171 protein-coding genes, 1 tRNA gene and 3 pseudogenes are annotated in these 179,365 nt (G+C 68.9%); 93 read left to right on the top strand and 82 right to left on the bottom strand.

Annotated elements, in window-relative coordinates; all coding sequences use genetic code 11:
- From WB794_RS06125 to rhlB, 4 genes are all read right to left on the bottom strand, one after another.
- The coding region (locus WB794_RS06125) for a GspE/PulE family protein (protein WP_337334966.1) at nt 1–893 on the bottom strand (893 nt) is incomplete at its 3' end.
- Nucleotides 886–2,946, bottom strand: coding sequence for a type II secretion system secretin GspD (gene gspD, locus WB794_RS06130; protein WP_337334967.1), 2,061 nt, complete (start codon nt 2,944–2,946; stop codon nt 886–888). The genes gspD and WB794_RS06125, both read right to left, overlap by 8 nt.
- Before the next feature lie 43 nt (nt 2,947–2,989).
- Nucleotides 2,990–3,901: a type II secretion system protein N gene (locus tag WB794_RS06135; RefSeq protein WP_337334968.1), complete on the bottom strand. Its 912-nt coding sequence runs from the start codon at nt 3,899–3,901 to the stop codon at nt 2,990–2,992.
- A 96-nt stretch (nt 3,902–3,997) separates the two neighbouring features.
- A complete protein-coding gene (gene rhlB, locus WB794_RS06140) occupies nt 3,998–5,758 on the bottom strand; it encodes an ATP-dependent RNA helicase RhlB (protein WP_337334969.1) in 1,761 nt (586 codons plus the stop codon).
- 305 nt (nt 5,759–6,063) lie between these two features.
- On the opposite strand from rhlB, the gene trxA reads away from it, so the two are divergent.
- The 7 genes from trxA (at nt 6,064) to trpC (ending at nt 12,713) form a co-directional block, all read left to right on the top strand.
- Entirely contained in the window at nt 6,064–6,390 is a 327-nt protein-coding gene (trxA, locus tag WB794_RS06145; RefSeq protein WP_337334970.1) for a thioredoxin TrxA, read from the top strand.
- A gap of 198 nt (nt 6,391–6,588) precedes the next feature.
- Entirely contained in the window at nt 6,589–8,196 is a 1,608-nt protein-coding gene (rho, locus tag WB794_RS06150; protein WP_415926652.1) for a transcription termination factor Rho, read from the top strand.
- A 144-nt stretch (nt 8,197–8,340) separates the two neighbouring features.
- Nucleotides 8,341–8,856 carry a 3-hydroxyacyl-[acyl-carrier-protein] dehydratase FabA gene (gene fabA / locus WB794_RS06155; RefSeq protein WP_337334971.1) on the top strand — a complete coding sequence of 172 codons (516 nt, stop codon included), beginning with the start codon at nt 8,341–8,343 and terminating at the stop codon, nt 8,854–8,856.
- Nucleotides 8,856–10,064, top strand: coding sequence for a beta-ketoacyl-ACP synthase I (gene fabB, locus WB794_RS06160; protein ID WP_337334972.1), 1,209 nt, complete (start codon nt 8,856–8,858; stop codon nt 10,062–10,064). The genes fabA and fabB overlap by 1 nt, the downstream gene beginning before the upstream one ends.
- A gap of 116 nt (nt 10,065–10,180) precedes the next feature.
- Nucleotides 10,181–10,522 carry a YegP family protein gene (locus WB794_RS06165; protein WP_337334973.1) on the top strand — a complete coding sequence of 114 codons (342 nt, stop codon included), beginning with the start codon at nt 10,181–10,183 and terminating at the stop codon, nt 10,520–10,522.
- Nucleotides 10,523–10,875: 353 nt separating this feature from the next.
- Nucleotides 10,876–11,916: an anthranilate phosphoribosyltransferase gene (gene trpD / locus WB794_RS06170; protein ID WP_337334974.1), complete on the top strand. Its 1,041-nt coding sequence runs from the start codon at nt 10,876–10,878 to the stop codon at nt 11,914–11,916.
- The gene (gene trpC / locus WB794_RS06175; protein WP_337334975.1) at nt 11,913–12,713 is read left to right on the top strand and encodes an indole-3-glycerol phosphate synthase TrpC; all 801 of its coding nucleotides are present in this window, start codon (nt 11,913–11,915) and stop codon (nt 12,711–12,713) included. Before trpD ends, trpC begins: the two co-directional genes overlap by 4 nt.
- A 126-nt stretch (nt 12,714–12,839) precedes the next feature.
- On the opposite strand, the gene crp is transcribed toward trpC, so the two are convergent.
- Nucleotides 12,840–13,547 (bottom strand): cAMP-activated global transcriptional regulator CRP, encoded by a 708-nt coding sequence (crp, locus tag WB794_RS06180; RefSeq protein WP_415926653.1) that lies wholly within the window; start codon nt 13,545–13,547, stop codon nt 12,840–12,842.
- Between the two features lie 206 nt (nt 13,548–13,753).
- Here crp and speD point away from each other — a divergent pair, with 206 nt between their 5' ends.
- Nucleotides 13,754–14,584 (top strand): adenosylmethionine decarboxylase, encoded by an 831-nt coding sequence (speD, locus tag WB794_RS06185; protein ID WP_337334976.1) that lies wholly within the window; start codon nt 13,754–13,756, stop codon nt 14,582–14,584.
- An 83-nt stretch (nt 14,585–14,667) separates the two neighbouring features.
- Here the strand turns inward: speD and WB794_RS06190 are convergent, their stop codons facing one another.
- The 7 genes from WB794_RS06190 to WB794_RS06220 all read right to left on the bottom strand — a co-directional run bounded on the left by WB794_RS06190 (nt 14,668) and on the right by WB794_RS06220 (nt 22,618).
- On the bottom strand, nt 14,668–15,399 hold the full coding sequence (locus WB794_RS06190) for a glycine zipper 2TM domain-containing protein (protein ID WP_337334977.1): 732 nt from the start codon (nt 15,397–15,399) through the stop codon (nt 14,668–14,670).
- Nucleotides 15,400–15,497: 98 nt separating this feature from the next.
- Entirely contained in the window at nt 15,498–16,646 is a 1,149-nt protein-coding gene (locus WB794_RS06195) for a metallophosphoesterase (protein WP_337334978.1), read from the bottom strand.
- Nucleotides 16,647–16,700: 54 nt separating this feature from the next.
- A complete protein-coding gene (locus WB794_RS06200) occupies nt 16,701–17,873 on the bottom strand; it encodes a MalY/PatB family protein (protein ID WP_337334979.1) in 1,173 nt (390 codons plus the stop codon).
- A 99-nt stretch (nt 17,874–17,972) separates the two neighbouring features.
- The gene (locus tag WB794_RS06205) at nt 17,973–19,277 is read right to left on the bottom strand and encodes an ABC transporter permease (RefSeq protein ID WP_337334980.1); all 1,305 of its coding nucleotides are present in this window, start codon (nt 19,275–19,277) and stop codon (nt 17,973–17,975) included.
- A 9-nt stretch (nt 19,278–19,286) separates the two neighbouring features.
- The gene (locus WB794_RS06210; RefSeq protein WP_337334981.1) at nt 19,287–20,444 is read right to left on the bottom strand and encodes an ABC transporter permease; all 1,158 of its coding nucleotides are present in this window, start codon (nt 20,442–20,444) and stop codon (nt 19,287–19,289) included.
- An 84-nt stretch (nt 20,445–20,528) separates the two neighbouring features.
- A complete protein-coding gene (locus tag WB794_RS06215) occupies nt 20,529–21,218 on the bottom strand; it encodes an ABC transporter ATP-binding protein (RefSeq protein ID WP_337334982.1) in 690 nt (229 codons plus the stop codon).
- A 173-nt stretch (nt 21,219–21,391) separates the two neighbouring features.
- Nucleotides 21,392–22,618 (bottom strand): efflux RND transporter periplasmic adaptor subunit, encoded by a 1,227-nt coding sequence (locus tag WB794_RS06220; RefSeq protein ID WP_337334983.1) that lies wholly within the window; start codon nt 22,616–22,618, stop codon nt 21,392–21,394.
- A gap of 199 nt (nt 22,619–22,817) precedes the next feature.
- Between WB794_RS06220 and WB794_RS06225 the strand changes: the two genes are divergently transcribed.
- The 4 genes from WB794_RS06225 to WB794_RS06240 all read left to right on the top strand — a co-directional run bounded on the left by WB794_RS06225 (nt 22,818) and on the right by WB794_RS06240 (nt 26,494).
- The gene (locus tag WB794_RS06225; RefSeq protein ID WP_337334984.1) at nt 22,818–23,741 is read left to right on the top strand and encodes an ABC transporter ATP-binding protein; all 924 of its coding nucleotides are present in this window, start codon (nt 22,818–22,820) and stop codon (nt 23,739–23,741) included.
- A complete protein-coding gene (locus tag WB794_RS06230; RefSeq protein WP_415926657.1) occupies nt 23,741–24,502 on the top strand; it encodes an ABC transporter permease in 762 nt (253 codons plus the stop codon). Before WB794_RS06225 ends, WB794_RS06230 begins: the two co-directional genes overlap by 1 nt.
- A 157-nt stretch (nt 24,503–24,659) precedes the next feature.
- Nucleotides 24,660–25,895 carry a sensor histidine kinase gene (locus WB794_RS06235; RefSeq protein WP_337334986.1) on the top strand — a complete coding sequence of 412 codons (1,236 nt, stop codon included), beginning with the start codon at nt 24,660–24,662 and terminating at the stop codon, nt 25,893–25,895.
- Nucleotides 25,892–26,494 (top strand): response regulator transcription factor, encoded by a 603-nt coding sequence (locus tag WB794_RS06240; protein ID WP_337334987.1) that lies wholly within the window; start codon nt 25,892–25,894, stop codon nt 26,492–26,494. The genes WB794_RS06235 and WB794_RS06240 overlap by 4 nt, the downstream gene beginning before the upstream one ends.
- A gap of 73 nt (nt 26,495–26,567) precedes the next feature.
- On the opposite strand, the gene WB794_RS06245 is transcribed toward WB794_RS06240, so the two are convergent.
- Nucleotides 26,568–26,981, bottom strand: coding sequence for a DUF2141 domain-containing protein (locus tag WB794_RS06245; RefSeq protein ID WP_337334988.1), 414 nt, complete (start codon nt 26,979–26,981; stop codon nt 26,568–26,570).
- A 46-nt stretch (nt 26,982–27,027) separates the two neighbouring features.
- Here WB794_RS06245 and WB794_RS06250 point away from each other — a divergent pair, with 46 nt between their 5' ends.
- Nucleotides 27,028–27,441 carry a hypothetical protein gene (locus WB794_RS06250; protein WP_337334989.1) on the top strand — a complete coding sequence of 138 codons (414 nt, stop codon included), beginning with the start codon at nt 27,028–27,030 and terminating at the stop codon, nt 27,439–27,441.
- A gap of 121 nt (nt 27,442–27,562) precedes the next feature.
- Here WB794_RS06250 and WB794_RS06255 read toward each other — a convergent pair whose 3' ends face one another.
- The 11 genes from WB794_RS06255 to WB794_RS06305 all read right to left on the bottom strand — a co-directional run bounded on the left by WB794_RS06255 (nt 27,563) and on the right by WB794_RS06305 (nt 41,976).
- Nucleotides 27,563–27,904 carry an MliC family protein gene (locus WB794_RS06255; RefSeq protein ID WP_337334990.1) on the bottom strand — a complete coding sequence of 114 codons (342 nt, stop codon included), beginning with the start codon at nt 27,902–27,904 and terminating at the stop codon, nt 27,563–27,565.
- A 38-nt stretch (nt 27,905–27,942) separates the two neighbouring features.
- Nucleotides 27,943–28,482: a GNAT family N-acetyltransferase gene (locus WB794_RS06260; RefSeq protein ID WP_337334991.1), complete on the bottom strand. Its 540-nt coding sequence runs from the start codon at nt 28,480–28,482 to the stop codon at nt 27,943–27,945.
- On the bottom strand, nt 28,482–28,790 hold the full coding sequence (locus WB794_RS06265; RefSeq protein ID WP_337334992.1) for a DUF6916 family protein: 309 nt from the start codon (nt 28,788–28,790) through the stop codon (nt 28,482–28,484). Before WB794_RS06265 ends, WB794_RS06260 begins: the two co-directional genes overlap by 1 nt.
- 4 nt (nt 28,791–28,794) lie before the next feature.
- A complete protein-coding gene (locus tag WB794_RS06270) occupies nt 28,795–29,148 on the bottom strand; it encodes a hypothetical protein (protein ID WP_337334993.1) in 354 nt (117 codons plus the stop codon).
- 2 nt (nt 29,149–29,150) lie between these two features.
- On the bottom strand, nt 29,151–29,675 hold the full coding sequence (locus tag WB794_RS06275) for a phage tail protein (RefSeq protein WP_337334994.1): 525 nt from the start codon (nt 29,673–29,675) through the stop codon (nt 29,151–29,153).
- 12 nt (nt 29,676–29,687) lie between these two features.
- Nucleotides 29,688–30,191, bottom strand: coding sequence for a phage tail protein (locus WB794_RS06280; protein ID WP_337334995.1), 504 nt, complete (start codon nt 30,189–30,191; stop codon nt 29,688–29,690).
- A 12-nt stretch (nt 30,192–30,203) separates the two neighbouring features.
- Nucleotides 30,204–30,713 carry a phage tail protein gene (locus WB794_RS06285; protein WP_337334996.1) on the bottom strand — a complete coding sequence of 170 codons (510 nt, stop codon included), beginning with the start codon at nt 30,711–30,713 and terminating at the stop codon, nt 30,204–30,206.
- Nucleotides 30,714–30,777: 64 nt separating this feature from the next.
- Entirely contained in the window at nt 30,778–38,103 is a 7,326-nt protein-coding gene (locus WB794_RS06290; protein ID WP_337334997.1) for an Ig-like domain-containing protein, read from the bottom strand.
- A 348-nt stretch (nt 38,104–38,451) separates the two neighbouring features.
- Nucleotides 38,452–39,834, bottom strand: a complete 1,383-nt coding sequence (locus WB794_RS06295; RefSeq protein WP_337334998.1) for a leucyl aminopeptidase family protein — start codon at nt 39,832–39,834, stop codon at nt 38,452–38,454.
- 12 nt (nt 39,835–39,846) lie between these two features.
- Nucleotides 39,847–40,542, bottom strand: a complete 696-nt coding sequence (locus tag WB794_RS06300) for an HAD family hydrolase (protein WP_337334999.1) — start codon at nt 40,540–40,542, stop codon at nt 39,847–39,849.
- A gap of 60 nt (nt 40,543–40,602) precedes the next feature.
- Nucleotides 40,603–41,976, bottom strand: coding sequence for a Do family serine endopeptidase (locus WB794_RS06305; RefSeq protein ID WP_337335000.1), 1,374 nt, complete (start codon nt 41,974–41,976; stop codon nt 40,603–40,605).
- A 177-nt stretch (nt 41,977–42,153) separates the two neighbouring features.
- Here WB794_RS06305 and WB794_RS06310 point away from each other — a divergent pair, with 177 nt between their 5' ends.
- On the top strand, nt 42,154–42,825 hold the full coding sequence (locus WB794_RS06310; protein WP_337335001.1) for a hypothetical protein: 672 nt from the start codon (nt 42,154–42,156) through the stop codon (nt 42,823–42,825).
- 39 nt (nt 42,826–42,864) lie between these two features.
- On the opposite strand, the gene WB794_RS06315 is transcribed toward WB794_RS06310, so the two are convergent.
- Entirely contained in the window at nt 42,865–43,641 is a 777-nt protein-coding gene (locus WB794_RS06315; RefSeq protein ID WP_337335002.1) for a M50 family metallopeptidase, read from the bottom strand.
- A gap of 38 nt (nt 43,642–43,679) precedes the next feature.
- Between WB794_RS06315 and WB794_RS06320 the strand changes: the two genes are divergently transcribed.
- The 3 genes from WB794_RS06320 to WB794_RS06330 all read left to right on the top strand — a co-directional run bounded on the left by WB794_RS06320 (nt 43,680) and on the right by WB794_RS06330 (nt 45,169).
- Nucleotides 43,680–43,820: a hypothetical protein gene (locus WB794_RS06320; protein WP_337335003.1), complete on the top strand. Its 141-nt coding sequence runs from the start codon at nt 43,680–43,682 to the stop codon at nt 43,818–43,820.
- Nucleotides 43,821–43,900: 80 nt separating this feature from the next.
- A complete protein-coding gene (locus WB794_RS06325) occupies nt 43,901–44,701 on the top strand; it encodes an HAD family hydrolase (protein ID WP_337335004.1) in 801 nt (266 codons plus the stop codon).
- 90 nt (nt 44,702–44,791) lie between these two features.
- Nucleotides 44,792–45,169 carry a hypothetical protein gene (locus WB794_RS06330; RefSeq protein ID WP_337335005.1) on the top strand — a complete coding sequence of 126 codons (378 nt, stop codon included), beginning with the start codon at nt 44,792–44,794 and terminating at the stop codon, nt 45,167–45,169.
- Between the two features lie 72 nt (nt 45,170–45,241).
- On the opposite strand, the gene WB794_RS06335 is transcribed toward WB794_RS06330, so the two are convergent.
- Nucleotides 45,242–45,883: an energy transducer TonB gene (locus tag WB794_RS06335; RefSeq protein WP_337335006.1), complete on the bottom strand. Its 642-nt coding sequence runs from the start codon at nt 45,881–45,883 to the stop codon at nt 45,242–45,244.
- 175 nt (nt 45,884–46,058) lie between these two features.
- Between WB794_RS06335 and WB794_RS06340 the strand changes: the two genes are divergently transcribed.
- Nucleotides 46,059–46,424 carry a hypothetical protein gene (locus WB794_RS06340; protein ID WP_337335007.1) on the top strand — a complete coding sequence of 122 codons (366 nt, stop codon included), beginning with the start codon at nt 46,059–46,061 and terminating at the stop codon, nt 46,422–46,424.
- A 43-nt stretch (nt 46,425–46,467) separates the two neighbouring features.
- On the opposite strand, the gene WB794_RS06345 is transcribed toward WB794_RS06340, so the two are convergent.
- Nucleotides 46,468–46,668: a YdcH family protein gene (locus tag WB794_RS06345; protein WP_337335008.1), complete on the bottom strand. Its 201-nt coding sequence runs from the start codon at nt 46,666–46,668 to the stop codon at nt 46,468–46,470.
- A gap of 134 nt (nt 46,669–46,802) precedes the next feature.
- Here WB794_RS06345 and ttcA point away from each other — a divergent pair, with 134 nt between their 5' ends.
- Genes ttcA through WB794_RS06360 form a run of 3 tightly spaced genes read left to right on the top strand, consistent with a single transcriptional unit; the run spans nt 46,803 to nt 49,471 of the window.
- Nucleotides 46,803–47,735 carry a tRNA 2-thiocytidine(32) synthetase TtcA gene (ttcA, locus tag WB794_RS06350; RefSeq protein WP_415926654.1) on the top strand — a complete coding sequence of 311 codons (933 nt, stop codon included), beginning with the start codon at nt 46,803–46,805 and terminating at the stop codon, nt 47,733–47,735.
- 57 nt (nt 47,736–47,792) lie between these two features.
- Nucleotides 47,793–48,704, top strand: coding sequence for a recombination-associated protein RdgC (locus WB794_RS06355; protein WP_337335010.1), 912 nt, complete (start codon nt 47,793–47,795; stop codon nt 48,702–48,704).
- A gap of 5 nt (nt 48,705–48,709) precedes the next feature.
- Nucleotides 48,710–49,471 (top strand): M48 family metallopeptidase, encoded by a 762-nt coding sequence (locus WB794_RS06360; RefSeq protein WP_337335011.1) that lies wholly within the window; start codon nt 48,710–48,712, stop codon nt 49,469–49,471.
- Here WB794_RS06360 and hemH read toward each other — a convergent pair.
- Complete coding sequence (gene hemH / locus WB794_RS06365) at nt 49,468–50,481, bottom strand: ferrochelatase (RefSeq protein WP_337335012.1); 1,014 nt, start codon at nt 50,479–50,481, stop codon at nt 49,468–49,470. The two genes, WB794_RS06360 and hemH, sit on opposite strands and share 4 nt — an antisense overlap.
- A 153-nt stretch (nt 50,482–50,634) precedes the next feature.
- On the opposite strand from hemH, the gene WB794_RS06370 reads away from it, so the two are divergent.
- From WB794_RS06370 to WB794_RS06395, 6 genes are all read left to right on the top strand, one after another.
- Nucleotides 50,635–51,570 (top strand): NHL repeat-containing protein, encoded by a 936-nt coding sequence (locus WB794_RS06370; RefSeq protein ID WP_337335013.1) that lies wholly within the window; start codon nt 50,635–50,637, stop codon nt 51,568–51,570.
- 110 nt (nt 51,571–51,680) lie between these two features.
- Complete coding sequence (locus WB794_RS06375; RefSeq protein WP_337335014.1) at nt 51,681–52,364, top strand: lipid-binding SYLF domain-containing protein; 684 nt, start codon at nt 51,681–51,683, stop codon at nt 52,362–52,364.
- A gap of 62 nt (nt 52,365–52,426) precedes the next feature.
- Nucleotides 52,427–52,654 carry a Sec-independent protein translocase subunit TatA gene (gene tatA, locus WB794_RS06380; RefSeq protein ID WP_337335015.1) on the top strand — a complete coding sequence of 76 codons (228 nt, stop codon included), beginning with the start codon at nt 52,427–52,429 and terminating at the stop codon, nt 52,652–52,654.
- Between the two features lie 17 nt (nt 52,655–52,671).
- The gene (gene tatB, locus WB794_RS06385) at nt 52,672–52,992 is read left to right on the top strand and encodes a Sec-independent protein translocase protein TatB (RefSeq protein WP_337335016.1); all 321 of its coding nucleotides are present in this window, start codon (nt 52,672–52,674) and stop codon (nt 52,990–52,992) included.
- Nucleotides 52,993–52,995: 3 nt separating this feature from the next.
- The gene (gene tatC, locus WB794_RS06390; protein WP_337335017.1) at nt 52,996–53,754 is read left to right on the top strand and encodes a twin-arginine translocase subunit TatC; all 759 of its coding nucleotides are present in this window, start codon (nt 52,996–52,998) and stop codon (nt 53,752–53,754) included.
- A gap of 6 nt (nt 53,755–53,760) precedes the next feature.
- Nucleotides 53,761–54,735 carry a helix-turn-helix transcriptional regulator gene (locus WB794_RS06395; protein WP_337335018.1) on the top strand — a complete coding sequence of 325 codons (975 nt, stop codon included), beginning with the start codon at nt 53,761–53,763 and terminating at the stop codon, nt 54,733–54,735.
- 112 nt (nt 54,736–54,847) lie between these two features.
- On the opposite strand, the gene WB794_RS06400 is transcribed toward WB794_RS06395, so the two are convergent.
- Nucleotides 54,848–56,995: a TonB-dependent receptor gene (locus WB794_RS06400; RefSeq protein WP_337335019.1), complete on the bottom strand. Its 2,148-nt coding sequence runs from the start codon at nt 56,993–56,995 to the stop codon at nt 54,848–54,850.
- A gap of 128 nt (nt 56,996–57,123) precedes the next feature.
- On the opposite strand from WB794_RS06400, the gene WB794_RS06405 reads away from it, so the two are divergent.
- Nucleotides 57,124–57,387, top strand: coding sequence for a DksA/TraR family C4-type zinc finger protein (locus WB794_RS06405; protein ID WP_337335131.1), 264 nt, complete (start codon nt 57,124–57,126; stop codon nt 57,385–57,387).
- 215 nt (nt 57,388–57,602) lie between these two features.
- Here the strand turns inward: WB794_RS06405 and gap are convergent, their stop codons facing one another.
- The 5 genes from gap to WB794_RS06430 form a co-directional block, all read right to left on the bottom strand.
- Entirely contained in the window at nt 57,603–58,616 is a 1,014-nt protein-coding gene (gap, locus tag WB794_RS06410; protein ID WP_337335020.1) for a type I glyceraldehyde-3-phosphate dehydrogenase, read from the bottom strand.
- Nucleotides 58,617–58,758: 142 nt separating this feature from the next.
- Nucleotides 58,759–59,628: an EamA family transporter gene (locus WB794_RS06415; RefSeq protein WP_337335021.1), complete on the bottom strand. Its 870-nt coding sequence runs from the start codon at nt 59,626–59,628 to the stop codon at nt 58,759–58,761.
- A 5-nt stretch (nt 59,629–59,633) separates the two neighbouring features.
- Nucleotides 59,634–60,224 carry an ECF-type sigma factor gene (locus tag WB794_RS06420; protein WP_337335022.1) on the bottom strand — a complete coding sequence of 197 codons (591 nt, stop codon included), beginning with the start codon at nt 60,222–60,224 and terminating at the stop codon, nt 59,634–59,636.
- A gap of 67 nt (nt 60,225–60,291) precedes the next feature.
- A complete protein-coding gene (locus tag WB794_RS06425; RefSeq protein ID WP_337335023.1) occupies nt 60,292–61,017 on the bottom strand; it encodes a pseudouridine synthase in 726 nt (241 codons plus the stop codon).
- Complete coding sequence (locus WB794_RS06430; protein WP_337335024.1) at nt 61,014–61,502, bottom strand: Lrp/AsnC family transcriptional regulator; 489 nt, start codon at nt 61,500–61,502, stop codon at nt 61,014–61,016. Before WB794_RS06430 ends, WB794_RS06425 begins: the two co-directional genes overlap by 4 nt.
- Nucleotides 61,503–61,626: 124 nt before the next feature.
- Here WB794_RS06430 and phhA point away from each other — a divergent pair, with 124 nt between their 5' ends.
- The 3 genes from phhA (at nt 61,627) to WB794_RS06445 (ending at nt 64,663) form a co-directional block, all read left to right on the top strand.
- Nucleotides 61,627–62,511 carry a phenylalanine 4-monooxygenase gene (gene phhA, locus WB794_RS06435; RefSeq protein WP_337335025.1) on the top strand — a complete coding sequence of 295 codons (885 nt, stop codon included), beginning with the start codon at nt 61,627–61,629 and terminating at the stop codon, nt 62,509–62,511.
- A 180-nt stretch (nt 62,512–62,691) separates the two neighbouring features.
- On the top strand, nt 62,692–64,062 hold the full coding sequence (locus WB794_RS06440; RefSeq protein WP_337335026.1) for a pyridoxal-phosphate dependent enzyme: 1,371 nt from the start codon (nt 62,692–62,694) through the stop codon (nt 64,060–64,062).
- Between the two features lie 49 nt (nt 64,063–64,111).
- The gene (locus WB794_RS06445; protein WP_337335027.1) at nt 64,112–64,663 is read left to right on the top strand and encodes a Uma2 family endonuclease; all 552 of its coding nucleotides are present in this window, start codon (nt 64,112–64,114) and stop codon (nt 64,661–64,663) included.
- Between the two features lie 17 nt (nt 64,664–64,680).
- Here the strand turns inward: WB794_RS06445 and trpA are convergent, their stop codons facing one another.
- Together trpA and trpB are read right to left on the bottom strand one after the other, a co-directional pair.
- Nucleotides 64,681–65,481 carry a tryptophan synthase subunit alpha gene (trpA, locus tag WB794_RS06450; RefSeq protein ID WP_337335028.1) on the bottom strand — a complete coding sequence of 267 codons (801 nt, stop codon included), beginning with the start codon at nt 65,479–65,481 and terminating at the stop codon, nt 64,681–64,683.
- Nucleotides 65,482–65,613: 132 nt separating this feature from the next.
- On the bottom strand, nt 65,614–66,822 hold the full coding sequence (gene trpB, locus WB794_RS06455; RefSeq protein WP_337335029.1) for a tryptophan synthase subunit beta: 1,209 nt from the start codon (nt 66,820–66,822) through the stop codon (nt 65,614–65,616).
- A gap of 96 nt (nt 66,823–66,918) precedes the next feature.
- Here trpB and WB794_RS06460 point away from each other — a divergent pair, with 96 nt between their 5' ends.
- Complete coding sequence (locus tag WB794_RS06460) at nt 66,919–67,866, top strand: LysR family transcriptional regulator (RefSeq protein WP_337335030.1); 948 nt, start codon at nt 66,919–66,921, stop codon at nt 67,864–67,866.
- Here WB794_RS06460 and WB794_RS06465 read toward each other — a convergent pair.
- A complete protein-coding gene (locus tag WB794_RS06465; RefSeq protein ID WP_337335031.1) occupies nt 67,844–68,974 on the bottom strand; it encodes a hypothetical protein in 1,131 nt (376 codons plus the stop codon). The two genes, WB794_RS06460 and WB794_RS06465, sit on opposite strands and share 23 nt — an antisense overlap.
- 374 nt (nt 68,975–69,348) lie before the next feature.
- On the opposite strand from WB794_RS06465, the gene WB794_RS06470 reads away from it, so the two are divergent.
- Nucleotides 69,349–70,587, top strand: coding sequence for an MgtC/SapB family protein (locus tag WB794_RS06470; RefSeq protein WP_337335032.1), 1,239 nt, complete (start codon nt 69,349–69,351; stop codon nt 70,585–70,587).
- A gap of 86 nt (nt 70,588–70,673) precedes the next feature.
- Here the strand turns inward: WB794_RS06470 and miaA are convergent, their stop codons facing one another.
- Complete coding sequence (gene miaA, locus WB794_RS06475; protein ID WP_337335033.1) at nt 70,674–71,654, bottom strand: tRNA (adenosine(37)-N6)-dimethylallyltransferase MiaA; 981 nt, start codon at nt 71,652–71,654, stop codon at nt 70,674–70,676.
- Nucleotides 71,655–71,810: 156 nt separating this feature from the next.
- On the opposite strand from miaA, the gene WB794_RS06480 reads away from it, so the two are divergent.
- The 6 genes from WB794_RS06480 to WB794_RS06505 all read left to right on the top strand — a co-directional run bounded on the left by WB794_RS06480 (nt 71,811) and on the right by WB794_RS06505 (nt 80,570).
- Nucleotides 71,811–72,848: a class 1 fructose-bisphosphatase gene (locus WB794_RS06480; protein WP_337335034.1), complete on the top strand. Its 1,038-nt coding sequence runs from the start codon at nt 71,811–71,813 to the stop codon at nt 72,846–72,848.
- A gap of 260 nt (nt 72,849–73,108) precedes the next feature.
- Nucleotides 73,109–73,720, top strand: coding sequence for a type IV toxin-antitoxin system AbiEi family antitoxin domain-containing protein (locus WB794_RS06485; RefSeq protein ID WP_337335035.1), 612 nt, complete (start codon nt 73,109–73,111; stop codon nt 73,718–73,720).
- 101 nt (nt 73,721–73,821) lie between these two features.
- Nucleotides 73,822–75,288 carry a DUF3375 domain-containing protein gene (locus tag WB794_RS06490; RefSeq protein ID WP_337335132.1) on the top strand — a complete coding sequence of 489 codons (1,467 nt, stop codon included), beginning with the start codon at nt 73,822–73,824 and terminating at the stop codon, nt 75,286–75,288.
- 31 nt (nt 75,289–75,319) lie between these two features.
- Nucleotides 75,320–75,994 (top strand): DUF4194 domain-containing protein, encoded by a 675-nt coding sequence (locus WB794_RS06495; protein WP_337335036.1) that lies wholly within the window; start codon nt 75,320–75,322, stop codon nt 75,992–75,994.
- Complete coding sequence (locus WB794_RS06500) at nt 75,991–79,368, top strand: ATP-binding protein (RefSeq protein ID WP_337335037.1); 3,378 nt, start codon at nt 75,991–75,993, stop codon at nt 79,366–79,368. The genes WB794_RS06495 and WB794_RS06500 overlap by 4 nt, the downstream gene beginning before the upstream one ends.
- Entirely contained in the window at nt 79,365–80,570 is a 1,206-nt protein-coding gene (locus tag WB794_RS06505; protein WP_337335038.1) for a DUF3322 domain-containing protein, read from the top strand. Before WB794_RS06500 ends, WB794_RS06505 begins: the two co-directional genes overlap by 4 nt.
- Nucleotides 80,571–80,591: 21 nt before the next feature.
- Here the strand turns inward: WB794_RS06505 and WB794_RS06510 are convergent, their stop codons facing one another.
- The 4 genes and pseudogenes from WB794_RS06510 to WB794_RS06525 form a co-directional block, all read right to left on the bottom strand.
- Nucleotides 80,592–81,419 (bottom strand): type II toxin-antitoxin system HipA family toxin, encoded by an 828-nt coding sequence (locus WB794_RS06510; protein WP_337335039.1) that lies wholly within the window; start codon nt 81,417–81,419, stop codon nt 80,592–80,594.
- Nucleotides 81,420–81,651: 232 nt separating this feature from the next.
- Nucleotides 81,652–82,065 (bottom strand): helix-turn-helix domain-containing protein, encoded by a 414-nt coding sequence (locus WB794_RS06515; RefSeq protein WP_337335040.1) that lies wholly within the window; start codon nt 82,063–82,065, stop codon nt 81,652–81,654.
- Between the two features lie 124 nt (nt 82,066–82,189).
- A pseudogene (locus WB794_RS06520) lies at nt 82,190–82,819 on the bottom strand (tyrosine-type recombinase/integrase); the annotation flags it as partial.
- Nucleotides 82,820–83,053: 234 nt separating this feature from the next.
- Nucleotides 83,054–83,127, bottom strand: a tRNA-Gly gene (locus tag WB794_RS06525).
- A gap of 145 nt (nt 83,128–83,272) precedes the next feature.
- Here WB794_RS06525 and trmB point away from each other — a divergent pair.
- The gene (gene trmB / locus WB794_RS06530) at nt 83,273–83,995 is read left to right on the top strand and encodes a tRNA (guanosine(46)-N7)-methyltransferase TrmB (protein WP_337335041.1); all 723 of its coding nucleotides are present in this window, start codon (nt 83,273–83,275) and stop codon (nt 83,993–83,995) included.
- Nucleotides 83,996–84,039: 44 nt separating this feature from the next.
- Nucleotides 84,040–85,890, top strand: coding sequence for an SLC13 family permease (locus WB794_RS06535; RefSeq protein ID WP_337335042.1), 1,851 nt, complete (start codon nt 84,040–84,042; stop codon nt 85,888–85,890).
- 22 nt (nt 85,891–85,912) lie between these two features.
- On the opposite strand, the gene WB794_RS06540 is transcribed toward WB794_RS06535, so the two are convergent.
- Nucleotides 85,913–86,851 carry a DMT family transporter gene (locus WB794_RS06540; RefSeq protein WP_337335043.1) on the bottom strand — a complete coding sequence of 313 codons (939 nt, stop codon included), beginning with the start codon at nt 86,849–86,851 and terminating at the stop codon, nt 85,913–85,915.
- Between the two features lie 147 nt (nt 86,852–86,998).
- Between WB794_RS06540 and WB794_RS06545 the strand changes: the two genes are divergently transcribed.
- Nucleotides 86,999–88,231 (top strand): threonine/serine exporter family protein, encoded by a 1,233-nt coding sequence (locus WB794_RS06545; RefSeq protein ID WP_337335044.1) that lies wholly within the window; start codon nt 86,999–87,001, stop codon nt 88,229–88,231.
- Nucleotides 88,232–88,300: 69 nt separating this feature from the next.
- Here WB794_RS06545 and WB794_RS06550 read toward each other — a convergent pair whose 3' ends face one another.
- Entirely contained in the window at nt 88,301–88,681 is a 381-nt protein-coding gene (locus tag WB794_RS06550) for an H-NS histone family protein (protein ID WP_337335045.1), read from the bottom strand.
- 407 nt (nt 88,682–89,088) lie between these two features.
- On the opposite strand from WB794_RS06550, the gene WB794_RS06555 reads away from it, so the two are divergent.
- Nucleotides 89,089–89,946 (top strand): hypothetical protein, encoded by an 858-nt coding sequence (locus WB794_RS06555; RefSeq protein ID WP_337335046.1) that lies wholly within the window; start codon nt 89,089–89,091, stop codon nt 89,944–89,946.
- Between the two features lie 69 nt (nt 89,947–90,015).
- On the opposite strand, the gene WB794_RS06560 is transcribed toward WB794_RS06555, so the two are convergent.
- The 3 genes from WB794_RS06560 to WB794_RS06570 all read right to left on the bottom strand — a co-directional run bounded on the left by WB794_RS06560 (nt 90,016) and on the right by WB794_RS06570 (nt 92,520).
- Nucleotides 90,016–91,719: a proline--tRNA ligase gene (locus WB794_RS06560; RefSeq protein ID WP_337335047.1), complete on the bottom strand. Its 1,704-nt coding sequence runs from the start codon at nt 91,717–91,719 to the stop codon at nt 90,016–90,018.
- A gap of 89 nt (nt 91,720–91,808) precedes the next feature.
- Nucleotides 91,809–92,090, bottom strand: a complete 282-nt coding sequence (locus WB794_RS06565) for a DUF4124 domain-containing protein (RefSeq protein ID WP_337335048.1) — start codon at nt 92,088–92,090, stop codon at nt 91,809–91,811.
- 25 nt (nt 92,091–92,115) lie between these two features.
- Nucleotides 92,116–92,520: a DUF4124 domain-containing protein gene (locus WB794_RS06570; protein ID WP_337335049.1), complete on the bottom strand. Its 405-nt coding sequence runs from the start codon at nt 92,518–92,520 to the stop codon at nt 92,116–92,118.
- 136 nt (nt 92,521–92,656) lie between these two features.
- Here WB794_RS06570 and pssA point away from each other — a divergent pair, with 136 nt between their 5' ends.
- The 9 genes from pssA (at nt 92,657) to rimI (ending at nt 99,766) form a co-directional block, all read left to right on the top strand.
- Nucleotides 92,657–93,436, top strand: coding sequence for a CDP-diacylglycerol--serine O-phosphatidyltransferase (gene pssA, locus WB794_RS06575; protein ID WP_337335050.1), 780 nt, complete (start codon nt 92,657–92,659; stop codon nt 93,434–93,436).
- The gene (locus tag WB794_RS06580) at nt 93,433–95,112 is read left to right on the top strand and encodes an ATP-binding SpoIIE family protein phosphatase (RefSeq protein ID WP_337335051.1); all 1,680 of its coding nucleotides are present in this window, start codon (nt 93,433–93,435) and stop codon (nt 95,110–95,112) included. The genes pssA and WB794_RS06580 overlap by 4 nt, the downstream gene beginning before the upstream one ends.
- The gene (locus WB794_RS06585) at nt 95,109–95,426 is read left to right on the top strand and encodes an STAS domain-containing protein (RefSeq protein ID WP_337335052.1); all 318 of its coding nucleotides are present in this window, start codon (nt 95,109–95,111) and stop codon (nt 95,424–95,426) included. The genes WB794_RS06580 and WB794_RS06585 overlap by 4 nt, the downstream gene beginning before the upstream one ends.
- A gap of 3 nt (nt 95,427–95,429) precedes the next feature.
- Nucleotides 95,430–96,227 (top strand): MlaE family ABC transporter permease, encoded by a 798-nt coding sequence (locus WB794_RS06590; RefSeq protein WP_337335053.1) that lies wholly within the window; start codon nt 95,430–95,432, stop codon nt 96,225–96,227.
- 115 nt (nt 96,228–96,342) lie between these two features.
- Entirely contained in the window at nt 96,343–97,173 is an 831-nt protein-coding gene (locus WB794_RS06595; RefSeq protein WP_337335054.1) for an ABC transporter ATP-binding protein, read from the top strand.
- Between the two features lie 34 nt (nt 97,174–97,207).
- Complete coding sequence (locus WB794_RS06600; protein ID WP_337335055.1) at nt 97,208–98,125, top strand: MlaD family protein; 918 nt, start codon at nt 97,208–97,210, stop codon at nt 98,123–98,125.
- Nucleotides 98,122–98,763, top strand: a complete 642-nt coding sequence (locus WB794_RS06605; protein WP_337335056.1) for an ABC-type transport auxiliary lipoprotein family protein — start codon at nt 98,122–98,124, stop codon at nt 98,761–98,763. The genes WB794_RS06600 and WB794_RS06605 overlap by 4 nt, the downstream gene beginning before the upstream one ends.
- Nucleotides 98,764–98,771: 8 nt before the next feature.
- Complete coding sequence (locus WB794_RS06610; RefSeq protein WP_337335057.1) at nt 98,772–99,269, top strand: hypothetical protein; 498 nt, start codon at nt 98,772–98,774, stop codon at nt 99,267–99,269.
- Nucleotides 99,266–99,766, top strand: coding sequence for a ribosomal protein S18-alanine N-acetyltransferase (rimI, locus tag WB794_RS06615; protein WP_337335058.1), 501 nt, complete (start codon nt 99,266–99,268; stop codon nt 99,764–99,766). The genes WB794_RS06610 and rimI overlap by 4 nt, the downstream gene beginning before the upstream one ends.
- On the opposite strand, the gene WB794_RS06620 is transcribed toward rimI, so the two are convergent.
- Nucleotides 99,673–101,418, bottom strand: coding sequence for a DUF1565 domain-containing protein (locus tag WB794_RS06620; protein WP_337335059.1), 1,746 nt, complete (start codon nt 101,416–101,418; stop codon nt 99,673–99,675). The genes rimI and WB794_RS06620 overlap by 94 nt on opposite strands.
- Nucleotides 101,415–102,977: a right-handed parallel beta-helix repeat-containing protein gene (locus WB794_RS06625; protein WP_337335060.1), complete on the bottom strand. Its 1,563-nt coding sequence runs from the start codon at nt 102,975–102,977 to the stop codon at nt 101,415–101,417. The genes WB794_RS06620 and WB794_RS06625 overlap by 4 nt, the downstream gene beginning before the upstream one ends.
- A gap of 200 nt (nt 102,978–103,177) precedes the next feature.
- Between WB794_RS06625 and accD the strand changes: the two genes are divergently transcribed.
- The 7 genes from accD to WB794_RS06660 all read left to right on the top strand — a co-directional run bounded on the left by accD (nt 103,178) and on the right by WB794_RS06660 (nt 109,221).
- Complete coding sequence (gene accD, locus WB794_RS06630; RefSeq protein WP_337335061.1) at nt 103,178–104,065, top strand: acetyl-CoA carboxylase, carboxyltransferase subunit beta; 888 nt, start codon at nt 103,178–103,180, stop codon at nt 104,063–104,065.
- A gap of 11 nt (nt 104,066–104,076) precedes the next feature.
- Nucleotides 104,077–105,420, top strand: a complete 1,344-nt coding sequence (gene glmM / locus WB794_RS06635; protein WP_337335062.1) for a phosphoglucosamine mutase — start codon at nt 104,077–104,079, stop codon at nt 105,418–105,420.
- Nucleotides 105,421–105,530: 110 nt separating this feature from the next.
- On the top strand, nt 105,531–106,469 hold the full coding sequence (locus WB794_RS06640; RefSeq protein ID WP_337335063.1) for an isopenicillin N synthase family dioxygenase: 939 nt from the start codon (nt 105,531–105,533) through the stop codon (nt 106,467–106,469).
- A 92-nt stretch (nt 106,470–106,561) separates the two neighbouring features.
- Entirely contained in the window at nt 106,562–107,449 is an 888-nt protein-coding gene (locus WB794_RS06645; RefSeq protein ID WP_337335064.1) for an alpha/beta fold hydrolase, read from the top strand.
- 10 nt (nt 107,450–107,459) lie between these two features.
- On the top strand, nt 107,460–107,885 hold the full coding sequence (gene arfB / locus WB794_RS06650; protein ID WP_337335065.1) for an alternative ribosome rescue aminoacyl-tRNA hydrolase ArfB: 426 nt from the start codon (nt 107,460–107,462) through the stop codon (nt 107,883–107,885).
- Nucleotides 107,882–108,478, top strand: a complete 597-nt coding sequence (locus WB794_RS06655) for a 1-acyl-sn-glycerol-3-phosphate acyltransferase (protein ID WP_337335066.1) — start codon at nt 107,882–107,884, stop codon at nt 108,476–108,478. Before arfB ends, WB794_RS06655 begins: the two co-directional genes overlap by 4 nt.
- Nucleotides 108,479–108,549: 71 nt before the next feature.
- The gene (locus tag WB794_RS06660) at nt 108,550–109,221 is read left to right on the top strand and encodes a uracil-DNA glycosylase (protein ID WP_337335067.1); all 672 of its coding nucleotides are present in this window, start codon (nt 108,550–108,552) and stop codon (nt 109,219–109,221) included.
- 51 nt (nt 109,222–109,272) lie between these two features.
- Here the strand turns inward: WB794_RS06660 and WB794_RS06665 are convergent, their stop codons facing one another.
- Nucleotides 109,273–110,169, bottom strand: a complete 897-nt coding sequence (locus WB794_RS06665; RefSeq protein ID WP_337335068.1) for an alpha/beta hydrolase family protein — start codon at nt 110,167–110,169, stop codon at nt 109,273–109,275.
- Nucleotides 110,170–110,246: 77 nt separating this feature from the next.
- Between WB794_RS06665 and WB794_RS06670 the strand changes: the two genes are divergently transcribed.
- A complete protein-coding gene (locus tag WB794_RS06670) occupies nt 110,247–111,395 on the top strand; it encodes an acyltransferase family protein (RefSeq protein WP_337335069.1) in 1,149 nt (382 codons plus the stop codon).
- A gap of 13 nt (nt 111,396–111,408) precedes the next feature.
- Here the strand turns inward: WB794_RS06670 and hemF are convergent, their stop codons facing one another.
- The 4 genes from hemF to dtd all read right to left on the bottom strand — a co-directional run bounded on the left by hemF (nt 111,409) and on the right by dtd (nt 116,016).
- A complete protein-coding gene (gene hemF / locus WB794_RS06675) occupies nt 111,409–112,356 on the bottom strand; it encodes an oxygen-dependent coproporphyrinogen oxidase (RefSeq protein WP_337335070.1) in 948 nt (315 codons plus the stop codon).
- Nucleotides 112,353–113,405 (bottom strand): cyclic nucleotide-binding domain-containing protein, encoded by a 1,053-nt coding sequence (locus WB794_RS06680; protein ID WP_337335071.1) that lies wholly within the window; start codon nt 113,403–113,405, stop codon nt 112,353–112,355. The genes hemF and WB794_RS06680 overlap by 4 nt, the downstream gene beginning before the upstream one ends.
- Before the next feature lie 136 nt (nt 113,406–113,541).
- Nucleotides 113,542–115,416, bottom strand: a complete 1,875-nt coding sequence (gene rpoD, locus WB794_RS06685) for an RNA polymerase sigma factor RpoD (protein ID WP_415926655.1) — start codon at nt 115,414–115,416, stop codon at nt 113,542–113,544.
- A gap of 162 nt (nt 115,417–115,578) precedes the next feature.
- The gene (gene dtd / locus WB794_RS06690) at nt 115,579–116,016 is read right to left on the bottom strand and encodes a D-aminoacyl-tRNA deacylase (protein WP_337335072.1); all 438 of its coding nucleotides are present in this window, start codon (nt 116,014–116,016) and stop codon (nt 115,579–115,581) included.
- Nucleotides 116,017–116,268: 252 nt separating this feature from the next.
- Here dtd and WB794_RS06695 point away from each other — a divergent pair, with 252 nt between their 5' ends.
- The 3 genes from WB794_RS06695 (at nt 116,269) to WB794_RS06705 (ending at nt 119,240) form a co-directional block, all read left to right on the top strand.
- Nucleotides 116,269–117,153 (top strand): LpxL/LpxP family acyltransferase, encoded by an 885-nt coding sequence (locus WB794_RS06695; RefSeq protein WP_337335073.1) that lies wholly within the window; start codon nt 116,269–116,271, stop codon nt 117,151–117,153.
- Nucleotides 117,154–117,385: 232 nt separating this feature from the next.
- A complete protein-coding gene (locus tag WB794_RS13510; RefSeq protein ID WP_415926658.1) occupies nt 117,386–117,682 on the top strand; it encodes a PH domain-containing protein in 297 nt (98 codons plus the stop codon).
- Nucleotides 117,672–119,240, top strand: a complete 1,569-nt coding sequence (locus tag WB794_RS06705; RefSeq protein ID WP_337335075.1) for a PH domain-containing protein — start codon at nt 117,672–117,674, stop codon at nt 119,238–119,240. Before WB794_RS13510 ends, WB794_RS06705 begins: the two co-directional genes overlap by 11 nt.
- Nucleotides 119,241–119,291: 51 nt before the next feature.
- Here WB794_RS06705 and WB794_RS06710 read toward each other — a convergent pair whose 3' ends face one another.
- From WB794_RS06710 to rluD, 9 genes are all read right to left on the bottom strand, one after another.
- A complete protein-coding gene (locus WB794_RS06710) occupies nt 119,292–120,752 on the bottom strand; it encodes a TrkH family potassium uptake protein (protein ID WP_337335076.1) in 1,461 nt (486 codons plus the stop codon).
- Nucleotides 120,753–120,756: 4 nt separating this feature from the next.
- Nucleotides 120,757–122,136: a Trk system potassium transporter TrkA gene (gene trkA, locus WB794_RS06715; RefSeq protein ID WP_337335077.1), complete on the bottom strand. Its 1,380-nt coding sequence runs from the start codon at nt 122,134–122,136 to the stop codon at nt 120,757–120,759.
- Between the two features lie 160 nt (nt 122,137–122,296).
- Nucleotides 122,297–123,670, bottom strand: coding sequence for a sigma-54-dependent transcriptional regulator (locus WB794_RS06720; RefSeq protein WP_337335078.1), 1,374 nt, complete (start codon nt 123,668–123,670; stop codon nt 122,297–122,299).
- A 165-nt stretch (nt 123,671–123,835) separates the two neighbouring features.
- Entirely contained in the window at nt 123,836–124,258 is a 423-nt protein-coding gene (locus tag WB794_RS06725) for a PIN domain-containing protein (protein ID WP_337335079.1), read from the bottom strand.
- Nucleotides 124,248–124,478, bottom strand: a complete 231-nt coding sequence (locus WB794_RS06730) for a hypothetical protein (protein WP_337335080.1) — start codon at nt 124,476–124,478, stop codon at nt 124,248–124,250. The genes WB794_RS06725 and WB794_RS06730 overlap by 11 nt, the downstream gene beginning before the upstream one ends.
- Before the next feature lie 275 nt (nt 124,479–124,753).
- Nucleotides 124,754–127,336: an ATP-dependent chaperone ClpB gene (gene clpB, locus WB794_RS06735; RefSeq protein WP_337335081.1), complete on the bottom strand. Its 2,583-nt coding sequence runs from the start codon at nt 127,334–127,336 to the stop codon at nt 124,754–124,756.
- A 161-nt stretch (nt 127,337–127,497) separates the two neighbouring features.
- Nucleotides 127,498–128,214 (bottom strand): CsgG/HfaB family protein, encoded by a 717-nt coding sequence (locus tag WB794_RS06740; RefSeq protein WP_337335082.1) that lies wholly within the window; start codon nt 128,212–128,214, stop codon nt 127,498–127,500.
- Between the two features lie 138 nt (nt 128,215–128,352).
- Complete coding sequence (gene pgeF / locus WB794_RS06745) at nt 128,353–129,174, bottom strand: peptidoglycan editing factor PgeF (RefSeq protein ID WP_337335083.1); 822 nt, start codon at nt 129,172–129,174, stop codon at nt 128,353–128,355.
- The gene (gene rluD / locus WB794_RS06750) at nt 129,164–130,150 is read right to left on the bottom strand and encodes a 23S rRNA pseudouridine(1911/1915/1917) synthase RluD (protein ID WP_337335084.1); all 987 of its coding nucleotides are present in this window, start codon (nt 130,148–130,150) and stop codon (nt 129,164–129,166) included. The genes pgeF and rluD overlap by 11 nt, the downstream gene beginning before the upstream one ends.
- Before the next feature lie 127 nt (nt 130,151–130,277).
- Between rluD and WB794_RS06755 the strand changes: the two genes are divergently transcribed.
- The gene (locus WB794_RS06755; RefSeq protein ID WP_337335085.1) at nt 130,278–131,138 is read left to right on the top strand and encodes an outer membrane protein assembly factor BamD; all 861 of its coding nucleotides are present in this window, start codon (nt 130,278–130,280) and stop codon (nt 131,136–131,138) included.
- A gap of 46 nt (nt 131,139–131,184) precedes the next feature.
- Here WB794_RS06755 and WB794_RS06760 read toward each other — a convergent pair whose 3' ends face one another.
- From WB794_RS06760 to WB794_RS06785, 6 genes are all read right to left on the bottom strand, one after another.
- Nucleotides 131,185–132,771 (bottom strand): NAD+ synthase, encoded by a 1,587-nt coding sequence (locus tag WB794_RS06760; protein WP_337335086.1) that lies wholly within the window; start codon nt 132,769–132,771, stop codon nt 131,185–131,187.
- 39 nt (nt 132,772–132,810) lie between these two features.
- On the bottom strand, nt 132,811–133,728 hold the full coding sequence (locus WB794_RS06765) for a hypothetical protein (RefSeq protein WP_337335087.1): 918 nt from the start codon (nt 133,726–133,728) through the stop codon (nt 132,811–132,813).
- 76 nt (nt 133,729–133,804) lie between these two features.
- On the bottom strand, nt 133,805–134,737 hold the full coding sequence (gene nudC / locus WB794_RS06770; protein ID WP_337335088.1) for an NAD(+) diphosphatase: 933 nt from the start codon (nt 134,735–134,737) through the stop codon (nt 133,805–133,807).
- A gap of 21 nt (nt 134,738–134,758) precedes the next feature.
- Nucleotides 134,759–135,136, bottom strand: a complete 378-nt coding sequence (gene erpA / locus WB794_RS06775) for an iron-sulfur cluster insertion protein ErpA (RefSeq protein WP_337335089.1) — start codon at nt 135,134–135,136, stop codon at nt 134,759–134,761.
- A gap of 55 nt (nt 135,137–135,191) precedes the next feature.
- Entirely contained in the window at nt 135,192–135,614 is a 423-nt protein-coding gene (locus WB794_RS06780) for a bactofilin family protein (RefSeq protein ID WP_337335090.1), read from the bottom strand.
- Nucleotides 135,615–135,617: 3 nt separating this feature from the next.
- A complete protein-coding gene (locus WB794_RS06785) occupies nt 135,618–136,346 on the bottom strand; it encodes a DUF6776 family protein (RefSeq protein ID WP_337335091.1) in 729 nt (242 codons plus the stop codon).
- Nucleotides 136,347–136,500: 154 nt separating this feature from the next.
- Here WB794_RS06785 and WB794_RS06790 point away from each other — a divergent pair, with 154 nt between their 5' ends.
- Genes WB794_RS06790 through WB794_RS06800 form a run of 3 tightly spaced genes read left to right on the top strand, consistent with a single transcriptional unit; the run spans nt 136,501 to nt 142,757 of the window.
- On the top strand, nt 136,501–137,109 hold the full coding sequence (locus WB794_RS06790) for a DUF4126 domain-containing protein (RefSeq protein ID WP_337335092.1): 609 nt from the start codon (nt 136,501–136,503) through the stop codon (nt 137,107–137,109).
- 33 nt (nt 137,110–137,142) lie between these two features.
- Nucleotides 137,143–140,154, top strand: a complete 3,012-nt coding sequence (locus WB794_RS06795) for an EAL domain-containing protein (protein ID WP_337335093.1) — start codon at nt 137,143–137,145, stop codon at nt 140,152–140,154.
- Between the two features lie 17 nt (nt 140,155–140,171).
- Nucleotides 140,172–142,757 carry a hybrid sensor histidine kinase/response regulator gene (locus tag WB794_RS06800; RefSeq protein WP_337335094.1) on the top strand — a complete coding sequence of 862 codons (2,586 nt, stop codon included), beginning with the start codon at nt 140,172–140,174 and terminating at the stop codon, nt 142,755–142,757.
- A 33-nt stretch (nt 142,758–142,790) separates the two neighbouring features.
- Here the strand turns inward: WB794_RS06800 and WB794_RS06805 are convergent, their stop codons facing one another.
- The gene (locus tag WB794_RS06805) at nt 142,791–143,756 is read right to left on the bottom strand and encodes a LysR substrate-binding domain-containing protein (protein WP_337335095.1); all 966 of its coding nucleotides are present in this window, start codon (nt 143,754–143,756) and stop codon (nt 142,791–142,793) included.
- A gap of 189 nt (nt 143,757–143,945) precedes the next feature.
- On the opposite strand from WB794_RS06805, the gene cysK reads away from it, so the two are divergent.
- On the top strand, nt 143,946–144,905 hold the full coding sequence (gene cysK / locus WB794_RS06810; protein WP_337335096.1) for a cysteine synthase A: 960 nt from the start codon (nt 143,946–143,948) through the stop codon (nt 144,903–144,905).
- Between the two features lie 16 nt (nt 144,906–144,921).
- On the opposite strand, the gene ppc is transcribed toward cysK, so the two are convergent.
- From ppc to WB794_RS06830, 4 genes are all read right to left on the bottom strand, one after another.
- Nucleotides 144,922–147,651, bottom strand: coding sequence for a phosphoenolpyruvate carboxylase (gene ppc / locus WB794_RS06815; protein WP_337335097.1), 2,730 nt, complete (start codon nt 147,649–147,651; stop codon nt 144,922–144,924).
- A 154-nt stretch (nt 147,652–147,805) separates the two neighbouring features.
- On the bottom strand, nt 147,806–149,149 hold the full coding sequence (locus tag WB794_RS06820) for a substrate-binding domain-containing protein (RefSeq protein ID WP_337335098.1): 1,344 nt from the start codon (nt 149,147–149,149) through the stop codon (nt 147,806–147,808).
- A gap of 251 nt (nt 149,150–149,400) precedes the next feature.
- On the bottom strand, nt 149,401–150,585 hold the full coding sequence (locus WB794_RS06825; RefSeq protein WP_415926656.1) for a phospholipase A: 1,185 nt from the start codon (nt 150,583–150,585) through the stop codon (nt 149,401–149,403).
- A 16-nt stretch (nt 150,586–150,601) separates the two neighbouring features.
- Nucleotides 150,602–151,369: a helix-turn-helix domain-containing protein gene (locus WB794_RS06830; protein ID WP_337335099.1), complete on the bottom strand. Its 768-nt coding sequence runs from the start codon at nt 151,367–151,369 to the stop codon at nt 150,602–150,604.
- A 200-nt stretch (nt 151,370–151,569) separates the two neighbouring features.
- Here WB794_RS06830 and WB794_RS06835 point away from each other — a divergent pair, with 200 nt between their 5' ends.
- The 13 genes from WB794_RS06835 (at nt 151,570) to WB794_RS06895 (ending at nt 163,400) form a co-directional block, all read left to right on the top strand.
- A complete protein-coding gene (locus WB794_RS06835) occupies nt 151,570–152,166 on the top strand; it encodes a GNAT family N-acetyltransferase (protein ID WP_337335100.1) in 597 nt (198 codons plus the stop codon).
- Nucleotides 152,167–152,168: 2 nt separating this feature from the next.
- Nucleotides 152,169–152,936: a septum site-determining protein MinC gene (minC, locus tag WB794_RS06840; protein WP_337335101.1), complete on the top strand. Its 768-nt coding sequence runs from the start codon at nt 152,169–152,171 to the stop codon at nt 152,934–152,936.
- 91 nt (nt 152,937–153,027) lie between these two features.
- Nucleotides 153,028–153,837 (top strand): septum site-determining protein MinD, encoded by an 810-nt coding sequence (gene minD / locus WB794_RS06845; protein WP_337335102.1) that lies wholly within the window; start codon nt 153,028–153,030, stop codon nt 153,835–153,837.
- Nucleotides 153,838–153,841: 4 nt separating this feature from the next.
- A complete protein-coding gene (gene minE / locus WB794_RS06850) occupies nt 153,842–154,114 on the top strand; it encodes a cell division topological specificity factor MinE (RefSeq protein ID WP_337335103.1) in 273 nt (90 codons plus the stop codon).
- 25 nt (nt 154,115–154,139) lie between these two features.
- Nucleotides 154,140–154,661, top strand: coding sequence for a hypothetical protein (locus tag WB794_RS06855; RefSeq protein WP_337335104.1), 522 nt, complete (start codon nt 154,140–154,142; stop codon nt 154,659–154,661).
- Nucleotides 154,662–154,739: 78 nt separating this feature from the next.
- On the top strand, nt 154,740–155,513 hold the full coding sequence (locus WB794_RS06860; RefSeq protein WP_337335105.1) for an oxygen-binding di-iron domain-containing protein: 774 nt from the start codon (nt 154,740–154,742) through the stop codon (nt 155,511–155,513).
- Nucleotides 155,514–155,734: 221 nt separating this feature from the next.
- Nucleotides 155,735–156,745 carry an efflux RND transporter periplasmic adaptor subunit gene (locus WB794_RS06865; RefSeq protein WP_415926659.1) on the top strand — a complete coding sequence of 337 codons (1,011 nt, stop codon included), beginning with the start codon at nt 155,735–155,737 and terminating at the stop codon, nt 156,743–156,745.
- A gap of 76 nt (nt 156,746–156,821) precedes the next feature.
- The gene (locus tag WB794_RS06870; RefSeq protein WP_415926660.1) at nt 156,822–159,893 is read left to right on the top strand and encodes an efflux RND transporter permease subunit; all 3,072 of its coding nucleotides are present in this window, start codon (nt 156,822–156,824) and stop codon (nt 159,891–159,893) included.
- On the top strand, nt 159,890–160,825 hold the full coding sequence (locus WB794_RS06875) for a TrmH family RNA methyltransferase (RefSeq protein WP_337335107.1): 936 nt from the start codon (nt 159,890–159,892) through the stop codon (nt 160,823–160,825). The genes WB794_RS06870 and WB794_RS06875 overlap by 4 nt, the downstream gene beginning before the upstream one ends.
- Nucleotides 160,826–160,931: 106 nt before the next feature.
- Complete coding sequence (locus WB794_RS06880; protein ID WP_337335108.1) at nt 160,932–161,171, top strand: hypothetical protein; 240 nt, start codon at nt 160,932–160,934, stop codon at nt 161,169–161,171.
- A 184-nt stretch (nt 161,172–161,355) separates the two neighbouring features.
- Entirely contained in the window at nt 161,356–161,604 is a 249-nt protein-coding gene (locus tag WB794_RS06885; RefSeq protein WP_337335109.1) for a hypothetical protein, read from the top strand.
- Nucleotides 161,605–161,782: 178 nt separating this feature from the next.
- Complete coding sequence (locus WB794_RS06890) at nt 161,783–162,787, top strand: class I fructose-bisphosphate aldolase (protein ID WP_337335110.1); 1,005 nt, start codon at nt 161,783–161,785, stop codon at nt 162,785–162,787.
- A gap of 55 nt (nt 162,788–162,842) precedes the next feature.
- Nucleotides 162,843–163,400, top strand: a complete 558-nt coding sequence (locus tag WB794_RS06895; protein WP_337335111.1) for a GNAT family N-acetyltransferase — start codon at nt 162,843–162,845, stop codon at nt 163,398–163,400.
- 101 nt (nt 163,401–163,501) lie between these two features.
- Here the strand turns inward: WB794_RS06895 and WB794_RS06900 are convergent, their stop codons facing one another.
- Nucleotides 163,502–164,728, bottom strand: coding sequence for a serine hydrolase domain-containing protein (locus tag WB794_RS06900; RefSeq protein WP_337335112.1), 1,227 nt, complete (start codon nt 164,726–164,728; stop codon nt 163,502–163,504).
- A 139-nt stretch (nt 164,729–164,867) separates the two neighbouring features.
- Between WB794_RS06900 and WB794_RS06905 the strand changes: the two genes are divergently transcribed.
- From WB794_RS06905 to WB794_RS06935, 7 genes are all read left to right on the top strand, one after another.
- Entirely contained in the window at nt 164,868–165,476 is a 609-nt protein-coding gene (locus tag WB794_RS06905; protein ID WP_337335113.1) for a LemA family protein, read from the top strand.
- Between the two features lie 54 nt (nt 165,477–165,530).
- A complete protein-coding gene (locus WB794_RS06910) occupies nt 165,531–167,423 on the top strand; it encodes a M48 family metallopeptidase (RefSeq protein ID WP_337335114.1) in 1,893 nt (630 codons plus the stop codon).
- Between the two features lie 111 nt (nt 167,424–167,534).
- Nucleotides 167,535–168,080 carry a DUF3016 domain-containing protein gene (locus WB794_RS06915; RefSeq protein ID WP_337335115.1) on the top strand — a complete coding sequence of 182 codons (546 nt, stop codon included), beginning with the start codon at nt 167,535–167,537 and terminating at the stop codon, nt 168,078–168,080.
- Nucleotides 168,081–168,174: 94 nt separating this feature from the next.
- Nucleotides 168,175–168,537 (top strand): dihydroneopterin aldolase, encoded by a 363-nt coding sequence (gene folB, locus WB794_RS06920; RefSeq protein ID WP_337335116.1) that lies wholly within the window; start codon nt 168,175–168,177, stop codon nt 168,535–168,537.
- Nucleotides 168,537–169,802, top strand: coding sequence for a mechanosensitive ion channel family protein (locus WB794_RS06925; protein WP_337335117.1), 1,266 nt, complete (start codon nt 168,537–168,539; stop codon nt 169,800–169,802). Before folB ends, WB794_RS06925 begins: the two co-directional genes overlap by 1 nt.
- Before the next feature lie 63 nt (nt 169,803–169,865).
- Nucleotides 169,866–170,123, top strand: coding sequence for a hypothetical protein (locus WB794_RS06930; protein WP_337335118.1), 258 nt, complete (start codon nt 169,866–169,868; stop codon nt 170,121–170,123).
- Nucleotides 170,124–170,162: 39 nt separating this feature from the next.
- The gene (locus WB794_RS06935) at nt 170,163–170,864 is read left to right on the top strand and encodes a VIT1/CCC1 transporter family protein (RefSeq protein WP_337335119.1); all 702 of its coding nucleotides are present in this window, start codon (nt 170,163–170,165) and stop codon (nt 170,862–170,864) included.
- 34 nt (nt 170,865–170,898) lie between these two features.
- Here the strand turns inward: WB794_RS06935 and WB794_RS06940 are convergent.
- From WB794_RS06940 to WB794_RS06965, 6 genes and pseudogenes are all read right to left on the bottom strand, one after another.
- Nucleotides 170,899–171,009: pseudogene (locus WB794_RS06940) on the bottom strand (IS30 family transposase); the annotation flags it as partial.
- Between the two features lie 17 nt (nt 171,010–171,026).
- A complete protein-coding gene (locus WB794_RS06945) occupies nt 171,027–171,767 on the bottom strand; it encodes a LytR/AlgR family response regulator transcription factor (RefSeq protein WP_337335120.1) in 741 nt (246 codons plus the stop codon).
- A complete protein-coding gene (locus WB794_RS06950) occupies nt 171,764–172,804 on the bottom strand; it encodes a sensor histidine kinase (RefSeq protein ID WP_337335121.1) in 1,041 nt (346 codons plus the stop codon). The genes WB794_RS06945 and WB794_RS06950 overlap by 4 nt, the downstream gene beginning before the upstream one ends.
- Before the next feature lie 17 nt (nt 172,805–172,821).
- A complete protein-coding gene (locus WB794_RS06955; protein ID WP_337335122.1) occupies nt 172,822–172,992 on the bottom strand; it encodes a hypothetical protein in 171 nt (56 codons plus the stop codon).
- Nucleotides 172,993–173,006: 14 nt separating this feature from the next.
- Nucleotides 173,007–173,933, bottom strand: a complete 927-nt coding sequence (locus WB794_RS06960; protein ID WP_337335123.1) for an alpha/beta fold hydrolase — start codon at nt 173,931–173,933, stop codon at nt 173,007–173,009.
- Between the two features lie 164 nt (nt 173,934–174,097).
- Nucleotides 174,098–174,482: pseudogene (locus WB794_RS06965) on the bottom strand (kynureninase/PvdN C-terminal domain-containing protein); the annotation flags it as partial.
- 152 nt (nt 174,483–174,634) lie between these two features.
- Here WB794_RS06965 and folK point away from each other — a divergent pair.
- Nucleotides 174,635–175,114: a 2-amino-4-hydroxy-6-hydroxymethyldihydropteridine diphosphokinase gene (folK, locus tag WB794_RS06970; protein ID WP_337335124.1), complete on the top strand. Its 480-nt coding sequence runs from the start codon at nt 174,635–174,637 to the stop codon at nt 175,112–175,114.
- Between the two features lie 39 nt (nt 175,115–175,153).
- On the opposite strand, the gene WB794_RS06975 is transcribed toward folK, so the two are convergent.
- On the bottom strand, nt 175,154–175,894 hold the full coding sequence (locus tag WB794_RS06975; protein ID WP_337335125.1) for a pteridine reductase: 741 nt from the start codon (nt 175,892–175,894) through the stop codon (nt 175,154–175,156).
- Nucleotides 175,895–175,973: 79 nt separating this feature from the next.
- Between WB794_RS06975 and WB794_RS06980 the strand changes: the two genes are divergently transcribed.
- The 4 genes from WB794_RS06980 to groL all read left to right on the top strand — a co-directional run.
- Nucleotides 175,974–177,188, top strand: a complete 1,215-nt coding sequence (locus tag WB794_RS06980; protein ID WP_337335126.1) for a class I SAM-dependent methyltransferase — start codon at nt 175,974–175,976, stop codon at nt 177,186–177,188.
- Nucleotides 177,188–177,595: a VanZ family protein gene (locus tag WB794_RS06985; protein ID WP_337335127.1), complete on the top strand. Its 408-nt coding sequence runs from the start codon at nt 177,188–177,190 to the stop codon at nt 177,593–177,595. Before WB794_RS06980 ends, WB794_RS06985 begins: the two co-directional genes overlap by 1 nt.
- Before the next feature lie 172 nt (nt 177,596–177,767).
- The gene (gene groES, locus WB794_RS06990) at nt 177,768–178,055 is read left to right on the top strand and encodes a co-chaperone GroES (RefSeq protein ID WP_337335128.1); all 288 of its coding nucleotides are present in this window, start codon (nt 177,768–177,770) and stop codon (nt 178,053–178,055) included.
- Nucleotides 178,056–178,193: 138 nt separating this feature from the next.
- Nucleotides 178,194–179,365 (top strand): chaperonin GroEL (gene groL, locus WB794_RS06995; protein ID WP_337335129.1); only part of this gene is annotated, 1,172 nt, incomplete at its 3' end.

The following is a 179,365-nucleotide window of genomic DNA, read 5'->3' on the forward strand; positions in this document are numbered from 1 at the left end:
TTGACCTGGGTCTGGCCGACGCCGTCGAGGTAATACTCGATCGGGTCTTCGACGGTGAGGATGTTGCGGGTGGCGTCGTTCAAGCGCGTCAGCGCGGCGTACAGCGTGGTGGTCTTGCCCGAGCCGGTGGGGCCGGTGACCAGCAGGATGCCGTGCGGGCGATGGATGAGCTGATCGATGCGCTGCGCGGTGGTGTCGTCCATGCCGAGCTGCGAGAGATCGAGCCGACCGGCCTGTTTGTCGAGCAGGCGCAGCACGACGCGCTCGCCGTGTCCGGCGGGAATGGTGGAAACACGCACATCGACCGGGCGCCCGGCGATGCGCAGGCCGATGCGGCCATCCTGCGGCAGGCGCTTTTCCGCGATGTCGAGCTTGGCCATGACCTTGATGCGGCTGACCACGGGCGCGGCGACGGCCTTCTTCGGCGCGAGCACTTCGCGCAGCACGCCGTCGACGCGGAAGCGCACCACCAGGCGGTTCTCGAAGGGTTCGATGTGGATGTCCGAGGCGTTCTCGCGCACCGCTTCGGTCAAGAGCGCGTTGATCAGCCGGATGATCGGCGCGTCGTCGTCGCTTTCGAGAAGGTCGGTGGGTTCGGGCAGGGCATCGGCGATCTGGTTGAGGTCGAGCGCGCCGTCCACGTCGGCGGCGGCGCTCAGGGCGTCGTCGGAGCCGCCTTCGTAAAGCGAGCGCAGGAGGCGCTCGTAGGCGTCGGTGTCGAGCCGTTCGAGCCGCAGCGGTCGGCGCGCGAGCCGGCGCAGTTCCGCCAGCACTTCGGGCCTGATGCCGGGGCGACAGGCCACGCGCGCGGCGTCGGGCTCGAACGCGACGATGGTGGCACCGTGGCGTCGGGCGAAACCGAAGCCGGGCCGCGCGGGCGCGATGTCAGTCACGCGGCTGCGCCTCGTCCGGCAGCGCCGGGTCGAGCGGCGGCGGATGGCGGAACAGGTCGCCGGGGCGCGCGTCTTCCAGCGCCGGCAGGAGCGGCTGGTTGTCGCCGCGGTAGCGCAGCTCCTTGTTCTCGCGCATGCGCAGCTGCTCGGCGCGCAGGAAGTTGTACTTCTCGCTGGAAACCGCGGCCTCGGTGATCGCATCGCGCAGGATGATCGGGCGCAGGAAGATCATCAGGTTGCGCTTGCTGCGGGTGGCGGCGCGGCTCTTGAACAGGTGCCCGAGCACGGGAATGCGGCTGATGCCGGGCACGCCCTGCTTGCTCTCGCTGGTTTCCTCCTGCTTGAGGCCGCCGAGCACCAGCAGGCCGCCGTCGGGCACCAGCACGCTGGTGGACAGCTCGCGCTTGTTGGTGACGAGGTCCACCGCGCCGGCCACGGTGCTGGCCAGGGCCGAGACTTCCTGCTTGATCTCCAGCCGCACCGCGTCGCCCTCGTTGATGTGCGGGGTGACGGTGAGGATCAGGCCCACGTCCTTGCGCTCCACCGTCTGGAACGGGTTGGTCGGCTGGTTGCCGGCGGTGCCGGTGTTGGTGTACTGGCCGGTGAGGAAGGGGACTTCCTGCACCACCTTGAACTGCGCCTCGGTGTTGTCGAGCGTGACCACGGACGGGTTCGAGAGCACGTTGGCGCGGCCATCGCCGCGCAGCGCCTTCACCAGCGCGCCGACCTGGAACAGCGTCATGGTGCCGCCCTTGCCGTCGGGGACCTCCACCCGGCCGCCGACCCAGCCCATGTTGAGGCCACCACTACCGCTCAATGCACTGATCGGATTGGCCATCGCACCGAGAATGCCGACAGCTCCACCGGCACCGGGGAAGTTGGTGCCGCCAATGTAACCACGCTCGCCGTCGAAATTGGTGCTCTGCCACTGCACGCCGAGCTCGTCGGCGAGCTCATCGGTGACCTCGGCGATGACCGCTTCCACCATCACCTGGGCGCGGCGCACGTCGAGCTGGCGGATCACCGCGGCCAGGTCGCGGAACACGGCCGGCGCGGCGGTGATGATGAGGGCGTTGGTTTCGCCGTGGGCCTGGATGGTGGCGGCCTTGCCCTTGTCGCCGTCGGCGCTTTGGCGGGTCAGGGTGCCGGCCACGCTCTCGAGGATCACCGCGATATCCTCGGCGCGGGCGTAGTTGAGATACACGACCTGGGTGTTCTCGCCGCCGTCCAGCGGCGTGTCCAGGTGCGCGATCAGGGTGCGCAGGCGCAGGCGGCCGGCGCGGTCGCCGGAAAGCAGGATGGAGTTGGTGCGCTCGTCGGCAATGAGCTTGGCTCCCGTCGCCGCACCCGGCGCGGCGGCACCGCCTTCCAGTGCGGTCAGGGTGCGCCCGACCTCGGCGGCGCTGGCGTGGCGCAGCGGGATCACTTCGACCTCGGCATCCGAGGCGGTGTCCATGCGCGCGATCAGCTCCATCAGCCGCGCCACGTTGCCGGCGCGGTCGCTGATCAGGATCGAGTTGCTGGACGGGTTGGCGGTGAAGGTGGCCTGCTGCGGCGCGAGCGGGCGCAGCAGCTTGACCACGTCATCGGCCGCGACGTGCTTGAGCGCGATCAGGCGGGTGACCAGCGCGTCCGGCCCGCCGCCGCCGTTGCCCACGCTGCCGTCCTGCGCGGCCACCGCGTCGGGCACGATCTTGATCATGCTGCCGGCCGACACCGCGGCGAAGCCGTGCACGCGCAGCACCGAGAGGAAGGTCTCGTAGATTTCCGCCGGCGTCTGCGGCTTGGACGAAATCACCGTGACGCGGCCTTCCACGCGCGGATCGACGATGAAGCTCTTGCCGGTGATCTCGCTCACCGTCTGCACCAGCACCGCGATGTCGGCGGCCTTGAGGTTGAGGGTGTGGCGGCCATCGTTCGACGCCGGTGCCGTCACCCCGGCGCTGCTGCCATCGGCGGGAACCACGCCCGGCGGCGTCTGGGCAGCCAGCGGCAGCGCCGCGAGCAGCAGGACAGGGAGGGCGATGGCGCGGATGGGGCGGAGTCGAAGCATGGGGAGAGTGTCCGTGGCGTGGATTCGGCGAGGGTGGCGTGGTTCAGAGCCCGAGCTGGAGCCGGACGGGTTTGCCGTCGCGTTCGACTTCGATCTGCACCGAGCGCGCGTCGCGCAGCGCCGAGAGCAGTTCCATCTGGCGCGCGGGTCCGTCGAGCGGGATGCCGTTGACCGCGGTGACCACGTCGGTGGGGCGCAGGCCGGCGCGCGAAAGCAGGTCCGAGTCGCGCCCGACGCCCAGGCGCACGCCCTGCATGCGGCCGTTGGCGAAGACCGGGAACACCTGCACCTGCTTGGCCAGCTCCTGCACGTTGGGCAGGTTGGCGGCGCGGTAGGTTTCCATGTCCGGCATGCCCGGCGCGATGACGGGAGCAAAGGCACCGGGCGCGAGCGGCGGGTTCGCGGTGCCGGGCAGGCGCGTGCGCGCGGCGGTGCCGCCGGAGGAGACCGCCGGGCTGAGCGAGTCGTCGGTGATGCGCAGGCTGAGGGTCTCGCTGACGCCGCCGCGCGACAGCACGATCTGTCCGGCGAGGATCTGCTCAAGACGCGCATCGCCCGGCAGCGCGTCGCCCACCCGGTAGGCGCGATCGACGCCCTGTTCGTCGGCGATGATGGCGATGCCGCCGTCCGGACGGTTCTCGTTGAAGGTGCCGCGCAGCACCAGCTTGAGCGCGGTTTCCTGCAGCTGGGCCTGGGCGGCGATGGCGCGGTTCATGTCGGCCTGGGCATCACCGAACAGGTGCCACTTCGCCACCTCGCCCCGGGCCGCCGTGGTTGCGGAGGCGGCGGCCGGGACGTCGACCGGGGACGCCGGCGGCGACTCGACGCCGGCCAGCAGCAGCCACAGCAGCGCCACCGCCTGCCAGACGCACAGCGCCAGCGCCACCGCGAGCGCCAGCCGCGCCGGCCAGGGCGAACTGTGCAGGGAACGGGGCAGGGTCAGCGCGTCAAGCACGGCAAGGGATCGCGTCGGGGGAGCCGACGCACTGTAGCAAACCGTCGCGCCGGAAGCGCGCGACGCGCGCGCTCCGGGCAGGGTACCGCGCGCGCTTCAGTGCCGTGCGGGCGGGCGGTTGAAGAAGCGGCCCACGCGCTTCTTGAGGCGCGCCAGCAGGGATTCGGGCGAGCCGTTCGCCGGCGTGGCCGGAGCCGGCTGCTTGTCCGCAGGGGCGACGCGGTCGCCGTGCAGCAGCCGCGCCTCGACCCGCTCGCGCGCCTCGCGCTGGCGGCGCCCGCCGCGGCGACGGCGCTTTTTCGCCTCGGTGGCCTCGCTCGAGGCGACCTGCTCGCCGGCACGGATCGATCCGGGTTCCGGTGCCGCGGCACCGTTGCCCTGCGCCTGTGCCTGTGCTGGAGCCGACGCCTCGTCCTCACGCGGGCGCGGAGGGCGCGAGCGCGAGCGGCTGCCCTCCGCGCGCGGCGGACGTTCGCCGCGTTCGCCACCCGGTCGCGGGCCGGATCCGGCGCCGCGTTCGCGGCGCTGGCGCGAGCCGGAGCCCGATCCGCCCGGACGCGCGCCGGCCTTTTCCGCGGCCTTCTGCTCGCGCACCTCGCGGAAGATTTCGCCGATGCTGTCTTCATCGCCTTCATCCGCGTCTTCCGACGCGACAGACGGTGCGCGCGCGGGGCGCGGCAGGGCGGTCATCAGCTCCGGGGTCACCTGGCCTACCGGGATCTTCTGCTCGATGAAGGCCTCGATGTCCGGCAGGCCCATCGCGTACATCTCGCAGGCGAAGCTGATCGCATCGCCTTCTTCGCCCAGGCGCGCGGTGCGCCCGATGCGGTGCACGTAGTCCTCGGCATCGAAGGGCAGATCGTAGTTGTAGACGTACTTGACCCCGTCGATATGCAGGCCGCGCGCCGCCACGTCCGTGGCCACCAGGATTTCGAGCTGACCGGCCTGGAAGCGGCGCAGGAGGCTCTCGCGCTTCTTCTGCGGCACGTCGCCCGAGAGCACGCCGACGCGGTAGCCGGCCTTTTCCAGCGCCCGCGCCACGCGCTCGACGAACACCTTGGTGTTGACGAAGACCATGGTGCGCGCACCCTCGCTGCGCGAGAGCAGGCCCAGCAGCAGCGGCAGCTTTTCCTCGTTGGAGGGGAAATACACGGTCTGGCGCACCCGGGCGGCGGTGATCGATTCAGTTTCCACCACCAGCTTTTCCGGCTCGTTCATGTGCTCGTAGGCCAGCTCCAGCACGCGATGGCTCAAGGTGGCCGAGAACAGCATGGTCTGGCGCGTGGTGCGCGCGGGCATGCGCCGCAGCAGGAAGCGGATGTCCTTGATGAAGCCGAGGTCGAACATGCGGTCGGCTTCGTCGAGCACGCAGATTTCGCAGGCGTGCAGCGACACGACCTTGTGCTGGCGCACGTAGTCGATCAGGCGGCCGGGCGTGGCGATGATGACGTCGGCACCTTCCTGCAGGGTGGCGCGCTGCTTGTCGTAATCCACGCCGCCGTAGATCAGCGCAAAGCGCAGCCCCAGGTCGGAGCCGAACTTGAGCGCGTCCTTGTGGATCTGGATGGCCAGTTCGCGCGTGGGTGCCAGGATCAGGGCGCGCGGATCCTCGGGCTTGCGCTCGGCCAGTGCGGGACGGGTCAGCAGGCGGTTCACCACGGCGACCAGGAAGGCCAGGGTCTTGCCGGTGCCGGTCTGGGCCTGCCCGGCCACGTCGCGCCCGGCCAGCGCCACGGGCAGGGTCATGGCCTGGATCGGCGTGCAGCGGGTGAAGCCGGCGTTGTCCAGGCCGGCCAGCACGGCGGGTGCCAGCGGCAGGCTGGAGAAGGGGATGTCGGTCAGCGGGTTGTCGCTCATGGGATTCCGGAAGTGGGGCGGTCTGGCCGCCGGGTGGAATGACGCTGCCGCGGTCGAATGACGCGGCCTGCGCGAAGGATCGGGTTTGCGGGACGGAAAAGCTGCCGCGGGCGTCGGGAGGCGACGGCACGGCGCGTCGCCTGCCTGGCCACCGATGACGATGTTGCACGCATCGCGGGCTTGCCGCCAAACTGCGTCGTCCGCCGCGATTCGGCGTCGCCCGAACCTTGAAACGGCGGCAGTGACCCCCCAAGTGTAGCGGATCAGGCGGCCGCCGGCGCGCCAACGTCCCGCAGGAGCAATAGATGAGCGACAACGTGATCCACGTCGGCGAGGCCGACTTCGAAGCCCAGGTTCTGCAATCGGAGCTGCCGGTACTGGTGGATTTCTGGGCCGAATGGTGTGGGCCGTGTCGGATGATCGGACCGATCGTCGACGAGCTGGCCGACAGCCATGCCGGCAAGGTGAAGGTGGTGAAGGTCAATGTGGATCAGAACCAGCGGATCGCCGCCAACTATCAGGTGCGCGGCATCCCGATGCTGCTGATGTTCAAGAACGGCAAGGTGGAAGCCACCCAGGTCGGTGCCGTGGGCAAGGCCCAGCTCACCCAGTTCGTCGACAGCGTTGTCTGAGATTCCCGCCGCCGCCGCCGGCGCAGCTGCCGGCGGCCTGGCCCGCCGCCTGCGGATGAACGCCGCAATGCGGCACGTCTTTACCTCGCGGCCCGCGCGGTGTAACGTGCAGGCCATCTGCCGGTGCGATTCCGCGCTGCTTCCGCTCTGATCCGTCCCATTCCTGGACCCACTCGCACTTTCAGCGAGACACTTCCCGTGCAAGAAAACGACAACGACACCCCGGTCGCCGCCGCGCCCGCTCCGGTGCACGCCGAGCGTGCCCAACCCCATCCTGCGCCTGCGCCCGCCGAGGCCAGCCCCGCAACGCCTGCCGCCGAAGGCGGCGTCGCCGCGCCGGCAGTAGGTGCCGCGCAAGGCGAAGCCGGCAGCAAGTCCGGCAACCGCAATCGCCACCGCGACCGCCGCGATCGCCGCCGTGGACGCGGCGAGCGCGACAACCGCGACAGCCGCGCCGCGCGCGACCTGCCCGATGACGACGATGGCGAGGATGCGATGCCCGAGCCGCAGCGCGCGCCGCTCGCGCTGCCGCCGGATTTTCCGACCTACAGCCTGGCCGACCTCAAGAAGATGCCGGCGCACAAGCTGCTCGACATCGCCGACCAGCTCGGCATCGGCGAGAGCGTGGCGCGCCTGCGCAAGCAGGACGTCACCTTCGCCCTGCTCAAGATGCTCACCCGCCACGGCGACGGCGTGGCCGCCGACGGCGTGCTGGAGATCCTGCCCGACGGCTTCGGCTTCCTGCGCTCGGCCGACGCCAGCTACCTCGCCGGCCCGGACGACACCTACATCTCGCCCAGCCAGATCCGCCGCTTCAACCTGCGCACCGGCGACTTCCTCACCGGCCGCATCCGCTATCCCAAGGACGGCGAACGCTACTTCGCGCTGGCCATGGTCGACACGATCAACGGCGAGCCGCCTGAAGCCTCGAAGAACAAGGTGCTGTTCGAGAACCTCACGCCGCTGTTCCCGCGCGAGCGCTTCCACCTGGAGCGCGGCAACGGCTCGTCCGAGGACATCACCGGCCGCATCCTGGATCTCGTCGCCCCGATCGGGCGCGGCCAGCGCGGCCTGATCGTCTCCCAGCCCAAGGCCGGCAAGACGATGCTGATGCAGAATGTGGCCCAGGCCATCATGCACAACCATCCGGACGTGCACCTGATCGTGCTGCTGATCGACGAGCGCCCGGAAGAAGTCACCGAAATGCAGCGCAGCGTGCGCGGCGAAGTGGTGTCCTCCACCTTCGACGAGCCCGCCGCGCGCCATGTGCAGGTGGCTGAAATGGTGATCGAGCGGGCCAAGCGCCTGGTCGAACACAAGCGCGACGTGGTGATCCTGCTCGACTCCATTACCCGCCTGGCGCGCGCCTACAACACCGTGGTGCCCAGCTCCGGCAAGGTGCTCACCGGCGGCGTCGATGCCAACGCCCTGCAGCGTCCCAAGCGCTTCTTCGGCGCGGCGCGCAAGGCCGAGGAAGGCGGTTCGCTGACGATCCTGGCCACCGCGCTGATCGACACCGGCTCCAAGATGGACGAGGTGATCTACGAGGAGTTCAAGGGCACCGGCAACATGGAGATACACCTGGACCGCCGCATCGCCGAGAAGCGCGTGTATCCGGCGATCAACATCAACCGCTCCGGCACCCGCCGCGAAGAGCTGCTGATCGAACCCGATTACCTCCAGAAGATCTGGATCCTGCGCAAGCTGCTGCATCCGATGGACGAGTTGGCGGCGATGGAGTTCCTGCTCGACAAGATGAAGAACACCAAGACCAACGAGGAGTTCTTCAACTTCATGAAGCGCTGATGCGCCTCGGAAGGCGGCCGCCGCTGCGGCCGCCTTTCGCGCCCGGGCGGACCATGGCGACACACTCCGGCCGGGTCCAGGCAATACTTGCGGGCTCCGGCCAGGGCCGGTGCCGCACCGGCTTTCCGTTCCAGAGAGATCCCGATGTCCCAGCTTTCCTCGCTTGACCGCGACCAGCTCCTCGCCTGCGGACGCGGCGAAATGTTCGGCCCCGGCAATGCGCGCCTGCCGCTGCCGCCGATGCTGATGTTCGACCGCATCACCCATATCGCCGCCGCCGGTGGCGAGCACGGCAAGGGCGTGATCGAGGCCGAGCTCGACATCCGCCCGGACCTCTGGTTCTTCGGCTGCCACTTCGAGGGCGACCCGGTGATGCCCGGCTGCCTCGGTGTCGATGCCATGTGGCAGCTCGCCGGATTCTTCCTGCCCTGGCTGGGCGAACCCGGCCTCGGGCGCGCGCTGGGCGTGGGCGAAGTCAAGTTCACCGGCCAAGTGCTGCCCACGGCGAAAACGGTGCGCTATGTCATCGACATCAGCCGGGTGATCCGCAGTCGCCTCAAGCTGGTGGTTGCCGACGGCCGCACCTTCGTGGACGATCGCCTGATCTATACCGCCAAGGACCTGCGGGTCGGCCTGTTCAAGTCAACGGAGAGCTTCTGATGCGTCGCGTCGTCGTCACCGGCATGGGCCTGGTGTCCTGCTTGGGCAATGCCGCCCACAGTGTTTCGCGCGCCCTGCGCGATGGCATCAGCGGCATCTGCCACATTCCCGAATACGCCGAGCTGGGCCTGCGCAGCCAGGTGGCCGGGCAGCCCGTGATCGACCTGGTGGCCGAGATCGACCGCAAGCTCAAGCGCTTCATGGGCGATGCGGCCGCCTATGCCTATGTTTCCATGCGCGAGGCCATCGCCGACGCCGGACTCACGCTCGATCGCATCCGCCATCCGCGCATCGGCCTCATCGCCGGCTCCGGCGGCGGCTCGCCGCAGTGGCAGATCGAAACCGCCGACATTCTGCGCGACAAGGGCGTGCGCCGCATCGGTCCATACATGGTGCCGCGCACGATGTGCTCCACGGTCTCGGCCTCGCTCGCCACCGCCTTCGGCATCCTCGGGCTGAGCTATTCGATCGCGGCGGCCTGCGCCACCTCGGCGCACTGCATCGGTGCCGGTGCCGACCTCATCCGCCATGGCGCGCAGGACATCGTCTTCGCCGGCGGTGCCGAGGAGCTGCACTGGGGCATGACCTCGCAGTTCGACGCCATGGGCGCGCTCTCCACCGCCCGCAACGCCTCGCCCGAGACCGCTTCACGCCCTTACGACGCCTCGCGCGACGGTTTCGTCATCGCCGGCGGCGGCGGCATGCTGGTGCTGGAAGACTTCGAACATGCAAAGGCGCGCGGCGCGCGCATCCACGCCGAGCTGGTCGGCTACGGCGTCACCTCCGACGGTGCCGACATGGTGGCGCCGTCCGGCGAAGGCGCGGTGCGCTGCATGCAGATGGCGCTGGCCCAGGCGCAGATGCCGATCGATTACCTCAACACCCACGGCACCTCCACGCCGCTGGGCGACCTGGTGGAACTCGAGGCCGTGCGCAGCGCGTTCGGCAGCAGCGTGCCACCGATCTCCTCCACCAAGGCCCTCAGCGGCCATTCGCTCGGTGCCGCCAGCGTGCACGAGGCGATCTACAGCCTGCTGATGCTCAACGAAGGCTTCATGGCCGGCTCGGTCAACATCGACGCGCTCGATGAAGGTGCACGCGACATGCCGATCCTGCGCGAGACCCGCGACGCCCGGCTCAATGCGGTCATGTCCAACAGCTTCGGCTTCGGCGGCACCAACGCCAGCCTGGTGTTCGCCAAGGTTTGAGCGATCCGCGCCGCGCCGGGCGTTCGGCCGCTGCGACGTGCCGCGCCTTCGTGACCTGGTGAAACAATCAGGCTATCGTTGCCGCGCGCACTTGGCGCGAGACGAGGAGACAGGCGATGGCAGGCTGGTATGAACTGAGCAAAAGCAACGACGGACAGTTCCGCTTCGTACTCAAGGCCGGCAACGGCGAGGTCATTCTCACCAGCGAGCTGTATCGCGCTCGCGCGTCGGCCGAGAACGGCATCGCCTCGGTGCAGAAGAACAGTCCGGACGAAGCGCGCTACGAACTCAAGCAGGCTGCCAACGGCAAGACATTCTTCAATCTGCTGGCGGCCAACCACCAGGTGATCGGAACCAGCCAGATGTACGCGTCCGAAGCGAGCCGGGCAACCGGCGTGGCCTCGGTCCGCAACTGCGGGCCCACGGACAAGATCAAGGATCTGACTGCCTCGGCATGATTGACCCGGCGGCGGTCGTTCGCGACCGCCGTCGTCTCAGCCGGTGAGACGCGCGGCTGGCAGGCTCATGGCTCCGTCCTGCAAGGAGCCTGCCGTGTCCCGTTCCGACACCTTTGCCAAGATTCCCCTGGTCGATGCCGTGCTGGCGTACTGGCTGACGATCGGCGCGCTGGCGCTGGCCCTGATACCGCCGGCGCAGTGGCACGGCGCGTGGATCGGCTGGCTGCCGTTCTGGGCGGTGCTCGCCCCGGCAATGGCCCTGGCGCAGCGCTGCCTGCCGCGACTGGGGACGAGGGCGCGCAAGCGCCTACAATGCACGGCTCCCGTCCGTGCATTCATCCTCCCGCATCGCCATGACCATCACGCCCCAGGAAGCGCTCCAGCGCACCATCGAACACCGCGAAATCTTCCACGACGAAATGGTCGCGCTGATGCGCCAGATCATGCGCGGAGAAGTCTCGCCGGTGATGACCGCCGCGATCCTGTCGGGGCTGCGCGTGAAGAAGGAAACCGTCGGCGAGATCGCCGGTGCCGCGCAGGTGATGCGCGAGTTCGCCGCCACGGTCGAAGCGCCTGAGTCCGACCACTTCATCGACGTGGTGGGCACCGGCGGCGACGGTGCCCACACCTTCAACATTTCCACCGCCAGCATTTTCGTGGTGGCGGCGGCGGGCGCGAAGGTCGCCAAGCACGGCAACCGCAGCGTGTCCTCGAAATCCGGCAGCGCCGATGTGCTGGAGGTGCTCGGTGCCGCGATCGACCTGCAGCCCGCGCAGGTCGCGCAGTGCATCGCCGAGACCGGCGTCGGCTTCATGTTCGCGCCGATCCACCATCCGGCGATGAAGAACGTCGCGGCGGTGCGGCGCGAGATGGGCGTGCGCACCCTGTTCAACATCCTCGGCCCGCTCACCAATCCGGCCGGCGCGCCCAACATCCTCATGGGCGTGTTCCATCCCGACCTGGTCGGCATCCAGGTGCGCGTGCTGCAACGTCTGGGCGCACGCCGCGCGCTGGTGGTGTGGGGACGCGACGGCATGGACGAAATTTCGCTCGGTGCCGGCACCCTGGTCGGCGAACTGCGCGACGGTGCGGTGCGCGAGTACGAGATCCACCCGGAAGACTTCGGCATCGCCATGGCGGCGAGCCGCAACCTGCGGGTGGAAAACGCCGAAGAATCCCGCGCGATGCTGCTGGATGCGCTGGAGAACCGCGACGGCCTGCCGCGCGAGATCGTCGCGCTCAACGCCGGCGCGGCGCTGTACGCGGCCGACCGCGCGGCGTCGATCGCCGACGGTGTCGCACGCGCGCGCGAGGTCCTGGCCAGCGGCGCGGCGCGCGCGCGGCTGGATCGGTTCGTCGCGACGACGCGGCGGCTGAAGGGAGAAGGCGCATGAGCGACATCCTGGAAAAGATCCTTGCGCGCAAGCGCGAGGAAGTCGCCGCGCGCCGCGCTCAGGTGCCGCAGGCCGAACTGGCCGCACGCTGCGGCGACGCCGCGCCGGCGCGCGGTTTTGCCGCTGCGCTGGAGCGCAGGATCGCCGCCGGGGAGGCCGCGGTGATCGCCGAGGTGAAGAAGGCCAGCCCGTCGAAGGGCCTGATCCGGCCCGACTTCGATCCGGCGCGGATCGCGGCCAGCTACGAGGCCGGCGGTGCCGCCTGCCTTTCCGTGCTGACGGACGTGGATTTCTTCCAGGGCGAGGATGCGTACCTGCGCGCGGCGCGCGCGGCGTGTTCGCTGCCGGTGCTGCGCAAGGACTTCACCCTCGATGCCTACCAGGTACACGAGGCGCGCGCGCTGGGAGCCGACTGCATCCTCCTGATCGTGGCCGCGCTCGACGACGCGCGCCTGGCCGAACTGGCCGCGCTGGCGCGTTCGATCGGCCTCGACGTGCTGGTGGAAGTGCACGATGCCGCGGAGCTCGCGCGCGCGCTGGCGCTGCCGGCCGATGCGGGACTGCTGCTGGGCGTCAACAACCGCAACCTGCGCAGCTTCGAGGTCTCGCTCGACACCACGATCGCGCTGAAGGCGCACCTGCCTTCCGGTCGCCGGCTGGTCACCGAAAGCGGCATCCACACGCGCGAGGACGTGGCGAAGTTGCGTGAAGCGGGCGTCCACGCCTTCCTCGTCGGCGAGGCCTTCATGCGCGCCGCCGACCCGGGTTCCGAGTTGGCGCGCCTCTTCGCGCCCTGAGCGTGGCTGGAAAATCCGGACGCTGCGCCTGCTGCGACGCCCGGCCTGACCGGCGGCTCCCTCCGGCCAGGCCGGAGGGGCGCAACCGCGTGGTTGCGGACGGCTGAGGCTTCGCCCGCGTGCCGATCATGCCGCCGGCAGGCGGTCCATCAGCACCACGATGGTCTTGCCGCGGGCGCGCAGCATGCCGCGCTCCTCCAGCTGCTTGAGCACGCGCCCGGCCATCTCGCGCGAGCAGCCGACGATGCGCGCCAGCTCCTGCCGCGAGACGCGGATCTGGGTGCCTTCCGGATGGCTCATTGCATCGGGCTCGTGGCACAGGTCCAGGATGGTGTTGGCGATCCGGTTGGAGACATCCATGAAGGCCAGGCGGCTGGCCTTGCGCCCGGTGTGCAGCAGGCGGCGGGTGAGCTGGCTGCCGATCGCGAACAGCAGGCGCGGGCATTCTTCCCGCAGCAGCCCGCCGAACAGCGCGTGCAGGCGCTCGTAGCTGATTTCGGCCAGTTCGCAGGCGGTGCGGGTGCGCAGCACCACGTCGCGCTGCGGGGCGCTGATGAATACGCCGGTCTCGCCGACGAATTCGCCCGGATTGATGTAGGTGAGCACCAGTTCGCGGCCGTCCTCCTCCTCGCTGATGACGCTGAGCGAGCCGCTGATGACGTAGTACATCGTCGTGGCCGGGTCGCCCGGACGGAAGACGTCGGTGCGCGAGGCGTAGCGGCGGCGGTGGCAGTGCGCGAGGAAACGCTGGATGGTCTGCTCGGTGGGGGCCAGCGACTCGGGCCGCTGCGGGCGGCGGAGCGTGTCCTGAAGGGGGAAGTGACCGTTTGCCATGGGATGCACCGTGACGTGATTCACTTTCTAGCTTAACGCGAGCTGGCGGCCGATGGGCGATTTCCCGCCAATGTTTCCCGCCAAGGGCCGCCGCGCGGGACGGTCCGAGTCCCGGTTTCCGGCCGGGCACCGCATGCGGCAGTTCAATCCGCGCGCGATTTGTTCGATAATCCGCCTCTTCCGCCGCCTTCCATAGGACATCCGCGTTGGTCAAGCCGCTGCCGCGCCTGAAGCTCCAGGGCTTCAACAATCTCACCAAGGCCCTGAGCTTCAACATCTACGACGTCTGCTACGCGATCACCGAAGAGCAGCGTCGGCGCTACATCGAGTACATCGACGAGGCCTACAACGCCGAGCGCCTGACGCAGATCCTGACCGATGTCGCCGAGATCATCGGGGCCAACATCCTCAACGTCGCGCGCCAGGACTACGATCCGCAGGGTGCGTCGGTGACGATCCTCATTTCCGAAGAGCCGATCATCGACAAGAAGCAGGCCGGCAAGGAAGTGCTGGCCGGCGCGATGCGCGAGCATCTGGACGCAGATCACCTCGACGCCAGCGTGGTGGCACACCTGGACAAGAGCCACATCACCGTCCACACCTATCCGGAAACCCATCCGCAGAACGGCATCGCCACCTTCCGCGCCGACATCGACGTGGCCACCTGCGGCGTGATCTCGCCGCTCAAGGCGCTCAACTACCTGATCGAGAGTTTCGAGTCGGACATCGTCATCGCCGACTACCGCGTGCGCGGCTTCACCCGCGACGTGAAGGGCAAGAAGCACTTCATCGACCACCGCATCAATTCGATCCAGGACTTCCTCGCCAAGGGCATCAAGAGCCGCTACGAGATGTTCGACGTGAACGTCTACCAGGAGAACATCTTCCACACCAAGATGCACGTGAAGGACTTCGATCTGGACACCTACCTGTTCGAGGAAAAGGCCAAGAACCTCTCGTTCAAGGAGCGCCAGCGCATCGAGATGCAGCTGCGCCAGGAGGTCGAGGAACTGTTCCACGGGCGCAACCTGGACTGATCCTCCGGACCCGGCGGCATCAAGAGGAAGGCCCGGGAATCCCGGGCCTTCTTCGTGTGGCTGGTGGCCGCTGCGCGTCGCGCTCAGGGATCGATGCCGCGCACCGGCAGCTTGATCCTCTCGCCCGGATCTTCCGCCACGCGCGCGCTGCGGGTTTCCCCGCCGTAGCTGTAGACGATGTCGTAGGCGATCACCCGGGTTTCGGTGTCGTTGACCTTCTCGCACTGGCGCTCGATGCGGGTTTCGGTCTTCTTCGCCTGCTGGCTTTCCTGGATCTTGCGGCCCGCGATGGCACCGCCGACCGCGCCGGCGATGCGCGCCGCGTCGCGGCCGCTGCCGTCGCCGACCTGGTTGCCGATGGCACCGCCGACGATGGCACCGATCGCGGTGCCGGCGATCTTGTTCTCGTCCTTGGGTGCGACCTGGTAGACCACCTCGACGTCGCGGCAGACTTCCTGCGGGTTGTCGATGGACTGGCGCACCGGTGTCACGCTGATCACCTGGGCGTACTGCCCGCCGGATGCGGCGGCCGGCGGCCTGGGTGCCGGCACCGGTTTCGGCGCTGCGGCGGGCGCGGCCGGTGCAGCCGGCGCAGCGGGTGGTGCCGCCGGCTGTGCGGGTTCGGCGGTCAGGGCCGGATCCACAGGTGCCTCGACCTGCGTCTGGGCATCAGCCGGCGGCGAGGCCTCGGCCGGCGCGGCGGGTGGCGGTTGAATCCGGGTGGATGTATCGGCCGGAGCCGATGGATTCTGGCAGGCCGCGGCCAGCAGGCAGGCGGCGGCGAGGGGAAGCCACTTCGTACCGTGGGTCGTCATGGCGCGATGCTCCTTTTTGATGGATGCCGGTGGGTCTGGATCGGATGCCGACGGTGCGGAATCCGGCGTGCCGCACCTTACGCCGCTGCGGCTGAACCTCAGGTGCCGGATTCAGCCGGCTGAGGGGCAATTTCCAGCGGGCTGCGATCGCCGTTGACCGCAGCGCGATACCAGCGCCCTCGGTCGCGGCGCACTGCGCCCATCACGGCGCGACCGGTTCCCGCGTCGCGCGCCGGGTACACCTGCACGCCGATCACCCGCCCTGCGAACAGTGCGCTGACCTCATCGAGCGCGGTGTGGCCGACCAGGATGGCGCGCACGCCGAAGTGGCGACGCAGCGCCTCGATCTCCTCCGCACGGGCCTCGGGCGCTGCCGCGCCGCGCGCAAAGTAGCCGCGATACCATAGCGGCCCGGAGGAACCGATCGCAAAATCATGCAGCGGCGGGCGTGCCGAATCGGCGCGCCCGTCCAGCACCTCGCGCACCGCGCGGCTGAGCGCGGCGGCGGACAGGTCGCGCTGCACAACCTGCGGCGAGATCCCGCCGTGCGCGAGCAGCACGTCGCCCGCGCGCAGGATCGCGCCGCGCGTGCGCAGCCACTGGCCCAGCACGCTGTCCGCATCGAACAGTTCGGCATAGGTCGTCACGCCCAGCGCATCGGCGTCGGCGAGATAGCGCGGGTGGAGGTAACGCACATCGCCGCGCAGCGCCAGCAGCTCGTGGTTTCCCAGCAGGAACTCGACGCTGCCGCCCGCCGCTTCGGCCTCTCCCTGCAGCTGGTACACCAGCCAGAGCACAGCCACCTGGTGCGAGCCGCGGTCGAATGCATCGCCCAGGAAAACGAGGTGGCCAGCGCCGAAGTTCCAGCGCAGCGCAGCGTCGATGATGCCCTGATGACGCAGCAGTTCGACCAGAATCCCGTACTCGCCGTGGATGTCGGCCACGACGAAAAGCGGCGCGTCCGATTCCACGTTCAGCGCATCGGGTGCCCTGTCGGCCGGCGCGCGCAGGCGCACCTCGAACGCGGGCGCACCGTCGCTGCCATCGACCACCATCGCCTGGTCGCGGGTGAGCGTTTCGGTGCGCGCCGCGGGTGTTCCCCCGGTCTCGACCACGCGCCGCACGGTCCAGCCACCGCCCGGTTCGGGCCAGGCGTAAGGCCCGTCCGCCATCGCCAGAAGCGGAGCCATCGCGAGCAGCAGCGCCGCGAGGCGACGGGCTGGAATCGACATCGAGTGTGGCGTCATGCGGCGATTGTGGCGGCTGGATTGCGCGCCCGTCCAATCGCAGCGGCCGGGTGCTTACGCCGCATCCAGCGCCTCGGCCATGCGTTCCAGCGCCTCGCGCATCAGCGGCAGCGGCATCGCGAAGATGAAGCGCAGGTGGTCCTCGCCCGTGCGCCCGCAGGCGGCACCATCGGTGCACAGCACGCCGGCCTTCTCCAGGAAGAACGCCTGCGCCCCGCGCTCGAAGCGGTAGTCTGAAAAATCCAGCCAGGCGATGTAGGTACCTTCGGGCGGACACACGCGCACTCGCGGCATGCGCTCGGCCACGAAGGCCAGGAGCGCATCGCGGTTGCGCACGAGATACGCGCGGATATCGTCGAGCCAGGGCAGGGCCTCATCGAACGCCGCCGTCGTTCCCGCCAGCCCGAGGTTGGCCGCGCCGTGCATGGCCCATACGCCCACCGCGTTCCAGTGCGCCTGGTCGGCGTCGTTGGAAACGATCAGCTGTGCGCACTTGAGCCCGGGCAGGTTGAAGCCCTTGGACGCCGCCATGCCCGTGATCGTGTGCGCGGCGGCGCGCTCGCCGATCGATGCATAGGGAATGTGCGCATGGCCGGGAAACACCAGCGGCATCCAGATCTCGTCCGCGAAAACGCGCCCGCCCTTGCGGTGAACCACGTCCTCGATGGCCACAAGCTCGTCCCGCGTGAACACCCGCCCGGTCGGGTTGTGCGGATTGCACAGCGCCAGCAGCTGCCCGCCGGCGTCGAAGGCACGCTCGATCGCCGCAAGATCGTTGCGGAAGCCCGCGCCGTCCGCCGTTCGCGTCATCGGCACCTCGATCACCTCCCGCCCCAGCGTCGGCGGCAGCGAGAGCAGCGGCATGTACGCCGGCGTCGGCACGATCACCTTGCTGCCCGGCCGGCTGAAATGCTCGATCGCGGCCTGGTAGATCGCCACCACGTCGGGCATCTCGTGGATGCGGCTCTCCGCCACCTCCCAATCGTGCCGCTCGCGCAAATAGCGCGCGACCGACGCGCGCATCTGATGCACATACCGCGGCGGCAGATAGCCGAACAGCCCGCGCTCCACCTCCCGATGCAGCGCGCGGGTGATCTGCGGCGCAATCCCGTAGTCCATTTCCGCGATGAATGCCCCCAGCGCCCCGTCGCGCCGGTTCCACTTGGTGGCCCCCGTGGCGCGCAGCGCATCCAGCGTGATCGCATCAAGCTCGGCGAAGCCGGGCATGGGGCCTCCTGCAGGGAAATGGCTGAACCCGATGGTAGCTGGCCCGGCGTCAGGCCTGGATGCCGACGCCTGGGTGGACAGCCGGGCGCAGTGCCGGGATCACACCTCCCGCAGCGCCGTGGTGATGGGCAGCCGCGCCGCGCGCAGGGCGGGGAACAGGCCGCCGATCAGGCCGATGCCCAGCGCCCACTTGAGGCCGGTCCACAGCAGCTCCGGCGTCACGCGGAACTGGAACACCACCTGGCTGAAGTTGTTGCCCAGGGTCGAGGCGCTGAAGTTGTTGAACAGCAGCCAGGCGACCAGGCCGCCGACCACGCCGCCAAGGAGGGCGAGCAGCAGGGTTTCCAGCATCACCGCGGTCACGACCGGGGTGCCGCGAAATCCGATGGCGCGCATGGTGGCGATCTCGCGGGCGCGGGCGGCGACGGCGGCGTACATGGTGTTGAGCGCGCCGAACACCGCGCCCACGGCCATGATGCCGCCGATCACGGTGCCGAGGATTTCCAGCAGCCGCTTGAGGCCGCCGGACTGCTTGGCGAAATAGGCGCGCGTGGTGAAGACGTCGAGCTTTAGCTGGGGATCGGCCTCCACCGCCGCCTTGAAGGTTTCGAAGCCCTCCTTGCCGGTGCGTACCAGCACCGATTGGTAGGCACCGCGGTTGTAGCTGGTGGCCAGGGTCTGCGCATCGCTCCACAGTTCCGATTCGTAGGCATCGCCGGATTCGAACGCGCCCACGACCGTCCACTGCTGGTTGCCGAGCATCAGCGTGTTGCCCACCTCCAGCCCGCGAAACTGCGCCTGTGCGCCGCGGCCGGCCGCGATTTCACGCAGGCCCGGCGCGGGCGCGCGGCCCTCGACGACGCGCACGTTCTGGCGCACGCGAAATGCGTCCTCGCCGATACCGCGGAACTGCACGTTGGTGTCGCTGCCGTCGGCCCGGGACTGAAGGTTCACCACCTGCGACAGTTCGGCCGAAATCAGCGGCCTGCCGTCGGCGTCCTTCTCGATGCCGGGAAGGCTGGTCAGCAGCGGCACCTGGCTGCGGGTGATGACCGAGTTGGTTTCCGCCTGCGAGCCGCCGCGCAGCACGATGGCGGTTTCGTCGTTGCCGGCGGCATCGAGCGTGGCCTGGAAGCCCTCGCCCATCGCCAGCATCGCCACCAGCACGCCGACCACGCCGGCGATGCCCACGACGATCACCGAGGACGCGCCCCAGCGCTGCGGCAGGCTCGCGATGCCGATGCGGGTGGCTTCCAGCGCAAGACGGCCGGTGCGGGAGAAAGCCAGCCACAGCCCGACAAGCACCGCGACGGCGAGCACGCCCTGCCAGGGCAGCGCGATCCAGACGCCAAGCGCCAGCAGCATCACCAGCAGTACGACGAGGTTCTTCAGAAAGTTCTTCATGGTTTTTCCTCAGCGGCCGGCCAGCGCGTCGACGATCTTCAGCCCGCGTGCGCGCAGCGCGGGCAGGAGCCCTACCGCCACGCCGATGGCCGCCATCAATCCCAGGCCCATGCCCCAGGTTTCGCCCGGCACGCTTTGCAGCGCCACCATGCCGCCGCTGGCCTTGGCCAGGCCGGGAATGATCGCCGATGCCAGCCCCAGGCCCAGCACGCCGCCCAGCACCACCAGCAGCACCGATTCGGCCAGCACCAGCGCCAGCACGATGCGGTCGGTGAAGCCGAGGGTCTTGAGCGTGGCCAGTTCCGGGATGCGCTCGCGCACCGCCTGCGCCATGGTGTTGCCGGTGAGCAGGACCAGGGTGAAGAACACCGCGCCCATGATCGCGGTGACGATCAGGCCGATGTCGGCGAACTGTTTGGCGAACGCCTGCTGGAAGGCCGATTCGGTCTGGGTCTTGGTTTCGTGGTCGGAGTTGGCCGAGAGCGCGTCGATGGCCTGCGCCACCCGCGACGCCTGCGCCGCGTCGTCGAGCACCACGGTGAACCAGCTCACCTGGTTCTTGATGTAGTCGTTGGCCTCGTCGAAGTAGGCCCAGTTCATCACCAGCTGCTGTTCCTGACCCACCTGCGAGCGGTCCTTCGCGCGAAAGATCGTGGTCAGTTCGAGCGGCCAGTCGTTGCTGCCGCTGCGCGGGAAGATCGTGGCCTGGAGCGGGATGGTGTCGCCGATCTTCCAGCCGTGCTTGAGCGCCAGCGCCTCGCCCACGGCTGCCGCGGTGCGGGTGGCCTTGAACGCCTCCACCTGCTCGGGCGGCGCCTCGAACTCGGTATAGACCTCGAAGTAGTTGGGCGCCACCGAGAAGTTGGGGAAGAAGTTCCGCATGTCCTGGTAGATGCCGCCGAACCACATCGCGTAGGTGGTCTTCTGCACGCCGGGAATGCCCTCGATCTGCTGCAGCAGGCGGATCGGCAGGGTCTGGGTGATAGACAGGCGCGAGGAGACGATCAGGCGGTTCGCGCCGTCCACGCTGCCGCCGGAGTTGAACGCCACGCGCACCGAATCGAGCAGGCCGAACAGGAGGAAGGCGGTGACGACCGACAGCAGCGTCAGCGCGGTGCGCGTGCGGCTGCGGAACAGCTGCGCCCAGATGAGGTGGAGGTATTTCATGGCGCACATCCCTGTGCGCCACCCTGCGGGCGGCTTCGCCGTGAAAAACGCCGATCCTGTCGTTTTTTCATGATGACCTCCGACTCAGTGCGCGGCGGGCGTGTCGACCAGCTCGCCCTTGTCCAGATGGATGGTATGGCGCGCGTACTCGGCGGCCTTGGGATCGTGGGTGACCATCACGATGGTCTTGCCGTGCTCGCGGTTGAGCAGCTGCAGAAGGCCCAGCACCTCTTCGGCCGAGTGGCGGTCGAGATCGCCGGTCGGCTCGTCGCAGATCAGGAAGGTGGGATCGGAAACGATGGCGCGCGCGATGGCGACGCGCTGCTGCTGACCGCCGGAAAGCTCGTTCGGCTTGTGGCTGCGGCGGTCCGCGAGGCCGACCAGGGTGAGCGCGATCTGCGCGCGGCGGGCGCGCTCCTTCGCATTGAGGTGGGTCAAGAGCAGCGGCAGCTCGACGTTCTTCTGCGCGCTGAGCGTGGGCATCAGATTGTAGAACTGGAACACGAAGCCGACGTGGCGGCTGCGCCAGGCGGCGAGCTGGCCGGCGCTCAGGGTGTCGATGCGCTCGCCTTCGATCGTGATCTCGCCGCCGCTGGGCGAATCCAGCCCGCCGATCAGGTTCAGCAGGGTGGTCTTGCCCGAGCCCGAAGGCCCCATCAGCGCAACGAAGTCGCCGCGCTCGATGTCCAGGTCCACGCCGTGCAGCACGGCGACCTTCTCCGGGCCGCGGGTGTAGGTCTTGGTGAGATTGCGGATGCTGACCAGGGCTGACATGGAGATTCCTCTGTGTGATGTGGGTCGGCCCTACGCGGCCGACGGAAAGCCGTGCGGGCAATGGAATGACACGATGCCCGGCGCGTCGGGGGCGTCGCCCCGACCTGCGGCACGAACGCGGGCATTGCTCAAGCGCAGGTCGGCCTTGCGCGGCCGACGGAAAGGCATCCGGTTCATCGCGGCGCGGCCACCCGCACCGCATCGCCATCCTTCAGTTCCGGCGGTGGATCGAGCACCACGACCTGCCCGGCACCGAGCCCCGACAGCACCTGTCGCCCGTCGCCCAGCGCGATGCCGGTCTCCACCGTACGCAAGGCCACCTTGTCGTCCTGCAGCACGAACACCCGGCTTGCGCCATCGCGCGACACGATGGCGCCCTGCGGCACCCGCACGCCGCGCGGCTGCTCGGGTTCGTCCGCGCGTTCGGCCTCCAGGAAGCTCACCCGCACGCCCATGTCCGGCACGATGCGCGCGTCCTTTTCCCTGAGCGCCACGCGCACCTTCACCGTGGCCTTGCCGCGGTCGGCGGCCGGGATGATCGCGATGACTTCCGCCGGGATCTTCCAGTCCTGGTAGGCATTGAGCACCGCCTCCACCCGCATCCCGGGCCGCACCCGGCCGATGTAGGACTCGCCCACTTCCACCTCCACTTCCAGCGAATCCATGTCCACGATGGTGCCGATGCCGGTGCGGGTATAGCCGCCGGTGGCGAGCGGGGAAACGATCTCGCCCGGCTGCGCCGCCTTGGCGATCACCACGCCGGAAAACGGTGCCCGCACGATGGTGTTGTCCACGCCGTTCTTCGCGATTTCCAGCGAATCGGCGGCCACCTTGGCGTTGCGCTGCGCGGTGACGTACTGCGCGCGCAGGGTGTCGCGCTGCGCCACGGCGGCCTCGTACTGCGAATGCGAGACCAGGCCGCGATCGACCAGTTCCTTGAGCCGCGTGGCGTCGGTTTCGGCCTGTTCCACCTGCACCTTGATCGAGGCGATCTGGCTGTGCGCGGCGGCAAGCTGCGCGCTGGCGAGCGCAAGCTGCGCGTCGGCGTCCACCGGATCGAGCCGCGCCATCACCTGGCCCTCCTCCACCCGCATGCCTTCCTCGATCAGCACCTCCAGCACGCGCCCGGTGACCTTGGCCGACACCGTCGCCATGCGCCGCGCCACCACGTAGCCGCTGGCATCGAGCACCGAGGCGCTGGCGGCGGTGTTGCCGATGGCGATGACCGGCGCGGTGCGCACTTCGACCGCAGAATCGCGCCCGCCCAACAGCCACGCGGCGGCGGCGATGACGACGAGTGCAACCAGCGCCAGCACCCACCACTTGCCGCGCGAAGAAGGGGGCGGCGGGGCGTTGCGTTCGATGCGCAGTTCTTTCAGCAGTTCGGCGGAAGCGTTCATGGGAGGTGGAGACAGGAAGGGGGCGGCAAGTGTGACCGAATCGGGTGGCCGAGCGGGGCAAATGACGCCGGCGAGCAGGATGCCGTCGGCACGAAGCCGCGCCAAGTGACAAGCATCACCCTCATCGCATGAGGCCCACCACTGCCTCGCGCGAACCCCGCGCGCCAGCATGGCGGCATCTTCCTTCGCGGTGTGCACGATGACACAGACTAGTCTCCCGCTGGCCCGCCTGCGTGCCGTGCACAAGCGCTACGGAAACCGGGTGGCGCTGGCCGGTGTCGATCTTTCCGTTCCTGCCAGTCAGGTGCTCGCCCTGCTTGGCCCCAACGGTGCGGGCAAGAGCACGGCGATCTCCCTGCTGCTCGGCCTTCTGGAGCCGGACGCCGGCAGGGCCGAACTGTTCGGGCAGAACCCAGGGCAGCTGGGCGCGCGCCAGCGGATCGGCGTGATGCTTCAGTCGGCGAGCCTGCCGGCCACGCTGAAGGTGCGCGAGCTGATCGATCTGACCCGCAGCTACTACCCGGCGCCGCATAGCCTCGATGCCTGCGCCGACATGGCCGGCGTTGCCGATCTGCTCGATCGTCGCTACGGCAGGCTCTCGGGCGGCCAGCAGCGGCGCGTGCAGTTCGCCCTGGCGATGTGCGGCCGGCCCGATCTGCTGTTTCTGGACGAGCCCACCACCGGGCTGGACATCGACGCCCGCCGCGCCATTTGGGCCGCGGTCCGCGCTCACGTCGCTGGCGGCGGCGCGGTGCTTTTGACCACGCACTACCTGGAAGAAGCCGAGGCGCTGGCCGACCGCGTTGCCGTGCTGGATGCCGGCCGCATCCTGGCCGAAGGCAGCGTGGCGGACATCTGCGCCCGCATCGGCCAGCGCCGCATCCGCTGCCTCAGCGCGCAGGTGCCCGAGGCGCTGACGCGCTGGCCCGGCGTGATCGAGGCGCGCCGCGACGGCCCGCGCATCGAAATCATCACCGACGCCGCCGAAGCCGTGCTGCGCCGTCTGCTGGCCGAGGACGCCGCCCTGAGCGAGCTGGAGGTCGAGCGCGCCGGGCTGGCCGAGGCCTTCCTGCAGCTGACCGCCGATAAGCCCGCCGGCACATCGATCAGGGAGGCCGCATGATGAACGCGCTCGCCCAATCCGGCCCCGCCCATTCGCCATGGCGTGCCTACCGGAACGAGGCGCGCTGCGAGTTCATCCGGCTCTGGCGCACGCCCGCGTTCTCGCTGCCGGTGCTGCTGTTTCCGGCGATGTTCTACGTCCTGTTCGGCGTGCTGCTCAGCCGCGGCAGCGGCGATGCAGCCACCTTCCTGCTCGCCACCTACGGCGTGTTCGGGGTGATGGGCGTGGCGCTGTTCGGCTTCGGCGTGGTGGTGGCGGAAGACCGCGAACAGGGCCTGCTGACGCTCAAGCGCGCCATGCCGATGCCGCGCGGCGCTTACCTGTTCGCCAAGATGGCGATGGCTGCGCTGTTCGCCGCGATCGTCTCGCTCCTGCTGATGGCGCTGGCGGCGACGCTGGGCGGCGTCGCGCTCGCGCCGTGGCAGTGGCTCGGCCTGTTCGCGATCAATGTGGCCGGCGTGCTGCCCTTCGCCGCGCTCGGTATGTGGCTGGGAACCCACTTCTCCGGCGCGGCCTCGGTCGGGGTCATCAACATGGTGTACCTGCCGATGGCCCTGCTTTCCGGCCTGTGGATGCCGCTGTCGATGCTGCCCGGGATATTCACCACGCTCGCGCCGCTCTGGCCGGCCTGGCACCTGAGCCAGCTCTCGCTGAAGCTGATCGGTGCCGATGCCGGCATGGCTTCGGTGCTGCACATCGCGGTGCTGGTCGCACTGACAGCGCTGTTCTTCTTCCTGGCGCTGCGGCGGCTGGCGCGATGAAGACGCTCCAGGGCGGGTGCCCGGCGTACCATGAGCGCACCATGCCGCTGCCGTTCCCGCCCAGCCGATTTCCCGCCCGCGCCTGCGGCAGGTGCGCCCTGCCGGACCGCCTTGCGCCGCGGAATGACTCGGGGCACGGGCGGCAGGAGGATTTCCGATGAGCCACCTGCTGCCCGCACCCGGTGGCAGGCGCTGGATCCTCGCCCCGGCGCCCGGATCGATCGCCGATCAGGAGCTGCGCGCCGGGCGTTCGCCGTGGCTGCCGATGATCCACCTGGTCTGGTCGGTCTGGGTGTTCCTGACGCCGCTGTTTTCCGATGGCGACTACGGGTTCACGCCGCGCTGGTTCGCGCTGACGGCGCTGTCCTATCCCCTGTTTCTCCTGCTCTATCTCGCCACGGTGTTCGCAGCGCCGCGCGCGGCCTACGCCTGTGCGCTGGCGCTGGTGGCGCTGTGCTTCGCGCTCCTGCCGTGGTATCCCTCCGGGCTGTCCTATTTCGTGTTCGGCTGCGTGATGCTGCAGCCGCGCCGCAGCGGCGGGCTGTATCGCTATCTGGCGCTGCTGGCCGTCCTCAATGTGACGCTGGTGGTCTGGGCCGCACAGATCGGCTATGCGTGGCAGGCACTGGTGTGGATCCCCACGGTCACGGCAATCATCGCCGTCATCGTCATGGTCGAGCGCGCCAACCACGAGCGCGACGCGGCGCTCAAGCTTTCGCACGAGGAAGTGCGCCGCCTCGCCGCGACGGCCGAGCGCGAGCGCATCGGGCGTGACCTGCACGACCTGCTCGGCCACACGCTTTCGATGGTGGCGCTCAAGTCCGATCTTGCAGCGCGGCTGGTGGAGCGCGATCCGGCGGCCGCGCGCGGCGAGATCGCCGAGGTGAGCGGCATCGCGCGCGACGCGCTGGTCCAGGTACGCCAGGCGGTCAGCGGCATCCGCGCGGCGGGCATCGCCGCCGAGCTGGCCTCCGCTCGCCTGCTGCTGGAAACCGACGGCGTCGCCTTCGACTACCGCCTCGACGCGGCATTCTCCGGGGCCGGGCTGCCGGCGGACGTGGAGAACGCGCTGGCGATGACCGTGCGCGAGGCCGCCACCAATATCCAGCGCCACGCGCAAGCGCGACAGGTGGAGGTGCACCTCGGCGTCGAGGGAGAAGTTGCCGTGCTGCGCGTGATCGATGACGGACGCGGCGGCGCGCTGCGCTCCGGCAACGGCCTGGCTGGAATGCGCGAGCGCCTTGAGGCCGTCGGCGGCACCCTGCGCATCGACAGCCGCCCCGGCGCGGGAACCCGCATCGAGGCCCGCATACCGCTGGCGCGGAAATCCGATGCGCTCGCTCCCCTGCTGGCGGGGGAGCGGGCCGGGGTGAGGGGGGCTTTGGCTCCATGATCCGCGTCCTGCTGGCCGAGGACCAGGCCATGGTGCGCGGCGCGCTGGCGGCGCTGCTGGGGATGGAATCGGACATCGAGATCGTCGGCGCGGCGGCCGACGGCGACACCGCCTGGAACGAGCTGCGCCGTCTCACGCCCGATATTCTTGTCACCGATATCGAGATGCCGGGCGCCAGCGGCCTGGAGCTGGCGCGCCGGGTGCAGCACCACGGGTTGCCGGTGAGGGTGGTCATCGTCACCACGTTCGCCCGCGCCGGCTTCCTGCGCCGCGCGCTGGATTCGGGCGTGGCCGGATACCTCCTGAAAGACGCCCCGGCCGAGCAGCTTGCAGACGCCCTGCGTCAGGTGCACCGCGGCGGCCGCGCCATCGACCCGCAGCTGGCGCTGGAAGCCTGGACCGAATCCGACCCCTTGAGCGAGCGTGAGCGCGAGGTGCTGCGACTGGCCGGCGAGGGAATGTCTTCGGGCGACATCGCTGCGCGCATGAACCTCTCCCAGGGCACCGTGCGCAACTATCTTTCCGAGTGCATCGGCAAGCTCGGCGTCGGCAACCGCATCGAGGCCTACCGACTGGCGCGGCAGAAGGGCTGGCTGTAGCGCGTAATGTGAATAGTTCGCTGTGCCGGGCTCTTGCCGCACCGAACGGCTGGTTGTCGGCAGCCGTGGAGAGTCAGCGCATCTCCACCTCGATGCGACGCCCGCCTTCCGGCAATTCGAAAACGGCTTCGTCGAAGCGCGCGCGCCGCATCAGCCGGGGATTGTTGCTGAAGCCGTAGCCTTCCTTGGGGATGCCCAGCACCGTCTTGTCCAACGTGCCGTTTCCGTTCTCATCATGCATCACCAGAACGCCGTAACGCCCCGGCTCCAAATCCGGGAAACGCAGATCAACCTGGCCCTTGGATGCGTCCACGCGCTGTGCCGCGCGCGCCTTGGCGCGGCCATCCCATCCATCTTCCGAATCGAATACAGCCACCAGAATTTGGCCTTTGTCGTTGGCCACTCGGGTCAGGCGGACGTCCAGATCCGCGGCCAGCGACGATGTGACGGTGGCCACGGAGAACAACAAAACCAAAGTGCGCGTCATGGTGATTGGCTCCTGCATTCAGTTGAGGGAATGTCAGTGTCCATTGATGCACCCTGATTTTCAGGTATCGCCTGTCACCGTATTGGATGACACACGTCACCCCGGGCTGGGTCGTGCGCGCCTGGCTACGCGCGTGGCGGTCTTTGAGGGAAGCGCAAATGACATCCGCGCCAGGAGCAATCAACCGACTCCGGCATCGGCATCGTTCCTGCCGCATTTCCATCACCCGCGCGTGGGCTTCAACGTCAGGCAAAACCCAAGCACCCGCGCCAGTTTGCCGACGGTTTCAATCGTGGGGAATCGGAGTGGTCAAGGCTGTGGCCGGCTGCGCCGCGCGCCCGACATTCACGTCGCCGATATCGAAGTGCCCGTTGCCAACGGGCCCGGAGCTGGCGCATGGCGTGCGGCACCGCCGTCCGTCGGCGAGGGTCGTCATGGGCCGGAAATGCTGCGCACATGAACTTCCCCCAGGGCACCGCGCGCATCTTTCCGAGTGCATCGGCAAGCTCGGCGTCGGCAACCGCATCGAGGCGCACTGCTGCCGCGACGCCCTGCTTGCCGCTGCGGCCGCCCGGCGAAGCTCAGCGCGCCGCGCAGTTTTCGATCACCGCCCCGGAGCTGCCGTCGTCCAGGTGGACGAAGAGCGAGGCGGTGGAACCCGGTCCGCTGCCCTTGGTCCACCACTCCACGCCGCCGCCGACATAGCGCGCGCCGCTGGCGGATATCGCGATGGTGAGTTCGTAAGTGCTGCCCTGGTACTCGACCCGCGCGTGATCGGTGTCCGGGTAGCCGGCTTTGATGAGAATGCCGCTTTCGCACTGGTAAGTGGTGGTGGCATTTGAAGTCGCCACATCCAGCGTTCCGGCGCAGGCGGTCAGCGCCAGAGTGCCCGACAGTGCGGGAACTGAAAGAGTAGGGCGCATGGGGTGTTACTCCGTGCTCGTTGGGTCGACGGCGGACATCATGCCGCAGAACCGGTGCCGCCGCCTGCTGGGATCCCCTTTGGTCGCCACTCCATCAGATGGTAGACACCGTGCTCGCCGATCTTCTGAAAGCCCAGGCGGCGATACAAGGCCATCGCACGATTGAACTGTTCGACATGGATGCTGACGGACAGGTTTTGCGCGCCGGCCGCCTCCAGCAGAACGCGAAGCAAGGCACCGCCGATGCCCGCGTCACGGTGCCCGGGCAGCAGGGCGATATCGACGATGCGCAGTTCCGTGGTTCGCCAGTGCAGATACAACCGCCCCACCGCCTGGCCGTCGCGCTCGATCACCAGGAACTGTGCGTCGGCGTAGTGGGTGGCGTAGTGCTGGTGCTGGGCGTGGAACTGGAAGCGCAGGAACGCGGCTATTTGCGCTGCGTCCCAGTCGGTCTGGGCCATCTCCTCGGTGCGCGTGCCGGCGTAGATGCGTTCTAGCAGGGGCAGGTCGGAATCGAGGGCCGCGCGCAGATGCAGGTGTGGTGGAAGGTCGGCGCGGATATCGGGCGGCTGCGGCATCAGGTGAACACGGCCTCGTATCGCATGCCTTCAGCCACCGGCCCGAGGCAGACCAGGAAAAGTTCGAGCGGCGGCAAGGACGGATGGCTGACCCGGTAGATCCCCTGCGCCAGGTTTGCTTCGTGCGGGCCGAGCCAGAGCAGGGAAAACTGCCGGCTGAGCCGCCCCATGCCCTGGGCTTCGCGCAGGTTGTTGGCTTCGACCAGCCGGGCATCCACGGCCTGCGGGCCGTCCCCGATCCGGAACACCTGCCCGAGGAGCGGCTCGAAGAGCGCGAGGGAGAACTCCGGGACGGCCGTCTCACCCATGGGATCAGACCCGCACGTGGCGCAGGCGGTTGATGCAGGCCACCGGCCCGTCCTGCCCCGGCTGCAGGTAGAGGGATTCCTCGGTCCCGCCACAGCGCAGCGCGTAGCTGCCCTCGCCGGGCCACTCGCCTTCCACGGTCTGGAATACGAGGTTGGCCTGCACGGTGTCGCGATCCACGCGCACGCCGACAACATCGGCCAGGCGCAGCCGCACGCCGTCGGCGGAAACGAATTCGGCTCCCAGCCAGGCGCGCGGATCGTCCAGCAGCGCCGGGCGCCGCGCGGCGATCGCACCCAGCGGTGCCGCGGCCGCGAGGGCGGCGGCGCTTGTACACAGCATGAAATGACGGCGTTTCATGGTCATGTCCTCGGCGGAAACACGCCCTGCAGGGCGATGCAGAAGTAGAAGGCAAGGTAGGGCATCATGTTGTTGTGCGGCTGATCGCCGCCGGCCGGCGAGATGGACTCCTGCGCCATCGGAACTAGCGGCGCACCGGTGGGCGTGCCGTAGGGCATGGTGCCGACGACGCGTGCGGGGGAAAGACCCTCCGGCGATTGTGCGTCGGCTGGTGCCGCGCTGGCGTTCACTGGATGGCTGTGCGAAGGAATTTCTGACGTGAGCAGCGTCACGCTCTCCGAGCCGCCAGTCTCTCCCAGATCGCGGAGCGACAGTCCCGGTCCCTGCCCCGGGTGCATCGGGGCACGCCCGCCGAGGTTGGGCAGGGCGAAGTTGCTCTTGCCATTGCCGCCGTAGGTGGTGCCCAGGAGTGAAAACAGGGCGGTGTTCTGGGAAAGCGGCAGCAGCTGCCCGTCGCACCAGGCCCAGCCGCGGGGCGCGAAGTTGAACGGGAAAATCCGGATTTCGGCCACGAAAGGATCGGCCATGTCTGTCTCTCCTCAGGTTGGCGACGGGAAGATGCCGAACAGCGAAATGATGAAGTTCACGCACAGATAGGGCTGCAGGTTCGTGTGCGGCTGGCTTCCACCCGCGTTCGACAGCGCCTGCCCCGCCATGGCCAACGCACCGGGTGTGGTCTGGTAGGCATCGAACGTCGTGGCCTGCGCCAGTACGGCGTTTTGCGGACTGCGTTCGGTGGCGATCGAGCTGCTGGCCAACGCCGCATGGCTGTGGGCGGGCATCTGGCTGGAGGTCAACGTGACCTCTTCGGAACCGCCGGTCTCGGCAAGGATGAAACCGTTGCCCTGGTGGATCGGCAGCCGGCTGCGCAGGTCGGGCAGGGCAAAGGTGGACTGCCCGTCGCCGCCATAGGTGGTGCCGATTAGATTGAACAGGGTTTCGTTCTCGGAGATGGGCAACAGCTGCCCGTCACAGAACATCCAGCCTGCGGGTGCGAAGTTTCCCGCGAACATGCGGACTTCTCCGACATAGGGTTGAGCCATGGTGCGTGCTCCTCAGGTGGGCGACGGGAAGATGCCCTGCAGGGCGATGCAGAACGACAGGGTCAGGAAGGGCTGCATGTTGGAGTGGGGCTGTGACCCGCCGGCCGTACCCACCGTGCCCGCCGCCATGGCCACCAGGTTCTCCGGCTTGCCATAGAGCGGCAGTGCGGGCTGGGCCAGAAGGTTGCCCGCCGGCACGATCGGCACGGCATCCCCCGCCTTGGAGGTCGCGCTCTGCGCGTGCTGGTGGGTCGGCAGCTCGGCCACGCTGAGGGAATGCGCTTGTGCGCCTCCCCGCATCCCCAGGGTGTAAGCCGCGCCATTCGCGTGGATGGGTGTTCGGCCGCGCAGGTCGGGCAGGGCGAAATTGACCTGCCCATTGCCGCCGAAGGTCGTGCCCAGCAGGGAAAACAGGGCCTGGTTCTGGTTGATCGGCAGGAGCTGGCCGTCGCATAGGGCCCAACCCTTGGGCGCAAACGCGAAGCTCATGATCCGGATTTCGGAAAGAAAGGGCTCTGCCATGACGTGGGTTCCTCCAATGGTGCGGATCGCTCCGCTTCGGCTGTTGTCTGCGCTGCGGTGACGATCAGGGTGGCAACACCGGCGCGGTGAGGGTCAGGGAGCAGCCGGCCGACGCCGCGGTGCTGGCGCTGAGGGCGTTATTGCCGATCAGCTCGGCATTGGCGCTTGCAGTACCGGTAGGCGCGCGATCCAGCAGCTCGCAGGTGGAGCTGCCGGTTTCCACCAGCTCAAGACACACTCCCAGGAGATCCCCGGTGCAGCCGCCGCTGGGTACGGCCACAGTGTTGCCGGCGATATCCGCGCGCAGGCTGTTGCAGGTGCCGACGCAGTTGGACTGCACGTGGACGCCGGCGAGCGGGTAGTCGGCCGGCTGGGCGTTGGTGGCGACGTTGTTGTCCGTCACCGTGATGTCCATGCGGCCGGTGCCGTTTCGGTTCACCACGTCGATGCCGCGTCCGTTGCGGATTTCGCGCAGGGTGTTGCCGGTGACCAGGAGCTGCTTGGTGCCGCCGTCGTTGCCGACAAGACGCACGCCGTTGCCGATGGGTGAACCCGAGTTTGGAACGCTCGCATCGCCGATCTGGTTGTTGGCAATGCGGCCGCGCAGCGCGCCGGTGCTGGGAATGCCGTGGTTGGAGTTCAGCCCGTGGCTGCCACCGGAGACCGTGCTTGTGATGGTATTGCCGCTGGCGTTGAATCCGAGGCTGGCACCGTGCACCGCCGAGGCCTCGATCGCCAGGATGTTGTTGGCGAAGGTATTGCCGGTGATGGCGACCGATCCGAATACCGTGCTGTTGTTGGCGGCGATCTGGACACCAATCGACTGGGCGCTGGTGAAGGTGTTGCCATCGATGACGATGCTGGTGAAGGTGGGGGCACCTGTCACGCCTTCGATCAGCACGTGGTGGTTTCCAGCCGTCATGAAGTGGTTGCCGGCCAGCGAGAGCGAACCCAGCGTGCCGCTGGTATTGCGTACATAGACGCTGTTGTGGGCGCTGTTGGTGAAGCTCGAGTTGGTGATCGCCACGGCGCCGCCGAGCTGCGTGAACCAGATGCCTTCGTCCGTTGCGGAGTTGCCGTTGTTGAGCAGGAGGCAATAGTCACAGTCGAAGCCGTTGACGGCGTCACCCAAAATACCGTGATCACCACTGCCGGCGATCTGCATGCGTGCAAGGCTCACGTTGCGGGTGCTGGTGAGCGAGATGCCTGCCGCGGTGGCGTTCTGGATGGTGCCACCGCTGTTGGCCGAGCCGTCCCCGGTCACCGAGAGCCCGCCCGCGCTGCCGGTGTTGTTCAGCACGATGCCACTGCCGGCACCGTTGGCGGAAATGCTCTGGAAGGTGAATCCGGCGGCTCCCAAGGTGGTGTTGGCGATGTTCAACGCCGTGCCGGTCGTACTGGTAATGCTGTTTCCAGTGCCTTGTACCACCACGGTACCGCCACCGCTGGCGTTGAATCCGGTGGCGGTGGTGGTGTCGATGTCGAGACCGCCGTTGGTGAACTGGATCGTCGCGCCGGTGTTGTTGCTCAGGTCCAGTGCGACGCTGGTGCCGGTGTTGAAGACCTTGGTGGCACCGGAGAAGGTGATCGTTCCACCGCTGCGGTTGCTGACCCGAAGGCCGGTGCAGCCGCTGCCGCACGCCAGGGTGCCGCCGTACGAAATATTCCCGCTGCCGCCGGAGATCTGGACCACTGGGACGCCGGAGCCGGTTCCCGAGAGGGCGCCGTTGCCCAGCGCCAGCGTGCCGCCAACGTCGGTGAGGCGAAGCCCCTCGCTGCTGCTGCCCGTGACGGTGGTGGCGGTGAAGCCGCCGCCCGCCACGCTGCCGGTATCCAGGTTTAGTGCACGACCGGTGCCGGTGAGCGTGACCTCGTCGACCGTGAGCGTTCCGAATCCGGTGCCGGCGATATCGGTGCCGCCGGATGCGCCGGTATCGCCGATCGTGAACCCGCGCAGATGGTTGCCGCTGCCCAGCGTGATGGCCGTGGCGTTGCTGGCGGTGAGGGTGGGCGCGGCACCGCCCAGCGCGGGGAAGGCCGAGCCGGCAACGGGCGTCACACCGCTGTGTGCGGCCAGCGTGCCGCTGGCACCCTGGCCGATCAGGCGTACGCCGTTCTTGAGCGTGATGCCGGCGGCATAGTTCGTCGCGCTGGAGGCCACATGGATCGTGTCGTTTGCCACGCTGGCGCTATTGGCGGCGGGAATGTTCTGGAACGGACGCGCCTGGGTGCCGTTGCCACCCGCGGCGGCGGCCGCGTCGGTGAACCACACCGCCGCAGCGTTCTGGATGACAAACGCCACGTTGGCCGTGTCGCCGCCGGTGACCGTGTAGCAGAAGGTTCGCGTCTCATTGCGGACGCCGGCAGGCGGCTCGTAGCTGAAGCCGCCGTTGGCGGCCAGCGTCAGGCGCCCGTTGGCGGCACCGGCATCGAGCTGGCCGCCGGCCGCGGTGCCGGTGCAGCCGCCAAAGCCGAAGCCGGTGATCTGGCCGGCACCGAGGACGTCGTTGGCGGTCAGGCTGAGGGCACCGGCGGCGGTGCTGACGGTGAGATGCGGCGTGACAGCGACGCTGTCGTCGTTGGCGATCGCACCGAAGCTGAAGACGGCGGTCGCGTCGGCGGCCATCTGGACCGGAGGATCAATGCCGTCGACATCGCTGATGCCGGCCGCGCGTACGGTAAAGGCACAGCTTTGCCCCGCGATGGCCGTGTCGAGCGGGTCCAGCGTCACGCTGTTCGCGGGGCTGGCGGTGGTGACGCCGAAAGCAACCGGGGTGCCGGATGGACACTCCAGATCGAAGCTGACGTTGGCCGCATTGGGCGTGGTGTCGAAGCTCACCGGCTCGCTGAAGCCGACGACGATGGAACCGGTCGGATTGACGTTGCTGGCGCCGTTGGCGGGCGCGATGGATATCACGCTGGGCGCGGCATCCACGGAGAAGCTCCAAGTGTGGTTTGCCGCCATCGTGTCGGGCGGGTCCTGGCTGTCGGCGTCGTGCACGGCCGCGGCGAGCACGGTGGCGGTGCAGGCCGCGCCCTCGGGCAGCGTGGAATCAGGTGTGAAGCTGACGCTGGTGATCGCGGTCGCCGGAAGCGCGGGCGTGGACGTGGTGGAAATGGCACCACCGCAGTCGAGCGTGAACGCGCCGGCATCCAGGTTCACCGATTCGCTGAAGCTGACGCTGAGGCTTGGGGTCGTGTTGACCACGGCACCATTCATCGGCGTCGTGGCGGTGACGCTCGGCGGTGCATCCGTGGTGAAGCTCCAGGCGTGACTGGCGGCCATCTCGTTCGGCGGATCGAAGGTATCCACGTCCTCGATGCCTGCAGCCAGCGCGGTGACGGTGCAGGACGTGCCGGCCGGCAGGGACGCGGAGGGCGTGAGCGTCACGGTGTCGGTGCCGCCGCCGGCCAGGCCGAAGGGTATGGAGTTGCTGTCGCACAGGAAGCTGAAGCTGGATGCGCCCACCGTCACCGGCTCGGAGAACACCACGGACACCACCGTGTCGACGGGCAGATTCGATGCGCCGCCGGCCGGGGACGTGGAGAGCACGGTGGGTGCGGCGTCGACGTGGAAGCTTGTGATGTGGTCGGTCGCCATCGCGTCGGGCGGATCGATGGTGTCCACGTCGGTCACGCGCGTTGCCAGTACGGTGAGGGTGCAGACCTGGCCTTCGGGCAGCGTGCCGGTGTAGCCGGGCGAAAGGCTGGTGACATTGCTGCCGCTGTCCCCGCCGGTGATGAGGTTGGTGCCGCCGCAGCTGAGCGTGACGGCCCCCGCCGCCACGTCCACGGCTTCGGAGAAGGTGATCGACAGCGAGGCATTGCTCGCCACGGTCGCACCGTTTGCCGGCGCGGTGGAAACCACGCTCGGGGCTTCGTCGATGAGCAGGGTTACGGTGTCCTCGTCGAACAGCGCGCCGCCGGCACCGGTGTTGCCCAGATCGCTGGTGTGCAGCGTGAGCGTATCGGTACCGGTGGCGCTGGTGGCGTAGAGCAGACCCTCCATCACCAGGTTGATCTGCGCCTGCTGGCCCACCACGGTGACCGCGCTGCTGTTGTTGCCGGTGATCACCAGGTTGGGATGAGGTACGGCGGTCAGGGTCAGGGTGCCGTGCAGCACCGTCAGGTCGACCTGCACATCGCCGGGATCGGCATCGATATCCGACACGCTCAGCGCGTTGCCGTTGGCGGCGCTGAACTCGAGCACGCCGGTGATGACCTGCTGGGTGCCAGGTACGGTGTTGACCGGGGCGTCGTTGACGGCGGCGAGCGTGATCGCGACCGTATCGCTGGTGCTCTGCGAGCCGCCGGCGCCCGTGTTGCCGTTGTCGCTGCTGCTCAGGCTCAGGACGTCCGACCCGTTGTAGTCCGCATCCGGGCCGTATCCCAGGCTGGCCAGGCTGGCGTTCACGTCGGCCAGCGTGCCGCTGATCACCAGTGCGGCCGTTCCGCTGCCGGTGACAGTCGCCGCACCCGAGGCGCTGGCGGTGAGCGTTCCGTGCGTCACGCCCAGCGCGACATCCAGCGCGCCGGTGCCGATATCGACATCCGATACGCTGATCGCATCGGTGCCGCTGAAGGCCAGTACGCCATCCTCGTCCATGATCAACGCGCCGGGTACGGTGTTGACCGGGGCGTCGTTGACGGCGTCGACCGTGACGGTGAAGGTTTGCGCAGTGCTGGTGTCCGCGCCGCCGTTCGCGGTGCCGCCGTCGTCCACCAGCTGCAGCGTGAGGCTGGCGATACCGCTGGCGTCGGGCGCACTGGTATAGCTCAGTACGCCGGCCGGCGAGACGCTGGGTGCGACGGTAAACAGGGTCGGGTTGCTGTTGGCGGTGATCTGGAAGGCCAGGGCCTGACCGGATTCATCCGCCGGGCCGGCGGTGATCGCGGTGGCCCATCCCGCCACGGTCTGCGCGCCGGCGTCTTCGCTGACGACCTGGTTGGCACCGGCGGTGAAGCCGGGTGCGTCGTTTACCGGTGTCACGCTGATCGTGAAGGTTTGCGGCGCGCTGGTATCCACGCCGCCGTTCGCGGTGCCGCCGTCATCGACCAACTGCAGGGTGACGGTGGCCGTGCCGTTGGCATTGGCGGCGGGCGTGTAGCCAAGGTCGCCGCCCGAAGTGACCGCGGGGGCGGAACTGAACAGGGCGGGGTTGCTGTTGGCCGTGACCTGGAAGCTCAGTGTCTGGCCGGATTCGTCCGCCGGGCCGGCGCTGATCGCGGTGGCCCAGCCTGCGACGGTCTGCGCGCCTGCGTCTTCGAGCACGACCTGATCCGGGCCCGCGGTAAAGCTCGGTGGATCGTTCACGGCGTTCACGCTGATGGTGAAGCTCTGCGGCGCGCCGGTGTCCGCGCCGCCGTTCGCGGTGCCGCCGTCATCGGCCAGCTGGAGGGTGACGGTGGCCGTGCCGCTGATGTCGTCGGCCGGGGTGTAGCTGAGCCGCCCGTCCGGATCCACGGCGGGGCCTGCGCTGAACAGGGCGGGGTTGCTGTTGGCGGTGATCTGGAAGCTCAGGGCCTGGCCGGATTCATCCGCCGGTCCCGCGCTGATCGCGGTGGCCCATCCGGTCATGGACTGCGCGCCGGCGTCCTCGTTGACGCTCTGGTCCGGGCCCGCGATAAAGCTCGGCGCGTCGTTCACTGCCGTGATCTGGATCTGGAAGGACACCGTTGCACTTTGGTCCACGCCGCCGTTCGCGGTGCCGCCGTCGTCGCGCAGCCGTACCGTGAGGTTGGCCACGCCGTTGGCGTCCGGTGCCGGGGTGAAGCTCAGGCGCCCGTTGCTGCCGTCCACGGCCAGCGAGGGTGCCGTGGCAAACAGTGCAGGAGCGTCGTTCGCCAGGATGTCGAAGGTCAGAGTCTGGGTTCCGTCATCGCCGTCCGACAGGGCGCTGGCCCAGAGCGCGTCGTAGGCACCTGAATCCTCGTTCACGGTGACATCACCCCCCGCGGTGAAACCGGGCGCATCGTTCACATCGACAACAGAAATCGTCATGGAGGCGGTTGTCGACAAGGGCGGGCTGCCGGCATCGCTGACGCGCACGTCCAGGCTGTAGGGCGACGCCGAGAGCGACAGGGCAGCGGCGTCCACCAGGGTGAGGAGGCCGCTGTTCGCGTCCACCCCGAAGATTGCCTGACCGCTGCCACCGGTGATGGCATGGCTCAGCTGCCCGTTCGCGCCCGCGTCCGGATCGCTGGCCACCACCGTGCCGATCGCGGTGCCGTTGGCGGCGTGCTCCAGTACGGTGAACGCCTGGGGAGCCAGCAGCGGCAGTTCGTTCGCGTCTTCAACATCCACCGACGCCGTGACCGGAAGCGTCCACCCGGTCACGCCGGTCAGCGTGGCCGAGAAATCCAGCTGGAACTGCGAATGGGTCTCGAAGTCCAGCAGCGTGGCGTTGGCGACCGATAGCGCGGTGCTGAGGGGATCGAACGCAAACGCGGCAGCGGGTGCCTGGCCGGTCAGGTTCAGCGCAAGGATCGACGACAGGCCGGTCGAGGCGGGTCGCACCGTGCCCGCTACGGTGCCGTTCGGGCTGTTTTCCTGGATCGTGAACCGCGTATCGATCAAGGGTGGAATCAGCGTCGACAGGCGGGTTTCCTCGACGTCGATGCGGAAAAACACGGTGCCGCTCTGCTGCTCGGCGAAAGCCTGGCGTATGTCGATGGGCGGCTCGTCCTGGGTGGCGTCGCCCTGTGGATCGGTCAGCACCGGTGCGCCGGTCCAATCGTCGATATTTCCGTCCAGTACGTGCAGCATCGCGGCCCACGCCAGCCCGCTGAGTCCCAGCGCCCAGCCCACCACGAGAATGGAAAGGAACTGTGGGCGGCGGCGGACCACCCAGATCGTGCCGACGGCCAGGGCGAGCGCCAGTGTCGCCAGCGCGAGCAGCGAGGTGGCAGGAATGAAGGTCGGATTCAGGGGGATGAATCCCAGTTGCGGCACGAGCACCGCGTCGGTCAGGTCCGCTCCCCCCAGCAGCGCACCTTCGCTGCCGAAGGTCAGGCGCCAGTCCACTCGCGTCGTGGGCGCGCCAAACAACCGGAGCGGTGCGCCCAGCTCGATCACGTCGAATCCCGGGCTGCCTTGATCAAAGCCCACCGGATAGGGATAGCTGCCCGGCACGGCGGACGCCGCTCCGATGACACCCGATTGGCAGTGCGCCAGATGCTGCCCCACGACCTCGGGCGGGTCCACTGCGACTTCCGCGGTCAGGACCGCCTCGATACCGGGCACCGCCCCGGCCGCACCGGTGATCGTGCAGCCGGTCGCCGGGTTGTTGTCCAGGTCCACGTAGACCGAGTACGCATGCGTCTGGGCAAACGCCGGGGTCATAAAGGCCGCCAGCCATGCCAGCAGCGCCACTGTCCGGATCGATTTCATGAAATCCCCTGTGCCGAACGCGGAGCCGCGTCATCCCGGCGGTGTGAGCAAATGAGAATATTCTTGTTTGAGGCGCGTCGTCCAGCAATGGTCACCTTCGCGCACCGGCCCAGCTCCCCCGTTCCGCGGATGCCACCGGCGGCTGTTGTCGTGCGTCAGTCCTCCGAGGACGCGTGCCCCGGGTCCCGCGCGACGATGTCATGCTCGAAGCGGCGACATCGTCGTGTCGACCGGGGTATCGAAACAAGAGGGTGGCTTCATCGGTCCTCACGCCGCCCTGTCGGCCGGCGCGATCCTTGCCTCAAGGCGGGCTGACGGTTCCGCCCAGTGCGCGAGCCGTCTGGCGCTTCATCCATAGCGCGCCTTGAGCATCGCCCAGGCCGAGCGCAGCGCCATGGCCTCGCCGCCGCGCGGGCGGCCGGGGCGGTCGGTGTCGTTCCAGGCGTAGACATCGAGGTGCGCCCAGCGCTGGCCGTCGGGGATGAACTTTTCCAGGTACAGCGCCGCGGTCACCGCGCCGGCCATGCGCGAGCCGGCGTTGGCGATGTCGGCGACGTGGCTCTTGAGGTAGCGCAGGTAGGGCCGCCACAGCGGCATCCGCCAGACCGGATCGTGCTGCGCATCACCCGCCTCGATCCACTGCGCGGCGACGCCGTCATCGTTGGAAAACAGCACCGGGAGATCCGGGCCGAGCGCGATGCGGGCAGCGCCGGTAAGGGTGGCGAAATCGAGGATGAGGTCGGGCGCGGATTCCGCGGCGAGGGCCAGCGCATCGCACAGGATCATGCGGCCTTCCGCATCGGTATTGTCGATCTCGACGCTGATGCCCTTGCGCGTGGCGACCACTTCGCCGGGGCGGTAGGCCTCCGGGCCTACCGCGTTTTCCACCGCCGGCACCAGCAGTGTGAGCCGCACCGGAAGCTGGCGATCCATGATCAGGCCGGCCAGCGCGATGGCGTGCGCGCCGCCGCCCATGTCCTTCTTCATGTTGCGCATGCCGTCGGAAGGCTTGAGATCGAGGCCGCCGGTGTCGAAGCACACGCCCTTGCCGACGATGGCAAGCGCCGGATGCTCGCGGTCGCCCCAGGTCAGCTCGATCAGGCGCGGGGCGCGGTGGCTGGCGCGGCCCACGGCGTGGATGGCGGGAAAGTTTTCCCGCAGGAGGTCGTCACCTGCGACCACGCGCAGCGCGGCGCTGTGGCGTTCGCCCAGTGCGCGCACCTCGCCCTCCAGCTCCAGGGGGCCCATGTCCTGGGTGGGCGTGTTCACCAGGTCGCGCACGCGGGCGCTGGCTTCCAGCAGCGCCGCCGCTTCGGCCAGCGGCGCGGCGTGTGCGAGCACCAGAACGGCCGGTGCGCGCGGCGGCTTCAGGTAGCGCGAATAGCGGTAGGCACCGAGGCCCCACCCGAGCAGCGCATCGGCCGGCGCGATGGGTTCGCCCAGCGTGGGATGGAGGCGATAGCGCCCTTCGGGCAGCGCGTGGGGCAGCGCCGAAAGCGCGCGCGGGTCGCGCGCGTCCTCGATGCCGACGAGTACCAGCGCGATGCGGCCCGCGTCGCCCGGCAGCAGTAGCCAGGTATCGGGTTTGGCGGCAAAGCCGTTGGCTTTGGCCCAGGCGCGCGCGTCCGGATCGAGCGCGGCGAGGGTTTCGTCCAGCGTGGCCTTGCGCACGGCGATGACCGGGGTCGCGGCCGAGGGATCGGCCAGTTCGATGCAGGCGGGAAGCTTCATGCGGTTTCTCGGTCAGGGGGCGAGCTCGTGCTCCAGCCGCAGCGCCAGTTCGTCGAGGTCGCGGGCGATGAAGTCGGGATCGACGGGGTGGGACGGCCAGGCCAGCGCCTCGCGGTTGATCCAGGCGCTGCGCAATCCGGCGCGGTGCGCGCCGAGCACGTCCAGCTCGGGATCGTCGCCCACGTGCAGCACCTGGCCGGGCGCGAGGCCCAGGCGCTCGCAGGCGCTCAGGAAGATGCTGACGTCGGGCTTGGCCACGCCGTGGTCGCGCGCGCCGATCTGGAACACGAAGTGCTGCCGGATGCCGATGCGCGCGAGGTCCGCGGTGCCGTTGGTCAGCGCGGCGATCGGGACGCGCGCCGCCAGCCGCTCCAGCGCGGCCAGCACGCCGGGATACAGATCCACCGTATTGCGCTGCTCGGTGAACAGCTCCAGGGCGGGTTCGGCGAGCGCCACGTCGTCGCCGCTGGACTGGAGGGCCGATTCCAGGGTGAGCCGGCGCTGGGCGATGAAGTCGTGGCTGATCGCGGGCCGTTCGACCACCAGCGTTTCGCGCAGCGCGCGCATTGCCGCCACCGGGAAACGCTCCGCGGTGCGCGGCGCGCGCTCCACGAGCCAGTCGTGCAGCGCGCGCTCGGCCCGGGCGATCGTCGGCCAGATCGGCCAGAGCGTGTCGTCGAGGTCGAGGGTGATGGCGCGGATGGTCACGAGGCGGGTTCGCGGGGCGAAGCGGAATGATAGTACCTGCGGTGCGCAGGCCCGAGGCGACTACTCCATGACCGCCAGGTACGCGCGGTTGCCCCGCACCAGGGTCAGGAGGAGCTGGCTGCCGCGCGCGCCGAGGCCGCGCTCGAACCCGTCCAGATCGGCCACGTCGCGTCGGTTCACCGCGGTGATGAGGTCGCCGCCGCGTAGGCCGTTGCGCTCCGCCCGGCTCCCGGCCTCCACCGCGTTCACCAGCACGCCCGCCACGCCCTGGCGGCGCAGCCGTTCCGGCACCGCGCCCAGGCGCGCGCCGGCCAGGCGCGGATCCGCGCGCGCGCCGTCGAGCTCGGTCCGCCGCGCGGCCAGCCGCGTCCTGAGCTGGAGCGGCTTGCCGTCGCGCTGCACGGTGAGCGTGACCGGCTCGCCGACCGGCAGCAGGCCCTCCAGGTTGGACAGCTCTTCCTGCCGCTGCACCGGCTTGCCGTTCACGCCGGTGATCGCATCGCCCACGCGCACGCCGGCCTGCGCGGCGGCCGAACCGGGCTGCACCTGGGTCACGATCACGCCCTGGGTCTGCGCAAGGTCGAGCGCGCGGCGGATTTCCGGGGTGAGATCCTGGGTTTCGACGCCGAGCGTGCCGCGCAGCACCTCGCCCGTTTCCAGCAGCTGGCGCATCACGTCGAGCGCCAGGTCCGAGGGGATCGCAAAGCCGATGCCGATGTTGCCCGCGGCGCTTCCGCCGGGGTTGAAGATGGCGGTGTTGATGCCGATCAGCTCGCCGCGCAGGTTGACCAGCGCGCCGCCGGAGTTGCCGGGGTTGATGCTGGCATCGGTCTGGATGAAGTTCTGGTAGCCCAGCCCGGGAAGCCCGTGGCGGCCCAGGGCCGAGACGATGCCCGAGGTCACCGTCTGGCCCAGGCCGAAGGGATTGCCCACCGCCACCACGAAGTCGCCCACGCGCAGCGGCTCCGAGCGCGCCACCGGCACGGCCACCAGATCCTTCGCCTCGACCCGGATCACGCCCACGTCGGTGTCTTCGTCCGAACCCACGATCTCGGCGGTCAGGGTGCGTCCGTCGGCCAGCGACACCTGCACGTCGTCGGCACCGGCGATGACGTGGTTGTTGGTGAGGATCAGCCCGCGCGCGGCATCGACGATGACGCCCGACCCCAGCGACTGCTTGACGCGCTCCTGCGGTCCGTTCGGCAGGCCGAACAGGTGGCGGAAGAACGGATCGTCGGCATAGGGGCTGCGCACCCGCACCACGGTCTTGCTGTGGATGTTGACCACGGCCGGAGTGACGCCTTCCAGCATGGGCGCAAGCGAGGGCAGCGGGGTGCCCGACACCTCGACGGGAAGCGCCGCGCGCGCACTGCCGAGGGCGAGCGCGAGCAGCGCGGTTGTGACAACAAGGCACCGGATTGCGCGGGGTGACATGGAGACTCCACGAAGGAAAATGCCCGGGTTCGACCGGCGGTGGGCCCGGATGTTCCCGTGCGGGACGAGCGATATCACGCGACGTGCAACGCATGATCGCATCGAAGGCTTGCACAAAGCCAAAATCCGGCGCAGATTCCGCTGCGGAACCCAACGCCCACACGAGGAGGGCATGTGATGAGCAGTGGCAACGGTGTGACGGAAGCAATCTCCAGTGCCGCAGAAGCGGTCTCTGAAAAGGTGCAAGAGCTCGCAGCGGACGCCAGGGCCGCCACGACCAGTGCAGTGGAGGCCGTGAAAGAGAAGGCCGCCAGCGCGCGCACTGCGATCGAGAAGACGGCCACCTCGGCGGGCAATTCGATCAAGCAGGCCGGGGCGGCGGCAAAGAAAAAGGTGGCCGCGGTCAAGAAGGCGACCGACAAGAAGGTGGCTGCGGTCAAGAAGGACGTGGAGAGAAAAGCGGCAAGCGCCAAAAAGGCTGTGATCAGGAACGCCGCTGCGGCGAAGAAAACGGTGACGAAAAAGGCCGCATCGGCGAAGAAGACGACTGACAAGAAGCTTGCCGCGGTGAAGAAAGCCGTGACCAAGGCACCGGCCAAGAAAGCCGCGTCCAAGAAGGCGGCTCCGGCCAAGGTCGCCGCAAAGAAGGTCCCGGCAAAGAAGGTCGTGACCAAGAAGGCCCCGGCGAAGAAGGTCGCTGTGAAGAAGGTCGCTGCGAAGCAGCCCGCCGTAAAGAAGGCCGCGCCCGGGAAGGCGATGGCGAAGAAGGCCGCGCCGGTCAAGGCGGCTGCGAAGAAGGCACCGGTCAAAAAGGCTCCGGCGAAGAAGGCCGCTGCAGGGAAGAAGTAAGCGCCCGACGCCGGTTTCCGCCGCGCGCGGAAGCCGGCGTCAGCGCACGGCGCGCAAGGCGCGGAAGAAAGCCCACAGCCCCGCCAGCATCACCCCTGCCGACAGCAAGGCGATCAGCACTCCCCAGAACCAGTGCGGCCCGCCCAGCAGCGCCGACAGCTGGCCCGTGTCGGACGCCAGCTCGCCGGCACCGGTATGCGCGATGCGTGAAAACAGCGTATCCAATCGCGACAAGGTGGACAGGCACAGCTGCACCGCCACCAGGCAGACCAGCGCCTGCGCCCACGCCGCCGGGGCGCGCCACGCCATCGCCCCGGCCAGCAGGGCGCACGACCCCACCCAGAACGCGCCGAACGGGTTTCGCACCCACAGCACCAGTGCTGCCAGCAGGAACATCGCGATCAGCCCCAGCGCGACGCGCGATGCGTGCGCCCGGCGCGCGCAGACGAACAGGCCCAGCGCGGCGATAGGTGGACCGAGCGGCCCGCCTGCGGCAATGATCGCGCGCTGCAGCGCGCCGCCCGAACTGCGCGTGAGCGCGACGCCCGAGCCATCGGCATAGAGCCCGAGTGCGTCGAACCGCCCGCCCGAGATCAGCGCGGCGACGCCATGGCCGAGCTCGTGCGCCAGGGCCGAGATCAACACCTGTGGCCATGCCAGCCAGGCCAGCACGGGAACGGCGGCGGGAAGCCAGGCGAGCAGCAGCGAGAACCCGGCCGCCCAGGCCAGCGCGCGGCGCGCCGAGAGCGCCTTCCCGGGTGCGGAATCACCGGATCCAGGCCCGAGTGCGGCGGGTTGGCCCGATTCATGCTTCATGTGTTCGTGCCCCCGCTGGCTCGATCCAGGTGACCGCAATGATCTTCCCCGTACTCATCGAAAAGCTCGCCCTTCCCCTGCTGGACTGGGCGACCGCCATTGCCCAGGCCCTTGGCCACGTCGCGCAGGGTACACTGTGCGCCGATCCGGCCCCGAACCGCGCGGCAGACGCGGACTGATCCTGCCGCACGAGGGCAACTGACGCCCTGCGTCACCTCCAGGCCCGGACCGTCCCTCAGCGTCCCAGGCCCCGTTTCCGATGATCCCCACGATTCCGGTGCCCGCATCGGTGCCGTCCAAGCCCGGGCAGCGCTCGCCTGCGCGCCCCATCACCCTCGTGGGCTTCGACGCCGACGACACCCTCTGGCACAGCGAAATCCACTTTCGCGCCGCGCACGCCGAGTTCGAGCGCATCCTCTCGCCCTACCTCGATCTGGCCGACAGCGCCCTGCACGATCGCCTGCTGGCCACCGAAAAGGCCAACATCCTGCTGTTCGGCTACGGGGCCAAGGGCATGACGCTGTCGATGCTCGAGACGGCCGTGGCGATGACCGATGCGCGCATCGGTGCCGCGGATCTGGCGCGCATCCTGGACCTGGGCAAAGAGGTGCTCAGGCATCCGGTGGAGCTCCTGCCCGATATCCGCAGCGCGGTGGAATCCGTGGCGGCCGTGCATGACATCGTCCTCATCACCAAGGGCGACCTGTTCCACCAGGAGGCCAAGATCGCGGCCTCGGGCCTGACCGACCTGTTCACCCGCATCGAGATCGTTTCGGAAAAGGATCCGGCGGCCTACGCCCGGGTGATTGCCGAGTGCGGCGGCGCGCCGCACGAGTTCGCCATGGTCGGCAACTCGCTGCGTTCGGACATCGCGCCGGTGCTGGCCCTGGGCGGCTGGGGCGTACACATGCCCTATCCGGTGACCTGGGCACTGGAAATGGTGCACGACGTGGCCGACGACGATCCGCGCGTGCAGCGCATCGACGGCCCGGCGCAAATTCCGCTCGCGATCGCGCGGCTCGAAGCCCTCGCTTCCTCGGCGCGGTTCAGCGCGGGTTGACGCTCGGGCCGTCCGGTTGCGGCCTGATTCACCTGCACTCGCCGATGCTCTAGATGCGCCCATCATCGGCGCGACCATGGAGGACTTGCGATGCGAACCCTTTCCCTTCTGGCCGGTGCCGCGCTTGCGTTGGGGCTGAGCTTCGGCGCACCGGCGCAGGCCCACGGCAGCGATGCGCGCATCTGGGTATCGATCGGCGATGTGACCTTCAGCGCCGGACGGCCCTACCACCGCCAGCATCACTATCCGCTGCACAAGGTCCGCGGCAAACACGGCCCGCGCTACTACTACACCCCGGTGCCGGGCTATGCCTACTACCCGCCGCGCCCCGGATTCGGCCACTACCCGCCGCCGCATCTCCATGCTTATCCGGCGCAGGGCTATCGGGGGCCTGCGTATTACGACTATCCACCGCCCCCGCCGCCGCGCCCGGGGTATTCCCGGCATCGTCCGGGCTACTACCGCTGAGGTTTCCGCAACGGTGGTCGCCTGCGGGCCGCGCCGGTGCGCGGCCCGCTTCGTTTCCGCCGCTGCGCGCGGCTACAGAAGGGTGAACCGGATCGGCAGCTCGCCGCTCGCGCGCACGCCCGGTGGCGAGAAGCGCCAGGTGCGCAGCACGTGGCGCTGCGCCACGACATCGAGTTCGCGGTGGCCGCTGCTGCGCAGGACGGTCGCTTCGCGCGGCCAGCCATCGGCATCGATGGAGATGCGCAGCACCACTTCACCCTGCCACCCCATGCGCTTGGCGCGTGCCGGATACGGTGGCTGCGGCCCGCGCAGGACGGTGAGGGCGGCGAATCCCGCGGCTCCCGCAGCGGGTCCGGAAGCCTCCACCGGATCGCTGGCGAACGCCGTCTGGACGGGTGACGCCTCGATCACCTGTTCGACGAACACCGGATCTTCGCTCGGAATCGCGACCGCAGCGGGCGGTGTCGGCACCGGCGCGGCCTGCGGCCGTTCCGGAGCGCTGGGCATGGGCGGAGGCGGCAGCGGCGGTCGGACCTGCGGCACGATCACCACATCGATCGCATCGGCCATCGTCTTCTTCAGCGGCAGCTCGAAGCCGCCCGGCGTCGCCAGGCTCAGCGCCAGAAGCGCGGCCAGATGCGCCGCCGCGACGAGGCTGCCCGCGCCAACGCGCAGCGGGGAAAACGCGGTGGATTCCACAGTGACATCGTGCATGGCAAGGCTCCTTGGCTTCGGGGGCAAGGGCATGCAACGGGGCGGGGCGGGAAGTGGGGTTTGGTGCTGGCGCACAGCAAACGTGTGTCAGTCCTGTTTCCTTGAAGGTGCAGGCTACTTTCATGCATATTGCGGCGCGTCATCCAGACATTCGCCTACCATTTCGGTGAAAAAAATGAAAACAACGCTCGCCCTGATGTCTTGCATCGTCATGCTGGCCGGTTGCGCAAGTAGCTCCAAGGAAATCAAGGCGGCGTATGTGTCGCCGATGACGTATGACGGCTATAACTGCCAGCAGCTGAGGGAAGAAAACCAGCGAATCCAAAGCCGAATCGGTGAAGTGACGGGCATAGTGGACAAGCGCGCGTCTGGCGACAAGACCAAGATGGGCGTTGGCCTCATCCTGTTCTGGCCTACTCTGTTCTTCCTGAAGGGCGACGGGGTAGAGGCACAAGAGTTGTCGCGACTAAAAGGCGAGCATGAGGCACTGGAGCAGGCATACATCAAGAAGAGTTGTTCAAGCGAAGCCGAGGTTGGCTAGCGCGTTGAAGCTGACCCTGCGCTATTGCGGCTAGTTCGCACCCTCACGCCCCCAGGTCGGGGATGAGCCGGCTTTCCAGGTAGGCGATCATGTCCTTGATGCGCAGCTTGCGGCGCTTCATCCGGGTCAGGTCGAGCTGATCGATCGAAGGTTCCCCGGCGCAGCGCGCGATGGCCTCGTCCAGCGCGCGGTGCTCGCAGCGCAGGGCGGCGATCTGCTGGACGATGTCGGCGGTTTCGGACATGGCGATGGGCGGGGTCAGGCGCGTGCGTTCGCCTAGCTTACGGCCCGGCTGCGCTGCGGGAAAGCCCGGCTACAATGACCGGTCCAACCCGCGCAACGCCATCAGGGCGGCGCGATGATCCCGCCGGAATGACCATGACCGCCTCCGCCCGCAAACAGGAATTCGAGAACCACAAGCTCGCCAAGCGCCTGCGCCGGCAGGTCGGGCAGGCCATCGCCGACTTCGGCATGATCGAGGAAGGCGACAAGGTGATGGTGTGCCTGTCCGGCGGCAAGGACAGCCACACCCTGCTCGACATCCTGCTGCAGCTCAAGGCGCGCGCGCCGGTGGAATTCGAGCTGGTGGCGGTGAACCTGGACCAGAAGCAGCCGGGTTTCCCCGAAGAGGTGCTGCCGGCGTACCTGCGCGCGCTCGGGGTCGATTTCACCATCCTGGAGCAGGACACCTATTCGGTGGTGCAGCGGGTGGTGCCCGAGGGCAAGACCCAGTGCTCGCTGTGCTCGCGCCTGCGCCGCGGCGCGCTTTATACCCACGCGGTGGAGCAGGGATTCACCAAGATCGCGCTGGGGCACCACCGCGACGACCTCGCCGCGACGTTCCTGATGAACCTGTTCTTCCACGCCAAGCTCGCCTCGATGCCGCCCAAGCTCTTGAGCGACGACGGCCGCCACGTGGTGATTCGGCCGCTGGCCTATTGCAGGGAGTCGGATATCGCACGCTATGCCGAACAGCGTGGTTTCCCGATCATCCCCTGCAACCTGTGCGGCTCGCAGCCGAATCTTCAGCGCAAGCAGGCCGAGCGCCTGCTTGCCGAGTGGGACCGCGCCACGCCGGGTCGGGTCGACCAGATCGTGCGTGCGCTGGGTGACGTGCGGCCCTCGCAGCTGGCCGACCGCAGCCTGTTCGACTTCCACGCGCTGGGGCGGCGCAGTCAGGCTGCGCTGCCCGATACGCACGCCTGGCTGGCGGGCGAGCCGACGGCGCGCGATGAGGAGGAGGGCGTTCCCGTGCCGATCCGCAGCACCACCACCCAGGCCGACGATGGCCTGTCCATCCTGAGCGGCTGACGCCGCGCATCCCGCCGCGTCCGCTGTCGCAATCATCAATCCGGAATCCCGAACCCCATGCTCTTTCGCAATCTCACGCTGTTCCGCTTTCCCTCGTCCCTGCGCGCGGCGCTCGATGCCCTGCCCGAGCGCCTGCCCGGGCACGCGCTCAAGGCGATCGGCCCGCTGGAGCTGTCCTCGCGCGGCTTCGTCTCGCCCTTCGGGCGCAATCACGAGGCGCTGTCGCACCGCGTCGGTGACTGCCTGCTGCTGACATTGGGCGGCGAGGACAAGATCCTTCCCGCCGCCGTGGTCAACGAAGCGCTGTCCGCGAAGCTCGACGCCATCCGCGAGCAGGAAGGCCGCAGCCCTGGCGGGCGCGAGCGCAAGCGGCTCAAGGATGAGATCCTCACCGACCTGCTGCCGCGCGCCTTCGCCCGCCCCACGCGCGTGGCCGCCTATCTGGACCTGGAATCGAACTGGCTGGTGGTCGATGCCTCCAGCCGCAAGAACGCCGAGGCGCTGGTATCGGCCATCCGCGAGGCGCTGGGTTCGTTCCCGGCGCTGCCGGTCAATGCGGAATCGAGCGTGCGCGGCCTGATGACCGGCTGGCTCGCCGGCGAGCCCTTGCCGGACGGCTTCGAGCTGGGCGACGAATGCGAGCTGCGCGATCCGGTGGATTCGGGAGCCATCGTCAAGTGCCGCCGCCAGGAGCTCGACAGCGACGAGGTGCGCGAACACCTCAAGGTCGGCAAGCAGTGCTTCCAGCTTGGCCTGGTGTTCGCCGAGCGGCTTTCCTTCGTGCTGGGCGAGGATCTGGTGATCCGCAAGCTCAGGTTCCTGGAAACCGCGACCGAGGCGCTGGAAAAGGACGATCGCGACTCGCCGGAGGCCGAGCTGGACGCGACGTTCGCGTTGATGAGCGGTGAGCTGCGCCTCCTGCTGGAGCGCCTGGAAGCCGAGCTGTCGCTGAGTTCGGCCGAGGCCTGACCGCCTTGCGACGCGCCCGCCCGCAGCAGCGCGACACCCTGGCGGTGCGCCTGCCGGACGGGCGCGAGATCGGCGTGCTGCGCGTGGTCGATCCGCGTGCGCGCCACCTGCGCCTGCTCCTGTCCGCGCGCGGCCCGCGCCTGACCGTGCCCGCGGGCGTGCCCGCGCACGAGGCGCAGCGCTTCCTCGATCGGCATCTGGCCTGGCTTGCCGACCAACTGGCCGAGGATCCCGGCGCGCCCGCACCCGCCAGCGCGCTGGTCCCCGGCGAGGCCGCGCAGGTCCCGCTGCGCGGGCGACTGCTGGAGGTGGAGTGGCGCGCGAGCCGCCGGCTGGGCGTGACGCAGGACGGTGAAGGGCTGGTCATCGATCTGTCGCCGAGTGCGTCTCCCGCCGCCGTTCGCCGCGCGCTGCGCGAGTTCCACCTTTCCGAGGCGCGCGCCGACGTCGGGCGCTGGCTGCCGCACTATCTGCCGGGCCTCCCGCGCGCGCCGCGGCTGTGGCGGATTCGCCCGCTGGCCTCGCTGTGGGGCTCGATGAGCACCTCGGGCACGCTGTCGCTCGACCTTGCCCTGGTGCTGGGGCCGCCCGAGGCGTTCCACTACGTGCTGGTGCACGAGCTGTGCCATCTGATCCAGCCCAACCATTCGCCCGCCTTCTGGCGCGAAGTCGAACACCGCTTTCCCGACTGGCGCGCGCAGCGGCGTTACCTGCGCGAAGACGGGCTGGCGCTCAAGGGGACGCTGCGTACGCTGCTGGAAGACTAGGTGCCGGGGTCGAGATGGCGTTTCACCAGCGCGGCCAGCGCGTCGGCGTGGGACGCCTCGGCGTTGAGCGCGGGGATGTAGCGCAGGCTCTGGCCGCCGGCTTCACGAAAGAATCCGGCGTTCTGCACCGCGATTTCCTCCAGCGTTTCCAGGCAGTCCACCGCAAAGCCGGGACACACCACGTCCAGGTGTCTGACGCCGCGTGCGGCCAGCGCGCGCACGGTCTGGTCGGTGTAGGGCGTCAGCCACTGGGCGCGGCCCAGGCGCGACTGGAAGGAAAGCGACCAGTCGGCCTCTTCCAGCCCGAGGCGCCGGGCGATGGCGCCGGCGCTGGCGCGGCACTGGTCGGCATAGGGGTCGCCGCGATCCACGCAGCGCTGCGGGATGCCGTGGAACGAAAACAGCAGGTGCCCCGGCTCCGCCTGCGCTTCGCGATGTGTGCGTATCGAGCCAGCAACAGCGTCGATCCACGCGGCATCGTCGTGATAATCCGGGATCAGGTGCAGCTCCGGCCAGCGTCGCCAGCCGCCCAGCTCAGCGGTCACCGCATCGAACACCGAGGCGGTGGTGGTGCCCGAATATTGCGGATAGAGCGGCAGCACCACGAGCCGTTCCACGCCGCGTTCGCGCAGCGCCCGCATCTGCCGGGAAACCGACGGTTCGCCATAGCGCATCGCCAGGGCCACGGCGGTGCGGTCGGCGCATCGCGCCGCCACGGCGGCGGCCAGATCCTCGCTGAGCCAGGCCAGCGGCGAGCCGCGTCCGGTCCAGATGCTGCGGTAAAGCGCGGCCGAACGCGGCGCGCGGAACGGCAGGATGATGCCATACAGGATCGGGAACCAGAGTGCGCGCGGCAGCTCGACGACGCGACGATCGGCGAGGAACTCTGCAAGATAACGGCGCAATGCGCGAGGTTCGGGAGATTCCGGGGTTCCAAGGTTGACCAGAAGCACGCCGGTGCGCGGCTCGTGGCCGGCGTCGTCGTCGGTGGAGGACAGGGAGTCGGTCATGGGATTCCGGGGCGGCGAGGCCGGCGGCGGTGCCGCGACGCGCCCGCCAGCGTTGATTGGGCGTGGGAAAGTGTTATGCTCGCGCACAGCGCCCGCGATTTCACATAGAGGCGCAGTGACGACGACCCCAATACTAATCGAAGGACGACACAGATGCGTCCCAGCATGCGCCGACGGCTTCTGGCCGCCCTGATCTGCCTGCTCCCGCTGCCCGTGCTGGCTGCGCCGCTGGCCTATGTTTCGGCGTGGAATACGCTGTATCGCCTCGATCTGGCCACCGGGCAGGCCACGCCGATCGGCACCGGCATCGGCTTCAACGACGTGGAAGGACTGGCCATCGCGCCGGACGGAACGCTCTACGGCGTGGCCGACGGCACCGCCGGCTCGGGATCGACCACGACCGACTTCCTGATCCGCATCGACACCACGACGGGCAGGGGGGCCCTGGTCGGCGCGCTGCCCGGCCTGCAGGACACGGGGCCCAACGGCCAGCTCGATTACGGCCTGGCCTTCACCTGCAACGGACGCCTCTGGGCATCCTCCGACACCACCGGCCTGCTTTGGGAAATCGATCCATCCAACGCCTCGGCGCGGCAGGTCGGAAATACCGGCGCGCCGCTGACCGGACTGGGCGGGCGGGGGAACCAGCTCTTTGGCATCGGCGTGCAGAACGGATTCGGTCAGCGCGAGCAGCAGGCGCTGTATCGCATCGATCCATCCACCGCCGTGGCCACGCGCATCGGCAGCCTCGGCATCGACGATACCCTCAGCAGCGGCGGCGCGGATTTCGATTCCACGGGTGCGCTGTGGGCCACGCTGGATTCCCAGCCGCCCGACGTGAACCGCGCGAGCCGCCTGGCACGCATCAACCTGGACACCGGCCGCGCCGAGGTCGTCGGCTCGATCAGCGGCGTCCTGGAGAACGTCAGCGTGCGCGGCATGGCCATCGCGCCGCCCGCCGGCTGCACCGGCAACGGCGGCCTCGGCACGGCGGTCCAGTCGGTTCCCGGACCGGGTGCGCCGATGCTGCTGCTGCTGGGGCTGGTCGCCGCGCTGCTTGGCGCGGGCCGCCTGCGTCGCGCGCACTGATTGCGCTTCCGGGCGTCGCCCCGCCGCGCGTACCGCCGCGGTTTGGGCCGGGATTCATTCCCGCGGCCGCATACTCGCCGCGTTTCCCGCACACATTCCACGGAGGCATCATGTCCCGCATTCTGCTCTCTATCCTGTTGCTGATCGGCATGGGCGTGTTCGCGTCAACCGCGCAGGCGCGCCCCACCGAGGACGAACGCCTGCAGCAGGCGGTAAAGGTGCTCGATGAAGTCATGCGGATGCCCGAGAACGCGATCCCGCAAAGGCTGCTGAGTGACGCCTACGCAGTCGCCGTCGTTCCCGAAGTGGTCAAGGCCGGACTCGTCGTCGGTGGACGTCACGGCCGCGGGGTGATTGCCGTGCGCCAGGCCGACGGCAGCTGGAGCACCCCGAGTTTCATCAGCCTCACCGGCGGCAGCATAGGTTTCCAGGCCGGCGTGCAGGCCACCGACGTGGTGCTGGTGTTCCGCTCCGAGCGCGGGGTGGATTCCATCGTCAATGGCAAGTTCACCCTCGGCGCGGATGCGGCGGTCGCCGCCGGCCCGGTGGGACGCATGGCCCAGGCGTCCACCGACGGTCAGCTCAAGGCCGAGATCTATTCCTACTCGCGCTCGCGCGGCCTGTTCGCCGGCGTTGCGCTGGACGGCGCGGTGCTGTCGATCGACCATCGCGCCAACGCCCGCGCCTACGGGCGCGACACCACGCCGCGCGCGGTCTTTGAAGGCCGCGTGAAGAAGGCACCGCCAGCCGTCGTGGATTTCCGCGACCGGCTGGAGGAATACGGCGCGCGCTGAGCCTGCCGGCCCGGCGGCGGCTGCGCTATGCTGCTTTCCTTTCCTTTCGTGAGGCATACGCCATGGGCGGCTTCAGTATCTGGCACTGGCTGATCGTGCTTCTGGTCGTGGTGCTGCTGTTTGGCACCAAGAAGCTGCGCAACGTGGGCTCCGACCTCGGCAGCGCCATCCGCAGCTTCCGCAAGGGTCTGCAGGAAGACGAGGCAGCGGACAAGAAGCTCGATGACGCCTCGGGCCAGGGCGCCGAGCAGCCGGCGCACAAGGCACCGACCGAGACCAAGGGCGACTGACCGGGCGGGACGCGACGATGTTCGAGGTCAGCCTGGTCGAACTGGCCGTGATCGGACTGGTGGCACTGCTCGTGCTCGGCCCGGAGCGGCTGCCGCGCGCCGCGCGCATGGCCGGGCTCTACCTGCGCAAGGCGCGCGCCACCTGGTACTCGATCCGCACCGACATCGAGCGCGAGCTGGCGGCCGATGACCTCAAGCGCGCGATGAAGGACACCCGGCAAAGCCTGCTCTCGGCACCATCGACCTCGGCTCCGGCCCGGGAGGTGCCTGACGCGGGTACCTCGTCCGAAGCAGACGTACCGCCCGAAACCGGCCGTGACGCCGGGCCGGCAGGCTGAGCCGTGGGATCGGCGGAAACCGGCACCGAGCAGAGCCTGATCGGCCACCTGGTCGAGCTGCGCGCGCGCCTGCTGCGCGCCGTGCTGGCGGTGCTGGCGATCTTCATTGCCCTGCTGCCTTTCGCCAACCGCATCTACACCCTGCTGTCCGAGCCGCTGCGCGCCAAGCTGCCCGCCGGCACCCAGATGGTCGCCATCGACGTCGCCAGCCCCTTCCTCACCCCGATCAAGCTGGCGCTGTTCACCGCCCTGATCCTGGCCATGCCGGTCGTGCTCTATCAGCTCTGGGCCTTCGTTGCGCCGGGGTTGTACCGACACGAGCAGAAGCTGGCGCGCCCGCTGCTGGTCTCGGCCGTGCTCCTGTTCTACGTCGGCTGCGCCTTCGCCTACTTCCTGGTGCTGCCGGCCGTGTTCGGCTTCCTCACCGGCGTCGCGCCCGAAGGCGTGGCGATGATGACCGACATCAGCCGCTACCTCGACTTCGTGCTGGTGCTCTTTCTGGCCTTCGGCTTCAGCTTCGAGGTGCCCGTCGCCGTGGTGATCCTGGTGCTGCTGGGCTGGGTCAGCGTCGAGCAGCTGCGCGAATCGCGCGGCTACGTGATCGTGGGTGCCTTCGTGGTGGCGGCCGTCATCACCCCGCCGGACGTCATCTCCCAGCTGATGCTGGCCATTCCGATGTGCCTGCTGTATGAGGTCGGGCTGCTGGTGGCGCGCTCCATCACCCGCCAGCGTGAGGCCGACGCACCCACCGACAGCGAGTGACCGGGCATGGAACGCTACGAGCGCATCAACCTCCTGCACCGGCGCCTGAGCCAGGCGCGGGTGCCCGTATCCCTGCAGCGCCTGATCGAGGACCTGCAGTGCTCGCGCGCCACCGTCTACCGCGACGTGGCCTTCCTGCGCGACTACCTCGGTGCGCCGGTGGAGACCTCCGACGATCCGCCCGGGTTCCGCTACGACATGGCCGAAGCCGAGCGCTTCGAGCTGCCTGGCCTGTGGCTGAGTCCGGACGAACTGCACGCGCTGCTCGCCACGCACCAGCTGCTGGATCGCTCCGGCACCGGCGGGTTCCTCGGCGATGCGCTGGAACCCATCCGCGAGCGCATCGACCAGCTCCTGGCCGAACAGGCCGGCGGCAAGCGCTGGCCGGTTGAGCGGGTGCGGGTCATCAGCAGCGGCACCCGCAGCCTGGACCAGGCCGCGTTTCGCGCCGCCGCCGGTGCCGTGCTGCAGCGCCGGCGGCTGAGCTTCCGCTACCGCGCGCGCTCCACCGGGGCAACCACCCAGCGCACGGTCTCGCCGCAGCGCCTGACCCACTACCGCAACAACTGGTACCTGGACGCCTTCGACCACGAACGTCAGGCGTTGCGCAGCTTTTCGCTCGATCGGATCGACCAGGCGCGCCCCTTCGACGAAGCCGCCATCGACGTGCCGGAGGCCGAGCTCGACCAGCACCTGGCCTCCAGCTACGGCATCTTCTCCGGCCCGCCCAAAGCCTGGGCCACCGTGGTTTTTTCCGCCGACGCGGCGCGCTGGGCCGCGGAAGAGCGCTGGCACTCCCAGCAGCAGGGCCGCTTCCTGCCGGACGGGCGCTACGAACTGCGCCTGCCCTACAGCAGCTCGCGCGAACTGCTGATGGACGTGCTGCGCTACGGCCCCGACGCCACCGTGGTGGAACCGGTCAGCCTGCGCGCCGAAGCGCAGATCCGCCTGCGCCTGGCGCTGGGAAACTACGGCGGCTGAGGGGCGTGCTTGCGCCGCCGTTCGCCGCCGGGATTTGAGTGCTGCGTCCTTCCCGTCCTTCGGTGTGGTGGACGTTGTCGCAAGCAGGATGTGCCGCGCTTCTTCCTCTGCCTCAATAGGCGAAGTTGAGGCTCACCCACGCGCTGCGCGGTGCGCCCGGGGTGATGTTGTTGTTGCTGTGGGCGCTGGCGAAGTAGCGTTTGTCGGTCAGGTTCTCGATGTTGAGCTGCATCTGGAGCGATTCGGTCGCGCTCCAGTAGAGCGCGGCGTCGAAGCGGGTGAAGGCGGGCAGGGTCACCTGGTTGTCGACGTTGGCGTACATCGCGCCGCGATGGATGATGCCCAGGCCCGCGCCGAGGCGAGGGGTGAAGTCGTAGCGGTTCCAGAGCGAGGCGGAATGCCGCGGGAGCTGCGCGAGGCGGTTGCCCTTGTGCGCGCTGGTGCCGAGGTCTGCGAGAAGTTCGCCGTTCTGGCGGGCGTAGCCGCCCATCACCTGCCAGGCGTCGCTGATGCGTCCGGCCAGACCGATCTCCACGCCTCGGGTGACCTGCCCGTCGGTCAGCCGCATGCGGGTGGGATCGTCCGGGTCGACCACGGCCACGTTGCGGCGATCCAGCCGATAGACCGCGAGGCTGGCCTGCAGGTCGCGTCGGATATCCCACTTCGCGCCGAGCTCGCGGTTGCGGAAGCTCTCGGGTTCGAGTGCGGCGTTGTCGGCGTTGAGCGAGGCGAGCTGGTCGCCGGCGCGCGGCTGGAAGGCGCGGCTCAGGCTGGCGTACAGCGAGACGTCGGCCGTCGGCTTGAAGACGATGCCGGCGCGCGGCGAATTCTTGCGGTCTTTGGAGCGGAACACGTCGCCGTTGCGGCGATTGGTGAGGTCCACGCGGAAGTCGTCGTGGCGCAGGCCCAGGATCGCCAGCCAGCGCGGCGAGAAGGCAATCTGGTTTTGCAGGTACAGCGCCGAAATTTTCGCGACGCTGTGGTTGTCGGCATCGCTGGCGCTCTGGCTGAAGCTCACCGGCACGCGCACGTTGGGATCGAGCACGGACACCACGCTGTCGCCCGGGGCAAAGTGGCCGGTCAGGCGGGCGTTGTCGGTGGTCTGGCGGCCGAGCTCCACGCCGGCCAGCAGGGTGTGCTCGACCGCGCCGGCGCGCAGGTTCCACACCAGGTCGGTCTGGTTGAAGAGGTTGCGGCGCGTGGTTTCGTTGCGGTACGCGGCAAGGCTCACCGTGGTCCCGCCGGCACCGACCGCACCGGGGAACACGTTCTGGTACATCTTGTCGTAGTCGGCGGCGCGCAGGTGGTTGCGCAGTTCGAGGTCGGGACTGAAGCGGTGTTCGAGCGCGGCGTCGAAGGCGTCCGCCGTGGCCTCGGAAACGCTCAGCGCGGGATTGCCGAAGAAAGTCGAGGGAGGCACGTCGACCGGGCGGCCCTGGAACGAGGGTACGCCGCGATCGGCGGTGCGCTCGTCGTGGAAGCGTTCGTAGGACAGATCCAGGTTCGTGTCTGGCCCGAGGTCGATGCCGTAGGTCGGATTGACGCCGTGGCGCTTGAGCCAGGCGTCGTCGCGATGGCTTTCCGAATCTTCCAGCATGGCGTTGAGGCGGAATCCGGCGGTCGTGCCTATCGCCCGACCGAGGTCGAGCGTGCCGCGCCGCCGCTGGTGCGAGCCGAACTGCAGCGTGCCGTTGGTCAGATCCACGCCGTCCGCCTTGCGGGTGATGCGGTTGATCACGCCGCCGCTGCCTCCGCGTCCGAAAATCATCGCGTTGGGGCCCTTGATCGCCTCCACGCGGTCGAGGTTGTACATGTCGCGGAAGTACTGCACGTCGTCGCGGATGCCGTCCACGAAGAAGTCGCCGGTGGTGCTGTTGCCGCGCAGCACGGCGGTATCGCGGTTGCCTTCGCCCTGCGCGGTGCCGATGCCCGGCAGGTAGCGGAAGGCATCGCCCAGGCTGGTGATGGCCTGGTCGGCCACGAGCTTGTCGGTAACGGTCGTGACGGCCTGCGGCACGTCGAGCAGCGGGGTGTCGGTTCTGGTTGCGCCGCGCGTGTTGCGGATGCTGTAGTCGGGCAGGTAGCGCTGCGCGGTGACCTCGATCGAGTCGAGCTTCCTCGCGGCGGCGCGCGGGCTGTCGCCGGCGTCGGCGCTCTTGGGGGCTGCGGTCGCCGAGGCCATGCATACCAGCGCGCCGACTGCGACGGTGGCGGCCATGCAGCGGGCGCAGGGTGTGGGTTGGCGTGGGTTGGTCGACATGGAAAGTCCTGAGGCTCGGAGCAGTGCAAGGGATGCGCATGCTAATGCGAGTCATTCCCATCCGCAAGGCGCGGTTTTCCTCCGCCGACGGCTTGAGAAGCTGCGCCATCGCCACCATTCCTGCGGTCATGGCCACTGGATGGGCAAAAGACGGCGCGGTACAGGAGCAGATCGACAGCACCGTCGAAGACGCCGTATCGCGTGCGCGCAGCCGTCTGGCCACGGGCCCGGGCCTGAGCGAATGCGAGGAGTGCGGCGAGCCGATTCCCGAGGCGCGCCGCAGGGCCATGCCCGGCGCGCGTCGCTGTCTGGTCTGCCAGAACGCGCACGATGAAGACGCGGCGTTTACCGGCTACAACCGGCGCGGCAGCAAGGACAGCCAGCTGCGCTGAGGGCCGCGTACGGCGGTCGCAAGGCAAGCATCCGGCCGCGCCGCAGGGCGTGACCTGGACAGACTCCCTTGATTTGTCCTTCACGCCAGCACAGTGCGGGAAGGACGAGCCGAGCGTCAGGGGCGATCAGCCCGGCGGCCCCAAAACGAACGGCGGGCCCGGAGGCCCGCCGTCGGTGCGCACGCCGGCGCGTGTGCGAAAGACTGCGTGCGAACCTACTTCGCCGCCATCAGCGCCAGCGTGGTATCGAGCATCCGGTTGGAGAAGCCCCACTCGTTGTCGTACCAGGACAGCACCTTCACCAGCGTCCCTTCCATCACGCGGGTCTGGGTGCTGTCGTAGATCGAGCTGCGCGGATCGTGGTTGAAGTCGATCGACACCAGCGGCTCGGTGTTGAAGCCCAGAATGCCCTTGAGCGCGCCTTCGCTGGCGGCCTTCACGGCGGCGTCGATTTCTTCCTTCGACGTGGCGCGCCTGGCGGTGAAGGTGAGGTCCACCACCGAGACGTTGATCGTCGGCACGCGCATCGCGAAGCCGTCGAGCTTGCCGTTGAGCTCGGGCAGCACCAGGCCCACCGCGGCGGCCGCGCCGGTCTTGGTCGGGATCTGGCTCATCGTGGCCGAGCGCGCGCGGCGCAGGTCGGAGTGGTAGACGTCGGTCAGCACCTGGTCGTTGGTGTAGGCGTGGATGGTGGTCATCAGGCCGTGCGCGATGCCGACGGAATCGTTCAGCACCTTGGCCAGCGGTGCCAGGCAGTTGGTGGTGCACGAGGCGTTGGAGATCACCGTGTCGCCGGCCTTGAGCACGCCGTGATTGACGCCGTACACCACGGTGGCGTCCACGTCGCTGCCGCCGGGGGCGGAGATGATCACCTTCTTCGCGCCGGCGGCGAGGTGCGCCGAAGCCTTGGCCTTGCTGGTGAAAAGGCCGGTGCACTCCAGCACCACGTCCACGCCCAGTTCGCCCCAGGGCAGCTTTGCGGGATCGCGCTCGGCGCAGACCCGGATGCGGTCGCCGTTGACGACCATGTGGCCGCCGTCCACGACCACGGTGCCGGGGAATCGGCCGTGCGCGGTATCGTGACGGGTCAGGTGCGCGTTGGTGTTGGCATCGCCCAGGTCGTTGATCGCCACCACCTGGATCTCGTTGGTGCGGCCGGACTCGTACAGCGCGCGCAGGATGTTGCGGCCGATGCGGCCGTACCCGTTGATCGCAACCTTGATTGCCATGGCGAAACTGCTCCTGAAAGAGGGGGGATCGGCGGGATCGCCCGCCGGGCCGCCCATTTTAGCCCGGATGCCGCAGCGTCACACGGATGCAACAGGCCGCGCCGGCATATGCACATGTCGACACGCCCGCCTTGCCGCGGTCTTACCCGCGCGGCGCGAACGCGATCAGCGCGATGGCCACGATCGCCAGCGCGATGCCGAGGCGGTTCCAGCGGCCGGTCTTTTCGCCGAACAGCAGCACGCCGGCGAGGGTGCCCAGCACCACCACGCCAATGTTCATGCTGGCGAACACCACGGCGGGGCTTTCCGGCAGCGCCTGGTGGGCGCGTACGTAGCAGACGATGTTGCCGAAGTTGAGCGCGCCCAGGGCGAGGCCGGCGGCAAGGTTCTTCCAGCGCAGCCGCGTGCGGCCGCGCGCGTGGCGCACCAGCTGCACGGCCAGCATGCCGATGAAGGCGAACGCGAAAGCAGCCAGCAGCGAGGCGGCGAACGGGATGCCGGCGCGTGCGATCAGCTTGAGCGCCACGTCCACCAGGGCAAAGCCGACCCAGACCGTGAGCAGCGGTACCAGCGCGCCGTCGCCGCGCGCGGCGCGCGGATCGGGGCGCGCCACGATGGCCGCGACCGCGATCAGGCCCAGCGCCAGCCCGGCGAGCTTCTGCGCGCCCGCGCGCTCGCCCAGAAACGTGAACGCGGCGATCAGCGAGAGCAGCAGCGACAGGCGCTGGGCCGCATCGGTGCGCACGATGCCGGCGCGGCGCACCGAGGCTGCCAGCACCAGGAACAGGCTGGGCAACACGACGGCGAGCAGCAGCAGTGCGGGCCAGGGCGCAGCCGGCGCGCGCAGGGCATCGAGCGGCGGATCGAGCAGCAGCAGGCACAGGGCGGCGGCGCACAGGTAGTTCCAGGTCACCGCCTGCGCCACGTCGATGCCGCGCCGGGGCATCCACTTGAGCAGGATGGACACCAGTACGCTGAAGATCGCTGCGGCGGTGACGAAGAGGAGGCCCATCGCGCTCAGGCGGGATCGGCGCTGCCGTGGTGTTCCAGCGCCAGCATCAGCCAGGCCCGGGCCTTGTGCCAGTCGCGCGTCACGGTGCGCAGGTGGATGCCCATGAGGTCGGCCGTTTCCTGCGGGGTGTAGCCGGCGAACCAGCGGTACAGAACCACCTGCGCCAGGCGCGGCTGGTGGCGCTCCAGTTCGTCCAGCGCCGAATCGATCTCCAGCAGGCGCGCCAAGTCGGCCGCGTCCTCGTGCGGGCGCTCGTCCAGATCGCGCTTGACCTCGCGCATGCGCATGGCCTCGGACAGGCGCGAGCGCGCGTGGTCGATCAGGATCTGGCGCATCGCGCGCGCCACCAGCGCGAAGAAGTGCGCGCGCCCTTCCAGGCCGGGGAAATCGACGCGGCGCAGCTTCAGGTAGGCCTCGTGCACCAGCGCGGTGGTTGACAGGGTTTCGCCCGGCTCCATCTGCCGGCGCTGGGCGCGCGCGAGGCGGCGCAGATCCTGGTGCACCAGCGGCATCAGGAGATCGAGCGGGTTGGCTTCGCCGGCGGCGGCCAGAATCCGGGTGATACGCTCGACGGCGTCGTCAGTGTGCTCGATCATTTCGCGGTGGTGTCCTTCCCCGGCAGCGGCCTGCGCGCCCGAAACCCCCATTGTGCCGGAACGCGCTTCATCGCGGGTCGCCGGGCAGGGTCCAGCCGAAGAACGCCAGCGCGCGGGCGAAAGCCGCATCGAGCGGTGCGTCCACGCGCAGCGTCGCGCCGCTTGCAGGATGCGCGAAGGCCAGCGCGCGCGCGTGCAGCAGCATCCGATGGACGCCGCGCAGGCGGAAGGCCATGTTGCGCCGGCCGTCGCCGTGGCTGGTGTCGCCAATGAGGTGATGGTCGATGTGCTTGAGGTGCCGCCGGATCTGGCGAAAGCGGCCGGTTTGCGGGCGGCACTCGACGAGCGCGAAACGCGAGGTGGCAAAGCCGGCGGCCGGTTCATCCAGCTCGCCCTGCGCCAGCACGCGCACGTCCGTCACGGCGGGTTTCTTTTGCGGCTTGCCCGGCCCGCCGTCGAGCGGATGGTCGATGCTGAAGGCCGATTCCGCCGGCCAGCCGCGGCATACCGCAAGATAGGTCTTTTCCACCTCGCGCGACATGAACTGGCGGCCCAGCGCGGCGGCGGTTTCGCGCTCGAAGGCCAGCAGCAGGCAGCCGCTGGTGGCGCGGTCGAGGCGGTGGACGAGGTGGATCGGGCGTCCGAACTGTTCGCGCAGGCGGTCGGCGGCGAAATCGCTTTCGCCGCGCGCCAGCGCGCTGTCGTGCACCATCAGCCCGGCCGGCTTGTTCACCACGGCGAGCGCCTCGTCGCGGTACAGCACCTCCAGCGCACCGCTGCCGGCCGCGCTCACGGCCGCGCCGCCGTCAGCGGCAGCGCGTGGCCGGCCTTGACCACGCGCAGCACCAGGCTGGAGTTCACGTCGGCCACCAGTCCGGCCGCCAGCAGGCGGTCGAGCAGGAAGCGCGAGAAGTGCTCGAGGTCCGCGACCGCGATGTGCAGCAGATAGTCCATGTCGCCGGTCAGGGCGTGGCAGGACACCACCTCGTCCCAGGACTGCACCAGCTCGGCGAAGCGTTCCACCCGCTCGCGGTCGCGGTGTTCCAGCTGCAGCCGCACGAAGGCCTGCAGGCCCAGGCCGATCCGTGCCGGATCGAGCCGCGCCCCGAACCCTGCGATCACGCCCTCGCGTTCCAGCCGCTGCACCCGCCGCAGGCAGGCCGAAGGCGACAGGTTCACCCGCTCGGCCAGCTCGGCGTTGGTCTGCCGGCCTTCGGTCTGCAGCAGGGCGAGCAGGGTCAGGTCGATGCGGTCGAGATGGGGGGGCGAATGGCTCATTGTTCGAAGAATAGCGCGATCTACGCAATGAACGTGCATTTAGTTCCGGAATGTGCGCAACAAAGCAAGCCGATTGCGCGCAAGGCCCGATACATTGGGCACTTCAGTGCATTGGAGTGCGACCATGATCCCGCAGCGCCTGGAGCATCAGGTCACCGACAAGGGCTTCGTGCCGATCTACGCCACCGGCGTGGTCGAGCAGCCGTGGGGCGACTACGGCACGACCGACCACGCGGTCTGGAGCCGGCTCTACGCGCGCCAGCGCGAGGTGCTGCGCGGTCGCGCCTGCGACCAGTTCCTCGCCGCCATGGCGGCCCTGCGCATGGACGAGGCGCGCATCCCGCGTTTTTCCGATCTGAACCTGCACCTCGAGCGTGCCACCGGATGGCGGCTGGTGGCGGTGGAGGGGTTGCTTCCCGAGGTGGACTTCTTCGGCCACCTCGCGGCGCGCGAGTTCCCCGTCACCTGGTGGATCCGCACGCCCGAGCAGATGGACTACCTGACCGAACCGGATCTCTTCCACGATCTGTTCGGCCACGTGCCGCTGCTGATGGATCCGGTGTTTGCCGATTACATGTGCGCCTACGGGCGCGGCGGCCTCAAGGCGATGGGGCTGGGCGAAGATGCGCTGGCACAGCTGGCGCGGCTGTACTGGTACACCGTGGAGTTCGGGTTGATACGGGGGAGTGAGGGGCTGCGCATCTACGGATCGGGGATCCTGAGCAGCGCAGGGGAGAGCCGGTATGCGGTCGAATCCGATGCGCCCAACCGCATCGGGTTCGACCGCGACCGCATCATGCGCACCCGCTACCGCATCGACAGCTACCAGCGCGGCTACTTCGTGATCGACAGCTTCGAGCAGCTGTTCGAAGCCACCCGTCCGGACTTCACCCCCATCTATGCCAGGCTGGCGGACCTGCCGCCCTGGGCCGCCGGCGAAATTGCCCCGGGTGATGACGTCATCACCCGCGGTACCGGCGAAGGCTGGAGCGACACGCCGGACGCCTGAGCCGGCAGCCCCGGTCCTGCCTGATTCTCGCGCCCGCCATGGTTCAGCGGCGCGGCGCGGACCTGCGCGCAGCACGCGTCGCGCGTGCCGGGCACGGCGTTGAATCCGTCCCGGCGGCAGGCGCGCATGCCCTATCATCCGGCTTCCCTTCCGTGAGCCGCTCCCGCAAGCGGCGTTGCCATGACCGTCCACCAAAGCATCCTCGACCTGATCGGCCACACGCCGATGCTGCGCACCCACCGGCTCGACACGAACGGCTGCGAGCTGTACCTGAAGCTGGAAAACACCAATCCCGGCGGCTCGATCAAGGATCGCATCGGGCTGTCGATGATCGCGGCGGCCGAGCAGGCCGGAAAGATCAAACCCGGCGACACCCTGGTCGAAGGCACCGCCGGCAACACCGGCATCGGCCTGGCGCTGGTGGCGCAGGCCAAGGGCTACCGGCTGATCCTGGTGGTGCCCGACAAGATGAGCCGCGAGAAGATCTTCAACCTCAAGGCGATGGGGGCCGAGGTGCTGCTGACCCGCTCGGACGTGGCCAAGGGCCATCCGCAGTATTACCAGGACATGGCCGAGCGCATCGCGCGCGAAACCCCGGGCGCGTACTTCATCAACCAGTTCGGCAACCCCGACAACCCGCGCGCGCACTACGAAACCACCGGCCCGGAAATCCTCGAACAGATGGACGGGCGCATCGACGCCTTCGTGTTCGGCTGCGGCTCCTCGGGCACGATGACCGGCCTGTCGCGCTACTTCGCCGAGCACTCCCCGGCGACCCAGCTGATCCTGGCCGATCCGGTCGGCTCGATCCTCACCCAGTACATCAACGAGGGCGTGCTCAGCACCAAGTCGGGGAGCTGGATGGTCGAGGGCATCGGCGAGGACTTCCTGCCGCCGATTTCCGACTTCTCGCGGGTGAAGAAGGCCTACGCGATCCCGGACAAGGAAAGTTTCCTCACCGCGCGCGAACTGCTGGCGAAGGAAGGCGTCCTCGGCGGCTCGACCACCGGAACGCTGCTGGCCGCGGCGCTGCGCTGGTGCCGCGAGCAGACCGCGCCCAAGCGCGTGGTGACGCTGGTGCCCGACACCGGCAACAAGTACCTCTCCAAGATGTACAACGACTACTGGATGCTGGACAACGGCTTCATCGAGCGCGAGCAGTACGGCGACCTGCGCGACCTGATCCTGCGCCCCTACAGCCAGCGCGACACCGTGGTGGTGGCACCGGGCGACCTCCTCACCGTGGCCTACCAGCGCATGAAGCTGTACGACGTCAGCCAGCTGCCGGTGATGGACGGCGACCGCATCGTCGGCATCCTGGATGAATCCGACGTACTGCTGCACGTTTACGGCAACGAGGACCGCTTCCGCGAGCCGGTCAGCACCGCGATGGTGGAAAAGCTGGAGAAGATCGCCGTGAGCGCGCCGGTGGAATCCCTGCTGCCGGTGTTCGACCGCGGGCATGTGGCCATCGTGATGGAAGGCGAGCGCTTCCTCGGCCTGATCACCCGCATCGACCTGCTCAACTGGCTGCGCCGCCGGGTGCAGTAGCGCCTGGCTGCAGGGCGCGCAGCATCGCGCTAGAGTAGAAAACATGTCCGTGCCCGCCGCCCGAATCGCGACCTACGACGACCTGCTCGCGCTGCCGCCGAACCGGGTCGGCGAAATCGTGGACGGCACGCTGTACAGCCACCCGAGGCCGGCGCCGAAGCATGCGCGTTCGTCTTCGGTCATGGGCGGCAAGCTGATGATGCCGTTCGATGAAGGCCGCGGCGGCCCCGGCGGCTGGTGGATCCTGGATGAGCCCGAATGCCACCTCGAGGGCCATGTGCTGGTGCCCGACCTCGCCGGCTGGCGGCGCGAGCGGCTGCCCGCGCTGCCCGATGCGGCCTGGTTCGAGCAGGCACCCGACTGGGTCTGCGAAATCCTCTCGCCCGCCACCGCGCGCCTGGATCGGGTGCGCAAGATGCCGATCTACGCCCAGACCGGCGTCTCGCACCTGTGGCTGGTCGATCCGGAGCTGCGCACGCTGGAAGCCTGCGCGCGGCAGGATGCGCGCTGGCTGCTGCTGGCCAGCCATTCGGAAGACGACGCGGTGCGCGTGCCGCCGTTCGATGCGATCGAACTGGAGCTGGCCCTGCTCTGGAGCTGATCCGGCCGCGGTGCGGATCAGGCGTCGAGCGCGGCGCGGATCGGGGCGAGGAAACCGTGCGCGCGGCGCGCGGCGTCTTCGGGCGAATCCGCTTCGGCCATCGCCTGCACCAGGGCGCTGCCGATCACCACGGCGTCGGCGATCTCGCCGATGCGCCGCGCCGATTCACCGTCGCGCACGCCGAAGCCCACCGCCACCGGCAGTTCGCCCAGCGCCTTGATCGCCGCCACCTGCGCGCGCACTGCATCGACCTGCAGATGCGCCGCGCCGGTCACGCCGGCGAAGGACACGTAGTAGAGGTAGCCGCGTCCGGCCTGCATGAGCCGGCCCAAGCGCTCGGCGCCGCTGGTCGGCGCGGCCAGACAGATCGGATGCAGCCCTGCGGATTCCAGCACAGCGTGCGCCTCGTCCGCTTCCTCCGGCGGCAGATCCACCAGCAGCAATCCGTCCACGCCTGCTTCGGCAGCGTCCTTGGCGTAGCGCGCCATGCCGTAGATCTCGACCGGATTGAGGTAGCCCATCAGCACCACCGGCGTGTCCGCATCGTCACGGCGAAACCCGCGCACCATGGCGAACACCTGTGCCGTGCCCACGCCGCGCGCCAGCGCGCGTTCGGAAGCCAGCTGGATCACCGGCCCGTCGGCCATGGGGTCGGAAAACGGCACGCCCAGCTCGATCACATCCGCGCCGGCCGCGACCAGCGCGTGCATCACCGGCACCATCGCCTCGATCGACGGATCGCCCGCCGTGATGAACGGAATGAGGCCGGTGCGGTTGGCGGCCTTGAGCTGTGCGAAGCGGGTATCGATGCGGTTCATGGGTTCATGATTCGGGATTGGTGATTCGGGATTCGGGGTTCGGGAAAGCGCGGGCAGACAGACATCGGGGCGGGGAAAGGACGGCGAGCATGATCTTTTGTTTTTGCCAATCCCGAATCCCGAATCCCGGATTCAAAGCACCATCCCCTCGCGCGCCGCGATGGTGTGAACGTCCTTGTCGCCGCGGCCGGAGAGGTTGCACAGCACCAGGCCGTCCCTGGGCAGTTCGCGCGCCAGCTTGATCGCCTGCGCCACGGCGTGGCTGGATTCGAGCGCGGGCAGGATGCCCTCGGTGCGGCAGAGGAGGTGGAAGGCTTCGAGCGCTTCCTCGTCGGTGACGCCGACGTATTCGGCCCGGCCCGTGTCTTTCAGAAAGCTGTGTTCGGGGCCGACGCCAGGGTAGTCCAGGCCGGCGGAAATCGAATGGGTTTCGGTGATCTGGCCATCGTCGTCGCACAGCAGATAGGTGCGGTTGCCGTGCAGCACGCCCGGCCGGCCGGCCGCGAGCGAAGCGGCATGGCGGCCGGTTTCGATGCCTTCGCCGGCCGCTTCCGCGCCGACGATGCGTACCGCGTGATCGTTGAGGAAGGCGTGGAACAGGCCGATGGCGTTGCTGCCCCCGCCCACGCAGGCGGTGATCGCATCCGGCAGGCGGCCGTACTGCGCCAGCATTTGCGCGCGCGCCTCGCGCCCGACCACGGCGTTGAAGTCGCGCACCATCGCCGGATACGGGTGCGGGCCGGCGACGGTGCCGATGATGTAGAAGGTGTCGGTGACGTTGGTCACCCAGTCGCGCATGGCTTCGTTCAGCGCATCCTTGAGCGTCTGCGAGCCGCTCGTCACCGGCACCACCCTGGCACCGAGCAGGGTCATGCGGTAGACGTTGATCTTCTGGCGCTCGATGTCGGTCGCGCCCATGTAGACGACGCATTCCAGGCCGAGCCGCGCCGCCACCGTGGCGCTGGCGACGCCGTGCTGGCCGGCGCCGGTTTCCGCGATGATGCGGGTCTTGCCCATGCGCTGGGCCAGCATCGCCTGGCCCACGGTGTTGTTGATCTTGTGCGCGCCGGTGTGGTTGAGGTCCTCGCGCTTGAGCACGATGCGCGCGCCGCCCACTTTTTCGCTCAGGCGACGGGCAAAGTAGATCGGGCTGGGCCGGCCCACGTAGTCGCGCAGGTCGGCATCCAGTTCGGCCAGGAATTCGGGGTCATCCCGATAGCGCTGCCACGCGGCGGTGAGTTCGGCCAGCGGCTGCATCAGGGTCTCGGCCACGAAGCTGCCGCCGAAGGGGCCGAAGTGGCCGCGCGCATCGGGGTAAGCGTTGAAATCGGGAAAGGCCATGGAAGGATTGACCGGAAGCGGGACGATGCGCAGTTTACTTCACACAAGATTCCACGATAAGGCATAAAATCTGGCCAACATGTCAGGTTTGATCACATGAATTCGCGCCCGCTTCCGTCCCTCAACGCGCTGCGCGCCTTCGAGGCCGTGGCGCGGCTGGGCAGCGTGGTGCGCGCCGCCGAGGAGCTGCACGTCACCCACGGCGCGGTGAGCCGACACCTGCGCACGCTGGAAGAAGAACTGGGCTGCGCGCTGTTCCGGCGCGAGGGTCGCGGCCTGGTTGCCACCGCCGCGGGTCAGCGCCTGGCCGAGGCGGCGGGTGATGCCTTTTCCCGGCTGCGCGACGCCTGCGCGCGGCTGCGGCAGGACGGCGAGCAAGCGCCGCTGGTGCTGGGCTGTTCGGCCAGCGTGCTGGCGCGCTGGATGATTCCGCGGCTTTCGCGGCTGGAGGCCGAGCTGCCTGCCCTGCGCCTGCATCTTTCCCCGCAACAAACCGCACCCGACGCCGCACTCTCCGGCCTCGACGCCGCACTGCTGCTGGCCGCCCCACCCTGGCCCGCCTCCTGGCAGGTGCATCCGCTTGCGCCCGAGCGCATCGGCCCCGTGCTCTCTCCGCAGCACCCCGACGCCGCGCGCCTGGCCGGGGCACCGGCCTCAACATTGCGGGAACTCCCGCTCCTCCACACCGCCTCGCGCCCGCAGGCCTGGCCGGACTGGGCACGGCGCAGCGGCATCGATGTCGCTGCATTGAGCATGGGTCAGGGCTTCGCCCACCTCTACTACCTGCTGGAAGCCGCCGCCGCCGGCCTGGGTATCGCCATCGCGCCCGAGCCGCTGGTGCGCGACGATCTCGCCGCCGGCCGCCTGATCGCGCCCTGGGGCTTCGTCGAAACCGACGCGCACTGGGCGCTGTGCCAGCGCCGTGGACGCGAGGACGCGCGCCTGGAAGCGTTCGCCGGCTGGCTGCGTGCGGCGCTGGGGGAGACTTCATCGCCTCCGCACCACACTCACGCCGCGGCGGTCACGGTTCAAAGCCATCGATGAAGAGCCACGCCCGCGTCTGGTTCTCGTAGGGGCCGGGGTCCACCGCGCCGAAGCGGACCCGCGGCTGAGCGTCGAGATCGCTGCCGCCCAGCGGGTAGTAGGGCAGCGGTGCCAGGCCCCGGTCGATGAGCGGCGACGCATCGCGCAGGCGGAAGTTGCCGTTGGCGGGATCGACGAACATCGGATCGCCCGTGAACGCATGGGTGGCAGCCAGCGGCAGATTGCCGCTGAGGGTGGGGATGAGGCTGTACTCGGCGGCGGCGCTGCCGTTGCCCAGACCGATCACGGCCATGCCTTCGATGTTGAGATCGGATAGCGCGTTGTCGTGGAACAGGCTGTTGAGCACGGCCAGATGCACGCCCGCCGGCAGCCCCACGCCGACGCCGCAGCCGCGCGTGCCGGTGCTGGCGCAGCGTCCGCGCGCAAACGTGCTGTTGGCGATGATGATGGCCGGCGACACGCTTGCCGCTGTCGCCACCACGTTGATCGCCGCGTGGCCGAACGCCGATGCGCTGGCGTCGTTGTTGTCGAACAGACTGTTGGCGACGCGCACGAAGCCGTTCTTGGCGTACAGATCGGCACCGCCGCCGAAGTAGCCGTCGCTGTTGGCGACGATGACGCGGTCGAGCCACAGCTCGGTATAGCCATCGGAGTACGAGTTCATCTGGATACCGCCGCCGCGCTGGTTCGTCGCCGAGTCGCCGTAGCCGTTCGCGATCGTCAGGTTCATCACGCCCAGGCGCGCCGTCTGCGTCGTGCCCGCAGGCGGCATCAGGATGATCTGCAGTACGCGGTTCTGGCCGGCACCGTCGAGGATCGTGCGCGAGGCGTCCATGCGCATCTGCGCACAGTCGTTGTTGTCGACCGTGTACCAGCCGCCCGTGATCCACATCCAGCCCGTGGTCTGTGCGCTGTAGGTGAAGGTGCCGGCGTAGGTGGTGTAAATGCCTTCGTGCAGCTTGATTTCATCGTCCTCGGGCGAGGCCGCGGCGGCGGTCAGCGCCTGCTGCAGCTCGGTGTGGTTGCGCACGCACCAGGTCGCGGCGTGGCCTGCGGGTGCCGCCAGCAGGAGCAGCGCCAGCAGCAGGAAAAGGGTCGGCCTGGGCATCGTCGTCTCCGCATCGTGGTGTACGCAGCCAGTACGCAAGGCGGAGCCCGAAGCACTCACCGTCCGTCGCCAGTCGAGCCGCGTGCGCCCCCGGCAGCGGCCCTGCCCGCCGCCGGGGATTGCCGGGGCAGTCGGCGGGAGGAATTCGACCGGTAGCGGCCGAGGCCGTGGCGGCAAAACCGGCAGGGTCTGTCAAACCAACTGTGTAACTGCCGTTTCTCATGGCGTACGGGCCTCGGTTCGGTGGTGTAATCAAGTCGGGTTCGGGTACGGGCGAGCGTCAGGCTATGGCCCGGACCCATTCCGCGCGCGAAGCCGACGTCACGAAGTCCGGCGCGTGGCAGACTGCGCGCTTGTCCACATCGGAAGCGGACGTGATCGAAGCCACTGCCGAACTGCTGTTTGCCTTTTCCGCCGCGCTGGGCGTCGGGCTGCTGATCGGTCTGGTGCGCGAACGCGGCCACGCCACGCATTCCACCGCCGGCCTGCGTACCCATGCGCTGGTGGCGCTGGCGGCGGCGGTTGCGGCCTGGCTCGGCACCGGCGTGCTGCTGGTGACGCTGGCGGCGGTGGCGCTGCTGGCGGCGATGTCCTACCACGCCACCCACGAGGACGATCCCGGCCTGACCGGCGAGGTGGCCCTGGTCGCCACCGCGCTGCTGGGCGCGCTGGCGGTGCGTTCACCGGCGATGGCCACCGGACTGGCGGTGGTGATGGCGGTTCTGCTGTTCGCCAAGAAGTCGCTGCATCGGCTCAGCCGCGAGCTGCTGAGCGAGCGCGAGGTATTCGACGGACTGTTCCTGCTGGCCTCGGCGCTGGTGGTGCTGCCGCTGCTGCCCGATCGCGGCTTCGGCCCCTACGAGGCGCTCAACCTGCGCACGCTGTGGCTTTTGGTGGTGCTGGTGATGGCGGTTGGCGCACTCGGTCACGTTGCGCTGCGCGTGGTCGGCAACCGCCGCGGACTGGCGGTGTCGGGCTTCTTTGCCGGCTACGTCTCCTCGACCGCGGCGGTGCTGGGTTTCGGCCAGCGCGCCAAAGAGTCGCCGCAGCTCATGCGCTCGGCCGTGGGGGCGGCGCTGCTGGCCAACCTGGCTTCGCTGAGCCTGAGCGTGCCGGTTCTGGGCGCACTGTCGCCCTCGCTGGTGGCCGAGCAGCGAGGGGTGCTGGCGGCGGTCGGTGCCGTGCTGCTGGCCGGTGGCCTGCTGGGCGTGCACGCCGGGCGCGAGGACGAAGTGCCGCCGCCGACCTCGGAAACGCGCATGTTCCGCTTCAGCCACGCGCTGGGCTTCGCGGCGCTGGTCGGAAGTCTGGTGCTGCTGGCCGCGGCGCTGAACCAATGGATCGGGAGCGGCGGTGCGATGGCGGCCGCGGTGATCGCCGCCGCCGCCGAGCTGCACGCGTCCATCGCCACCCTCGGCAGCCTGCGACTGGGCGGCGCGATCGATGCGGCGCAGGGGCGCTGGCTGATGGTCGGCCTGCTGGCGGCCAGTCTGGGCACCAAGTCCGTTCTGGCGGTGGTCAGCGGCGGCCGTGACTATGGCCAGCGCGTGGCCGCCGGGCTGCTGGCATCGCTGGCCGCCGGTGCCGCAGCGGCCGCGCTGGCACCGGGCTGACGGCGATCGGATGAGGCGCGGCGCGTTTGAGCCTGGCGAGTGGGTCGGTATCCAGCAGTGGAGTCCGCATCCGCAGCGCGGGTTTCCTACGAAGAGGCGGTGGATCGGTGCCCCAGGAACTGCGCCACGGCCTGATCCGCTTCGCCCGCGTCGCGTTCGGGGTCGAACCAGCGCGCGTCGCGTTCGGAGCGCAGCCAGGTGAGCTGGCGCTTGGCGAGCTGGCGGGTGGCGTGGATGGCGCGGTCGCGAAACTCCGCTGCCGTGGTTTCGCCGGCCAGATGCTCCAGCGCCTGCCGGTAGCCCACCGCGCGCATCGCGGGCAGGTCGGGGTGCAGGCGCGGATCGGCGGCCAACGGCCGCACTTCACCGAGAAATCCGGCGGCCAGCATCGCGTCGAAGCGCGCCTCGATGCGCGCGTGCAGGGTGGCGCGCTCGGCGGGTGCCACGGCCAGCTTGAGCACGCGGAAAGGAAACGGCGCGCGACGGGTGTCGGCCTGCCACTGGCTGATCGGCCGGCCGCTGACGCGGTACACCTCCAGCGCGCGCTGGATGCGCTGCGGATCGCCCGGCGCGATGCGTGCGGCAGCTTGAGGATCGACCTGCGCCAGCTCCGCGTGCAGCGCCGGCCAGCCGCGCCGCGCGGCGTCTTCGCCGATCTGCGCGCGCAGCGCGGGATCGGCCGGAGGCATGTCGGACAAGCCGTGCAGCAGGGCGTGGAAATAGAGGCCGGTGCCGCCGGCCAGCAGCGGCACGCGGCCGGCGGCGTGGAGCTCGCGCATCGCGGCCAGCGCGTCGCGGGCGAACTCGGCGGCGGAATAGGTTTCGTGCGGGTCGCGAATATCGATCAGCCGATGCGGTGCGCGCGCCAGCAGCGCGGCATCGGGCTTGGCGCTGCCGATATCCAGGCCGCGATACACCAGCGCCGAATCGACGCTGATGATCCCGAGGCCGAAGCGCGCCACCCAGTCGACCGCCAGCGCGGTCTTGCCCGATGCGGTCGGGCCCATCAGCGCGACGGCGGGCGGGCGGGCGTCGATGCGTGGATCGGGCGAGGGCGCGTGCGGCATGCGCGCGAGGATAGCCGCAACGGCGCGGCGCGCAGCGTCCCGCGCTGATCGATCGTTGGTTATCACCCGGATCGGGCCTCCCCGCCGCGCGGCTGGCTTCCCCTTCGGGCAACCGCGACAATGGGCGCTCCCGCCCTTTCGTGGAGCCCAGGCGCCATGTCGTCCGTCCCCGCGTCTTCCGCCGGTATTTCCCTCAGCCGTTTCCTGATCGAAGCCCAGCGCGACCAGGGCCATATCGACGCGCAGCTGCGCCTGCTGATCGAAGTCGTGGCGCGCGCCTGCAAGCGCATTTCCATCGCGGTGGGTCGCGGTGCCCTCGGCGACGTGCTGGGCACCGCCGGCACCGAGAACGTGCAGGGTGAAACCCAGAAGAAGCTCGACGTCATTTCCAATGAAATTCTGCTGGAGGCCAATGAATGGGGCGGCCATCTGGCGGGGCTTGCGTCCGAGGAAATGGACCACCCGCATCCCATCCCGAACCGCTACCCCAAGGGCGAATACCTGCTGGTGTTCGATCCGCTCGACGGCAGTTCCAACATCGATGTGAACATCTCGGTCGGCACGATCTTTTCGGTATTGCGCTGCCCGCCGGGTGCCAATCCCGACGAGGCGGACTTCCTGCAGCCGGGCACCAGACAGGTCGCCGCGGGTTACGCCGTGTACGGCTCCAGCACGGTGCTCGTGCTCACCCTCGGGCAGGGCGTCTACCAGTTCACCCTGGACCGTGAACAGGGCAGCTTCGTCCTCACCGGCACCCGGTTGACGATTCCCGAGGACACCGGCGAGTTCGCCATCAACATGTCGAACCTGCGCCATTGGGAAGCGCCGATGCGCCGCTACATCGAGGAGCTTCTCGCCGGCACGACCGGGCCGCGCGGGCGCGACTTCAACATGCGCTGGGTGGCGTCGATGGTGGCCGACGTGCACCGCATCCTGACTCGCGGCGGCATCTTCATCTACCCGCGCGACATGAAGGATCCGACCAAGCCCGGCAAGCTGCGCCTCATGTACGAGGCCAACCCCATGGCCTTCATCGTCGAACAGGCCGGCGGTGCCGCCACCACCGGCCGCCAGCGCATTCTCGACGTGGTGCCGGAGACGCTCCACCAGCGCGTACCGGTGTTCCTGGGCTCGAAGAACGAGGTGGAGCGGGCGACCGAATTGCACCGGATGGCGGATGCCGCTGGCGCTTGATCGGCGCGTGCCGTCGACGTGGAGCGGGCGAAGGGAACATCACGCCGCAAACAATTTATTGATTTATAACTAGTTTCTTCCGTTAGTGCCACGGAATTAGGCCAGCTTATGTCCCGGGCGTACCGCGTCGGCAACCATCTCCTGTCCGCATTTGTCTGCTGACATTCACGATTAGTCATCAACGTGCGCTCCAGGCAGACGAGTTTCATTCTATCGTTTGATGTATAAAGTCAACGAAATCAAGGAACATCTTTGGGGCGATGGAAAGATCCTCACATGCCCAGCGCGCTCTTGCCCTGCTCCACAAGCAGGGCTTCCTGCGCACCAGCGACTTGGACACCATCGGCGCGCCGCGGGTGGTGCTGACACGTTTGTCCACTTCCGGGCAGTTGGAGCGTGTCGGGCGCGGCCTCTACCGTTTGCCAGGCAACCCCATGTCCGAGCACGAGGACCTTGCGACTATCGCAGTCAAGGTTCCCAAAGCCGTGTTCTGCTTGCTGACGGCACTCCAGTTCCACGAACTGACCACGCAACTGTCTCGCCAGGTTTGGATTGCCATGCCTCGCGGCAGCCACACCCCACGTATCGGGAACCCGCCGATCAAGATGGTGCAGATGGCGGGTGATGCCTATGCCTCGGGCATTGATGAGCACGAACGCGACGGCGCCAGACTGCGGATCTACAGTGCCGCAAAAACCGTGGCGGACTGCTTCAAGCACCGCAACCAGATCGGCCTGGACGTGGCCATTGAGGCGCTGAAGGCTGCCTGGAGGACACGCAAGGCTTCAGCCGATGACCTATGGCGCCATGCCGAGGTCTGTCGGGTCGCAAATGTAATGCGTCCTTACCTGGAGGCGGTTTCGCATGAGTGACCATGCTGCCTTGAATCGCGCTTGCTGGGCGAGCCGATCCGTAAATTCGGATCGAGACGTCGTCGTGAACGAACGGCTCGAATAGGCAGCCCATCATGGCACTGGACCACCTCACCCTCACGACATACCGCGATCGGCATCCTGCATGGCGACTGCTGGCCTCGCCACATGCGCCATTGGTAGCAAGCTTCCTGTACCGGGTGTTCGTTGCACCGAACGTGCGGCTGACGAGCGAAGCAGATCTGGCCGAAATGCTGGAAGACGAGTTGTTTGCCCTGCGCGAACAGCTCGGTGCCGATGCGTATCCGAAAGCCGCAACCGACTACCTGAATGACTGGTGCGCGCCGGACAAGGGCTGGCTGCGCAAATTCTACAAGCCCGGCACCGACGAGGCCCAGTTCGATCTCACCCCTGCCACGGAAAAGGCCATCGCCTGGCTGGTGTCGCTGACCGAACGGCCTTTCGTCGGTACCGAATCGCGCCTGCTGACCTTGTTCGCGCTGCTGGAGCAGATCAGCACCGGAAGCGAGGCCGATCCAGCCAAGCGCCTGGAGGAACTGCGCCGCAAGCGCGATGAGATCGACGCCGAGATTGGCCGCGTCCTGTCCGGCGATGTGCCGCTCATGGATGACACGGCCATCAAGGATCGCTTCCTGCAATTCCAGCAGTTGGCGCGCGAACTGCTGAGCGATTTTCGCCAGGTGGAACACAACTTCCGCCAACTCGACCGCAGCGTCCGCGAGAAGATCGCGTTGTGGGACGGGAGCAAGGGGGCGCTGCTCGACGAGGTCATGGGCGAGCGCGACGCCATCGGGGATTCCGACCAGGGGCGCAGCTTCCGTGCATTCTGGGACTTCCTGATGTCCAGCCGTCGCCAGGAAGAACTGTCCGCACGGCTCGACCAGATCCTCGGCCTGCCCGCCGTGGTTGCGCTCAATCCCGAGCCGCGCACCCGCCGGGTGCACCACGATTGGCTGGAAGCGGGCGAACATACCCAACGCACGGTAGCGCAGTTGTCGCAACAACTGCGCCGCTTCCTGGATGACCGGGCCTTCCAGGAAAACCGCCGCATCCTCGAACTCTTGCACGGCATCGAAACCAAGGCGCTGGCCTTGCGCGACATGCCTCCGGCCGGCGACGTAATACGCCTCGACGAGATGGGCGCGGACATCGCCTTGCCGCAGGAACGCCCCTTGTTCGCGCTTCATGCCAAGCCACGCCTGGCGGAACTGGTCCTTGAGGACGGTGACAACGACATCGACACCGCACGCCTGTTCGACCAGCACGTCGTGGACAAGACCCGCCTGCGTCAGGCCCTGCGGCAGGCATTGCGGCAGCAGTCGCAGATCAGCTTGCGCGCGTTGCTGGAGACGCAGCCGCTGCAACAGGGATTGGCCGAGCTGGTGACCTGGCTGGAACTGGCGCACGCGGGCAGCCGCGGGCTGGATGGCCTCAGGGCCACGGTGGATGACGATGTGCAGGAGATCGTCGAATGGGCCATGCAGGACAGCGATGGCTCAACGGTACGACGGCGGGCGCGAATGCCCCGCGTTATTTTTGCGCGTTGAATGCAAGCTGCGACGGATAGAGCGAAGAGCCATGAACGACATGCACCAGGATGATCCAGAAGGCAGTACCGAGTCCCGCCCGCCCGTTGTCGCGGAACTCTCGCAACTGATGGTGCATTTGCTCAAAGGCGTGTTGTACCGTCAGGACGACGAGCGCCTGTGGGCCAGCCTGCTGAGCCTGCAAGCGCGGGTGCGGGAGCAGGCGGCGGTGCTGTTGCTGGATCTGGTACTGGACGAAGCCGAGGGTTACGCCTTCCTCAAAAGTCAGCCGGAGCCGGAGCATGCGGACGCCACACCCCGTCCGCCACGCCTGATCGCGCGACGGCCGCTGTCCTACCCGGTCAGCCTGATGCTGGCCTTGCTGCGCAAGCGCATGGCCGAATCCGACGCCAGCGGCGGCGATACCCGGCTGGTGCTGTCGCGCGAGGAGATCGCCGAATTGATGCGCGTGTTCCTGCCGGACGGCACCAACGAGGCGCGCCTCATCGACCAAGTGGATTCGACCATCACCAAGGTGGTGGAACTGGGTTATCTGCGCAAGCTCAAGCCCGCTGCCGGCGCAGCTCAGCAGGCACCTCGCTACGAGGTGCGGCGCATCCTCAAGGCGTTCGTCGATGCACAGTGGCTGGCCGACTTCGATGCGCGCCTGGAGGGCTATCGCACCGCATTGTCAGGTGCCGATCGCGACAAGGAGGCCGGCAGATGAGCGATTTTTCACCACAGGAGCTCGATTTCGTGGCCGACGACAGCCGCGTCGGCTTTCGCCTGCAGCGGCTGGAAGTCCTGAACTGGGGCACATTCGACCGGCGTGTCTGGCGCTATGAACTCGATGGGCGCAACGGCCTGTTGACTGGCGACATCGGTTCGGGCAAATCCACCCTGGTCGATGCCGTCACCACGCTGCTGGTGCCGGCGCAACGCATCGCCTACAACAAGGCTGCGGGCGCCGAGACGCGTGAGCGATCACTGCGGTCCTACGTGCTGGGCCACTACAAGAGCGAGCGCGTTGAGACCACCGGCAGCGCCCGCCCGGTGGCGCTACGCGACAACACCAGCTACAGCGTGATCCTGGGTGTATTCCGCAACGAAGGCTACGGCCAGGCGGTCACACTGGCGCAAGTCTTCTGGTTTCGCGAACCACAGGGCCAGCCTGCGCGCTTGTTCGTGGCTGTAGAGCGGGAACTGTCCATCACCGAGCACTTTTCCGGATTCGGCAGCGACATCAACGGCCTGCGCAAGAAGTTACGCGCGATGGGTTGCGAACTGAACGACAGCTTCCCGCCCTACGGCGCCTGGTTCCGCCGCCGCTTCGGCATCGAGCACGAGCAGGCACTGGAACTGTTCCATCAGACGGTTTCCATGAAATCGGTTGGCAATCTGACCGATTTCGTGCGCAGCCACATGCTCGAACCGTTCGACGTGGGGGGCCGCATCGAGGCACTGCTCGGCCATTTCGATGACCTCGACCGCGCCCACCAGTCGGTGCTCAAGGCCAAGCGCCAGATCGAGTTGTTGACTCCGCTGGTGGAGGATGGCCTTCGCCACGGGCAAATCGCCGCCGAGATCCAGGAACTGCGCGAAGGACGCGATGCATTACGCCCGTACTTCGCCGGCTTGAAGGCAGCACTGCTGGAGAGGCGCCTGGAATTGTTGACTCAGGATGCGACGCGCTGGGATGCCCGCATCAAGCAATTGGGAGCGCAACGAGACAACGCCCGAATCGAGCAGGGGAAGCTCGAAGGTGCACTGCGCGAGAACGGCGGCGACCGGCTGCAACAACTCGCTGCCGCCATTCAGCAGCAGGAGGCCGAAAAACAGCAGCGGCAGGAGAAAGCCGACGCGTACACCACGCTATTGAATCGCATTGGCGAAGCAGCGCCGGGAGACGAAGCTGCTTTCATGACACAAAGATCCACCATCGGAGAACAAGCCGAAGCGCTGCGCGCAAACATTGCGGACCACGATACGCAGATCAATGAAGATGGCTATGCGCTGCGGCGGGGTCAGGAAGAACACAAAGCGCTCAGCGACGAGATCGACAGCCTTGCGCGTCGCAAGAGCAATATCGACGCGGCCCAAGTGCGCATCCGCGCGGCATTGTGCGCCGCCCTGTCCATCGCCGAGGAAGACCTGCCCTTCGCCGGTGAACTGATCCAGGTGCGCGAGGACGAACGCGACTGGGAGGGCGCGGCCGAACGCCTGCTGCATGGCTTCGGCCTGTCCCTGCTGGTGCCGGATGCGCACTACAAGGACGTGGCCGATTGGGTGGAACGCCAGCACCTTGGCACGCGCCTGGTGTACTTCCACGTGCGTGCGCGCAAGTCCACGCAGGCCGTCAGCCTGCACCCCCAGTCGCTGGTGCGCAAGCTGCTCATCAAGCCCGACACGCCGCACTACGACTGGCTGGAACGCGAACTGCACCACCGCTTCGACCTGGCCTGCTGCGACAACACCGAGCAGTTCCGCCGCGAGACCCGCGCCATCACCCGCGCCGGACAGATCAAGGACCCGAGCGGACGCCACGAAAAGGACGACCGCCGCCGCATCGACGACCGCAGCCGCTACGTGCTGGGCTGGAGCAACGCCGACAAGCTGCGCACCTTGCGCGACGAACGGAAGGGGCTGGAGCAGCGACTGGACGACATCGGTCTGCGCATTGCCAACACACAGCGATTGCGCGGGCAATGCCAGGGGCAACTGGAGGCCTTGGCCAAGCTCGAAGTCTTCACCCGCTACAGCGAGATCGACTGGCAGGCACCGGCACGCGAGATTGCCCGGCTGACCGAGGAACGCGACCGCCTCAAGGCGGCCTCCGATACCCTGCGGGAACTGGAAAGCCAACTGGCGCAGGTCGTTGCACGCCTGAAGGAAATCGAAGGCGATCTTGGCCAGGCACAAGGCAAACGCGGAGAAATCCGCAGCAAACACGAAACTGCCCAGTCACAGCATGCGCAGGCTCTCGAAATCCAGACGCAAGCCGCACTCGACGACATGTTGCTGCAATCTCTTGAGGGCTGGCGCGCCGAAGTCCTGGGCGACCACCAGCTCACGGTGGAGTCCTGCGACAACCGCGAACAGGACGTGCGCAATGGCTTGCAGGCGCGCATCGATGCCGAAGACAAGCGTCTCTCACGCCTGACCGAACGCATCATCAACGCCATGCGCGGTTTCAAGGAGGCCTTCAAGGCAGAGACCGCCGAGATCGACATCAGCCTGGCCGCGCTGCCCGAGTTCGAGCGCTTGATGAAGGATTTGCAGCATGACGACCTGCCGCGCTTCGAAGCGCGTTTCAAGGAACTGCTCAACGTCAATACCATCAACGAGATCGCCAACTTCAACGCCCAACTCGCGCGCGAGCGGGAAACGATCAAGGAGCGGGTCGATGTCATCAACCAATCCTTGCAGGTGATCGACTACAACCCCGGACGCTACATCCGGTTGCTGGCGCAACCCAGCCCCGATGCGGAGATCCGCGACTTCCTGCAGGATCTGCGTGCCTGCACCGAAGGCGCGCTGAGCGGCTCGGAAGACGAACAGTATTCCGAGACCAAGTTTCTGCAGGTCAAAGCCATCATCGACCGCTTCCGGGGGCGTGAGGGACTGGCCGAGATCGACCGGCGCTGGATGCAGAAGGTGACCGACGTGCGCAACGGCTTCCTGTTTTCCGCCAGCGAGCGCTGGCGCGAGGACGATGCCGAGCACGAACACTACCCCGACTCCGGCGGCAAGTCCGGCGGGCAGAAGGAGAAGCTGGCCTATACCGTGCTGGCCGCCAGCCTGGCCTACCAGTTCGGCCTGGAATGGGGGGCGGTGCGCTCTCGCTCGTTCCGTTTTGTCGTGATCGACGAAGCCTTCGGGCGCGGCTCGGATGAATCGGCCCAGTATGGGCTGGAACTGTTCCGCCAGCTCAACCTGCAACTGCTGATCATCACGCCGCTGCAGAAGATCCATATCATCGAGCCCTACGTGTCCAGCGTCGGCTTCGTGCACAACGAAGGCGGCCGTGAGTCGCGGCTGCGCAGCCTGAGTATCGAGGAATACCGGGCACAGAAGGCCGCCACCACGGGAGGCGCTGTATGACATGGAGCCAGCCCGCCGACCTTCGCGCGCAGATCGAACGGCTGTGGCAGCGCGGCGAGTTGCTGCGTGCCTTGGTCGGCGACGGCACGCTGGGCTGGCCGTTGCGGCTGTCGCTGAAGTCGCCGTCCGCCGCCGACCTCAGCAACCTTTTCGATGCCGTGCGCGGCTGGGTGCGCGACGTCAGCGCCATGCCACGCGTGCGCATTGAGTGGCGCGAGTGGACGCACCGGGTACAGGGGCGGCAGCGCCTGCCGGACACGCTCTGGATCGATACGCTGGAAGACGCACTGGCGATGATCGGCAAGACCGGGGATGCCCACCGGTTCCAGGCGCTCTGGCAGCAAACTGCCGAAGCGCAACCCGCACTGCTGCCGTGGCTGCACAGATCACCGTTGCAGACCTTGGCACTGGCCGAACACTGGCCGCGCCTGCTGGCCGTGGTGGCTTGGGTGCAGGCCCATCCGCGCCCAGGCGTCTATCTTCGGCAGGTCGACGCGCCGGGCGTGGACAGCAAGTTCATAGAAGCCCATCGCGGTACGCTGGCTCAGTGGCTGGACCTGGCTTTGCCGACTGAAGCCATCGACCATGCTGCGGCCGGGATGGCGGGGTTTGCCCGGCGCTACGGCTTTCTCGGCAAGCCCGTTCGCATCCGCCTGCGCTTGCTCGATCCGCAACTGCCCCAGCTTCCCGGCTGCACCGGCCTGACCGACATCACCCTGGATGGGGACAGCTTCGCCACGCTTGCCCTGCCTGCGCAGCGTGTCTTCATCACCGAAAACGAAGTTAACTTCCTGGCGTTCCCACCGGTCTCCAGTGCCATCGTCGTGTTCGGTGCTGGCTATGGTTGGGGAGCGCTCGCCCGAGCCAACTGGCTGCATCGCGCCTCTCTGCACTACTGGGGCGACATCGATACCCATGGCTTTGCCATTCTGGACAGCCTGCGCAAGTATTTCCCGCTAGCCGCTTCGTTCCTGATGGACCACTCTACGTTGATGGCCCACGAACTTCAGTGGGGTGAGGAGCCCCTAGGCAAACGCCATAGGTTGCCCTTGTCTCGACTGGTCGATGAGGAAGCCGCTCTCTACGACGACTTGCGCGAGGATCGAATCCGGCCACAACTGCGGCTGGAACAGGAACGCATCGGCTATCGCTGGCTATGCGCGGCGTTGGTCACAACAGTCCAGGACGATTCTCGGCCGTAGCGGCATTTCCTGCCGATGGCGTCAGGGCGTGGTCGATTCGACGAACGCCGGCTCGAAGTCCAGCAGGTCGATGCCGCGCATGCCCAAGTCTAGGGCCACTGCGCGCCAGCCTGCCACAGCCTGGGCCACCTCGCCCCAGATCGCGTCAGCCTGAGTCGCAGCCAGCCTGAAATACTGCGCCGCGGCCATCAGCATGTCCTGGCTGTCGATGACGCCTGTGTCCTCGGTCAGCCAGGTCTTGCTCTCGCGACGGTCGCCCGGCATCGGGTTCAGGTCGAAGGCCGGCGACAGGCGCCAGCCGCGCTGGCGCGCGTCGTACAGGAAGCCGGTGTTACGCAGGTGGTCGTCGGTATTGCAGATCAGGAAATTGAAGACCAGCCGCCGCCACAGCTCATGGATGTCGGCGATCGGATCGGCACCCGACTGAAGCAGCACATCCACCAGTTCGGTGTAGGCATGGATCGCATCGCGGCCATTGGACTGGAGCATCGTTGCGGCCGACACGTAGGGGATGCGAGCGCCGTCGTCGGTGCGGTCGAAACGCCGGATGACGGCGACCGCCGTGCCGCCGATCACTTCCACGCGCGCCGGCGCCACGCGGATGCCGGCCTTGTCCGCCAGTTGCATGGCCAGCACTTCGCCCCGGATCACGTCGCGCCGATCCGCCTGGCTGGGAAATTTGCCGACCGCCAGGCGTCCATCGGTATCGCGCACCGTGGACTTCGGTCTGGCACCACCCAGCGAGGTGCCTTGCCCCAGCAGGTAGCGCAGGTCCCGCACGCTTTCCGTTCCGTCTTCCAGGGCTCGGGCCGCATGGAGCACCTTCTCCAGTTCCACCAGGGGCGGCACATGTCGATTCGCTCCTCCAGCGCGAGGAAGAACACCTGACGGGGATGCTGCACGCCGGCCACCGGCTGGAGATCGGGCGACAGCGTGAAGAATCTGGCATCCTGCAGCCAGCCGTCGTCGTAGCTGAACGCGCTGCGCCGGCCGCTGCCAAGATGCAGGTGCCCCACGACCAAGCCGCTCGCCCCCAGGTGGACTTCGAGGTCCGAACGTTGTGTGGGCCGAGGCGCTGCCATCAGAAGCCCTCCAGATCATCGGCAGGCGCGGGCGCATCGCCTTTGTCAACGACGGGTGCTGCCTGCCGCTTCCTGCCGGCAGAGGTGCGTACCCGCCGCGGCAGCTGCTCCCGCACCAGTTCCATGCCGAGCGCATCGTTCTCGAGGGTCATCGCCTGGGCCAGGTCATCGAGCCGGCCCAGCACGTGCAGCGCGCGCAGGAAGGTGTGCAGCGCGGTCCCGGGATAGCCATCTTCCATGCGCCTGACGGTGCTCAAGGACGTGCCGATGCGCTGCGCCAGGTCTTCCTGGCTCAGGCGGCGCATGCGCCGCGCTGCCGAGATGTCCTGACCCAGGCGGCGCAGCACACGCGCGACAGGCTGCGGCATCGCCACCTGCGCGCCAGAGCGCTTTTGCTCGGAAGAAGACACCATTTATAGCCTCAAATATGAGCTTTTTTGTAATAAGCGTTCATATTTGAGCGTAGAAATGGAGGGCAGTCAACCCAGTCCATGCCTGCCCCTTGCAGTTCTGGTGGCTGAAGCGCCACTTCGCCAACGGGTTGTGATTGACCGGCGGCAGCGGGACCGCCACGACGTCGAGGTCGGATGCTGGGTTTTGCTCCAGGCCCGGCACGATCACCAGCGCGTAGCGGAACAACTGGTTGAACCACGTGCGAACCTTCTCGGCCACGGAGAGCGCCTTGCGCTTTTCGATCTTGGCGATGACTTCCAGCAGGTCGGGCCGCTTGATGTCGTAGATCGAGCGCTTGCCCAGCGCTGGCAACACGTCCTTGGCGAAGACGCGCGGCAGGATCGAGAGCGTGGTCTGCCGACCCTTTTTGAGGCTCAGTTCGCGGTGGGCCAGCCACTTCTTGTAGATCGCCTCGAACGTGTTTTCGCCGGCGAGCTTGACCGCGGCGTGCTTCTGCTTGCGATGGACATGTGGGTTGATGTCCTTGGCTACCAGTGCGCGTGCTTCGTCGCGCAGCGTGCGCGCATCACGCAGGGACAACTCCGGGTAGTTGCCCAGCGACATCCGCTTTTGCTTGCCCAGCCAATAGTAGCGGAAGTGCCAGCTCTTGTTGCCCGTGGGCGTGACGGCGAGGCTGAGGCCGTCGATGTCGGGGAGGGTGTACGCCTTTCCGGTGGCCTTGGCTTGCCTGACCACCAAGTCTGAGAGTGCCATGCTCTTGCTCCTGAACGCGTCAGGTAGCAGATGCTGTTCATCTCAGCCGCAGCCCTCCATCAACAATCCGGAAGCCGCACGACCCGCAAAATGGACTTAAAAGTGGACTTAAAAGCCCTGGCTGTCGGCGGATTGCAGTGGACCACGCTGGAAGATCGGAGGCGGAAAAATCATTGCGGAACAACGACTTAAAAACCACCTTGGACTATCCTGGAAGTCTCCGGATTCATGGAGTGGAGCGGGTGAAGGGAATCGAACCCTCGTCAGTAGCTTGGGAAGCTACAGCTCTGCCATTGAGCTACACCCGCGCGGCTGTCGATCATAGCCAGCCGTGCCCGATGCGGCAACGGCGCGCGTGTTCCCGACGGGTCTGCGTGAACGCGGCGGGCAGGGTGCGCCTGCGATCCGGGCCGGCGGCTGCGCCGCGGCGGCAAACAGGGCGATAATCGGAGCATGTCTTCCGCGCACACGCCTGAATCCAGCCCCGTCGCGGGCGCGCCGCGCCCGATCCGCAGCTATGTGCTGCGCCAGGGCCGACTGACCCCGGCGCAGGAGCGCGCCTTTGCCGAGCACTGGGCGCACTATGGCCTGGAGCCGGCCGGCACGCCGCGCGACTTCGACGCGGTCTTCGGCCGCCGCGCCGACCGGGTGCTGGAAATCGGTTTCGGCAACGGCGAGGCGCTGCGTTTTGCCGCAGGCAACGAGCCGCAGCGTGACTTCATCGGGATCGAGGTCCACCGTCCTGGCGTGGGTCGCCTGCTCAACGCGCTGGCGGCCGACGGTGCGGGCAACGTGCGCGTCTACAACCACGATGCGGTCGAGGTGCTCGAGCGCGACATCGCCGATGCTTCGCTGGCCGAGGTGCGCATCTACTTCCCCGATCCCTGGCACAAGAAGCGCCACGGCAAGCGCCGCCTGATCCAGCCCGCCTTCGCGCGCCTGCTGGCGCGCAAGCTCGCGCCGGGCGGGCTGCTGCACCTGGCCACCGATTGGGAGCCCTACGCCGAACACATGTGGGACGTGCTCGATGCCGAACCTGCGTTCGAGAACCGCGCCGGGCCGCGCGACTGGTTCGCGCGGCCGAGCTGGCGGCCGGAAACCCATTTCGAGGCGCGCGGCCTGCGCCTCGGGCACGGAGTTTGGGATCTGCTGTATCTCAGGCGCGAGGAGCCCTGATGTCCTCGCACCCGCATGACGCCTGCGGCGAATCGGCCTGAGCAATGGATCCGGATCTGGCGGAAAGCAGCCTGACCCTGACCACCGACATGGTGCTGGTGCTGGTGCTGGTCGGATTCACCATGGTGATGTTCGTCTGGGAGAAGCTGCGCCCGGATGTGACCGCGATGCTGGTGCTGATGCTGCTGGGCCTGACCGGCCTGGTCCCCTCCGAGCAGATTTTCGACGGCTTCGCCGGCAGCGCGGTAGTGAGCATCATCGCGACCATGGTGCTGGGTGCCGGACTCGATCGCACCGGGCTGATGAACCGCGCCGCGATCTGGCTGCTGCGCCGCTCCAAGGGCGTGGAGGAGCGACTCATCTTCTACAGCAGCGCCACCGCCGGGCTGATTTCCGCCACCATGCAGAACCCTTCGGTGATGGCGCTGTTCCTGCCGGTGGCCTCGCGGCTTTCCGCGCGCAGCGGCGTGGCGGTGTCGCGCCTGCTGATGCCGCTGGCGATGTGCATCATGCTGGGCGGCACCCTGACCATGGTCGGCAACTCGCCGCAGATCATGCTCAACGACCTGCTCGCCCAGGCCAACCACAACCTGCCCTCGGGCGTGGCGACGCTGGAAGCCCTGCCGATGTTCGCGCCTACGCCGGTCGGCATCGTGCTGCTGGCCGGTGGCCTGCTCTACTTCCGGCTGTTCGGGAAAAAGATGCTGGGCGGCCTTGCCGACAAGGGCGTGACGCCGGCGCGCACCGAGAGCTATTTCGCCAACACCTACGGCCTGAGCGGCGACGTGTTCGAGCTGACCGTGACCGCCGAGAGCCCGCTGGTGGGCATGTCGATCGGCGAGGCCGAATCCCAGCGCGGCGCGCCGCTGCTGCTGGCGTTGAAATCCGGCAACGAATCGCGCCTGGCACCGCCCGCCGATCAGATGATCTGGGTCGGCAGCGTGCTCGGCGTGATGGGCCCGCGCGAGCGCGTGGCCGACTATGCGCAGGCCAACCTGCTGCGGATGCAGACGCGGCTGCGCCACTTCGGCGATCTTTTCAACCCGAGCCGGGCCGGAATTTCCGAAGCGGTGATCCCGCCGACCTCCAGCTTCATCGACCATGCCGTGGCCGATCTGCAGCTGCGCCGCCGCTTCGGGATCAGCGTGCTGGCGGTGTATCGCGACGGCAAGGTGCACCGCGACGACCATCGCCGCATGCCGCTGCGCGCCGGCGACATGCTGGTGTTCCACAGCGTCTGGCGCGACCTGTCCAAAGCGGCGGCCAAGCGCGATTTCGTGGTTGTCACCGATGTGCCCAAGGACGAGCAGCGCCCGCACAAGCTGTGGGTCGCCATGACCATCTTCGCAATCGCGCTGCTGCTCGCGCTCAGCCATCAGATCGCGGTGCCGGTGGCACTGATGGCCGGGGCGATGGCGATGGTGCTCTCGGGCGTGCTCAACATGGACGAGGCCTACCGCTCGATCAACTGGAAAACGGTGTTCCTGATGGCGGGCCTGATCCCGATGGGTTGGGCGGTGGAATCCTCCGGCCTGGCGGCCTGGCTGGCGCAGACCGTGCTCGAGCGCGTCGGCGGCCTGCCTCCGATCGCACTGCAGGCGCTGCTGGCGGTTTCCACGGTGCTGCTGGGGCTGGTGGTGGGTCACGTCGGAGCCACCGCGATCATGGTGCCGATCGCGATCAACGTGGCGATCTCGGCGGGCGGCGCGCCGCTGGCGTTCGCCCTGACGATGGCGCTGGCCGCATCCAACAACCTCATCAGCACCTCGAACCCGGTGCTGGCGATGGTGGCCGGCCCGGGCGGCTATCGAACGCGCGACTGGATGCGGGTCGGGCTGCCGCTGACGGCGATGCACCTGGTCGTGGTGCTGGTGGTGGTGAACCTCTTCTATTGAGCCTGGAGCGGCCGGCGCCGGCTCATGCCGCCAGCATCAGCACCACGCCTGAAATCGTCAGCGCCACGCCCAGCACGCCCTGGCGACCGAGCGGTTCGCGCAGCCACCACCAGGCCAGCAGCACGATGAAGATCGAGGCGGTCTCGTTGAGGATCGCCGCGATCGCAGCCGGGGCGTATTTGTAGCCGGCCAGCCACAGCACCATCGACAGACACTGTCCGACGAAGGCCGCCGCGACCAGGAGCTTCCAGTCCACCCGCCGTCCGCGCGGCGAGAGCAGGCCCAGCTGTCCGCGCAGCGCGGCGATCAGCACCAGTCCGGCAAGCGCGCCGACCAGGCGCAGCAGGGTTACCCAGCCCAGCGGGCGGGCCTCAAGCACCGGTTTGATCATGACGATGGCGACCGCCATCAGGCAGATCGACGCGACTCCCAGCGCCACCGCGGCAAGGTGCGAACGCGGCGCGGGATCGACCGGGGGCGGAGCGGGTTCCGGCGGCGGCACCGGCTCGCCGACGACCACCGATGCCGGTTCGCGCCGGCGCGCGATCACCGCGACGCCCGCCATCACCAGCGCGAATCCCGCCACTTGCCATGGTCCCAGCCGTTCGCCGAGGAACAGCACGGACAGCACGATCACCAGCGGGCTGTAGGCGTTGCCGATGACGCCCATGCGCCCGGCACCCAGGCGCGCGAGCGCGACGAAGTAGAGCGTGTCGGCGGCGGCGATGCCGAGGAATCCGCTGCCCAGGCTCAGCGCCACGTCGCGCACATCGAAGGCGGGGAGCGTACTGCCGTGCAGCAGCCAGGGCAGCGGCAGCAGCATCAGCAGGACCAGCGCGTTCTTGGAGAAATTGAGCGTGAGCGCCGGCAGGCGCTCGACCAGCTTGCGGTACAGGATCACGCCGACGGCCCAGGCCGCCGCGCTCAGCAGGGAGAAGGCTTCGCCTGGGCCGATATGCATCCGGGCATTATCGGGCAGCGCCGGCCGCGCGCGCTGCGCAACCGCCTCCGCCGTTGCGCCCGCGTGCGGATGCGATTCACGCAAAGTTGACGCATCGTGCGCATACTGCGCGCCGTCGCAACCTGTCCTGCGTCGGCTGCTCCCCCGATGACCCACCACCCCTATGCCGACCGCGTCCACTTCGTGGTCGAGTTGGCCACCCGGCTGCACACCTATGGCACCACCGCGCAGCGCCTGGAAGGGGCGATCAGCGGCGTGGCGGCGCGCTTGGGGCTGCGCTGCGCGCCCTGGGCCAATCCCACCGGCCTGATCCTGTCGCTGTCCGATGCCAGCCAACCGGACACCTTTTCAAACAGCACCCACGTGATCCGCCTGGCACCGGGCGACCTGGACCTGCGAAAGCTGTGCGAAACCGACGCGATCGCCGAACGCACGCTGCGCGGCGAGCTCGATGTTTCGGGCGCGGTGAAGGCCCTGCATGCACTTGATCGCCCGGCCCCGCGGGGCGATGCCATTGCAACCACGCTGAGTTTCGGCGTGATCTCCGCCGCCGTGGCCACGCTGTTGCGCGCGAGCGTGGCGGACGTGGCCGTTGCCGGCGTGATCGGCCTGCTGGTGGGTCTGGCCTTCCTGTTCGGTGCCGGGCGCCCGCGGTGGAGCGAGGCGATGGAGTTGCTGGCCGGCATTTTCGTCACGCTGCTGGCGGCCGCCGTCGCGACCTGCGTCGTTCCGCTTTCGCTCAAGACCGTCATCGTGGCGGCGCTGATCGTGCTGCTGCCGGGAATGGCGCTGACCAACGCCGTATCCGAACTGACCAGCCAGCAGCTGGTCTCGGGCACGGCGCGTTTTGCCGGCGCGGTGACGACCTTGCTCAAGCTGGCCTTCGGCAGCATGGTGGCTTCCCAGATCGCGCTCCTGCTGCACTGGACGCCGATGGACTACCGCGACGTGGCGGTGGTGCCGGCGTGGACCGAATGGCCGGCGCTGCTCGCGGCGGCGTGGGCGTTCGCGGTGCTGTTCAAGGCCGCACGCCGGGATTATGCCCTGGTGATGCTTTCCGCGATCACGGGATACCTCACCACGCGAATCGTCGGGCTGTGGCTGCCGGGCAGTGCCGCGGTGTTCGTGGCCAGCGTGGTGATTACCGTGCTCAGCAACCTTTACGCCCGCCGCATGAATCGCCCCGGCGCGCTGATCCGGGTGCCGGGCATCATCCTGATGGTGCCCGGAAGCGTCGGCTTCCGCGGCCTCAGCTCGATATTCGAGCAGCAGGTGGCGCTGGGTCTGGATACCGCGGTGCAGCTTGGCACGATCCTGGTGGCGCTGGTCGGCGGCATGTTGATCGGCAACGTCCTTGCTCCGGCGCGGCACAATCTTTGATCCGGATGCGGCTCCGGGCGGAAACGAAAAACCCCCGCCGCGGCGGGGGTTTTCGTGATTTGCGTGGTTTCAGCCTGCCTGCACGGGAATAAGCAGCTCTTCGCGGGTCTTGCCCGACTCGATCAGCGCGTTGAACCACAGCGGTGCCTTGCCGCGCCCGGTCCAGGTCTGTTCGTGATTGGCCGGATTGCGGTACTTCGGAGCCACCTTGCGGGTCGTGGTCAACTTCGTCGCCCTGCGGCGCGGTGTCTTGGTGGCGGCCGTCGCGGCCGGTGCCGCGCCGCCGAACAGTTCGGCAATGGTATAGCCTTCGGTCCGGGCGGTGCGCGTCAGCTTGGCGCGCACCTGGGCAATCGGCGCGCGCTTCTTCTTGCGCTTCTGCTCGCGGGTGGCTTCGGCGATCAGCTTCTGCAGTGCCTTGGGCGTCATGGACGAGAAATCGATGCTCATGGGGTTCCTCTCTGGATAACGGGATGCGCGGTACGCATAGCGGAATCCCGCCGGCATTATTACCCAACCGTGGGATAAGCCCAAGGATAATCCTGTCCAATACCGCTGACAAGCGGGAAATTGCGACGGCAAAATCCGGCAAGGTCGCGGCACGCGGTATGCGGTCATTGATCCGGCAGTGGACCCGAAGGCAGTTCGCGACACCGTGCACGGGGGGCGCGCGGGCAAAAGCGTTGTTTCGTGCCTTGTGTTTCTCCGCTGCCGCCCGCGCCGCCGCAGCGCTGCTTCCGTGACCTCGGATCGGTGCAAGGAGGGGCGATGCGGCTTGCCGCCGCCTGTGCGGCGCGGTAGCGTGCGCCATGACTGTTGCGCGGCAAACCACGCACTGCGCAGGCACGGAGGGTGACATGGGACTGCTGGACGAATTGGAGAAGGAAGCCGCGCGCCTGCACAGCGTCGGCGCTGGCGATGGGGCTGCGGTTGTCGTGCAGCGCGAGCGCGTGGCGGCGTGGGAAGATCAGCTCAAGCCCGCGGTCGAGCGCTTCGGGGAATACCTGACCCGTCTCGCCGCCACCCTGAGCGCCGCGCGCCGCCGCATCCGCCTGGTCTATCCGATCGCCGGATATGGCGACGCCGTGGCGTTCGGCGAGGCGCCGTTCGAGTGCCGCGTGACGCCCGCCGCCACGCAGGTGGAAATCGAGTTTTCGTTCGCGGCGCAGGTTTCGCCGGAAGAAAGCACGCTGGTGGTGGCCGATACGCCCAGCAAGGTGCGGCTGGTGAATGGACTGCTGCAGAACCACCAGCTGGCCGGCCTGCACGACGTGACCAAGAATGCCAACGGCGACGCGGTATCCGGACGCTTCCAGGCGCGCGGCCGGATTCCCGTGAAGGTGCACGGGATTGCCACGCTCGAATCCGGGCAGCTCAAGCTGACCCTTTCCAACGTCGAGGCCTTCGGTACGCTGCAGCGCAGTATGACGGCCGATGCCCTGACCGAGGACACCTTCGATGCGCTGGGCCGCTACCTGCTGCGTGAAAACCCGCACTTCGGACGCGAGAAGGTGGGTGCCGACGTGCGCCGCCAGCTTCAGAGCCAGGTTCAGCGCGATCAGGTCCGGCGCGAGTGGGAAGCCAAGCTGGCGACGCAGCTGCAGGAAGACGAGAAGCGCGTGGTCTCGCTGATGGCGGCCAGCGCGTCGCCCGGCACTTTCGTGCGGCGCATGGGGGGCGCGATTTCGCGTCTGCTCCAGCGCGACGGCCGCTGATTCTCCGTCGGCGCGGCCGGCTGTCGCGCCGCGCGGGAATTTCCCGAACGCGGCCTGTCCCTCGGGCCGTCAGGCCACCGCCAGGCGTGCGAGCAGGGCGGCGCGGTCCAGCGTTTCACTCTCGCTGGCGTCGCGGGCGCGATATTCGAACGTGCCCGCCGCCAGGCCGCGCTCTGAAACCACGATGCGATGCGGGATACCGATCAGCTCGATGTCGGCGAACATCGGACCGGGGCGCAGCCCGCGATCATCGAGCACCGCGTCCAGTCCGGCGCGCGTGAGCTGCCGATACAGCGCCTCGGCCGCTTCGGCGACGCTCTCGTCCTTTTTCGGATTGATGATGCATACCGCCACTTTCCACGGTGCCATCGGCTCGGGCCAGACAATCCCGGCGGCGTCGTGGTTCTGCTCGATCGCGGCGGCGACGATGCGCGAGACGCCAATGCCATAGCAGCCCATCCACACGGTCTGCGCCTTGCCGTTTTCCGCCAGCACCGTGCAATCCATCGCTTCGGCATATTTCTGCCCGAGCTGGAATACGTGGCCGACCTCGATGCCGCGCGCGATGCTCAGTGTGCCCTGGCCATCGGGCGAAGGATCGCCTTCGACCACGCTGCGGATATCGGCGACGTGGGTCGGTTCGGGCAGGTCGCGGCCCCAGTTGACGCCGGCGAGGTGGAATCCGGCGCGATTGGCCCCGACCACGAAATCCGCCATCGCCGCGACCGTGCGGTCTGCGACCACCGTGATCGGCTTCTTCGGATCGACCGGTCCGAGAAAACCCGGTTCGCTGCCCAGATAGTCGGCGATCTCCGCCTCGGTGGCGAAACGGCTTTCGCCCAGGCCCGGTGCCTTGGCGAGCTTGATCTCGTTGACGGTGTGGTCGCCGCGCACCAGTGCCAGCACGAAGCCGTCCGGCGTCATGAGTGCGAGCGACTTCACCGTGCGCGCCAGCGCGATGCCCATCAGCGCGGCCACGTCCTCGCAGGTCTTTTGCGTCGGCGTCGCCACCTCGCGCATCGCCTCGGCCGCCGCGGCGCGCGGTGCCGCCGGTGCCAGCGCTTCGGCCGCTTCCAGGTTGGCGGCGTAGGCGGAGGCGTCGGAAAAGGCGATGGCGTCCTCGCCCGAATCGGCCAGCACGTGGAACTCCTGCGAGGCGTCGCCGCCGATCGCGCCCGAATCGGCCTTCACCGCGCGGAACTTCAGGCCCAGGCGGGTGAAGATGCGGGTATAGGCCGCGTGCATCGTCTGGTAGCCGCGTTCCAGGCATTCGGGCGACAGGTGGAAGGAATAGGCGTCCTTCATCAGGAACTCGCGCGCCCGCATGACCCCGAAGCGCGGGCGGATCTCGTCGCGGAACTTGGTCTGGATCTGGTAGAAGTTGACCGGCAGCTGCTTGTAGGACTGCAGCTCGTTGCGCGCGAAGTCGGTGATGACCTCCTCGTGCGTGGGGCCGTAGCAATACTCGGTCTCCTTGCGGTCGCGGATCTTGAGCAGCTGGCCGCCGAACTTCTCCCAGCGCCCGGTTTCTTCCCACAGCTCGCGCGGCTGCACCGAGGGCATCAGCATCTCGATCGCGCCGGCGCGGTCCATTTCTTCGCGCACCACCGCCTCCACCCGCCGCAGCACCCGCAGGCCGAGCGGGCTCCAGGTGTAGATGCCGGCCGCGAGCTTGCGGATCATGCCGGTGCGCAGCATCAGCTGGTGGCTGACGATCTCGGCGTCAGCCGGGGTTTCGCGGGAGGTATTGAGGTGAAATTGCGACAGGCGCATGGCCGGGTTCCGACGGTGAAGGCAAACGTCGGATTGTAGCGTGCCGGCACGCTTCGCGCCGCTTCCGCTTCGCGCCGCTGCCTGCCGCCTCAGCGCGTGGTGCCGGGCGGCGGCAGGGTCGTCGGAACGACGTTCTGGCGAGGGTCGATGCGCACGGTTTCGTAGGGGCGGTCGGGCGGCGGGGTGTCGGTCAGGTGTACCTGACCGGCCTCGTCGCGCCAGCGGTAGACCGCGGGCGAATACTCGCGCGAATGCGGATTCTGGCGCCGCCATTCCGCCGGCAGGCGCTCCGGCTGGTAGCGCCAAAGCCACGCCGCCGCGGCGGCCAGCAACGCAAGCACGACAACGGCACCGATCAGCGCGTTTCGCATGGCGACGGAGCGGGCCGCGGGTGCCTCAGGGCGCGTCGCAGTCGAGCGCGATGGCGCGTTCGTTGCGGTCGGCGTACTCCAGGCGCTCGCTTTCGCTCAGCGCGCGGGTCTTGCCGTTGTCCTCGATGCTCACTTCGAGGTTGGAGCGCAGCGCCGCGAGGTTGGCGCGCGCGGATTTGCAGCGTTCGGCCCGTGCGATCGCCGGATCCTCCTTGGCCGGCTCCTGCTCGGCGGCGGCCGGGTCCGGCGTGGCGATGGCGCTGGCACCGCCGGCGCGGACGTTGACGCGCTCGAACTTGCCATCCGCCGGCGGCTTGTCGGAATAGTGGGAGACGCCTTTTTCATCGACCCAGCGATAGACGTCGCTGGCACCGGCGGTCAACCACGCGCCCGCGAGGGCCAGGGTGACGAGGATGTGGGTGATGCGCATGATGGTGTGGCTCCTGGATCTGGCGGATTCCCCGGTGCGCAGTGTGCACCAAACGCGGGCGATGCGGTGCACCGTCGTGGCCGCGCGCGGCCGCGGGCTCGCGCTACACTGGACCCGGATACCCGCAGGATGCCACATGGAAACCCCGGCCCCCGCCGCCAAGCCGCGTCCGCGCGGCATCTATCTCTTGCCGAACCTGTTCACCTCCGGTGCGCTGTTCGCCGGCTTTTACGCGATCATCGCCGCCTCGCAGGGACGCTTCACGGACGCCTGCATCGCGGTGTTCGTGGCGGCGGTCCTGGACGGGCTGGACGGGCGCATCGCGCGACTCACCGGCACCCAGAGCGATTTCGGCGTCCAGTACGACTCGCTGTCGGATCTGATCAGCTTCGGCATGGCGCCGGCACTGGTGATGTATCACTGGGCGCTGTCGGAGCTGCAGTTCGATGGCCCGATCGCAGGCAAGATCGGCTGGTCGGCGGCCTTTCTCTATGCCGCTTGCGCGGCGCTGCGGCTGGCGCGCTTCAATACCCAGGTCGGCGTGGTGGACAAGCGCTGGTTCATCGGTCTGGCCAGTCCGGCCGCGGCGGCGGTGATGATGTCGTTCATCTGGACCCTGGACAACCGCATGAACATGAGCGGCGGCCAAGTGCGCTGGATCGCGCTGGGCATCACCGTCGTCACCGGCCTGCTCATGGTGAGCCGGGTGCGCTACTTCAGCTTCAAGAGCCTGCCGTTCGCCGGGCGCGTCCCCTTCATGACGGTGCTGCTGGCGCTCGGGCTGCTGGTGCTGCTGGCCATCGACACGGCGCGGGTGCTGTTCGCCGCTTCGACGATCTACCTGCTGTCCGGGCCGCTCGGCTGGGTCTGGGGTCGGCTGCGGCGCAATCGGCAGCCACCCGTCACGCCGGGATGACCACCACCACCGCGACCACGGCGCGGAACGGATTGCTGACCCTGCTGGCCGAGGTCAGCCAGCAGCTTGCGGTATCGGTGGACCTCACGCGCACCTTGCGTGATTCGGCAGGTTTCGTGGCGCGCTATCTCGACGCCGAGGCGGTCAGCGTGTTCCTGCTGTCCGAGGATGGACAGACGCTGGAGTGCCGCGCCTGCCAGGGGCCGGTGGACATCCTCGGCCTGCGTATTCCGGTGGGTCAGGGCATCGTCGGGCGGACGGTCGCGCGAAACCAGTCGCAGATGGTGCGCGACGCCTACGCCGACCCGGATTTCGCCACCAGTATCGATACCGGCACCGGATTTCGCACCCGCAGCGTGCTGTGCGCGCCGCTGGTGACCGCACAGGGCGTGATCGGTGCGATCGAGGCCATCAACAAGCGCGGCGACGCGCTGTTCGAGGAGGCGGACCTGGACGCGCTGCGGCTGCTGGCTGCCCCGATGGCGCTGGCGCTCAACACTGCGCGCATGGCTGGCGAACTGGTGGAACAGCAGCGCATCCGGCGCGAGCTGGGCATGGCCCGGCGGTTGCAGCGCTCGATGCTGCCGCGGCGTCGGCGCGGCAGCTATCCGCTGCGCGCGCTGAACCTGGCGGCGCAGGAGATTTCCGGGGACTTCTACGATTTCTTCGACCTGCCGGACGGGCGCATCGCGTTCACCGTGGGCGACGTGGCGGGCAAGGGCCTGGACGCGGCCTTCCTGATGGTGCGCTGCGCCAGCCTGTTGCGCTGGGCCGGCAAGGAAGGGCTGCGCCCGGGCGACTGGCTGGCGCGGGTCAACGACGAGCTGGGCGAGGCGATCGCGCCGGGCATGTTCGTGTGCGCCGCGGCCGGCCACTACGACCCCGCCACGCGCGAGGCGGTGTGGGCCAACGCCGGCTTCCCGCCGCTGGTGCGCGTGGCGTCCGACGGCTCGGCAGAGGTGTTCGAGGCCGAGGGCCCGCCGCTGGGAATCCTGCGCCGGATGGTATTCCCCGAGCAGCGCACACAGCTCGCCGATGCCAGCCTGTACCTCTACTCCGATGGCGTCACCGACGTGCGCGATGCCGATGGCGTTCCGCTCGGCGTGGAGCGGGTGCAGGCGCTGCTGCAGGGGCTGGGCGATCTGGTGCCCGAGGCGCGCCTGCGCGCGCTGGCGCGCCACCTGCGCGGGCTGCGGGTCACCGACGACATCACCCTGATGCTGATCAGCGGCGACCCGCCCTGCTCCGAAACCCTGCTGCTGGAACGCAGCTTCCCGGCCCAGGCGAGTGAAATGGCCGCCGTGCGCCACGCCCTGGCCGCGGCGCTCGCGCGCGCCGGCGTGGATGTCGCGCTGCGTCAGGCGCTGGTGCTGGCGGTGGACGAGGCCTGCACCAATATCATCCGGCACGGACACGCCGGCGGTGCCGACGCGCTGATCCAGCTGAACCTGACGCGCGAGGGCGACGACCTGGTGTTCGAGCTGCTCGACAGCGCTCCCTGCGTCGAAGATGGCACGCTGGTGCCGCGCGATCTGTCCGAGTGCCGACCCGGCGGGCTGGGGCTCAACCTGATCGACAGCCTGATGGATGACTGGTCGCTGGAGCCGCGCGAGGGGCGCTGCGGCAACCGTCTTCGCATGGTCAAGCACCTGCTGCCAGAGGAGGAAACCCGATGAGCCAGTGCGATACCCGGATCGACGGCGACTGCGCCGTCGTGGTGCTCGGCGGCGAGGTGGACCTGTCGTGGTCGGCGCAGGTGCGGCGCGAGGTGCTCGGCGCGCTCGAGCGCGCGCCGCGCGTGGCGGTGGACCTGGCCCAGGTCAGCTACATCGATTCTTCCGGCATCGCGGCGCTGGTGGAAGGATTCCAGAACGCGCGCGGACGCGGCCAGCCGTTCGAGCTGGTGAACGTCAGCGCGCCGGTGCTGGCGGTGCTGAAGCTGGCGCGGCTGGACCGCGTGTTCACCATCCGCACGGGGGCGGCGGACTGAGCCGTGGAAGCGATCTTCGCCGGTCTCGAACGCATCGGCAGGCGCACCGTCACGGTGGTGTCGGAGATCGGCTATGGCACCAGCCTCCTGTTCGAGTCGCTCTGGTTCCTGGTCCTGGGCTGGCGCGTGGGCCAGCCGGTGCGCCCGCGCATGGTGCTGGAGCAGATGCGCCAGATCGGCGTGGACGCCATTCCCATCGTCTGCCTGCTCGCGATGACGGTGGGCGTGATGCTGGGCATCCAGTTCATCGCCGCACTGGCGGAGTTCGGCGCGCAGAGTCAGGTGGTGGTGGCCTCCACCAAGTCGATCGTGCGCGAGTTCGGCGCGCTGATCACCGGCATCGTGGTGGCGGGGCGCAGCGGCTCGGCGCTGGCCGCACGACTGGGTTCGATGGTGGTGTCGCAGGAGGTGGACGCGCTCGCCGTGATCGGGGTGGATCCGGTGCGCTATCTGGTCGCGCCGGCGCTGCTGGCGATGCTGGTGATGCTGCCGGTACTGACGATCCTGGCCGATGCCGTGGCCATCCTCGGCGCCGGCCTGTACTCGATGGGCCCGCTGGATCTGAGCCTGTCCGGCTACCTGGGCCAGACGCTCGAACTCATGACCCCGCGCGACGTGTGGGAAGGGCTTTCCAAGAGCGTGGTGTTCGGCCTGCTGATCGCCCTCATCGGCACCAGCGTGGGTTTCTCGGTCAGCGGCGGTGCCGAAGGCGTCGGCCGCGCCACCACCCGCGCCGTGGTGCTGTCGATCAGCGCCCTGGTGCTGGCCGACATGCTGTTTTCGTTTTTTTTGAATCGGTGAGGGCGGAAATGGGGAAAGGGGAATCGGGAGTGGGCGGGGCTTGCGAGGCGCATCGCGCGTGCAGGGAGCCAGATGCCCCCGCTGTTTGCGCGACTGGGGCCGATGGGCGCGCGCCATGACGATTCCCGACTCCCCACTCCCGATTCCCGCGTCGGCGGAGCCCATCATCGACGTCCGCGGCCTCGACGCCTGGTACGGGCGCCGGCAGGTGCTGCACGGGGTGGATTTTTCCGTGGCGCCGGGCGAGATCCGGGTGGTGATGGGCGGCTCGGGCTCGGGCAAGAGCACGCTCCTGCGGCACCTGATCGGATTGCAGAAGCCGCGCGCCGGTGCGGTGCGGCTGCTCGGCACGGACCTGGCGCGGGCCGGCGCGCGCGAGCTTCTCGCGCTGCGGCGCAGGATCGGCGTCAGCTTCCAGGGTGGCGCGCTGTTCACCTCGATGACGGTGGGCGACAACGTTGCCCTGCCGCTGCGCGAGCACACCCGGCTTGACGAAAACACCATCCGCATCATGAGCCGGCTGAAGCTGGAAGTGGTCAACCTCGGCGGTTTCCAGGATCTCATGCCCAGCCAGCTTTCCGGTGGCATGGTCAAGCGCGCCGCGCTGGCCCGCGCCATCGTGATGGACCCGCGCCTGATGTTCTTCGACGAGCCCTCCGCCGGGCTCGACCCGGTGGTTTCCGCCGAGCTGGACGAACTGATCCTGCAACTGCGCGACGCCATGCGCATGACCATCGTCGTGGTCACCCACGAGCTGGAGTCGGCGTTCAAGATTGCCGATACCATTACCGTGCTCGACCACGGACGCGTACTGATGACCGGAACCATGGCCCAGGTGCGGGCCAGCGACAATGAGCGCATCCAGGACCTGCTCAACCGCCGCCCGCGCGAAGTGGAGGTGGACGTGGATGCCTACCTGCGCCGGCTGACCGAGGAGGAAGCGTGATGAACCCGTACCAGAAGCGTTGGGCGGCGCGGCGATGAGGCGCGATACCGCCAACTACACCTTGATCGGCCTGGCCGTGGTGGTGGCGTTCGCACTGCTGCTGTCCACCCTCATGGCCATCACCGGCAGCCGCGGTGCCAGCACGCGCTACCACGCCCATTTCGACAACGTCACCGGCCTGCGCTTCGGCGCGCCGGTGCTGTACCAGGGATTTCGCATCGGGCAGGTGGCCGACATCGTGCCCGAGCGCGCCGCCGTGCTGCGCTACCGGGTCGAACTGGCGCTGCGCAGCGACTGGCCGATTCCCGAGGACAGCGTGGCCCAGCTCCAGGCCAGCGGGCTCCTGGCCGACGTGCGCATCGCCATCCGCGGCGGCCAGAGCGCCGTGATGCTCGCATCGGGCGCGGAGCTGGCGAGCGAAACCGGGGGCGACGTGTTCGCCGCCATGAACGAGCTGGCCGACGAGCTCACCATCCTGACCCGCGACCGGCTGCGTCCGCTGGCCGAGACCCTGGCAACCCGGGTGGAATCGATTTCCGGCTCCATCGACACCGGCCTGCCGCCGCTGGTGACCGAGACCCAGGCGCTGCTGGCGCGCCTCAACCATGCCGCCGATCAGGTCAACGCCCTGGTCGGGGAGGACAATCGGCAAGCCATCGGCGGCACCCTCGCCGACTTGCGCAGCCTGGCCGCCGATCTGCGCGAGACCCACGCGCAAACCCGCGAACTGGTCACCGGACTCAACGCGGCGCTCGCGGAAAACCGGCCCGACATCCGGCAGGTGGTGACGGATCTGGAGCGCGTCGTGGGGACGCTTGCCCAGCGCATGGATTCGGTGGCGCACCACCTGGATTCCTCCAGCCGCAATTTCGACGAATTCGCCCGCGAGATCCGGCGCAACCCGAACCGCCTGCTGTTCAGCCCCAAGGCCGATGAGGGGGAGGAGAAATGAATCGCTGCATCCCGCTGGTCCTCCTTCTTGCCGCGCTGCTGGCTGGCTGCGCCGGCGTGCCCAGCGCCCCGGAAACCACCTGGTACCGGTTGCCCGAACCGGTGCCGCGCGAGCGCCTGGACGCACCGCTGGTCGAACTGCCGATCGTGGTGGAAACCTTTACCGCCGACGGCCTGTATTCCGATCAGGCGCTGATCTACACGCTCGATGCGCAGGCCGATCGGCTGCGCGCCTACCACTACCAGCTCTGGATCGACCCGCCCGTGCGCCTGCTGCAGCGCCGGCTGGTGGCGGACCTGCGGGCCTCGGGCATCGCGCGGGTGGTTACCGACCGGCTGCCGACGCGGCTGGAGGTGCTGCGCGTGCACGGGCGCATCGCGCGGCTCGACCGGGTACGCACGGACACGGGCTGGGAGGTGGCGGTCAGCCTCGTGCTGCGCGCCGAGCCGCCCGGCGGCGGACGCCCGTGGGTGATCGGCGAGTACCACCGCCAGCTTCCGGCCGCCGGTGACCGGGTGGCCGATTCGGTGCGCGCCTACGGCCAGGCGCTGGATCAGATCCACGGCGAGTTCATCGCCGATCTCGCCGAACGCGCGCGTCGCGCCGCAGCGGGCAATGATGCGGTGCGGATGCGATAGGTGGGCGCATGATGGGCGAGGGAGCGGCGGTGGCAGGCAGCAAGGACGGCAGCCGGTTCGGCGCGCTGCAGCGTGCGCATCTGGAGGCGCTGGGCTTGGTGCCGATGGTCCGGCGCGACGCCGTCCGGCCCGGGGCACCGGTTCCTGCGCCGCGCGCCGGCAGCGAAACCCCGGCTCGCGCAGCCGCGCGTGGTGCCGTCGATCCACCCGCGGAACGCACGATCAGGCTTTGCGTCGCGGGCAGCGGCGCCTGGCCCGCGCCGGGGCCGGATGCGCGGCTGCTGGATGACCTGCTCGCCAGCCTCGGACTCACCGTCGCGCAGGTGCAGTGGGTATCCGGCGGCGCGCCGCCCGAAGGCATTCCGATGCTGGCCTTTGGCGTGGACGCGGCGCGCGGCGCGCTGCGCCTGCCCGCCCTCGCGCGTCTGCGCGACGCGCTGGAAAAGCGCATCGCCTGGCCGCAGCTGCGCCGCTTGCGGCGGCAGCTGCGCGAGGCGGTCCGATGATCGTCGTCCCGTCCTGCGCCACCACCCTGCGGGCGATGCGCACCACCGATCTGGAAACGGTGATGCAGAACGAGCTGGCGGCCTACGAGTTTCCCTGGACCCAGGGCATCTTCCGCGAGTGCCTGCTGGCCGGGCACGGCTGCTGGGTGCTGGAGCGTGATGGCAAGATCATCGGCCACGGTGTGCTGTCGACGGGTGCGGGCGAAGCGCACATCCTCAACGTCTGCATCGCGCCGCGGCATCAGGGTCGCGGCCACGGCCGCCACCTGATCGCGCGCCTCATCGACGCGGCGCGCTGGCACCGGGTGGAGCGGATATTCCTGGAAGTGCGCCCGTCAAACCTCGCCGCCGTGCATTTGTATGAATCCATCGGCTTCAACGAGATCGGCCGCCGTCCCGGCTACTACCCGGCGCACAAGGGGCGCGAGGATGCGGTGGTGATGGCGATGGAGCTGCTCCCCGCTGAAAGCACGCCGGGGCGGCTGATTCCCGGGTAGGGCGGAATCGTCGCAGGCGTTTCCGCCATGAGCGCGACAACGGCGGAATCCGCCGCGCGGGTTCCGCCCTGCGGGGCTGTCGACTCCAGCGCTGCCTGGGACTCGAATCCATCGCCGAAGAGCCGGTCGCTGCCGGGGCTGCGGCTCGCCCAGACCGTGTTTCCATGGGCACCGAGGTTGATGCGCCCGCCGTTGGGCTGGGTTTCCAGCGCGTGGTCGGATGCCGGATCGCCGGCGTCGATGGCCGGGCTGGTCACCGCATCCATGACCCAGCCTGCGGGCGTGAAGCGTCCGGCGGCCGAGCGCAGTCGGTAGTCGCCGCCGCCGGCGTCGGCGAACAGGGGATCGGCCTGGAAGTTGCCTGTGCCCGGCTCCTGCGTGATCGACCAGACGATGGCGAAGCTGCCGCCTGAGAGCGTGGCGAAGTCGCGGCTGTTGCCGCGGAAGATCGCGTTTCGAACCGTGACCTGAGAGCCGTCCTCGACCACCACGGCGGCGCCGTCGGGCACCGTGCCGGGGCAGAGGTGATCGGCCACGGTAATACTCTCGATGTTCACCTGCGACGGCCCGCCCGGCCCGCCGTCGATGTAGATTGCCGCGGCCGAACGGCTGCCGTTCGGGCACAGGTTGTGGTGAAGGAGGTCGTTGCGCATCGTGCCGGTCGCGCCCTCGTCCCAGAACACCCCGGAGCCGGCGGTCGGGGCGTAGTTTCCGGTGATGAGGTTGCCGCGCAGCTCGGCGTCGGTGCCCGCCACCAGTACGCCGCCGCCCCAGCCATAGCCCTGGGTGGCACCGATCGCGTTGCCGCGCACGATGCTGTCGGCCAGCAGCGCGTTGGCTGCGACATAGATTCCGCCGCCGTGGTCGTGGTGCCCGGTGTTGTTCTCCACCAGATTGTGGCGCAGCTCGGCGTGCCGCCCGGACACGTGGATGCCCGCGCCCTTGCCGGCCTGGTTGTCGCGCACGGTGTTGTGTTCGATGCGGATCGAGCCGGTGGCACCGCCCCAATCCTGCGTGTGGGCGTGGATGCCGCCGCCGCGCGAATCGGCGCTGGCGTGCTGGTTGCTGAAGTTGCCGTGGATGAGATTGTGCGAGATGACGATCGCGCCGTTGCCATCGAGCGCGGCGTGGACACCGCCGCCGTGGCCGCTGCCGTCGGCCCAGCTGCTGCCCAGGCCGCGTCCGCGGGTGAGGATGAAGCCATCGAGCACGGTGGTCTGGTTCGAATCCAGATGCAGCTGCACCGCGGGATTGGTGAGGCCGCCGTCGATGCGGGAAGCGTGCTGGTCGGCATCGCGTGCCGAAAAATCGGCGCTGAATCCGCCCAGCAGGGTCAGGTGCGTGCCGCTGGGCGCGCCAAAGCCGCCGAGCGCGACGTTCTCGGAATACGTCCCCGCCGCCACCTGCACGATGTCGCCGGCCTTGGCGCCCGCGATCGCGGCGGAGATCGTCGCCAGCGGCGCGGCGGCCGATCCGCTGCCGCCCGCCGCCGCGCCGGCGCGCACGCAGATCACGGCCGGCTGGGAGGCGAGGAACCCGGTGCAGGCGTGGTGCTGGCCGTTGTCGTGCCCGACCGGACCCGGGCCGGCCGCCGCGCAGGGCAGGGCGACCAGGATCAGCGCGATGGCGGTGGAGCGATGAGCGAAGGTCACGGCGAAAACACCTCGAAGCCATCGGCGAACAGGCCGCCGTCGTACTCGAACGCGCCCGGATCCGGCGCGCCGTCGTCGGGCCGCGGCTGGCCGGCGGCGTGGGCCAGGTACTGCGCATTCACGGTGTGCGCCTGCGCGATCACCTCGGGATGCAGGGCCATGCCTGCGTCCACCGCATCGCTGCTGAACGCGAGTCTGAAGTCCGTGCCCGCCTCGTCGACGAAGCCCGGCGCGTTGGCGGCGTTGGTCAGCACGCTCCCGAGGCCGGAAATCGCGCCCTGTGGCGTGGTGTTGTCGCGCCACGGGGTCAGCGTGGGCGAGGCCCAGTTCGTGCCCAGGTCGAGCAGCCCGTACTGGTGCATCCAGGACAGGTTCGTCGGCACCGCGCCCGGCGTCCAGGCGCGCAGGAACACCAGGTTGTTGCGCGCGTCCACGCGTTCGTCGTTGGTGGAAACGTCGAACAGGATGCTGCGCCAGCGCGTGGACTGGTCGGCGCGCACGACAACGGTGTTGTGGAAAAAATGCAGCGTGCCCTTGCGGTAGCAGGCGAGGGCGGGATCGGCCTGGCCGTTGACGTAGCAGCCGCTGTCGCCGCCGTAGTGCACCAGATTGCCCGGTCCTTCCGGGTCGCTGACGATGAGGTTGCCGTAGACGAAGCTGCGCCGGTATTCGGGCAGCGCCTGCACCATCGGCCAGCTTTCCTGCGCTTCCACCAGATCGATGCTGCGCGCGCCGCCGTCGATGAGGTTGTAGCGCACCACGGTGCCGGTGGAGCGGTCCTTGAGGTTGCCGCCGGACGAGCCGGCGCGCAGCGGGCCGAAGCGGTTGAACTGGATCGTCATGCCCACCGCCTCGGTGTAGAGGTTGTGGTGGCGGTCGTTGGTCACGCTGACGGTGCCGTTGCCGTAAAGCTCGGAGAACTCGATGCGGACGTCGCGCGAGAGCATTTCCTCCGAATCTCCCGAGGCGACGAAAAATCCGTTGCCGTTGCCTTCCAGCACCACGTCGCTCACCACGACGTGCTCGCCGCGCTCGACGAAGATGCCGGCGGCGTTGGCCGAGTAGGTCTGGGTACTGCCGTCGCTGGCGCTGAACGCATACTCGTGGAAGGCGTGGCGGAGGTGCAGGCCCTGGATGCGCAGGTGGCGCGGCTTGAAGCCCCAGGCATCGCCCGTGCCCCAGCTCACGTGGATCAGGCCGCGCGGCTCGGTGGCCACGACGCGGTAGCCCATCGTCGCGCGCGTGGTGGCGTTTTCGCCATCGAGCACCGGCCGCTCGCCGCCCGGCCCGCGCGCGCCGCACACCGTGATGGGCTGGGCGGCCGTGCCCTGGCGACGCAGCAGGATCTTTTCGCGGTAGGGCGTCGCGCGCCAGTGGATGCGCACGGTGTCGCCGGCGTTGAGCGCCTCCCACGGCACCGCGCCGATGCTGGCGTAAGCCTGTCCCGGACCGACCTCGAAGAGCGTGCCCGCGCCGGTGTGGGTGCAGTCGGGAATCCGCGCCGCCCCGCAGGGAGAGGCGATGATCAGGGCCAGTGCGAACAGGCGGCGGAGGGTCATCGGCAAGCGTTCCGTGAAAGGGTCGGACGGACAGCCGGCGTTCCGCGCCGCGCCCGATATCGCAACCACGCGAAAACGCGCCGATGGAGGCCACGGCGCGCGGGTGCCTGGTTCGGCAATTCACCGCAGCCGCAGCGCATCATGCGCCCGGCGCCGGGCTGGCACTACACTAGCCACTTTGTTCGCGACGACACCGACCGATGAGTTGGCTCCAGAAACTGATGCCCGCGCGCATCCGCACCGAAGGCACGAAGAAGACCGGCTCGGTGCCGGAAGGGCTGTGGGAGAAGTGCGACAGCTGCGCCGCCGTGCTCTACAAGCCGGAGCTGGAGCGCAACCTGTACGTCTGTCCCAAGTGCGGCCACCACATGGCGATCACCGCGCGCGACCGGCTCGAGGCCCTGTTCGACCCGGATACCGCGCAGGAGCTGGACGCCGGGCTGGAACCGGTGGACGTGCTGCGCTTCCGCGACTCCAAGCGCTATGTGGACCGCATCCGCGCGGCGCAGAAGCAAAGCGGCGAGCGCGACGCGCTGGTGTCCATGCATGGCCAGCTCAAGGGCCGACCGCTCGTGGCCTGTGCCTTCGAGTTCCGCTACATGGGCGGATCGATGGGCTCGGTGGTGGGCGAGAAGTTCACCCGCGCGGCCGAACACGCGCTCGCGCACCGCAGCCCGCTGGTGTGCTTTTCCGCCACGGGCGGTGCGCGCATGCAGGAGGGCCTGTTCTCGCTGATGCAGATGGCCAAGACCTCCGCCGCGCTGGCGCGCCTGCGCGAAGCGGGCCTGCCCTATGTCTCGTTCCTGACCCATCCGACCACGGGCGGCGTTTCGGCCAGCCTCGGCATGCTGGGCGACCTCAACCTGGCCGAACCGCGCGCCCTGATCGGCTTCGCCGGCCCGCGCGTGATCGAACAAACCGTGCGCGAAACCCTGCCGCAGGGCTTCCAGCGCAGCGAATTCCTGCTCGAACACGGTGCCATCGACGCCATTGTCGACCGGCGCGAGTCGCGCGACACCCTGGCTTCGCTGCTGGCGCTGTTGATGCGCCAGCCGGCACCCCCGCCGACACCCGCAGCGGCGTCCTGAGGCGCGCCGCGATGGGAGAGCGCCGCCATTTCGGTACCGACGGCATTCGCGGTCGCGTCGGTGAGGGGATCATTTCGGCCGATTTCGTGCTCAAGCTCGGATGGGCCGCCGGCCGCGCCCTGTCGCGCGACGGGCGCCGGCCGGTGGTGGTGATCGGCAAGGACACGCGGATTTCCGGCTACATGTTCGAATCGGCGCTGCAGGCGGGCCTGGTGGCGGCCGGTGCCGACGTGCGGCTGCTCGGGCCGATGCCGACGCCCGGCGTGGCCTACCTCACCCACTCGCTGCGCGCCGACGCCGGCATCGTCATCAGTGCTTCGCACAACCCGCACCACGACAACGGCATCAAGTTCTTTTCCGAGCGCGGCGAAAAGCTCGACGATGCCACCGAGCTTGCGATCGAAGCCGAGCTGGACGCGCCGTTTTCCACCGTGCCCTCGGAAACCCTCGGCAAGGCGCTGCGCATTGCCGACGCCGCCACGCGCTATGCCGAGTTCTGCAAGTCCACGGTGCCGCTGGATTTCACCCTGGAAGGCTGGCATCTGGCGCTGGACTGCGCGCACGGGGCCAACTACCAGATCGGCCCGCGCGTGTTCACCGAACTGGGCGCGCGGGTCGACGCCATCGGGATCGCGCCCGACGGGCTCAACATCAATCGCGGCGTCGGTTCCACCCATCCCGAAGCCCTCGCCGCGCGGGTGCGCGAGAGCGGTGCCACGCTCGGTATCGCGTTCGATGGCGACGGCGACCGGGTGACCTTCACCGACAGCGCCGGGCGGGTGGTGGACGGCGACGCGCTGATCCACATCCTGGCCTGCGACTGGCAGCAGAGCGGCCGCCTGCGCGGGCCGGTGGCCGGCACGTTGATGACCAATTTCGCGCTCGAACAGGTGCTGGCCGGGCGCGGCATCGGCTTCGTGCGCACCCGCGTGGGCGACCGTCACGTGCACCGCGCGCTGGTCGAGCAGGGCGGCGTGCTGGGCGGCGAAGCCTCCGGCCACATCCTCTGCCTCGATCGCGCCAGCACGGGCGATGCCATCGTCAGCGCGCTGCAGGTGCTGGAAGTGCTGTCGCGGCGCGGGCTGTCGCTGGAAGAAGCCCTGGCCGACTACCGGCCGCTGCCGCAGCGCACCGTCAATCTGCGCCTGGCCGGTGACGCGCGCCGGATCGTCGATTCGGACGGCGTGCGCGCCGCGCTGGACGTCGCCGAACGCGCCGTGGCCGGGCGCGGGCGCGCCTTCCTGCGCCCGTCCGGCACCGAGCCCGTCATCCGCGTGACGGTCGAAGCCGATGACGTCGCGCTGATGGACGAGGTCCTCGATGCCCTCGCCGCGGCCGTGGCGGCAGCTGCCTGAGAACCGTCGTGGCCCGGCATGACCGGGTCCGCAGTCCGGTCGCCGCGTCGGCCCGATGATGCCAAACAGTCTATGCTTGCCGCCTTTCCACCACCGCCCAGGCTTGCGCCATGACGACCCGCATTCCCACCCTCGACATCCGTCGATTCGATACCGAACGCGATGCCTTCGTCGCCGAACTGGGGGCGGCGTACCGCGAGTGGGGCTTTGCCGGCATCCGCCATCACGGCATCCCGCAGGCGCTGATCGATTCGGCCTACGCGGCCTTTCGCGCCTTCTTCGCGCTGCCCGATGCGGTCAAGCGCAGCTACCACGTCCCCGGCGGCGGCGGCGCGCGCGGCTACACTCCCTTCGGCGTGGAAACGGCCAAGGGCTCCAGCCACTACGACCTCAAGGAGTTCTGGCACGTCGGCCGCGAGCTGGCGGCCGACAGCCGCTACCGCGCGGTGATGGCCGACAACCTCTGGCCGGCCGAAGTGCCGGGATTCAAGGAGCACGCACTGGCGCTCTACCGCGCGCTCGATGACCTCGGATCGCGCGTCCTGTCGGCGCTGGCCCTGCACATCGGCCTGCCGCAGGACTGGTTCGCCGACAAGACCGATGCGGGAAACTCGATCCTGCGGCCGATCCACTACCCGCCAATCACCGCCGACGACATTCCCAACGTGCGCGCCGGTGCGCACGAGGACATCAACCTGATCACGCTGCTGGTCGGGGCCAGCGCGGAAGGGCTGCAGGTGCTTTCCCGCAAGGGCGAATGGGTGCCGTTCACCGCGGATGCCGACACGATCGTGGTCAATATCGGCGACATGCTGCAGCGGCTCACCAACCACGTCTATCCGTCCACCACCCACCGCGTGGTCAATCCGCCGGGCGCGTCGGCGCGTGCGCCGCGCTATTCGGTGCCCTTCTTCCTGCACCCCAATCCGGACTTCCTGATCGACGTGCTGCCTTCCTGCATCAGCGCCGACAGCCCCAGTCGCTATCCCGAGCCGATCACGGCGCAGGGCTACCTGGAAGAGCGGCTGCGCGAGATCAAGCTGATCTGAAGGCGGCGCGGCGGAGCCCGGGCCGCGCCTCCGGTTGTCGCCAGCGCCCGGCGCACCTAGAGTGTCCGGCCTGTCGACGCGACCCGATCTCCATGCACTACCCCGACTATCCGTTCACGCCAAAGCGTTTCGAGCTGCGCCCCGGCATCGCGATGAGCTATCTCGACGAAGGCCCGCGCGATGGCGAGGTGGTGCTGATGCTGCACGGCAACCCGTCGTGGAGCTACTACTGGCGCAAGCTGGTGGGCGCGCTGTCCGACCGCTGGCGCTGCATCGTGCCCGACCACGTCGGCATGGGGCTGTCGGACAAGCCGGATGACGCGGCCTACGCCTACACGCTCCAGTCGCGCATCGACGACGTGGCCAGCCTGCTCGAACACCTGGGCATCACCGGCAGGGTGACGCTGGCGGTGCACGACTGGGGCGGCATGATCGGCTTCGGCTGGGCCTTGCGCGATGCGGATCGCGTCGCGCGCATGGTCATCCTCAACACTGCGGCCTTTCCCCTGCCGGCGGAAAAGCCGATGCCCTGGCAGCTCCGGCTGGGGCGCGATTCGCGCCTGGGCGCGCTGGCGATCCGCGGCCTCAACGCGTTTTCCAGCGCCGCCTCGTTCGTGGGTGTGGAGCAGCGTATGCCCTCGGAAGTGCGCGCGGCCTACGTTGCGCCCTACGACTCCTGGGCGCACCGCATCGCCACCCTGCGCTTCGTGCAGGACATCCCGCTCGGCCCGGAAGATCGTGCCTGGCGCATCGTCGAGGAGTCCGGGCGTCGCCTCGGCGAGTTCGCCGACCGTCCGGCGCTGCTGGTCTGGGGGCTGTGCGATTTCGTCTTCGACGCGCATTTCCTGCGCGGCTTCGAGCAGCGTTTGCCGAATGCGGAAAGCCTGATTTTCGACGACGCCGGCCACTACGTGCTGGAAGACAAGGCCGCGGTCATCGTGCCGCGCGTGCGCGATTTCCTCGAGCGCCACCCGCTCTGACCGCCGGCCGATGCTGACGATTGCGCCCGGTCTGTTCATTCCCGAAGAGGAGCTGATCGAGCGCTTCGTGCGCGCTTCCGGCCCGGGCGGGCAGAACGTGAACAAGGTGTCCACCGCGGTGGAGCTGCGCTTCGACGCCGGTGCCTCGCCCTCGCTGCCCGAGGCCGTGCGCGAGCGCCTCCTCGCCCGCCGCGACCGACGCATCGGTGCCGACGGCGTGATCGTGATCAATGCGCAGCGCTTCCGCAGCCAGGACCGCAACCGCGAGGACGCGCGCGCCCGCCTTGCCGCGCTGATCGACGCGGCGCGCGTGCCGCCCAGGCCGCGCATTGCGACCAAACCCACGCGCGCTTCCAAGGAACGGCGCATCGAGGCCAAGAAGGGGCGCGGCGACATCAAGCGCGGGCGCAGCGCGCGCTGGAATCCCGAAGGATGAGCACCGGACCGGTGGTGCCCGCGCTTCCCGCCAGCGCGCCGCGCCAGGGCAACGCGCTGGCGCGCGCCTTCGGGCGCACGATCCTGCGCCTGGGCGGATGGCGCATCGAGGGCGAGTTTCCCGATCTTGCGCGCTTCGTCATCATCGTCGCGCCGCACTCCTCGGCCTGGGACGCGGTGTGGGGCATCGCCGGGATGCTGGCGATGGGGGTGCGCATCACCTTCCTGGCCAAGGCCGAAGCCTTCCGCGGCCCACTGGGCTGGCTGCTGTCGCGGATCGGCGGCGTGCCGGTGGATCGGGACAAGGCGCACGGCGCGGTGGAACAGGCGGCTGCCCGGCTTCGCGGCGAAGGTCCGACCTGGTTCCTGCTTGCGCCCGAAGGCACCCGCCGGCGGGTGGAGCGCTGGAAGTCCGGCTTCTGGCACATCGCGCGCAGCGCGCAGGTGCCGGTGATGCTGGCCGCCTTCCACTACCCGGAAAAGACCATGATTCTCGGCCCGCTGGTGACGCCCGGCCCGGATGCCGATGCCGACATGGCGCGGGTGCGCGAGTGGTACCGCCCCTTCATCGGCAAGCGCCGCGGCACGGTGTAGCGCCCTGCGGATTTGGGGGTCTGCGCCGCGCAGCGCGACACTGTGGGCTTCTTGGCTTTCGGAGGTTCGCGATGGATACCGCCTGGGCCCGCCGCATGCTGGGCAGGCTCGAACCCTGGTTCGAGACGCTGCAGGGCTTTCACGACCGCGCCAACGCGCACGCGCTCTACGATCCGGCCACGCCGGAAGGGCGCATCCGCTTTTCCAACCTGCAGGTCTTCCTGCGCCAGCTCCTGCCGTGGCGGCCCACGGTGCTGCTGGTGGGCGAGGCGCCGGGCTACCGCGGCGCGTGGCGCACCGGGGTCAACTTCTGCGCCGAAAGCAACATGATGGGGCCGAAGGATCGCTTCGGCCTGTTTGGCGGCGCGGAGGCCGGCTACCGGCTCATCGCCGAGGGCCAGCGCCTGCGCAGCGAGGCCAGCGCCACCGTGGTGCAGCGCGTTTTCCAGGAGCTGCCCGAACCGGTGCTGGTATGGCCGGCGCTGCCGCTGCACCCGCACCGACCCGGCGTGGACGAATCCAACCGCACGCCGACGCCGGCCGAGCTCAGGCGCGACGGCCTGCCCCAGCTCGAACAGCTCATCGGCATCTTCGGTCCCGCGCACATCGCCGCCGTGGGCAATATCGGCCACGCCACGCTCGCCGGGCTGGGCATCGAGGCGACGAAGATCCGCCACCCCGCGCACGGCGGCGGACCGGCGTTCCGCGACGGGCTGCTGGCGCTGATGAACGACCGGCACTGACGAAGCCGCGTCAGGCGCGCCGCGGCGCGGCGGGACGGTTCCCGTGCGCGATCAGTCCAGCCGCCGCTGGAGGGGGCAGAGGAACTGCCAGGTGTCCGGGAAATGCCACGGGAAAACGAGGTGGCCTTCCGGGAAGCTGCCGTAGCTCAGGGTGTCGCCGGCGTTCCAGCCGGCGGCGAGGAAGGCGTCGCGGTCGGCCTGCACGGCCGGGTAGTAGTAGTCCTGCGTGCCCACGCGCAGATCGACCGGGATTTTTCGCGCGGCCTGCGCAAGCAGGGCCGGGCAGTTGGCCGGAGGCTGGCACGCCCACTGCTGCAGCACGCCCGCGCTGATGCCGTAGCCGGCGAAGGTGCGGATGTCCGGTACGCCGCTGCGCTGGCGCAGCGCCAGGTCGTGCATCACGTGGCCGCCGGCCGAATAGCCCCAGCCGTGAATGCGGCTGGCGTCGATGTTGTAGTGGGCCGCGACGTCGTCGAGGATCGCCTGGAACATCGGGTAGTCGAGCGCCGGATACCAGCTGCCCTGCGAACCGGACGCCACCGGCGCGGCGACGAGGAAGCCGCCGGCCTGCGCCTGCGCCGACCATTGATCGCGCAGCCACTGCGCCGCGGCGGGCGCGGTGCCCGCGCCGCCGGCCCCGTGCAGCACCAGCAGCAGCGGCGCGGGGGCGGCGAAGGGATAGCCGGTCGGCACATAGAGGTAGTAGTCGCGCGGCTGGCCGAACACCGCGACGCTGCGCGTCTGCGCGCCCGGATAGGCCCCACCGCTGCCGTACGAGGGTTCACGGTGGAACGCATCGCCGCTCTCGAATCCGTCGAAGAACAGCGGCGGCGCGCCCTGTCCGCAGACCCAACCGGGCAGGCGGGCGGTGGAAAGCGCGCCGGCGGGCGCGGCGGCGGCCAGCATCGATGCGGCTGCGATGAAGCGAACGATGAGCGCCTTCAGCATCCGCGTACTCTCCAGCACGCAATCACGGCAGGCAAGCGGTGCGGGGAAACACACGGACCGCCGGTATCATCGCGCCGATGAATCGTCCCGCCTCGCCCCGAATGCCGCCCTATGCCGACGCGCTCACCGGGCTGCGCGGCATGGCGGCGCTGTGGGTGCTGGTGTTCCATCTCTGGCAGCGCACGGGCGCGCCGGCGCTGGCGCTCGGGCCGCTCGATTTCACCCCGCTGGCGGCGCACGGCTATCTGGGCGTGGATCTTTTCTTCGTGCTGTCGGGCTATCTCATCGGCGGGCCGTGGGTGGCCGCGCGGCTGGGCGGGGCGAAGGTCGCATTCGGCACGTTCTGGCGGCGGCGCGTCCTGCGCGTCTTTCCAGCCTACTGGGCGCAGTGGATCGTGCTGGCGTTGCTCGCCGCGCTCGGCCCCGGCGGCTTTCCGATGGGTGCCGGTGAAGCCCTGCTCAGCGTCACCCTGACCGCGAACCTGATCAACAACGCCACGGCGCTCAACCCGGTGTGGTGGTCGCTGCCGGTGGAATGGGATTTCTACCTTGTCGCGCCGCTGGTGGCGCTGGCCTTCGCCGCGCGGCGCGCGCTGCCGCGCGGACTCGTGCTGCTCGTGCTGGCCTGCGTCGGATTCCGGGTGCTGGTCTGGTGGATGGTGTTTGATCAGGGGGTCGAGTGGCTCACGCTCTACCGCTGGGTGATCCAACTGCCGGGGCGTCTGGACCAGTTCGCGCTGGGCATGCTGGTGGCGCACGCGTTGATGCTCGGCCGCAGCGGTTCCGACCGCTGCCTGCTGCTGGCGGGAGTCGCGGTGACCCTGGTGCTGGTGTGGCTGCTTCCGCGCGCGGGCTATGTGGTCGATGGGGCGCTGGCACCCTGGCTGTTTCTCCAGTTCACCCTGTTCGGCTGCGCCTTCGCCGCCCTCGTCGGTGCCGCGGCCATATCGCGCGCGATGCCGGTGCGCGCGCTGCTGGCGAACCGGCCGATGGTCTTTCTTGGCACCATCAGCTACAGCCTCTACCTGTGGCATTACCCGGTGCTCGACGGGCTGGCGCGCTACGCGAAGGCGAGGGGGGCCGACACGGCGAGCTGGTGCTGGGCGGCGCTGGCGGTGATCGCGAGCGTGGCGGTTTCGGCGCTGTCCTACGCGCTGACCGAGCGCCCCTTCCTGCGGCACCGGCGCGAAAAGATGCGGCCCGACGCCCCGCGCGCTGCGCCCTGAACCAGACAGCCGATCAGCCGGCGGGAAGTTCGGCCAGCCAGTCGCGCGGGCGCAGGTAGTCGGCCAGGCGCGCCTCGGGGCTGCCCGGTTCGGGCGCATAGCCGTATTCGAAGCGCACCTGCGGCGGCAGGCTCATCAGGATGGATTCGGTGCGCCCGCCCGACTGCAGGCCGAACAGGGTGCCGCGGTCCCAGACCAGGTTGAACTCGACGTAGCGCCCGCGCCGGTAGAGCTGGAAGTCGCGCTCGCGTGCGCCGTACGGCATGTCGCGGCGGCGCTCGACCAAGGGCAGGTAGGCTTCGAGGAAGGCGTCGCCCACGGCGCGCGCGTAGTCGAAGCTGCGCGCAAAGCCCCAGGCGTTGAGGTCGTCGAAGAACAGCCCGCCGACGCCGCGCGCCTCGTTGCGGTGCTTCAAAAAGAAGTAGCGGTCGCACCAGGCCTTGTGTTCGACATACACCGTCTCGCCGAAGGGCGAGCAGGCGCGCCGCGCGACCTCGTGCCAGTGGCGGATGTCGGCATCCACGGGATAGTACGGGGTGAGGTCGAAGCCGCCACCGAACCACCAGGCCGGAGCCGAACCCGGTGGACGCGCCTCGAAGTAGCGCACGTTCATGTGGGTAGTGGGCACATACGGGTTTTTCGGATGCAGCACCATCGAGACGCCGCAGGCGCGCCAGGGCGCGCCCGCCAGTTCGGGCCGGTGCGCGCTGGCCGAGGCCGGCAGCGCCGCGCCGTGCACCTCGGAGAAGTTCACGCCGCCCTGCTCGAACACCGCACCATGCTTGATCACGCGCGAGCGACCGCCGCCGCCGTCTTCACGCTGCCAGGTGTCTTCGGTGAACGCGGCACCGCCATCGGCGGCCTCCAGCGCCGCGCAAAGGCGATCCTGCAGCGCAGACAGCCAGGCGAGGACCGCCGCCGCATCGGGCGGCGCGTCGGGTGCCGCGGCAGGCGTGCTCATGCGCCCTGCTTCTCCTGCTGGCGCAGCATGCCCAGCAGGCCGCCCTGAAGCGCGTACACGTCGAAACCCAGGCGGGTGAGGATGAAGGCCGCTGCCGCACTGCGCTCGCCGGTGTTGCAGTAGACAATGAGTTTGTCGTCGCGACCGAAGCGGTCGACCGCATCTTCGCGCAGCCGGTACAGCGGCAGGTTGATCGCATCGCGGATGGCGCGCTGCTCGAACTCGGCCGGCAGGCGCACGTCGATCACGGTGGCACCGGTGCGCGCCAGGAGCGATGCCTGTGCGGGGTTGACCCATTCCACCACCGGCGGCTTGAGCACGTCCTCGAAGGTGCGGCGCGACAGGCGCATGAGCCGACCGTCCTGCATCATCCTCACGGTGGCGTTGCGGGTGGTGTTGGCGAGCAGAGCGTCCTCGCCGAAGCAGTCCCCGCGCACCAGGTAGGCGACCACCGATTCGCTGTCGTCCAGGTGCTTGAGCACCGAAGCGGCACCTTCCTTGATGACGTAGAAATAGTCGCCCGGGTCGCCCTCTCGCACGATCACGTCATCGGCGCGCACCGCGATTTCCTCGAAACCCTGGAACATGCGCTCGATGTTGCCGGTGGGCATCTTGCGGAAGGCGCGGCTTTGCAGCAGCCGGAATACCCAGCGGTTGGCGTCTGCACCGCCGTCCGCCTCGCTGGCGGTGCGCGCGATCTGGTCCCAGGCGATGACCTTCTCCAGGTAGCGCCGATCGAAGCGCGCGATGCGCGCCGAGGGCGAGCTCACCGTGGCGGTGAATCGCCTGGGCTGGGAATCCCCGAGCGAGTAGCGCCCCTGCAGCGCCCCGGCCTCGAACTGGCGGGTCTTGCCGTCCGGGTACTCGGCGCTCACCGCGCCGTCGAGCAGGTACAGGGTGTCGTCGTCCATGTCGCCGGCGCGGAACAGCACCTCGCCGCGCGCATAGTCGGAAAACGCGGCTTCGCCGGCCAGCTGATCGCGCGTTTCGGGACGCAGCGCATCGAGCGGATAGAGCCGTGCGAGCGCATCGGTCATCGTGGTGTTCATCCGGTAGCCCCTGAAGTCCTGACAAGAGTGTAGCGGGCCGGCCGCTCCGGGAAAACGCGCCGCGACAAACGCGAAAGCGGCCCGACGGCCGCTTTCGCTGGATCATGCCTGCGCCGCCCGACGGCGCGCGGCTCATTCATTCGATGTCGAGGAAGGAGCGCAGCTGTTCGGAGCGGGACGGGTGGCGCAGCTTTCGCAGCGCCTTGGCCTCTATCTGGCGGATGCGCTCGCGGGTCACGTCGAACTGCTTGCCGACCTCTTCCAGGGTGTGGTCGGTATTCATGTCGATGCCAAAGCGCATGCGCAGCACCTTGGCCTCGCGCGGGGTGAGCCCGGCGAGCACGTCGCGCACCGTTTCAGACAGCCCGGTGACGGTGGCCTGCTCGACCGGGGACTCGACGTTGATGTCCTCGATGAAATCACCCAGGTGGGAATCCTCGTCGTCGCCGATCGGGGTTTCCATCGAGATCGGCTCCTTGGCGATCTTCATCACCTTGCGGATCTTGTCCTCGGGCATTTCCATTTCCTTGGCCAGCTCCTCCGGCGTCGGCTCGCGGCCGTACTGCTGGAGCATCTGGCGGGAAATGCGGTTGAGCTTGTTGATCGTCTCGATCATGTGCACCGGGATGCGGATGGTGCGCGCCTGGTCGGCGATCGAGCGGGTGATGGCCTGGCGAATCCACCAGGTGGCGTAGGTGGAGAACTTGTAGCCGCGGCGGTATTCGAACTTGTCCACGGCCTTCATCAGGCCGATGTTTCCTTCCTGAATCAAATCCAGGAATTGCAGGCCGCGGTTGGTGTACTTCTTGGCGATGGAGATGACCAGGCGCAGGTTGGCCTCGACCATTTCCTTCTTGGCCTTGCGCGCCTTGGCCTCGCCATAGGCCATCGCGCGGTTGATGTCCTTGATGTCGGGCAGCGAGAGGAACAGCGCCACTTCGATGGCGGCGAGCTTCTCCTGCTCGATCATGATGTCGTCGCGGTGCTCGCGCAGGCCCGAGGACCACTTCTGCTTGCGGCGGATCATGTCGTCCGCCCAGCCGGTGTTGGTTTCGTTGCCCGGAAAGGCGCGCAGGAAGTCGCGGCGCGGCATCTTCGCCAGGCGCGTGCAGATATCCATGATCACCCGCTCGTGATTGCGGACGGCGTTCACCACCTCGCGCAGCTTGCGCACCAGCCCGTCGATCTGGATGGCCGGCAGCTTCAGGCGCAGGAACTCGGCGGCCATTTCCTCGCGCAGTGCGATCACCTTGCGATCGGCCGGACCGGCCTTGTCGTAGGCGCGGCGGAATTTCTCGTAGCCGACCTTGAGCGCTTCCATGCGGCGCGCGACCTCGGCCGGATCAGGTCCGGTCTCCGGCGCGCTGTCCTCGTCCTCGTCGTTGGACGACGCGTCATCGGCGCTCTCGTCCTCTTCCGCGTCCGCGTCGGGACTTTCCTCGGCCGCGGGGGCGGGGGCGGCGGGTGCGGGCTCGGGCTCTTCCTGATCGGCAAAACCCTGGACCACCTCGGACAGGCGCTTCTTGCCCTCGACGTGCAGGTCATACTCTTCCAGCAGCAGCTGGATCGACCACGGGAAGCTCGCCAGCGCCGCCTGGACCTGGCCCAGGCCCTCCTCGATGCGCTTGGCGATGGCGATTTCGCCTTCGCGGGTGAGCAGTTCCACCGTACCCATCTCGCGCATGTACATGCGTACCGGATCGGTGGTGCGACCGGCCTCGGCGTCCAGCGCCGAGAGCGCCGCCACCGCCTCTTCCGCCGCGGTGTCGTCATCGGTCGAGCCGGGAGGAGCGGCATCGGAAAGCAGCAGCGACTCGGCATCCGGCGCAACCTCGTGCACCTCGATGCCCATGTCGTTGATCATGCCGATGATGTCTTCGATCTGCTCCGGATCGACGATGTCGTCGGGCAGATGGTCGTTGACCTCCGCATACGTCAGGTAGCCCTGCTCGCGCCCTTTGGCGATGAGCTTCTTGATCTCCGACTGCGGGTCTTGATTGTCGATCAACATGGGTAACCTGAATGGGGTTTTGTCAAGGGGAAAGAACGCGACAGTATAGCGATTTGGGCCACTTCCGGCCAGAAGATGGCTGAACCGCCCCGCACGCGGAGGCGTGACCGGCCCTGCAAAATCTCGTTCTGCGCGGTGCGAGCGGTGGCCGGCGAGGTGCGATCACGCCTGCAACCAGAACGTGACCGGGCCGTCGTTGATCAGACTGACCACCATATGCGCCCCGAATTCCCCGGTTTCAACCGTGCCGTGGCGCGCCCGGCATTCCGCCACGAGGCGATCGAAGCCCCGGCGCCCGTCTTCGGGCGAGGCCGCCGAGGTAAAGCCCGGGCGCATGCCCTTGCGGGTATCGGCGGCCAGGGTGAACTGGCTGACCAGCAGCAGCCCGCCGGCGACATCGGTGAGGGAACGGTTCATGCGGCCGGCCGCGTCGGCAAAGACCCGATACCCGAGCAGGCGCTCGCACATCCTCGCCACCTGCGCCTCACCGTCCCCCGGCTCGACCGCCACCAGTGCGAGCAGCCCGGGACCGATCGCCCCCACGGTGCGCTCATCGACGCGAACGCTGGCTTGGGTAACGCGCTGGATGAGGGCGATCATGGGATGGGGCCGGGAATTGGGAATGGTCAAGAGCCGGGTCGGGCTGCGGCCTCGGGAAATGGTAGAGCATCCCCGAGGAGCATCTGAACAAGCCGTCATCACCAGCGAAGGCCGGGATCCATGTTGCTGTTTCAGGATGGATTCCAGCATGTGCTGGAATGACGGTGGAGACTTGTTCGGATGTTCCCCCGATGACCGCCGGCCCGGCTTTGCTCTTACCATTCCCAATTCCCGGCTCCATCCCCTCCAGAAATGCCCGCCCACCTGCTCCACGCCGCCCTGTGGCTGATTGGCTGCCTGCCCTACCGCGCCCTGCACGTGCTGGGCGGGGTTCTGGGTGTGCTGGTGCGCGGCCTGCGGCCGCGCGAGGCGCGGGTGGCGTGGCGCAGCATCGCGCTGTGTTTTCCCGCGCAGGACGAAGCTGCACGCTGGGCGCTGTGGCGCGCCAACATGGCCGAAACCGGCCGGACGCTGCTCGAAACCGCGCGCTTCTGGACGCGCCCTGCGGCACGCAACCTGATGCTGGTGCGCCAGGTGGAAGGGCGCGAACTGTTCGACGCGGCGCGTGCGGCCGGGCGGGGCGTCATCATCGCCGCGCCGCACCTGGGCAACTGGGAGCTGCTCAACCAGTGGCTGGCGGCACAGTCGGAATTGGCGATCCTCTATCGCCCGCCGCGCCAGCCCTGGGCCGATGCGCTGATCCGGCGGCTGCGCGCGCAGCCGGGCGTCACGCAGGTGCGTGCCGAAGCGTCCGGGGTGCGAACCTTGTTCAAGCATCTGAAGGATGGCGGCATGGTGGGCATCCTTCCCGACCAGCAACCCAAGCGCGGTGACGGCGAGTTCGCGTCGTTCTTCGGCATTCCCGCCCTGACCATGAGTCTTCTGCCGCGCTTGGCCCACAAGACCGGCGCGACGGTGCTGATGGCCTTCGCCGAGCGCCTGCCGGGCGCGCAGGGTTTCCGTATCCGCCTGCTCGCCGCACCCGAGGCCATCGGCGACGCCGATACGGTGCGCGGCACCACGGCGCTCAATGCCGCGGTGGAAGCCTGCGTTGCGCTTGCGCCGACGCAGTATCAGTGGAGCTACAAGCGTTTCACCATTCGCCCTGAAGGGACCGATCCGATCCGCTATGACTGACCTGACCACGGAAGCGCGCATCGTCCCGCCCTCGCTGTCCGCCGGGTGGCAGTTCGAGCACCTCGATCCGCGCGCGCGCTGGGGCATGCGGCTGCGCGCGCTCGTCGTCGCGCTGTTCGCGCTCGGCGTGCTCTGGATCCTGGTGGTCGTGCTGTTCGGCGTGGCGTTGGACATGGCCTGGCCGGCGGCGGTGGCCGGTGCCGGCGTGCCGGCGACGCTGCTGGTCGCGCCGATTCTTGCGTTCTTCCACGCCAGCGCGCGCTGGCGCCGCACCCGCTATGCGCTGACGCCGCAGGGCCTGCGCATCCAGCGCGGGGTATGGTGGCGCAGCGACACCGTGGTGCCGCGCTCGCGCGTGCAGCACACCGATCTGCACCGCGGCCCGCTGGATCGTGCGCTCGGCCTGGCCGGGCTGCGCGTCTACACCGCCGGCAGCGAACTGGGACGGGTGGCGCTGAACGGCCTGGCGGTCGAGCGCGCCGAGGCCCTGCGCGATGCGCTGATCCGAGTGGATGAGGATGTCGCCTGATCCGGTGCAATCGCCGCCCGACTCCGCGACGGTGCGCGACACCCGGCGCCTGGGCGCGGGCGCGCAGCGCCGGCTGCATCCGCTTTCCTGGCTGTTCGTGCTGCTGATCCAGCTCAGGGGATTCGCGCTGCCGCTGATCGTGCTGGTGGTGTTCGGACGCAACGAGGACGCCTGGCAGTGGTGGGGCCTGGTGGCGGTGGCGGTGATGACGCTGGTGGCGGTGGCGCAGTACTTCACCTACCGCTTCCGCATCGACGCCGACGAACTGGTCATCCGCTCCGGCCTGCTTCAGCGCAACGAGCGGCACGTGCCGCTGGCGCGCATCCAGTCGGTGGCCTTGCATCGCAACCTGCTGCACCGGCTTGCCGGCGTTGCCGAGGTGCGGCTGGAATCGGCCGTGGGCGGGAGCGAGCCGGAAGCGCAGATGCGGGTGCTGTCGATGGCCGACGCCACGGCGCTGGAGCGGCTGGTGGAACACCATCGCGGCGCGGCGCGATTTTCCCCGGCCACGCACGCGAACGATGACGCCCCGAAGCGGGCACAGGGTGCCGAGGTGGGCTCGCACATCCTGCTGCAGCTTGCGCCGGTCGAGCTGGTGAAGCTTGGCCTCGCGTCCAACCGCGGCACCGTGCTGCTGGCGGCCGGCGCGGGTGCGCTGATGCAATTTGGCGGCGAACGGCTGTGGCAGCGCTTTGGCGCGTGGCCGGCCGAGGCGATCGAGTGGCTCTCGGCACAGGGACTGCATCCGGGCGGGTGGGCAGCGCTGGTGCTGGTCGCCCTGCTGGTCGCGAACGTGGTCGGCAAGGCGCTGGCGATCGCGCTGGCCCTGCTGCGCGACTTCGGCTTCACCCTGGAGCAGGCCGGGCCGCGCCTGTCGGTGGAGCGCGGCCTGCTGACGCGGATGCGCGCCAGCGCACCGCTGCACCGCATCCAGCACTGGACTCTTCGCCAGGGCGTGATCCTTCGCCTGTTTGTCCGCAGCAGCCTCAGGGTCGAAACCGCCGCGCTGCGGGCCGGCAACGAGGAGCAGAGCCTTTCCGACCTGGTTCCGATCGCCCCGCCGGATGCGCTCGATGCGCTGCTGCGCGGCTGGCTGCCCGACTGGCCCGCGGCGATTGCATTCCGCCCGCTGCACCCGCGCGCCTGGCGCCGCATCGCGCTGCCGCCGTGCGTGCTGACGCTGATCGTCTGTGCCGTGCTGCTGTATCCGGTCGGCACCCCGGCCTTGCTGGTGCTGGCGCTGACTCCCTGCTGGATCTGGCTGGCGCGCCGGCAGGCGGCAGCGGCCGGGTATGCCATCACCGAGGGCTACGTAGCCTGGCGCAGCGGCTGGCTGGACCGGCGCCTCTCGTTCGCGCGGATCGAGAAGGTGCAGGCCGTGCGGTGGGTCCAGTCGCCGTTCGATCGTCGCCACGGTATGGCGGGGGTGCGGGTGGATACGGCAGGTGCCCATCCGATGGGGCACCGGCTGCATCTCGTGTACCTGCCCGAAGCCGAGGCGCGCGCGGCGTTCCAGCGGCTTTGCGTGCGGCTGGCGAGGACACCCTGGCAGTGGTGAGCGGCGGTGTCTCGCGGTCCGGAGCATGCCGCAGCGCAAGCGGTGGCGCGGTCACTCCCGCCAGAACGAGGGCGCGAACAGTACCAGCACGGTGAACACCTCCAGCCGCCCGAGGATCATGGCGAAGGAGCAGATCCACAGCGCCGCCGGCGGCAGCGTGCCGAAGCTGGCGGACACCTCGCCCAGGCCTGGACCCAGGTTGTTGATCGAAGCCGCCGCCGCGGTGAACGCGGTGACCACGTCCAGCCCGACCGCGGCGAGCGCCAGCGTCACCATGACGAAGCACAGCACGTACAGCGTGCAGAATCCGCCCACCGACAGCACGATGCTCTCCGACACCCGCCGCCCGCCCATCTTCACGATGAACTGGCCCTTGGGATGCACCAGCTGCTTGATTTCGCGCAGGCCCTGGCGGATCGCCATCGTCACCCGCGCGACCTTCATGCCGCCCGAGGTCGAGCTGCTGGAGCCACCGACGAAAGCCACCATGACCAGCAGCAGCGGCGCGAATGACGGCCACAGGCTGAAGTCGTCCTTGGTGAATCCAGTCGTGGTGATGTTGGATACCGACTGGAAGATCGCGTGGCGGAACGCCTCGCCCAGGGTGGGATACGCGCCCCCGAGCCAAAGGGCCAGCGTCACCGCCAGCGCCACCAGGGCGACGAGCAGCAGGAAAAAGCGCAGCTCCGTGTCGCCGTGGTACGGGGCCGTGCTGGCGCGGCGCCAGGCCATGTAGTGCAGGCCGAAGTTGATGCCGCCCACCAGCATGAAGCCGGTGGCCACGACCTCCACCATCGGATTGTTCCAGTAGCCGAAGCCCGCGTCGTGGGTGGAAAAACCCGCCGTGGCGACCGTGGACAGGGCGTGGCAGATGGCGTCGAACAGGCTCATCCCGGCGGCCCAATAGGCCAGCGCGCACAGCAGGTTGAGGCCAAGATAGACCTTCCACAGCGCCTTGGCGGTTTCCGCGATGCGCGGCGTGAGCTTGGTGTCCTTGGTCGGGCCGGTCACTTCGGCACGGAACAGCTGCATGCCGCCGACACGCAGCATCGGCAGGATCGCGACCGCCAGCAGCACCAGGCCCAGGCCGCCATAGAAGTTCAGCGACTGGCGGTACAGCAGCATGCTGCGCGGCAGGCCGTCCAGCCCCGTGAACACGCTGGCACCGGTGGTGGTCAGGCCCGACACCGCCTCGAACGCGGCCTGTGTGAAGGGAAGCTCCGGCAGCCCCAGGACAAACGGCAGCGTCGCCACCATGCTGGCCAGCATCCAGGACCCCGAGGCGATCAGGAAACCGTCGCGCAGGCGCAGGTCGTAGCGCACCGTGCGCACCGGCCACCAAAGGATCGCGCCCAGCCCGGCGGCCACCAGCATGGCCTGGCCGAAGGCCGCCGCGGTGTCCTCGCCCAGCACCAGCGCCAGCAGCAGCGCCGGCAGCGGGAAAAGCGATGTCAGCGCGAGCAGTGCGCCCAGCGCCTTCTGGATCGAGAGGTATCGGCGGGGAAGCGGCACGGCGTCAGAACCAGGTGGCCCCGGCGCGGAACACGGCCTCGACGCGGGGCAGGTCGCGCTTGTCGAGCAGGAACACGATCAGGTGATCGTTGGGTTCGACGATCACGTCGCTATGGGCGATCAGGAGTTTTTCGCCGCGGATCACGCCGACCACGTTGGCCGATTCCGGCAGCTCCAGTTCGCCCAGCGCGCGCCCGACCACGCGCGAAGTGCGCGCATCGCCCAGCGCCACCGCCTCGATCGCCTCGGCCAGCCCGCGCCGCAGGCTGTGTACCCGCACCATGTTGCCGGCCCGCACGTGCGTCAGCAGCGCGCCCAGGGTGACCTGCTGCGGGCTGACGGCGATGTCGATGCTGCTGTCGCCTTCCACCAGCTCGGCGTAGGCCGGGCGGTTGATCAGCGCGATCACGCGCGGGCATCCCATGCGCTTGGCCAGCATCGCCGAAAGGATGTTGGCTTCGTCGTCGTTGGTCAGCGCGCAGTAGACATCGGTCTGGTCGATGTTCTCCTCGCGCAGGAGATCCTCGTCGGTGCAATCGCCCACCAGCACGATGGTGTTCTGCAGGTCCTCGGCGATGGTCTTGGCGCGGTCCCTGGAGCGCTCCAGCAGCTTCACGCCGAACTGCTCCTCCAGCGCGCCGGCGAGCGAGACGCCGATGTTGCCGCCGCCGGCGATGAGCACGCGCCGCACCGGTTTGGTGCGCGGGCGCAGCGTGTCCATGATGACGCGGATGTCGCCGCGGTCGGCGAGAAAGAACACCTCGTCATCGGGTTCGATCTGGGTGGTGGGCTCCGGGATGATCGGCCGTCCGCCGCGGAAAATGGCCGCCACGCGCAGGTCCATGCCGGCCGGCAGGCGCTCGCGCAGCTGCTTGATCGGCTCGCCGACGAGAACCCCGCCGGCGCGCGCGCGCACCGCGACCATCTGCACCTGGCCCTGCGCGAAATCGAGCACCTGCAGCGCGCCGGGGCGTTCGATCAGCCCCTGCACGTGCCGGCACACCAGCGCCTCGGGGCTGATCGCCACGTCCACGGAATTGCCGCCGCGGCGCAGGAGCTCGGGGTGTTCGAGATATTCGCTCTTGCGCAGGCGCGCGATCTTGGTCGGCGTCTTGAACAGCGCATCGGCGACCTGGCAGGCGATCAGGTTGACTTCGTCACTGGAAGTGACCGCGATCACCAGATCCGCATCGCCCGCGCCGGCGGTTTCGAGCACGCTGGGCAGCGAGGCGTGGCCGGTCACGGTGCGGATGTCCAGCCGCTCGGAAAGCTCGCGCAGCCGCAGCGGCTGGTTGTCCACCACGGTGATGTCGCTGTTCTCCGAGGCCAGCGCCGCCGCCACCGAACTGCCCACCTGGCCGGCACCGAGAATGAGGATTTTCATGTCAGCCGGGATTGGGGAATCGGGATTGGAGATTCGACGGGCTCGGCGCGCTCCGTACCCGCACCGGGGACCGGAGCGGACCCGCCCTCAGGGGCGCACTCTGCGCCGGCCTCCCGCGCTCATGCAAATCCCCAATATCCAATCCCCGATCCCGGCACATCTATTCGCCCCCGTCCTTGTCGATCCCAAGGTCGCGCAGCTTGCGGTAGAGGTGGGTGCGCTCCATGCCCGTGATCTGGGCCAGGCGCCCCACGCTGCCGCCGGCATTGTGCAGCTGGCGCAGAAGATACGCCCGTTCGAAGCTGTCGCGCGCTTCGCGCAAGGGCAGGTCGAGGTTGAGCGGGTGGCCCGATTCCCCGGTGCCGGGCGGCAGGCGCGCACCCGGCCCGGTCAGCGCGGGCTCCACTTCGGCCAGGGTCACTTCGCCGCTGCCCAGCAGCGCCAGCCGCTGCGCCAGCGCGCGCAGTTCGCGCACGTTGCCCGGCCAGGCGTGCTGGCGCAGCCGCGCCAGCACCGGCTCGGTCCAGCGGCGCGGTGCCACCCCGTCGCGCGCAGCGAATATCTCGTCGAAGTGCTGGACCAGCGGCCCGATGTCCTCGCCGCGCTCGCGCAGCGCCGGCACCTGGATCGGCAGCACGTTGAGCTGGAAATAGAGCTCGTCGCGCAGCCGGCCGGCGGCGCGCTCGGCCTCCAGGTCCTGCGAGCTGGCCGCGATCACGCGCACGTCGAGCGGCACCGGCGCGCGCCCGCCGACGCGCAGGATCTGACGCCGCTCCAGCGCGCTGGAGAGGCGCAGCTGAGTGTCCGGCCCCAGTTCGGCGATGCCGTCCAGGTACACGGTTCCGCCCTGCGCCTGCTCCAGCAGGCCGGCGGCGACCTCACCGCCCGATTCGCTGCCGAACAGGGCCGTTGCCGCCTGTTCGTCCGGAACGGCACCCGCCGCCACGGTGACGAACGGGCCGCCGCGACGCGCGCTTCTGCCGTGCAGCCAGCGCGCCAGCGCCTCCTTGCCGGTTCCCGGTTCGCCGCGCAGGAGAATCGCCGCATCGCGCCCGGACAGCCGTTCGAGCTGGGCCAGCACGGCGGCGAACGCGGGCGAGCTTCCCATCGGTTCGAACAGCGAGCCGACCTGCTGCTGCAGGCTGCGGTTGATCTGGCGCAGCCGCTGGGCTTCCAGCGCGCGCTCCAGCGTGATGAGCAGCTTGGCCAGCGCGATCGGTTTCTCGATGAAATCGTAGGCCCCGAGGCGCGTGGCCTCGACCGCCGTTTCCACCGTGCCGTGGCCGGACATCATGATCACCGGCTGCGGCAGCTCGCCCGCCGACACCCACTCGCGCAGCAGCGCCAGTCCGTCGGTGCCGGGCATCCAGATGTCGAGCAGCACCGCGTCGAACGCGGCCTCGCCCAGCCGTGCGCGCGCCTCGGCCGCATCGCCGGCGAGCGTGACCCGATGGCCTTCGTCTCCGAGGATGTCGGCCAGCCCCGAGCGGATGTCGGGCTCATCGTCGATGATCAGGATGCGTGCAGCGGACATGGCGAATATCGGCAGTGCGAAAGCGCACAGTCTGCGGCCCGGCCCTGCGCGCGGCAAGCCGTGGGGGGCGAAACGCCCGGCGACGGCCTGCCTGTCACCGGCGAACGCCCCCCGGGTTGGAGGTCCGCACGATCACCGTGTTGCGAAAGTCCACCGGGCCTCGGCTTATCCCCCCTTCAGCGGATTGATCGCCTGCACCTCGCCATACCACTGACCATGCCCCAGATCCTCGGTCCACAGCCGCCCGGCTCCGGCGCGCTGCGCAGCGGCCACGATCAGGCTATCCCAAAAGGAAAGCTGCCAGCGTGTCTGCACATCGAATGCCGACGCCAGCAGAACGCGGTCGTTGTCCACCACCCGCCACGCCAGGTAATGATTCACCCGTTCCGCCGACTGTGCGGCGCTCAAACCGCCCTTGCGCATCAGGTTGACGTGCAGTTCCTGCAGCACTTGCACACTCACCGCCGCCTTGCCCGGCTCGGACCACAAGGGCCGGATCAGTTCGCGTGCCTGCTCGTGGCGCGGGTCTTCGGCTTGGGTGTTTGCATAGAACAGCAGATTGGTATCGACAAAGACCTCAACGCTCATGCGCCTCTCCGCGGCTGAGCGGCCCCTCCTGCACGGGCACGGGCTGACCCATGGCGTCCAGCGCACGCCGGCTCGCAGGCTCGAACCCATCCAGTTCCGCGACCGCGCGCGTCACCAGTTCACCCACCCAGGCCGACACCGAGGTGTGACGATCCACCGCCAGGTGCTTGATCCTGCGCAGCGTCTTTTCGTCAAGACGAAGAGTGATGTTGTTGGACATGATGCACTGCCTCAGGAAGACGATGCACATTGTAAGTGCAGCACTCGAACTGTGCGACCTTGGCTTCACCAACAGCCGAGCTGATTGTTCAGCATGGCGCGCCTCCCAGCGCGCTTCACGTCACCAGAGAAGACCCCTCAAGCCTGCGGCGAAAGAAACGCGGCGATCGGTTGAGATGAGCTTGCGAATCCCGGCATCGCATCAATCCTGCACGGCGACGTTGGGGTTCCCTCGGATCAAATCCGAGGGAACCGCCAACCTGTGCCGAGGCGGTGTTACGTCTTCTTGAACACCAGATGCCCGCCTTCGGCTTCCACCGCGATGGCGTCGCCGCTGGCGAAGACGCCTTCGAGGATCTGTCGGGCCAGCGGGTTTTCCAGCTGCTGCTGGATCGCACGCTTGAGCGGGCGGGCGCCGTAGACCGGGTCGAAGCCGACGTTGCCGAGGAGATCGAGTGCAGCCTCGCTGATTTCCAGCCTGAGCTGGCGTTCGGCCAGGCGCTTTTCGAGCTGGGTGATCTGGATGCGGGCGATCTGGCGGATCTGGGCCTTGTCGAGCGGGCGGAAGACGACGATTTCATCGAGCCGGTTGATGAACTCGGGGCGGAACGCGCCCTGCACCACGCCCATCACCGCGGCCTTCATCTGGACGTACTCCTCCTCGGTGGAGCCGGGCATGTCCTGGATCAGGTGTGATCCGAGGTTCGAGGTGAGGACGATCACGGTGTTGCGGAAGTCCACGGTGCGGCCCTGGCCGTCGGTGAGGCGACCGTCGTCGAGCACCTGCAGAAGCACGTTGAAGACGTCCGGATGGGCTTTCTCAACTTCATCGAGCAGGATCACGCTGTAGGGGCGACGGCGCACGGCCTCGGTCAGATAGCCACCTTCCTCATAGCCCACGTAGCCGGGAGGCGCGCCGATCAGGCGGCTCACGGAGTGCTTCTCCATGAACTCGCTCATGTCGATGCGCACCATGGCTTCGTCGGTGTCGAACAGGAAGCCGGCCAGCGCCTTGCACAGCTCGGTCTTGCCCACGCCCGTGGGGCCGAGGAACAGGAAGCTGCCGCTGGGCCGGTTCGGGTCGGAAAGGCCGGCGCGCGCGCGGCGGATGGCGTCGGAGACGGCGTGCACCGCCTCGTCCTGGCCGACCACGCGCTGGTGCAGCTCGTCTTCCATGCGCAGCAGCTTGTCGCGCTCGCCTTCGAGCATCTTCGACACCGGGATGCCGGTCCAGCGCGCCACCACCTGGGCGATTTCCTCGGCGGTGACCTTATCCTGCAGCAGGGTGAAGCCGCGGGTCTCGGCTTCCTGCGCGGCGTGGAGCCGCTTTTCCAGCTCCGGCAGCTGGCCGTACTGGATCTCGCTCATGCGGGCGTAGTCCTGGCGGCGCTGGGCGGCTTCCAGTTCCAGCCGCGCGGCTTCGATCTCTTCCTTGATCTTCGTTGCGCCCTGCAGCGTGGCCTTCTCGGCCTTCCAGACTTCCTCCAGGTCGTTGTACTCGCGCTCGAGTACGGCGATTTCCGCCTCCAGATCGGCCAGGCGCTGTCTGGATTCGCTGTCCTTTTCCTTCTTCAGCGCCTCGCGCTGGATCTTCAGCTGGATCAGGCGACGCTCCTTGCGGTCCAGCTCTTCGGGCTTGGAGTCGATCTCCATGCGGATGCGTGACGCGGCCTCGTCCATCAGGTCGATGGCCTTGTCGGGCAGCTGGCGATCGGAGATGTAGCGGTGGCTGAGGGTGGCAGCAGCGACGATGGCCGGGTCGGTGATTTCCACGCCGTGGTGCACGGCGTAGCGCTCCTTCAACCCGCGCAGGATGGCGATGGTGTCCTCGACGCTGGGCTCGCCCACGAACACCTTCTGGAAGCGGCGCTCGAGCGCGGCGTCCTTTTCGATGTACTTGCGGTATTCGTCCAGCGTGGTGGCACCCACGCAGTGCAGCTCGCCGCGCGCCAGCGCAGGCTTCAGCATGTTGCCGGCGTCCATCGCGCCCTCGGCCTTGCCGGCACCGACCATGGTGTGCAGCTCGTCGATGAACAGGATGATCTGGCCCTCGTTCTTGGCCAGATCGTTGAGCACGGCCTTGAGGCGCTCCTCGAACTCGCCGCGGAACTTGGCCCCGGCGATCAGCGCGCCCATGTCGAGCGAGAGCACGCGCTTGCCGCGCAGGCCCTCGGGCACTTCACCCTTGACGATGCGCTGCGCCAGACCCTCGGCAATGGCGGTCTTGCCCACGCCCGGTTCGCCGATCAGCACCGGGTTGTTCTTGGTGCGTCGCTGCAGCACCTGAATGACGCGGCGGATTTCCTCGTCGCGACCGATCACCGGGTCGAGCTTGCCCGACTCGGCCCGCGCGGTGAGGTCGATGGTGTACTTCTCCAGCGCCTGGCGCTGGTCTTCGGCGTTTTCCGACTGCACGGTTTCTCCTCCGCGAATCTTCTCGATGGCCGCTTCCAGCCGCGCTTTCTGCACGCCGGCCGCCTTGAGCGCCTCGCCCACGGCACCCTTGTCCTCCAGCGCCGCCAGCACGAACAGCTCGCTGGCGATGAAGGCATCGCCGCGCTGCTGGGCGAGTTTGTCGGTGAGGTTGAGCAGGCGGTTGAGGTCGTTGGAAACGCTGATGTTGCCCTCTTGCCCGCGCACGCCGGGCAGGGCGTCGAGCGCCTGCGCGATGCGCGCGCGCAGCGCGCCCGCGTTGGCACCGGCCTGGGTCAGGAGCGGCAGGGTCGATCCGCCCTGCTGATCGATCAGCGCCTGCATCAGGTGCGCGGGTTCGAGCAGGTTGTGGTCGCGCCCGACCGCCAGCGACTGGGCGTCGGCCAGGGCCTGCTGGAAGCGCGAGGTGAGTTTGTCCATTCGCATCGGATTTTCCCGGAAAATTGAGGGTGCAAGGCACCGCAATGGAGGAAAGATGCGGGCGGGCAGGGGCGGTTCAAGACCAGTGCGGCAACGAAAAGGCCGCCGGATCGCTCCGGCGGCCTTTTCCGTGCACGCGGCGCTGCCGCTGTGGCGGAACCCGTGGCTCAGTCGATGCTCAGCGCGCTGCGGGTCTTTGCGCGGCGGCGGTCGTCGGCGGCATCGAAGTCGCGTTCACAGCCGTCCTGCTTCACCATCACGCATTCCAGGTAGTCGGTGGTGAGCACCAGCGCGGCGCGGATGGCCTTGCCGGCGGGCGTCTTGTTCTGGCTGGCCAGGTTGCCGCCGAAGCCGCCGCGGAACAGCCCGACCCGCATTCCGCCGCCCTTGGCGTTGCCTTCGATGGTGCGCGTGTAGGCGATCTCGCCGGTGGTCGTATCCACCACCCGGATATCCACGGCGACATAGGCGTTCTCGCTCTTGCCGCCCAGCGAAATGCCGCGGTAGCTGATGCCGCCGCCGGTGTCTTTCACGTTTTCTTCATAAGAAGTCACGGTGCCCATCACGAGGTACTGGGCACCGGTGAGTTGGCCGATCTTGGCGCTGGTGCCGGCCCTGACCCGGCCTGACGCGCCCAGATCCTGCTCGTTCAGCACGGCTTCGAGCTTGCTGCGCTCCACCACGCTGAAGCTGCGCGTTGCGGCCAGTTCGTTGGCCAGCATCCCCGACAGCTCCCAACCCACGCCGCCACCCCACCAGCCCGCGCCGGATTCGTTGCGGAATTCCGCCACACCGATAGATGGCTTGTCCCGCGCCACGGCCGCCTGCGCGCCAAGTGCAGTCACTACGACAATTGCCACGCCCACCCAGAATCGTTGTTTCATTTGTCTTGCTCCCAGAATCAATCGAACGACGCGCATCAAGAACCACAATCCTGCCGCCCCGGCACGTCATCGATGGCGATCATCGCATAGTCATACGGAGAGTGAGGGCAAATCAGGGCATCGTTCGGACGGCCGGTTTCACCGGCGCTTCACACACCGATCGGCAGGCCGGGACGCCGCCGGATCATGCGCACCGTTCGCCGGCGGAGGTCGGCCTTCGCGCCACACCAGTGCCGCCATGCGCCCGGTGCGGCCGTCGCGGCGGTACGAATAGAAGCGCGCCGGGTCGGAAAGGGTGCACAGGCTGCCGCCATGGACGCGCGCTATGCCGGCCGCGGCCAGGCGTCGGCGGGCGAGCGCGTAGAGGTCGATCAGGAAGTGCCCGGCGCGGGTCGGGATGAAGCACGCGGTGGCGGCGGCGTCCGCGTCGACGAAGGCGGCGCGCACTTCGCTGCCGATCTCATAGCGGGCCGGGCCGGCCGCCGGTCCCAGCCACGCAAGGATTTCGCCGGGCGGCGCGCGCATCGCCGCGACGGTGGCTTCCAGCACGCCGGCCGCGAGGCCGCGCCAGCCGGCGTGTGCGGCAGCGACCACCGAACCATCGCGTGCGGCGAACAGCACCGGCAGGCAATCGGCGCTGAGCACGCCCAGCACCGCGCCGGGAACGCGGGTGACGGCGGCGTCGGCTTCCGGTTCGTCGGGGCCGGGCGCGCGGGTGGTGACCTCGTGCACGGCGGCGCCGTGTACCTGGGACAGCCAGTGCGGTGCGCCGGGCAGCGCGGCCAGCTCGACCAGGCGCGCGCGGTTGGCGCGAACGGCGTCGGGTGCATCGCCGCAACGCGCGCCGAGGTTGAAGGCATCGAAGGGTGGCTGCGATGCGCCAGGCAGCCGGCGCGTGGTCACGCAGGCGCGAATGCCCGGCGCTGCCGGCCAGTCGGGGATCAGGAATTCAGCGCCCATCGTCGGCGTGGGCGGCCGTGTCGGCGCGCAGCGCCGCGGCCAGTGCGAGGAGATCGGCCGGCGCGGGCGCGTTGACTTCGATCGGATTGCCGTGGATCGGGTGCGCCAGCGCCACCCGTTCGGCGTGCAGCGCCTGGCGCCGGAATCCGCGCAGCGTCAGTACGAGAGCGTCGGACGCCGCCTTGGGCAGCCGCAGCGTGCCGCCGTAGAGCGTGTCGCCCACGAGCGGGTGGCGGATATGCGCCATGTGCACGCGGATCTGGTGGGTGCGGCCGGTTTCCAGGGTGCACTCGAGCCGGGTGTGGGCGCGAAAACGCTCGCGCACCCGGTAGTGGGTGACGGCCGGCTTGCCGTCCTCGCGCACCGCGCGGCGCAGGCGATCGACCGGATGGCGTTCCAGCGGCGCGTCGACCGTGCCGCCGGCGATCATCGTGCCGTTGACGATGGCCTCGTACTGGCGATGGATCTCGCGCGCGGCGAGCTGTTCGACCAGGGCCGTGTGGGCCTCCAGGGTGCGCGCCACGATCAGCGCGCCCGAGGTTTCCTTGTCGAGGCGGTGCACGATGCCGGCGCGCGGCAGCACCGCGAGATCCGGATCGTGGTGCAGCAGCGCGTTGACCAGGGTGCCGTCGGGATTGCCGGCACCCGGATGCACCACCAGCCCCGCCGGCTTGTTCACCACCAGGAGGTGCGCATCCTCGTACAGGATATCGAGCGCGATCGGCTCGGCCTGCGAGCGGGTGGCCGGCTCCAGCGCGGCGCAAAGCATCACCTGCTCGCCCCCGCGCACGGCATCGCGCGGGCGGGGAACTGTGCCATCCAGGGTGATCTGGCCGGCCTTGAGCCAGGCGGTCAGGCGCGAGCGGGAGAATTCGGGGAAGAGATCGGCCAGCGCCTGATCGACCCTGCGGCCTGCTGCAGCCTCGGGAATCAGCGCGGCTTGCGTCACCTGGGTGGCGGGAGAATCGGGCGGCATGGGCGGTGTGGATTCCTGACGGGCGCGCGAGGCCGCAGGGATCTCTTCACGGCTTCTTAATGGGCCGACCTGCGGCTTTGGGATATTATGCCCTGCCCCGCGCCGTACGCGGCAGACAGAGCCACCGATGACCCGACGTACCGGAATCGCCCGCCTTGCCATCCTTCTGGCGCTTGTCGCCCTGCTCGTCGGCTGCGGCCGCTGGGGCAAGCGCGAAGATCCGCTCGAAACCCTGCCGGTGGAGACGCTCTACGCGCAGGCCAAGGCTTCGCTGGAAAAGGGCAACCTCAGCCGCGCGCAGCGCGTGTACCAGCGCCTGATCGCGCGTTTTCCGTACGGTGCCTATACCGAGCAGGCGCAGGTCGAGCTGGCCTACGTCTACTACAAGAGCAACAGGCCCGAGGATGCGACATCGGCGGTCAACCGCTTCATCCGCACCTACCCGGCGCATGCCCATATCGACTATGTCCATTACCTGCGCGGCCTGATCAATTTCGACCGCCAGGATGGCATGGTGCTGCGGATGGCGCGCCTGGACCCGACCCAGCGCGAGCAGGTTTCGCTGCAGCAGGCGTTCAACGACTTCAACGACCTGATCCAGCGTTTCCCGCAGAGCCGGTATGCCCCGGATGCGCGCGCCAGGATGATGCACCTGCGCAACCAGATGGCGCGCCATGACCTCAACGTGGCGGTCTTCTACCTCGAGCGCCGCGCCTGGGTTGCCGCAGCCAACCGCAGCCAGCACCTGATCGAGCAGTACCCGCAAACGATCTATACCGCCGATGCGCTCGCGGTGATGAGTGAGTCCTATGCGCGCCTGCAGCAGGAGACACTCGCCGGCGATGCGCGCCGCGTGCTCGAGCTCAATTTCCCGGACCATCCCTACCTGCACGGCAGCTGGCCGGCCGAACGCTCCTGGTGGCGCAAGCTGACCCCGTTCGGGTCGGACAAGCGCAGCTACTACGGCGACCTGCGGGCCTCGTCCTGAGGGTGCGCCGGGCGCTGCCGCCTGCCTGGCCGCGCCCTGACCCGACTCAGCCGGTGTAGCCCGAGGTCACGGGCAGGTTCAACACGCTGCCGAAGGCGCTGCGCGACAGGCGCGGTCCGGGGGCACCCTGCGCCCGCTTCCATTCGGAGATGCGCACCAGCCGCAGCACCCGCTGCACCGTGTCCGGTTCGAAGCCCGAATCGATCAGCTGTGCGGCCGATCGCCCGTGTTCGAGGTACTGGTCGAGCAGGGCGTCGAGCACCGCGTAGGGTGGCAGCGAATCCTCGTCGCGCTGATCCTCGCGCAGTTCCGCGCTGGGAGCGCGGGCGATCACACCCTCCGGGATCCGCACGCCGTCACCCTGTGCATTGCGCCAGCGCGCGAGGTCGAAGGCGGCGCTCTTGTAGAGGTCTTTGAGCGGGGCATAGCCGCCGCAGGTGTCGCCGTAGAGGGTGCAGTAGCCCACCGCCACCTCGCTCTTGTTGCCGGTCGCAAGCAGCAGCGCGCCGGTGGCATTGGACAGGCCCATCAGGAGGAGCCCGCGGGCGCGGCTCTGCAGGTTCTCCACGACCAGCCCGGGCACCTCGCCGATGGCCGGCGACAGCGTCTGCAGCGCGGACGCCACGGTGGCCTCGATCGGCAGCGTCAGCATGCGCACCCCGAGCGCCTGCGCCTGTTCCTGCGCCAGGTCGTTGGACAGCGCGCTGGTGTAGCGCGAGGGCAGCCGCACGGCGGTGGTGTTTTCCGCGCCGAGCGCATCCACCGCGATCGCCAGCACGAGGGCCGAGTCCAGTCCGCCGGAGAGGCCGAGCAGGATGCTGCCGAAGCCGTTCTTGCGCGCGTAGCCGCGCGTGCCGGCGACCAGCGCGCGCCAGGTCAGGGACTGGCGCGAGGCGTCGCCTTCGGCGGGCCATGAAAGCGGCGCGAAGCGACGGTTCGCGGGATCGAAATCCGCCGTCAGCCAGGCCTCGCGGAAGGCCGCGGCCGGCGGGTGCAGGTGGCCGTCGGCATCGGCGAGCCGGGAGGCACCGTGGAAAATCCACGCATCCTGCGCGCCGACGGCGTTGCACCGGGCCAAGGCGAGGCGCGGGCTGGCAGCGCGTGCGGACAGGCGTTCGGCGTCGCGCGCGAGGGCTTCGTGCTCGAACGGTTCGGCCGCAACCACCAGCCCCAGCGTGGCACCGGCCGCCGCGATGGCATCGGATTCGAGGTCGCCCCGATCTTCCACGGCCAGTCCCATGGTGACGCCGGCAAGCTCGAAGACGCAGGCGGGGGCGGCAGCGCCGGGCTGCCGCGCGTACGCGGTGGCAATGATGCGGCCATCGCGCAGCACGCTGGCCGCGGTGACCACGCCGGCATCGGTCCGGCACGGCCAGCCGACCACGGCGGTGATGCCCCGTGTCTGCGACGCCAGCGTTTCGATGCCGCGCCGGCATTCGGCCAGGAACGCCGGCCGCGACAGGAGGTCCAGCGGCGGGCTGCCGCTCAGGGCCAGTCCGGGGAAGACCACGAGAGCGGCGCGGTGCGCATCGCGCGCCTCGGTGATCAGCGCGGCAATGCGGCGCGCATTGCCCTCCACCTCACCGAGCGGAAAGTCGAACTGCGCCAGCGCGATGCGCAGCGGCCGGCTCATGCGCGTGTCCCGGCGCTGCGCGATGTCGGTGGCCGCAGCTCAGACATGGCCGGCAAGCACGAACAGGGCCAGCACCACGATCCAGGCCACGAGGATGCGCCAGGCCTGCGCCATCGCCGCGTGCAGCGCCTGCAGCGGCAGCGGCGCGTCGGCCGGCTGCGACGCATCGTCGTCGATGTCGTCCGCTTCGCGCTCGGCCGCCGCCTCGCGCAGCGCCTGCCGGACGCTGACCTGCGCGGCCGCATCGAGAAACCCGATGGAAAAGTCGAAATCCTGTCCGCTCCGCGCGCCGTGCCACTCGCGCCACGCGGCGTGGACCGCATCGAAATGCCCGACGACGGCGAGCGCAAGCGTCATCAGGTGCGCAACCGGCCAGTCGAGGATGGCAAGCAGATGCTGCCACGCCGCCAGCTGCGCAGGCGGCAGGGATTTTCCGGCCTCGGTCCCCGCACCGCGTTCGGTCAGGCGGTAGAGGAGCGCGCCGAACGGGCCAAGCAGCAGGAACCAGAGCAGCACGCCGAACCAGCGCCGGCGCGCCGCGTGGAACACGGCCTGCACCAGGCTGGCGGGGTCCGTGGCGCTGGCCGGGCGGGCAGCGTCGGTCAGCTGCGCCAGCGCACGCTCGCGTGCCGCATCGTCGCTGGCTTCCTCGATCGCCTCCACATCCCGATCCAGGTCGCGCGGACCCCAGCAGTAGCCCAGTGCGAGTACCGCGAACGCGAATCCGGCGAGGCCGAGGAACTGCCCGCTCAGGGCATGCTGCAGCCAGGCCGTGAGCGCCAGCGGGACGCCCAGCACCAGGATCAGGGCGAAGGGCGAGGCGAACGCCGCGCCCATCTGTCGGCCCAGCCAGGCGACCCAGCGCGAAAACCAGCCGTAGCGTCGCAGTTGTGCGAGCGGGGTGACGTAGTGGCCAAGGGCCAGCGCCAGCACCACGGCGATCAAGGTGGAGGACATGTGGGCTCCGGACGGGAGGGCCCGGTAATTCTATGCCCAAACGCGGCCGCGCCGGGTGCGCATCGGTCGGCGCGGATCACCCTGCGGGAAGTCGCTCCACAGCCGCTGCGCCCAGGGTTTGCACCAGCCAGTCTTCGATCAGCCGGCGCGAAACCGAGATCGGCGGCGGCAGGCGCACTTCGTCTGCACCGATCGCGGTGACGAGTTCCCCGGCCGCGAACCAGCGCGCGTCTTCGAGCTCGTCGCCCACGCGGATGGTCGGATCGTCCACCGTGGCGCGGAAGCCGACCATCAGCGCGCCGGGAAAAGGCCAGGGTTGGGAGGAGTGATAGTGCACCCGGTCGAGCGTGACGCCGGCTTCTTCGCCGACCTCGCGCCGCACCGCGTCTTCCAGCGATTCGCCCGGCTCGACGAAACCGGCGAGGGTGGACCAGCGCCGCTCGGGCCAGCTGCGCTGGCGCCCGAGCAGGGCGCGGTCGCCGTCGGACACCAGCACGATGATGGCCGCGTCGGTGCGCGGAAACTGCTGCAGCGCGCAGTCCGGATTGCGGCAGCGCGCGCAGTGGCCGGCGCGTACCAGTTCGGTGGCCGCGCCGCAGGCACCGCAATGGCGCGCGCGGCTTTGCCAGAGCAGCAGGGCCTTGGCATAGGCGAATACGCCGGAGAGGAATCCGGGCCACTGTGCCGCGGCGCGGCGCAGGCCGATGTGCGGCGCGCCGGCCAGACGTCCGGGCGGCAGGCATTCGGCGGGCAGGGCAAACCAGGCGGCTTCTCCCGACGTGTGTCCGAGGAAGCTGGCGGCATCCAGCATCGCTTCACCCAAGTCTGCGCCGCGCAGCCAGCGCGGGCCGGCGTCGTCCCCCGGCGCATGGCCTTCGAAGTCGACGATGGCCACGTGCGCCGAGGGCCAAAGCGCACGCAGCGCGTCCGGCGACAGGCGCGTGAGTTCGGCGCGGTCCAGCGCAAGCCCGGCGAAGTGATTGCGCAGGCTGGGTTCGGAGCGATCCACGGTGCGGCGCGGCCTGCGCGTTCAGGCCGAGAAGGAGGACCCGCAGCCGCAGGTGGTCTTGGCGTTCGGATTGCGGATCACGAACTGCGCACCCTGCAGGCTTTCGGCGTAGTCCACCTCGGCCCCGTGCAGGTATTGCAGGCTCAGTGGATCGACCAGCAGCACCGCGCCGTCGCGTTCCACCGCGATGTCGTCCTCGGCCTGCTCTTCGTCGAATTCGAAGCCGTACTGGAAGCCCGAGCAGCCACCGCCGGAAATGTAGACGCGCAGCTTGAGATCGGCGTTGCTTTCCTCGCGGATCAGCTCGCCGACCTTGGCGGCCGCCAGGGCGCTGAAGCGAATCGGCGCCGCTGCGGCGGCGGGAGCGGTGCCGGGCAAGGGGAGGGACTGGATGTGCATAAGCGCAAGGATAGGACAGCGCGCGGGGAAAATCTCGCGCGCGGCCCGCTCCCGGTCAGGTGGCAGTGGCGTTTTCCGCCCCGGGGCCGGTGAGCTGGCGCGGCTTGCCGTCGTCATGGATCAGGCGGCCGGTCACGGTGGCTCCGGCGATCATTTCCACCACGGCGTAATAGATGTTGCCCTCGACCCGCGCGGTGGGTCCCAGTTCGACGCGCTGACCGGCGTGCACGTCGCCGACCAGGGTGCCGTTGAGGATGATCACCGGCGCGCGCACCTCGCCCTCGATGCGGCCCGCTTCGGCCAGGGTCAGCACCGCGCCGGGGCCGTCGGCGGCTGCGGTGACCGCGCCATGGATCGCGCCGTCCACGTACAGACCGCCGCTGAACTCCACATCGCCGCGGATGCTGACCTGCGAGCCGATCAGGGTCTCCACGCTGCCGACAGCGCGCGGGGTCTTTTTCTTTTCACCAAATACCATGGGTCAGGACACTCCGGAGGAAGAGGCGTCGGGCCAGGGCACGACCTGTTCGGTCTGGCCCTGGTTGGAACGGACGTTCACCCGCACGCGATGCGGAATAAAATCCGGCGGCAGCGCGATGCTGCCTTCGATCTGCTGGAAATACTTGAAGGAGAACGGCAGCGCCGCCGCATCGGGCTTCTGGACCAGGTCGGTCCACTCCAGAGTGCGCAGCGCGCCGCCCTGCGAGCCCTCCACCTGCAGGGTGAAGCTGCCCTTGCTGATCGCCGCCTTCTTCAGGTTCTGGGTCAGGATGAGCAGATACCGCCAGCCGCCGTCGCCCAGAGGCTCGAGCGAAAGACTGTGCACCGCGAGGGGTTGGCGCTGGGCGGTGTTGCCGGCGAGGCGCTCGAAGAAAGCCACATCGTTGCGCAGGGACGCCAGTTCGGCGTCGCGTTCGGCCAGGGTGTCCTGCAGCGCGCGCGCGGCATCGCGTTCGACCTGGGCCGAGCGCTCCAGCGTGGTCTGCTTCTGGATCAGGCGATCGATGCGCTGCAGCGACTTGGCGTGCTCTTCCTGCAAAGCGTCGAGCCCATCACGCAGTGCGCCGGCATCCGGCGAGGCCCAGCGCGCGCCGGACCACGCCGCGACGGCCACCGTGGCGATCCAGACCAGCACCAGCAGCACGGCGCGCCAGCGTGCGCCGGGGCGATTCTCGGTGATGATCAGGCGGGGTCGGGAACGAGGAGGCATCGGCGGCGCAGGCAGGCGGGGCGCGGCGTGAAACGGCCAGTCAGTTAGCCACCGCGACGCCAGCGCGTCAACCGGGCGGAGCCTATACTCGTGCCGTCACGGAGGATCCGGCGCGCGCATTCCGGGACCTGCATCCATGCACGAGGAGAAGGCAATGAGCGAGGCACAGGTGTTCGCGCTGGGTATCACTCTGGCCTGGCTGGCCGGCATTCGCGCCTACCTGACCGTGTTCGGACTGGGACTGGCCGGCTACTTCGGATGGATCGAACTGCCCGGCGCGCTGGCCCTGTGCCAGTCGCCCTGGGTGCTGGGCGTTTCCGGCCTGCTGGCCGTGGTCGAGTTCGGCACCGACAAGATCCCGGGCGTGGATTCGGTCTGGGATCTGCTGCAGACGGTGCTGCGGGTTCCCGCCGGTGCCTTTCTGGCCAGCGCGGCGCTGGCTGGCCCCGAGGGCGAAATGGCGCTGGGTTGGGCCGCGGCCGGCGGCGGCGCGGCCCTGCTCAGCCATTCGCTCAAGTCCGGTGCCCGTGCGGTACTCAATACCTCGCCCGAGCCGGTCAGCAACCTGGTCACCTCGGTGGGCGAGGACACGCTGGCGCTTGGGACGCTGGCGCTGGTGTTCGCACATCCCTGGCTGGCGCTGGGCCTGCTCCTGTCGCTGACGATCGGGGCCGCGCTGGTGGTCTTCTGGCTGGCGCGCCGGGTCTGGCGTTGGCGCTCGCGTCAGCCCCGGCCTGACAGCGGCAATCCGGCGCGGGTATAGTCACACCGTTCAGGGGAGGAAGCGCGCCGCACCATGCACCTGCAGGCTGATCCGGCAGACACGACGTTCCGCTCACCCGTGTTTGCCGCCTACTACGCCCAACGCCTCCGTGAGGTGCGCGCGCGCATCGTGCACCTGTGCGGGCAGGCGTGGGATGTCAATTCGGTGTGGCTGCTGCAGCGCGACCTGGTCCGGTTGCTGGATCAGGCGTCCAGTGCCGAGCCGCAGTTCGACTCCGTTGCGCTGCTGTCCCTGAGCGAAGCCGTCGGGGCGGCGCTGGCGCAGCCGGGCGCGCCCGATGCCGAGTCCCGCAGCACCCTGCTGGCGCTGCTCGGGGCGCTCGAGTCCGGGCAGGACGACGGTCGCCCGGCCGGCCTGGAGGTTCGCCGCAGCGAGAACGACCGCATCGAGGTGCCGCCCGCGGGGTTCTGGCGGCGCTGGGTCGACGATGCGCCACCGCAGTCGTGGTCCGAGACGGACGCGGATCCGGACGGCGGCGACGCCGATCTGCTCGGCCTCGCCGAGGTCGACGTGAGCCTGCTGCTTGCCGATGCGGGCGCCGGCGGCGCGGGTTCGAAGCTCGAGATCGTGCACGAGCGCATCGCGCCGCACTATGCCGCCGAGCCCGGACCGGAGCGGGGTGGATTCGAGCCGCCCGACGATTTCATCGAAGCCGCCGCCAGCCCGGAGCGGTCCGACGACTATGACTGGGATCTGGGCACCACGCGACCGGCGCCGGTGCCGGACCGATCGCTGGATGCGTTCTGGGAGGCGACCCGCGCCGCGCCGCCGGCCGCGGCACCGCTGCCGCCCCGGCCGGCGCCTGCGCCCGAGGCGGCCGTCGCTGCTGCGACGCCGGTGGCCGCGCCCGCCCGCGCGGCGCCGTCCGCGCCCGCGTCCGTGCCAAGGCCCGCGCCGCGCCCTGCGCCATCGTCTGCCGCTGCCGCCGAAGCGCCGCGCCCCACCCTGGTGTCCGGCGCCGGCACGCGCATCTATCACCTGACCGCGAGCGGCGAGCTGGCGATCGACCTGGACCAGCGCCTGGAAGCCCTGGGCTATGAGCTGGAGCTGCTGGAGAACGCCGAGGAGCTGGGTGAGGTGCTGGGTGCGCTGACGCCCGACATCGTGGTCATCGACGCCGAATTCGAAGCCGACCTGGAGCGGGTGGCCGGCGCGCTGCGCACCGCGCGGCAGAAGGCCAACGGTCCGATTCGCCTGATGGTGCTGTGCCAGGCCGACACCATGGCCTCGCGCATCGCGGCGCGGCGCGCCGGCGCGGACGCGCTGCTGTTCGGCACGCAGACCTCCGACGCCGTGCTGGCGCGGATCGAGCAGCTCGTGCGTGCCGGTGCCGATGACCGCTATCGCATCCTGATCGTGGAAGACGACCATGCCCAGGGCCTGTTCGCCGAGTCGATCCTGCGCAATGCCGGGATGGAGGCCGAGGTGGTGGAGGATGGCCTGCGCGTGATGGAGGCCATGCAGCGTTTCCAGCCGGATCTGGTGCTGATGGACCTCTACATGCCCGATTGCAACGGTGCCGAACTGACCGCGCTGATCCGCGAGCGCGACGAGTTCCTGCATACGCCGATCGTGTTCCTGTCCGGCGAGAGCGACGAGGACAAGCACTACGAAGCGCTCAGCGCCGGCGGCGATGATTTCCTGTCCAAGCCGATCCGCCCCCGGCACCTGATCGCGGCGGTGACCAACCGCGTGCGGCGGGCGCGCTCGATCCGCGGGCGCGCGGCGCAGGTGGCCAAGCCCGAACCGTTCGACAGCGGCACCGGTCTGCACTTCCGCGCCGCCATGCTGGAGCGCCTGGAGCAGGCGCTGGTCGAGGCCGAGCCGTCGCGGCGTCGCGGCGGGGTGATGTTCCTGGGCGTGGAAAACGTACCCGTCTTGCGTCAGAGGCTGGGGCTGACCACGGCCGAGGAGCTGCTGGAGGACGTGGCGCAGTTCATCGTGGCGCAGCTCGGATCCGGTGCCATGGCCAGCCGCTACGGTGATGGCTGCTTCCTGATCTTCGATGCCGCCGCCGACATCGAGCAGCTGCGTGCCGACGGCGAGCAGCTGCGCGAGGCCATTCGCCAGCATTCCTTCGAAACGCCTCGGGAAAATGTCCGGCTCGATCTGGTCGTCGGTGCCGCGGATTTGCGCCTGCCCTACGCCGACGCTGCGGCGATCCTCAATGCCGCCGAGCACGCATCGCGGATGGAGGAGCCTGCGCCCCGGCCGGCCGTGTCGGTACCGCCGCCGTCGGCACCCGCCGCGCCGGAGCACGGGCAGTCGGCGCGGGTCCTTGCGCTGCTGGACGATGCCTTCCAGCCGGGCCGGCTGGATCTGGACTTCCAGCCGATCGTCGCGCTGCAGGGCGGCGAACAGGCGCAGTACCAGACCCTGCTGCGCCTGCATGCGCCCGATGGCGAGATGATTCCGGCCAGCGCGCTGCTGCCGGTAGTGCGTCGCGCCGGACGCCTGCCGGAGTTCGATCGCTGGGTGCTGGCGCGGGCGCTGGAGGTGATCGCCAACCGCATGGCCATGGCCAGGAGCGTGACGCTCTTCGTCAACCAGTCGGTGGAGGCCCTGTGCCAGGACGGTTACGTCACCTGGATGGCCGAGCGGATCTCCGGCCCCGGACAGCTCGGGGAATCCCTGGTGGTCGAGATCGATGCCGACGAAATCGGCCTCGACCTGGATCGGGTGCATGCGGTGTGCACCGATCTTGTCGTGCGCGGCGTGCGCTTTTGCCTGAGCCGCTATCGCGGCAGCGAAGACCAGGACGGCATCCTCCACGTGCTGCCGGTTGATCTGGTCAAGGTCGCCCCCGACCTGATCACCCGACTGGGCGACAGCGAGCAGCGCAGTGCGTTCAACCGGCTCGTCGACCACATGCACGACCGCGCCGTGGGTGTCGTCGCCCCGCGCGTCGAGGATACGCGCACCGCGGCGGTGCTCTGGATGTCGGGCATCGACTTCATCCAGGGGAACCTGGTGCAGTCGGCCGGCAGTTCGCTGGACTTCGACTTCAATTCGGCGGTGCTCTGATGCACGGTGCCCGGTGGTTGGCACTTCTGGGATGCGGCGTCGCGCTGGCGGCGGGGCTGGCGGCGCTGGCGCAGCCGGCGCATGCCATGGTTCTGGCCCTGGTGGCGGCGATCGGAGCCGGGCTCGGCTTCGCCGGCACCCTGCTGTCGCCGCGCGGTGCGGCGGGCGCGCCAGCGCCGGTGGCCGCGCCGGCCGCGCCCAGGCAGGGCGCGAGGCCTGCGGGAACGGCCGAAGAAGGCGAACTGCGCGCGGAGCTGGAGCGGCACCGCGCGCTGGAACAGGAATTGACCCGCGCCAAGCAGGAGGCCGAGGCCGCCACGATGGCCAAGGGCGAGTTCCTTGCCACCATGAGCCACGAGATCCGCACCCCGCTCAATGGCGTCATCCCGCTGCTGGACCTGATGCTCTCGACCGACCTGTCGCCCGATCAGCGCGACTACCTAACGACCGCCTACAGCTCCTCGCGCGAGCTTTTGCGCATCGTCGACGACATCCTCGACTATTCCAAGCTCGACGCCCAGAAACTGCGGTTGGAGAACGTCGGGGTCAACCTCAAGGAGCTGGCCATCAGCGTCCTGCGGCTGCTGGAAAAGAGCGCCGAGGCCAAGGATCTGCGCCTGGGCCTTGCGATCGATCCCAAGGTCCGGCTGGCGGTGCGCGGCGACCCGGTGCGGCTGCGCCAGGTGCTCACCAATCTGGTCAGCAACGCCATCAAGTTCACCGATCGCGGCAGCGTCAGTGTGCACATCACCCAGCCCGGCGCGACCCGCACCCGCAACAAGCTCCGCTTTGAAGTGCGCGATACCGGCATTGGCATCGAGCGCGAGGCCGCCGCGCACCTGTTCCAGCCGTTTTCACAGGCCGATGCCTCCACCACGCGCACCTTCGGCGGTACCGGCCTGGGTCTGGCCATCTGCAAGCGCATCGTCACCTTGATGGATGGCACGATCGGCGTGGACTCCACGCCGGGCAAGGGCGCGACCTTCTGGTTCGAAGTGTCGCTCGACAAGGCCCCGGGCGACATCGAGGGCGGCGCGACGAGCGATCTGGCCAGCACCCGCGTGCTCGTAGTGACCGCCGACGTCAGTCAGCAGCGCCGCCTTGGCGCGCTGATGCAGCAATGGGGCGTCAGCTTCGTACACGCGGGCAACACGCAGGAGGCGCTGGCGCGGCTGCGCGCCACGCTGGCACCGGGGCAGCGCGGGTTCAGCCTGGTGCTCGTGGACGCCGCCTCCATTCCGAACACGGTTCGCGCGCTGCACCGCACCCTGGCCCGTGAAACCCGGCCCGACCAGACCGTGCGCGTCTACCTGCGCGGGGAAGATGCGCTGCCCGGAGAACTCGGCGCGACCCCGGGCTTCCACGTGCTGATGCGCGACGGCGATGACCGCGACCTGCGGCTGCGACTGGCCGCCCTGCTGGATGCCTCGACCGAGGAAGTCGTCGGGACCACCATGGATGCCGCCGTTCCCGGCGGGCTGGACGAACTGGCGGTGGCCGGCTCGGGCGAGTCCGCGGTGATCGAGGTTGCCCGCCTGGAGCCGGTGGCCGATCCGCTGCAGGACGTTCGAGTGATGCCTGCGGCGGAAGCGCGCGGATCTGCCGGGCCTGCCGCTGCTGCCGAATCGGCTGCGCCGAAGCCGGCAGGCGGAACCGCCGCGCTCACGACCGCAGCCCGCACGCCGCCCCCGGCACCGCGCGCGGAACCGGCGGCGGGTGCCTCGGCCGCGGTACCGGGAGGCCGGGTGCTCTTGGTGGAAGACAATCCGGTCAACCGCCAGGTCGCGCAGCGCCTCCTGAGCCTGGCCGGCATCGCCTTCGACAGCGCCGAGAACGGCAAGGAGGCGCTCGACAAGATGAACGCCGGAAACTACGTGTCGGTGCTGATGGATTGCCAGATGCCGATCATGGACGGCTACGCCGCCACCCGCCAGCGGCGGCAGCACGAGAAGGCAAACCGGCTCCCGCGCCTGCCGATCATCGCCATGACCGCCAACGCGATGCTGGGTGATCGCGAGAAGTGCCTGGACGCGGGCATGGACGACTACCTGTCCAAGCCGCTCAATCGCGCCCTGCTGGAAACCACGCTGCGCGGCTGGATGGCAACCCGTTCCGCCGCGGCGGCGAAGCCAGCGGCCGCTGCGCCGCGCGCCGCCCCTGTCGCCGCCCCTGTCGTCGCAGCGCAGGCCGCCCGACCCGCGCCCGGCGCGCGTACGCCGCCGACCGCCATCCGTGCGCGTGCCGCCGTGGCACCGCCGGTGTCCGCCGCGCCACCGATCGACAGGGAAATCCTCGATGAGCTGCGCGACATCATGGGTGCGGAATTCGGCTCCCTGGTGCGGGCCTTCCTCGACGATGCGCCGGCCGTGATCCGGCGCATCCAGACGCATGCCGCAGAAGGCAACAGTCCGGCGCTTGCCGGCTTGGCGCACACCCTGAAATCGACCAGCGCCAACCTCGGCGCGCGGGTCTTGTCGGGCCTGGCGCGCAGCATGGAACAGGACGCGCGCCAAGGCATGGTCATGGACGCCTCGCGCCGCGCCGACGCGATGGCCGCGGAGTTCGAACGCGCGGCCGTGGTGCTGCGTTCCCAGATCGGTTGAACGCCGGTCGCCGCCGGTGCGCGGCGTTGCGGCTCAGCGCTGTGCCCAGGCCGGTGCCGCGGGCCACGGGCCTTCGAAGGTGCCCTGCAGCGCGCGCCGCAGGTCGCGCTCGTCGAACTGCGGCGCGAGCAGGGTGAGCAGGGTGAGCGTGTAGTTGCGCGGAACCCGCTCGCGCGGCAGTACGCCCCAGGCCATGCACGCGGGGAAATGATCGGTGGCCGGAAGCGGCACCAGATCCGGATCATCCTGTGCCGACACCGCCATTTCCGCCAGCACGCCGATGCCCAGGCCGGCACGCACATAGGTCTTGATGAGGTCGGCGTCGCGCGCGGTGAAGGCGATGCGCGGCTCCAGGCCGGCGCGCGCGAAGGCCGCGCGCAGGGAGGATTCGGGCCTGAGCGAGGATTCGTAGCTGACGATGGGTTCGCGCGCCAGCTCCTCCAGCGTCGGCGCGCGATCGAGGCGCGCCAGCGCATGCCCGCGCGGCACCATCACCACCCGCCGCCAGGAGTACAGAGGCACCGCGACACCGCCGGCCGGCGGCGCACCGGAGCTGCTGACCAGGGCCAGATCCGCTCCGCGCCCGAGTTCGGCCAGCGCCTCGCCCTCGCCGGTCGGAACGATGTGGATGCTCACCTCCGGGAAGCGCTCGCGCAGCGGCCCGATCGCCGGCGGCAGCACGTAGCGCGCCTGGGTGTGGGTGGTGCCGATCGCCAGCTCGCCCTGGATTTCCCCGCGCAGGTTGGCCGCCAGCGCCCGGATGTTGCCGGCTTCCAGCAGCACCTTGCGGGCGCGCGCGATCACTTCCACGCCCGGAGCCGTGATCGCGTCCAGGCTGCGGCCGCGGCGCAGGAAGAGCTGGAAGCCCAGTTCGTCCTCCAGCTGCTTGAGCTGCTTGGACAGCCCCGGTTGGGTCGCGTGCACGCGCTCGGCTGCCTGGGTGATGTTGAGGCCGGCGTCGGCGATGGCAACGAGATAGCGAAGCTGGGTGAGTGTCATGGCGGCGTGGAATATGGGCGTTGATCGGCACGCTACGGCGCGCGCCGCGGCGGCGTCCAAGAACGCGCCGATGCGTACTTATAACCGGAAGGCATGAGAAAACGTGAACCCGCCATTTACCCGGGCGGCCGCGGGCGCGCACCATGCACAGGTTCCGGGCTGCGCCCGATGCCATTCGAGGAGGCTTCCATGGCTCTGTACCACTCCATCGTCGACACCATCGGCCGCACCCCGATCGTGCGCCTCAACCGGGTCGCTCCCGCGCACGCCACGGTCTACGCCAAGATCGAGTCCTTCAATCCCGGCGGTTCGGTGAAGGATCGCCTGGCCCTGGCGATCGTGCTCGATGCCGAGCAGCGCGGCGTGCTTGCGCCCGGGGGCACCATCGTCGAGGCCACTTCCGGCAATACCGGCGTGGCGCTGGCGATGGTGGCCGCGGCGCGCGGCTACCGCTTCGTCGCGGTGATGACCGAAACCTTCTCGATCGAGCGCCGCAAGCTGATGCGCGCCTATGGTGCCCGGGTGATCCTGACGCCCGCCGCCGCGCGCACCACCGGCGCGGTGGCGAAGGCGCGCGAGCTGGCCGAAAGGCACGGCTGGTTTCTCGCCGACCAGTTCGCCAATCCGGCCAACCCCGCCTACCACCGCAGCACCACCGGCGGCGAGGTCATCCAGGACTTCGCCGGCCGCCGGCTCGACTGCTTCGTCTCCGGCTGGGGCACCGGCGGCACCTTCACCGGCGTGGGCGAAGTGCTGCGCGTGGCGCGGCCGGAGGTGAGGATCATTGCGGCGGAACCTGCGAGCGCCTCGCTGCTGGGCGGGGCCGAGTGGAAGCCGCACAAGGTCCAGGGCTGGACTCCGGACTTCCTGCCGGCGGTGCTCAATCGCGAACTGGCCGACGAGGTGCTCACCGTCAGCGACGAGGAGGCCATTGCCACCGCGCGCCGGCTGGCGATCGAAGAAGGGATTTTCGTCGGCATTTCGGCCGGTGCCACCGCCGCCGTGGCCTTGCGCGTGGCGCAGCGCGCGCCTGAAGGCTCCGTCGTGCTGACGGTGTTCCCGGATACCGGCGAGCGTTACCTGTCCACGGCGCTGTTCGAGGGCGTGAACGAGGGGTCCGACGACGAGTGGCTGGCTTCGCTGGGGTGAAGCCTCGCGTTACGCGCTAGCCGGTGTTCTGGATGCCGGCGCTGATGCCGTTCACCGTGGCCACCAGGGCGCGGTAGGTGGCGTCGTCGGGGCGGCCGTCGGCGCGCCAGCGGCGCAGCAGGCTCTGCTGCAGAAGGTTGACCGGATCGACGTAGGGATTGCGCAGGCGGATCGAGCGGCGCAGGCGCGGGTCCAGCGAAAGCAGTTCGTCGGCATCGCGCAGCGCAAGGATGGCCGCGCAGGTGCGTTCGAACTCGGCGCGGATGCGCGGAAACATGCGCCCGTGCAGGGGGGACTGGCGCGAATACCCCTCGAAGATGCCCGGATCGGCCTTGGCCAGGGCCATTTCCACATCGTCCACCAGGGTGGCGAAGAACGGCCACTGCGCGGTCATTTCCGCCATCGCCTCGCGGCCCCAGGTGGCGAGCCCGTGCGCCAGGCCGCTGCCCACGCCGTACCAGGCGGTCAGGTTGCCGCGGGTCTGCGCCCAGGCGAATACCCAGGGAATGGCGCGCAGCGCGCCGATGTCGCCGGTCCCGGCGCGCTTGGCCGGGCGCGAACCCAGGCGCAGGCGCTCGATCAGGTCGATGGGCGTGGCCTCGCGGAAGTAGGCGGGGAAATCGGCATCGTCATGCACCAGCGCACGGTAGGCATCGCGCGAGACGTGCGCCATCTCGCGGGCGAACTCGCGCCAGACCGCCTCGCGCGGCTCCGCCTTGCGCGGCCGCAGGCCGGCGCGCAGCACGGCACCCGCGACCTGCTCGAAGTTGCGCAAGGCCAGCGCGCGGATGCCGTAGCGGCGGTGGATCACCTCGCCCTGCTCGGTCACGCGCAGGTGGCCATCGACGCTGCCGCGCGGCGCGGCGATCACCGCGTGCTCGGTCTTGCCGCCGCCGCGGCTGATCGAGCCGCCGCGGCCGTGGAAGAACACGATCCGCACGCCGAACTCGCGCCCGATGCCGAGCAGCGCGATCTGCGCCTGCTGCAGGGCAAAGCGCGAGGCCAGCATGCCGGCATCCTTGGCGCTGTCCGAATAGCCCAGCATCACCATCTGCTGCTCGCCGCGCGCCGCGACGTGGGCGCGATAGCGCGGTTCGGACAGCAGCGCGCGCAGGGCTTCGGGCGCGGCCTCCAGGTCGGCAACGGTTTCGAACAGCGGCGCCACGTCCAGCGCCGTTGCCGCCGCGTCGTCGCCGGCCAGGTGCGCCAGCGCCAGCACCGCCAGCGCGTCGGCGGCGCAGCGACTCATGCTCACGATGTAGGGCCCCAGCGCCTCGCTGCCGTAGCTGCGCCGCGCCGCGGCCAGGGTGCGGAACACCGCCAGCGTGCCGCGCGCGGGCTCGGGCAGGGCATCGATGTCGCGTGCCGGCACCGGCTCGGCCAGGAGCGCGGTGAGTCGTGCGGCGCGGGCTGCCGGATCGGCGCTGGCGAAACCTTCTTCATCCAGACAGACCGCAAGCGCCTGCGCGTGCACCGCGGCGTCCTGCCGCACGTCGAGCGCGGCCAGATGAAAGCCGAACGCGTGCAGCCGGTGCAGCACCCGCTGCAGGTTGAATCCGCCCGCATGTTCGCCGCGATGGTTGGTCAGGCTGGTGCCGATCAGCGCCAGATCGGCAGCGAACTCCCCGGGCCGCGCATAGCCTTCCGCGTCGCCCGCGGCCGTGGCCGCCAGCCGGGCGTCGAGCAGCGCCAGCAGCGCGCGGTAGGGCATGTCGGCGTGCCGCGCGCGCTCGTTCGCCGCCACCGCGGGAAAGCGCGCGCGGTAGTGTGCGATACGCTCGTGCACGGCCGGATCGATGCCGGCCCGCTCGGCGGACTGGCTCAGCAGGCTGGCCAGGCGCACGAGGTCGCGCCGATAGGCCCCGATCACGATCTCGCGCTGGCGCGTGAGCGTGGCCTCGATGGTCGCGGCACCGACGTTCGGATTGCCGTCCATGTCCCCGCCCACCCAGGACCCGAACGCCAGGGCGCGCGGCAGCGGCAGGCGGGTGCCGTATACCGACTGGATCGCCTCGTCCAGGGCTTCGTGGAAGACCGGCAGCACGCGGTAGATCACCTCGGACAGGTAGAACCCGACGTGCTCCAGCTCATCGGCGACGGTGGGGCGCGTGGGCGGGTTCTCGGCCGTCTGCCAGGCGGCGGTGATGGCGGTGCGGATGCGCTCGCGCTCGGCGTGGCGCTCCTGCGGGGTGAGGCTCGGGTCCATGCCCACGATCAGCCCGCGCACCACGTCCTGCTCCTTTTCCAGCAGCGCGCGGCGCATCGCCTCGGTCGGATGCGCGGTGAACACCAGTTCGAGCTGCAGCCGCGGAAGCCACTGCGCCAGGGTGTCGAGGTCCACGCCGTCGGATTTCAGCGCCTCGAGCACCGCGTGCAGGCTGCCCGGCTGGGACGCGCTGCCGACGCGCTGGTAATCGCGCCGGCGGCGGATGCGATGCACCCGCTCGGCCAGGTTCACCGCGTTGAAGTAGGCGGCAAACGCGCGCACCACCGCTTCGGCGGTGCCCGGTGCCATCGTTTCCAGGTGCTGCCGCAGCACGACTTCGGACTCGCCCTGCTCGCGCCGTCGGATCGCCGCCGTGCGGATCGATTCGACCAGCGCCAGGAAGTCGTCGCCACGCTGTTCGGCCAGCATTTCCCCGACCAGTGCGCCGAGCCGGTTGACGTCGTCACTCAGCGGCTGGTCGAGCGGACCAAAGCTGACTTCGCGCAGCGGCGCGGGCGCATGTTCGGGGGGCGTGGTCATGGCGGCGGCATTCAGGAAAACGGCGGACGATCGGTGCAGGTGCCGCCGAGATCATGGGCGGCACCTGCACCGAGTGTAACGGGCCGTTCCGGCATCGCCGCCATGCCGCGCATGATCTGCCGCGACGCGCTGCGGCAGGCGCGTCGCGGGCGCGTCAGCTGGCGGGCGGCGGCTGGATCCAGACTTCCACGCGCCGGTTGCGCTGGCGCCCGGCTTCGCCGGAATCGGCCGCGAGCGGTGCCGCGCCGCCCATGCCGCGCGCACGGCTGACCGCAATGCCGCTGGCCGAGAGCCGGTCGACGATCGCATCGACGCGGTCGTTGCTGAGCATCTGCGCCAGGATTGGCGCAACCTCGTTGGGGTCGGCAAAGCCCAGCAGCACCAGACGCCGCCCCTGGTTTTCCGGCCGCGCCATGAACTCGGCCAGGCGCTGCACGTCGCGCGCGGCCTTGGTGTCCACGCGCCCCGGCGCGAAGCGGAAGTTGAGGCTGAGGCGCTGCGCATCGCCGACCAGTGCGCGATAGCTGGCGGGCGCGTCGCGGCGCAGGCTGTCGGCGTAGGCGCGCACGTCCTGCGACACGAAGCCGTGGCGTTCGGCCACCGCCTGGCCTTCCGCGGAGGTCACGAAGGCCTCGAAATCCTCGGCCAGCGGCGTGGTTTCCTGGGCGCGGTACAGGAACAGCCGGCGCGACAGCGCGTAGTCTTCGACCGCGATGCGGAAGCCTTCCGGCGACATCGCCACGCCCGCGTCGGAGATCGCCAGCGCGCGCGTCGCGCCAATGTCGGCAAAGCCGGCGAAGCCGATCGCCAGTGGATCGTTCGCCACCGCTTCGGCCAGTTCGTGGGTGCTCTCCAGCCGCACCGCGTCGCCGCGCAGGCGGCGCTCGCCCAGCACCAGGGTCCGGAAGGTGTCGAAGGTGCCCGAGGCATCGTCGCGTGCGAACACCCGCACCGCGCCGGCGCGGCCTCCGACGCCGGACCAGTCGCGCACTTCGCCGCTGAAGAGCTGCCGGACCTGTGCCACGCGCAGTTCGCGCAGCGGGTTGTCCGGGTGCACGATCACTGCCACGCCGTCGAGCGCCACCACCAGTTCCTGCGTCGGGTGGCGCAGATCGCCCAGGCCGGTGTCGAGGCCGCGCGCGTGTTCGCGGTCGTTGACGGGGCGCGAGGCCATGGCGAGGTCGGCCTTGCCGTCGAACAGGTCGGCAAGGCCGGTGCTGCTGCCGTGGGTCTGCAAATCCACGGCGAAATCGCAGTCGCCGGTGCCGGTGAAGAGCAGCTGCCCCGGCAGCAGGACTTCCCGCGTCACGCCGGTGCAGCCGCGCGAGGTCATCCACGCCGCGATCCAGCCGGGCGCGAGCGCCTCGCCGATGGTGTTGGAGCCGTGCAGACGCAGCGTCTGCACCGCCGATGCCGGCGTCGGAACGGCGGCCAGCCAGAGCGTTGCGAGGCCGATCAGCGCCGTGATCACGCAGCGGTGTCGCGCGGTGGAAAGCATGCGAGTGACCTGTCTGGATGAGATGGCGACAGCCTAGGCGGCGCGCGTGACAGTTTCGTTTTTCCCGCCTCCGACAGCATGTGGCCGAAGGTGCCGCGAGACTCGAATCACTGCGCGCAGGCCGCGCGCCTGCGTCATCCGCGATTGGCGTCGTGCGCGTGCGGACGGGTTGCCCCCGCTCTGCGCGACCCGGAAGGTTTTCGCGGTTCGTTCCAGCGGGACGGGAAACGCGCCGTTCCCGCGTCGCGCCCTCAGAACCACTCCAGCAGCGAAATGCCCACGCCGACGTAGGTCGAGGCGTGGTTGTAGTCGATCAGGCTCTCGCCGTAGCCGCTGAAAATCTGCACGTGGCCACGCAGCGGGCCGTCGAGGGGAAAGCCCCAGTCGACCTGGATCGAGCCGCGGGAGCGGTCGCCACCGCGCAGCGAATGCCGCGCGATGGTGGAGATTTCGTGCTGGCCGCGGTGCCAGACGAGCATGGCATCGCCGCGCCCGATGTAGTCCTCGATGTTCGGGTTGTTGTCCTCGCGCGTGCCTTCGGGGATGCGCCACCAGGGGCGGATCACCAGCGCCCAGTCGTCGCGATCCAGGCCCACGGTGGCCACGATGCGGTTCCAGCTGCGCGAGCGCGGGTCGCTCTGGCCGTTGGACTGGTGGTTGATGCTGATGCCCGCCATGCGCCCGCTCCAGCCCATCAGCTGATAGCGGTTGCGGAACAGCAGCATCAGCTCGGGTTCGTAGTTGGTTTCGCGGAAGGGACGCGAGGCGTCGCCGTTGTACATTTGCCAGCGCGATGTCTGGGTGTAGGCTCCCCACAGGTCGCCGTTGTCGCCGAACAGGTTCTGGGCGATCTTGGTCTTGAAGCTGATCTGGAACTTGCCCTCGGTCGGTTGCACGTTGTGCCAGTCGGTGACCGTGTTGTTCGGATTGTCCGAGTGCGGCAGTTCGTTGGTGCGCGTGGCCCAGAAGAAGGGCAGGGCGTAGATCGGCTTGTAGGCGCGCAGGTTGAAGACACCCAGCTTGGAGTCGCGCGCCAGTTCCCAGCGGCGATCAAGCAGCGAGCCGCGGCCGGCATTGGCGAGCGTGGAGGCGGGGTCGTCGAGCGGGACGATTTCGCTGTTGTCCGGAGGCGTGCCCGGCGCGAACCAGCGGCGGACGCGGCGGCGCAGCGTGTCGCTGGTTTCCTCCTGGGCCAGGCCCGCGGCGGCCGCCGCCTCGGTGGCATGCTGCGCCGCCAGCGCGGCAGCGGCGGCGCGTGCGGCTTCGTCGGCAGCGCGGGTGTCCTCGGGAGTCAGTCGGAAGAACGCGTCGTAGCAGGCCAGTCGCTCGATGTCCTGCGCGATGGTGGCGCAGCTGTCCGGTGACGCGAGGGATTGCGCGACGGCGGCCGATGCGACGACGGCCAGCGCGAGCGGGAGGAAGGCGAGTGCGCGCACCTCGGGCTGCCCTGGGTCAGGCGCTGCGCGGGCAGACCTGCTCGCGCGGCGCGTCCGGCGAGCCGAGCGCCATGGTCTCGAGCTGGCGCGGGTCCAGGATGCGCAGCTGCCGCCCGCGCACCTTGATCACGCCCTCGTCCTGCAGCCGGGTGAAGCCACGGCTGACCGTCTCGATGACCAGCCCCAGGAACCGCGCGATGTCTTCGCGGCTCATCGGCAGGCTGAATTCGGCGGACGGGTGTCCGAGTACCCGGAATCGCTCCGACAACCCGTGCAGGAACATGGCGATGCGCTCCTGGGCCTGGCGCCGCCCCAGCATTTCCAGATGGTCCTGGTCGCGCGCGACGCTGCGGCCGATCACGCGCAGTATCTGCGCGCTCAGGCCGGGGATGGCGTGGATGACTTCTTCCAGCGATTCGATCGGGACTTCACACACCTGGGTCGGTCCCAGCGCTTCGGCTTCGCAGCGATGCCGGCCGCTGCCCAGCGCGTCCAGCCCCATGAGCTCGCCGGGCAGATGGAAGCCGATGATCTGCTCCTCGCCGTCGCTGTTGATGGCCACCGTCTTGAAGCTGCCTTCGCGCGCCACGTACAGCGCATTCATCGGATCCCCGATGCGGTAGAGGCGCTCGCTGCGCGTCAGCGGGCGGCGACGGCGGACGATCGCGTCGAGTTGGTCCAGATCGTCGTGGCCGATGCCGGCCGGCAGGCAAAGCTGGTGCAGCGAACACTGTGCGCAGCGGCGGCGCAATTTCGCCAGGTCCAATACGACGTTTGTGTTCATCTGGCATCCCGCAGTGGGTGCGGCAAGGGTGCTCATGGTGCCAGAAGCGGGCCTTCAGGGCATTCCCGCCCGTGCCGGCCGGCGCGGACGCGCGGCCCGCCGGCCCGGCGCGCGAGCAAAACCTTCCGGAGGCCATGCGATAATGATGGTTCTGTCGACGTGCGGAGGGATTCCGCCGATCGCCCCTTTCGGAGAGCTGAATGCCGATCCAGATCCGCGAAGTGCGCGAAAGCGAGCTGGACACCGTCCTCGCCCTGAACAACGCCGCCGGGCCGAACATCCTGCCGCTGACGCTGGAACAGCTGCGATTCAGTTTCGAGGAAGCGGCCTATTTCCGCGTCGCCGAATCGGGAGGCCGCATCGTCGGTTTCCTGATCGCCTTCGACGAGAACAGCCACTACGCCAGCAGCAACTACCGCTGGCTCAAGGCGCGCTACCCGGAATTCATCTACATCGACCGGGTCGTCATCGCCAGCGCGCAGCGCGGCGGCGGCGTCGGGCGGATCTTCTATGCCGATGTCACCAGTTTCGCCGAGGTGCGCAAGCCGCTGCTGACCTGCGAGGTGTTCCTGGAGCCGCGCAACGACATCGCCCTGGTCTTTCACGGCACCTACGGGTTTCAGGAAGTGGGGCAGCGGGTGATGGACGAAAACGGCCTGCGCGTGTCGATGCTGGTCAAGGAGCTGGGCAGCTATCAATGGGTCAAGGCGCGCTGGCTCGACGGGCCGGGCCTGCCCGACCTGCCCTGGCTGGCCGAGCGCCCGCACCGGTCGGTACACGCGGGTGAGGTGGCCTGAGCATGGCGGCACGACCCGATTACGAGCAGGCCGGTGAGCTCAAGATGGGGCAGGTCGGCATCGCCAACCTGCGGGTTCGCACCCTGGATGTGGCGCGGCTGGGCGAAGAAATGCGCGAGCGCGTCGAGCGTGCCCCCAACCTGTTTGCCCGCGCCGCGGTGGTGGTGGACTTCGGCGGCCTGTCGCAGCTGCCCGATGCCGCCGCCGCCCGCGCGCTGCTGGACGCCCTGCGCGGGGCCGGCGTGCTGCCGGTGGCGCTGGCCTACGGCACCCGGGAGATCGAGGCCTTGGCCGCGGCGCTCGGGCTGCCGCTGCTGGCCAAGTTTCGCGCCCAGTACGAGAGCGCCGGGCGGGACAGCGCGCCGCCCGCGCCTGCGGTCGCTGCCGTGGACGCACCGGTGGCACCTGCGGCTCCTGCGGTACCGGCGGCGTCGGCGTCGGCGGTTTCCCGAATGCACGCCACCCCGGTGCGCTCGGGCCAGCAGGTCTATGCGCAAGGGCGCGACCTCGTCGTCGCCGCCAGCGTCGGTGCCGGTGCCGAGGTCATTGCGGATGGCTCGGTCCACGTCTACGGCCCGCTGCGCGGCCGCGCCCTGGCCGGGGCGCAGGGGGATGAAAAAGCCCGTATATTCTGCCGCGAATTCCACGCGGAACTGGTTGCGATCGCCGGACGCTACAAGGTGATCGAGGAAGTTCCCCGGGAATTGCGCGGCAAGGCGGTGCAGGTCTGGCTGGAAGACGACAGCCTGCGCATGGCCGAGCTGACCTGATGCCGGCTGGCGCACCCGACCCGCGGCAGCGTCGCCCACCGGGCCATCGCTCCCGTGCCACCATCCATCCGATCCAACGGAGAGCTTCCCTTTGACCCAGATCATCGTCGTTACGTCCGGAAAGGGCGGCGTGGGCAAGACCACCACCAGCGCCAGCCTGGCCTGCGGCCTGGCCCGGCGCGGCAAGAAGACCGCCGTCATCGATTTCGACGTGGGCTTGCGCAACCTCGACCTCATCATGGGCTGCGAGCGCCGCGTGGTGTATGACTTCGTCAACGTCATCGCCGGCGATTGCACCCTGAAGCAGGCGCTGATCCGCGACAAGCGTCTCGACAATCTCTACGTGCTGGCCGCCTCCCAGACCCGCGACAAGGACGCCCTCACCCAGGACGGCGTCGAGCGCGTGCTCAAGGAGCTGGCCGACGACGGCTTCGACTACATCGTCTGCGATTCCCCCGCCGGCATCGAGCGCGGCGCATTCCTGGCCATGTACTTCGCCGACATCGCGGTCGTCGTGGTCAATCCCGAAGTGTCCTCGGTGCGCGACTCCGACCGCATCCTTGGCCTCCTGGCCGCCAAGACGCGCAAGGCCGAGCAGGGCGACAAGATCAAGGACAGCCTGCTGCTGACGCGCTACAACCCGGCGCGGGTCGAGACCGGCGAGATGCTCTCGATCAAGGACGTCGAGGAAATCCTCGGCATCGCGGTGCTGGGCGTGATCCCGGAATCGTCGGACGTGCTCAATGCCTCCAACAAGGGCGAGCCGGTGATCCTGGACGTGGAGTCGCCCGCCGCGCAGGCCTACGAGGATGCCGTGGCGCGGCTGCTGGGCGAGGATCGCCCGCTGCGCTTCACCCAGGTCGAGAAGAAGGGCTTCTTCTCCAAGCTGTTCGGAGGCTGATCTGATGGGTCTGTTCGATTTTCTGCGACCGAAGAAGGACACCGCCAGCATCGCGCGCGAGCGGCTGCGCATCATCGTCTCGCAGGAGCGCAGCGCGCGCGGCGGGCCGGACTACCTGCCGCTGCTGCGGCGCGAATTGCTGGAAGTGATCCGCAAGTACGTGAGCGTGGATCTGGAGGCGGTGAAGGTCGACCTGGTGCGCGACGGCGAGCACGAGGTGCTGGACATCTCGGTTTCGCTGGCCGAGCGCCAGGGCGAGGATCCGGCGCAAGCCTGATGCCGGCGTTCCGGGCCGTGGCGCGGTGAGCGCCGCCGATTTTGCTGCGGGCGATGGCACGCCCGAGGTTCTGCGCATCGCCCGGATCGACGCCGCGGCGCTGGCGCACCTTCTGGCCGGCTTCGGGCTGGAAGTCATACAGGTGCCGGACGGGGCCGCGATTCCCGGCAGCTACTGGGGCGCGCCCGAGGCCGGCGTGATCGGTCATCGGGTCTACCTGCGCGGCGACACGCCCGTGCACTCGGCCCTGCACGAAGCCTGCCACCTCATCGTGTTGCCGCCCGAGCGGCGCGCCCAGGTGCATACCGACGCCACCGATTCGATCGCCGAGGAGGACGCCACCTGCTACCTGCAGATCCTTCTGGCCGAGCGCCTGCCCGGTGTCGGCAGCGCGCGCCTGATGGCCGACATGGACGCCTGGGGCTACACCTTCCGCCTCGGTTCGGCGCGCGCCTGGTTCGAGCGCGATGCCGCGGACGCGCGGGACTGGCTGCGTGCGAGTCATCTGGGCGGGCGCGACGAAAAGCACGGTTTGTCAGGTGTTTGACCGGACATTTGCGCTGGATCAAATCGCGGATCGCGCCGCTCGCAACAATGGTCGGGTTCTTTTTCGGCGTATTACTCCATGGCACATGTTCTTTTCGAAAGCGGCGATCATCGCTGCATGGTGTTCAACGACCTGGTCCGCAGCGATGACGGCATCCAGGCCAACCAGTTCCTCATCACCCGCGGCCGGACTTCGGCCCTGCTCGATCCGGGCGGTGGGCTCCTCTACACGCCGCTGTCGCTGGCGGTGGCCCGCCATGTTCCGCTCAAGGATCTGACCTGGATCCTGGCCTCGCACCAGGATCCGGACATCATCGGGGCCGCCGATCGCTGGCTGATGTATACCTCCGCGGTCCTGGTCTGCTCCAGGCTCTGGGGCCGGTTCGTGCCCCATACCGTCCCGAGCTACCAGCAGAACGCCCATGCCGACCGCTACATGTTGCTGCCCGACGAGGGCGGGCGCATCCCGATGGGCGACAGCCATCTGCTGGCGCTGCCGGCCCATTTCCTGCACTCGGTGGGAAACTTCAGTTTCTACGATCCGGTCAGCCGCATCCTGTTTTCCGGCGATGTCGGTTCTTCGATGATTTCCAGCGGGGAGGAGTACCGCGCGGTCGAGGATCTCTCCTCCGTGCTCCCGAGGATGGAAGGCTTCCATCGGCGCTACATGGTCTCGCGCCGGGTTGCCCGGCTGTGGTCCGCCATGGTGCGCAGCATCGACCCGGTGCTGATCGTGCCCCAGCACGGCCTGCCGCTGCGCGGCAAGGCGATCGGCGATTTTCTCGACTGGCTTTCCGGACTGGAGTGCGGCATCGACCTGATGGGTCCGGAGCACTACCGCGTGCCGTACTGAGAACCCGGGCGCGATCGCTGGTTCCGGGGCGCGCTTCACGCCATCCGGGGGCCGCCGGATGGCGCTGCGGCCCATGACCGATCACCCATGCGCGGCGCGCGTGGTGCCCGTAGAATCGGGCGGATCGGCGTTCTTTCGGGTGAACTGTCTTGTCTGATGTCCAAAGGCCGTGGCCGGCCACCTCTACGCGATTCCTGCTCGCTGCCGGGCTCTTGGCGGCCGTGCTGGGGCCTGCCGGCTGCGGCCGTGACGGCGCGCAGGGTCCGCAGGGTGGGCTCCAAGCCGCGGTGGTCACGGCCGGCACGGTCGTGATGACCGACTGGCAGGACGAAATCCAGGCGCTGGGTACGGCGCAGGCCAACGAGTCGGTGACGCTGACCTCCAAGGTCAGCGAAACCGTGACGCGGGTGAACTTCCAGGACGGCGACTTCGTCGAGGCGGGCGCGGTGCTGGTCGATCTTTCCGGGCGCGCCGAAGTGGCGCAGCTGGAAGCCGCCCAGGCCACCTTCGTGGAGGCCAGCAAGCAGTATGACCGGCTCGCCGAACTGGTGAAGCAGGGCACGATCCCGCGCAGCCAGCTCGATACCCAGATCGCGGTGCGCGACGCCGCCCGCGCGCGCGCCGATGCGATCCGCGCGGCGCTGGCCGATCGCATCATCAGCGCGCCGTTTGCCGGCGTGCTCGGCTTCCGCCGGGTCAGCCCCGGTGCGCTGGTGACGCCGGGCACCGTCATCACCACGCTCGACGACATCCGCACCATCAAGCTCGACTTCCCGGTGCCGGAAGCCTATCTGGGACAGATCGGGGTCGGGCAGGTCGTGCGAGCGCAAAGCGCCGCGTTCACCCAGGCCATGTTCGAAGGACGGGTGACGGCGGTAGGTTCGCGCGTCGATCCCCTGACCCGCGCGGTGACCGTGCGCGCCGAACTGCCCAATCCCGAGAGCCAGCTGCGGCCCGGGATGCTGCTGACGGTGCGCCTGATGCAACCGCTGCGGCGCGCGCTGACGGTGCCGGAAATCGCGGTCGAACAGGTCGGCACGCGCGCCTATCTCTATCGCATCCTGCCCGACGACACGGTGGAGCAGGCCGACGTCGAGCTGGGTGCGCGCCGCCGCGGCGAGGTGGAAGTGCGCGCGGGCGTGGCCGAGGGCGACCGCATCGTGGTGGAAGGCACGGTGAAGCTGCGCCCGGGCGCGCGCGTGCGCGTGGTGGCACCGGAGGCGCAGCCGTGAAGGCACCGCGGCCCCGGAGGCACGCGCCGTGCTGATCTCCGACCTGTCGATCCGGCGCCCGGTGCTTGCCACCGTGATGAGCCTGCTGCTGATCGCGATGGGCCTCATGGCCTTCACCCGCCTGACGCTGCGCGAGCTGCCGGCGATCGACCCGCCGGTGGTATCGGTGAGCGTGAGCTATCCGGGCGCTTCGGCCGCCGTGGTGGAGAGCCGTGTCACCCAGATCCTGGAAGATGCCGTGTCCGGCATCGAGGGCGTGGAGACGCTGGAATCGCGCAGCGCCAACGGCCGCTCCAGCCTGACCATCGAGTTTTCCCTGCAGCGCGACATCGAGGCCGCCGCGAACGACGTGCGCGATGCCATCAGCCGGGTGCTCAGCCGTCTGCCGCAGGAGGCCGATCCGCCGCGCGTGGAGAAGGTCGAGGCCGACGCCGACGCCATCCTGTGGCTCAACATGAGCTCCACCACGATGGACACGCTGGAGCTGACCGACTACGCCAACCGTTACATCGTGGACCAGCTCTCGGCGCTCGACGGCGTGGCCAACGTCATGATCGGCGGCCAGCAGCGCTATGCGATGCGGATCTGGCTGGACCGCGAGGCGCTGGCGGCGCGCGGCCTGACCGTGGTCGACATCGAGGACGCGCTGCGGCGCGAGAACGTGGAGCTGCCGGCCGGGCGGATCGAGTCGGCCGAGCGCGACTTCACCCTGCGCATGGCGCGCAGCTACATGGACCCCGCGGATTTCGCCGCACTGGTGCTGCGCAAGGGTGACGACGGCTATCTGGTGCGGCTGGGCGACGTGGCGCAGGTGGAGCGCGCCTCCACCGAGCGGCGCTCCTATTACCGCAGCAACGGGCAGGCCAACCTCGGCCTTGGCATTGTCAAGACGTCGACCGCCAATGCGCTCGACGTGGCGCGCGCGGCGCGCGCCGAGGCCGAACGCATCCAGGGTGCCTTGCCCGAGGGCGTGAGCATCTTCGTGGCCTTCGACAACACCGTGTTCATCGAGGCGGCGGTGGATCGGGTGTACTGGACACTGCTCGAGGCGCTGGCGCTGGTGCTGGTGGTGATCTTCCTGTTCCTGGGCAGCCTGCGCGCGGCGATCGTGCCCGCGGTGACGGTGCCGGTGTGCCTGGTCTCGGCGTTCATCGCGCTGTATGCGTTCGGCTTTTCCATCAATCTGCTGACCCTGCTGGCGCTGGTGCTGTGCATCGGGCTGGTGGTGGACGATGCCATCGTGGTGCTGGAAAACATCCAGCGCCGCTGCGACCTGGGCGAGCCGCCGCTGGTGGCGGCGATCCGCGGCACCCGTCAGGTCGGCTTCGCCGTAATCGCGACCACCGCGGTGCTGGTCGCGGTGTTCCTGCCGGTGGGATTCATGGAGGGCAACACCGGGCGGTTGTTCCGCGAGCTGTCGGTGGCGCTGGCCGCCGCCATTGCGATCTCGGCCTTCGTCGCGCTCACCCTGACCCCGATGATGTCCTCCAAGCTGGTGCGTCCGCACGGCCAGGCGCGCGGCCTCATCGGCGTGATCAACCGGCTGCTCGAGCGCGTGGCGCGCGCCTATCGCGGCCAGGTCGAGCGCACCAGCCGCAAGCCGCTGCTGTTCGCCCTGGTCATGCTCGGCGCGCTCGGTGCCAGCCTCCTCATCGCCCAGCGCGTGCCGAGCGAACTGGCACCGATGGAGGATCGCGGTGCCTTCTTCATCTCCGTTGCCGGTCCGGAAGGAGCCGGCTACGACTACACCGTGCAGCAGATCGGCAAGGTCGAGCGTGCGCTGGCTCCCTTTCTCGGCGAAGGCCAGCCGCTGGAGCGGGTCAACACCCGCGCCCCGGCCGGCTGGGGCGGCAGCGAGGAAATGCACACCGGCATGGCGATCGTGTTCCTGAAGGACTGGCAGGATCGCAGCGTCACCACCACCGAGGTGGTGGAGCAGATTCGCCCGAAGCTCGCCGAAATCCCCGGCGTGCGCGCGTTTCCCTCGGTCCGGACGGGTTTGGTGCGCAGCCGCGGCCAGCCCTTCAGCGTGGTGCTGGGCGGGCCGGATTACGAGGAGCTGGCGCAGTGGCGCGACCGCATCCTGGCGCGCGCCGAGGAGAATCCGGGCCTGGTCGCGGTGGACTCGGACTACAAGGAGACCCGGCCGCAGCTGCGGGTGCAGGTGGATCGGTCGCGCGCCGCCGATCTGGGCATTTCGGTGCAGGAGATCGGCCGCACCCTGGAGAGCCTGATGGGCTCGCGCCGCGTCACCACCTACGTCGATGCGGGCGAGGAATACGACGTGATCGTGCAGGCACGCACGCAGGATCGCGGCGCGCCGGTCGACCTGGAGAACATCCACGTGCGCGCCCGCGGCGGTGCCCTGGTGCCGCTGTCGAGCGTGGTCACGCTCTCCGAAATTGCCGAGCCGGGCGCGCTCAACCGATTCAACCGCCTGCGTGCCATCACCATTTCCGCCGCCGTGTCGCCCGATTACACCCTGGGCGAAGCCATCGAATGGGTCAAGCAGGTGGCCGCCGAAGAGCTGCCCGACATCGCCCAGATCGACTTCAAGGGAGAGTCGCGCGAGTACATGAAGGCCGGCGGCGCGGTGCTGTTCACCTTCGCCATGGCGCTCTTGATCGTGTACCTGGTGCTGGCCGCGCAGTTCGAGAGCTTCATCCACCCGGTGGTGATCATGCTGACCGTGCCCCTGGCGGTACTGGGCGCGCTGATCGGCCTGTGGGTCACGGGCGGCTCGCTCAACCTCTTCAGCCAGATCGGCATCGTGATGCTGGTGGGGCTGGCGGCCAAGAACGGCATCCTGATCGTCGAATTCGCCAACCAGCTGCGCGACGAGGGCCGCAGCATCGACGAGGCCATCGCCGAGTCGGCCTCGATTCGCCTGCGCCCGATCCTGATGACCTCGATCGCAACGATCATGGGCGCGGTGCCGCTGGTGGCCGCCGGCGGCCCGGGTTCGGCCAGCCGCGCCACGATCGGCGTGGTGGTGATCTTCGGCGTGGCCTTCTCGACCCTGCTCTCGCTCTACGTGGTGCCGGCCTTCTATCGGCTGCTGGCGCGCTACACCGGCTCGCCCGAGGCGCTGGCGCGCAAGATCGAGAAACTGGAAGAAACCACGCCGGTCGTCGGAGGAAGCGCATGAGTCGGGATGGACCGGTGTGGCCGACGCTGCCGAGGCAGGGCGAGCGCCGCGACAAACGCACCCGCGAGCGTGATCGCGAGCGCGAGCGTGCGGAACCGCCGCGTGCGCGCAGCGAGCGTCCGCCCGCACCGCCTTCCGCCGCGCCGGGCGACGGGGACGCCGCGCGCGTGCGCGCCCCGCGGCGTGACGAACTGCGCGTGTTCGGGCTCAACGCCTGCCTTGCCGCCTTCGCGGCGCGCCCGCAGGATCTGCGCAAGGCCTACCTTGCCGCCTCGCGCATGGGCGCGCTGCGCGAGCTGATGGCCTACTGCGTCGCGCAGCGGCTGGGTTACCGCGTGGTGGAGGATGACGACCTCGCGCGGCTGGCCGGAAGCCAGCACCACGAAGGCGTGGTGCTGGACATGCGCCGTCCCGCCGAGCTGGCGCTGGAAGCCCTGCTGGCGCGGCTCGATCCGGGCGCGCCGGCCTGCCTGCTGTGGCTCGACGGCGTCGGAAATCCGCACAACTTCGGCGCGCTGCTGCGCTCGGCCGCGCATTTCGGCGTGGCCGGCGTGCTGCTGCCGCACGATTCCCCGCTGGCCCTGTCCGGTGCCGCCTGCCGCGTCGCCGAGGGCGGCGCGGAAGCGGTGCCGCTGGTGCGGCTGGGCGCAGGTGCGGCGGCGGTCGGCGTGCTTCAGGCCGCCGGCTTTTCCCTGGCGGCCACCTTGCCGCAGCCGGAGCGGACGCAGTCGCTGTTCGATGCCACCCTGCCGGCGCGCACCGTGTTCGTGCTGGGTGCCGAGCGCGAGGGCATGCGCGCGGAGCTGATCGAGCGCTGCGACCTGCGCCTCACCATTCCCGGCAGCGGTCGGGTGGAAAGCCTCAACATCGCCAGTGCGGTGGCCGCGCTCCTGACGACCTGGACACTGCGCCGCAGCGGGGAATCGCGCTGACCCGCACCGGATCGCGCGGCTTCGCACTGACCTGGGTCAGTGAGCCGCGCGCGCGGAGCGACGATGATGCCCGTTCCGCCCGATCGGGCATCCGCAGGGTTTTCCCATGCAGTTTCAGCTTGCCGCCAACCGCCCCACCGCCGCCATGGTCGCCGCCGCCGTGCATCCGCTCGATCCGGGCGCGCGCATCGCCATCGACGAGCGCCGCGGCGTGCTCGAAGTGATGTCCACCGCCAGCGCCAGCCAGGTCGCGTTTGCGCTGCAGCAGATCGGCTGCGAGGTGACGCCGCTGGAGAACCTGGTCCACATCAGCGGCGGCAGCACCTGCTGCGGCGGCTGCGCCTGAGGCGGGCGCGGATTGGCCCGATTCCTCCCGGATGGCCCACGCTGATTCTGGCGGATGGCTTGACCATCACCCGATCGCTGGGTAGAACGTCAAGACAGCGCGCCGTGAACCGGCGCGTGTCGATATCACCCAACTCCGATGAGGTGCATGAATGAATGCGACAAACTCCGGGAGGTTCAACCTTTTGCTGCGCCTTGCCGCCGTGGCGCTGGGTTTGGCTACCGTCTGGCTGATGCTCCAGAAAAACCCGCTGGCGGGGCTCGGCTTCGTGGTGATGGGTTTCTGGATCGTTTTCGATCTGGCGCTGCCGTTCCGGCCGCGCGGCAAAGACGGGATCCCGGGTCGGCCGGGTATGTTCGCATGGTTCCTGGTGATGGGGCTGCTCATGGCGGGCTCGGGCACGATGCTGCTGCTGGGATACGGCGGGCCCTGATTGCGGCGGCCGCGCCGCGGTGGCAAGGATATTTCGCGTCCGGGTGCTGCATGTGACATCGCACTTGTCGAAGTGGCCCAGTGGCTGACCGAACGCACCCGGTCGGGTCGGTGACGGGCCGCGCGCCGGCTATACTGCAAGGCCGTCACGAACGACCCGGACACCCACGGAGCACACCATGAGCATCGAGCAGCTGGAAGAAACCGCACAGGCCATGGTCGCCCCGGGCAAGGGCATCATCGCGGTCGACGAATCCAACGCCACCATCGGCAAGCGCTTTGCCGCAGTGGGGGTCGAGAACACCGAGGAGCACCGCCGCGCCTACCGCGAGATGCTGCTCACCACCCCGCGCCTGGGCGAGCATATTTCCGGCGCGATCCTCTACGACGAGACCCTGCGCCAGGCCACCAGGACCGGCGTCCCGTTCACCCGCATCATGACCGAGGCCGGCATCCTGCCGGGCATCAAGGTCGACAAGGGGCCGGTGCCGCTGGCGGGGTTTCCCGGCGACGTGGTGACCGAGGGCCTCGACGGCCTGCGCCCGCGCCTGAAGGAATACGCCGCGCTGGGCGCGAAGTTCGCCAAGTGGCGCGCGGTCATCGCGATCACCGAGGACACGCCCAGCGGCACCTGCATCGAGTCCAACTGCCACGCGCTGGCGCGCTACGCCGCGCTGTGCCAGGAGGCCGGCCTGGTGCCGATGGTCGAGCCGGAGGTGCTGATGGACGGCAGCCACGACATCGACGTGTGCTACGAGGTCACCGAGGCCACGCTGCGCTCGCTGTTCTCCGCGCTCTACGAGCACGGCGTGATGCTGGAAGGCACCATCCTCAAGGCCAGCATGGTCATCGCCGGCAAGGACTGCCGCGAGCAGGCCGACGTGGAGGACGTGGCCGAGGCCACGCTGCGCTGCCTCAAGTCGACGGTGCCGGCCGCGCTGCCGGGCATCGTGTTCCTCTCCGGCGGGCAGAGCGACGAGAAGGCGACCGCGCACCTGGATGCGATGAACCGGATGGGTTCCAAGCCCTGGCCGCTGTCCTTCTCCTACGGCCGCGCGATGCAGCAGGCCGCGCTCAGGCTGTGGGCCGCCGACATGACCGGCAATTTCGCCAAGGCGCAGCAGACCGTGTTCCAGCGCGCCCGCGACAACGGGCTGGCGGCCATGGGACGGTGGAAAGGCTGATCGCTGCCGGCGCCTGCGATGCGCAGGAGGCTCCTGCCGGGGTCCGGACCGGCGCGTGCGGAAGACGGCCGCCGTGCCCGTGATCCGCAGCGCCCGCGCGCGCGATGCCCGCGCGCTCGCCGAGCTGGCCGAATCGACGTTCCGGGCCACGTTCGGCGCGATGAACAGCGCCGCGCACATGCAAACCCATTGCCGCGCCCTCTACGGCGAAGCGATCCAGGCCGCCGAAATTGCCGATCCCGACCGGGAAACCCTGCTGTGCGAGCACGACGGGGGGCTGATCGCCTACGCCCAGCTGCGCTGGGGCGAGGCGCCGGAATGCGTCGTGGCCACCCGTCCGGGCGAGATCCAGCGCCTTTACGTCGCCGATGCCTGGCACGGCGCGGGCATCGCGCAGGCGCTGATGCAGGCCAGCATCGAGCGGATGCGGCAGCGCGCGTCCGACGTGGTCTGGCTCGGCGTGTGGGAGCACAACCCGCGCGCGCTGGCGTTCTACCGCAAGGTCGGGTTCGCCGTCGCGGGCGAGCACGTCTTTCCGCTGGGCGGCGACCCGCAGCGCGATCTCGTCATGGTGCTGCCGCTTGCGGCCCGCGGCGGTCGATCCCATGCGTAAATTCGACGACGGTGCGGGTTGGTCCCCGCATCACCTACGCGGTGGGCACCGCGCGGCCTCCGCGACCTGCTCTTTGCGGATAGCCGCGGCGACGGCCCGCCTCAGCGCAGCCTTCCGCGCGGGGTCTGGTGGTCGAGCTGCACCCAGTCGCGCTGCGGCAGCTTGAGCACCTGGTCCAGCGCGGTGGCGAGCAGGCCGCCGGGAACCCCGCTTTCCGAGTTCCACAGCACCACCATGCCGAAGCCGCGCTCGGGCAAGAGGCCCATCACCGCGCGATAGCCCTGCACCGCGCCGCCGTGGTAGACGAGCGTGTGGCCGGCGTAGTCGTAGATGCGCCAGCCCAGCGCATAGTGCGCGTCGCGCAGCCGCTCGCGCCGCCAGGCCGAGCCGCCCAGTTCGCCGGGCGTGGCCACGAGCGGGGCGTGGACGGTGTCCAGCAGCGCGCGGTCCATGACCTCCGGTGCCTGCCCCAGGTGGGCGCGCATCCACAGCGAGAGGTCGTGCACGCTGGCATTGACGCCGGCCGCGGGCGGGATGCGGTAATAGGTTTCCTTGGGCCGTACCGGCGTCCAGCGCCCGTTCCGGCGGATGTGCGGGCGTGCCCAGCGCGCGCTGGCTTCCAGCCCGTCGCGGCCGTAGGTCGCGGTGTACATGCCCAAGGGATGGAAAATGCGCTTCTCCACCTGATGGGTATAGAAATCGCCGGTGGTGGCGAACACCATGTCGCCGATCAGGCTGAAGGCGATGTTCTGGTAGCCGTAGCACTCGCCCGCCTCGCACACCGGATCGATCTCGCCCAGCTTGGCGACCAGCAGCGGATAGGGTTCGTCCTGCTCCAGCAGGCGGTCGAAGGTGTTGTAGGGCAGGCCGACGCGATGGCTGAGGATGTCCTCGACGCTGAGCGTCTGCGCCGAGTGGATGTTGCGCAGCTTGAACGCGGGCAGGTGGTCGACGATGCGTGCGTCCCACTGCAGCGCGCCTTCCTGCGCCAGCATCGCCGCGACGGTGCCGGCGAAGGCCTTGGAGAGCGAGGCCAGGCGGAAGACCGTGTCGGTGTCCACCTTCTCGCCGCTGCCGACATCGGTTACGCCGAAGCCGCGCTCCAGCAGCACGGCATCGTCCTGCACGATGGCGATGGCCATGCCGCTGCCGCCCGCTTCGCGCAGGATGCGTTCGGCCAGGCGCTCGATGCGGTCGGCGAGCGCTTTCTGCTCGCGCCGGGCCAGGCGTGGGGGAGACGGCGGTGCCGCCACCGCAGGCGCGGCGGCGGTGGCGAGCGGTTCGGCATGCGGCAGCGCTGCCGGCAGGCCGACAAGCAGGGTTGTCACAAGGGCGACGCCGAGGCGTCTTGCGCAATAGCGTTTCACTGCAGGGTTTTGCAGAAGGCCGAAACCGTGGCAGTTTAGCGCAGATCGTCCGGCAGCCCCGGACCCGGTGCATCATGTGCCGTCACCCAGGAGAAGTCCCATGTCCGCCATTTTGCTGTTCCTGCTGGTCATCTTCGGTGCCGGTTTCGCGCTGGTGCTGTTCGTCGTCGCCCTCTACAACGGCCTGATACAGGGCCGCAACGCCTACAAGAACGCCTTTGCCCAGATCGATGTGCAGCTCAACCGGCGCTACGACCTGATCCCCAACCTGGTCGAAGTGGCCAAGACCTACATGGCGCACGAGCGCGAGACGCTGGAGGCGGTGATCCGCGCGCGCTCGACCGCGATCGCGGGGTTGGGTGCGGCCAAGGCCAATCCGGGCGATGCCGCCGCAATGGCGCAGCTGGCCGGTGCCGAGAACGGCCTGGGCGCGGCGCTGGGTCGCCTGATGATGGTCAGCGAGTCCTATCCCGACCTCAAGGCCAACCAGAACATGGCCCAGCTCTCCGAGGAGCTGACCAGCACCGAAAACAAGGTCGCCTTCGCGCGGCAGGCCTACAACGATCAGGTGATGAGCTACAACAACAAGCGCGAGATGTTCCCCAGCAGCATCGTCGCCGGGATGTTCAACTTCCAGCCGGCCGCGCTGCTGGAAATCACCGCGGACGATGCGCACAAGCGCGAGGCTCCCAAGGTGTCGTTCAACTGATCCAACGGCTGCCGGCGCGCTGCGCCGGCAGCCCATCCACAGGCGGGGCCGGTGATGAATTTCTTCGAGCATCAGCAGCGGGCGCGAACCTCCTCGCGACGCCTGGTGGCGCTGTTCGCGCTGGCCACGGTCGGCATCGTCGTCGTGCTCGACCTGATGGTCTGGCTGGTGACGCGCAGCCCCGAGGCCGTGGTTCTGATGACGGTGCTGGTGCCGACCGTGATCATCGTATCCAGCCTGGTGCGGGTGGCGATGCTGCGCGGCGGCGGTGCCGAGGTGGCGCGCTCGATGGGCGCAACGCCGGTGGCCGAGGACACCCGCGAGCCTTCGCTGCGCCGGCTGCGCAACGTGGTCGAGGAAATCGCCATCGCCTCCAGCGTGCCGATGCCGCAGGTGTACGTCATGGAGGAAGAGGCGGGCATCAACGCCTTCGCCGCCGGCTACTCGCCCAACGACGCGGTGATCGCGGTCACGCGCGGCGCGCTGCAGCGGCTCAATCGCGCCGAGCTGCAGGGCGTCATCGCGCACGAGTTCAGCCACATCCTCAACGGCGACATGCGCCTCAACATCCGCCTGATGGGGGTGCTGTTCGGGATCATGGTGGTGAGCATCATCGGCCGGCGCATCCTGATGCACGTTCGCGGCGGGCGCGATTCGCGCGGGGTGGCGGCGGTGCTGATGATCGGCGCGGCGCTGGCGCTGGCCGGCTACGTCGGTTTGTTCTTCGGGCGCCTGATCAAGGCCGGCGTCTCACGCTCGCGCGAGAACCTTGCCGACGCCTCGGCGGTGCAGTTCACTCGGCAGACCGACGGCCTGGCCGGTGCGCTCAAGAAGATCGCCGGCCTGCCCGACGGTTCGCGCCTGGGCGGGGCCGGCACCGAGGAGGTCAGCCACATGCTGTTCGGCGAAGGCCTCGGGTTTTCCTCCTGGTTCGCCACCCATCCGCCGATCCTCGAACGCATCAAGGCCATCGATCCCTCGTTCGACGCCAAGGCCTTCGAAACGGTGCGCGTGCGCTGGATGCGCACGCCCCCGAACGGCGCGGAGGAAGACCGGGCACTGGGATTCGCGCCCGACGGCACGCGGCTGGCGGCTGCCGCAAACCTGCCCGACGCGCGCGCCCCGGTGAACATCGAACCCCTGGCCGTCGCCGCACAGGTCGGAGCGCCCGCGCTCGACGACGTGCAGCGCGCCGAGGCGATTTCCGGAGCGCTGACCGACGAACTGCGCGATCTGGCGCGCCGCCAGGACCGCGCCGTGCCGCTGGTGCTGGCCCTGCTGCTGGATGCCGACGCCGGCCTGCGCCAGCGCCAGCTCGCTGAAGTGGCGCAGATCATCGACCCGGCCACGGCGGCTGCCACACTCGAACTCCACGGCACCGTATCGCGGCTGCATCCGATGCTGCGCCTGCCGCTGGCCGCGCTCGCCTTCCCGGTGCTGCGCCGCCGGCCGCGTCCGGATCTGGCGCGCTTTCTTTCCTGCTGCGAGCGCCTGATCGGACTGGACGGCCGCGTGTCGCTGTCCGAGTACTGCCTCGGACGCCTGTTGCGCCGGCAGGTGGTCGAATCACTCGACCCCTCGCGCCATGCGCCCATCGGGCGACGCAAGCTGGTGACGCTGCAGGCGGAGGTCGAGACCCTGCTGGCGGTGGTCGCGCAGCAGGGCCACGACAGCGCGCTGGAGGCGCGACGCGCCTACCTCACCGGCATGGAGCGCGCGCTGCCCGGCGCGGCCACGCGCTACGCGCCGCCGCCGGACTTCGTTGCGGCGCTGGAAGGTGCCCTGGCCTTGCTGGACCAGGTCGAGCCGCGCGGCAAGGCGCTGCTGGTGGAAGGGCTGGTGGCCACCATCGGCCACGACGGCGAAGTCAGCGTGGTCGAAGCCGAACTCCTGCGCACCATCTGCGCCGTGCTGCACTGCCCGTTGCCACCGATGCTGGAGCACTGAACCGGCGGCTGCCTCGCGCCGCTCCGCGTTGCACGGCATTGGATCGCGCGGTGTAGCCTTGACGCCTGCCTTTCCAACATGCCTTCCGCCTGCCCATCGAGGAGAAACCGCATGAAGACCATCGGAATGCCGTGGATCGCCGCCGCCATCGCGCTGCTGGCGCTGGGTGCCGCGCCGGCGCTGCGCGCGCAGGAGACCGCACCCGCGCCCGGCGGCGCGGTTTCGCGCGTCAGCGTCGAGCTGGGCGCGTATGACCAGATGACCGAGGTGAAGCGGCTGCGCGGTTCGGCCCGCCGCACCACCGAACAGCAGATCCACGCGCTCGCCGCCTGGCTGGCCCGGCAGGCCGAGTCGCGCGTGCCGGACGACCAGACCCTGCGCATCACCCTGGTCGATGTCGACCTGGCCGGCGACTACGAACCGGGCCGCGCGATCAGCCTGCAGGACGTGCGCGTGGTGAAGGATCTGTATCCGCCCCGCATCGAGATCCGCTGGGTCTTTGCCGATGCGGACGGAAAGCCGCTGCGCGAGGGCGAGGGCAGGCTGCGCGACGTGGGTTTCATGACCGGATCGGGGCCGATCGACAGCGACCCGCTGCGCTACGAAAAGCGCATGCTGCGCGACTGGCTGCGCCGCGTGTTGCCGCCCGATGCCTGATCGTGCAACTGCGCTCCGGCGTGGCATTCGCGCGGCGCTCCCGATAGGCTGCGCTGCATTCGCGGCCGGCACCTGAGGCCGCAGGAAGCGATCCGTGGATACCGTATTCATCGAACAGCTGGAGGTCGAGGCCCTGATCGGCATCTACGACTGGGAGCGGCGCATCCGCCAGCCGCTGTGGTTCGACATCGAGATGGACTTCGACAACCGCGTACCGGCCGCCAGCGACGATATTGCCCACACCCTCGACTACAAGGCGGTAAGCAAGCGCGTGGCGGCCTTCGTCCAGTCCACCGGATTCGGTCTGGTGGAAACCCTGGCCGAGCGCGTCGCCGAGCTGGTGCTGGCGGAGTTTCCGGTCAGCCGGGTGCAGCTCAAGCTCAGCAAGCCCGGCGCGGTGCGCGGCGCGCGCGCGGTCGGCGTGAAAATCACCCGCCGCGGGGAAGGTGCGGCGTGATGGAGTGGATCCAGCCGCTGCAGGACGCGCTCGCGCCGTACCCGAAGCTCTACGTGGCGATCATCATCGCGCTGCTGTGCGCAGGCGCATGGCTGGCCAACTTCATTACCAAGCAGATTCTGCTGCGGGCCCTGCGCAAGGCGCTGCCGGGCCTCTTGCGCCGTGTCGATTCGACGCAAGATCCGCGCTACCAGCTCAGCGTCGTTTCGCGCCTGGCCAACGTGGTGCCGGCGCTGGTGCTGATGGCCGGCGTGGCGGTCGTGCCGGGCCTGCCGGAGACCGTCGTCACCCTGGTGCGCAACCTGGGCTCGGCCTTCATCGTGCTGACCGTGGCACTGGCGATCGGCAAGGCGCTGGACCTGGCCCTGGTCCTGTACGAGCGCCAGCCCGGCGCGCGCGACCGGCCGATCAAGGGTTTCCTGCAGCTGGTCAAGATCATCATTTTTGCCATTGCCGCGGTGCTGATCGTCGCGGTGCTGATCGACCGCTCGCCGCTGGTCCTGCTTTCGGGCATGGGCGCGATGATGGCGGTGCTGATCCTGGTCTTCCAGGACACCCTGCTGTCGATGGTGGCCGGGGCCACGGTCAGTTCCAACGACATGATCCGCCTGGGCGACTGGATCGAGATGCCCTCGGCGCATGCCGACGGGGACGTGATCGACATCAACCTGCACACAGTGAAGGTGCAGAACTGGGACAAGACCATCACCGCCATCCCGATGAAGCGATTCCTGTCGGAATCGTTCAAGAACTGGCGCGGGATGCAGGAATCCGGCGGACGGCGCATCAAGCGCTCCCTGTACCTGGACCAGACCTCGGTGGCGTTCCTGGAAAGCGAACACAACGCGCGCCTGCGCCGCCTGCAGCTGCTCGACGACTATCTGGAGAACAAGGCCCGCGAACTGGCCGACTGGAACCGCGCGCTGGGCGAATGGGCCGAGCGTGACGCCATCAACCGCCGCCGCCTCACCAACCTCGGCACCTTCCGCGCCTACGTCGACCGCTACCTGCGCGCGCATCCGGGCGTGAACCAGGAAATGACGATCATGGTGCGTCAGCTCCAGCCCGTCAGCACCGGGCTGCCGCTGGAGGTCTACTGCTTCAGCGTCGACACCCGCTGGGTGGTGTACGAGGGCGTGCAGTCGGACATCTTCGATCACCTGCTGGCGGTCTTGCCCGAGTTCGGCCTGAGGGTATTCCAGACCCCGAGCGGGCACGACCTGCGCGGTGCGATGGTGGGTGCGTCGTCTCCCGACGCCTCCTGAAGGCCCGGCGCGGGCGATAGAATCCGCCCCGTCGCCCGGCGTGGCCCCGACACGGAGCATCCCATGGCCCAGGCCCTCCTGAGCCTTGGCAGCAACATCGATCCCGAGGCGAACCTGCGCGCCGCCGCGGCCGACCTGCGCGCCGCGTTTCCCGGTGCGCATCGCTGCGGCCAACGATGCCGCCCTGCTCGAAGTCTGCCTGCGCTCGAAGGAGCAGCTGGCCGAACGGCAAACGCGCTCGTGGCACAAGCATCAGGTGAAGGCAAGGTGAGTAGGGAGTTCCAAGGTCTTGCAGGCTTTGCATCGGTCCTCACGATCTGACAGGCTGCATGTTCCGAGACGTCTAAAGGAGAAACTCCGGTGTCCCGACTCCACCTGCATCCGGAGAATCATCTGGTCGCGCGCATTGGCTGGCTTCGCGCTGCGGTTCTTGGAGCGAACGACGGAATCGTCTCAACAGCGAGCCTTATTGTTGGCGTCGCTGCGGCATCGGCGACGACCTCCGAAGTACTGGTTGCCGGGGTGGCCGGCCTTGTTGCGGGTGCAATGTCGATGGCGGCGGGGGAATATGTTTCGGTCAGTTCGCAGTCCGACACGGAACAGGCCGATCTCGCGCGCGAGCGGGTCGAACTCGCCAGCCAGCCGGAATTCGAATTAGAGGAGCTGACGCGGATCTACGTGGATCGCGGTGTCGAGACTGACCTTGCAAGGCAGGTCGCTGACCAGCTGATGGCGAAAGATGCGCTCTCCGCCCATGCACGTGATGAGCTCGGGATTTCGGAAGTCACTGCGGCACGGCCGATACAGGCGGCCCTGACTTCGGCCGCCACCTTCGCGGTCGGGGCCGCGCTCCCACTCGCCATGGTCGTTCTCTTGCCTGGCCGCCTTCTGGTCGCGGGGGTATCGATCGCCTCCCTGATTTTCCTCGCTTTGCTGGGTGCCATTGGCGCGCGGGCGGGGGGAGCGAACGTTGTCCGGGCAACCGTGCGAGTGACTTTCTGGGGAGCGCTTGCCATGGCGCTCACGGCTGGCATCGGCTCCATATTCGGAACAGTACTATGATGCCCGGATTGGGCGCTGGATTGACAGGGCGGATTCAATACTGATCCGCAACACCGTTGACAGAATCCTCGAACACTTCGAGGGGCGTTTTGAATCCGTGCATCTTGCGTGGACGAGTGCAGAGGCGAGCCTCGATCAAGGTCAATTCTTTCCCGCGGCAGGTTACAGCGCCAAGCGCTCGCGCAGCTCGCGTGCCTGCCGACGGGAAACCTCGACCTCGCCACCATCGCGCAGTCCCAGTGTATAGCCATCGGAAACCGACGGTTCCACCGTGCGGATGTGGCGCAAGTTGACCAGGGTGTTGCGGTTGGCGCGGAAGAACAGTGCCGGGTCGAGGCGGGCTTCCAGCGCCGACAGGCTGCGCGCCAGAAGCGCAGCGTGCTCACGGAACCAGATACGAACGTAGTTGCCATCGACCACGATGCGCGAGATCTCTCCGGTGGCGACGAACCAGCAGCGTTCGCCATCGCGCAGGAACACCTGATCCTCGGCACCCAGTGCGCTGCGCCCGTCATTCGCGACAGGCGCAGCGCTCATGGATCGACTGGCACGAGCTTTATCCAGCGCCGACGCCAACCGAACCGGATCCACCGGCTTGAGCAGGTAGTCGAGCGCATTGGCCTCGAAGGCTTGCAGCGCGTAGTGGTCGTACGCGGTGGTGAACACCACGGCGGGCATGACGTCGAGCGCATCGAGCACATCGAAACCGCTGCCGGACGGCATCTGGATGTCGAGCAGCACCAGATCGGGATGCAGGCGTGTGATTTCGGCGCGCGCCTGCGGCACGTCCTCGGCTTCGCCGACCAGTTCCACGTCGTCGATGCACGCCAGCAGGGTGCGCAATTCGGCGCGGGCGAGGCGAGCGTCGTCGACGATCAGGACACGAAGCGGCGGTGTGCTCATTGTGGAATCTCCAGTGTGGCGCGGACGGTTTCGCCGCTCTGTTCGAGCGCGAAACGGCCATGCGCGCGCCCCAGCACATGACGCAGGTAGGCCAGTCCCACACCATGGCCATCGCCGCCATGGCCCACTGTTCCCGGATTCTCCACCGTCAGACGCAGCAGACCGGGCAGCGTTTCGGCACGGATGAGCAGTTCGCCGCCGCCGGGGGTGACCGCGATGCCATGCTTGATCGCGTTCTCGACCAGAAGTTGCAGCGCCATCGGTGGCAGGAGCGCCTCGTGCGTGGCCGGATCGATATCGCGAAGCACGCACAGGCGGTCTTCGAAATGCACCGACTCGATCGCGAGATAGTCCTCGACCACGGCCACTTCTTCGGACAGCGGCACGGCATCGTGCCGGGTGTGTCCGAGCGCGTGTCGCAAGGTATTGGATAGGCGGCCGACCAGTTCGCGGGCACGCTGCGGATCTTCCAGGATCAGCGCGCGCAGGTTGTTGAGCGCGTTGAACACGAAGTGCGGATTGAGGCGGGCGCGCAGTGCGTCCTGTTGCATCTGCTGGCGTTCGGACTCGGCACGGATTCGCGCCTCACGCGCTTCGCGGGCGTGGCGCAGCGCACGCCAGCCAATCCAGCCGGCCACCCACAGGCCGAGCATGATGGATGTGTTGATCCAGTAGCCGAAACTCGCCCCCATGCTGAAGTCGCCCCCATCGGGCAGCGTGATCCAGCCCAGCATCAGCATTGGCCGCAGCACCGCGGCGATAGCGATCTGCACCAGCGCCGCACCGACCAGCACACAGGTGAGCAGGCGCCAGCAAAGTGCGCCCAGTTCCTTGTCCAGCCAGCCATGGCGCTGCGCCAGATGCCGGATGGCACCGGAAACCAGATACAACGCTGTCGACAGCAGGACGCAGATCATCGTCATGCCGGAGGTCCAGCTGGCGTAGTTGCTTAACAACACCAGGTTGATCAGCAGGTAGGCCAACCACGGCGCGAGGTTGGTCCACCAGAACCGGGCGGAGGCCTCGTCGCCGGGCATCGTCCGCATTTCCGCCATCACGCCTGGCGCTTTCCGGACAGCGCCAGCTGCACCACACCCAGGGCGGCTATGCCAGGCGCGGCCCCCCAGATCGCGACTTTTCCGGTGGCCAGGCCAATCACGAGAAGCATCGTACCGACAAGCACCAGAACCAAGCCGCAGGCTTTCATCAACGGGATCGGATTCATCGGGATTTCTCCTTTCAGTCGTCTTTGGCCGGATGCGCTGTCAGAAACTGTCCCACCTGCGCCTGCAGCCACTGCGGATCGTCCCACATCAGGAAATGATAGCCGGCCTCGCTCAATTCGATCCGGACACCGGGCAGGGCGGCGTACTGGCCCTCGAAGATCGCGCGGGTAGCCTCTTGGGTCTGGCCAAACGCGGCATAGGCGGCCCAGGCACCGAGCACCAGCGTCGGCGAGCGCACGGCACCCAGCTCGCCGCGCAGGTCGGCGGTCATCAATTCCACCATGGCCTGTGCGGTGGTGGCGCGGTCGCTGTTCTCGCCCCAGCGCACCAGTTCTTCCACACGGACCAGGTCACGCGCCATGTTCCGCACGGAGGCGGCAGCCTGTTGCCGATACGTGGCATCGTCGGAGGACAGCATCTGCTGGCGGACTGCCTCGGCCATCGGCCTGACCGATTCAGACGTCGCCGTCGGATTCATCGCCGCCGAGAAGAACGGCAGCGAGTCGACGATCACCAGCGGCCCGACGGCATCCGCGTCGGCCAATGCCAGTTTCAACGCCAGGAATCCGCCCAGACTGTGGCCAATCACCACCGGCTGGCGCAGATCGTTCTCGCGTACATACGCGAGCACCTGCCGCGCCATTTCATCCAGGAATTCGTCGTGTCCGGCGGGTTTGGCACCTGCAAATCCGGGCAGTTGCACCAGGTGGCACTGCACATCCTTCAAGGCTTCGCAGGTCTCGCGCCAGACGCTCGCATGGCTGTTAAGCCCGGGAATGGTCAGTACCGGGCGGCCTTGGCCGAGGGTTTCCACCTGGATGTCGAGCGGGGCGGTGGTCTTTCCGGCCGCAGGCGTCGCAGGTGCGATGACCACGGCGGCCAGCAGTGCCAGGCACAGCGAGGAAAGGCGGTTGCGCGGGGAGATGGGTATGCGGTTCATCGTGATTCTCCGTCAGTGGGTGGGACGGAGTCAGCCTGCCAGCCGGTGTCGATGGCGGGGAAACAACATGATGAGCGGCCACAACGCCGTTCCAATGGCCACGATGCAGGGCGAACGGCGCACAGATCGGCGCGGATGCGAGACACTCCCCCTGTGCTGTCGCGCCAGACCGCGGCGAGTTGGGCGAAGCGCAGCACGTCCAGATGGGTGTTGTAGAGCGGCGCAGGCGAGATGCAGATCACGTCCGGCTCGCGCCAGTCGCCGAGCACGCCGCTCTCGCAGAGGAATTCGAACAGCGCTCGTCCGGCATCGCGCCCGGTCGGTGCCGGGGGCGGGCACGAACTGAGGCCCCATCGCAAAGCGTGATGCCTTCTCATGCCCCCACCAACCGGAAAACCGCGGCAGGTCGGCGCGTGCGTGGCGGGCGTGCACGAGCGCCCCGGCGACCGCGCCCGGTTCCGCGTTGACGCACTTGTAGTGACACCGCGCAGCGAAGTCCGCATCGGCATCGTGCAGCGCCAGTGGCAGATTGCCGACGGCATGGACAAGAGCTTGGGTCCCTTCCAACAGGGTGTCCGTGCTGAGCGTGGTCTGGTGCCGACAGGCACGGCACTGGCAGTAGACCACGCCGGCTTGGCCGGATGCGGCTTCGATCCTAGAATTCGCGGCTTCGCGCACTGCGCGTTGCGGGACAGCACCCCATGGCCCTGGCCCTCTTGAGCCTTGGCAGCAACATCGATCCCGCGGCGAACCTGCGCGCCGCCGCGGCCGACCTGCGCGCCGCGTTTCCCGGCGCGCGCTTCTCGCCGGTGCTGCGCTGTCGCGCGGTCGGTTTCGATGGCCCGGATTTTCTCAACGCCGCGGCGGCGGTGGAGACCGCGCTGGAGCCGGGGCCGATGCACGACTTCCTGCACGCGCTGGAGGATGCCCGCGGCCGCCGCCGCGACGCGCCGCGCTACTCCTCGCGCACGCTCGATGTGGACCTGGTGTTTCTCGGGGCGCGGGTGTGCGATGCGCCGCGCCTGCCGCGCCCGGACGTGCGGCACGCCTTCGTGCTCGAACCGCTGGCGATGCTGGCCCCGCAGTTCGTCGATCCCCTGTCGGGCAGGACACTGGCCGCGCTGTGGGCCGAACACGCCGACCATGCGCGGCCCGCGCCGGTCGAGCCGTGGGCGCTCTAGGCGCGGAGCGGGCGGGCAGCGCGGGGCGGGGCGGCCGACTCAGATCTCCAGCCAGCGCCCGCCGTCCACGCGCAGCACCTGACCGGTGGTGTAGCTGGCGGCGTCGACGAGGAACACCGCCGCTTCGGCGATTTCCGCCGCGGTGCCGGTGCGTCCGAGCGCGGTGCGGGCGATGACCGATGCGCGCAGTTCGGGATCATCACCCGCTTCGGGCCACAGGATCGCCCCCGGCGCGATCGCGTTGACGCGAACCTCGGGGGCCAGCTCGCGCGCCAGCGCCAGGGTCATCATCGACAGCGCCGCCTTGCTCATGCAGTAGACCGCGTGGCGTTCGCGCGGACGCTCGGCGTACACGTCGGAAAGGTTCAGGATCGCGCCGCGCGATTCGCGCAAATAGAACGCCGCGGCCTGCGAGAGGAAGAACGGTGCCTTGGCGTTGGCACCCATCAGCGCATCCCACATCGCCTCGGTGGATTCGCCGATCGGCGTGGGGAAGAAGGCCGAGGCGTTGTTGACCAGCGCATCGAGGCGGCCGAACCGCACCACGGTGCGCTCCACCAGCGAAGGCAGGCGCGCGGTATCGGAGAGATCGGCCTGCAGCAGCGCGGTGCTGTGGCGGCGTCGTGCCTCCAGCGCATCCTGCAGCGCCGAGGCTTCCGAAGCGCTGCGGTGGAAGTGCAGCGCGAGGTCGTAGCCGGCCGCGTGCAGGGCGGTGGCAATGGCGGCACCGATGCGGCGCGCGGCACCGGTGACGAGGGCGACGGGGCGTGGCGTGGTCATGCCGTCACCTTATCCTTTTCCCGACCGCCGAATCCATGCTGCCCGTCACCAGGCGCGTTCCAGCGCCCGCCGGCGTACCATGGCGGCCCTTTCCGCCCGGAGGCGAGGCGTGCAAGCCGACCTGCCCGAACCCGACGAAGCCGCGTGCGCCCACAGCGCCGTCCTGACCGCCGTGATCCGCGACGCGGTCCGCGCCGAGGGCGGCGCGATCCCGTTTTCGCGCTACATGGAGCTGGCGCTGTATGCACCGGGCCTGGGTTACTACAGCGCCGGCGCGCGCAAGTTCGGGCGCGCCGGCGATTTCGTCACCGCGCCCGAGCTGGGGCCGCTGTTCGCCCAGTGCGTGGCCGAAGCGGTGGCACCGGTGCTGTCGCGCTTTCCCGACGCGCAGTTCCTGGAGCTGGGCGGCGGCAGCGGTGCCTTCGCGCAGGATGTGCTGGTCCACCTCGCCCTGCTGGACGCGGTGCCGGCGCGCTACGCCATCCTCGAACCTTCGGCGGACCTGCGCGAGCGCCAGCGCGAACGCCTGACCGACGCCCTGCCGCCGGCGCTGATGGAGCGCGTGACCTGGCTGGACGGCCCGCCCGAGGCGGACTGGCGCGGGGTGCTGTTCGCCAACGAGGTACTCGATGCGCTGCCGACGCCGCGCTTCACGCTGCGTGGGGGCGAGGTTTTCGAAGAGCACGTCGCGCTGGATCCGGAAGGGCAGCTGCTGCGCGTCGATCAGCCGGCGGACGCCTTCCTGTGCGCGGCGGTGCGCCACATCGAGCGCGACCTGGGCGAGCCCTTGCCCGAAGGGATGCGGTCGGAAGTGCTGCCGCAGCTGCCCTACTGGATCCAGGCGGTCGGCGGGCTGCTGCGCGAGGGCGCAATGCTGTTCGTCGATTACGGCCATTCCCGGCGCGACTACTACGCGCCCGAGCGCTTGCAGGGCACGCTGCGCGGCTTTCACCGGCACCGCCTGGTGGATGATCCCTTCCTGTGGCCGGGCCTGACCGACCTGACCGCCTCGGTGGACTTCACCGCGCTGGCCGAGGCCGGCGTCGGTGCAGGTTTCGAGCTGGCCGGCTACTGCTCGCAGTCCGCGTTCCTGCTCGGGAACCGGCTGGTCGACTGCTTCCAGACCCTGCACGGCATTGCCCCCGACGAAGCCACCCGCTACGCCCTCGCGCAGCAGGTCAAGCAGCTTACCCTGCCCGGCGCGATGGGCGAGGCGTTCCAGGTGATGGGCTTCACGCGCGGGGTGGAATTGACCCACGCCTTTCTTCAGGGCGACCAGCGCTGGCGGCTGTGATGCGCCCCCTCCGCTGGCCGCGGCTGTGGCTCGGGCTGTGGTGCGCGGCGGTGCTGGCGGTGATCGTGCTGTCACTGGTTCCGCCGCCGCCGATGGCGACGCAGATGCCGCGCGATTCGGACAAGCTGCTGCACTTTTCCGCCTACTTCGCACTGGCGTTTTCCGCGATGCAGCTGTTCGCCTCGCTGCGGACGCGCTGGATCGTCGCGATCGGCCTGGTGGCGCTTGGCCTTGCGCTGGAGTGGGCGCAGGGCGTGCTGGTCCCCGAGGCGCGCAGCGCCGATGCGCTGGATGGGCTGGCCAACGCGCTGGGTGTGCTGGCGGGCCTGTCGCTCGGCGCTACGGGTGCGGCGCTGTGGCTGCTGCGGCTGGAGTCGCGCCTGGCGGCCTGTCTGGCGCGGCGCTGATCCATCGCTGAGGTATCGCCACCCGGCCCTTGAACCGGCGGCGCGCGCCCCCATTTGGCAAGCATCCGCTTCCTGAGCGGTTTTCGTTTCGGCTAGAATTGGCACTCAACACTTGCGAGTGCTGACAGACCGCCGGTGTCATCCATCAATCAAGAACTTACGAGAGGTTGTCATGAAACTCACCCCGCTCCACGACCGCGTGATCATCAAGCGCCTGGAAGAAGAGAAGGTCTCCGCCGGCGGCATCGTGATCCCGGACAGCGCCACCGAGAAGCCGATCCGCGGCGAAGTCATCGCCGTGGGCGAAGGCAAGCTGCTCGACAACGGCCAGGTGCGCAAGCTCCAGGTCAAGGTCGGCGACACCGTCCTGTTCGGCAAGTACTCGGGCACCGAGGTCAAGGTCGACGGCACCGAATACCTCGTGGTGCGCGAGGACGACCTGTTCGCGATCATCGGCTGATGATCGGGGGAATGGGGAGTCGGGAACCGGGAATCGCAACGGCGCGTCGCGCTTCGATCCCGCCCGCAACTCCATTCCGCCGCAACGCCTCCGCTTCAACCATTCCCCATTCTCTATTCCCTATTCCCGGAGAAACCCATGGCCGCAAAAGACATCCGTTTCGGTGAAGACGCACGCTCGCGCATGGTGCGCGGCGTCAACGTGCTCGCCAATGCCGTCAAGGCAACCCTCGGTCCGAAGGGCCGCAACGTCGTGCTCGACAAGAGCTTCGGTGCCCCCACGATCACCAAGGACGGCGTGTCCGTCGCCAAGGAGATCGAGCTGGCCGACAAGTTCGAGAACATGGGCGCGCAGATGGTGAAGGAAGTCGCCTCCAAGACCTCCGACACCGCCGGTGACGGCACCACGACCGCCACCGTGCTGGCCCAGGCCTTCATCCGCGAGGGCGTCAAGGCAGTGGCCGCCGGCATGAACCCGATGGATTTGAAGCGCGGCATCGATCAGGCCGTCAAGGCCGCCGTCGCCGAGCTGAAGAACCTCTCCAAGCCCACCGCCGACGACAAGGCCATCGCCCAGGTCGGCACCATCTCGGCCAACTCCGATGAGTCGATCGGCACCATCATCGCCGATGCGATGAAGAAGGTCGGCAAGGAAGGCGTCATCACCGTCGAGGAAGGCTCGGGCCTGGACAACGAGCTGGACGTCGTGGAAGGCATGCAGTTCGATCGCGGCTACCTGTCGCCGTACTTCATCAACAACCAGCAGAGCCAGCAGGTCGAGCTGGACGACCCCTTCATCCTCATCCACGACAAGAAGATCTCCAACGTGCGCGATCTCCTGCCGGTGCTGGAAGGCGTGGCCAAGGCCGGCAAGCCGCTGCTGATCGTGGCCGAGGAAGTGGAAGGCGAGGCGCTGGCGACCCTGGTGGTCAACACCATTCGCGGCATCGTCAAGGTGTGCGCCGTCAAGGCCCCGGGCTTCGGTGACCGCCGCAAGGCCATTCTGGAAGACCTGGCCGTGCTCACCAACGGCACGGTGATTTCCGAGGAAGTCGGCCTGTCGCTGGAGAAGGCCACGATCAACGATCTGGGCCGCGCCAAGCGCGTCGTCGTCACCAAGGAAAACAGCACCATCATCGACGGCGCCGGCGACGCCGAGCGCATCCAGGCCCGCATCAAGCAGATCAAGGCGCAGATCGAGGAAACCTCCTCCGACTACGACCGCGAGAAGCTCCAGGAGCGCGTGGCCAAGCTGGCCGGCGGCGTGGCCGTGATCAAGGTCGGCGCGGCGACGGAAGTGGAGATGAAGGA

The sequence above is a fragment of the Denitratimonas tolerans genome, assembly GCF_037203605.1.
Classification (GTDB): Bacteria; Pseudomonadota; Gammaproteobacteria; order Xanthomonadales; family Xanthomonadaceae; genus Denitratimonas; species Denitratimonas tolerans.

Bases quoted from the DNA above. Each gene is read 5' to 3' on its own strand.
- crp (WP_415926653.1), bottom strand. From the start codon at position 13,547: ATGGCAAACGGTCACTTCCCCCTTCAGGACACGCTCCGCCGCCCGCAG.
- trmB (WP_337335041.1), top strand. From the start codon at position 83,273: ATGTCTTCCGCGCACACGCCTGAATCCAGCCCCGTCGCGGGCGCGCCG.
- WB794_RS06245 (WP_337334988.1), bottom strand. From the start codon at position 26,981: ATGACGCGCACTTTGGTTTTGTTGTTCTCCGTGGCCACCGTCACATCG.
- WB794_RS06335 (WP_337335006.1), bottom strand. From the start codon at position 45,883: ATGCACGATGTCACTGTGGAATCCACCGCGTTTTCCCCGCTGCGCGTT.
- rpoD (WP_415926655.1), bottom strand. From the start codon at position 115,416: ATGTTGATCGACAATCAAGACCCGCAGTCGGAGATCAAGAAGCTCATC.
- fabB (WP_337334972.1), top strand. From the start codon at position 8,856: ATGCGTCGCGTCGTCGTCACCGGCATGGGCCTGGTGTCCTGCTTGGGC.
- WB794_RS06670 (WP_337335069.1), top strand. From the start codon at position 110,247: ATGAATCGTCCCGCCTCGCCCCGAATGCCGCCCTATGCCGACGCGCTC.
- trpB (WP_337335029.1), bottom strand. From the start codon at position 66,822: ATGGCCTTTCCCGATTTCAACGCTTACCCCGATGCGCGCGGCCACTTC.
- WB794_RS06565 (WP_337335048.1), bottom strand. From the start codon at position 92,090: ATGCGAAACGCGCTGATCGGTGCCGTTGTCGTGCTTGCGTTGCTGGCC.
- WB794_RS06545 (WP_337335044.1), top strand. From the start codon at position 86,999: ATGACCCACCACCCCTATGCCGACCGCGTCCACTTCGTGGTCGAGTTG.
- WB794_RS06205 (WP_337334980.1), bottom strand. From the start codon at position 19,277: ATGAAGAACTTTCTGAAGAACCTCGTCGTACTGCTGGTGATGCTGCTG.
- WB794_RS06285 (WP_337334996.1), bottom strand. From the start codon at position 30,713: ATGGCAGAGCCCTTTCTTTCCGAAATCCGGATCATGAGCTTCGCGTTT.
- WB794_RS06785 (WP_337335091.1), bottom strand. From the start codon at position 136,346: ATGCCTCCTCGTTCCCGACCCCGCCTGATCATCACCGAGAATCGCCCC.
- accD (WP_337335061.1), top strand. From the start codon at position 103,178: ATGAGTTGGCTCCAGAAACTGATGCCCGCGCGCATCCGCACCGAAGGC.
- minC (WP_337335101.1), top strand. From the start codon at position 152,169: ATGGCGGCACGACCCGATTACGAGCAGGCCGGTGAGCTCAAGATGGGG.
- cysK (WP_337335096.1), top strand. From the start codon at position 143,946: ATGGCTCTGTACCACTCCATCGTCGACACCATCGGCCGCACCCCGATC.
- WB794_RS06655 (WP_337335066.1), top strand. From the start codon at position 107,882: ATGAGCACCGGACCGGTGGTGCCCGCGCTTCCCGCCAGCGCGCCGCGC.
- WB794_RS06505 (WP_337335038.1), top strand. From the start codon at position 79,365: ATGACATGGAGCCAGCCCGCCGACCTTCGCGCGCAGATCGAACGGCTG.
- WB794_RS06500 (WP_337335037.1), top strand. From the start codon at position 75,991: ATGAGCGATTTTTCACCACAGGAGCTCGATTTCGTGGCCGACGACAGC.
- WB794_RS06560 (WP_337335047.1), bottom strand. From the start codon at position 91,719: ATGCGCCTGTCGCAATTTCACCTCAATACCTCCCGCGAAACCCCGGCT.
- folK (WP_337335124.1), top strand. From the start codon at position 174,635: ATGGCCCTGGCCCTCTTGAGCCTTGGCAGCAACATCGATCCCGCGGCG.
- WB794_RS06805 (WP_337335095.1), bottom strand. From the start codon at position 143,756: ATGACACTCACCCAGCTTCGCTATCTCGTTGCCATCGCCGACGCCGGC.
- WB794_RS06955 (WP_337335122.1), bottom strand. From the start codon at position 172,992: ATGAATCCGATCCCGTTGATGAAAGCCTGCGGCTTGGTTCTGGTGCTT.
- erpA (WP_337335089.1), bottom strand. From the start codon at position 135,136: ATGCACATCCAGTCCCTCCCCTTGCCCGGCACCGCTCCCGCCGCCGCA.
- WB794_RS06610 (WP_337335057.1), top strand. From the start codon at position 98,772: ATGATGGGCGAGGGAGCGGCGGTGGCAGGCAGCAAGGACGGCAGCCGG.
- clpB (WP_337335081.1), bottom strand. From the start codon at position 127,336: ATGCGAATGGACAAACTCACCTCGCGCTTCCAGCAGGCCCTGGCCGAC.
- pgeF (WP_337335083.1), bottom strand. From the start codon at position 129,174: ATGGGCGCTGAATTCCTGATCCCCGACTGGCCGGCAGCGCCGGGCATT.
- WB794_RS06740 (WP_337335082.1), bottom strand. From the start codon at position 128,214: ATGAAACAACGATTCTGGGTGGGCGTGGCAATTGTCGTAGTGACTGCA.
- tatB (WP_337335016.1), top strand. From the start codon at position 52,672: ATGTTCGAGGTCAGCCTGGTCGAACTGGCCGTGATCGGACTGGTGGCA.
- WB794_RS06945 (WP_337335120.1), bottom strand. From the start codon at position 171,767: ATGAGCACACCGCCGCTTCGTGTCCTGATCGTCGACGACGCTCGCCTC.
- WB794_RS06230 (WP_415926657.1), top strand. From the start codon at position 23,741: ATGAACGCGCTCGCCCAATCCGGCCCCGCCCATTCGCCATGGCGTGCC.
- WB794_RS06605 (WP_337335056.1), top strand. From the start codon at position 98,122: ATGAATCGCTGCATCCCGCTGGTCCTCCTTCTTGCCGCGCTGCTGGCT.
- rhlB (WP_337334969.1), bottom strand. From the start codon at position 5,758: ATGAGCGACAACCCGCTGACCGACATCCCCTTCTCCAGCCTGCCGCTG.
- WB794_RS06870 (WP_415926660.1), top strand. From the start codon at position 156,822: ATGAGCCTGCTGCTGATCGCGATGGGCCTCATGGCCTTCACCCGCCTG.
- WB794_RS06985 (WP_337335127.1), top strand. From the start codon at position 177,188: ATGCGCCCCCTCCGCTGGCCGCGGCTGTGGCTCGGGCTGTGGTGCGCG.
- WB794_RS06405 (WP_337335131.1), top strand. From the start codon at position 57,124: ATGGCCACTGGATGGGCAAAAGACGGCGCGGTACAGGAGCAGATCGAC.
- WB794_RS06320 (WP_337335003.1), top strand. From the start codon at position 43,680: ATGATCTTCCCCGTACTCATCGAAAAGCTCGCCCTTCCCCTGCTGGAC.
- WB794_RS06255 (WP_337334990.1), bottom strand. From the start codon at position 27,904: ATGCGCCCTACTCTTTCAGTTCCCGCACTGTCGGGCACTCTGGCGCTG.
- WB794_RS06190 (WP_337334977.1), bottom strand. From the start codon at position 15,399: ATGACGACCCACGGTACGAAGTGGCTTCCCCTCGCCGCCGCCTGCCTG.
- WB794_RS06535 (WP_337335042.1), top strand. From the start codon at position 84,040: ATGGATCCGGATCTGGCGGAAAGCAGCCTGACCCTGACCACCGACATG.
- WB794_RS06765 (WP_337335087.1), bottom strand. From the start codon at position 133,728: ATGTCCTCCACCTTGATCGCCGTGGTGCTGGCGCTGGCCCTTGGCCAC.
- WB794_RS06790 (WP_337335092.1), top strand. From the start codon at position 136,501: ATGAGCGAGGCACAGGTGTTCGCGCTGGGTATCACTCTGGCCTGGCTG.
- WB794_RS06950 (WP_337335121.1), bottom strand. From the start codon at position 172,804: ATGCCCGGCGACGAGGCCTCCGCCCGGTTCTGGTGGACCAACCTCGCG.
- gap (WP_337335020.1), bottom strand. From the start codon at position 58,616: ATGGCAATCAAGGTTGCGATCAACGGGTACGGCCGCATCGGCCGCAAC.
- WB794_RS06345 (WP_337335008.1), bottom strand. From the start codon at position 46,668: ATGTCCGAAACCGCCGACATCGTCCAGCAGATCGCCGCCCTGCGCTGC.
- WB794_RS06625 (WP_337335060.1), bottom strand. From the start codon at position 102,977: ATGACCCTCCGCCGCCTGTTCGCACTGGCCCTGATCATCGCCTCTCCC.
- WB794_RS06705 (WP_337335075.1), top strand. From the start codon at position 117,672: ATGTCGCCTGATCCGGTGCAATCGCCGCCCGACTCCGCGACGGTGCGC.
- WB794_RS06695 (WP_337335073.1), top strand. From the start codon at position 116,269: ATGCCCGCCCACCTGCTCCACGCCGCCCTGTGGCTGATTGGCTGCCTG.
- WB794_RS06915 (WP_337335115.1), top strand. From the start codon at position 167,535: ATGAAGACCATCGGAATGCCGTGGATCGCCGCCGCCATCGCGCTGCTG.
- WB794_RS06430 (WP_337335024.1), bottom strand. From the start codon at position 61,502: ATGAGCCATTCGCCCCCCCATCTCGACCGCATCGACCTGACCCTGCTC.
- WB794_RS06660 (WP_337335067.1), top strand. From the start codon at position 108,550: ATGGATACCGCCTGGGCCCGCCGCATGCTGGGCAGGCTCGAACCCTGG.
- trxA (WP_337334970.1), top strand. From the start codon at position 6,064: ATGAGCGACAACGTGATCCACGTCGGCGAGGCCGACTTCGAAGCCCAG.
- WB794_RS06400 (WP_337335019.1), bottom strand. From the start codon at position 56,995: ATGTCGACCAACCCACGCCAACCCACACCCTGCGCCCGCTGCATGGCC.
- WB794_RS06265 (WP_337334992.1), bottom strand. From the start codon at position 28,790: ATGGGTGAGACGGCCGTCCCGGAGTTCTCCCTCGCGCTCTTCGAGCCG.
- WB794_RS06555 (WP_337335046.1), top strand. From the start codon at position 89,089: ATGGGACTGCTGGACGAATTGGAGAAGGAAGCCGCGCGCCTGCACAGC.
- hemH (WP_337335012.1), bottom strand. From the start codon at position 50,481: ATGACCGACTCCCTGTCCTCCACCGACGACGACGCCGGCCACGAGCCG.
- groES (WP_337335128.1), top strand. From the start codon at position 177,768: ATGAAACTCACCCCGCTCCACGACCGCGTGATCATCAAGCGCCTGGAA.
- WB794_RS06370 (WP_337335013.1), top strand. From the start codon at position 50,635: ATGCGTCCCAGCATGCGCCGACGGCTTCTGGCCGCCCTGATCTGCCTG.
- WB794_RS06250 (WP_337334989.1), top strand. From the start codon at position 27,028: ATGCACCCTGATTTTCAGGTATCGCCTGTCACCGTATTGGATGACACA.
- WB794_RS06780 (WP_337335090.1), bottom strand. From the start codon at position 135,614: ATGGTATTTGGTGAAAAGAAAAAGACCCCGCGCGCTGTCGGCAGCGTG.
- ttcA (WP_415926654.1), top strand. From the start codon at position 46,803: ATGACCGCCTCCGCCCGCAAACAGGAATTCGAGAACCACAAGCTCGCC.
- WB794_RS06570 (WP_337335049.1), bottom strand. From the start codon at position 92,520: ATGCGCATCACCCACATCCTCGTCACCCTGGCCCTCGCGGGCGCGTGG.
- WB794_RS06980 (WP_337335126.1), top strand. From the start codon at position 175,974: ATGGCGGCCCTTTCCGCCCGGAGGCGAGGCGTGCAAGCCGACCTGCCC.
- WB794_RS06880 (WP_337335108.1), top strand. From the start codon at position 160,932: ATGCAGTTTCAGCTTGCCGCCAACCGCCCCACCGCCGCCATGGTCGCC.
- WB794_RS06330 (WP_337335005.1), top strand. From the start codon at position 44,792: ATGCGAACCCTTTCCCTTCTGGCCGGTGCCGCGCTTGCGTTGGGGCTG.
- WB794_RS06235 (WP_337334986.1), top strand. From the start codon at position 24,660: ATGAGCCACCTGCTGCCCGCACCCGGTGGCAGGCGCTGGATCCTCGCC.
- WB794_RS06240 (WP_337334987.1), top strand. From the start codon at position 25,892: ATGATCCGCGTCCTGCTGGCCGAGGACCAGGCCATGGTGCGCGGCGCG.
- WB794_RS06550 (WP_337335045.1), bottom strand. From the start codon at position 88,681: ATGAGCATCGATTTCTCGTCCATGACGCCCAAGGCACTGCAGAAGCTG.
- WB794_RS06595 (WP_337335054.1), top strand. From the start codon at position 96,343: ATGACGATTCCCGACTCCCCACTCCCGATTCCCGCGTCGGCGGAGCCC.
- WB794_RS06860 (WP_337335105.1), top strand. From the start codon at position 154,740: ATGGCACATGTTCTTTTCGAAAGCGGCGATCATCGCTGCATGGTGTTC.
- WB794_RS06725 (WP_337335079.1), bottom strand. From the start codon at position 124,258: ATGAGCGTTGAGGTCTTTGTCGATACCAATCTGCTGTTCTATGCAAAC.
- WB794_RS06270 (WP_337334993.1), bottom strand. From the start codon at position 29,148: ATGAAACGCCGTCATTTCATGCTGTGTACAAGCGCCGCCGCCCTCGCG.
- WB794_RS06340 (WP_337335007.1), top strand. From the start codon at position 46,059: ATGAAAACAACGCTCGCCCTGATGTCTTGCATCGTCATGCTGGCCGGT.
- WB794_RS06210 (WP_337334981.1), bottom strand. From the start codon at position 20,444: ATGAAATACCTCCACCTCATCTGGGCGCAGCTGTTCCGCAGCCGCACG.
- WB794_RS06295 (WP_337334998.1), bottom strand. From the start codon at position 39,834: ATGAAGCTTCCCGCCTGCATCGAACTGGCCGATCCCTCGGCCGCGACC.
- WB794_RS06820 (WP_337335098.1), bottom strand. From the start codon at position 149,149: ATGCTTTCCACCGCGCGACACCGCTGCGTGATCACGGCGCTGATCGGC.
- WB794_RS06875 (WP_337335107.1), top strand. From the start codon at position 159,890: ATGAGTCGGGATGGACCGGTGTGGCCGACGCTGCCGAGGCAGGGCGAG.
- WB794_RS06440 (WP_337335026.1), top strand. From the start codon at position 62,692: ATGACCGTCCACCAAAGCATCCTCGACCTGATCGGCCACACGCCGATG.
- phhA (WP_337335025.1), top strand. From the start codon at position 61,627: ATGATCCCGCAGCGCCTGGAGCATCAGGTCACCGACAAGGGCTTCGTG.
- WB794_RS06680 (WP_337335071.1), bottom strand. From the start codon at position 113,405: ATGAACACCACGATGACCGATGCGCTCGCACGGCTCTATCCGCTCGAT.
- rluD (WP_337335084.1), bottom strand. From the start codon at position 130,150: ATGCCGCCCGATTCTCCCGCCACCCAGGTGACGCAAGCCGCGCTGATT.
- WB794_RS06465 (WP_337335031.1), bottom strand. From the start codon at position 68,974: ATGCCCAGGCCGACCCTTTTCCTGCTGCTGGCGCTGCTCCTGCTGGCG.
- WB794_RS06460 (WP_337335030.1), top strand. From the start codon at position 66,919: ATGAATTCGCGCCCGCTTCCGTCCCTCAACGCGCTGCGCGCCTTCGAG.
- WB794_RS06645 (WP_337335064.1), top strand. From the start codon at position 106,562: ATGCACTACCCCGACTATCCGTTCACGCCAAAGCGTTTCGAGCTGCGC.
- WB794_RS06905 (WP_337335113.1), top strand. From the start codon at position 164,868: ATGTCCGCCATTTTGCTGTTCCTGCTGGTCATCTTCGGTGCCGGTTTC.
- miaA (WP_337335033.1), bottom strand. From the start codon at position 71,654: ATGCCGCACGCGCCCTCGCCCGATCCACGCATCGACGCCCGCCCGCCC.
- WB794_RS06930 (WP_337335118.1), top strand. From the start codon at position 169,866: ATGGCCCAGGCCCTCCTGAGCCTTGGCAGCAACATCGATCCCGAGGCG.
- WB794_RS06485 (WP_337335035.1), top strand. From the start codon at position 73,109: ATGGAAAGATCCTCACATGCCCAGCGCGCTCTTGCCCTGCTCCACAAG.
- gspD (WP_337334967.1), bottom strand. From the start codon at position 2,946: ATGCTTCGACTCCGCCCCATCCGCGCCATCGCCCTCCCTGTCCTGCTG.
- WB794_RS06305 (WP_337335000.1), bottom strand. From the start codon at position 41,976: ATGTCACCCCGCGCAATCCGGTGCCTTGTTGTCACAACCGCGCTGCTC.
- WB794_RS06195 (WP_337334978.1), bottom strand. From the start codon at position 16,646: ATGACGCCACACTCGATGTCGATTCCAGCCCGTCGCCTCGCGGCGCTG.
- WB794_RS06835 (WP_337335100.1), top strand. From the start codon at position 151,570: ATGCCGATCCAGATCCGCGAAGTGCGCGAAAGCGAGCTGGACACCGTC.
- WB794_RS06415 (WP_337335021.1), bottom strand. From the start codon at position 59,628: ATGGGCCTCCTCTTCGTCACCGCCGCAGCGATCTTCAGCGTACTGGTG.
- WB794_RS06355 (WP_337335010.1), top strand. From the start codon at position 47,793: ATGCTCTTTCGCAATCTCACGCTGTTCCGCTTTCCCTCGTCCCTGCGC.
- fabA (WP_337334971.1), top strand. From the start codon at position 8,341: ATGTCCCAGCTTTCCTCGCTTGACCGCGACCAGCTCCTCGCCTGCGGA.
- WB794_RS06585 (WP_337335052.1), top strand. From the start codon at position 95,109: ATGAGCCAGTGCGATACCCGGATCGACGGCGACTGCGCCGTCGTGGTG.
- WB794_RS06580 (WP_337335051.1), top strand. From the start codon at position 93,433: ATGACCACCACCACCGCGACCACGGCGCGGAACGGATTGCTGACCCTG.
- hemF (WP_337335070.1), bottom strand. From the start codon at position 112,356: ATGAGCACGCCTGCCGCGGCACCCGACGCGCCGCCCGATGCGGCGGCG.
- WB794_RS06315 (WP_337335002.1), bottom strand. From the start codon at position 43,641: ATGAAGCATGAATCGGGCCAACCCGCCGCACTCGGGCCTGGATCCGGT.
- WB794_RS06260 (WP_337334991.1), bottom strand. From the start codon at position 28,482: ATGCCGCAGCCGCCCGATATCCGCGCCGACCTTCCACCACACCTGCAT.
- WB794_RS06600 (WP_337335055.1), top strand. From the start codon at position 97,208: ATGAGGCGCGATACCGCCAACTACACCTTGATCGGCCTGGCCGTGGTG.
- WB794_RS06640 (WP_337335063.1), top strand. From the start codon at position 105,531: ATGACGACCCGCATTCCCACCCTCGACATCCGTCGATTCGATACCGAA.
- WB794_RS06225 (WP_337334984.1), top strand. From the start codon at position 22,818: ATGACACAGACTAGTCTCCCGCTGGCCCGCCTGCGTGCCGTGCACAAG.
- WB794_RS06310 (WP_337335001.1), top strand. From the start codon at position 42,154: ATGAGCAGTGGCAACGGTGTGACGGAAGCAATCTCCAGTGCCGCAGAA.
- WB794_RS06280 (WP_337334995.1), bottom strand. From the start codon at position 30,191: ATGGCTCAACCCTATGTCGGAGAAGTCCGCATGTTCGCGGGAAACTTC.
- WB794_RS06480 (WP_337335034.1), top strand. From the start codon at position 71,811: ATGTCGTCCGTCCCCGCGTCTTCCGCCGGTATTTCCCTCAGCCGTTTC.
- WB794_RS06495 (WP_337335036.1), top strand. From the start codon at position 75,320: ATGAACGACATGCACCAGGATGATCCAGAAGGCAGTACCGAGTCCCGC.
- pssA (WP_337335050.1), top strand. From the start codon at position 92,657: ATGGAAACCCCGGCCCCCGCCGCCAAGCCGCGTCCGCGCGGCATCTAT.
- tatA (WP_337335015.1), top strand. From the start codon at position 52,427: ATGGGCGGCTTCAGTATCTGGCACTGGCTGATCGTGCTTCTGGTCGTG.
- WB794_RS06975 (WP_337335125.1), bottom strand. From the start codon at position 175,894: ATGACCACGCCACGCCCCGTCGCCCTCGTCACCGGTGCCGCGCGCCGC.
- WB794_RS06730 (WP_337335080.1), bottom strand. From the start codon at position 124,478: ATGTCCAACAACATCACTCTTCGTCTTGACGAAAAGACGCTGCGCAGG.
- WB794_RS06830 (WP_337335099.1), bottom strand. From the start codon at position 151,369: ATGAACACAAACGTCGTATTGGACCTGGCGAAATTGCGCCGCCGCTGC.
- WB794_RS06795 (WP_337335093.1), top strand. From the start codon at position 137,143: ATGCACCTGCAGGCTGATCCGGCAGACACGACGTTCCGCTCACCCGTG.
- WB794_RS06165 (WP_337334973.1), top strand. From the start codon at position 10,181: ATGGCAGGCTGGTATGAACTGAGCAAAAGCAACGACGGACAGTTCCGC.
- WB794_RS06420 (WP_337335022.1), bottom strand. From the start codon at position 60,224: ATGATCGAGCACACTGACGACGCCGTCGAGCGTATCACCCGGATTCTG.
- WB794_RS06325 (WP_337335004.1), top strand. From the start codon at position 43,901: ATGATCCCCACGATTCCGGTGCCCGCATCGGTGCCGTCCAAGCCCGGG.
- dtd (WP_337335072.1), bottom strand. From the start codon at position 116,016: ATGATCGCCCTCATCCAGCGCGTTACCCAAGCCAGCGTTCGCGTCGAT.
- ppc (WP_337335097.1), bottom strand. From the start codon at position 147,651: ATGACCACGCCCCCCGAACATGCGCCCGCGCCGCTGCGCGAAGTCAGC.
- WB794_RS06395 (WP_337335018.1), top strand. From the start codon at position 53,761: ATGGAACGCTACGAGCGCATCAACCTCCTGCACCGGCGCCTGAGCCAG.
- WB794_RS06665 (WP_337335068.1), bottom strand. From the start codon at position 110,169: ATGCTGAAGGCGCTCATCGTTCGCTTCATCGCAGCCGCATCGATGCTG.
- glmM (WP_337335062.1), top strand. From the start codon at position 104,077: ATGGGAGAGCGCCGCCATTTCGGTACCGACGGCATTCGCGGTCGCGTC.
- WB794_RS06755 (WP_337335085.1), top strand. From the start codon at position 130,278: ATGACCCGACGTACCGGAATCGCCCGCCTTGCCATCCTTCTGGCGCTT.
- WB794_RS06375 (WP_337335014.1), top strand. From the start codon at position 51,681: ATGTCCCGCATTCTGCTCTCTATCCTGTTGCTGATCGGCATGGGCGTG.
- WB794_RS06540 (WP_337335043.1), bottom strand. From the start codon at position 86,851: ATGCATATCGGCCCAGGCGAAGCCTTCTCCCTGCTGAGCGCGGCGGCC.
- arfB (WP_337335065.1), top strand. From the start codon at position 107,460: ATGCTGACGATTGCGCCCGGTCTGTTCATTCCCGAAGAGGAGCTGATC.
- WB794_RS06925 (WP_337335117.1), top strand. From the start codon at position 168,537: ATGGAGTGGATCCAGCCGCTGCAGGACGCGCTCGCGCCGTACCCGAAG.
- WB794_RS06960 (WP_337335123.1), bottom strand. From the start codon at position 173,933: ATGAACCGCATACCCATCTCCCCGCGCAACCGCCTTTCCTCGCTGTGC.
- trpC (WP_337334975.1), top strand. From the start codon at position 11,913: ATGAGCGACATCCTGGAAAAGATCCTTGCGCGCAAGCGCGAGGAAGTC.
- trpD (WP_337334974.1), top strand. From the start codon at position 10,876: ATGACCATCACGCCCCAGGAAGCGCTCCAGCGCACCATCGAACACCGC.
- WB794_RS06200 (WP_337334979.1), bottom strand. From the start codon at position 17,873: ATGCCCGGCTTCGCCGAGCTTGATGCGATCACGCTGGATGCGCTGCGC.
- WB794_RS06760 (WP_337335086.1), bottom strand. From the start codon at position 132,771: ATGAGCCGGCCGCTGCGCATCGCGCTGGCGCAGTTCGACTTTCCGCTC.
- WB794_RS06890 (WP_337335110.1), top strand. From the start codon at position 161,783: ATGAGCATCGAGCAGCTGGAAGAAACCGCACAGGCCATGGTCGCCCCG.
- WB794_RS06290 (WP_337334997.1), bottom strand. From the start codon at position 38,103: ATGAAATCGATCCGGACAGTGGCGCTGCTGGCATGGCTGGCGGCCTTT.
- WB794_RS06220 (WP_337334983.1), bottom strand. From the start codon at position 22,618: ATGAACGCTTCCGCCGAACTGCTGAAAGAACTGCGCATCGAACGCAAC.
- WB794_RS06720 (WP_337335078.1), bottom strand. From the start codon at position 123,670: ATGTCCGCTGCACGCATCCTGATCATCGACGATGAGCCCGACATCCGC.
- WB794_RS06215 (WP_337334982.1), bottom strand. From the start codon at position 21,218: ATGTCAGCCCTGGTCAGCATCCGCAATCTCACCAAGACCTACACCCGC.
- rimI (WP_337335058.1), top strand. From the start codon at position 99,266: ATGATCGTCGTCCCGTCCTGCGCCACCACCCTGCGGGCGATGCGCACC.
- trpA (WP_337335028.1), bottom strand. From the start codon at position 65,481: ATGAACCGCATCGATACCCGCTTCGCACAGCTCAAGGCCGCCAACCGC.
- WB794_RS06275 (WP_337334994.1), bottom strand. From the start codon at position 29,675: ATGGCCGATCCTTTCGTGGCCGAAATCCGGATTTTCCCGTTCAACTTC.
- WB794_RS06910 (WP_337335114.1), top strand. From the start codon at position 165,531: ATGAATTTCTTCGAGCATCAGCAGCGGGCGCGAACCTCCTCGCGACGC.
- WB794_RS06515 (WP_337335040.1), bottom strand. From the start codon at position 82,065: ATGGTGTCTTCTTCCGAGCAAAAGCGCTCTGGCGCGCAGGTGGCGATG.
- minE (WP_337335103.1), top strand. From the start codon at position 153,842: ATGGGTCTGTTCGATTTTCTGCGACCGAAGAAGGACACCGCCAGCATC.
- trkA (WP_337335077.1), bottom strand. From the start codon at position 122,136: ATGAAAATCCTCATTCTCGGTGCCGGCCAGGTGGGCAGTTCGGTGGCG.